Below are 220892 nucleotides of genomic sequence, written 5' to 3'. Positions count from 1 at the left end.
CAGCCGCAGATTGGCGGTTGCCAGGCTGGCAAAGTCCAGCCGCGAACTGCCGCCCAAGGCGCCATCGACATGCGTGCCGCTTTCCCAGTCGACGCCCAGCCGGCCGCCAATGCCATTGTTCACATAGCCGACCCGCGCCTTCAGCTCGTGGCGCGGCTGCCCGCCCGAGGAGCCGACCGCGTCGCCGTCGAGCAGGTTGAGTTCGGGCACGCCCGGCGCGATCAGGATGCTCTCGGTCAGGTGCCAGGTATGATAGAGGCTGAAGGTCAGCCGCCCGCCGGCCTGGCCGGCGCCGGGGCCACGGAAACCGCCCGGCCCACCAAAGCCGCCACCCGGACCACCGGGGCCACCCGGCCCGCGCGGACCATCGCCACCGCCCTGCGCATTGTCGCCACCCTGGCCGCCATTCTGGCCACCGGGGCCATCATTGCCGCGCTGGTTGTTGTCGCCGTCGCCGCGGGGCGCGCCGTCATTGCTCTCGCCGCGTGGCGGACCGCCCTCGCGATTGCCCTCCGCGCCGTCGCGCGGGCCACGATTGCCGAAGGCGGCGCGCATGTCCTGCAATTCCTTGGGCCGATCCTCGGGCTTGGCGCCGGCCGCGCGCCACGCCTCGATCACCTTCTGGATGTGCGACTTCAATGAGATGGACAGGTCGAAGCCCCAGCGCAGTTGTTCGCTTTGCGAACGCAGATAGTTGATCGGCCGCCCGTCGATGCTCAGCAACTGGCCATCCTCGTCGCGCATGAAACGCTGCGGGAAGGCATTCTCGATCGCCGGGGTCGGCGTCGGGAAGGCGGAAATGGGGTTGCTGGTCCGGCTGTTGAGATAGGTGGCCGTCAGCGTCAGGTTCGGCTTCTCGAACGGCTTGATCCGGGCGTTGATGCGGAACTGATCCCGCGTGCTGGATCGCAGGTCCGGGTTGCCGCCGGAAAATTGTGTGACGAACACGGTCTGGCCGGTGGCATAGTCGAACACCGACACGTTGGGCGTCGAAATCACCGGATCGTTGATCTGCGTGCCGGTCGGCGCCGACTTGTCCTGATTGGCCGACACCAGCAACTGCACCGCCGGCACCGGCCGCCAGCGCAGGCCATAGCCCAGCGTCGACAGCGTGCCGAAGTCCGACAGATGCTGCGCCCCGGCGTTCATGTTGACGCCGACATCGCCGATCGCGCCCAGGAACCCCTTGGACCGGCTGGTCAGCGGTATGTCGAAACTGACCTGTCCGCTCGCAATCTCGCGATTATAGTCGAGGCCGCGTTCCACGCCCGACCGCACCGAATGGCTTTCAAAGCCATTGGCCGATCCACCGACCCGCACCGACGTCATGACATTGCCGGCCGGCAGGGTCAGCAGCGATCCGCTGACCAGCAGGTCGCCGCCGATCGCGCGCGATTGCGACCGGGCGCGGTCGGTCAGGCGCGATTGCAGCAGGTCGGCGGTGAAGGCGCCATAGGGATTGACGTTGGCCGATCCGGCATCGAGCGCGGCCTGGATGCCGCCCGTGTCGACGCCGCGATCGGTGCGGGTGCGGGTGTCGGAAATGTCGCCATTGCCGGTGAAGGACCATTGCCATGTGCCGCCCAGCCGGCCGTTCAGCGTGACGCCGATGTGCCCGGTGGTGCCGCGGATCTTCTGCCCCAGCGCGCCGGCCTGCTCCAGATAGCGATAGAGGCGGACATCGTCGCCAAAGGCGGAGAAGGGATTGCCGCCGGGCAGGGTGAGGGCTGCGGCCGACAGGCCCCGCAGCGAATCATTGTCGGACAGTTCCAGCCGGCCGTTGATCGTCGCCGATACGCCGCCCAGCGCGCGCGTCAGGGTCGCGTTGGCCGAGAAATTCTCGGTCGCGGGGCTGAGCGTGCGATATTTGCTGAGATTGCTGACGCTGGTCTGGTTCGCGCCGGCAACGAAATCATTGAGGCCGGGGGCGCCGTTGGCGGCACTGCCGGGCACGCTGGCGACCGTCACGGTCTGGCCGGCGGCGGCCGACAGGGCCGGGTCGATCTCTGCTCCGCGGTCGATCGCGGTGATATTGCCGGCCAGCGAATAGGGCATGCTGGGCGCTGCGGCATTGATGCCGCGCTCGCTCTCCAGCAGATCGTCGGCCCGGCTATATTTGACGTTGAGCGTCAGCCGATTGTCGCCCCGGATGCGCAGCACGCCGACTTCGCCCTGGCCATTTTCGCGTCCGCCATCGGTGGTCGTGCCACCGCGCAGGTCGACCGTGGTCGCGCGGAAGCGCTGGCGCAGGACGATGTTCACCACCTTCTGCGTCGGCGCATAGCCATAGGACAGGGCCACTTCCTCGGGCAGGATGTCGACCCGCGACACCGCTTCGGATGGCAGGTCGGAAATTTCCGAGAAACTGGAAATGCGCTTGCCGTTCAGCAGGATGACCGGCGTGCCATTGGTCTGTGGCGACAATTCGGTGATGATTTCGGAAATCGACGTGACGCCCAGCGCCCGGACATCGGCGGGCGACAATTGCTGTTCGGGCTTGATGTCGCCGGGCACCGCGCCGCGCTGGACCGCGCCGGTGACGACGATCTCGTCGCCCTCGTCCATCTGGGCCGGCGGCCCTTTCTGCTCGACCTCCTGCGCCATCAGCGCGCCGGGTGCCGCGCCCAGCATCAGTGAAAACAGCAGCAGCGACGTCGTCTGGCGCACGGAAATTTACCCCTAATCTGGACCCTGACAGGATCTCGTTTAGGCCGCACTTGTCGCAAAAATCTGGCAAGGCAAAGACAGTTTTGTCGCAAAGTGTAACGGCGCGTCACATGGTGCAACAAATGCGTGTTCGGAGCGTGATCGGCCTCACTTGCGATCCCGCGTCAGTCGGGCATAGACGGGCTTTCGCGGCCGCGCCTGACGGCCGGACGAAGGGGGATTATATGCGCCATTCCATCATCCTGCTGCCCTTGCTGTGCCTGGCCGCACCGGTCGCCGCGCAGCAGGCCGACGATCTCAACCGCGTCATCGACGAAGGGCTGAACCACAGCCAGGTGATGCAGATCGCCCAGCATCTGACCGACGATATTGGCGGGCGCATGACCAATTCGCCGCAAATGCGGCAGGCGGAAGCCTGGACCGCCGACCAGTTTCGCCAATGGGGCCTGTCCAATGTCCGCAAGCAGGGCTTTCGCTTCGGTCGCGGCTGGTGGATTGCCGGCTCCTCGGTGAAGATGATCAGCCCACGCCCGATCCAACTCACCGCTATCCCGATCGCCTGGACGCCGCCGACCAATGGCGTGCTGAGTGCGCCGATCATCGTCGCGCCGATGAAGAAGGAGCGCGATTTCGACGCCTGGCGCGGCAAGCTCGCCGGCAAGATCGTGCTGGTGTCGCTGCCCGGCACCGGCGACGAGCCGAACGAGGCCGCCTTCCTGCGGCTCAAGGGCGAGGATATCGAGAAGCTCGACAGGTTCGAGCAGCCCAAGAATGATCCCGCGTCGCTGGAGCGGCTGATGAAGCGGCTCAGCTTCACCCGCAAGCTGGAGGCCTTCCTCAAGGCCGAGGGGGCGGTCGGATGGGCGCGGCAATCCTATCGCGACGGCAAGCTGCTGCATGGCGAAGGCTATGATTTCGGCGTCAGCGACACGCCCGCGCTGCCCGGTGTCGAAATCGCGGCGGAGGATTATCGCCGCCTCGCCCGCCTCGCCAAGACCGGCCCGGCGCCGGTGCTGGAAATCAACAGCGACGTCCGTTTCGATGACAGCGACGTCAACGCCTACAACATCCTGGCCGATATTCCCGGCAGCGATCCCAAGGCCGGCTATGTCATGGCTGGCGCGCATCTCGACAGCTGGGTCGCAGGCGACGGCGCGGCGGACAATGGCGCGGGCAGCGCCATGATCATGGAGGCTGCGCGCATCCTGAAATCACTCGGCATCAAGCCCAAGCGCACGATCCGCTTCGCCCTCTGGTCGGGCGAGGAACAGGGGCTGTTCGGCTCCATGGCCTATGTCGACGAATATCTCGCCACCCGCGCACCGGGGCCGAAGGAGGAACAGGGGCGGGAGGAAATGTATTTCCGCTACAAGACCCGTTTCCCGATCACGCCCAAGCCCGGCTATGCGGACCTCAAGGCCTATTTCAACATCGACAATGGCTCGGGCAAGCTGCGCGGTCTCTATGCCGAACGCAATGTCGCCGCCGTCTCGCTGCTGCGCGAATGGCTCAGTCCCTTTGCCAGCATGGGCGCGGGCAATGTCGTGTCGCAGCCGACCGGCGGCACCGATCATGAATATATGCAGGCGATCGGCGTGCCGGGCTATCAGTTCATCCAGGATCCGCTCGACTATGAAAGCCGGGTCCATCACAGCGGCATCGACACCTTCGATCATCTGAAGGCGGAGGATATGCGCCAGGGCGCGGTCGTCCTCGCCGGCATGCTGCTGCAGGCCGCGAACAGCGACAAGACCCTGCCGCGCATGCCGCTGCCGACCCAGCCGGCGGTCAGCGATCCGTTCAAATATGAGGATCCGGCGCTGGATTGATTCAAGAGGTGCAGGGCGGCGGTGTCGCCACCCCGCCCAGGGGCGATCGACATTCAGATGATGACGTGACGAAAATGGTGGTTTTCCGTGACCCGGAGCGCAGCGTACTTAAAGTACGTGAGCACCGGAAGCGCGGAGAACCGCCATTTGCAGGTCGTCAGGGCTGAATGTCGATTGGCCCTAGCTCTGGGCGTCGTGGAAGATGATGCCCAGCGTATGGCGCATGCCGGACAGGAGCCGGCTGACGCCATGGCGCATCTGCACCCGGTGGACGCCGCGCGTGCCCATCACCGGCCGCTCGCGCACCGGGAAGACCACGGCATCGCCCTTGCGCAGCGGTACCATTTCGGGCCGCGACTGCATGCGCGGGCGCTGCTCGGTCAGGATGAAGGCGCCGCCGGTGAAGTCCGCCTCCGGCTCCGACAGCAATATCGCGGCCTGCAACGGGAAGATGGTCGCGCCATAGACATCCTGATGCAGCGCATTCCAGTCGCCCGCCTCATAGCGCAGCAGCAAGGGCGTCGCCTTGTCCTGGCCACCGAGCGCGCACTGGTTGAGGAAATCTGCGTGGCGCGCGGGATAGAGCGCATCGCTCCCCAGCATCGCCGCCCAGCGATTGGCGACCTCTACCAGCGGCGGATAAAGTGCTTCGCGCAGCGTGGCGACCGGCTCGGGCAGCGGGTAGTCGAAATAGCGATAGCGCCCCCGGCCATAGCCATGGCGCGCCATCACCACCTCCTTGCGGAAGGCATGGGGCTGATCCCATAGCGCCACGATCGCGTCGCACTGGTCCGGGGAAAGCAGGGCAGGCAGGCGCGCGGCGCCATGAAGGTCAAGGTCGGTCAGGTCCATGGTGCGCAGCATGGGCGGCGCGCGGCGCGGCGTCATCCCGCGCCTTGCGTTCAAATCCGGCGGATCATTTGGGCTTGCGGAAGCGGTAGAGGAAACGGTCCGTCTTGCCGCGAATGGCAGGATCGAACACCAGCTTGCTGTGATCGTCGGCCGGATTGGCGAGCAGCGGGCTCTGCGCCTCCAGCACGAATCCGGCGCGCAGGAAATCGGCCTTGACCACGGCCGGATCGATCCGGTGCAGTCTGTCCACCACCGCGCGCGTGTCGCCGGCCGGGCCGACATGGTCGATGATGCCGACGATCCCGCCCGGCCTGGTCGCGGCATAGAGCGTCTTCACGAAGGCATCGGGGTCGGTGCGCGGAATGCCGAACTTATCCGACTGCCAGTAGAGATCATGGTAGCTCAGATTGATGATGCTGAAGTCGAAACTGTCGGGCGCTGCCGCGAAGGCCTCGAACGGATAGCGCACCCAGTCGACCTCCGGCCGGCGCGCAACCAGTGCCGCCCATTTGGGCTTCTCTTCCTCGCTGGCGTAGAATTGGCTGGGCTCGAACCCGGTCATCTTGCCCTTGGGGCCGACCGCATCGGCCATGATCTCCGCCCAATAGCCCGATCCGGTCATGATGTCGGCCGCCTTCATGCCGGGCTTGAGGCCCAGGAACGCCAGCGTCTCGGCCGGCTTGCGGCTTTCGTCCAGCGCGCGCGCGTCGGCGGGCCGCTTGGGGTCGGCCACGGCGGCGGCAAGATCCGTCTTGGCGGTGGCGATGATCGGCATGGACAGGGCAAGGCCGCTCAGGGCCAGGGCAAGCATCAGGCGCATGGATTGTCCCCTTATGGAAGGCGGGCCAGCATGCTCCCGATCGCGCATCCGTTCAACGATCCGCGCCGATGCCGGTCGATCGATTCCGGTCGTTGGTCGAAGGGCGGGGCAGGCCTGCCGCGTCCACTCGGCTCTCCACATGCACGTTCAGGCCCAATCATATTGTCATGGTTAACGGGCTCGGCTTGGGACGGCGCGGGGGCAGATGATAAGGAGAAAATGATGTCGCACCCGATGAAATTAGCCCCCATTGCCATGGTGTTGGTGGGCTCGCTGGGGCTGGGTGGCTGTGCCACGAAATCCTTCGTGCGCGAACAGGTGGCGACCGTGAACCAGCGCGTCGATGCGCTCGACGCCAAGCTGCAGACCACCGACGGCACGGCACAGCAGGCTCTGGCCCAGGCCCAGTCGGCCGCCGGTCAGGCCCAGAATAACGGTCAGCGCCTCGATCAGTTGAACGCCCGCGTCGACGGTGTCGAGCAGCAGATGCGCGAAGCCAAGACCAAGCGCGCCAGAAACTGATCGCGCAACTGATCACGTAGCCGATCAAGCTACCGATCCGGTCGGGCTGGTCCCGATCCTGTGCCGGCGCCCCCGCTTCATGGGGGGCGCCGGCCCCATTCCCGGATATGCTCATCCATGCACAAATTCCCATGGGCGCTGGCGATGCTGGCGCTGTTCGGTGTCTCTCCCGCGCTGGCGACCGCGCCAGAAGCGCCCGTGTCCGAGAAGCCAGCGCCTGAAACCCCGCGATCGCCCGATGCGCGCCGGGTGATCGACTGGATCGCCGCGACCGGCGACAATCATGGCCTGCCTTATGCCATCGTCGACAAGCAGGCGGCCCATGTCTTCCTGTTCGATGCCAGGGGCAAGGCGCTGGCCGATGCGCCGGTGCTGATCGGCATCGCGCCCGGAGATGATGCCACGCCGGGCGTCGGCAAGAAGAGCCTGGCGGAGATCGGTCCGGCGGAAAAGACCACCCCGGCCGGGCGTTTTCTCGCCAAATTCGGCCTGGCGGCGGGCAAGCAACGCGTGCTGTGGGTCGATTATGCGACCTCGGTCGCGATGCACACCATCCCCAAGGGTAATCCCAAGGAAAAGCGGCGCGAGCGCATGTTGTCGCCGACCATCGACGATAATCGCATCACCTTTGGCTGCATCAACGTGCCGATCGCCTTCTATAATCGCGGCTTGCGCCCGCAATTTCTAAAAAAGGGCGGCTATGTCTATGTGCTGCCGGACACAAAGCCGCTCGAAGCGGTTTTCCCTCCCCTGCATGTCCACCAGTCTTATCGGAAGGCGGACGCATCCTCATAAGGCGGGAGCCATGCGCATGATGATCCGGAGGGCAAGCGGCCTGATACTGGTTGCGGCGGCGGGCCTGTCGCCGGGCAGCGCGCAGGCCGGCTTTTATTCCGGCGAGGCATTGTTCGAAAGCTGCACCGCTGACCGCAATGCCAAGGATTTTTTCGAGAAAAGCTATGAATGCGTCGGCTATGTCGCCGGGGCGGTCGATGCGTTCAACACCACGCGCGAGGTGAATGGCCTCAAAAGCTGCATCCCCGCCGATGTGACGCTCAACCAGCTGAAGGGCGCCACCGTCGACTATCTGCGGGCCAATCCGGACAAGCGCGCCCAGTCCGCCTCCGCCCTTGTCTTCACCGCCACGCGCCAGGCCTGGCCCTGCCCCAAGGCAAAGGCCAGGCCCAGCGTGAAAAAGAAACGGAAATAGCGCTTATTTAGCGGCCTTGCCGACGGGGCGCATGTAGAGGCGCGCCATCGCCGCCTCCATCTTCGCCCGGTCGACCGACAGGATCACGCGCTGCGCCTGCTCGCCCAGATGCGGGCGATAGGATTCCGTCCAGGACAGCGTGTCGCCATAGGCCGCCGTCTGGCTGGTCTCGAAATCGACCCACAAAGTCTCGTCCTTCGTCACGATCTCCGGGTTCAGCCAGGCCATGGCGACAATCTCGTCCCACATCGGATAGCCCGGTTCCAGCCCGGTCTGGAACAGCTCGCTCAGCGGGGTATGGGCGGGCTTCAGCCCGTCGAGGAAGGCGCGGGTCCATTGCGTGCCGGTGGACGGATCGACCGGGATCATCGTGATCTTCTTCCACGGCGCATGGGCAAAGATCTTCGCCGCCTCGGGGTCCCAGCGAATGTTGAACTCGCGGCGCGGCGAGTTGACGAATTCGCGGGCGAACTGCTCGGCCGACGGCCCTTCCAGCACCTGATGCGGGGCCAGGCTGCCGCCCATATAAAGGATTTCCTTCACATTGGCGGCAAAGCTGGGGTCCAGGCTCTGGGCGATCGCGATATTGGTCATCGGCCCGGTCGCGAACAGGGTGATCTCGCCCGGATGCGCCTTCACCATCCGGACCAGGAAGGCGGCGGCAATCTCTGCGCTCGGCTTCGTCCTGGGGTTGCCGATCGGCAGGTCGGGCACCTTGGTCGGATCGGTCGATCCGGGATGCTCCTGGATCGTGTCGCCCGGCCAGTAATCGGTCCATGGCCCCTTGAACACCAGCCGGCCATATTGGCCTTCCCAGCGCTTGGTCGCCTCGGCGCTGTTGAGCAGCGGGAAGGTCGCGCCCGGCACCACCGGCACGTCGGTCCGGCCCAATATCTCCAACGTCCGCAGCGCATAGGCGGTCGCCGTGTCGCGCCACACCGATCCGCTGGTGGTGGTGATGCCCAGCACCTCGACATCCGGGCTTTGCAGCAACAGCAGCGGCACGCCGTTGAGGCCGATCATGTCGTCATCGACGATCACCAGCCGCTTGGGGCTTGCCGGCGCGGCGGGCTTGGCATTCGCGCCCTGCACGCCCAGCATCAGCGCCAGCGCGCCCAGCATGATCTTCATCGTCCGCATTGCGTCAAACCCCCATTTCGCTTCGTCCCGCCGCCTGTTAGGACGGTGTCATGCGCAGCCTCTATCCGCCGATTGAACCCTACGCCACTGGTCATCTTGACGTAGGCGATGGCCACAGCCTCTATTGGGAACGGTCCGGCACGCCCGGCGCCAAGCCTGCGGTCTTCCTGCATGGCGGGCCGGGCGGCGGCATATCGCCCGATCATCGCCGCCTGTTCGATCCCGCCCGCTATGACGTGCTGCTGTTCGACCAGCGCGGCTGCGGCCGATCGACCCCGCACGCCAACCTCGAAGCCAACACCACCTGGCATCTGGTCGCTGATATCGAGCGCTTGCGCGAGATGATGGGCGTCGACCAGTGGCTGGTCTTCGGCGGTAGCTGGGGCTCGACCCTGGCACTGGCCTATGCGCAGGCGCATGTCGCGCGCGTCACCGAACTGGTGCTGCGCGGCATCTTCACCATCCGCCAGTCAGAGATCGACTGGTATTATCAACAGGGCGCCAGCCGCATCTATCCCGACAAGTGGGAACGCTTCGTGGCACCGATTCCCGAAGGTGATCGCGGCGACATGGTCGGCGCCTATCGCCGCATCCTGACCGGTGATGATCGCGCCGCGCAGGTCGCCGCCGCCAAGGCCTGGAGCGTCTGGGAAGGCGAGACCATTCGCCTGCTGCCCGACGACGCGCTGTCCGCTACCCATGAGGGCGATGATTTCGCACTCGCCTTCGCCCGGATCGAAAATCATTATTTCGTCCATCGCGGCTGGCTGGAGGACGGCCAGCTGATCCGCGAGGCCGGCAAGCTGGCGGGCATTCCCGGCGTCATCGTCCAGGGCCGCTACGACATGGCCTGCCCGGCCGAAACCGCCTGGGCGCTGCACCGCGCCTGGCCGCAGGCGCGCTTCGAAATGATCGAAGGCGCCGGTCATGCGTTCAACGAACCGGGCATATTGGACGCGCTGATCCGTGCGACCGACGGATTTGCGGGTTAATCCGCGTCACAGGGGGAAGGCATGGTGCGACTGACCGGAACCGGCATATTGGGTCTCGCCTTGCTCATCGGCGTGACGCTGTCCGGTATATTGTGGGGCTGCCCCAGCTACAATGTCTACAGCAAGGAACAGGCCGGCCGCGCCGCACTTGCCGAGGCGCAATCCTCGCGCCAGATCGCGGTGCTGGAAGCGCGCGCGAAGCTGGAAAGCGCCAAGATGCTGGCCGATGCCGAAGTCGTTCGGGCCGAGGGTGCCGCACGGGCCAACCGCATTCTGCAGGACAGCCTGGGCGGGCCGGATGGCTATCTGCGCTATCTGCAGATCCAGGCGATCGACAACAAGGATGCCAGCCTCATCTATGTGCCGACCGAAGGCGGATTGCCGTTGCTTGAAAGCAGCCGGCTCACGCCGCGCGCGCCCGGCCAGGCCAATTGAGGGATATTTTTCTGCTGCGCCTTTGTTGAGAGGCTGACGTCTCGAATGGCGCGATGAAGTTGACGGAGGAAAAGACGTGCGGACTATGATGTTGCTGGCGACGGCGCTGTTTCTCGCCTCCTGTGGCGGCGGCGATGAGGTGACGGCGGTCGAGAACCGGAACATGCCCGAAACGGGTGCGGCGGCTGAAGTCGCCAAGCTCGACCCCGACCTGCGCAACGGCGTGCTGGAAAAGGCGATCAAGGCATCGGGCGTCGCCTGCCCCTCGGTCACCGGCTCGGAACGCGCCGAAATCCGGCCGGGCGTCAAGGGCTGGAAGGCCCAGTGCGACAACCAGACCGCGCATCTGATCGAAATCCTGCCCGATGGCACCGCCAAGGTGACCAGCCGGACGCATTAAGCGGGAAAGGCGTCAGGCGGCGCGCGGGACGATGCGATCCAGTTCGCCGTTAAGCGCCCGCTTGGCTTCCAGCAGTTCATAGTCGATCTGGAGGCCCAGGAAAAAACCTTCCGACATACGGAAATAGCGGGCCAATCGAAGGTCGAGTTCACCGTCCATTGGATGGTCGCCGTCAATCACGGCCTGCACGCGATCCACCGGCAGACCGATCGCGGTGGCCAGTTCCACCGTGGTCATATCCAGCGGTTCCATGAACTCCAGCCACAGCATTTCGCCGACATGCGCATTATGCAGCCAGTCAGGGTTATCGGTAGTGGTTGGTGATTTCGACATTATGCGCGTGTCCGTCTTTCCAGACGAAGCATATACGCCATTGCATGTTGATGGAAATTGAATGTTGCCCGGCTCGATCGTCGCTCATCGCGTGCAGGCGGTTGCTGGGTGGGTTGCGCAGGTCGTCCAGGGTGCGGGCGCGGTTGAGCAGCTTCAGCTTAGAAAGCGCGCGGTCTTGCATATCCGAAGGCAGCTTGCGGCTGCGTTCACCATTCCAGATTTTCTCGGTCTCGGGATTGGCGAAGGAGCGGATCATCGGCTTGTCCTGAATTCAGAGCAAGCCTTTTCATAGTCCAAAATAATGATGTGTCTACAAGAGGGTTTTGCCGCATCGGCCGACTTTTTACCACCTGCAAGCATCTGTAAAATATAGAAAAAAGCCTGCGATTCCTCTAATTTCAGTTAACCATAAAGCTAATAATTTCAGTATCTTAGGTGGAAAATTTTGTCGAATTGAGCGCCTAAAATTTTCTTTGCGTCTTCCCGAACCGGCCTTTCCGTGTGCCCGGCTTGCCTTCGGTCGCGCGGCCGCGCGGTGCGGCCACCTGCTGGTCCGCCGGCAGGCCCAGTTCTTCCGCCTCCAGCTTGCGGATCTCGTCGCGGATGCGGCCGGCTTCCTCGAACTCCAGGTCGGCCGCTGCCGCGCGCATCTTCTTCTCCAGATCCTCGATATAGGCGCGCAGATTATGGCCGACGAGATGCGGGCGATCCTCCAGCCCCGTCTCGACCGTGACCTGATCCTTGGATGCCACATGGGCGATGATGTCGCCGATATTCTTCTTCACGGTGAAGGGCGTGATGCCATGCGCATCATTATAGGCCTGCTGCTTTTCGCGGCGGCGTGACGTCTCGTTGAGCGCGCGTTCCATGCTGCCCGTCACCCGGTCGGCATAGAGGATGACGCGGCCGTCGACATTGCGGGCGGCGCGGCCGATCGTCTGGATCAGCGATGTCTCGCTGCGCAAAAAGCCTTCCTTGTCCGCGTCGAGGATCGCGACCAGCCCGCATTCGGGAATGTCGAGCCCTTCGCGCAGCAGGTTGATGCCGATCAGCACGTCATAGACGCCCAGGCGAAGATCGCGGATCAGCTCGATACGCTCCAGCGTCTCGACGTCGCTATGCATGTAGCGGACCTTGATCCCCGCCTCATGCATGAATTCGGTCAGATCCTCGGCCATCCGCTTGGTCAGCGTGGTGACGAGCGTACGGTATCCCTGTGCCGCGACCTTGCGGCATTCGTTGATCAGGTCGTCGACCTGGTCCTCGACCGGCTTGATCTCGACCGGCGGGTCGATGAGGCCGGTGGGGCGGATCACCTGCTCGCTGAACACGCCGCCGGTCTGCTCCATCTCCCACGGGCCGGGGGTAGCGGAAACGCTGACCGTCTGCGGCCGCATCGCGTCCCATTCATTGAAGCGTAGCGGCCGATTGTCGATGCAACTTGGCAGGCGGAAGCCATATTCGGCCAGCGTGATCTTGCGCCGATGGTCGCCCCGCGCCATCGCGCCGATCTGCGGCACGGTCTGGTGGCTTTCATCCACGAACAGCACCGCATTTTCGGGCAGATATTCGAACAAAGTCGGCGGCGGCTCGCCGGGCAAACGGCCGGTCAGGAAGCGGCTGTAATTCTCGATCCCCGCACAACTCCCTGTCGCCGCGATCATCTCCAGGTCGAAATTGGTGCGCTGCTCCAGCCGCTGCGCCTCCAGCAGCTTGCCTTCGGCCTCCAGTTCCTTCAGCCGCTCGGTCAGCTCGAAGCGGATCGCCTCCATCGCCTGCTTCAAGGTCGGGCCGGGGGTCACATGGTGGCTGTTGGGAAAGACCTTCACATAATCGAGGCTGGCGACCTTCCTGCCGGACAGCGGATCGAACTCGACAATCTCCTCGATCTCGTCGCCGAAGAAGCTGATCCGCCAGGCCGTATCCTCATAATGGGACGGGAAGATTTCCAGATTGTCGCCCTTCACGCGGAAATTGCCGCGCGCAAAACCGGCATCGTTGCGCTTATACTGCAGCGCCACCAGCTTGCGGATGATCTCGCGCTGGTCCTCGATCCCGCCCTTCTTCATGGAGAAGGTCATGGCCGAATAGGTTTCGACCGACCCGATGCCATAGAGGCAGGAGACGGACGCGACGATGATGACATCGTCCCGCTCCAGCAGCGCGCGGGTGGCCGAATGGCGCATCCGGTCGATGCTTTCGTTTACCGAGCTTTCCTTCTCGATATAGGTGTCCGACCGCGCGACATAGGCTTCGGGCTGATAATAGTCGTAATAGCTGACGAAATATTCGACCGCATTGTCGGGGAAGAAGCTCTTGAACTCGCCATAGAGCTGAGCCGCCAATATCTTGTTGGGCGCCAGGATCAGCGCTGGCCGTTGCAACGCCTCGATCGTCTTGGCCATGGTGAAGGTCTTGCCGGACCCGGTGACGCCCAGCAGCACCTGGTCCTTCTCGCCCTGCTCCGCCGCGGCGACCAGTTCGGCGATGGCGGTCGGCTGGTCGCCCGACGGTTCATAGTCGCTGACCAGGGTGAAGGGGCGTCCACCCTCGCTCTTCTCCGGGCGCGCGGGCCGGTGCGGCACGAAGTCCTGGCCGGTTTCGGGTTCGTCAAGGCTGGTGCGGATCTGGATCGACATGGGCGTAATATGGGGCCTTTGGGCAAGGGCGCAATCCGCGCCCTGGCAAGTCAGGGCTGCAATTCGAACGCGCTCTTGGGCGGCGGCGGATAGATCACCGGCTTGTCACCGAACCGCGCGCGCAGGACAGTCTCGCGGCGCTCGTCATCGACAATCTCGACATTCACTTCTTCAGGATATTTCAGGCTGACATGAAATTTCCTGTCTCTGACCTCATATTCCAACACTGACCAGCGCATGTTGGGGTCGTCGGGTTCCAGATACCAGGCTTCCCATATAAGGTCGGCCAAATTCGTTCGTTGTGAATCGTACCAACGCACAATTTTGCCTTCATCCTTGAAAATGCTGATGTCGACCCATCCTTCACCGATTTCGACATAGAGAAACACGCCATTAGGATCGCCTCCCACAGTTTCAGCAAGCTCTTGCCCGATCTCGTTCATGAGCGGCCCCAGCTTCTCCAACTTATCGGATCCCATTGACCTCGCCTTTCGCCTCATTCGCGAACTCTCGGACGCGTTTCCTGCCATCGACATACCAGGTAACGGTAAGGTGGTAGGGGCGCTTAGAGGTTCCCTCATAAAGTGGCACAATGTCCACGATGACCCTTTTTTCTGCGCGTAAAGCCTTGGCCCATCCATCTTCCATCGCGCGGTAGGCGCCTCGATTGAAATTCCGATCCTGGGCGAAATGGTTGAAGCTGTCGCCGGGACCGTTGAAACGGGCAGCAATGAAATGACCGCCATCGTCACCGGGGCGACGATCCGGCTGACCTGCCTGAGCTTGCGCTTGGCGGGAGCGTTTGGCGATCGGTCCATCCGTAAGTTCGGCAATAATTTCTCTGGGGCGAGCGATGACGTCGATATCGAACGCATAGCCATTTCTCACTTCCCGCTGCCAGTTCGAGTTCAGTAGCTGGCTTTCCAGCGACGGCGGATCAGCCGGATCGGGCGGCAAGTCCCCGCCATGCGTATCCATATAATGGGCAAGGGCGACGACCTTGTTCTTGGCTGCCCGCCCCGCATCCAGATAGGTCTGATGTGGCAGCTTCAGCCGTTGTCCGATCTGCAAGGGGCGATCGAGCGGCATGTTGTTCAGCCAGGCGAGGTCCGCAGCCGTCAGCCCCTGGCGCTGGGCGGCGATACGGCTGAGCGTGTCGCCCTGTTTGACCATGTAGAGCGAATGATTGGCGGGGTGATCGGCGCGAAAGCGATCGCGATCGGGCGCACCATTTCGCCTTGTCGCCAACGGTGACGATGGCCGTGCGACGCCGGTGCCACCGGGACGGGACGAAGGCGCATTTGCGTTGCCACCCGTGGCGCCGAAATAGCGGCCCTGTCCACGGAAGGTGAAGCGGCCGTTTTCCTCGTCATGCCAGGGATTGAATTTCACCTCGATCGCGTCCGGCCCGATACGTCGACCGGTGCGGAGATAAAGACTGAATGCGGTTTCGCGATTGGATCGAATAGACTCCCTCTCGGTCATCGACACGCCTCCCCCATTGATGACCGGATCGTCTACCATGACATTGTGAACAAATCAAGAACAAGCTATATAAGGGCGCACCTCGCCACCTTACCACGCCCGGCCGCCCCGGATCGCAATAATCCCGATATCCAGACCCGCCGCCGCTTGCTAAGTCTGGGCCAGATAAAGGGTCGCTTCTGCCAAGATATGCCAGGGGAAGCCGGTGATGACCAAAGCCTTGACCAACGGCCTGCTGGCCTGCGCGCTCGCGGCGCTGGCCGGATGCAACAAGCCGCCCGCCAGCCAGGACACACAGATCGCCGCGACCGATGCGATGAGCCATGACGCCGCCGTCGCGCAAGTCGAGAAGGTGCAGCTAAAGCCCGGCCAGTGGGAAGGGCGCTTCGTGATGGAGCGGATCGACATGAGCGGCGGTGAGGCGATGCCCGCGGCGGCGCGCCAGCAGATGCAGCAGGCGATGAACCGCACTCTGCGCTATTGCGTCACGCCCGAGCAGGCCGCCCATCCCGACGGCCGGGCCTTTTCCGGCGATCCGGGCAAGGATTGCCGCTACAGCGACTTCGCCGTGCGCGGCGGCACGGTGAAGGGCAATGTCACCTGCCAACGCGATGGCGGCACCAGCAGCATGACGATGGCCGGCATCTATGCGCCCGACAGCTATGCGGTGCAGATGGATATGCGGCAGACGGGCTTGCCCAACGGCGTCGAGATGGTGATGAAGGCAAGGTCGGAGGGCCGCTGGATCGGTCCGGACTGTTCGGAGGGTCAATGAGAACGGTCGCGTTCATGGGCTGCGGCGTCGACCTGGCCGGGTGACGCAGGGGGAGGGACAAGGCTGCTGGCTCTGCACCCGGCCGCTCGGCGCGCGGATCGAATGGCATCATCCCGTGCCCAAGAGCAGGGGCGGGCGACAGATGGTGCCGGTCCATCCGATCTGCCACCGCACCATCCATGCCACCCTATCCAACGCGGAACTGGCGCGTGCCTATGCCGATGCCATGGCCTTGCGCAGCCATCCCGCCATCGCCCGCTTCCTCGCCTGGATCGCCGACAAGCCGGCCGATTTCCATGCGCCCACCCTGTCCGCCGGGCGCCGACGGCGATGAAGGGGCGGGCGCGATAATTTCCCTTGCGCCCGCGCGCGCATCGGTAGAGCGTGCCGCCGTGGAACGAACGGGGAGAGGATATGCGTGACATTCTGACGCTGGGCGGCTTGCTGGCCACCAGCCTGACCCTTGCCGCCTGCGGCAGCGAACCGGCCGCTCCGCCCGCGCAGGAGGAGGAGGCCGCGCCGGCGATGATGAAGAGTGGGCAATGGACGCTCAGCCGCAAGACCACCGGCTACAACACCCCCACCGTCACGGCGGAGGAATATCAGGCCGCGCTCAAGCAGGTGAGCGAGGACAAGATCTGCATCAAGGTCGATGCCGCCGGCGTGCCCGACGCCGATGCGCTGGCCGGGGCGGAAGGCAGCGATTGCAGCTACAAGGACAAGATGGTGCGCAAGGGCCGGCTGATTGCGACCCTCGCCTGCAAGGCGGGCGCCGGCACCTCCGAAATCGTGGTCGAGGGCAATTTTACCGAAGACACGCTGACCTTCGGCACCACCATGACCAAGACGCAGGGCGGCAAGCCGGTGCTGCGCACCACCCACGACCTGTCCGGCAAGCGCGACGGCGACTGCCCGGCCTGACCGGCGGCACCGATCCGGGTGGGCCTCAGTCCGCCCGGCGGGCCTGGGCGTGGATTTCCGCCCGCGACAGCAGCAGGTCGAGGTCGGCGCGGCTGATGTCGAAATTGTCGGGCAGTTCGGCCAGCGCCTTGTCGATATCCTCCAGATGAAAGCCCGCCTCCGCGCGCATCTTGTCGGCGATTACCGGCGGCGCGACCGGCTGGTGCGGATAGCTGTGTCCCGACAGGCGGTGAAAGAACAGGCCGAGGGACACCAGAGCGATCGAATTGATCCCGACCGGCGCAAAGGCGAAGGCATAGCCCGCATCATGAATGCCCTGGCTGCCGATCACCGCGGTCAGCGCGGCGGCGCCGCCGGGCGGATGCAGGCAGCGCAGCAGGCTCATCAATATTATCGCAAGGCCCACCGCCACGCCGGCCGCGACCATCATGTCGGGGATCAACTGATAGGCGGCGACGCCGATCAGGCTGGACAGGATATTGCCGCCCACCACCGACCAGGGCTGGGCCAGCGGGCTCGCCGGCACGGCGAAGATCAGCACGGCCGACGCGCCCAGCGGCGCGACGATGATCGGCAGGTCGCCGGCATGCAACGGCAACTGGCTGCATACCAATATGGTCAGGCTGATGCCGATTGCCGCGCCCAGGCCCGCGATCATCCGGTCGATCGGGCGGGCACCGGCCAGCAGCGGCTTGAAAAGATTCATTGCGGATATTCCTTTGGCGCAGCCCCATGCGCCGCCAGGAGGCAAAAGACCATCCCAGTTTTTCTGCCGCGCGGACAAGATCGCCTTATCGTGGCGGGCCAAAGCCGGTCGATGCAGATCCCATGTCGCAGGACAGGCTGGCACAGCTCAAGGCGGTGAATTTCCGAGCCCGGCTTCGCGCGCTCATGGCCGACTGGATGGCAATCAGGCCGATCAGGCCAATGACCAGCATGCGTCGCCCCTGTGCCCAGGCCAGTGACCCCATCACCCCGCACAGGGCGCAGGCGATCGCCGCCAGCGGCAGGAACATGCGTGGCTTGGGATCGATCGCCAGCGCATAGACCAGCACTGCGAAATGAAAGGCGCCCGCCAGCATCAGCCAGCCGATCAGCCGCCGGCCGGCGGCCGCACTACCCAGATGCCGGCGCTGCAGCAGCAGCAATACCAGTGTCACCGGCAGGATGAAGGTAGCGCCATTGGCCATCAGGTTCAGCAGCGCATCGACCGTCCAGTGCAGTTCGATCCCCGATGCTGGCCGCCAATGATCGATGAAATCGACATTGAACAGAGGACTGCGATGAATGTCGACGCCGGGCGCCAGTTCGCCGGTCGGCACGCCGCCATGCGCCAGCGACAACCGCCATGACCGCAGGGGATCGCCGGTCGCGCTCCAGTAGATCAGCGTCTCGACCAGCAGCGGACCAGCCAATCCGCTCAGCAGACGTCCCAGCCCCTGCCATCGCCCGATAGCCAACGCCGCCGCGACAAAGACCCGCACCATCGCCAGCGATGTCGGCCGGGTCATCACCGCAAAGGACAGGGCGGTGCCCGACAGGATGAACCAGATTGCGCCATCGCGTTCGCTCGCCCGTTGCAGGCCATGGACTGCCGCGAGCAGAAAGGTGAGTTCGATGATGTCGACGCCGAAATGGAGCATGCGCTCGGAAAAGACCGGCATCATCGCAAAACATAGCCCGCCGATCAGGCTGGCCCTGCGTCCGAAACGTCGTTCGACCGTGGCGGTGAACAGGGCGATGGCGCACAGGCTATAGGCCAGCGGCACGATCGCCAATATGATGCGGCTCTCGCCGAGCATCGCCAGCATCACGCTCGCCGGAATGACCAGGGTGAAGCGGCGCGCCCAATGATCCCCTGGCAGGCAGTAGCCGTGCTGGCTCGCGCAGCGGGCCGCGTCCAGATAATGCTGGTCGTCCCACCCATGCCCGACATAGCCGATCGGCGCGATCGCCATAATCAGCAGCGCCGCCATGATCGCGATCGCGATCGGGGGCAGGGAAAATCCGGTGGAAGCCCTATTCTTGGCAAGGGACGTCGCCATGGAGTTCCTTCATTCCGGCCGTAGAGATCCCATCCTAGACGCTAATGGTTAATGCTATTGCAGCGCGTCGATCACCCGCTGGTCGCAATGCCTGGGGCCGCGCGGCACCGGGCTGACATTGGGCACCAGCAGCGCCTGGCCGATCCGCACCGGGGCGAAGCGCTTTCGCTCTATCCCCGCGCAGCGCAGATATTGCTCCAGCATCCGCGGCGGCGTGTCGCGCTTCTCGTAGGAGAGGCGGAAGGTGCCCCAGTGGATCGGGATCGCCGTCGACGCGCCCAGCCGCTCGAACAGTTCGACCGCGCGGCGCGGGCCGATATGCGCGTCCGATTCCATCTGCCCCGGCCAGAAGCGGAAGGCGCCGATCGGGATCAGCGCCAGCCGGATCGGCCCGAACCGCGTCGCATCGCCGCTCCAGCCCATGTCGCCCGCGCCGGTGTCGCCGGCAAAATAGATATTGCCCGCCCGCGTCTCGATCAGGAAGCTCGACCAGAGCGCCCGGTTGCGGTCGGTGAACCAGCGGCTGCTCCAATGATGGTTGCGCGTCGCATGGACCCGATAGTCCGGGCAATGCTCGTAATTTTCGCACTGGATCACCGCTTCGGGCACCAGTCCGTTCAACTGCGCGCCGGTCACCGACTGGCCCCAGTCGAGCGCCACCGACGGGATGCCGTTCGCCTTCAATATCGTGTCATTGCCCAGCGCCGTGACGATCCTGGGCCGGTCGCGCTGCCACAGCATCTTGAGTGTCGGGATATCCAGATGGTCATAATGATTATGGCTGATGACGATCAGGTCGATCCTGGGCAGATCCTTCATCCTGATGCCCGGCTCCGCGACCCGTTTTGGCCCCAGCGGCGGAAAGGGGCTGGCATGGTCGGACCAGATCGGGTCGGTCAATATGTTGATGCCCGCCGCCTGCACCAGCACGGTCGCATGGCCGACCCAGGTGGCGACCATGCCGCGCGGCGCGGCAAAGGGGGCGGGGCGCGCCGGCTTGACCGCCACCGCATCGGGCCATGCCGGGCGATCGTCATCGCCCAGCAGCCAGCGGGCGATGAAGCCTTGGCGGCTGGTGCCGGGCGGGGCGGGCATGTCGATCGCGCCATCGGGGTTGAAGAAGCGGGCGCCGTCATAATGGCGGCTCGCCGGCCCCTCATAATAGATACGGTCGAGGAAGGGCGGCACGATCACCGTCGCCAGACAGGCGGCGATCAGCAGGAACAGCAGCGCGACACCGACAGCCTTCATCATTGCAACCGCGCGCGCCATGCCTGCTCCCATGCCCGTCATCGCGCCGCCATAGCGGACCGGCGGGGCAGGGCAAGGCCTCCCTATTGACCCTGACCCATGTTGGCGAGTGCGCCATTCCCGGCCTCGGGCTCAAGGATAACCCCGATACCAACCGGCCCATCGCCGACCTAGCCTTGCGCCGTTCGTCTTCCCCGGTCTGACTCGCAGGAGCATCGCATGAGCAAAAAGCCGAATATTCTCATCATTTGGGGCGATGACGTCGGGATGTGGAATCTCAGCTGCTATCATCGCGGCATGATGGGCGGCTCGACCCCCAATATCGATCGCATCGCGAAGAAGGGCATGATCTTCATGGATCATTATGCCCAGGCCTCCTGCACCGCCGGCCGTGCCGCCTTCATCACCGGCCAATATCCGATCCGCGTCGGCCTCAGCACCGTCGGCCTCGCCGGCGCGCCGCAGGGCATGCAGAAGGAAGATCCCACGATCGCCGAACTGCTCAAGCCCCATGGCTATGCCACCGGCCAGTTCGGCAAGAATCATCTGGGCGACCGAGACGAGCATCTGCCGACCGCGCATGGCTTCGACGAATTTTTCGGCATCCTCTATCACCTCAATGCCGGCCAATATTCGGAAGAATATGATTATCCCAAGGATCCCGAAGTGGCCAAGGCCTTCGCCTGGCGCGGCGTGATCCACAGCAAGGCCGACGGCAAGGGGGGCCAGTCGATCGAGGACAAGGGGCCTTTCGGCTCCGAGCGGCAGAAGACGCTCGACAATGAATTCATGGTCGAATCCAAGCGCTTCATCACCGACGCGGTGAAGGCCGACAAGCCCTTCTTCGTCTGGCACAACACCACCCGGATGCATTACCAGACCCACCTGCCGCCCGAATATGACGGCGTCACCGGCTATGGTCTCTATGCCGATGGCGTGAAGCAGATGGACGATCATGTCGGCGAACTGCTCGACCTGCTCGAAGAACTGGGCGTGGCCGACGACACGTTCGTCATGTTCTCGACCGACAATGGCGCGGAAGACCATCGGCAGCATGACCTACAAGGTCCATCTCGACGGCTATGACCAGACCGAACTGCTCAGCGGCAAGGGCAAGTCGAAGCGCAAGGATTTCTACTATTTCACGGAAACCACGCTGCACGGCCTGCGCTATGGCGACTGGAAGTTCCTGTTCAAGACGCAGGACAAATGGTTCAACGGCATTCAGGAAAATCTGAACACGCCGCTCATCACCAATTTAAAGCTCGATCCGTTCGAGCGTTTCCATGAAGCGCGCGGCTTCGACGAGTGGCAGGAAAACCGATCCTGGACGCTGGCGCCGGCGACCGCGCAGATCGCAAAGTTCATGAAGTCGCTTCAGGAATATCCGCCGCGCATCAAGAGCCTGGATTTCGATCTGGATGCGATGGTGGCGGACGCATCGGCCTCGCAAGCGCGCTGATCGCGACAGGCATGAAGCGGATGCCGCAGGGGCCCGACCTGCGGCATCCGATGGTTCGGCAGGGCAGGGGTGCGTGCCATGAATGATCTGAGTTTCGTCCTGGTCATCTTCTTCGTCACATTGGGACCGATCAAGGTGATCGCCGCCTTTGCCCAGTTGACCAGCCAGTTGCCCGATGGGGAGCGGCGCGCGCTGGCGCTCCGGTCGACCCTGATCGCTACGGCCGTCGGCTTCCTCATCCTGTTCATCGGCGACAATCTGCGCCAGAATTGGCAGATCGCATCGCCCGACCTGTTGCTGACCGGCGGCGTGCTGCTGCTGATCGGCGCGCTGGAGGCGGTCAAGAATGCGCAGCACGCCCCCGCGCCCGATGCGCCGCCGACCTCGGCCAAGGGACTGGCCATGTCGCCGGTGACCTTCCCGATCATCATCACGCCCTATGGTATCGTGGCGCTGCTGCTGTTCGCGGCCGTGGCGGGCGATACCCGGACCTTCCTGACCGGCGTGTTCGGGATTTTCCTGGGCATGATGGTGGCCGATTTTCTGGCGATGATCTTTGCCCGCCAGTTGCTGGGCTTCATCCACGCCGGAACGCTGATGGCGTTCGGCTGGATGATCGCGGTGCTGCAGGCGGCGCTGGCGATCCACGCGATCATGTCGGGCCTGCAGCAATATGGCGTCGTGCCCGGACCGCTTCCCGTCGTCCCTTGATGCGACGGGGTGGCGGATCAGGCGCCGGCCGGCCCTGATCCGCCCCTTTTTGCGTGTTATGGCTGCAACATGTCGGGCTTGCGCTTCGCCAGGTCGACCAGCGCCGCCGGCCGCCATTCGGGCAGCTTGTGCCAGCGTTCGATCGCCGCATCGGACAGCGCTTCATTGGTCCGCCCGGCGTCATGCGGCACGTCGATCGCACGCTCGCCCGATCCGAACAGGCGATAGAAGAGGGTCTGGGATTCGCTGACCGGCCCAAGCGGATCGGGATGGTGCGGCGGGAAACCGGGCGGCACCAGCCCGAACGGATCATCCACCGCCAGTCCCGCGAACCGCGCGCGCTCGACCATCCATTCCAGCGCGATATCCGACAGGGCGGAATCGGGATTGCCGCCGCCGACATCGGCATGGCAGCCGGGGAACCAGCATTGCTCGACATGCTGGCCTGCGCCCTGCCCATCGGGGATCGTCCACAATGTCGGTAGGAACGGCTTGCGATGCTCGTCGATCGCCACCGCATGAAAGGCGAAGGCGACGCTCGATGACAGGTCGGTGTCGTGAAATTCCCGGTTCACCCGGAACAGATGCTTCAATATCCCCTGGAACAAGGTGTTGGGCACGCCCAGCGACCCGACCGTGTCCCACACGCCGACGCACCGGATCGGCGTGCCGTCGGACCAGGCATAGCTTTGCCGGAACAGGCGCGACGCCTCCGATCGCGGCGCGCGCGTGCCGTCGCGCGAACGATAAAGCGCGAAGGCGTCGGGAATCAGGCTTTCATGCTCGGGCCGCAATATGCCGGAATTGCGCACGAAGCCGGCCAGCGACCGGGCGGTATAGGCGCCCCGGCTGAAACCGAAGAAATAGAGCTGGTCGCCCGGCTGATAGGTGCGCACCAGCCAGGCATAGCAGGACAGGAGGATGCGGCTGATGCCATAGCCGGTCGCCCCGTCGATCAGCCGCTTGGTCCGCGACGCCATCGACCCGATGCCATTATGATAGAAGACGCGCTGCGCCGTGCCGTCCGCCGCCATTGCCGGGATCAGGCTGGCCAGCTTCACCACATTGGTCGGGCAGGGCCTGCCCTGCTCATTATGGTCGGGCTCGTTCCAGGTGCCGTCGCAACAGACCACGATGCGCTTCATCCCTACCTCCCCACCGGCATGAAAATGGCCGCCCTCCTTTATCAGGCGGGCGGCCATGGTCGCTGCGGGGCAGCCTCTTTTATAGGAGGAAACGGACGCGCCGGGCGGCGCGGATCAGCCCTGATCCTTATAGGCCATCTGCAAGATGCCCCAGTGGCGCCCGCGCACATGGATGGAGGCGATGACCTGCTTCAGCAGGATGACCTCGCCCTCGGCGGTCAGGCGGCGATAGGCCTTGATGCAGAAGGGTTCGGTGATCTTGCACTGCTCGCGCGTGTCGGGAAAATCGAACACCACGCCCTGGCGCGAAAATTCCGCATTCCATTTCTCGTCGCCCGGCCGCTGGGGCAGCGCGCGTTCCGGCATCGCGATCGCGCCGAAGCTGTTGCGATCGGTGAAGGTCATGCCGAACAAGCCCTTGTAGCCGCGCGCCACTTCCTGCTGCGCGCGCGCCTCGGCCTGCATGATCGGCTGGATCGGATGGGTGAATTGCGGCGGATTGGTGCCCCGGATCGGCGCATAATATTCGCTGAACACATCGGCCTCGCTGATGCGGCCGTCGTCCAGCGCCTGCTCGATCGCATGGCCCACCGCCTGCGCGGCGGTCAGGCTGAACCGGATATAGGGCGAATCGGGAATGTCGACGCCGCTTTCCGCCAGATATTGCAGCAGCATGTTGGTGTCGTCGCTGGCGATCGACACCCGGCCCGACAGCCGTTGCAGGCCGTCGGCATTGTCGCCCGACGTGCTCGACAGCGCCGACAGGCCGGTGCGGATCTCGCTGGCGGAACCGACCATGGAGGCGATCCGCTCGGCCACCGCCTCGCTGTTGGTGGACAGGCCCTGCATCAGCGACCCCAGCCGGTCGACCAGCGCCTCGATATTCTTGGTGTCGGACAGCGCCGTGCGCGCGGTCTGCGCGCCATGGGTGATGCTGTCCAGCATGCCACCGGCCTCGCTGGTCAGCGCGCCGATCGACCGCTCGATCGTCTGGGTCGCGCTCGCGGTTTCCTGCGCCAGCTTCTTCACTTCGGCCGCGACCACGGCAAAGCCGCGCCCCGCGTCACCGGCCCGTGCCGCCTCGATCGTCGCGTTGAGCGCGAGCAGATTTGTCTGGCTGGCGATGCCGCTGATCACGCTGGTGACATGGGCGACGGTCTTGAGCGCCTCGCCAAAGCCGTCGAGGCGCGCATGGATGCGGCTCACCTGCTCGATCAGGTCGACGAAATTGCCGTTCGCGGTCGACAGCTGTCGACCCGAATCATCGATGATCGCGCGGGCGGCGACCGCCTTTTCGCGCGCGTCCTGGCCGACCAGCGACACGCTTTCGCCATCGCGCGACAATTGCGACGCGGCGCCGCTGATCGCCTCGATCGTGCGCGCCTGCTGCGTCACCCGGTCCGCGAGTTCGCTGATATCTGCCTGAAGGTCGAGCGTACGGATACCCAGGTCGCCCGATAATTTGGCGACCTTCATTACCGCTCGTGCGACGGTTCCCGATTGCGTTTCTGTGCCCACGGCAACTGGCTAGCCATGGATGGTAAAATATCGGTTATCATACTGACACGGATGTCAGCTTCGTCAGAATGAGGCCTCCGCACCGGCCCACACCTCCACCCGGCCGCCCATTAGGATATCATGTCTGGGAGGCCGGGTGGGGGTGTGGGCTGGTGCAGCTCTTGAAATGCGCTCTTTCGCGCATTTTCCAAAAACGCCTAAAGCGCACCCAGCAGCGCCAGCACCACACCGCACGCGACCAGCATCAGCCCCATCGCCTCGCTGCGCGCCATGCGTTCGCCCAGATAGAAATGGCCGAACGCCATGGTGAAGGCGACCTCGATCTGGCCGACGATCCGCACCAGCGCGACCGGCGCTGTGGCAAAGCCCGTGAACCAGCAGGCCGAACCCATGGCCGACAGGAAGCCGACCTGGCCCGACACGCGCCAGCTGGTGAACACCTTGCGCATCTCGCCCGGCTCGCGCAGCGCCAGATAGCCGCCCTGCAACAGCGTCTGCAGCAGCACCGTGACGCTCAGCACGATCAGCGCGGCATGGATCGGATCGCCCCCGCCCACCTGCTGCGTCGCGCGGCGAATGCCGATCGCGGTCAGCGCGAAGAAGAATCCCGATGCGATGCCGGTGATCGCCGCCGGCTGGCCCAGCGCGCGCAGGAAATCCATCGGCCCCATCCGCTTGCCCCCGGTCGACAGCAGCATCACGCCGGCGACGCCGCAGCCGATGCCGGCGCAGGTCAGCGCGCTCAGCCGCTCGCCCATCAGCAGGAAGGACAGGATCGCCCCCTGCACCGCCTCGGTCTTGGAATAGGCGGTGCCGACGACGAAATTGCGGTGTCCGAACGCCATGATCAGCAAATTGGTGGCGATGATCTGGGCCAGCCCGCCGGCCAGGCAGAAGGGCAGGAACAGCCGGCCCAGCGCAGGGAAGGGCGCGGGGAAGAGCAGCTGATAGCCGCCAAGCAGGATCAGCGCGAAGGGAATGCCGTAAAGATAGCGGACCAGGCCCGCCGCATTGATCGACAGCGTCTTGCCCACGCGCCGCTGCACCGCGGTGCGCCAGGCCTGCGTGGCCCCGGCCATCAGGGTGGCGGGCAACCAGATCGGGGACGTAATCATGCGCGCCCTATACAATAGGGACGCGACCCGTCACCCCATCATCATCAGGAAGGCGAAGAACAGCGACAGCGACGCACAGGCAAAGCCGTACAGCAGCGGCAGCCGCAGCAAGGTGCCGCTGCGCGAAAGCTGATAGGCGTCCTTGAACTGGCGATACATGTGCCAGGCCGCGAACAGCAGCAGCACGACCGTCACCAGCCCATGGGTGATGCCGACCGCCGTCAGGATCATCGACAGCGAGAAGAGCAGCGACATGAAGGCGATCGAATAGGTCACATAGATCGCATGGTCATACATCTTGAACCGGCGGCTGAACGGGAACAGCAGCCACAGGAAGGGCAGCGATATGACGATCAGCAGCCAGGAGAATTTATAGGCATTGGCCTTGAGCTTGTAATAGGCGAATTCGGGATCCTTGGCCGCCGCGCTGATCGCCTTGCCGACCGTATCGGCGACGTTCTTGTTGACGCCTTCGCCGGTCAGCGAGTTGGTCAGGCCGCTCGCCAGCGACAGGCCCTTCCGTTCGTCCTGCGCGTCCTTCAGCTTCTCCTGCAATGTCTCGCGCCGGCTCGCGCTGATCCCCGGCTCGGCCAGTTGCGCCTGCACCTTGGCGATGCGGGCATCGGCCTTTTCTTCTTCCTTCTTCAGCTCGGCGATCGCCTCGCTGTTCATCTTCACCTGGTTGCGGGCGCCTTCCGGCCCATGATGGCTGGTCAGCGAGAAGATCGCGTACATCAGGAAGGCGCTGAACAGGAACAGGGCAAAGGGCGATACGAACTTGGCCCGCTCGCCATGGATATAGCGGCGCGTCAATTGTCCGGGGCGCAGCGCCAGCTCGGGCAGGGTGGTGAAGATCTTGCCCTCGAAATGCAGCACGCCATGGGCCAGGTCATGGCCGATCGCGGCAAAGCTGCGGTGCAGATGCGCGGCCTGGCCGCATTCGGGGCAATAATTGCCCGTCACCGCCGTGCCGCAATTCAGGCAGGCGCCATGGCCCGCTTCATGGGCTTCCCCATGGCCTGGCTCGACCGCCCGTGCCAGCATGCCCCCGGTGATCGCGTCACCCGCTGCTTCGATTTCCCCTGTCATGGGCGGGGAGGATAACAAGCGTGTATGACGCTTGCCAGTCACCTTGGCGCGTGGATCGCATTGTGTTGCATCGTTACAACGCTCGGCAACATTCCGACATGTAGGCGAGATCGACAGGGCGAACGTCACCGTCCCGCCACAAATCGCGCCTAGCGGCGATGGCATCCCGGACGGCAGGCGCAGGGGCGCCGCTTTCCCGGACGCAAAAGCAATATTATCGGGGAATAACCTTGTCGAAATTCACTTTCGCACGGTCGGCGCTGCTGCTGACCTCGGCCTTCGGTGCGCTCGCCCTTGGTGGCGCCGCCCATGCGCAGGAAGCGGGCGCTGACGCCGGCCAGCTCGACGAGATCGTCGTGACCGCCGAGCGCCGCTCGGAAAATCTGCAGAAGGTGCCCGTCTCGGTCGGCGTCGTGCAGGGCGATGCGCTCCGCAACCTGACCGCCGGCGGCGGCGACATTCTCGAACTCGCCGCCCGCGTGCCCGGCCTCTATGCCGAAACCACCACCGGCCGCATCTTCCCGCGCTTCTACATTCGTGGCCTGGGCAATATCGACTTCTATCTCGGCGCGTCGCAGCCGGTGTCGATCATCCAGGACGATGTCGTGCTGGAGCATGTCGTGCTGAAGTCGAACCCGGTGTTCGACGTCAACCAGGTGGAAGTGCTGCGCGGCCCGCAGGGTTCGCTGTTCGGCCGCAACACCACGGCGGGCATCATCAAGTTCGACACCATCCGTCCGTCGATGGATTGGGAAGGTCGCGCCCAGGCCAGCTATGGCAGCTATAACACCGTCACCTTCGACGGCGGCATCGGCGGCCCGATCGTCGCGGACAAGCTCGCCTTCCGCGTCTCGGCCCTCTACCAGCATCGCGACGACTGGGTCGACAATACATACACCGGCCCCAGCGCCGACGGCACCGTGTCCCCCAAGAAGGATGCGATGGGCGGCTATAATGAGAAGGACGTGCGCCTTCAGCTGCTGATGACGCCGACCGAAAATGTCTCGATGCTGACCAGCGTCCATGCCCGCGACTATGACGGCACCTCGACCATCTTCCACCGCGCCGGCCTGACCAAGGGCAGCAACAGCGTGTCGGGCGAACCCCGCTCGAAGATCGCGCTCGACGAAGCGATGAACAACCCGCAGGCCTACAAGACCTATGGCGCGTCGGAAAATATCGCGATCGACATGGGTCCGGTCACCCTGACCTCCATCACCGCCTATGAAACCACCTCGGGCTACAGCCGTGGCGACACCGATGGCGGCGCGGGCGCGGACTATCCGGTCGCCGGCGTGGCCAACGGCTTCGGCCAGAGCCAGGGCAATGTCCGCGATCTCGACCAGCTGACCCAGGAAGTCCGCCTCGCCAGCAACGGCGACAGCGCCTTCAAGTGGCAGGTTGGCGGCATGTATTTCGACAGCCGCGACACCACCGATTTCTACCAGCGCGCCTATTTCCTGACCGGCACCGCCAACAATCCCAACAACTGGGTGCGTCTGCGCAACAAGAATGAAAGCTGGGGCCTGTTTGGCCAGGCGAGCTACGAAGTCGTGCCGGGCCTGACCTTCACCGCCGGCGGCCGATACACCAAGGACACGAAGGAAACCCGTCTGGTCCGCGCCACCGCCAATGCGGCCGGCGTCTCGACCTATGCCGGCCGTCGCTATGTGAAGCTGACCGGCAAGGAACCGAGCTGGGACGTCAGCGCGCTGTATGAAGTCAGCCCCGAGGTCAGCCTCTATGCCCGCGTCGCGCGCGGCTTCCGTGGCCCGACCATCCAGGGCCGCTCGGCGGTGTTCAACAGCGACTTCACCACGGCGGATTCGGAAACGATCATGTCGTACGAAGGCGGCATCAAGACCAACCTGCTGGGCAACCGCCTGCGCTTCAACCTGTCCGGCTTCGCCTGGAAGGTGAAGGACATCCAGCTCAACGGCAATGACGTGAACGGCAATGGCGTGTTGTTCAACGCCGACGCCGCCAAGGCCTATGGTCTGGAAGCCGATCTGGAAGCGCGTCCGTTCGACAATCTCACTTTGTCGGCCGGCCTCAGCCTGCTGCACAGCGAGATCAACGACAAGAATGTCTATGCCCAGGTCTGCACGCTGAACGGCGTGGTCGTCTGCACCGTGGAAGACCCGACCGTCACCAACGCGCGCGGCGTCTTTGCCCAGATCGACGGCAACCCGCTGCCCAACGCGCCGAAATACACCGCCAATATCGCGGCTCGTTATGACGTGCCGCTGGGCAATGGCGGCAAGATCTTCGCGGCGACCGACTGGAACATCCAGGGCTACACCAACTTCGTCCTCTACAAGACGAAGGAGTTCTATTCGAAGGGTGACTTCGAAGGTGGCCTGAAGATCGGCTACACCGCCCCGGACGGCAAGTACGAGATCGCCGCCTTCGCCCGCAACATCACGGGCGAGAAGAATATGAAGGGCGTGATCGAAAACTATATGGCGCCGGTGTTCAACGAACCCCGCATCATCGGCGTGTCCTTGAGCGGCAAGCTGTAAGACTAAGGTTATTCCACCCCATGCTGTGCATGGGGTGGGGCCAAAGAAAAAGGCGCGTCATCCGATGGAATGGCGCGCCTTTTTCGTCAGCTCGGCTTGATCGGCGCCAGCGTGACATTCTTCCAGTCGGGCTCATGATGCGGCTCGCGCCCCATTGTCCAGTTGCTCTGCAGTCGCACCAGCGGGTTGGGCGCACACCAGATTTCTCCGCTGTCGCTGAGGCCCGTCACCCAGATCAGATTATGCTCCTGCCCATAGTCGATGACGGCGAAGGCATAGCCTTTGCCCTTGCCTTCGATCATGACGGGCAAGGGCGGTTCGAGCTGCGTGAAGGACATGGATGAACTCCGGCTTTGGGTGCCGGACATAATGCGGCGCGCGAAACGGGGTTCCCGTCTCGCGCGCCGCCTTGATCAGTATCAATTAGATAGTTGCTGACGGGCAGTCTTACGCCCCTTCGAGCAGCTTTTCTTGTCTGATCTTCTCCTGCCACACCAGCGGGGCGAGGCGGTGGACATTCTGGCCTTCGCTATCGACGGCGACGGTGACGGGCATGTCCTCCACCGTGAACTCGTAGATCGCTTCCATGCCCAGATCCTCGAAGCCCACGACCTTGGCTTCCTTGATCGCGCGGGCGACCAGATAGGCCGCGCCGCCGACCGCCATCAGATAGGCGCTCTTGTGCTTGGCGATGCTGTCGGTGGCGGCCGGGCCGCGCTCGGCCTTGCCGACGCAGGCGGCCAGGCCCTGTTCCAGCATCATGTCCATGAACTTGTCCATGCGCGTCGCGGTGGTGGGGCCGGCCGGGCCCACCACTTCGTCGCGCACCGGATCGACCGGGCCGACATAGTAAATCACACGGCCCTTGAAATCGACCGGCAGGGTCTCGCCCTTCTCCAGCATGTCAGCGATCCGCTTGTGCGCGGCGTCGCGGCCGGTCAGCATCTTGCCGTTCAGCAGCAGGCGGTCGCCATGCTTCCAGCCCTGCACCTGTTCCGGCGTCAGCGTGTCGAGGTCGACGCGGATGGCTTCCTTGCTCGGCTTCCAGTCGACCTGCGGCCATTCGCTAAGCTTGGGCGCTTCCAGATAGGCCGGGCCGGACCCGTCGAGGGTGAAATGCGCATGGCGGGTCGCGGCACAGTTGGGGATCATCGCTACCGGCTTGCCCGCCGCATGGCAGGGATAGTCGTGGATCTTGATGTCGAGCACGGTGGCGAGGCCGCCCAGGCCCTGCGCGCCGATGCCCAGTGCATTGACCTTGTCGAACAGCTCGATGCGCAGTTCCTCGATCTTGTTCTGCGGGCCGCGTGCCTTCAACTCGCCCATGTCGATCGGGTCCATCAGGCTTTCCTTGGCCAGCGCCACCGCCTTTTCCGCGGTGCCACCGATGCCGATGCCCAGCATGCCCGGCGGGCACCAGCCCGCGCCCATCTGCGGCACCATTTCCAGCACCCAGTCGACGATCGAATCGCTGGGGTTCATCATCTTGAACTTGGTCTTGTTCTCGCTGCCGCCGCCCTTGGCCGCGACGTCGATCGTCACCTTGTTGCCCGGCACCATTTCCACGTTCAGCACGCAGGGCGTGTTGTCCTTGGTATTCTGGCGCGAGAAAGCCGGATCCTTCAGGATCGAGGCGCGCAGGCGGTTTTCCGGGTTGAGGTAAGCGCGGCGCACGCCCTCGTCGATCACTTCCTGCATCGACCGGCTATTATCGTCCAGCCGACACTCCATGCCCCACTTCACGAACACGTTGACGATGCCGGTGTCCTGGCAGATCGGGCGGTGGCCTTCGGCGCACATGCGGCTGTTGGTCAGGATCTGGGCGATGGCGTCCTTCGCCGCCGGATTGGCTTCGGCCTCATAGGCCTTACCCAGTGCCCGGATATAATCCATCGGGTGATAGTAGGAAATGAACTGGAGTGCGTCGGCGACGCTCTCGATGAGGTCGGCGGTCTTGATGACGGTCATCTACCCTGGTCCCTATTCTTGCGGCCCGCCTCTGCACGGCAGGTCCCTGCAAGGCGGGGCTATAGGCCTTTGAGACGATGAGTCCAGAAGAGGGTTGCGGTTCAGGACGCAAGCGGCCCGTCGGCAAAGGGAAAATTCTGCCACCAGGGCTGCATCTCGCGCAGCACGCGGGCAAAGCTGGGCCGCGCCTCCAGCCGGTTCAGATAGGCGCCCAGCACCGGATGGCCGGCGCGCAGCGGCACGATCCTGTCGGCATAATAAAGCGAGGGCGCCGCCGCGCAGTCGGCCAGCGACAGATGATCGCCCGCCGCCCAGCTCCGCCCCGCCAGCCGATCCTCCAGCAATGCATAGATGCTGCGCAGCGCCGCCACATTGGCCGCCACGCCATGGGGATCGCGCGCCTCCTCGGGGCGCAACCGGTCGGCGACCAGCGCCTGCATCGGCCCCATCACATAATTGTCGAACAACCGGTCCATCAGCCGCACCTCGATCGCCGCGTCGCCATCGACCGGGATCGGGCGGAAGGTGCCGGGTTCGTGCCGGCCCAGATATTCGACGATGATGCTCGCCTCCGCGATCGTCGCGCCGCGCACCGGGTCGTGCAGCACGGGGAATTTGCCGAGCGGCCAGAGCGCCTGCCATTCGGCCAGGGCCGCTTCATCCTCCAGGATGCGCGGTGTGAAGGGCGTGCCATTTTCATGAAAGGCGATCAGCACCTTCCAGCAATAGGAGGAGAGGGGATGGTAATAGAGGATCATGCCTGCCTCCCGATCATCGGAGCCGTCCGGATTCGCCCGCCTTCCCATCATCATAGCGTATCGCGCGGTGATATGCAGGGGGACGATAAAGGCAGCGATTCAACAGATTGTGGTCGCGTCCGCGCCTCTGCCCCCATGTCATGATTTTGTCGCCGATCGCGCGACGCGCGCATTTGCGTGGCAAGGCAAATTTATTTTTTAATTTCATGGGCCCCCCTTGTCTTTTCCAAGGCCCTTGGAAGTCCGCGCGTCGCTGCGCTATGGGGTGGCGCGTCAGCGACGAAACGAATCCAGGCGTCGATGAACCGAGTCCCCGAACTGTCATTTACCCTCTTGCGTGTCGGCGGGGCTGTGGCACTATCTGTGGTATCGGGACCAAGGGGGTCACCCAATAGATTGTGATTGCATTGTCGGACCTGCTTCCGGCGATACGGGGCTTTTGTCCTTGCGATCGGATCGGTTGACCCCATTTCTGTCCCGGCCCGATCGGGTTCATGCTATGATGCCTGGGTGCGCCCCGGTATCGCTGGACCGAATCGAACGGAACAGGAACAATCGGGGGCTCGCATGGACTTTCGAGATAGTGAACAAGGTGGAAACGGCGACGTGGCGACGGTAATGGACGAGCGTATCGAGGATCTGGTGGACAAGGCCGAGCCCAAGGCTGCCAAGGGCAAGGCGACCGAGTCCGCGTCGTCCAAGATTCATGAGCGTCGCTTTCATGTCGTGACGGATTCGTCGCGCGATGCGCTGCTGACCGAATTCGGCAAGGACACGCTGAACGATCGCTATCTGCTGCCCGGCGAGAGCTATCAGGATCTGTTTGCCCGCGTCGCCGCCGCCTATTCGGACGATGCCGACCATGCGCAGCGCGTCTATGACTATATCTCCAAGCTCTGGTTCATGCCGGCGACGCCCGTGCTGTCGAACGGCGGCACCGGTCGCGGCCTGCCGATCAGCTGCTATCTGAACAGCGTCGACGACAGCCTGGAAGGCATCGTCAACACCTGGAACGAGAATGTCTGGCTCGCCTCGCGCGGCGGCGGCATCGGCACCTATTGGGGCAGCGTGCGCGGCATCGGTGAGCCGGTTGGCCTCAATGGCAAGACCAGCGGCATCATCCCCTTCGTCCGCGTGATGGATTCGCTGACCTTGGCGATCAGCCAGGGCTCGCTGCGTCGCGGCTCGGCCGCCTGCTATCTCGACGTCTCCCACCCGGAGATCGAGGAGTTCCTGGAAATCCGCAAGACGAGCGGCGACTTCAACCGCAAGGCGCTCAACCTGCACCATGGCGTGCTGCTGACCGACGAGTTCATGGAAGCGGTGCGCGACGGCAGTGATTTCAACCTGCGTAGCCCCAAGGACCAGTCGGTGCGCGGCACCGTCGATGCCCGCGCGCTGTTCCAGAAGCTGGTCGAGGTCCGCCTCGCCACCGGCGAGCCCTATATCGTCTTCTCCGACACGGTGAACCGGATGATGCCCAAGCATCACCGCGACCTGGGACTCAAGGTCTCGACGTCGAACCTCTGCTCGGAAATCACCCTGCCGACGGGTCGCGACCATCTCGGCCAGGATCGCACGGCGGTCTGCTGCCTCTCCTCGATGAACCTGGAAACCTGGGATCAGTGGAAGGATCACCCGACCTTCGCGGAAGACATCATGCGCTTCCTCGACAATGTGCTGCAGGACTATATCGACCGCGCCCCGCCGGAAATGGCGCGTGCCAAATATAGCGCCAGCCGCGAACGCTCGGTCGGCCTGGGCGTCATGGGCTTCCACAGCTTCCTGCAGGCACGCGGCATTCCGTTCGAAGGCGCCATGGCCAAGTCGTGGAACCTGCGCATCTTCAAGCATATCAATGCCAAGGTGAACGAGGCGTCGATGATGCTGGCGCAGGAGCGCGGGCCGTGCCCCGACGCCGCCGACCAGGGCGTTATGGAGCGCTTCTCCTGCAAGATGGCGATCGCGCCGACCGCGTCGATCTCGATCATCTGCGGCGGCACCTCGGCCTGTATCGAGCCGATCCCGGCGAACATCTACACCCACAAGACGCTCTCGGGCAGCTTCGCGGTGAAGAATCCCTATCTGGAAAAGCTGCTGGTCGAAAAGGCCAAGGATTCGAGCGCCGTATGGAACTCGATCCTGGAACGCGGCGGCTCGGTCCAGCATCTCGACTTCCTGACCCAGGAAGAAAAGGATGTGTACAAGACCAGCTTCGAGATCGACCAGCGCTGGCTGCTCGAACTGGCGGCCGATCGCACCCCCTATATCGATCAGGCCCAGTCGCTGAACCTGTTCATCCCGGCCGATGTCGAGAAGTGGGATCTGCTGATGCTCCACTTCCGCGCCTGGGAACTGGGCATCAAGTCGCTCTATTATCTGCGCTCCAAGTCGGTGCAGCGCGCTGGCTTTGCCGGTGGCGTGGAAGCGGACAACACGATCGACGCCCCCAAGTTCGAGATCGGCGAGACCACCGACTATGACGAGTGCCTCGCCTGCCAGTGACGCCGGTCTGACCTGGGCACGTGCGGCGGTTCAAAGCCGTTGCATCGCCCGGAAGGACGGGACGGAGACGATCGCATGACGGCGACCAAGCCTTTGGGGCTGAGGATCGCTCTTCTTGCGCTAATCTCGATCGGGATTGGCGTCGGAATCTACAGCTATTGGGTGGATACGCCGCAGTGGCGTGCGTTGTTCTGGATCACTCTGTCGCTCAGTCAGATCGTTATTCTGTCATATGAATTGCGTCATCCTGCTGCACCTGCGCCGGTAACCGCAACAACCGATGATTTCGTTCGCAAGATTGGCCAGCCACGTCATGCAAGCCAGCTTAGAATAGCTGGTATCGTCAGCTTCTCGCTGATTTTGATATTCAATATTTACATATTCTTCTCGGAGTAAACCCGATGCCCCTTCTTCAAGCCTCCAAGGTCTACAAGCCCTTCGAATATCCCTGGGCCTATGAATTTTGGAAGCGCCAGCAGCAGCTCCACTGGCTGCCCGAGGAAGTGCCTCTGGGCGAGGATTGCCGTGACTGGGCGCAGAAGCTCAGCGATCATGAGCGCAACCTGCTGACCCAGATTTTCCGCTTCTTCACCCAGGCCGACGTGGAAGTGCAGGATTGCTACCACGAGAAGTACGGCCGCGTGTTCAAGCCGACCGAGATCAAGATGATGCTGACCGCGTTCAGCAACATGGAAACGGTCCATATCGCCGCCTACTCGCATCTGCTCGACACGATCGGCATGCCCGAAAGCGAATATTCGGCCTTCCTCCAATATAAGGAGATGAAGGACAAGCACGACTATCTCGCCCAGTTCGGCGTCGATACGGACGAGGATATCGCCAAGACGCTGGCGATGTTCGGCGGCTTCACCGAAGGCCTCCAGCTCTTCGCCTCCTTCGCGATGCTGATGAACTTCCCGCGCTTCAACAAGATGAAGGGCATGGGCCAGATCGTCACCTGGTCGGTCCGCGACGAAACCCTGCATTGCGAGGGCATCATCAAGCTGTTCCACAGCTTCGTGAAGGAACGCGACTGCCTGACCGCATCGGTCAAGGACGACATCATGGACATGTGCCAGAAGACCGTCCGCATCGAGGACGCGTTCGTAGACCTGGTCTTCGAAATGGGCCCGGTTCCCGGCATGACGCCCAAGGACATCAAGAAATATGTCCGCTACATCGCCGACTGGCGCCTGGGGCAGCTGGGCCTCAAGCCCATCTACATGATCGACGAGCATCCGCTGCCCTGGTTGACCCCGCTGCTCAACGGCGTGGAGCATGCCAATTTCTTCGAAACCCGCGCGACCGAATATTCGAAGGGCGCGACCCGTGGCCAGTGGAACGACGTCTGGGACGCGTTCGACCGCCGCAAGAAGCTCAAGGGCGCCGAAGCGGCCAATGTCGACGAAAGCGATCCGGACATGTTCAAGGCCGCCGGCATCGCGGCGGAATAAGATCACAGCGCGACGCGCCATGCGCGTTGCGCTGTGATCAAGCCTACGCGGCGCTGGAGCGTTTCAGGCTGCTGATGCGTCAGCATCACGGCAGCTTGCAAGGGGCTTCAACCTGTTCGAGGGGAGGGGAGGCGCGGGGAGCGCCTCCCCTTTTTTGTGCGCCGCTGCAGCCCCCCGCATCGCGTCCATAACGGACCAGTCTCGCGCCGGAATGGCGATGCCCTGGGCTATGGTCCGGTCATGAGCAGCGCCGTCGATCCCCCATCTCCGCCATTCTACGTCTTCGTCTGCAATGTCTGCGGCAGCGATCAGGTCACACGGGAAGCCTGGGCGGCATGGGATGTCGCGACCCAGGCCTGGATCCTCAACACGGCCTTCGACTTTGCCTATTGCCATCGCTGCCTGGGCTATGCGCAGCTCGACCGGCTGCTGCTGACCAGCCCGCCATCCGGCTTGCCATCCCGCACCCCGGCCTTCCCGCCCGCGCCGGGCTGATCGGCGCGGCGGGCGTGACGCTTCCTTAACCGCCGCCATGCCAGACCGGTCGCCATGTTCGGCGTCCGACTCCGCTCCCTCTTCACCAGCCGCTGGATGGCCCTGCTCTGGGCGATATTGGTGCTGCTGAGCGCGATCCAGTTCGTGGGCAGCGACGGCGGCGATCGGGCCGGCGCGGATCAGACCGCGACCGCGGCGCTGGACGGCCTCGACAACAGCCAGCGCGCCATCATCGCCAACGCGCTCTGACAGGCGCGGGGCGGGCGTCGCGGGCGCGCTGTCCTATTCCTTCCCGCCGGCCTATATTGCCGTCCGGCGTCGGGCCTGTCTCTGACGCTCACTTGTTCCAAAATGACAAATGTTGGAAATTAAATGTCAGAATGTGCGGGAAATATGCGAAGTTAAGCGCAGCATTTCCTATTTCGGGGGAGGGGTGCTGCGCTTGGTCTCGTCATTCTGTTTCGATCATGCAACATTGTTCCCGGCAAACTGTTCTGACCCGCATCCCGTCGATGCGGAAAGTGGAGGACCGATGCGATGCCCAATGCCCTGAAGGCCATGATCGCCACGCTCGCCCTTGGGGCGATGGCCATTTCCACCCTGCCCGCTGCTGCCCAGCATCGGCCGAACGATCATCGCCCCGGTGGCAGCCAGCATGGCCGTCCCGGCGGTTCCAACGCGCATCGGCCGCCCAGCCATGGCGGCAATCATGCCCAGCGACCGCCGTCGCGCCCTGGTGTCGGTCGGCCGCCCCAGCATGGCCGGCCGGGGGCAGGCCGCCCGCCCCAGCCGGGCCGGCCCGGCAATGGTCGTCCGCCCCAATATGGCCGTCCCGGCAACCATCGCCCGCCGCCGCCCCGTGGCAATTATCGTCGGCCCGGCCCGCCGGTCTATGCCTATGACTGGAACCGGCCCGATCCGCGCTATGGCGGCCGTTATCGCCCCGACCGCTATTATCGCGGCGGCTATGCGCCGATCCGGGTCGACCGCAGCATGCGCATCTATCGCGGCTATGACGACCGCTATTATTGCCGCCGTTCGGATGGGACCACCGGCCTCATCATCGGCGGCGCGATCGGCGCGCTGATCGGTGGCCAACTCGATCGCGGCTATTCCAACACGGCGGGCATATTGATCGGCGGCGGCGCCGGCGCCCTGCTCGGCCGCGAGATCGACCGCGGCAGCCTCAGCTGCCGCTGATCGGAAAAGGGGGCGAAGACACCCCCTTTTTTCAGCACCAGGGGTGGCGGCGTCCGTCCCAGGTCCGGGCCAGCCCTTCGTCCACCAGCTGCTGGCCGATCGACTGGCCATCACGCGTCACGATCCGCAGCGCTCGGCCATATTTGTCGGTCGCCCGCCCGTCGATCTCCAGCGAGAAGGGGCCGGCATTCATCAGTTGCTGCAACCGGCTGGTCGCCCGCGCGCCCAGCGCGCCTTCCTCCGGGCAGCGCGGCCCATGGGTTTCGGGCGTGTCGATGTCGGCGATCCGATATTTCTCGCCCCGGAACCAGAAAGTGTCGCCATCGACGACGCAATTGGTCCCGCCGCCGCTATGGCAATAGCCGAAATCGGCCGATAGCTGGTCAGCGCTGGCGCTTGACGGTGTCATGCCGGTCGACGCCGTCGGCATCGCGATCTCGGGTGCCAGCCGCGCCCACCAGTCGGGCGCTTGCCAGCCGATCATCATCCCCAGCGCCAGCACCAGTCCCAGTGTCTTGCCACTGAAGCCGCTGCGACGCGCCGCCTCCCGGCGCCAGAGTGTGTCGATGCGGTCGGGGGTGAATCGGTCGGGGCGTCTGGACATGGCGCGCCCCTAGCAGGTTCAGGAAAAACAGAGGGTTAAATCTGATCCGGCTTGTCGCCATTTCGGGGCGAACCGGCGTTTGATCGGGATCAATGTGGCAAGCGCAGGGGATGCGCAGGGTGCGCCGGCCTCAGCCCATGGAGATTGCCGCATGAACGCCGCCGCGCCGCCCAGCCCCTATGTCCGCATCGGCGGCGAACCGGTCGTCCGCGCCATTGCGAACCGCTTCTATGACCTGCTGGAAAGCGACCCGGCCTATGCGCAGTTGCGCGCCATCCATGCCGCCGACCTCTCCGTCGTGCGTCATAGCCTCACCCGCTTCCTGTGTGGCTGGCTGGGCGGCCCACGCGACTGGTTTCAGCGCGGCACCTGCATCATGTCGCTGCACCGCGCCTTCCCGATCACGCCGCAACTGGCCGATCAATGGGCGACCGCGGCCGCCTGCGCCATCGCACTGCAGGAGGATCTCGACACCGACATCGCCGACGCCATGGCGGAAGCGCTCGGCCATATGGCGCGCGGCATGATCAATTTCGGCCTTGCGCCGGCACAGGAGCACCCGGCCTAGCGGCTAGTCGTCATCCTCGTTGAGGATTTCGTCCTCCTCGCCATCATCCTCGTCGTCCATGCGCGGCTCGCCGTCGAACGCGCCCTCGTCGATCCAGCCGGATCGGTCCATCTCGTTCATCTTGTCGACCAGGTCGGGGACATCGTCGGGGATGATCTGCGCCGGGTTGCTCCGTCCGCCATGCTCGCTCTCTTCGCTCAGGTCGCTGGTCCGGCCCAGCGCATCGTCGGCGACGTCGTTCGCCTGGGTGCCGGCATCGGCCTGTTCGCTATTCTCCTCGCTGTCGTCGGGGAAGGGGCGATTGTCGGACATCGTCATGGCGCGTCTCCTTGCAGGGGCATGTCCCCCTCCAACGATCACCCCATTTTCCCGTTCCGCGCAAGCGCGTCCGGAAACGCACTGGACAGCGCGGAACCAAGGGGGCAAAGGCCGTCGCGATCCTTTTCGCCCCGATCCTTTTCGCATCGCAACAGGAATCCCTCCATGTCCCGCCAGCTCATTTCCTCCGGCTCGCCCTTCGAGGCGCAGGTCGGCTATTCGCGCGCCGTCGTCCAGGGCGACTGGTGCTTCGTTGCCGGCACCACCGGCACCGATCCCGAAACCAAGATCATGCCCGAAAGCGTGGTCGATCAGGGCGTCAACGCGCTCAAGGTGATCGGCAAGGCGCTTGAAGACGCCGGCTTCTCCTTTGCCGATGTCGTCCGCGTCACCTATTATATCACCGACCCTGCCTATTGGGACGATCTGGGCAAGGCCACCGCGCCCATCTTTGGCGAGATCCGCCCGGCCGCCAGTTGCGTCGTCGCTGGCCTCATCAAGCCGGAGATGAAGATCGAAATCGAAGTCACCGCCTTCAAAGGGTAACAGGGACACATCATCATGATTACCATGTACGGCATCAAGAATTGCGACACGATCAAGAAGGCCCGCAACTGGCTGGACAATGAGCGCGTCGCCTATAATTTCCACGACTATAAGGTCGCCGGCGTCGACAAGGAGAAGCTGGAGGAATGGGTGATGGAGCATGGTTGGGAAACCATCCTCAACCGCTCCGGCACCACCTTCAAAGCGCTCGACGCGGGGGACAAGGCGCATATCGACGCGGACAAGGCGATCCTGCTGATGATCACCAACCCCTCGATGATCAAGCGCCCGATCCTCGACACCGGCAAGGGCACGGTCGTCGGCTTCAAGGCGACGACCTATGAAAACGCGCTGAAAGGCGTGATGGCGTGATCGGACGGGGGCTGCTGGGCATCGGGGCATTGCTGATGATGGGCCTGCTCCCCCTTTCCGCCGTCCGGGCCGCCGACCCGCTGATCATCGCGCATCGCGGTGCCAGCGGCGAGCGGCCCGAACATACGCTCGCCAGCTATGAGCGGGCGATCGACCAGGGCGCCGACTATATCGAGCCCGATCTGGTCCTGACCAGGGATGGCGTACTGGTCGCCCGGCATGAGAACGAGATTGGCGGCACTACCGACGTCGCCGACCATCCCGAATTTGCCGATCGCAAGACCACGAAGACGATCGACGGCATCGAAATGACCGGCTGGTTCACCGAGGATTTTACCCTCGGCGAACTGCGCACTTTGCGGGCGCGGGAACGTCTGCCTGATCTGCGCCCGGCCAATGTCCGCTTCAACGATCTCTATCTCATCCCGACCTTCGAGGAGATATTGAAGCTGGTCCGCGCCAAGGAGGCGGAGCAGCATCGGCGCATCGGCCTCTATCCCGAAACCAAGCATCCCAGCTATTTTGCCGGCATCGGCCTGCCGCACCAGCAGGCGCTGCTCGATCTGCTCGGCAAATATGGTTACACAAATGCCGACGATCCGGTCTTCATCCAGTCGTTCGAGGTCGGCAATCTGAAGGCCCTGCACGAAGCGACCCGGCTGCGTCTGATCCAACTGGTCGATGCGGAGGGTGGCCCCGCCGACGAACCCGGCACGACCTATGCCGACATGATGAGCGTCTCCGGGCTGGAGGCGATTGCCGGCTATGCCACCGGCCTCGGCCCGTCGGCCGCCATGGTACTGGCGCCCGAAGGGGCGACCGCTTTGGTCGGCCGTGCCCATGATGCCGGGCTTCAGGTCCATATCTGGACGCTGCGGATGGAAAACAGCTTCCTGCCCGACCGGTATAAGCGGCCGGACGATCCGCAGGGCCGGGGCGACTTTGCCGGCTATGTCCAGGCAATTGCCGCGACGGGCGTCGACGGCATTTTCAGCGATTTCCCCAGGCAGGCGCGCGACGCTCTGAGCAGCACGCAGCCCTGATCGGCAACATCGCATAAATTAAAGCGGATTTTCCCTTCTCTACCCTGCGGCTCGACTTGCCAAAGCCGGGCCGCAGGCGAATAACGAACAGACCATGCTGTCCCAGAAGACCCGTTACGCCATCCGCGCGCTCCAGCATCTTGCCGACCGCTATCGCCAGGGGCCCGTGCCCCTCAACGAGATTGCGACGCGCCAGAATATCCCGGCGAAATTCCTGACGGTGATCCTGTCCGAATTGTCGCGCGAAGGGCTGGTGGCGACCCAGCGCGGCCGTGACGGCGGCTATTGGCTGGCCTTGGCGCCGGTCGACATCAGCTATGGCGACATCGTGCGCCTGACCCGCGGCTCGCTTGCGCTCACCCCGTGCGCCAGCCGCTTCGCCCATGAAAGTTGCACCAACTGCCTGCCCGAAAGCGAATGCCGCCTGCACCGGGTGATGCTGCGCGTCCGCGACGAAACCGCCAAAGTGCTCGACAGCATCAGCCTCGCCGAACCCTTCGCGGCCGAAGGGCTGGGGTAGGGCGCCGCAGGAGCTGGCGTGCCGACGCCCTTGCGCTCGCCCCGCCGCTTCGCCACATCGGCAGCATGACCACGCCGCCGCTCAAAGCCGCCCTGATCCCCGTCACCCCGTTGCAGCAGAACTGCACCCTCTTCTGGTGTACGGAAACGATGCGCGGCGCCTTTGTCGATCCCGGCGGCGACCTGCCGGTGCTGAAGAAGGCGGCGGCGCAGCATGGCGTCACGATCGAGAAGATTCTCGTCACCCATGGCCATATCGACCATTGCGGCCAGGCCGGCGTGCTGGCCCGCGACCTCGATGTTCCGATCGAGGGGCCGCATGAGGAGGATCGCTTCTGGATCGACCGGCTGCCGCAGGATGGCGAACGCTGGGGCATTCCGGGCGAGAGCTTCGAGCCGGACCGCTGGCTGGTCGATGGCGACCAGGTGACGGTCGGCCATCTGACCTTCGACGTCTATCATTGCCCCGGCCACACGCCGGGCCATGTCGTCTTCCACCATGCGCCGAGCCGGCTCGCGATCGTGGGCGACGTGCTGTTCAAGGGCTCGATCGGCCGCACCGACTTCCCGCGCGGAAACCATCAGGACTTGATCGACGCGATCACCGGCAAGCTCTGGCCGCTCGGCGGCCAGACCGCCTTCGTCCCCGGCCATGGCGAGATGAGCAATTTCGCCTATGAACGGCGGACCAATCCCTATGTGGCCGACTCCGTTCTCGGTTAAACGCGTGCCATCGCCGGCGGGGCAGGCACGGCGCGAGTCGCGCCATAGGCGATATAGAGCGCCGCGACCGCTAGGCCGAGCATCACGATCCAGGTGAGCAGCGCGCCGCCCGCGCGCCAGACCGTCGGCTTGTCCGCGTCCATGCCAAAGCCATGGGCGATTCGCGCCAGCGCATAGATCATCGCCCCGATCCACAGCCATAGCGGCGCGCCGATCGCCATCTCGATCAGGCCAAAGAGAATCAGCACGATCGGCGTATATTCGATGAAATTGGCATGCGCCCGCATCCGCCGTGCCAGCAGCATATTCCCCGAGTCGCCGTGCAAAAGCTTCGCACCCACGCGGATTCGCGCACAGCGCACCGCCAGCCAGAAATTGATGAGCGCACAGGCCGCAGCCAGTGTAAGCGTGATCGGCAACAACATGGGCATCCCCCTATTCGACGGGCCGCCACCATAGGCGCGGCGGGCCGGCGGGCAAGGAAGGACTTGCACCATCTGCAAAAACGGCTATAGGCGCAGGGCTTCGCGATCAACCGGGCCGCATGGTCTGCGGCACCCGTGCCGTCGGCGTCTCATTTGGAAACCGGCCAGTCGCATAACCAGATTTAATTACGGAAACAGGTGCCGACATGGCTGTCCCCAAAAGGAAAACTTCCCCGTCCAAGCGTGGCATGCGTCGCAGCCACGATTCGCTGCGCGTCGAAGCATTCCAGGAATGCTCGAACTGCGGTGAACTGAAGCGTCCCCACAATCTGTGCGACGCGTGCGGCCATTATAACGGCCGCGAAGTCATCGCCGTCGGGGCGTAAGACTTTTTCGATCTCCGCAAAGGGGTGATCTCAGTGTCCAGCCAACCGCGAATCGCAATTGACGCGATGGGCGGGGATGAAGGCGTGCGGGTGATGATGGCAGGCGTTGCGCTTGCCCGTCGCCGGCACGAAGGACTCCGCTTCACCCTTTTCGGCGACGAGACCCGGATCAAAGCGGCTCTCGACAACCACCCCAATTTGCGGGCGGCGTCGGAAGTCGTGCATTCCGACACGATCGTCGAGGGCACGGACAAGCCCAGCGTCGCGATTCGCAAGAAGAGCAGCTCGATGAGCATGGCGATCAACGCCGTGAAGTCGGGTGATGCAGGTGCGGCGGTTTCCGCCGGCAATACCGGTGCGCTCATGGCGATGGCGAAGCTGGCGCTGCGCACCATGCCCGGCGTCGATCGGCCTGCGCTGGCAGCGATGCTGCCGACCCTTGGCGACAATGATGTCGTCATGCTCGACCTTGGTGCCAATACCGAGTGCGATGCGCGCAATCTCGTCCAGTTCGCGGTGATGGGGGCGGCCTATGCCCGCATCGCCCTCGATCTGGAGCGGCCGCGCGTGCGCCTGCTCAACATCGGCACCGAAGAGCTCAAGGGCACGGACGAGATCCGTGATGCCGCCGCCGTGCTGCGCGCAGCCGACACCCTGCCATTCTCGTTCGACGGCTTTACCGAAGGCGACAAGATCGGCCGCGGGGAAACCGATGTAATCGTGTGCGACGGCTTTTCGGGCAATGTCGCGCTCAAGACGGCCGAGGGCACCGCCCGCTTCGTCGCCGACCTGCTGCGCCGCGCCTTCTCCAGTTCGCTGCGGTCCAAGATCGGCTTCCTGATCTCGAAGCCGGCGATGCATCTGCTCAAGCATCATCTCGATCCCAACAATCATAATGGCGCCGTCTTCCTCGGCCTCAACGGGGTCGTGGTGAAGAGCCATGGCAGCGCTGACGCCAAGGGCGTGGCCAATGCGGTGCATGTCGCCGCCCGCCTGCTGGAAGAGGATATCACGCGACGCATCGCCGCCGACATGGCCGGGGTGCAGGATCTGTCCGCCGTCGCGTCCAAATTGGAGCTGCCCGTCAAGTGATGCGTCGATCCGTTCTCCTGGGCACGGGCTCGGCCCTGCCCGCACGCGTCGTCACCAATGCGGAACTGGCGCAGACCGTCGACACCAGCGACGAATGGATCGTCGAACGGACCGGCATCCGCACCCGCTATATCGCCGGCGAGGGGGAGACCACGTCCACGCTGGCGACCGACGCCGCGAAGCGCGCGCTGGAGGCCGCCGGCCTTGCCGCGCAGGATATCGATCTCATCATCCTGGCGACTGCGACCCCGGACCAGACCTTCCCGGCCAGCGCTACGCTGGTGCAGGCCGCCCTCGGCATCGATGACTGCGTCGCCTTCGACGTCGCGGCCGTCTGCTCGGGCTTCCTCTATGCGATGACGGTCGCCGATTCGATGATCCGCTCGGGCGCGGCGCAGCGCGCGCTGGTGATCGGTGCGGAAACCTTCAGCCGTATCCTTGATTGGGAAGACCGCGCGACCTGCGTGCTGTTCGGCGATGGTGCCGGTGCCGTCGTGCTCGGCGCGGAGGAAAGCGCGGAAGGCCAGCGTGGCATCCTCGCCGCCAAACTTCATGCCGATGGCCGCCACAACCAGCTTCTCTATGTCGATGGCGGTCCTTCGACCACCCAGACCGTGGGCAAGGTCCGCATGAAGGGGCAGGAAGTGTTCCGCCATGCGGTGGTGAATCTCGCCACCGTTCTGAAGGAAGTGATGGCGATGGCGGAGATGACGCCCGCCGACATCGACTGGCTGGTGCCGCACCAGGCCAATGCCCGGATTCTCGACGCGACCGCGCGCAAGCTCAAGCTTTCCCCGGACAAGGTCGTCGTCACCGTCGACCAGCATGCCAACACCTCGGCCGCTTCGGTGCCGCTGGCGCTGGATGCGGCGACCCGCGATGGTCGGATCAAGGCCGGCGATCTGATCGTGCTGGAAGCGATGGGCGGTGGCTTCACCTGGGGCGCCTGCGTCCTGCGGGTCTGATACGGCGGCGAAACGATCGCCCCTACGTATCTGACCTGCTTGCCGAATCACCCAACATGCATCACATTTGTGTCGCAATCATTTGCCCTGGCAGATGATGCAGGGGGGCACATTGGGGATTTGCGATGACCGGCACTGGCACACTGACCCGCGCTGATCTGGCGGAGAGCGTCAATCGTCACATTGGCTTGTCCCGCGCGGAAGCGGCGGCACTGGTCGAATCGATCCTGGAACATATGTCGACTGCGCTGGAGCGCGGCGAAAATGTGAAAATTTCGAGTTTCGGTACCTTCGTCCTGCGCGACAAGAATGAGCGCATGGGGCGCAACCCGAAGACCGGGATCGAGGTGCCGATCGAGCCGCGCCGGGTGCTCACATTCCGCGCGAGCCAGACGATGCGGGACCGGGTTGCCTCGACCTGAGGCAATTCGGTCAGCTTTTGTAATATTGGCGTATATTTACCGTAGTTGACCTTTACGGGACTATGGGTGCAACATTGCGCCCATGGAAAAGGCCGAGGGCGCATTTCTGACCATCAGCGAACTGGCGACAGAGCTGGGTCTTGCCCAACATATTTTGCGCTATTGGGAAACCCGCTTTCCGCAATTGCGTCCGCTCCAGCGATCGGGCAACCGGCGCTACTATCGTCCTGCCGATGTGGCGCTGGCACGACGCATCAACCAGTTGCTCAATGTCGAGGGCTTCACGGTCAAGGGCGCGCAGAAGGCGCTGGCCGATGGCACGGAGGATATAGCGATCGATCCGCTGCCCGCCGCGACGCCGGAGCCGGACCTGATCGCGCGGCTCGAAGCCATCCGGGCCGATCTGGCGCGCGCCTTGGGTCGCTGATCGCGATCAGAGCGTCCGGGCATAGACAAGGTCGCGGAACGGCACGTCCCCGACCATGAAGGTCAGTTCGCCGATCTCGACAAAGTCATGCCGGGCATAGAAGCGCCGCGCCCGATCATTCTGTGGATAGACGGCCAGCAGCAGCCGGCGTGCGCCGCGTCGCCGGGCCTCCGCCAGCACCAGCGCCATCAGCGCATCGCCATTGCCGCCGCCCTGCCATCCGCTCAGCAGATAGATGCGCTTGAGTTCGACATCCGCCCGGTCGTCGGTCGGCACCGGCAGGTCGGGCGGCGTGATCAGTGCATAGCCCACCGGCGCGCCCAATGGCGTCTCGCCGATCAGGATCGTCTGGGCCGGATCGGCGAGGGCTGCACGATAATAGTCCTCGCCATGCGCCTTGCGGATATGGGCGACCAGCGCCTCGCCGGGATGATCATGGGCAAAGCTTGCGAGGAAAGTGGCGCCGCCCAATATCGCCAATGCGGCGGCATCGGAGGCGACAGCCGGCCGCCAGTGAATCGGCGTGGTCAAACTCAGCGCGATCCCGGCCCCAGAGCCGGGTCCAGGTCGCGGGGGCGGGTGAAGCTCAGCAATGTGCCGCACTTGTCCGTCGTCGCGTCCCACTGGTCGATGGCGAGATCCATCACCGCGATGCTTGCGGTCGGGAATTTGATCTCCACATCCTCGCGCAGCGGATTGGCGCCATCATCGGGGACCAGGCTCAGGATCAGTTCCTCGAAGCCGGGATTATGCCCCGCCATCAGCACGCTGTCCGCCTCATCCGGCAAATCGCGCAGCACATCGATCAGGGTCGGGGCGGAGGCCAGATAGATGCGCCGGTCCCAGCGCGCGTCCAGCGTTTCGCCATAGCCGGTGAAGAAGGTGTCGAGCGTCTGGACGACGCGGGCAGCGGGGGATGCGACCAGCAGGTCGAACCGCATATCCTTGCGCGCGGCGAACTGGCCCATCAACAGCGCGGCCTTTTCCCCCCGGCGGTTGAGCGGCCGGTCGAAATCCCGCGCGACCGGATCGTCCCAATCGGACTTGGCATGGCGCAACAGGGTCAACCGCTTCATTCTCGCTCCAGCTCCTCGCGCCTTGTTGCGGCGGAATATCTCCTGCCGACTCGCAAAAACGCAGAAAACAAAGGCGCCGTGCCCAGTCGGGTCACCGCATGCCGGGTTCGCTTCCCTGATGCCCTACCGCTGTTCGGTCGCCAAGACCAGCGTCCTGCATGTCCCGCGCCTGCATCTTTGCGCTGACGGCGATGATCGCCTCGTCCAGCGTCAGCCGGCGGATCGGCGTGCCCGGCGGGAAGGCGCTCAGCAGCCGGCTCGGCATGGCGGCGGACAGGATCACGAAACTGCCCTTGTCCTCGGCGCGTCGGATCAGCCGGCCGAACGCCTGCGCCAGACGTGCGCGGATCAGCCGGTCGTCATAGGCGCTGCCACCGCCCGCCAGGCGCCGGGCGGCATGCAGCACGGTCGGCTTGGACCAGGGCACGCCCTCCATCACCACCAGCCGCAGCGAATGGCCGGGCACGTCGACGCCATCGCGCAGTGCATCGGTGCCCAGCAGCGATGCGCGCGGATCGTCGCGGAAGATATCGACCAATGTGCCGGTATCCATCGGATCGACATGCTGGGCATAGAGCGGCAGGCCGGCGCGGGCGAGCCGGTCGGCGATGCGCGCATGCACCGCCCGCAGCCGCCGGATCGCGGTGAACAGGCCCAGCGTGCCGCCGCCCGATGCCTCAATCAGCCGGGCATAGGCGCCCGACATGGCGGCGATGTCGCCGCGCTTGATATCGGTGACGATCAGCACCTCGGCCCGGCCGGGATAGTCGAACGGACTGGCCGCCTCGAACCGCTCGGCGCTGTGGGGCAGGTGGGTGACGCCGCTGCGCGCCTCGGCATTGGACCAGTCGCCGCCGCCCTTCAGCGTGGCGGAGGTGACGATCACCCCCTGCGCGGGTTGCAACACCGCTTCGGCCAGCGGCCGGGTCGGGTCGAGCCAGTGGCGGTGCAGCCCGATATCATATTCGCGCCCCTCGACCCGGTCGACGGTCATCCAGTCGACGAAATCGGGGTCGGCCGGGCCGCCGATCCGCGCCAGCAGCGCCAGCCAGGCGCTGATCAGGTCACGGCGCCAGCCCAGCGATCCGATCGCCCCTTCGATCCGCGCCCGCGCCGCGCCGTCGAGCCAGTCGGGCGCATCCTCCAATACGGCTTCCAGCCGCTTGGACAGGCGGACGAGAGGCTTCAGCAGCGCGTCGAGCGCGATCGCCGCTTCCTGCGCCGCCTCGACCAGCGGTCCATCGGGTTCGGCCAGTTCGGTTTCCAGGCCATAGCCGGCATCCGCCTCGCCACTGTCGGCGGCGCGCGCAAAGACGGTGCCGCGCACCGTGGCGAGCAGTTCCTCCAGCGGACCGAAGGGCTCGCCCGCCAGGATGCGTTTCAACCAATCATCGGCGGGCAAAGCGCGCGCGGCCTCCACCGCCGTGCGGATCGCCTCGCCGCCTTCCTCGTCATAGCTGGCAAGGTCGGACAGGCGCGCGGCCAGGCCCCGGCGGCGGCCGCGCGATCCGCCTTCCGGTCCCATCACCCAGCGCCGCAGTTCGATCGCCTCCTGCCCCGACAGCGCGACCGAAAAGGTCGAATCGGCGGCGTCGAACAGGTGATGGCCCTCGTCGAAGACGATGCGCTGCGGGCGTTGCCCGGTCTCGCGGCCGCGCGCGGCGTTGATCATCACCAGCGCATGATTGGCGATGACGATGTCCGCCTCGGCCGATGCCCGCGCCGACCGCTCGATGAAGCATTTCCGATAATGCGGGCAGCCGGCATAGATGCACTCGCCGCGCCGGTCGGTCAGCGCGGTGGAGCCGTTGCGCCGGAACAGAATGGGCAGCCAGCCGGGCAGGTCGCCGCCCACCATGTCGCCATCCTTGGAGAAGGCGGCCCAGCGCGCGACCAGTTGCGCCAATATGGCGGCGCGGCCGGCAAAACCGCCCTGCAACGCATCTTCCAGATTGAGCAGGCAGAGATAATTTTCCCGCCCCTTGCGCACCACCACGCGTCGCGCGGCGGTCGCCGGATCGGGGAACAGGCGCAGCGATTCCCGGTCGAGCTGGCGTTGCAGCGCCTTGGTATAGGTGGATATCCACACCGTGCCTTGCGCCTGCGCGGCCCAGAGCGAGGCGGGGGCGAGATAGCCCAGCGTCTTGCCGATGCCGGTGCCGGCTTCCGCCAGCAGCATGTTGGGCTGGTCGCGATGCGTGCGCGGGCGAAAGGCCTCCATCGCGGCGGCGGCATAGGCGCGCTGGCCGGGGCGGGGTTCGGCGCCCGGTCCGGTCAGGCTGTCAAGCCGCGCCAGCACGGCCTCCTCCTCCATCGCGACGGTGCGCGGGGCAGGGCGGGGTGCGGCTTCCTCCCATTCGGGCAGCTTGGAAAAGAGCCAGCGTTCCGCCTCGGCCGGGCGGCTGATGCGCGGCGCGACCAGCGGCGACCAGGGCCAGCGCAGCCGGTGCAGCGCCTGCGCCGCGGTCCAGCCGCCTTCTCTTTCTTTCCATTCCGGGGAATCGAGCCGGTCGAGCAGGGCCCGCGCCGCCATCTGCAACAGGGCCGGGATATCGCCTTCCTGTGCCGGTTGCGGCAGGTCCAGCGCCTCGGCCAGCCCCTTGGGCGTGGGCACCAGGAAGCGGGCTGGATGGACGAAGGCCCAGAGTTCCAGCAGGTCGAGGCCGTTGAGATCGGGATAGCCCAGCCGCTGGCCGGTCAGCGGTGCATTGAGCAGCAGCGTCGGCGTCTCGGCGGTGCGGGCAATGGCCTGCCCCTTGGCGACGCCCATGGTGCGGCTGCCTTCGCGCAGCCAGATGCCGCCATGGCTGGCATGGAGGGCGGGCAGGGCAGCAGGATCGATCACCCGCCCGGCTTAGGGCAAGGCGAACAAAAGGGAAACCGAAATGCGCCGATCAATTGGTCCGGCGGCCAAAACCCATGGGGCCGGAATAGGTGAAGGCGGGCGCCGCCGGTCGGGGCTGGAACGCCACCGGTGCGCGGCGGGCCAGGCGCGCCATTTCCAGCTGTTCGAACAACGGCCCTTCGGTCAGGATATAGGGAAAACGGATGCCCATCCGGTCCTCTTCCGACCAGCGCACCGTGCCGAACACGCTATAGCCATCAATATCCAGCTGACACTGGCTTCCGGTCGGCAGCGAACAGCCGACGACCTGCGCGCCGCCCGCGCTCAGATCGACGATCGTCCCTTCCAGGCTGTCGAGCACGGTCGTGATGGTGATCGCGATGTCGACGGGAATCCGTTCGCGGCTGCGGGGTGTCTGCATGGGAGCCTCCATATGACCAGACCATGGAGGAACAGGGTGAACAAAATCTAAATATGAAGCCCGGTTTAACGCGTTTTTGCCTCCAAAAGCCGTTCCCTTTCGCCCTTTGCGGGGGTAGGGGCTTTGGCATCATGACCATATCCGACATTCTCCGCACCGCCGCGAACGCGTCCAAGGCCTGGCCCTATGAGGAGGCGCGCAAGCTTCTCAAGCGTTACCCCAATGGCGCGCCGGAGAAAGGCCATATCCTGTTCGAGACCGGCTATGGTCCCTCGGGTTTGCCGCATATCGGCACCTTCAACGAAGTGCTGCGCACCACCATGGTCCGCAACGCCTTCCATGCGCTATCGGACATCCCGACCCGGCTGGTGGCGTTCAGCGACGATCTGGACGGCTTCCGCAAGGTGCCGGACAATGTGCCGAACCAGGCGATGCTGGCGGACTATCTGGGCAAGCCGCTGACGCAGGTGCCCGATCCGTTCGAGAAATATGAAAGCTTCGCGCATCACAATAATGCGATGCTGCGCGACTTTCTCGACAGCTTCGGCTTCGACTATGAATTCGTCTCGGCCACCGAACGCTATCAGGCCGGCGCCTTCGACGAAGCGCTGCGCCAGGTGCTGCGCCGTTATCAGGCGATCATGGACATCATGCTGCCGACCCTGCGCAAGGAACGGCAGGCCACCTATTCGCCGGTGCTGCCGATCAGCCCCAAGAGCGGCATCGTGCTGCAGGTTCCGGTCGAGGTGGTCGACGCCGAGGCCGGTATCGTCCGCTTCGTCGACGAAGGCGAGACGATCGAACAGTCGATCCTGGGCGGCGGCGCCAAGCTGCAGTGGAAGGTCGACTGGGCGATGCGCTGGTATGCGCTGGGCGTCGACTATGAAATGGCGGGCAAGGATCTGATCGATTCGGTCACCCAGTCGTCTAAGATCTGCCGCGCGCTCGGCGGCCGCCCACCCGAGGGCTTCAATTACGAGATGTTCCTCGACGAAAAGGGCGAGAAGATCTCCAAGTCCAAGGGCAATGGCCTCAGCCTCGAACAATGGCTGACCTATGGCCCGCAGGAAAGCCTGGCCTTCTACGCCTATCGCGAGCCCAAGAAGGCCAAGCAGCTGCACATGGGCGTGATCCCGCGCGCGGTCGACGAATATTGGCAGTTCCGCGGCAATTATCCCAAGCAGGCGATCGAGCAGCAGCTCGGTAACCCGGTCCATCATATCCATGACGGCAAACTGCCGCAGGGCGAGCTGCCGGTGACTTTCGGCCTGCTGCTCAATCTCGTCGGCGTGATGGGCGATGCCAGCCGGGAGCAGGTGTGGAGCTACCTCCAGAATTACGTTCCCGGCGCCAGTGCGGAAACCTATCCGGAACTGGACGCGCTGATCGGCCATGCGCTCGCCTATCATCGCGATTTCGTCGCGCCGACGCTCCAGCGCCGCGCGCCGCACGCCAACGAAGCCGCCGCACTGCGCCAGCTGGACGAAGAACTGGCCGCCTTGCCGGCCGATGCCAGCGCGGAGGATATCCAGAATATCGTCTATGCCATCGGCAAGGATGAAGCCTTTGGCTTCGCTGAACTGCGTGACTGGTTCAAGGCGCTCTACCAGACGCTGCTGGGCGCCGATCAGGGGCCGCGCATGGGCAGCTTCATCGCGCTCTATGGCATCGACAACAGCCGCAAGCTGATTGCGCAGGCGCTGGCCGCCTGATCGGAGAGAAGCGGGGGAACCATCGCGCGCGCAGGGCGTTTCGCGAACGGTCCACCCCCCTTTCGGACTGATGGCGTGCCTGGCACGGCATCGGCCGCGCCCGCCCGGAAACGGGGGGCGCGGCCAAGGGGGTAAGGAAAGGCCCCGGACATCGCTGTCCGAGGCCTTTTCTGTTTCGTCGTCCGGCTTACCAGAAGAAGCCGCGATGGACGGTCATCACCCGGCCGGTGCGCACATTCACCAGCATCACGTCATTATAGTGGCGGACCCAACGCTGATTGACGGCCGGACGGGGCAGGCGATAGCGATAGGGATCGGCGATATAATAGCGCGAGCTATAATAGGCCGGGCGAAGCTGGGCGCCGGCATTCCAGCGCGAATAGCGGAAGGGTGCATTCCAGTTGCCGGCGCGATAGACGTCGCGGTGGCTGCGGCGATAATCCTGCCAGTCTTCCCGCGCTTCCTGGCGGGAGTCGCGAACATCGCGACGGGCTTCGCGGACATCGCGGCGATCGCCATAGCGCTGGGCCGCGCGCAGGTCGCGCTGGTCTTCGCGCAGCCGCTGCTCGCTGCGGCGGGCTTCGCCATAGGACTGGGCGGAAGCGACGCTGGGGACGACGGTGGCCGCAAGAAGGCCAAGGATGATGATCTTGCGCATATTTCTACTCCCATCAATCTGGAGGCTCGGGGACGCTTCCAACCGCTTCAAGCGGGGCAGGTTCCCTTACCAACATGTTGAATATGGAGTGGATTCGCTGAACCGTCCGGGAACGGCGCTGTCAGGAACCAGTCATTTATGTCGCAAAGTGTAATGGCGCGCGACGTTTTGGGTCAGCGAACCCAGGGGCGTTCGCGAAACCATTTGGTGACGACATATTTGGTGCCCTGAGCCACTGGCCGGGCGGCGTGCAGGCTATAGGGGTTGGGCGCGCCGTCGGGCTTCAGGTTGTTCCAGATCAGGATCATCCCCTCGATCGGCGGCACCATGAATTCGCAGCGCGGAAAATGGGTCTCGCCCCCGCCCTCGACCGGCGACAGATAGATCATCGCCGTCCAGTTACGCTGGCCGCCGGTCTTGCGCATTTCGGGCCAATAGCTGGCGTTGACCGGGAAATAGTCGCAATGGACCTTATATTCCTGGCCTTGGGTATAGCGTTGCCCCTGCAATGTCTCGCCATGGTCCGGCTCCAGCCCGGTCATCGCACAGATGCGGGCGCTGATCGCATGGACCAGCGGATCTTCCCGGTCGAGATTGCAGCTGTGGCTGGTGCGATAATCGGCATTTTCCCGCCCGGTGAACAAGGTCGATGGCTGGGCGCCGGCGTCGATGATCGCGCGCATCACCGCGCATTCTTCGGCGCCCAGGAAATCCTGCCGCCCATAGATTTCCAGATGGGGGCTGTCGATGCGGCTGACCAGCGGGTTGCGGTTCAGTTTCTCGCGCACCCGATCGCCGATCGCGGCGCGGGCCGGCGACGCGATGCCGCCATCATCCACTATCTCGTTCATGCCGCCTCCCTGCCATTTCGGGCCGGCGCCGCGCAATGAAAAAGGGCCCGGTGCGGTGTTGCACCGGGCCCAGTGTCCTGAAGGCCAGTTCAGGAGGCTGTCACCAGAAGAAGTTGCGGATCACGTCGACGACATAGCCATCGCGGATATCGACCAGCAGTGCGTCGTCATAATAGCGGATCCAGCGCATCGTGCCGTAGGCCGGCGGCAGGCGGTAATAATAGGGATCGTTCAGCCAGTAATTGCTGCCATAGAGCGGCCCCGACAGGAACACGCCGATCGAGAAGCTGCGATAGCCATAATTCCAGCCCGACGGCGCATAATAGCGGCCCATGCGATAGCGGTCGCCATAGCGGCTGCGATAGCCATACCAGTCATAGCGCCGGTCCTGGCGCCAGCCATTGTCCCAGCGGCGCTGGTCGGCCCAACGGGTGCGATCGTCATAGCGGCGGCCACCATTGTTCCAGTTGCCCGGATAGCCGGGGCGATCGCCGCGCCGGTCATTGTCGCTCCAGCGCCGATCGTCGGGGCGACCATCGCGATTACGATCATTCCAGTCACGCCCGTTGCGATCCCGGTCCCAGACCTGCCGGTTCCAATCGGGGCGGGAATCCGGGCGGGCGTCGGGCCGGCGTCCATCACCGCGCCCGTCTGGGCGGTCGGGGCGGGCGACCGGCTGCATGCCGGGGTTCGGATTGCCGGGACGTTGCCAATTGCCATTGGGGCGATCGGCGCGTTGATCGGGCCGCTGGTCCGGCCGGCTTACCCGCTCGGGGCCACCCTGCCAGCGCTGTGCGGGCGCTGCCATTTGCGGACGTCCGCCAGCATTGCCGCGATCACCGCCACCCTGCCAGCGGGTGCTGCCTTGCGCGCCGCGCATGTCGCCGCCCCGGTTTCCGGGATTGCTTGCACCACGCTCGCCGCGCGGACCGCCGCCATTGTCGTTCCGCTGGGCATAGGCCGGTGCCACGCCGCCCAGCAGCGTCGCACCCATTAGGCCAGCCAGCATCCATTTCCTCAGCATCGTTCCGATTCCTCGTGCGGGAACCATCTGTTCCCTTCATGCCGCATCTCTACGCGGATGGCGATGTCGCGATGCTGAACTCTTCTGTCAGCGATTTGAAAGATTCTGTCCCGGAACAATGGACAATCTCGATCATTCCATCCATCCCACCATCTTGCATCGGAAAAGCCCGGTAAATGGGCTGTTCGGCGCAAAGCTGATCCAGATCAGTGCAGTGCCGACAAACAACCTTTAGGACCAACGGGTGATAAGAACCGCCGATGCCGGCCGCATAAGACAGGCCCTGCGCGCCGCGACGATGGAGAGCCATCAACGGGTCGATGACCTGTTTTCCCATTTTTCGCTCGCTTCCGCGCCCGATTACCGGGCGTTCCTGCGTGCCCATGCCCGCGCGATCGCCGCGCTTGAGCCGGTCGCCCAGCCCGATTCGCCGCGCCTTGCGCTGATGGCGCAGGATCTGGCGGCCTTGGGAGAGGCCATGCCTGCGCCGCTGTCGATGCCGTCCACGGGCGGCGACGGCTTCCGCTGGGGCTTGCTCTATGCGCTCGAAGGATCGCGTCTGGGCGGCGCGATGCTTGCGCGCCAGGTCGCCCAGGATCTGCCCCGCGCCTATCTTTCCGCCGTTCATGGCAAGGGCGGCTGGGTCGCCTTCCAGCAGGAACTCGATGACGCAGCGGCTGAGGGCGATGCGGACTGGCTGGACGATGCGATCGCCGGCGCGCGGACGGCCTTCACCTTGTTCGAGGCGGGCGCGCGCGCCGAGCGGGAGGTCGCTTGTGACTGATGTGGCCAGCCCGGAAGCCCAGGGCTTCGCCGTCGACATCAATAATTGCGCTCGCGAGCCGATCCATGTGCTCGGCACGGTCCAGCCGTTCGGCTTTCTCGTCGCCCTGACCGCCGACTGGCTGGTGTCGCGCGTCTCGACCAACAGTGCCGACCATATCGGCCTGGCGCCCGACCAGATGCTGGGCCAGCCGATCAGCACGCTCTTCACCGCCGATGCGATCCACACGCTGCGCAACCGCATCACCCTGCTGCGTGGGCCCGATTCGGTGGAGCGGGTCTTCTCGCTGCCGCTGGTGGAGGGCGGTGCGCCGTTCGACGTTGCTGTCCATTTCTCCGGCCAGTTGGTGGTGATCGAGGCAGAGCCTGCCGTGCCCGACGAGATGGAGGCCAGTTCCATGGTCCGCTCGATGGTCGCGCGGCTGGCGCAGGCGGACAGCATGACCGCCTTCCTGCGTGATGGCGCGCGCCAGGTGCGGGCGCTCACCGGCTTCGACCGGGTGATGGTCTATCGCTTTGCCGACAATGGCGATGGCGAGGTGGTGGCGGAAGCGCTGCGTCCCGGCATCGACAGTTTCTTCGGCCTGCATTATCCGGCCTCCGACATTCCGGCGCAGGCGCGCGCGCTCTACATGCGCAACATCTTCCGGGTGATTGCGGACATCAACGCGCCGCCGGTGCCGGTCATCCCGACCCTCGATCCCGCCGGCGCCGCGCTCGACATGTCGCTCTGCGTCACCCGCGCGGTGTCGCCGATCCATATCGAATATCTGCGCAACATGGGGGTGGGGGCTTCGCTCTCCATCTCGATCATCGTTGATGGCAAGCTGTGGGGCCTGTTCGCCTGCCACCATTATGCGCCGCGCCTGCCCAGCTTCGCGCAGCGCAGCGCCGCCGAACTGTTCGGCCAGATCTTCTCGATGATGCTGGAAGGGCGCGAGCGGGCGGAAACCGCCAGCTATGAAGGCAAGGCCCGCCAGGTCGCCGACCGGCTGCTCTCCGCCGTCGCGCAGGATCATGACCTGATGTCCAACGCCCGCTGGCTGGGCGACATCATCTTCGACACGATTCCCGCCGATGGCGTGGGCATCTATATCGACGGGCAGATGACCCTGTCGGGCCTGACACCGGACGAGCCGTCCTTCGCCGCGATCGTGTCGATGCTCAACCGCACCGCCGCCAGCCAGGTCTACACCACCGACAGCATTGCCCGCATCATGCCGGAAGCGCTGGCCCATGCCGATCGGGCCGCCGGCCTGCTCGCCATTCCGATCTCGCGCCGGCCGCGCGACTATGTCGTGCTGTTCCGCGCCGAACAGCTGCGCTCGGTCCGCTGGGCCGGCAAGCAGGACAAGCATATCGAATATGGCCCCAACGGCCCGCGCCTGACCCCGCGCAAGAGTTTCGAGGAATGGTCGGAACTGGTGAAGGGCACGGCTGTCGCCTTCATGCCGGCCGAACTGCGCGTCGCCGAAGCGCTGCGCACGGCGCTGCTGGAAGTCATCCTGCGCCTGTCCGATTCCGCCGACGAGGAACGGCAGCGCGCGCATGAGAAGCAGGAATTGCTGATCGCGGAACTCAACCATCGCGTCCGCAACATCCTCGCGCTGATCCGTGGCCTGATTTCCCAGACCCGCGACAGCGCCATGTCGGTCGACCAGTTCATCGGCACGCTGGAAAGCCGCGTCCATGCGCTGGCCCGCGCCCATGACCAGATCACCGCCGATCGCTGGGCGCCCGCGCGCCTCTATGACCTGATCGAGGTGGAGGCTGGCGCCTATCTCGGCGACCGGCGTGACCGGGTGAAGCTGACCGGTCCCAATGTGCTGCTGACCCCCGCCGCCTTCACTGTGCTGGCGCTCGTCATCCACGAACTGCTGACCAATGCGGCCAAATATGGCGCGCTGTCGGACAATGGATCGGTGGCGATCGACTGGCATGTCGATGCCGAGGGCAGCCTGCTGCTCCACTGGCTGGAAAGCGGCGGCCCTGCCGTCGTCGCGCCCTCGCGCCGGGGCTTCGGCTCGACCGTGATCGAGCGTTCCATCCCCTATGATCTGGATGGCCGGGCGGAGGTCAATTATCGGCTGGCGGGGCTGGAAGCGCGCTTCTGCATTCCGTCCGCCCATGTCGCCTCGATCCTGCCCGACGTGGCCGGCACCGATCGCGCCAAGCCGGCGCCCGCTCCCTCGCCGCATCTGCTCAAGGGGCGGCAGATTTTGCTGGTCGAGGATAATATGATCATCGCCATGGATGGCGAGGATGCGCTGCGCGACCTCGGCGCGCAGGTGGTGACTGCCGCCAGCATCGGCCGCGCGCATGAGGCGATCACGCTCCATCCGGTCGACCTCGCCGTGCTGGACTTCAATCTGGGCAATGAAACCAGCCTGCCGATCGCCGACATGTTGGCGGAACGCGGCGTGCCCTTCCTCTTCGCCACCGGCTATGGCGACGGGCTCGACCTGCCGGATCGCTTCAGCGACGTCATCCTGCTCAAGAAACCCTATTCTGGCGCGACCCTGGCCCAGGCGATCGCCCCGATGCTGGCCAGGGGCTGACAGGAAACAGTCGGTTTCCGCCTGGCGCGTTGCGCGGGCGGCGCCGACATCCGATCTAGGCGGGCATGAAACAGCCAGCCTTGTTCATCCCCCATGGCGGTGGTCCCTGCTTCTTCATGGACCCCGCCGATCCCCAGCATCCGCACAGCGACGCCATGTGGCAGCCGATGCAGGATTATCTTGCCGGCCTGATCGCCGACCTGCCGGAACGACCGCGTGCGATCCTGCTGGTGTCTGGCCATTGGGAAACGCCTGGCTTCACCGTCCATGACGGCACCCGGCCGCCCTTGCTGTTCGACTATTTCGGCTTCCCGCCGCATACCTATCAGCTCCGCTGGGACGCGTCGGGCGCACCCGCGCTTGCCGATCGTGCGGCCGAATTGCTGGAACAGGCGGGCTTTCCCACAGCGCGCGAATCCGAACGGGGTTGGGACCATGGCGTCTTCATCCCGATGAAGGTGGCGCTGCCCGATGCCGACATTCCGGTCGCCCAGCTATCCTTGCGCCGCGATCTTGATCCGGCCGCCCATATCGCCGCCGGTCGTGCGCTGGCGCCGCTGCGCGACGAGGGCGTGCTGACCGTCGGATCGGGCATGAGCTTCCATAATCTACGCGTGCGCGGCGCGATGGCGACGGCACCCTCGCGCGAATGGGACGATGCGCTGTGCGATGCCGTGATCGATCCCGATCCGGCCCGTCGCGCGGCGCGTGTGGCCGCCTGGGATCACCTGCCCCATGCCCGCTTCGCCCATCCGCGCGAAGAGCATCTGCTGCCGCTGATGGTGGCGCTGGGGGCCGGCGGCGAGGACGCCGCCATCTGTGCCCATCGCAGCACGGTGCTGGGCTGGACGGTTTCCGGCTATCGCTTCGGTTAAGGCCGATATCTAGGGTTTGCGCAGCGCCGGCACGGTGCGCACCGCCTCGTCCGGCGTGATGCCGGGCGGCGGTGCGGCCTGGATCGGACCGTCGCCGGCCTGGTCCTCACCGCGCATGATCCGGCCGGCGCGCTTGATCGCACCGCGCAGCCGGGGATAGACGCCGCAGCGACAGATATTGGTGATCGCCGCGTCAATCTCCGCATCGGTCGGGTCGTTGGTCCGCCGCAGCAATACCGACGCCGCCATGATGATGCCGGACATGCAATAACCGCATTGGGAGACATTTTCGGCCGCGAACGCCTGTTGCAGCGGATGGCCGCGATCGGGCGACAGCGCCTCGATCGTCGTCACGAACCGGCCCTCGGTCTTGCCGATCGTCACCTGGCAGGACCGCACCGCCTCGCCATCGATATCCACGGTACAGGCGCCGCAATCGCCAGTACCGCAGCCATATTTGGTCCCCGTCAGGTTCGACGCGTCGCGCAGCGCCCACAGCAAAGGCGTCTCCGGATCCATCCGATATTGCACCGGCCGGTCGTTGACGGTGAAGCGCGTCATGCCGCCTCTTCCTCCTCCACCTTGTGGTAGAGCACCTCGTTGCGGATATGGATGGTACGCGACGCCAAGCGGATTTCCTGGATGAAGGTGCCGAAGGCGGCCGCCTGCAGCACCATCGCCAGGCTGAACAGGATCGCGACCGGCGTACCCAGATGGGCGTTGAACAGATTGCCCGCGAACAGCAGGATGACGACCAGACAGACCGCGCAGGCCGACGCCACCGACAGGAAGATCGCGCCATTGACCACGCTCATGCGTCGGTCGAGCACGCGGATCTCGCTCACCATCCGGTCATGTTCCTTGCCGCGCGTGCTCAGCACCCATTCCTCGACTGCACGGGCGCGATCGATAATGCGGGCCAAGCGGCTGACGCAGACATTCAGGAACGCACCGATACCGGCGAGCAGGAAGACAGGGGCAAGTGCCAGCTGGATCGTCTGGGCGACCTGGCTGACCTGCGGAAGGGGGATCATCGACTTGGTCCTCTCATCCCTCGCTTCTATCCTTGATCGCGGGCCAAGGGGCAAGGGGGCCTAAAGCAAACGCCGCCGGACAAACCAATGTCCGACGGCGATCATGGTCATGGTTCGGGCGCGCCAGGCGCGTGAAGGTCAGGCAGCGCCCTTGGACGAGGGCGTGTTGACGCCCATCGACTTGAGATACTGCTTGATGTTGCGGGCCGCCTGGCGGAGCCGTTGCTCATTCTCGACCATGGCGATGCGGACATAGCCTTCGCCATCCTCGCCATAGCCCACGCCCGGCGCGACCGCGACCTTGGCATGGGTCAGCAGCTGCTTGGAAAATTCCAGGCTCCCCATGTCCTTGAGCGCTGGCGGCAGCGGCGCCCAGGCGAACATCGACGCGCGCGGCGCGGGAATGTCCCATCCGGCGCGGGAAAAGCTCTCGACCATCACGTCGCGGCGCTTGTGATAGAGTTCGCGATTCTTGGCGACGATGTCCTGTGGACCGTTGAGCGCGGCGCAGGCGGCCGCCTGGATCGGCGTGAAGGCGCCATAGTCGAGATAGGATTTCACCCGGCTCATCGCTGCGATCAACTGCTTGTTGCCGACCGCAAAGCCGATGCGCCAGCCGGCCATCGAATAGGTCTTGGACAGGGACGTGAACTCGATCGCGACATCCTTGGCACCCGGCACCTGCAGGATGGAGGGCGTCGGATTGCCGTCATAATAAAGCTCGGAATAGGCAAGGTCGCTCAGCACCCAGACCTTGTTCTCCTTCGCCCAGGCGACGAGCCGCTCGTAGAAGGCGAGGTCCACTGTCTCCGCCGTCGGGTTGGACGGATAATTGACCACCAGGATCGACGGGCGCGGCACGGTGAAGGCCATGGCGCGGTCGAGCGCGCGGAAATAATTCTCGTCCGGCGTCGTCGGCACCGACCGGATGGTCGCGCCAGCGATGATGAAGCCGAACATGTGGATCGGGTAGCTGGGGTTGGGGGCCAGCACCACGTCGCCCGGCGCGGTGATTGCGGTGGCGAGGCTGGCAAGCCCCTCCTTCGACCCCATGGTCACGACGACTTCGGTTTCCGGGTCGACATCGACGCCGAAACGGCGGCCATAATAATTGGCCTGCGCCTTGCGGAGGCCCGGAATCCCCTTGGACTGGGAATAACCATGGGCGTCCGGCTTGCTGGCGACTTCGACCAGCTTGGCGATGACATGATCGGGCGGCGGCAGGTCGGGATTGCCCATGCCAAGGTCGATAATGTCCTCTCCCGCGGCGCGGGCTGCGGCTCGCATCGCGTTCACTTCGGCGATGACATAGGGCGGCAGGCGCTTCATGCGGTAGAATTCTTCGGACATTATAGGGGCTTTCCTGAAAGCTCTCGGTAAGGAATAGTGCGTGGCACGCATTCGGCGTGTCACAATCTGGCTATAACCCGCCAGGCTGCGGCGCGCCAGTGAAAGCGGCTGATATCGGCAATGCCAGGAGGAGGAAGGTGGCCATGGAAACGCAGGATGTCCTGGAGCCCCATCTCCCGACCCTGGCGGAGATGCAGAAATGGACCCAGGTGCTGGGCCGCGCGCAGCAATTGATGCTGGAGCAGGCGGCGGGCGCGACCGGCCGGGTGCTGCCCTTCGATCCCGAAACCGTCGCCCGTATCCAGACCAGCTTTGCCGATGAAGGGCTGGCGCTGTGGCAGCGCTTTCTCGATTCCGGCGGCCTGCTGCGCGACCAGCCCGATCCGCCGCCAGCCGACAGCCCGGCCGCGCGCAAGGACCGGCGCTTTGCCGATCCCGCCTGGACGACCCATCCCTTTTACGACCTGATCCGGCAAAGCTATCTGCTGATCTCCGATTATCTGATGAACCTGGCCGATGCAGTCGACGGCGTCGATCCCAAGGCGAAGGCCAAGCTGCGCTTTGCCACCACCGGCATGCTCGACGCGATGGCGCCGTCCAACTTTCCGCTGATGAATCCGACGGTCGTGGAAAAGACGATCCAGAGCGGCGGCGAGAATCTGGTGAAGGGCCTCCAGCATATGCTGGCCGATATGGAGAAGGGCCAGCTTACCCATACCGATGGCACTCAGTTCGAACTGGGGCGCAACATCGCCGCGACGCCGGGCAAGGTGGTTCACGAAACCCCGCTCTATCAGCTGATCCATTATGCGCCCTCGACGCCCAAGGTGCTGGCGACGCCGCTCATCATCTTCCCGCCCTGGATCAACCGCTTCTACATTCTCGATCTCTCGCCGGAGAAGAGCTTCGTCAAATGGGCGGTGGACCAGGGGATCAGCGTCTTCCTCGTCTCGTGGAAATCGGCCGACGCCTCGATGAAGGACATGGTCTGGGACGATTATATCCTGAGCGGCCAGGTCGACGCGATCGACACGGTGCGCGATCTGCTGAACGTACCCAGCGTCCACACCATCGGCTATTGCGTGGCCGGCACGACGCTGGCCGCCACGCTGGCGCTGCTGGCGGCGCGGGGCGAAGCGGACAAGGTGGCGAGCGCGACCTTCTTCACGGCGCAGGTCGATTTCAGCGCGGCCGGTGATCTCACCCTGTTCGTCGATGACGAGCAGATGAAACTGGTTGACCGTCTCTCTTCCAGCGGCTTTCTCGACGGGCGCTACATGGCGGCGACCTTCAACCTGCTGCGCGGGCGCGACCTCATCTGGAACTATGTGGTCAACAACTATCTGCTCGGCATGGACTATCCGCCCTTCGACCTGCTCTACTGGAATGGCGATACGACCAACCTGCCGGCGCGCTGGCATCGCGACTATCTGACCCAGCTCTATCGCGACAATATGCTGGTGGTGCCCGGCGCGATCAGCGTCGCGGGCACGCCGATCGACCTGACGCAGATCCACACCCCCGCCTATGTCCAGGCCGGCAAGGAGGATCATATCGCCCCGCTCGAAAGCGTGTGGAAACTGACCGAGCATCTCGCCGGGCCGGTGCGTTTCCTGCTGGCAGGCTCAGGCCATATCGCTGGCGTCATCAACCCGCCGGTCGCGCAGAAATATCAATATTGGACCGCCGACGCCCCGCAGCCGACGCTGGATGATTTTGTTGCGGCTGCGCGCGAGACCAAGGGCAGCTGGTGGCCCGACTGGGCCGAATGGCTGCGGGGCATCGATTCGCGCGAGGTGGCTGTCCGCGGCGCGCGCAAGCCGGGCGGCGGCAAGCTTCGGGCAATAGAGGATGCGCCCGGACGTTACGTAAAAGCCCGCTAGAGGCGTGGATTTAAGCCATTCCCCATTGGCCGCCGATCAGTGCCAAGCCATCAATATGTCTGATTTGTTGCACTGCACAATGGGCTTGTAATCCTTTGGGATAAGGCTTATTGTGCAGTGCAACAAACGGAGGATGGTCGATGGCCGTTACCCCTAAGTCTGCGCGTGCCAAGCCGGTCGCGAAAAGCGGTTCCGCAACCTTGTCTGCCAGTGAGGCACTCAAGGCGGCTGAGTCCGCCCTGGGTGAAAAGCCCGCGCCCAAAAAGCCTGCCCCGCGCAAACCCGTCGCCAAGGCTGCTCCGGCAAAGGCGTCCGCGCCCAAGCCGGTATCAAAGAAGCCGGCGTCGGTCGCTGCTGCTGCTAAAGCCCCTGCTGCGGAACCGGCACCCGTTGCCGATCCGGTGGCGGTGGTCGCGGCGACGACGGCGGTGGATGCCGCACCCGAACCGATTGTTGAAGATGTTGAGGCGGTAGTGGCTCCGGAGCCTGTGTCCGCCCCGAAGACCAAAGCGAAGACGCTGCCTGCCACGGAAGGAACATTGATCATGAACGATATCCTCGAAACCGGTAAGAAGTTCGCCGAAGATACCAAGGCCAAGATGGAAACGGCCTATGCCGACCTGAACGAGAAGGCGAAGGCCGGTGTCGAAAAGTCGACCAAGGCGATGGAAGAACTGAGCGACATCGCCAAGGGCAATGTCGAAGCGCTGGTGGAATCGGGCAAGATCGCGGCCAAGGGCTTCGAGACGCTGGGCCAGGAAGCCGTCGACTACAGCCGCAAGAGCTTCGAGAAGGCGACTGCCTCGATCAAGAGCTTCTCGACCGCCAAGACCCCGACCGAATTCTTCCAGCTGCAGAGCCAGTTCCTGTCGAGCAGCTTCGACGAGTTCACCAAGGAAGCGGCCAAGAGCAGCGAAGCCTTCATGAAGCTGGCCGGCGACATCAGCCAGCCGCTGACCGCGCGCGTGACCCTGGTCACCGACAAGGTGAAGTCGCTCGCCGCCTGAGGCGGGCTGATTTCACAGCCGAATTTCCGGGCCGATATCCGGCCGGGATGACGAACAAGGGCGGTGCTCCGGTCGGAGCATCGCCTTTTTTCTCGCCGGGGAAACGTGGTTACGCAGCGATGGCATGCGGTCGGCCCCCTTGCCTTGGCAGGACAAATCGCCATATTCTTCTGCATCATGAACCATCTCTTCAACGCATCGGCAGGCGCGCCCTTCAGGGCCGGTCCGGATCAGGACGATACGGGCGACAATGACCCGAACATCGGCGTCGCCACGCGTACCCGCACCCGCACCAAGAAGCCGTCGCTCTACAAGGTGCTGATGCTGAACGACGATTACACCCCGATGGAGTTCGTCGTGCATGTCCTCCAGCATTTTTTCCGCATGGATATGGAGGAAGCGACGCGGGTGATGCTGCACGTCCATCAGCGCGGCGTCGGCGTGTGCGGCATCTTCAGCTATGAAGTGGCCGAGACCAAGGTGAACCAGGTGATGGATTTCGCCCGGCAGAACCAGCATCCGCTGCAATGCACGCTGGAAAAGGCCTGATATCATCGGGTAAGGACGCGCGCTTAACCTTTTCTTGGTCAGTGTAGCGCCTCTATTTCAATCAATTACATGATTGAAATACAATGTTTTTTCAGACTTATTCGGCATGAATGGTCCCGCTAAACGAAGTGGGGACTTCCAGCATGACGACTATCAGCAGTTACAACAGCATGACCATGCCGCCATCGCCGCGCATGTCGATGACCAATCGCATCGATGCCGCGGTGGAGACCGGCTCCATCTCGGAAACGGATGGCGACGCGCTCGAAACCGCGCTCGATTCCATCGATTCCGCGCTCAGCAGCTTCGCCAGTTCGGGCAGTTCACGGCTCGATCCGTCTTCGATGAAGGATCGGATCGATTCCCTGATCGATGATCAGGTATCGGCGGGCACCCTGACCGAGGATCAGGCGGCGCAGTTGCAGAGCCTCTTTGCCCAGGGACCGGGCGGCGCGGGGGCGTCGGCCGATGGCGGTGACGGCATGAGCATCGACGGCCTGGCCGCCATGGACGGGATGCAGGGGCCGCAGGGCATGCGCGGCCCGCCGCCGCCGCGTCCGGCCGAGGACAGCAGCGATGACGACAGCAGCACCAGCGAGACGAGTGCGACCAGCGCCACCGATCAGCTGGATTCGATCATCGCCTTCCTCGAAAATCTCCGCTCCAGCCTCAGCCAGTCGCTCTATGGATCGACCAGCAGCGCCACGAGCAGCAGCAACAGCGGCCTGGTGGTCGACAGCCTCGCCTGACGACATGCCCTTCTGACGCGCGTGGGGGCGCGCAGGCATCCGGCCGGCACAATGGGCGATCGCGCGTGGCGCCGGCCGGATGAATTTTCACGATCTTGCCTTCGTTAATATCGGGGGCAGCATTTTGCCGCTAGAACGGCGGCGTGACGCAGGAGACGGCCCCTTTCATCCACGACCTTGCCGTGATCGGCGGCGGGGTGAACGGGTGCGGCATCGCGCGCGATGCGGCGGGGCGGGGGGCAAGCGTGCTGCTGCTCGAACGCGGCGACCTGGCGCAGGGCACCTCCTCGGCCTCGACCAAGCTCATCCATGGCGGGCTGCGCTATCTGGAGCATCGCGCCTTCGGCTTGGTCCGCGAATCCCTGGCCGAACGGGAAAGGCTGTGGCGCATCGCGCCGCACATCATCCAGCCGATGCGCTTCGTCCTGCCCTGGGTCCAGGGGCTGCGGCCGCGCTGGCTGCTGCGCCTCGGCCTCTTCCTCTACGATCATATCGGTGGCCGCCGCGCCCTGTCGGCGACGGAGGCGATCGACCTGCGCCAGCATGTTGCTGGCGCGCCGCTGCGGGCGGGATTCGGCCCCGCCTATGTCTATTCGGATGGCTGGGTCGATGACGCCCGGCTGGTCATCCTCAATGCCCGCGACGCCGCCGATCATGGCGCCGATATCCGCCCCCGCACGCAGGTGCTGCGGCTGGAGCAGGCCGGCGATCATTGGCGCATCCACGCGCGCGATGCGGCGGGGCAGGCGCAGGCCTTTCACGCGCGGGTCGTGGTCAATGCCACCGGTCCCGCCGTGCTCGACCTGCTGGACCGGGCCGATCGCCGTGCCGACCGGCTCATCCGGCTGGTGCGCGGATCGCATATCGTCGTGCCGCGCCTGTTCGACCATGGCATGGCCTATTTCTTCCAGCTGCCCGACGGCCGCATCTTCTTCGCCATTCCCTATCAGCATCTCTATACGCTGATCGGCACGACCGACCGCGACCATCAGGACGGCGTCGATCCGATCACGGCCAGTGCCGAGGAAATCGCCTATCTGTGCGAGGGCGCGAACCGCTATTTCGCCCGTTCGATCAGCTCTGCCGATGTCGTCTGGGCCTTTGCCGGCGTCCGGCCGCTGATCGACGATGGATCGGCCCGGCCGGAATCTGCGACGCGCGGCTATCATCTCGATCTCGATCGGGAGGAGGACGCGCCGCCGCTGCTCAGCATCTATGGCGGCAAGATCACCACCTATCGCCATCTCGCGGCCGATGCGATCGCCCTGCTGAAGCCGCTATTGCCCTCGCTCGCGGGCGATGACTGGACGGCGGACGCGCCGCTGCCCGGCGGCGATTTCCCGATGACCGGCCTGGCCGATCTCGTCGCCGCGCTGGCCGGCGACTATCCCTTCCTCGATCTCGACACGGCCGAGCGGATCGGCTGCGCCTATGGCACTCGCGCCCGCGACTGGCTGGGCGCGGCGCGCGACTGGTCGGACCTGGGCCGGGATTTCGGCCATGGCCTGACCGAAGCGGAACTCTGCTACCTGCTTGCGCGCGAATGGGCACAGACCAGCGAGGATATTCTCTGGCGCCGGACCAAGCTGGGTCTGCGCTTCGACGCCGCGCAACTGGCCGCGCTCGATGCCTGGCTTGAGGAGAGGGCATGACCGACCGCTATCTGCTGGTGCTGGACGAGGGGACGACCTCGACCCGCGCGATGCTCTATGCCCCCGACGGCCGCCGCATCGCGATGGCGCAGGCGGAACTGACCCAATATTATCCACAGCCCGGCTGGGTCGAGCATGACGCCGCCGAAATCTGGACCCGTACGCGCGATTGCGCACGCCAGATGGTGGAACGGGCGGGCGGCGCGGACCGGATCGCTGCCATCGGCATCACCAACCAGCGCGAGACGGTGGTCGCCTGGGATCGGCGTACCGGCGAACCGCTGGCGCCCGCCATCGTCTGGCAGGATCGGCGCACGGCGGCGCAATGCACGGCGCTGCGCGAAGCCGGCCATGAAGCGATGCTGCAACAGCGCACCGGTCTCGTCGTCGATCCCTATTTTTCCGCCAGCAAGATGCGCTGGCTGATTGATCATGTGCCGGCCGTGGCGCAGGCGGGGGACGCGCTGGCGCTCGGCACGATCGAAAGCTGGCTGGTATGGAAACTGACCGGCGGCCTGCATGTCAGCGACGCCAGCAATGCCAGCCGCACCCAGCTGGTGGCGCTCGACGGCACCGATTGGGATCCGGCGCTTTGCGACCTGTTCGGCGTGCCCCGCGTCGCACTGCCCGAAATCGTCGACAATGCCGGCGCCTTTGGCGACACGCTGGCAGAGCTGTTCGGCGGCGCCATCCCGATCCGCGGACTGGCCGGCGATCAGCAGGCGGCCAGCATCGGTCAGGCCTGCCTGACGCCCGGCGATGCCAAGGCGACCCTGGGCACCGGCGCCTTCATCCTCGCCAATATGGGCGCGCAGATGCCGGCCTCGCGCCATCGCCTGCTCGGTACCCTGCTCTACCGGATCGGCGACGAGCGCATCTATGCGCTCGAAGGATCGATCTTCATCGCCGGCAATCTCATCAAATGGTTGCGCGATCAGCTCGGGCTGATCGGATCGGCGGCGGAGACGGAGGCGCTGGCCCGCTCCGTGCCGGACAGCGGCGGCGTGCTGATGCTGCCGGCGCTGGCGGGGCTGGGTGCGCCGCACTGGCGGCCCGATGTGAACGGCGTCGTCGCCGGCCTCACCCAGGGATCGACCCGTGCGCACATCGTCCGCGCCGCGCTCGAATCCCTGTCGCACCAATTGTCCGACCTCGCCACCGCCTTCGCTGCCGACGGCGCGCCCTGGCGCCAGCTGCGGATCGATGGCGGCATGAGCGCCAATGACTGGATCGCCCAGGATATCGCTGATATGCTCGATGTCAGTGTGGACCGTCCGGCGGATGTGGAAACCACGGCGCTGGGTGCGGCCATGCTGGCAGGGCTGGGGGCTGGATTGTTCCGCTCCCTGGACGAGGCCGCGACGATGGCAGGGAAGACGACTCGATTTGATCCGGCAATGCTGCCGCAGCCGCGCGATGCGCGACTGTCGGCATGGCACCGCCTGCGCGATCGGGCGCTGACCTCCTGACTCGGGCGGATCTTCAGATTGACCGTAAAAATCGATCACCCAATCCGATTTAATCAGTTTTTCTGAAACTTCGCGGGGCCTTAGCCTGTTCTCATCCAAAGCTGAGGAGGACGATATGGTCGATAAGCCAGTGATGACGACAAGCGCAGGTGCGCCGATTGCCGATAACCAGAACAGCATGAGCGCAGGTCCGCGCGGGCCGCTGCTGCTCCAGGATTATCAGCTGCTCGAAAAGCTGGCGCACCAGAATCGCGAACGCATCCCCGAACGTGTCGTCCATGCCAAGGGCTGGGGCGCTTATGGCACGCTGACCATCACTGGCGACATTTCCAAATATACCAAGGCCAAGGCACTGCAGCCGGGCGCGCAGACGCCGATGATCCTGCGCTTCTCGACCGTGGCCGGCGAATTGGGCGCGGCCGATGCCGAGCGCGACGTGCGCGGCTTCGCGATGAAATTCTATACGCCCGAAGGCAATTGGGATCTGGTCGGCAACAACACGCCGGTCTTCTTCGTGCGTGATCCGCTGAAATTCCCCGATTTCATCCACACGCAGAAGCGCCATCCACGCACCAATCTGCGCTCGCCCACGGCGATGTGGGACTTCTGGTCCTTGAGCCCCGAATCGCTGCACCAGGTGACGATCCTGATGTCGGATCGCGGCCTGCCGACCGATGTGCGCCATATCAATGGCTATGGCAGCCACACTTTCAGCTTCATCAACGACGCCGGCGAGCGTTTCTGGGTGAAGTTCCACTTCAAGACGATGCAGGGCCATCGCCACTGGACCAATGAGGAAGCGGCGGACGTCGTTGGCCGCACCCGCGAATCCACGCAGGAGGATCTGTTCGAGGCGATCGAGAAGGGCGACTTCCCCAAATGGAAGATGCAGGTCCAGATCATGCCGGAACTGGATGCGGACAAGACGCCCTATAATCCGTTCGACCTCACAAAGGTCTGGCCGCATGGCGATTATCCGCCGATCGACGTCGGCGTGCTGGAGCTGAACCGCAACGCCGACAATTATTTCGCGGAGATCGAGCAGGCCGCCTTCTCGCCGTCCAACATCGTGCCGGGCATCGGCTTCTCGCCCGACAAGATGCTCCAGGCGCGCATCTTCTCCTATGCCGACGCGCACCGGCACCGGATCGGCACTCATTATGAAGCGCTGCCGGTCAATGCCCCCAAATGCCCGGTGCATCATTATCACAAGGACGGGGCGATGCGCTTCTTCCCGAACAATCCGAACCCGGCCGCCTATTATGAGCCCAACAGCTTTGGCGGCCCGGTCGAGGATCAGCGCTTCATGGAGCCGCCGCTGAAGATTTCGGGCGATGCCGACCGCTATAATCATCGCGAAGGCAATGATGATTTCGGCCAGCCGCGCGCGCTGTTCAACCTGTTCGACGATGCGCAGAAGGCGCGTCTCTTCGCCAATATCGCCGCCGCCATGGGCGATATCCCGGACGAGATCGAGGAGCGCCAGTGCAGGCTCTTCGATCAGGTCCATCCCGACTATGGCGCAGGCGTGCGCCAGGCACGGGCGACGATCAAGGATCGCAATCCGTCGATTTCGGCCCCGACCGATGCGCTGTTGGCTGATGCATCCAGTTGAATAGACTTGTAATATTGTAAAAACAGGCCCCGATGATGATCACCGGGGCCTGTTTTTATCTATTCGCTGTGAAATAGTCGGCGGCATAGGAATATATATTAACATTGTCCGTTTAGCCCGGATGGGAACATGACGCGGCCCGCCCTTCGCCATATTTCCCTGAAAATGTCGGTATTTACCGGCCTGTTTTACTTCGCGGTCGCGTCGCTTGCTCTGCTGACCTCGCGATTCGAAGGCGGGTTGGCGTTCATCTGGGGCGCCAATGCCCTGCTGATGGCGGAAATGATGACCGCGCGCATGCGCGCCTGGCCGCGTCTCATCCTCTCCTGCATGGTCGCCAGCACGATCGCGACCGCGCTGTTCGGCATCGGCGCAATGGCGGCGGTGCCGATGGCGATCCTCAATGTCGGGGAGGCGCTGGTGGTCGCATATATCTGCCGCCGGCTTGGTGCCGGGCGACAGATCGCCGCATCGATGCGCGAATTGTGCATCTTCATCTTCGCACTGGCGGGCGTCGCCAATGTGCTTGCCGCTATCGGCGCCGGGCTGGTGGTCGCCACTTTGCTGGGTGGTGATTTCCCCCATATCTGGCTGCAATGGTATAGCGGCCATGTGCTGGGTGGCCTCATTTGCACGCCGCTGCTGCTGATCCTGCTGCAGGGCGAGGTGAGCCGGTGGGCGCGCCAGGCCCGGCCGATCGAGCGGCTGGAGGCGTTCGGCCTGCTGTCCGCCTTCGCCCTGTGCGCCTGGTGGATTTTTTATGGCGCCGGTTATCCGATGCTGTTCGCCTCGCTGTTGCCGCTGGTGCTGATCGCCTTCCGCACCGGCTATGCAGGGTCGGCCGCGGCGATCGTCATCCTGGCGCTGATCGGCGGCACGGCGACCATGACCGGCCATGGACCGCTCCGTCTGGTCGCGGCCAGCATTCCCGAACGCATCCAGTTCTTCCAATTCTATCTCGCGCTCAGCTTCCTGTTGTCGGTGCCTGTGGCGGCCGAACTCAACAGCCGTCGCCGGCTGATCCGCATGCTGCGCGACAGCGAGGCGCGCTATCGCGCCTTTGCCGAACATAGCGGCGACGGCGTGGTCAATCTCAGCATCGAGGGCATCATCCAATATGTCTCGCCCTCGGCCGTGGACCAGATCGGCATCGACGCCGACCGGTTGCTGGGCCAGCCGGCCGTCGACCTGATCGACCCGGAATATCGACCCTTCGCAATCGTCACCCATCGCCGCGCGCTCGCTCATCCGGGGGAGGCGCATGCCGTCGAATTTCGCCCCAACCGGCCGGACAATGATTTCGACTGGTATGAGATGCTGGTCCGCGCCGTGCTGGACGAGCAGGGGCGGGCGATCGGGGTCATCAGCACGGTGCGCGACATTTCCCGCCACAAGGCGCGCCAGCGGGCGCTGCACCAGGCCGCGGCGCAGGATGCCCTGACCGGTGCCGACAGCCGCCGCGCATTGCAGGAAAAGCTGGACGACCAGATCGCCCGCGTCGCGGCCGGCGGACAGGCCTGCCTGCTGCTGATCGACATCGACCATTTCAAGTCGGTCAATGACCGTCATGGCCATGCCGCCGGCGACCGGGTGCTGGTGGGCTTTGTCGAGCGGCTGCGTCAGGCGCTGCGTGGCACCGGCAGCATCGGGCGCCTGGGCGGCGAGGAATTTGCCGTGCTGCTGCCCGATGTCGATCTGGAACGGGCCGAGCGCATCTGCGAGCATCTGCGCACCCGCGTCGGGGTGCGGCCCTTCCCGCTCGGCAATGGCGAGGATATCGCCATCACCTTCAGCGCGGGCCTTGTCGAACTGGACGGCAGCGCCAGCGCCGCGACCCTGATGGAGGCGGCGGACAAGGCGCTCTATGCCGCCAAGGGCAGCGGTCGCAACTGCCTGCGCTTCGCCGCCTGACGGTCCGGCGGAACGAGAGCGTCTTTCCCGCCCGAAAAATCGGTGATGTTATGTTGTAACTTATGCCGCTCTCGACTATGTAGCACGCACCATGCTGCTCAGCTTCCGTCACGCCCTGGAATCCGGACGCCTCGATCGCCTTGCGATGGCGCTTTCGGGCCTGTGCGTCGCGCATTGTTTCCTGACGGCGGTGGTGCTGGGCCTGCTGGCATCGGCCGGCGGTATTTTCGACAGCCCGATCTTCCATGAAGCGGGGCTGGCGCTTGCCATCCTGATGGGCGCGATCGCGCTCGGCCATGGCGCGCTCGTCCATCGTTTCATGATGCCCGCCGCGATCGGTTCGTTGGGCCTTGGCATCATGGCCGGCGCGCTGACCATGGATCATGGCTGGCAGGAAAGCGCCTATACGCTGCTTGGCGTCGCCATTCTTGCCCTCGGCCACGATCTCAACCACCGCGCCAGCCACTGACCGCCGGCGATTGTCGGGGACGGTTCTTCCCGCATCGATGACTACGAAAAAGGGGGCCTTTCGGCCCCCTTCGTCTTTCCGTCCGGTCCGCCCGATCAGGCGTCCTTGCGCTCGACGCGATGCTCGCCCTTGACCCAGCGCACGGTGCCGGTGCTGGCGCGCATCACCACGCTCTCGGTGGTCAGCTTGTCGCCCGGCAGATGCTTCACGCCCGCCAGCAGCGATCCGTCGGTCACGCCGGTCGCGGCAAAGATGCAGTCGCCCTTGGCCAGTTCCTTGAGGTCATAGACCTTGTCCAGGTCGGTGATGCCCCACTTGTAGGCGCGCTGCTTCTCGTCATCGTTGCGGAACAGCAGGCGGCCCTTGAACTGGCCACCCACGCAGCGCAGCGCGGCACAGGCCAGCACGCCCTCGGGCGCACCGCCCGAACCCATATAGATGTCGATCGTGGTTTCCGGATTGGTGGTCGCGATCACGCCGGCAACGTCGCCGTCCGGGATCAGCATGATGCCGCAGCCGATCGCGCGCAGTTCGGCGATCAGCTTCTCGTGGCGCGGGCGATCCAGCACGCAGACGATGATTTCATGCGGATCGACGCCCTTGGCCTTGGCCACCGCCTCGACATTCTCCTTCACCGACTTGTTGAGGTCGATGATATTGTCGGGATAGCCCGGACCGACGGCGATCTTGTCCATATAGACGTCGGGCGCGTTGAGCAGGCCGCCTTCTTCCGAAATGGCGAGCACGGCCAGCGCGTTCGGGCCGGCCTTGGCGGTGATGGTGGTGCCTTCCAGCGGATCGAGCGCGATGTCGATCTTGGGGCCCTTGCCGATCGCATTGCCGACCTTCTCGCCGATATAGAGCATCGGCGCCTCGTCGCGCTCGCCCTCGCCGATCACGACGGTGCCGTCCATATAGAGGTCGTTGAAGGCCAGGCGCATCGCCTCGACCGCAGCGGCGTCGGCGGCCTTCTCGTCGCCCCGACCGACCAGCTTGGATGCGGCGATTGCAGCCGCTTCGGTGACGCGCACCATTTCGAGTACCAAGACGCGATCGAGAATCGAACTAGCCTGCACCATAGCCACTCCTCTGCTGTAACTGATAGAGCAGGGCGATAGGATGTCCGCCTCTGCTTGTCGACCCAACTTGCCCGGCTCGCAAAGCTTTTCATAGTCGTGATGCCACGGATGGACGCGCCTTTGCCTTATATGGCATTCCGCAGCGTCCAGCCGCTGCCATCATCCCGCCATGTTCGACTGTTGAGATGTCGTCATGCGGTGGGTCTTGTCTTTCCCTCTTTTGCTGATCGGCCTGCCGCTGGCGGCCGCACAGGAGATGGTGCCGGTGGATGAAGCGCCGCTCGCCCAGCGCACCGCGATGGAGCAATATCAGGCGCGCACCGCCGTTGTCCGCCCCTGCGATCGCAGCGGCGGCGGCATCGTGGTCTGCGGCAGCCGGGCGGAGCGCAATGCGAAGGAAAGACTGCCGCTGCCGCGCGAACCGGTCGAGGGGCGCCCGCTTGCCGGCGATACGCCCCGCGCTTCCGCTGCCGCACCCAGGCAAGGCGCCTGCGGCGTCGTCGGCGGTCAGGGGACGGGTTGCGTCGGTGGTGGCGTGCCGATCCTGGGCGCCGCCATGCTGGCCGGCAAGGCCATCACCCATTTGCTCGACCCCGACGCCGACATGGCACCACCGCCGCCCCTGCCGGATTCGGTCAAGGGCGCCGGCCAGCACTGATCCCACCGCTCCCGGCGCGATCAATCCAGAATATGCATGACCATCGGCGTGTCGAGCAGGCTGTCGGAGCCCGCCAGCCGCTCCAGCGTCTCGCGCACGCAGCGTTCCTCGCCGGCATGGGTGACGATCGCCACCAGCACGCCATCGGCCTGATTGGCGCCGCGCTGGATCATGCTCTCGATCGATACGCCGGCATCGCGGGTCGCGGCCGCAATCTCGGCCAGCACGCCGGGGCGATCCTGCACCTTGAAGCGCAGATAGGCGCGGCCGATCCGCTGGCCGGCATCCGCCGGCTGTTGCGGGGTCAGGGCGGCGACCGGCATCGCCAGCGCATCGCCATATTCGTCGCGGGCCACGTCGATCAGGTCGGCGACCACGGCCGAAGCGGTCGGGCCGTCACCCGCGCCACGTCCCTGGAAGAAGAGGCGACCGACGAAATTGCCTTCGGCCACGACGGCATTGAGCGAACCGTCGACATGGGCGAGCGGATGGTCGAGCGGCACCAGCATCGGATGAACGCGCTGGAACAGGCCTTCCGGGCCGTTCTCCGCCATGCCGACCAAGCGGATACGGAAGCCCAGGGCCGCCGCCTCGGCAATGTCGGCGGCGATCACATGGCGGATGCCGGTGGTGGCGACATGGTCGAAGTCCAGTTCGGTGCCAAAGGCCAGGCTGGCAAGGATGGTCAGCTTGTGCGCGGCATCGACGCCGTCAATGTCGAAGCTCGGATCGGCCTCGGCATAGCCCAGTTCCTGGGCTTCCTTCAGCACCTCGTCAAAGCCCCGGCCTTCCTTTTCCATGGTGGTCAGGATGTAATTGCAGGTGCCGTTGAGGATGCCATAGACGCGGCTGATCTCGTTGGCGGCCGCGCCTTCGCGCATGCCCTTGATGACCGGAATGCCGCCGGCGACCGCCGCTTCATATTTGAGCGCCACGCCCGCCTTCTCGGCGCGGCTGGCAAGGTCCAGGCCATGATGGGCCAGCATCGCCTTGTTGGCGGTGACGAACGGCTTGCCGGCGGCCAGGCACTGGCGGGCGAGGGTGAGGGCAGGGCCATCGGCGCCGCCGATCAGCTCGACCACCACGTCGATATCGTCGCGGGTCGCCAGCGTCGTCATGTCGTCGACCCATTCATAGGGGGACAGGTCGACGCCGCGATCCTTGTTGCGGTCGCGCGCGGAGATGGCGACCACCTGCACCGGACAGCCGGCGCGGCGGGCAATCAGGTCGCCATTGGTGTTGAGCAGGCGAATGACGCCGCCGCCCACCGTTCCGAGGCCAACGAGCGCGACGCGCAGCGGGGCATGGCGGTGGAGATTGGTCATGGCGTTTCCTGGTCCTTCGCACTGTAAGAGCCGCGCTGATAGCGGCCCGAGCGCCGCTGTCCAAGGAAAAGCACAGCGGCGCCCGATTGAAAGATAAGTGCGTAGGGGGTCAGTTCGGCTTTCGATTGCGTGCGCAACGGCCAAGTGCGTTCAGGACGAACTGATAATCCGCGCGCGCCGCTTCGGCGTCCTGCACCGCCAGGGTACGGACCGACCGGGCCGGCAAAGTGGCCGGCAGGCTGCAACTCAGCCGATACCAGAGCAGGCTGCCGGGGGCAGGGGCGCGGGCGGCTTCGTCGACGATTTCGCCCAGCGCCACGGCCCAGCTAGGCTGTTGTCCGGGGCGGCGGATGATCGACAGCGACACCGGGTCGCCATTTTCGGTGCGCAGAAAAATCTGGGTCTCGCCTTCGCCGGCGATCGTGCCGGCAACATGGAAGGCATCGCCCAGGCCGATGATTCGCGGTGGCGCGTCCGGCGCGACGAGCGCGGACAGAACGGTCTTCACCCGTTCGACCTCGGCGGGGGTGGCGGCGATCTGCGCATCGCGCGCGATCAGCTGAATCTGACCCGGCCGCCCGCCCGGACGGGCGAACAACAGCACTTGCGCCTTTTTCAGCTTGGGCATCTTGCCCTTCGAATCGAGGCGGGCGTCATAAAGATAGCCGACGGTCGGGCTTATGCCCCCTTCGCCGCGAATCAGTGCGGTCACTTCGGCCTCGACATAGACCCTGCGATAGCCTGCCGGGACGTCCGGAGCCTGTTCGGGCTTCAATGGGACGATGTTGCTAATGCGCACGTTGGCAACCAGCGGTGCCGCATCGGAAAGGTCGGCAATGTCGGCATAGGTCAATCCGGCGGCGATCGTCGATGATTGCGCTGTCATCGAATTTGTCTGAGAAAATGCCGGAAAAACGGCGGTATATGAGGCGGAAATGAGGCACAGCGAGGCGAGCGTCTTCATGGCCGTGGTGGATTTCTTCTGCATCTTCGTCCTATGCTATCAGCCCGTGGCAGGGATGTCACAGGCAAGTCATTCCGGTGTGTAGTGGTAAACGCAAGCCGGTAGTTCGATAAAGCGTTTGCGTGCCACGATGCGCCGCGATAGGAGTTCGCACGGTAGCAAATGGACGGATAAGGGCCAAAGGTGGTCGGGGATAGCCCCGGGCAGCTCGGGTCGTTTTTGGCTGATTTGTACAACCCACTGGTAAGATGAGTTAAGGAGTGTCGTTGCCGAATGGCCTATGCTGACCACTCGCAAGGATCGAGTCGTACGATATCGATCGTCATCGTCGCCCTGATTCACGCTGTTCTCGGCTATGCCTTCGTCACCGGTCTTGGCATGAAATATGTCAAAAAGGCGGCGGAACAGCTGAACGTGATCGACGTGAAGGAGGAGCCCCCGCCACCGGACGAGGAGCCGCCGCCGCCGCCGCCGGACAAGCCGATTGAGCCTCCGCCGGTCGTCGCGCCGCCGCCGATCGTCCAGACCCCGGCCCCCGCGCCGCCGATCCAGACGGTTCGGACGCCGCCGCCGGTGTTCAATGAGGTTCCGGTGCCCGCACCGCCGCCGGCCCCGCCGCCGCCGCCCGCTGCAAAGCAGGCTGCAAAGGGCGTGTCGCCGCGTGGCAATCCGGGTTCCTGGGCAACCACGGAAGACTATCCTTCGCGCGCTCTGCGTGAAGAAAAGCAGGGGACCACTGGTTTCCGTCTTGAAGTGGGCGCCGATGGCCGTGTCACGAGCTGCACCGTTACGCAGTCGAGTGGCTCGCCTGAACTGGACGACGCAACTTGTAAGCTGGTTTCCCGCCGCGCGCGCTTTAGCCCCGCGGAAGATGACCAGGGTAACAAGATCCCGTCGACCTACGCGAACCGCATTCAGTGGCGGATCCCGCAGTAATTTAAACGGGAGGGCAGGCGCCCGGCGCCGCTCTCCCCTTTCACGATCCTTTTGAGAGGGAAGTCTTGAACATGTTGATGTATCTCGCAGCCGCGGCGCCCAAGCCGGAAAACCCGTACGGCCTGATGGAAGCCCTGGAGCAGGGCGGCACCATTGCCTGGACCGTCTTCATCATCCTCTGCGCCATGTCGGTCGGCACTTTCTACATCCTGTTCACCAAGCTGATCGAACAGCAGAAGGTGATCAGCCAGGGCAAGAAGATCCGTGCGACCTTCTGGCGCGCCGCTTCGCTGAAGGAAGCTTCGGCCAAGCTCGAAAAGAACTCGGCCTACAAGCAGATCGTCGATGACGGCATCAAGGCTCAGGAAGAGCATGGCAAGCTGAAGGATCCGGTCGAAGCACATGACTGGCTGCACGGCTCGCTGGCTCGCTCGGAAGCCGCGATCAACTCGTCGCTCGGTGGCGGCCTGGCGTTCCTCGCCACCGTCGGTTCGACCTCGCCGTTCATCGGTCTGTTCGGTACCGTTATCGGCATCTACCGCGCTCTGATCAAGATCGGTGCTGCCGGTCAGGCCTCGATCGACGCCGTTGCCGGCCCGGTCGGTGAAGCTCTGATCATGACCGCGCTGGGTCTGGCCGTGGCCGTTCCCGCCGTTCTGGCCTACAACTTCCTGCAGCGCCGCAACAAGGCGATCTCGGAACAGCTGAACGGCTTCACCGTCGACCTGCTGGCCTACCTGGTTTCGGACGGCGCCGTGAAGCCGACCGTTGCTGCCGCTCCGGCCGCTGCTGCTGCCAAGCCGGCTGCTGCGCCGACCAAGGCCTAATCGCCTTAAGACGCCGGTTCGGGCGCCGGGTGGCGGCTGCGACCACCCGGCCCCTGCCGGACAGGGGCCCCGGTTAACGGGGCACCTACGACACCAAGGTTAGGATTGTATCAATGGCAATGAGTGTTGGCTCCGACGGCGGTGACGACAAGCCGATGTCCGACATCAACACGACGCCGCTCGTCGACGTCATGCTGGTGTTGCTCATCATCTTTCTCATCGCGGTCCCGGTCGTCGTCCAGACGGTCGATCTGCAACTTCCCAAGGTGGCGTTCGAGCCGACCACGACGAAACCCGAAAATGTTTCCTTGTCGGTCACCTCGGCGCCCGACGGCAGCTGTGCGGTTTACTGGAACCTGACCAAGGTCAGCTCCGACGAACTGCTCGATCGCGCCGTCGCCAAGCTGGAAGCGGACATCAAGAAGGCTGGTGGTGTTGAAAATCTGACGCCCGAGGATCTGCCCGAAGTGCATATCCGCGGCGACATCAATACCCCCTATCGTTGCATCGGCGGCACCATCTACACGATGCAGCGCGCCGGTTTCCCGAAGGTGGGCTTCATCTCCGAACCGGAACCCGGTTCGACGACGACCCGCCTCTGATCGGCCGCATAAGGAGAATTCGTTATGGCCATGAGCATGGGCTCCGATGATGGTGAGCCGATGGTGGAAATGAACACGACGCCGTTGATCGACGTCATGCTCGTTCTCCTCATCATGTTCATCATCACCATTCCGATCCAGACCCACGCGGTTAAGATCGATCTGCCGCAGAGCGCGCCTCCGAGCGACAATGTGGTCGACCCTGTCAAGAACAAGGTCGCGATCGATGCCGGCGGCGTGATCAGCTGGAACGGTGCGCCGATCGACCTGCTGACCCTGCGTCAGTATCTGCAGCAGTCGCTGCGTCTGCCCGTCGAGCCGGAACTGCAGTTCCAGCCGAACGCGCAGACCCGCTACGTCGTCGTTGACGAGGTGCTGGCGGAGATCAAGCGCGCGGGCGTGACCAAGCTGGGTTTCGTCGGCAACGAGCAGTATAGCTCGTTCTGATCCCTGATCGTCCGGGGCCCGTCGGTCTCAGACTTCCCGTCTCCGACCCGTCGGACGATCAATCGGACCACAGACCAGGGGCTGCTTCGGCAGCCCCTTTTTTGTGCCCGTCCGTCTCCCGCTTAACATTTCCCTTACCTTCCTGCGCGATGCTGAAGGGGAATGGGTGGATGTGGACCATGGGCGCTGAACGACTGACCGAATTGGAACGCAGGGGCCGGCTTGCCGAACGGCGCGACGTTGTGATCAGCGTCAAGGTGCGGCGTCCGGGCGAAACCTGGTTCACCAGCAATATCGCCGATATGTCGCTCACCGGCTTTCGCCTGCACAGTTTCATGAAGCTCACCGTCGGCAGCGAATTGTGGATCATGCTGCCGGGTTTCGAGGGCCGTCGCGCCCGCGTTCAATGGGTGCGCGCGCATGAATCGGGCTGCACCTTCGAGCGCCCGCTCCATCCCGCCATCTTCGATTATATCGTCCAGCGCTGCCTCGCCGGTCGCTGACCGCGCGTCCGGCGGGACGGCGGTTCAGCCGTCCAGCTGGTCCTGGAATTGCAGGCTGGCCAGCCGCGCATAAAGACCGCCCAGCGCCACCAGCGTCGCATGATCGCCCTGTTCCACGATCCGTCCCCGATCCAGCACGATGATCCGGTCGGCGGCCCGCACGGTCGCCAGCCGATGGGCGATGACGATCGTCGTGCGCCCCTGCATCAGCCGGTCGAGCGCATCCTTGACCAGTTGCTCCGATTCCGCGTCCAGCGCCGACGTTGCCTCGTCCAGCAGCAGGATCGGCGCATCGCGCAGCAGCGCGCGGGCGATCGACACGCACTGACGCTGCCCACCCGACAGCCGTGCGCCGCCTTCGCCCAGATGGCTGTCCAGCCCCTGGGGCAGGGCGCGCAGAAAGGCCTCGGCATTGGCCGCCCGCGCCGCTGCCCATATCTCCTCGTCGCTCGCATCCCATTTGCCGTAGCGCAGATTGTCGCGGGCAGACGCGGCGAAGATCACGCTGTCCTGCGGCACCATCGCCATGGCGGCGCGCAGCGCTGCCGGATCGGCGGCCGGCAGCGGCACATCGTTCAGCCGCACTTCGCCCTGGTCGGGATCATAGAAGCGCAGCGCCAGCTGGATCAGCGTCGACTTGCCGGCGCCCGAAGGTCCGACCACCGCCACCGTCTCGCCCGGCGCAATGTCGATCGTGACGCCGTTCAGCGCCGCCTGGTCGGGCCGGGTGGGATAATGGAAATGGACATTGTCGAAACGCAGCCGCGCGCCCTGCGCCAGCGTCGGGATCGCGACCGGTGCAGCCGGTGCGGCGATCGCCGGCTCGGCCACCATCAGCTCGTCCAGCCGGCTCGCCGCCCCGGCGCCACGCAACAGGTCGCCCCAGCTTTCCGACAAGGATCCGAACGCGCCGGCCACCAGCCCGCCGGTCAGCACGAAGGCGGCGATGCTGCCGCCCGACAGGCGCCCGGCCGCGACATCGATCGCGCCCAGCCACAACACGCCGGTGATCGATCCGAACACCAGGGCAAAGGCGATCGCGGTCATCACCGCGCGGAGCAATATGCGCTGCCGGGCGGTGGCAAAGCCGCTCGCGACGGTCGCGTCGAACCGGGCCGCCTCGCGTCCTTCCTGGCCAAAGCCCTGGACGATCTTCATCGCGCCCAGCACTTCGGTGGTGACGCTGCCGACCTCGGCCAGCCGATCCTGGCTGGCGCGCGACAATTTGCGCACTCGCCGGCCCAGCGTCACTAACGTCAGCACGATCACCGGTATGCCCAGGATCAGCAGCCCCGCCAGCTTGGGCGCCAATATGAACAGATAGATGAGGCCGCCAATGCCGGTGACCAGGTTGCGCAGCGCGACCGACACGGTCGATCCCACTACCTGGTCGATGATCGCGGTATCCGCCGTCATGCGCGAGGCGATCTCCGACGGCCTGTTTTCCTCGAAGAAGGCCGGCGCCTGGCGCAGCAGATTGGCTTGGGTTGCGCTGCGAATGTCGGCGACCACCCGCTCGCCCAGCCAGGACACGAAATAGAAGCGCAGCGCGCTTGCCAGCGCCAGGATCACGACGAGCAGGAACAGATATTCGAACCAGCGGCTGATATCGCCACCGCCGGTAAAGCCCTTGTCGATCACCAGGCGAAAGCCGCTCGGGATCGCCAGCGTCGCTGCGGAAGAGACGATCAGCGCGGTCAGCGCCCCGACGATCCGCGCCGGATAGCGCGTCGCAAAGCGCCACAGCATGGCCAGACTCGACAGGGCAGGGCGATCGGCGCGGCGCGGCGCGGGTGCGGTGGCATCCTCCATGTCGGGGCGTTAGCAGCGCGGCGCGCCCGCCTCAATGGGCGGGCGTGATCCCGCCGCTTAGGCCGCCGGTGCGATCCGTTCGGCCAGCGCCATCAGGCGCGGCGTATCCGCCTTGCCGGTCAGCGCATAGGCCATGTCGCCGGCCTCCCAATAGGCGACCGTGCCGTCGCGCCGTTCCGCGATCAGCGGCTGCCCTTCCGCCGGCGTTTCCGCCCGGTCGGCGAACAGCGACAATTGCTCGCCCTTTTCGGTGGTTAGCGCGATCGCGATCGCCGGGCTGTCGGCGGTCGGGAACAGTTGCACATCCCGCACCTGCCAATTGGCGGGCAGGCGCGGCAGCACGATGCCGGTCGACCGCCGGATTTCGGCATCGTCCAGCTTGGCGCTCTCGACCTGCGACGCCATCTGCTGGCGCAGAAGGCCGGCGCGGCGCGATGCGGCCGCCTCGTCCAGGAAGGTGCTGGCCTGCGCCGCCTGGGGAAATTCGCCCAACGCGCCCCGGCCGATCCACCCCGTCGCCAGCAGCGCGGCGATCGCCGCCGCCCGGCCGACATGGCGCCAGCCGCGCCCGGCCTCATTGTCATTGGCCACCGGTCGCGACATGTCGCGGCGCCGGCCGACCAGCGTCCCCTTGGTGCCGTCATGCTTCAGGCGGAAATCGATATGCGGCCAGCGCTTGCGCCAGCGGCGCGCGACCAGCCGCTCGCCCGGCCGCGCGGCATCGTCCAGCAGCACTACGCCATTGGGGGATAGGCGGGCGAACAGGCTGTCGGCGGCGCCCCGCACCAGCGGATGCACGCTCCAGGGCGGGCCATCGATGATGATCAGGTCGATCTGCTCGGGCAGCCGATCGATCGCATACCAGCGGCCCGGCCAGTCGGCGCTTTCGTGGGTCAGCGGCGCATGGCGGATATCCACGTCCAGCGCATGGTCGGCCAGCCATTGCCGGGTCGCGTCGACAAAGCCGCCATGCTGATCGAAACTGTGCAGCTGTCCGCCGCCATGCAATTGCAGCGCCCGCGCGGCGATCAGCGAGGATGCGCCCGCGCCCAGTTCGACGACATGTGCCGGCCGCAGTCGCGCAATCTCGCGCACGATATGGCGCAGGAAACCGACATCGGCCTTCCAGCTTCCCAGATGGGGCAGCGCATCATGGGGCAGTTTGAGTTCGTCCAGCAGCGCGCGCTTGTCCGCCTTGCGCCCGCCCGACAGGCTTGCGAGCAGCCAGGGCCAGCCGATCGCGCCAAAGGTCAGGCGCCATGCCATGTCGGAAGTGCGGCGGGACAGGTCATCGGTCACCGGTTCGGATTCATTCAGCGAGAGGAAGCCGGTCAATTCACGGGAAGTCACGGGGAAATACGCTCCTGTCGCAAAGGCGGGGACTATGCCGGCCGTCCTGTTTCACGCATATGACGCCGGTCGAATTGGTCAAATCATCACGCAGGAAACGCCGATGACCCGTATAATTTCCGCGACGGTCGAACGCTGGCCGGTGGCGGGCGCCTTCATCATCAGCCGCGGCGCCAAGACGGAGGTGGACGTCGTCGTCTGCACCGTGGGTGACGGCGATCATGTCGGGCGGGGCGAAGGCACGGCCATTTATTATGAGGGGGAGACCGCACAGGGCTGTGCGGCGGCGATCAACGCCTATGCCGGGCCGCTCGATCGCGAGGCGCTGTTGCAGGCGATGCCGCGCGGCGCCGCGCGCAACGCGCTCGACTGCGCGCTGTGGGACTTGGAGGCGAAAAGGGCCGGCGTCCCGGTCTGGCAACTGGCCGGCCTTGCCGCACCGACGCCGCTGCCCACCGCCTTCACCATCAGCCTGGGCGAACCGGAGCGGATGGAGGCCGATGCCCGCGCGGCCGTCGCGCGCGGCTTTGGCCTGCTCAAATGCAAGCTGACGGGGGAGGGCGATCATGCCCGCATCGCCGCCGTGCGCGCCGGCGCACCCGGCGTCCGGCTGATCGTCGACGCCAATGAAAGCTGGCATGATTGCGACATCGTGGCGGAGGCGGCGGCGCTTGCCGAACTGGGCGTGGAAATGGTGGAGCAGCCGATCCTGCACGGGCGGGAGGACAGGCTGGCCGGCCTGCGCGCGCCGTTGCCGCTCTGCGCCGACGAAAGCTGCCACACCCGCGCCGATCTCGACCGGCTGGGCGATTTCGACGCGGTGAATATCAAGCTCGACAAGGCCGGTGGCCTGACCGAAGCGCTGGCCCTGGCGCAGGCCGCGCGGGCACGCGGCTTTCGCATCATGGTCGGCTGCATGCTCGGCACCTCGCTCGGCATCGCGCCTGCCGCGCTGGTGGCGCAGGGGGGCGACTGGATCGATCTCGATGGCGCGCTGCTGCTGGCGAAGGATCGCGACGGCGCCCTGCCGCTGCGCGACGGCCTGCTCCACCCCGGCACCCTCTGGGGCCAGGGCTGAAACCATTCCTCCCCGCGTGCGGGGAGGGGGACCATCCGCAGGATGGTGGAGGGGGCAGGCCGCCTGAAGCAGGGGGCGTCGCTTTCCTACTCGGCCATTCTCTGGTCTATCCTCGGCGATGCAATCCGCGTCATCGCCCGTCGCCCATGGGAGGCGTGACCCAAATGTCGCCTCAATGGCGCGTCATCGTCACCTGGTCGTGACCCGACTGTCGCGTGCCTGTGACCCCAGTGTCGCGCCTCTGTCGCGAGACAGGGGCGCGGGCGGTGCATATCCGGTGCAAACGGCCCGATTTGCCCGACGACACTGTGAACTTCGGACCTGTCGCGTCGGCGTGACCCTGCCAGCCCCGCCGATTGCGACAGATTGTCTTGGCTCAGTAACCCAGCGTCAGGCCGACGCTATAATATTTCGGGCCGACATTGGCCTTGGCACGCAGCTTGGGGATCAGCGGCATCGCCAGCGTCGCATAGGGGCGGGTATTGTCGCCGCTGAAGCGCACGCCCGCACCGATCGAGACCGACATGGGAATCGTATAGGCCGCCTCGACCCGGCCATAGAGCTTGGTGTCGCCATCGCGCAGATAGACGCCGCCGCCCGGCGTCAGGCTGAAGCCCGCCATGTCGAGCGCATAGCCGGCGCCGATCTCGGTGCCCCAATGGCCGTCGGCGCGGCCATAATTGACTTCGGCGCCCAGTCCCTCGGCATGGGCGGCAGGCGCCATAAGGGGGGCAGCGATCAGCAGGCAAAGGGCCGCCATCCGGTTCATTTTCATGGCAAATCCATATCAGTCATTGGTGATGGGTGGGTAAGGGCGCGGCCGGTCCCCGCCGGCAAGCGGAAAGGGGACCAGCCGAATCGGTCCTGCGGTGAAGCGAGGTGTTTCGCTCTATCCGTCGACGCGGCGCACCGGCTGCACCTCGGCATAGGGCATGATCGCCTTGCCGTCGGGGCTAGCGGTGAAGCTGGTCTGGGTTGGATAGGCGAACTCGATTCCCTCGGCATTGAACCGCTTCCAGATGGCGAGGCCGATGCGATGGCGCATCTGGAAATAGTCATGATGGTCGGGATCGGGCACATCGAAATTGAGCTGATAGTCCAGGCTGCTGGCGCCAAAGGCAATGATACCGGCATTGACGAAGATCATGCCTTCCGCCTCGACGATCTCCTTCAATATGGTGGGGATCGCTTCGGCCTGTTCCTCCGACGTCTGGTAGATGATGCCGATGGCATAGGTGACGCGGCGCTGGATCAGCGTCTGCAGGCTGGTGATTTCCTTCTGCAGCAGATTGGCGTTGGATATCACCTTCTTCTCGCCGCTCATCGCCCGCAGCCGTGTCGATTTCAGGCCGATCTTCTCGACCCGCGCCGTGGTCTGGTCATAGGTGATGATCTCGCCCTGGCGGAAGGGCTTGTCGAAGATGATCGACAGTGCCGCGAACAGGTCGGAGAAGATGCCCTGCGCGGCAAGGCCGATCGCGATGCCGCCGATGCCCAGCCCCGCGACCAGGCCGGTCACGTTGACGCCCAGATTGTCGAGCACCACGATTGCGGCGATCGCGAACAGGGCAAATGTCACCAGGATGCGGATCAGGCCCATCGCATTGGCCAGTGTCTCGCCCTGGCCATCCTCGGCCAGCGTCTTGCGCTCGATCAGGCCCAGGATGATCTCCCGTGCCCAGATCGCGGCCTGCACGACCACGGCGATGGTGAAGAAGAAGGTGACGGTCTTGTCCAGCGACGCGGGCGCATCGGCGAACACCACCACCAGCCGGGCCGCGACCATGACCATGAAATATTGCGTGGTGCGCGCCGCCGCGCGGCTCAGCACATTGCCAAGGCCCAGCGGGTCGCCACGCCGGCCGCGATGCTTGGTGCCGATCCGGCGCAACGTGGCGAGCGCCAGATAGATGATCGTGGCCGCGCCGATGGCGATCAGGATCTGGATATAATGAAGCTGGAACCAGGCGATGGTCGAATGCCACATTTCGGTGAGGTTGGGCGCACGCACACTGATGTCGATGCCGGGGTCGTTCTTGTTGGCCATGCTGATCCTTGATTGATGGTCCGTGGGCTCGATCAGGCCGCCGCTGCCAGCGGGGGCGCGTTGGCCAGATCGTCGAGGAACGCGATCAGCCCGCGTTCGTGACGCGACAGATAGCGCGTCCGGCGCGGCAGGCGAAGCCCCTGCCGCCATTCATCCTGTCCGTCCTTGCACAGGGCGATCAGGGCGGGGTGGATATAGGATTTGCGGCTGATCGCCGGCGTGTTGCCCAGCGCCGTCGCGACCGGCTCGATCATCTCCTTGAGCGAGACATGGCCCGCCGCCAGCGTCTCGAAGGCGATGGTCGATGCGCCCCAGGTGCGGAAATGCTTGGCGGTGAAGTCGCCGCCCATAGCCTGCGCGATATAGGCGTTGACGTCGCTCGAACTGATCGGATGCGCCTCGCCATCCTCGTCCAGATATTGGAACAGATGCTGGCCCGGCAGATCCTGCACCGCCCGCACGAATCGCAGCAGGCGGCTGTCGGTGATGCTCAATTGCTGTTCCTTGCCGGACTTGGCGCGGTAGCGCAGGGTCAGGCTGCGGCCATTCAGGTCGACATGCCGCCGCCGCAGCGTGGTCGCGCCGAAGCTCTTGTTGGTGGTGGCATAATGTTCGTTGCCGACCCGCAGCTTGGCGAGGTCCAGCAGCCGCACCACCGCCGCGATCGTCCGCGCCTTGCGCAGGCCGCGTCGCGACAGATCCTCTTCCATCTGCGCCCGCAAGCGTGGCAGGGCACGGCCGAAGGCGGGGCAGCCGGCATATTTTTCCGCCTCGCGCGCAGCCCGGAAATCGGGGTGATAGCGATATTGCTTGCGCCCCCGCTCGTCATAGCCGGTCGCCTGGATATGGCCGCGGGGGGAGGGGCAGAACCAGCAGTCGCGATAGGCCGGCGGCATGGCGATCGCATTCAGCCGGTCGATCTCGTCGCGGTCGGTGATGCGGCTGCCGTCCGCCGCGCGATAGGCCCATCCCTGCTTCAGTGCGCGCCGGCTGATGCCGGGCATGCCGTCATGGCTGTGGATGATGGCGGGGGACGACATGGGAACCGGGCGACCTTCTTTCTCCCGGTCCAACCCGTGATAATCGGCTTCGTTCCGCGTGCAGCCTGCCCGGCGCTGTCAGGACGGGCGCGATCGCAGCCGCTGCAGCCAGCCGGTGCCCCCGCCATAATGGCCGGTCCAGGGCAGCAACGGACGGCGCACCGTCGTCGCCTGGGCGCAGCCGACGATCAGGCTGATGACTGCCAGCGGGAAGGCCAGCATCATGGTGGCGGGCATGGCAAAGGCGAGGATGATGGCCGAAAACCCGCCGCCAAAGGCCGCCAGCGTCGCCCGCAGGTCGCCGTCGGGTCCGCGCAGCCAGAACAGGCAGCCCGTGACGCCCAGCGCGAACATGGCGATATTCTGCATCGCTCCGGCCGGCACGATCGCGCAGGCGGCGATCAGCCCGATCATCGCCAGAGATGCACGGCGCCACTGCCAGCCGCCGATCAGGCGGGTGAGCAGCGGATAGAGCAGCAATTCGCAGGTCAGCGCCGCCAGCAGGATCGCGCCGGGGGCTGCTGCGCCCGCGCCGTCCGCGATGAAGGCGACGACCGCGCTCGCCGCCCAGGGCAGCATCCGCGACGGCGCCATGCGGATATGGCTGACCCAGCCGGTCATGCCCGGCCGCAATGCCCAGCGTCGGTCGGCCTGCCGCAACTGGAAGGCGGACAGGGCAAACAGCATCTGCACGCCCCATGGCATATAGGCGGGGGACAGCAGCGGGGCAGCCAGGATCAATCCCAGCATCAGTCCCTGAAGCCAGCCCAAAATCCGCAATTCCATGGTCATGCCGTCACTCCCGCCTGCGCGCCAGGCTGTTCGAAGAACGGCACGCGTCCGGCGTCCTTGCGCTTGCGGGTCAAATAAGTGTCGAGGCTGATCTGGAGCGAGAGCATCATGAAGATGAAAGGCTGATAGGCGATGCCCACGAACAGCGACCCGATCATGTAGACGACATGGCCCTGCTGCAGCGCCACGGCGAAGGGCGCGATCCAGGCCTCATCCGGTCCGTCGCGCTTGCGATACATGCGGCGGATCGATTCGGTGCGGATGAAGCAGCTCAGGTGCAGCAGCGCCCACAGGAAGAAGCCGAAATAGCCCTGTTCGCCCAGCATCTCGAAATAGGCGCTGTGATAGGCACGGCCCTTGTCGGTGACCAGGCGGCGCTCGATCCGCTTCTCGTCGCCATCGCCGACCTCGCTCTGGGCGAAATAGGTGAAGCTGTTCTGGAGATAATTGTCGAAGCCACCGCCGCCCGGATGGGTCTTCACATAGTCGAGCGTCCACATCCACACCGCGACACGGGTGGAGGCGCTCTCGTCGCCCTGGTGATTCTCGATCGTCTGCATCCGCTTGGTGAAGCTGGCGGGCAGGAAGGGGATGGCGGCCAGCGCGGCAAAGGCCAGCAGCGGGCCATAGACGAATTTGCGCTTCGACCGCATCAGCATCATGCCGGCCAGGATCACCAGGCAGACCAGACCCGTGCGCGCTTCCGTGCCGACCGGCATCAGCATGCAGGCCAGGCACAAGGCATAGGCAAAGGCCTTCACCTTCCAGTCGGGCGGAAAGATGGTGCCATGCTGGGTCAGCCACAGGATGATCGGGATCAGCGCGATCGCCACGCAGGAAATGATGCTGCCCTCGTACAGGCCGCTATTATTGTCGACCATCAGATTGAGCACGCCATAGCCGCCGCCCGACAGCGCGGTCTTCATGCCGCCATTGATGATGATCGTGCTCGCGCACAGCACCATGAACAGCGCCAGCGCCTCGATCCGCAGCCGCGTGCGCAGCACCAGCGGCAGGAACACGGCAAAGACGATCGCCTTCCATACCCAGGCCCATTTGGTCGCGGCGTTGATCGGGAAATCGGCGGTCGCGGTCGTATAACCGCACCAGGCAAGCAGGACGAGCAGCAGCACCTGCCGCGCGGAAAAGCGGCAATCCTTCTTGTCGTCCACCACTATCCAGGCGCCGACAGCACAGACGAAGGCGATCAGCGAGATCGGGATCGAATTGAGCAGATAATAGCAGAGCCGCTGGGGTGAAACGATGTCGATATAGGCGTAGATGATGACCAGCAGGAAAGGCCGCTTGAATCCCATCAGGAAGAAGGCGCCCAGGAAGGCGATGAAGAACAGGTCACGCATCGGCGGCGTCTCCGTCCGGCGATGCCGGCGGGGTGTCGATGTCGCGATCCAGGTCCGGGCGCGACAGCAGCCGCCAGGCGGCCAGCAGGATGACGCCATGGCTGATCAGCAGGGATAGGGTATCAATCATTGCGTGTTTTGATCTGCCGGTTCTGGACTCTTGCCCCGGAAAATCCCTAGCGTGACAGAGTTGACGGGGCGTTAAACCTTTTTCGGCAAAAAGTTACCGCTATGACTCGTATCCTTCACGTTCTCGATCACAGCCTGCCGATGCACAGCGGCTATACGTTCCGCACGCGGGCGATCCTGCGCGCGCAACTGGCCAAGGGCTGGGACGTGCGCGGGCTTACCGGCCGACGCCATGTCGCGGCGGGACCGCAGGAGGAACTGGTCGACGGCCTGCATTTCCACCGCACGCCGGGTGAAGCGGCCGGCGGCAATGCGTTGCTGCGCGAGTGGCGCGACATTTCCGCCCATGCCGATGCCATCGAGTCGCTGGTGCGCCAGTGGCGGCCGGACATCATCCATGCCCATTCGCCGGTGCTCAACGCCATGGCCGCGCAGCGAGTCGCGCGCCGCCACGGCATTCCCCTGATCTACGAGATTCGCGCCTTCTGGGAGGATGCGGCGGTCGGCAACGGCACCGGGACCGAAGGCAGTCCGCGCTACTGGCTGACCCGCCAGCTCGAAACCCATGCGGTCCGTGCGGCCGATGCGGTTGCCGTCATCTGCGAAGGGCTGCGATCCGATCTGGTTGCGCGCGGAATCGACTCGGCCAAGATCACCGTGTCGCCCAATGGCGTCGATCTCGATCAGTTCGGCGCACCGGTGCCGCGTGATCCGGCCCTGACCGCGAAGCTGGGGCTCGAGGGGGCGGATGTCGTCGGCTTCATCGGCAGCTTCTATGATTATGAAGGGCTGGATGACCTGATCGCCGCCATGCCGCGACTCGTGCGGGCGCGGCCCAGGGCCAAGCTGCTGCTGGTCGGCGGCGGGCCGATGGAACAGGCGCTGCGCGATCAGGCGCTGGCCTCGCCTTTCACTGATCATATCGTCTTTGTCGGCCGGGTGCCGCACGACCAGGTCGAACATTATTATGCCCAGGTCGATGTCCTCGCTTATCCGCGCAAGGCGATGCGCCTTACCGATCTGGTGACGCCATTGAAGCCGCTGGAGGCGATGGCGCAGGGGCGACTCGTCGCCGCGTCGAGCGTCGGCGGCCATCGCGAACTGATCGAGGATGGCGTGACCGGCACCCTGTTCGCGCCGGACGACCCGGCCGCGATTGCGCAGGCGCTGGCAGGCATGTTCGCGGATCGCGGCTTCTGGGACGAACGCCGCATCGTGGCGCGCGATTTCGTTGAGAGGGAGCGTAACTGGTCGTCAAACATTTTGCGTTATGAGCCTGTTTACCAGCGACTTCTGGGACGCGACTCGACCGCAAAGGCGGCCTGAGGAACGGCGGCGATGCCGAAGTTCACACCGTCCATGCGAGGACTGGCCATCATGGCGCTGGTCGCGGCAGGCTGCGGCGCCCTGGTGGTGCTGACCCTGCCGGTCGGCTGGATGGAAATGCTGGTCGCGTCGAGCGGTCTGAGCGAGACGATCCCGGCGGCCGGTCCGCCGCTGGGCATGAAGGCAAGATTGCTGCTGGCCGGTTTTGCCGCGCTGATGAGTGTAGGAATTGTGGCCGCGGTGCGGCGAAATGGATCGGATGCGCCGCACAGGCGCTTGAGAATAAGCGGAAGGCGTCATCCAGACGCCCAAGGAGCAAGAAAAATGGGTTTCGCATTTGCAAAGCTGACCGCGCTTGCCCGCGGACGCAATGTGCCCGCTGCCGAAGAGGCCGCGCCCGCGCAGCGCCGTGCCGACGCGCATCCCGACGCGCCGCCCCGTCCTCCGATCTTTGCCAGCCGCGATTTTGGCGGCGCCGATATCTTCGCGCGCCCGGAATCGGGGCGTCGTCGTCTGGTGGTCGATAGTGATCCGGTAGAGCCGGTGGCGGCGACGGTGGTGCGCATGGAGACGCCGGCCGCTTTTGCCATGCCGACCCCGCATGAAGAGGCACCGGTCGAGGATATGGCGATCGCGCCCGCGCCCGCCTTCTCGCGTCCGTTCGACGCCATGCCGGCGCTGTCGGCCAATCCGATCCCGCTCGGCCGCGCGCCGTTCGCGCCGCCGGAAGACGCTATATTCGAGCCCTGGGAAGAAGAGGCAGTGGCGGAATTTGCCGCTTTCGACGAAGAGCCGACCGATATCGCACCGGAGCCGGTCGTCGAGCAGGCCCCTGCCTTCGTCCCGGAACCGGTGATCGCAGAACCGATCCAGGCGTTCGATCCTGCGCCCGAGCCTGCACCTTTCGTTCCGAGGGCGGAGGCATCGCCCGCCCCGAGCGCGCGCAGCATCGACAACCTGTCGATCACCGAACTGACCGAGCGGCTAGAGCGGGCACTGGTCCAGCGTGGCCGACCGGCGACCGCGCCGCGCGTCATTGCCGACATGCCGATCGCCTCGGCGGTGCCGGTGCGTGAAGCCGTGTCGGAAGATGTCGAGGATGCGCAGCGTGCCGCGCTCGGCACGCTGCGCACCATGACCGGGCGTCCCCGCTAAAGGACCGTCTTACCAGTCGCGGATGGTGAGGGCGGACAGCTAGATCCATTCGCCTTCCGCGTCGCCGCGCAGGTCGTCGATCACCATGTCGGCGACGAAATGGCCCGGCAATGTCCATTCCGCATCCTGCAATTCGCTGGCTAGCGCCTCCCGGCGCGCGCGCAGGCTGCCGCCCGCCACCCGCAACAAGATGACATGGCGGCGCCCTTCGAACAGGGCGCTGGCCCAGGGGCGGCTGACCGCGCGCTCGACCGTCGCCGGCTCGCCAATTCGGGCGATCAGTTGGACCAGTAACTGGGCCAGTGGATCGGCCTCGCGCCGCTCTCCTGCTCGATTACGGACCAGATTTGCGCTTGTGCGCAGCATGTCGGCGCTTGTCATTGGCCCAAGCTCCTGCGATATTCGTTCATGAAATGTTCTACGCGCCTCTTTACTCGATCGCCCGGATCGCGCCCCATGCGCAGGTCGAAGACCAGGCGCGGATCGCGCACGGCGTCGCGACCGAAACGGGTCGGCGCTATCTGATAGTCTCGCAGGAATTTCTCGATCGTGCGCAACAGCATGGACGGACCTCTCCTTTGTCGAGCCGATTCGCCCCCTGCGAATCAATAGGCAATTTCCTATCTCATATTCATTTTCCTACTTGTCTAGGAAAATTCCTATCATTATGGATGCAACATGGATGAAGCGCAGGACGCCCGGACTGCCCTCGATCGGCTGATCGTCGAACGCGGGGAAAATTATGCCGATCTGTCACGGCTGATCGGGCGCAATCCCGCCTATATTCAGCAGTTCATCAAGCGCGGCACGCCGCGCAAGCTGGACGAGGCGGATCGCCGTATTCTGGCGCGCTATTTCGGCGTGGCGGAAACGATGCTGGGCAGCCCGGTGCCGGTCGGCGCACCGATCCCGCGTGTGCGCGGCCTGCCGGCGGTGGTGGCAGTGCCGCGCCTGTCGCTTGGCGCTTCGGCCGGCGCGGGCTCGCTGGATGAGGATGAGCGTACCGCGGGTGTGATGGCGTTCGACGCGCAATGGCTACGGCATCTGGGCGTGCGGCCGCAGCGCGTGTCGATCATCCGGGTCGATGGCGAATCGATGGCGCCCACGCTCAACGATGGCGACGACATCATGGTCGATCATGAGGATGACGCCGATCGCCTGCGTGACGGTGTCTATGTGCTGCGGCTCGACGGCGTGCTGATGGTCAAGCGGGTGGCGATGGGGCCGTTGCGCGGCCGGTTCAGCGTGTTGAGCGACAATCCCCATTATCCCGACTGGACCGATATCGATCCGGCGATGGTGGCGATCGTCGGCCGGGTCGTCTGGACAGGCAGGCGGCTGGTCTGAGAAGCCTGGTTCGTCTTTGAAAGGCGCCGTGCCTTTCCTATGTCTAGGAAAACAGGGGAAGGCTGGATCATGAACGATAATGGCGCGGTGATCCGCAAGGCGATCGAGTGGCGCGGTGCGCCGATGGCGCTGGCAACCGTCGTGTCGACCTGGGGATCGGCGCCGCGTCCGCGCGGTAGCCACATGATCGTGCATCAGGATGGCCGGCTGGAGGGCAGCATATCGGGCGGCTGTGTCGAGACCGATGTGTTGCAGCGCGCTGCCGAAGTGATTGCCGGCCGGCCCGGCCATGTCGCGCGCTATGGGGTGGCTGATGGCGATGCGTGGGAGGTCGGCCTGCCCTGCGGCGGCGAGATCAGCGTGCTGGTGCAGCCGGTGGGGGAGGGTGGTTTTGCCCCCGACCTGTTCGACCGGATCGCGGCGGAAAGCTCGCGCGGCCGGGCGCTCACGCTGTCGACCGATCTGGACGAAGGCATCACCCGCGAGGGCGCGGTCGAGGGGCAGTTTCTCAACCGCTATGATCCGCCTCGCCGGTTGCTGATCGTCGGCGCGGTACAGATTGCCCAGTCGCTCGCTGCGCTGGCGCAGGCGATCGACGTCACACCGGTGGTGATCGACCCGCGCGGCCGCTTCCTGACGGCGGAGCGTTTCCCCGGCATCGAACTGGACGATCGCTGGCCCGACGCGGCGATCGCCGCGCGCTATCCCGGCGAATCCACCGCTGTCGTGACGCTCAGCCATGACATCAAGATCGATGATCCCGCGCTGATCGCGGCGCTCGCCGCCCCGACCGGCTATGTCGCGGCGCTGGGCTCCCGGCGCAGCCATACCGCGCGGCTTGAGCGGTTGGCGGCGCAGGGCTTCGGCGCGGACGACCTCGCCCGGATCGATGGACCAGCAGGCCTCGACATCGGCGCGATCGGGGCGGCGGAAATCGCCCTGTCGATCACCGCCGGGATGGTTGCCGGCTTTAACGCCCGCCGCTGATCAGAGGACGTTGATCAGCAGCATTTCCCGCCATTCTTCCCGCCATAGCGCGCCTCCTGTCGATTCCGGAAAAAGGCGGTGCGGTCCATCGGCGCATGGCCGGGATGATGGTCGCGCATATGGCGCAGATAGGCGTCATAGTCCGGCTGGCCGACCATCAGATGCGCCATGCGCCGCAGCGTCTGGAGAAATTGGCTCATGGCGTCGTGACCAGTTGCGCCGGAATCTCGCGCGCGGTCGGCGCGGCGAAACCGCGGGCGGCAATGCACGTCCGGATGGTGAAGACCAGCAATGACAGGACGACAGCCAGGAAGATCGCAACCAGCCCGGCATCGACATAATCGTTGAACAGGATCTGGCGCATTTCCGCCATCGACTTGGCCGGCGCCAGTATCTCGCCCTTGTCGAGGGCGGCGCTATATTTGGCGGCATGGGCCAGGAAGCCGACCTTCGCATCGGCCGAGAACAGTTTCAGGAAGCCGGCCGACAATGTGCAGATCAGCAACCAGGCGGCGGGCACCATCGTCACCCAGGCGAAACGGTCGCGCTTCATGCGGAACAGCACGGCGGTCCCCAGCATCAGCGCGATTGCCGCCAGCATCTGGTTGGAAATACCGAACACCGGCCATAGCGTGTTCACCCCGCCCAGCGGATCGGTGACGCCCTGATAAAGGAAGAAGCCCCAGGCCGCGACGCACAGGCCCGTGGCGATGAAGCCGGGTAGCTGGCTCTTGCTGTCCTTGAAGCTCGGCACGGCGAGCGCGATCAGATCCTGCAGCATGAAGCGGCCGGCGCGGGTGCCGGCATCGACCGCAGTCAGGATGAACAGCGCCTCGAACAATATGGCGAAATGATACCAGAAGGCCTTCATCGCCGGGCCGCCGAACACATGGCTGAAGATTTCCGCCATCGCCACGGCCAGCGTCGGCGCGCCGCCGGCCCGGCTGATGATCGTATGTTCGCCGACATCTTTCGCCGTCTGGACGATGACGTCGGGGCTGATCGGGAAGCCCATGGCGGTGACGGCGGCGGACACGCTGGCAGGATCGGTGCCGATCACGGCAGCCGGGCTATTCATCGTGAAATAGATGCCGGGGTCCAGGATCGACGCGCCGACCAGCGCCATGATCGCCACGAACGCCTCCATCAGCATCGCGCCATAGCCGATCAGCGGCGCGTCGCTTTCGGTCGCGATCAGCTTGGGCGTGGTGCCGCTGGCGATCAGCGCATGAAAGCCGGACACCGCACCGCAGGCAATCGTGATGAACAGGAAGGGGAAGAGGCCACCCGACCAGACCGGGCCGCCGCCGGCAGCGAACTGGGTGACGGCGTGCATCTTGAGCGGCGGCGCCATGATGACGATGCCGATCGCCAGCGCGGCGATCGCGCCGATCTTGAGGAAGGTCGAAAGGTAATCGCGCGGCGCCAGCAGCAGCCAGACCGGCAGCACCGACGCCACCGCGCCATAGCCGATCAATATCCAGCACAACTGCACGGGCGTGAAGGTGAAGATCGGCCCCCAGACCGGCGATTGCGCGATCGCCTGGCCATAGACGATCGCCGCGAGCAGGCCGATCAGCCCCAGGATCGACACCTCGCCGATCCGACCGGGCCGAATCCAGCGCGTATAGGCGCCCATCGCCATGGCCAGCGGCACGGTGGCGGCGACGGTGAACATGCCCCAGGGGCTTTCCGCCAGTGCCTTCACCACGATCAGCGCCAGCACGGCCAGGATGATCACCATGATCATGAAGGCGCCGAACAGCGCGATCGTGCCTGCCACCTGGCCCATTTCCATGCGGATGAGTTCGCCCAGTGACTTGCCGTCGCGGCGCATGGAGATGAACAGGACCATGAAGTCCTGCACCGCGCCGGCCAGCACGACGCCGGCAATGATCCACAGCGTGCCGGGCAGATAACCCATCTGTGCCGCCAGCACCGGCCCGACCAGCGGCCCGGCTCCGGCGATCGCCGCGAAATGATGGCCGAACAGCACGGTGCGGTCGGTCGCGACATAGTCGAGGCCATCGGCGCGGCGGATCGCCGGGGTTGGCCGGGCCGGATCGAGCCGCATCACCTCGCGCGCGATGAACAGCGCATAGTAACGATAGGCGACCAGGAAACAGCTGACCGCAGCGACCACGATCCACAGCGCATTGACCGTCTCGCCGCGCGAAATCGCGACGACCGCCAGCGACACCGCGCCCACCAGCGCAGTCAGGATCCATGGAATATGCCGGGTCATCGCTCTCTCAACGGTTCGGGATAGGGATTGGGCGCCACACTAGGCCGCTCCCCCCGAAAGACAACCGCCAGTCTGGGTTAGGCGCCTGTCGGGATTAGGGGATTCGGTCGCGCTCGTTCGTCCATCGGGTGAACAGGGCAGGAGGCATCGCATGACCGACCGGAGCAAGGACGTTTCGCGCAGGGGCTTGTTGCAGGCGGCGGCGGTCGTGGGGGCGGCACTGCCGCTGGCGGCGCGGGGCGCGACAACGGGCAATGCGATGCGCGACCAGTTGCTGCTGGCGCCCGACATCCATTATTTCAACGCCGCCAATATCGGCCCGGCCTTCCGCAGCGCGATCGCCGCGTATGAGCGCGAGACGCAGGCGTTCCAGGCCAATCCCTCGCCTCAATATCGCACCAAATATCCGGCAGCCGCCGATGCCCTGCGCGCGCGCCTGGGCAAGCGGATGAACGTCAGTGCGCAGGAAATCGCGCTGGTCCGCAACAGCAGCGAGGCGAACACGGTCGCCGTGCGCGGCCTGGCACTCAAGGCCGGGGACGAGGTGATCCTGACCGACCACAACCATCCCTCGACCCTGGAGACATGGAAGCTGCGCGCTGCGCGCGAGGGGCTGGTGCTCAAGATTTTGCCGGTGCCGGTCTATGCGACCTCGGCCCAGGCGGTGGTCGATCTGTTCGCCGCCGCCATCACGCCGCGTACCCGCGCCATCTTCCTGTCGCACATGTCGAACGTCACCGGCATGATCTTTCCGCTGGCGCAGATTGCTGCGCTGACTCGGCCCAAAGGCATCTGGCTGCACGGCGATGGCGCCCAGACCTTCGGCTGGCTGCGGCTCGACCTGCCGGCGCTCGGCGTCGATTCCTATTCGGGGAGCACCCATAAATGGATGATGGGGCCGCTGGAGGGCGGCATCCTCTATGTCCGGCGCGAAGGTCAGGCGCAGCTCCAGCCGATCATGCTCAGCCATGGCTATTGGCTGACCGACGAGAAGAATCTCGATACCGCGCAGAAATATGAGATATTGGGCCAGCGCGACGATCCCAAGCTGATCGCGATCGATGCAACGCTCGATGCGCTGGATGCGATCGGCGAGGCGGAGGTGGAGCGCCGCGCCTTCGCCATCGGCGACCAGATGCGCGACATGGTGCTGCGCGTGCCGGGTGCGAAGCTGGTCGGCACGACCACCAAGGGGCTGACCGGCCCTGTCATCACCCCGGCCTTTGCCGGCAAGGATGTGCTGGCGATCCGCGACCATCTGTGGACCCAGGGCAAGGTGGTGGTCGCCCCGTCCAAGGCGGACGGCAAGCCGACCATCCGCTTCTCGCCCCATATCTACAACAGCGCCGACGAGATCGCCCTGATCGCGGACCTATTGGCGAAGGCCTGACCGTTATCGTCGGCGGAATGGCCAGTCGATTACCGCGCCGGCCCATAGCGCCCACCAGATGATGACCGGCTGCAACGCCAGCCGGGGGCCATGATACCACCAGCTCAGATGCACGCCGCCCAGCGCTATGTCGTGCAGGGCATGGTTGAAATTGGCCGGCCAGACGCACAGCGCATAGAGAGCGAGCCCTATCGCGGCGGCGCGGCGCGTGGCCGGCAACATCAGCCCGACGGCACCGGCCAATTCGGCGATGCCGGTCAGGGCGACGACGGTTTCCGGCTTTGGCACCCAATGCGGCGTGATCGCGACGAAGCCGGTTGGCCGCATCAGATGCGCCGCGCCCGTGACCGCATAGGCAAGCGCCAGCCCGATCCGGGCGATGGCGCGCACGGTAACGGCTACAGCTCCAACTCGCCCTCATCCTCGCCGTCCCAATAATGGGCGCGTTCGGCATGGACCTTGATCATCACCAGGCCGGGCGTGTCGGCGCCCTGCGCGAACCAGCGCTCCAGGTCCGGGTTCCAATGCGCTTCAAAGGCGCTGCGGTCGCGGATCAGGTCGGCGCGGCCCTCGACCGCGATGAACAGGGGGCGCTGTCCCAGCAGGCCGCCCTTGCCGTGGAAGGACAGGCCGACCCGTGGATCGCGCTCGATATCCTTCACCATCAACGTGTCTTCGGTGGTGAAATAATAGCTGTCGCCGCCATAGGCGACGTCCTGATTGTTGCTCATCGGCCGGGCGCCGATCTGGCCATCCTCGGTATGGGTAGACAGCATCGCGAAATCGATATGCTGCATCTTGTCTGCCAGGGTGGCGATGGTCTGCTGGGCCATGGTCGCTCTCCTCTTCTGCCCGGTTCAACGCTGACAGAGCGGATTCGGATGCGTCGGATTCGTCAGGAGGACGAAAAGAACATATAGTGAACATATATCCGATTCGGAGGATGTTCGCCATGCTTGCCCGCACGCCGTCGCTCTATCGCCTGATCGTGGCGCTGAAGCCGCCGACCCGCATCACGCGGCAAATCGACCATTTCGCCGAGACGCTGGCGCCCGATGCCCATCGTATCCTGCCGGCGCACCAGCATATCACGCTGGGGATCACCGACGACTGGCCGGACTATCCCTATGCGCTGGTGAAGGCGATGCACCGCAGCTTCACCGGCATCCTGGCCGATCCGTTCGATCTGTCGCTGGATCAGTTGAGCGAGGGGGGCCGGTCGGCCGCGCTGCGACCGGCGCATGCACTGCCGCCGCTCCGGGAATTGCAGCGCAAGGTGGCGCTGGCGATGAAGCGGGCGGGGGTGGGCGCGCGTCCGGGCTGGAGCTTCAACCCGCACCAGACGCTCTATTATCGCGACGGCGCCCCGGCCACCCAGCGGATCAGCGGCTTTCACTGGCGGGTCGAGGATTTCGTGCTGCTATGCAGCCATGTCGGCCGCACCCATCATGAATTGCTGGGGCGATGGCCGCTGCGCGGCAGCGGCCAATATAGCCTGTTCTGAACGCGCTCAGCGCTTGCGCACGAACTCCGCGCGCAGCACCAGCCCCTTGATGCCGTCATAGCGGCAGTCGATTTCCTGCGGGTCGCCGGTCAGGCGGATCGACTTGATCAGCGTGCCGCGCTTCAGCGTCTGGCCGGCGCCCTTGACCACCAGATCCTTGATCAACGTCACCTGGTCGCCATCGGCCAGCAGATTGCCGACCGAATCGCGCACTTCCACGGCATCGCCGGCATCGGCCCTGGCCGCGGCATCAGCCGCGCTGATCCATTCGCCGCTCGCCTCGTCATAGACATAGTCATCGTCGGCCATCGGCTTATCCCTGGCTCACGGCTTCGAGCACGGCGGCGCGCAGTTCGGGGATGCCCATGCCCTTTTCGCTCGATGTGGCGATGATCTCGGGATGGGCGGCCGGGCGCTTGCGGATCGCATCGGCGGTGCGCTGCGTCACGGCGACCAGTTCGCTCGCCTTGATCTTGTCGCTCTTGGTCAGGACGATGCGATAGCTGACCGCCGCGCCGTCCAGCATGTCCAGCATGTCGGTGTCGACATCCTTGATGCCATGGCGGCTGTCGATCAGCACCAGCGCACGCTTGAGCGCCGCGCGACCGCGCAGATAGTCGTTCACCAGGAACCGCCACTTCTTGACCAGATCCTTGGGCGCCTTGGCATAGCCATAGCCCGGCATGTCGACCAGGCGGAAGCGCAGCGGATCGCCGACGTCGAAGAAGTTGAGTTCCTGCGTCCGGCCCGGTGTGTTCGACGTGCGAGCCAGGCCATTGCGGTTGGTCAGCGCGTTCAGCAGCGACGATTTGCCGACATTGGAACGGCCGGCAAAGGCGACCTCGTTCACCGCCATGTCGGGCAGATAGTCGAGCGTCGGCGCGGATTTCAGGAAGCTGATCGGCCCGGAAAACAGCTTGCGGGCTTCCTCGATCAGGGCGGTGTTGTCGTCTTCTGTCATATCGAAAAAATCCCCCCCTTTCGGGGAGGATTTCCTTTTCCTTACTTGGTGGCCGTCGCGGTGTTCAGCACGGGGTGGCGCTTGTACAGCCACCATTGCTGCGCCATCGACAGGCAGTTGTTGGTGATCCAGTAGACCAGCAGGCCGGCGGCGAACGGCGCCATGATGAACATCATCATCCACGGCATGATCGCGAACACCTGCTGCTGCATCGGGTCCATCTGGGCCGGGTTCAGCTTGAACTGCAGCCACATCGAAATGCCCAGCAGCAGCGCCAGCACACCGATCGCCAGGAAGGAGGGCGGGGTGAAGGGCAGCAGGCCGAACAGGTTCAGGATATGCAGCGGGTCGGGTGCGGACAGATCCTTGATCCACAGCACGAAGGGCTGGTGGCGCATTTCGATCGTCAGCTGCAGCACCTTGTAGAGCGCGAAGAAGATCGGGATCTGGATGAAGATGGGCAGGCAGCCGGCCAGCGGATTGACCTTCTCCTGCTTGTACAGCTCCATCATCTTCTGCTGCAGCTGCTGCTTGTCGTCCTTATATTTCTCCTGCAGCGCCTTCATCTTGGGCTGCACCGCGCGCATCGCCGCCATGCTGGCGAACTGGCGCTGGGCGACCGGGAACATCAGGGCGCGGACGCAGAAGGTCAGGCAGATGATGGCGACGCCGAAATTGCCGAGCGTCTCGAACAGCCAGTGCAGCAGCGCGAAGATCGGCTGCTCGAACCAGTAGAACCAGCCCCAGTCGATCGCGCGGTCGAACAGCGGCACGCCGGCACGCTCATAGGCCTGCAGCGTTTTCACTTCCTTCGCGCCCACGAACAGCCGGTTGGTCTGGGTCATCGCCTTGCCGGGGGGCAGCATGACCGGCGCCAGCGCGATGTCGGTCTGGAACTGGGTGCCTGCACCCTTGCGCATCTGACCGGTGAAGGCGTCCTTCTGGTCGGGGATCAGCGCCGACAGCCAATATTTGTCGGTGAAGCCGATCCAGCCGCCGGTCGACTGGAAGCTCTGGCTGGCCGGACCCTTTTCCAGATCCTTGTAGTTCACGTCATAATTGGCCGCGCCGTTGAACACGCCCATCGGGCCGACATGGATGGTCCAGGTGTCGGGATCGGCCGAGGGGGCGGCACGGCTGACATAGCCATAGGATTTGACCGCGATCGCGCCGGTGCCGCTGTTCGACACCTTCTGCGCGGCGGAGATCATGTAGTTTTCGTCGATCGAATAGCGGATCTCGAAATTCTGGCCCGCGCCATTGTTCCAGCTCAGCGTGACCGGGCTGGTGGGGGTCAGTTCGGTGCCGCTGGCGGTCCAGAAGGTGTTGGCATCCGGGGTCTTGATGCCCTCGCCCTGCCAGCCGAAGCCGGCAAAATAGGCGTCCTTGGTGCCGCTGGGGCTATAGAGGCGGATCGCCGGCGAATCCTTGGCGATCGTTTCCTTGTAGGTCGGCAGCACGATATCATCGATGCGCGCCCCCTTCAGGTTGATGGAGCCTATGATCTTGGGCGTGCGGATGGCGACGCGCGGCGTTTCCTTCAGCACCAGCGCGCGATCGCGGATCGCGGTCGATGCATCCTGCGCCGGGGCCTCGCCCGCCGGGGTCAGCGGGGTGGTCTTGCCGCCCTCGATCTTCGTCGCGGGCGGATTGGCCGCCGGGAAGAAATGTTCGGAGATATAGGGCCAGCCGAACAGGATCGCGGCGGTCAGCAGCACCGCCAGAATGATATTCTTCTTGTCGTCCACGCTATTCGGCTCCGCCGTCTATACTCGTCAATGTCTCAGGGGACCGGGTCATAGCCCGAACCACCCCATGGGTGGCAACGCATTAGCCGCTTGAACCCCAGCCAGCTACCCTTGATCGCACCATATTTGCCGACGGCCTGGATCGCATATTCCGAACAGGAGGGGGCATAGCGACAGGTGGGGGGGAGGATGCGGGATGGACCCAGCTGCCAGGCGCGCGCGATCAGGATCAGCAGCCGGGCAATCATGCCGGCTGGCCGGTCTTCGCGGCTTTGGGCGCGGGACGGGTATCACCCTTGCGGCGGGGCGGGCGGCCCTGGCCTTCGGGCCGGGTCAATATCTTGCCCAGCGCTTTTTCCAGTTCGCCGCGCAGCAGCGCGAAGTCGCGCTCCACGCCTTCGGCACGGCCGATCAGCACATGGTCGGCACCAGCCACACCATGCACAGGCAGCAGTTCGCGTGCCAGGACGCGAAAACGGCGCTTCATCCGATTGCGGATGACAGCGCCGCCTATCTTCTTGGTCACCGTGATGCCGATACGCATCGCCGGATCGCCATCGCCGCGCTCACGCACCAACAGGACGAATCCCGGCATGGGCGCGCGTCGGCCCCGATTCGCCGCCAGGAAATCCGCGCGCTTGCCCATGATGGCAGGCGCGGCCGGCGGCGTCAGGTCGCTCAGGCGCTCAGGCTCTTGCGGCCGCGGGCACGACGGGCGCGCATGATGTTGCGGCCACCGGGGGTCGCCATGCGAGCGCGAAAACCGTGACGGCGCTTCCGAACCAGATTGCTCGGCTGAAAAGTGCGCTTCATCGTTCATTCCTCAAACAAACTAGAGAATCAGGTATGACAAAAAAGGGCCGCCACACGGGGCGACCGCAAGTCAGGGGCCGTCCGATAGGGAAATGGGGCGGGGAAGTCAATGGCGCTGCGCCGCGCTTCCCCGCAAACTCCTGCTTATCCCGCCCGAACCGCCGTCGGGCTTATTTGCCGCGGGCGCTCGTCACGGCGTCCTTGAGCGAATCATAGCCGACCGCACCGTTCAGCACCTGATTGCCGATGACGAAGGTCGGGGTGCCGCTCGCCTGCAGCTTCTGGGCGAGGGCGATGTTCGACTGCAGCTCGGCATCATATTTGCTCGACGCCATCGCCGCTTCGGCATCGGCCTTGGTGATGCCGGCCTGGGTGGCGGCGCCGATGATCGATTCGCGGGTCACCTTGCCGGCGGCATAAAGCGCTTTGTGATAGGCCATGTAGCGATTGCGCTCGGCTGCCAGCAGCGACACCTTGGCCGCGTCGGAACTTTCCTCCGACAGGATCGGCAGTTCGCGATAGACGATCTTCACCTTGGCGTCGGCGCCGACCAGCTTTGCAAGGTCAGGCAGCGAGGCGCGGCAATAGCCGCAGGCATAGTCGAAAAATTCGACCACGGTGACGTCGGCATTAGCCGCGCCTTCCCATGCACCGGCATAGGGCGTCTCGATCGTCTGGCGATTCGCGTCGATCGTGCCTTCCATCCGCTTGGCCTGCAGCTTCTCGATCGCCTGCGGGATGATCTCGGGATGCTCCAATATATAATCGTGGACGATCTTTTCGATCGCGGCCTTGTCGCCGGTGGAGACGCTGCCGGGCGCCTGCACGGCAAGGGCGGTGCCGGCGGCGCCAGCGATCAAGGCGAGGGCGCCCAGGGTCATCTGCATTTTCCTGTTGGATAGGGCCGCACGAAAGCTGGGCCGGGTCTCTTGTGTCATCTCTTCTTCCGCTTCTGCTCGACGGCAGCCCGCGAGACCATCGCGATATCCTGCGCCCGCAGATAGTCAACCGTTCCGGGCTTCAAACCCTGCATTGCCGCGTCCGCACTGCGCAGCGCCATACTGTCCTGCCCGATCATCGAAAAGCGCTCGGCACTGGCCAGCGCGGCGCGCGGCGTGTCGCCGCGATGCTCGTAGACGACGCCCAGTTGATACCAGGCGAAGGGATTTTCGCGGTCCCGCGCGATCGCATTGCGCAGCACGGTTTCGGCCTCGGCGTAATTTTTCTCATCCTCGGTGGCGATCAGGGCATGGCCCAGCAACACCGCGATCAACGGCTGCTGCGTCTTGGCGACGGCCTCGCGCAGCGGTGGGATCGCCTCGCCCGGTCGCCCGCTCTCCAGCAGGATCTGGCCCTTCAGCTCCAGGAAATAGGGGTCATGCGGCGCTGCCGTCAGCAGCGCGTCCGCCTCGCTCAGCGCCTTCTCGGGATAGGCACTTTTATGCCAGGCATAGGCGCGCGCATAATGGGCCGGGATCGACCGGTCGCTCTCGGGATATTTGAGCAGCGTCTGCTGGGGTTCGGACACGAAGCCGATCAGCTTCGCCTTGATCCGCTCGAACCGCGCTTCCAGCTGCGGATTGGGCGGATTGTCCCAGGCCGGATCGACGGTATAGACTTCGCGCAGCACATTGATGCGCTCGCCCGACAGCGGATGGGTGCGGCCATAGCTATTGTCCTGCGGAATCGCGAGGCGATATTCCTGGTTCTGCAGCTTCTTGAAGAATTCCAGGCTGCCCTTGCCGCTTAGATGCGCGCCGCTCAGATAGCGCGCGCCGGCAAGGTCGGCGGAGCTTTCCTGCGCGCGGGAAAAGGCGAGATATTTGGACATGCCGACCTGCTGGCCCAGGCCCATGATGCCCATGCCGGCCTCTGCGCCGCCCGCCGCGATCGCCGCTGCACCCAGCACCAGGCTCAGCAATGTGATGCTGGTCGCTTCCTTGATGCCGTCGGTGCGGATCACATGGCCGCCCTCGATATGGCCCAGTTCATGCGCGACCACGCCCTGCAACTGGTTCACATTGTCGGCCTGCGCGATCAGCCCGCTATGCACCCAGACATATTGGCCACCCGCGACGAAGGCGTTGATCTCCGGATCGTTGATCACCATCACCTGGACATTGCGCGGCTGCATGCCGGCCGCCTTGACCAGATCGCCCGACATGTCCGCCATGAAGGCTTCGGTCTCGGCATCGCGCAGGATGCTTTGGGCCAGCGCCGGCCGCGCCATCAGCATCAGCGACCCCAGCAGGAGCGCGGCAAGGCGCAGCCACCGCGTCATCATGCAAAGCCTTGATGGGGAAGGGGAACAGGCATTGGCCCGATTTATGCCCTTCTCGCCCTGAACATCAAGTGAAGCCACGAAAAAACGCCGCCATCCGACCCCTGGGGCTGGATGGCGGCGTGTTTCATTCAGGTCTGAGCTTCTGCCTTATTGGCCGAAGGTGCGCTGCCACCAGCCACGGCGCGGCTCGCCATTCTCGTCGCTCTCCGCCTCGGCGGCGGGATCGGCAGTGACGGCTTCGCTGGCCGGTGCAGCCGCAGCCGGCGCCTCGGCGGGTGCGGCTGCGACTTCGGTCACGGCCGGCGCGGCCTCGACGGCCGCTTCCTCGGCGACCGGTTCGACCTTCTTCTTGCGGGTGCGCTTGGGCTTGGGCTTTTCGGCCACTTCCTCGGCAACCGCTTCGACGGCGGGCGCTTCGGCTGCCGCAGCGGCTTCGGCCTCGACATCCGCCTTCTTCTTGCGGGTGCGCTTTGGCTTGGGCTTTTCGGCCGCTTCCTCGACGACCGGTTCGGCGGCGGGCGCTTCGGCAACGACTTCGGCCGGGGCCTCGGTCGCTTCGACGGCAGCCGGCTCGGCCGCTGCGTCCTTCGCCTTGCGGGCACGGGGGCGACGGCGCGTCTTGGGCGCTTCCTCGGCCGGGGCGTCTTCCGGCGCCGCTTCGGCAACCGGAGCCTCCTCGGCAGGTGCAGCCGCTTCGGCTTCGATCACCGTCTCGACGCCGTCCTCGCCAGCGGTCTCACCGGCTTCGGCACCCGCTTCGCCACCTTCGCGACGGCGGCGACCGCCACGGCGACCGCGGCGACCACGACGACGGCTGCCGCCTTCGTCCTCGCCTTCGGCGGCCGGTTCGGCGGCAACAGCCTCGGCATCGGTCTCGACGTCGGCCGATTCCTCGCCTTCCTCACCGTCTTCGGCGCCATTATCTTCGCCGGTCTCGCCCTGTGCATCATCGCGCTGGCCACCACGGCGACGGCGACGGCGGCGACGGCGGCGACCGCCTTCGCGTTCCTCGCCCCGGTCACCGCGCTCGCCACGCTCCTGGCGTTCGGGGGCGGCTTCTTCCTCGATCTCTTCCTCTTCTTCCTCGTCCTCGATCACGTCGAGGTCATCCTCTTCCTCCGCGAGCGGGGCATAGGTGACGACGCGTTCGGGACGCGGACCGCTGGGCTCGACCGACATGCGGGCTCCCTCGATCTCGCCATCGGGCAGGACGACGATGCGCACGCCATAGCGCTGTTCGATCTCGTCCAGTTCGCGGCGCTTGTTGTTGAGGACGTAGAAGGCGGCTTCCTGGCTGGCGCGCAGGGTGATGACACTGCCACGGCCACGGGCGGCCTCTTCCTCCAGCATGCGCAGCGCGCCCAGGCCCGCCGACGATGCGGTGCGGACCAGGCCGGTGCCTTCGCAATGCGGGCACTGACGGGTCGATGCTTCCAGCACGCCGGTGCGCAGGCGCTGGCGGCTCATTTCCATCAGGCCAAAGCCCGAAATGCGGCCGACCTGGATGCGGGCGCGATCGTCCTTCAGCGCCTCCTTCATCGCCTTCTCGACCTTACGGATGTTGGAGTTCATCTCCATGTCGATGAAGTCGATGACGACCAGACCTGCCATGTCGCGCAGGCGCAGCTGGCGGGCGATTTCACGCGCCGCTTCCAGATTGGTGGCGACAGCGGTCTGCTCGATGCCATGCTCGCGCGTCGACCGGCCCGAGTTGATGTCGATCGACACCAGCGCCTCGGTCGGGTTGATCACCAGATAGCCGCCGGACTTGAGCTGTACGACGGGGTTGTACATCGCCGCCAGCTGGTCCTCGACGCTGGCGCGCTGGAACAGCGATACCGCGTCGGCATATTGCTTCACCCGCCGGGCATGGCTCGGCATCAGCAGCTTCATGAAGTCCTTGGCGGCCTTGTAGCCATGCTCGCCCTCGACGATCACTTCCTCGATATCCTTGTTATAGATATCGCGGATCGCCCGCTTGATGAGGTCGCTGTCGTTATGGATCAGCTCGGGCGCGGCGGCGCGCAGCGTCTTCTCGCGAATCTCGTCCCACAGGCGGGCGAGATAGTCGAAGTCGCGCTTGATCTCGGGCTTGGTGCGCTGCAGGCCGGCGGTGCGCACGATGCAGCCCATCGACGAAGGCAGCGCCATTTCGGCGATGATCGACTTCAGTCGCTTGCGATCGGCTGCATTGCTGATCTTGCGCGAAATGCCGCCACCATGGCTGGTATTGGGCATCAGCACGCAATAGCGGCCCGCCAGCGACAAATAGGTGGTCAGCGCCGCGCCCTTGTTGCCGCGCTCTTCCTTGACGACCTGCACCAGCAGCACCTGGCGGCGCTTGATGACGTCCTGGATCTTGTAGCGGCGGCGCAGCGCCATGCGCTTGCGGCGCAGCTCGTCGGCCGCGTCGTCGCCCTTTTCGCGCTTGCGCCGGTTCGGGCGGCCGCCTTCGTTGCTTTCGCCTTCGCTGGCTTCGGCTTCGTGGGCGCCTTCCTCATCGTCATGATGGGTCGCTTCCACGACCTCGACGCCATCGTCGCCGGCGGCGTCCTCGTCCTCGTCATAATCGGCGCGCAGGGCGGCCTCTTCCTCGGCATGCGCGCGTTCCTCGCGCAGCAACGCCTCGCGGTCTTCGCGCGGGATCTGGTAATAGTCGGGATGGATTTCGCTGAAAGCGAGGAAGCCGTGGCGATTGCCACCATAATCGACGAAGGCCGCCTGGAGCGAAGGCTCTACGCGGGTGACCTTGGCGAGATAGATATTGCCCTTGAGCTGCTTGTGCTCAGCGGATTCGAAGTCAAATTCCTCGATCCGGTTTCCCTTGACGACCGCGACCCGGGTTTCTTCCCGGTGGCGCGCATCGATCAGCATACGCATTGTCATTTATGTGTCTCCGGCGATGGCGGCCGCAGGCACTGGGCCGGGCCGCCACGCGATAGTGAAGGGACGGCCGTGCGCGCGCCGGGTTCGGCGCGCGAGGCGGCATCGTCCAGGTTTGAAGGAAGAATTGCGTGTCTGCTGCGTCGGCAGGGCCGGACAGTGCGCCGGGCCGGACCATCCACGCCACAGCACCCGGTATCGGGGCCAGCGTGGAAGGAAAGTCATGCCTCATGCAGCGTCAACCTGTTGCGCATCGGCTCGAGCGACAGGCGCGCGCCGATGCAAATAATCAAGATCCGCAAAGGACCTTATTGATATGGTCGGTCCTCCCGGAATGTGAAGGGGTAGCAGTCATGGGCGCGGGGAGCAACGGTCCCTGAAAAGATTATGTCTTTATGATGACCTTGATCGGCCGGCCGGCGATTCATGCTGAAACCGATATTAACCGTTTCATTTTACCCCGTCACAACAGCCGATGCTTAATCCGAAATTCAGCGTGGGGACGCTGGACGGATAGACGTCATGAAAATGGGCTGGACGGCCGATGGGCGCGCGTTGCACAAGCAGCGCATGCTCAACATAATTGCGCTGGCAACGACGATGCTGGCCGCGACCCCCGGCGATGCCGGCGGCATCGCGGCTGTGGACGTGCAGGGCGACCGCGTCACCGTTCGGTTCGACGATCGGGTCGAGGGCGCGTCCGCCTTCCTGCTCGACGGGCCGCGCCGCATCGCGCTCGATGTCGCCGGCGCGCAGGCCGGTGCCAGTCGCTATGCCGGTTCCAATGCCGTGGTCAGCGGCATTCGCCAGGGCCAGCTCAGCGACACGATGGCGCGCATCGTGCTCGACCTGACGACGCCGGCAACGCTCGGCGATCCGCAGATCGCGGCCGACGGCAAGTCGCTCAGCTTCTCGCTCCAGAATGTGACCGATGGCCGGTTTCGTACTGCGGTGGGGCAGGGGCGGCTGCGCTTCGACGCGCCCGCCAATATGAGCGCCCGGCCGCAAAAGCGCATTCATTCGATCACCGTGCCGATCCCGCCGGTCGCACGCGGCGTCGATCTGCCCGCGATCGAGGGCGTGCGCGACGGATCGCGCCCGCTGGTGGTAATTGATGCCGGCCATGGCGGTCATGATCCGGGCGCCATCAACAAGGATAATGGCAAGCGCGAAAAGGATGTGACGCTGGCGATCGCGCAGGCGATCCGGGACCAGCTGGTCAAGTCTGGCCGGGTGCGCGTGGCGCTGACCCGCGACGATGACCGCTTCCTCGTGCTGCAGGAACGCTATGGCATCGCCCGCAAGCTGGGGGCCGATCTCTTCATCTCGGTCCATGCCGATTCGGCGGAAAATACCGATGCCCATGGCGCCACCGTCTACACCCTCTCCGAAACCGCGTCGGACCGGGAAGCGGCTCGCCTCGCCGCGCGCGAGAACAAGGCGGATGTGCTCAATGGCGTCAATCTCGGCAACCAGTCGGGCGACGTCTCCTCGATCCTCATCGATCTGACGCAGCGGGAATCGATGAACATCTCGGCCAATTTCGCGCGGCTGCTGCAGCGCGAGGCGGCGCCCTATGTGCCGTTCCGCAGCGCCTATCACCGCTTCGCCTCGCTGATGGTGCTGAAGGCCCCTGACACGCCCTCGGTGCTGTTCGAGACCGGCTATATCAGCAATGCGGATGATGCCGTTTTCCTCTCCTCACATGAGGGGCAGCAGGCAATCGCGCGCGGCGTCGCCCGTGCCATCGACGTCCATTTCGCGCGCAAGCTCGCCATGGGCAGCGGCCGGTCGGGCGGCTGACGCGTCCGGATTGCGCATCCGTGCTGGTATTGATCGATTTTTGACCGGGAGTCAGGATGTGGAGCCTGATTCACGCCATCGATGGAAACGCAAAGCGCTTCCATCTCAGGCGATCAGGCTCTAGAGCCTCTTCCACCATGGAAGAGGCCCGTTCCAATCCGCCCGCATCGTCCTTCGCCTATCGCCTGCGCCGTGGCGCCGGGGGCGTTGCCGACCGGTTGAAGCCCTTGTGGCAGCGCCGCCTGTTCCGCTGGGCCGCGATCCTGCTGGGCGGTTTCCTGCTCGCCATCTTCCTGTTCTGGCTGATCTTCGCGCGCGGCCTGCCCGACGCCACCTCGCTGCTCGAATATGAGCCGCCGCTGCCGACCATGGTGCGCGACATCAATGGCCAGCCGGTCCACAGCTATGCCCGCGAACGCCGGGTCCAGCTGCAATATAGCGATTATCCCCAGCAGCTGATCCACGCCTATCTGGCGGCCGAGGACAAGACCTTCTTCGAGCATCATGGCGTCGATATTCCCGGTTTCGCCGGCGCCGTGTTCGATTATGCCAGCAAGCTCGGCTCGGGCCAGCGCGCGCGTGGTGGCTCCACCATCACCCAGCAGGTGGCGAAGAATCTGCTGATCGGCGACGAATATTCGCCCACGCGCAAGGTGAAGGAGATGATCCTCGCCTGGCGTATGGAAAATGTCCTGACCAAGCAGCAGATCCTGGAGCTGTACCTCAACCAGATTTTCCTCGGCCGGAACGCCTATGGCGTGCAGGCGGCGGCGCGGGCCTATTTCGACAAGGACGTCGCCGATCTCCAGCTGCATGAAATGGCCTATCTGGCGATCCTGCCCAAGGGGCCGGCCAATTATCGCCCGGAAAGCACCACCGGCCATGCCCGCGCGATCGACCGCCGCAACTGGGCGCTGGGCGAGATGGAGAAGAATGGCTGGATCAGCGCGGCCCAGCGCGACGCCGCCATCGCCCTGCCGCTCGGCACCGTTGCCGCCCATGGCTCAAGCTTCGACGCCAATGCCGGCGGCTATTATATGGAGGAGGTGCGCCGTCGCCTGATCCAGCAGTTCGGCGAAAAGGCGGAGGATGGCCCCAACAGCGTCTATGCCGGCGGCCTGTGGGTGCGCAGCCCCTATGATCCGGTCGCGCAGGACCATACCCAGACCGCGTTGCGCAACGGCCTGTTGCGTTTCGGCGCCGGCCGCGGCTGGTCCGGCCCGGTCGGCCATATCGACCCCGACAAGGGCTGGGAACGCGAACTGGCCGCCAGCTTCATCAGCGTCGATTATGCCGGCTGGCGCGTCGCCGCCGTCATCAGCCGCGACAGCAGTGGCGCGCAGATCGGCTTTGCCGACGGCACCACCGGCACCCTGCCCGCCAGCCTGGCGCAGCTGCCCTATCGCCGTACCGGCGGCCCTGCCATCTCGGCGATGAAGCCGGGCGACCTGATCCTTGTCGCCCGTGACGGCGCCAGCTGGGCGCTGCGCAATATTCCCGAAGTGTCGGGCGGCATGGTGGTGGAGGAAGTGCATTCGGGCCGCATCCGCGCGATGCAGGGTGGCTTCGACTATCGCCTTTCTTCCTACAACCGCGCGACCCAGGCCCAGCGCCAGCCCGGCTCGACGATCAAGCCCTTCGTCTATGCCGCCGCGCTCGACAATGGCATGACGCCGGCCTCGATCATCGTCGACGGTCCCTTGTGCGTCTATCAGGGCGCCGGCCTTGGCCAGAAATGCTTCCGCAACTTCTCGGGCGGCAGTGCCGGGCCGCAGACGATGCGCTGGGGCGTGGAACAGTCGCGCAACCTGATGACCGTGCGCGCCGCCAGTCAGACCGGCATGGACCGCGTGGTGCGTACCATCAAGAATATGGGCATCGGCGACTATCAGCCCTATCTCTCCTTCGCGCTGGGCGCGGGCGAGACGACGGTGGAGCGCATGGTCAACGCCTATGCCACGCTCGCCAATCAGGGGCGCCAATTCGCGCCCAAGCTGATGGACTATGTCCAGGATCGGCGCGGCAAGGTGATCTGGCCCGAACGCTGGCATCCCTGCGACAATTGCAACATGGCCAATTGGGACGGCAAGCCGATGCCGCGCTTCGGTTTCGAGGGGCGTCAGGTGATGAACCCGATGACCGCCTATCAGGTCGTCCACATCACCGAAGGCGTGATCCAGCGCGGCACCGCGACGGTGCTGGCGGACCTCAAGCGCCCGCTGTTCGGCAAGACCGGCACCACCAATGGCCCAACCAATGTCTGGTTCGTCGGCGGCTCGCCGGACCTCGTTGCCGGCGTCTATATCGGCTATGACCAGCCGCGCAGCCTGGGTGGCTGGGCACAGGGTGGCCGCATCGCCGCGCCGATCTGGAAAGAGGCGATGGCGCCGATCCTGGAGACCATGCCCAAGACGCCGTTCATCGCCCCGGCCGGTATCCGCATGGTCGCGATCGACCGCCGCTCGGGCAAGCGCGTCTATGGCGCCTGGCCGACCGATGAGCCCAAGCCCGCCGTCATTTGGGAAGCGTTCAAGCCCGAATCCGAACCGCGCCGCACCATCCGCAAGGAGGAAGCAGAGGCCCAGGCCAAGGTCGCGGCCAAGGCGGATGCCGTCCGCACCCGTCAGCGCAACGACGCCGACTTCCTGCAGGATCAGGGCGGCATCTATTGAAGGACGGGCGCGTCGGCGCCCGCCCTTTTTCGTTCAGCAATGGCGCGGATTGGCGTCGCGGATCGACAGGCTGGCGGCGCCGCGCCGGCCCTCCAGCGCCTGCGCCAGCAATATCTGGGTCGATCGCACCGCATAGCAGAAGGCGCAGGCGATCGCGTCGCTGCAGGCATAGGGAACGGGGCCGGTCCAGCGCGCCTGCAACAGGTCGATCAGCAGATTCTCGTCCTCGCTCAGGCGCGGCCCCCGGCCGGTGCGCAGCCCATGACCGGTCACTTGCTCGCCCAGCCGCAGCAGGCTGTCGAGCGCAGGGGATAGTTGTTCGTAGCCATAGCGCCGCAGCCGCAGGTGCAACTGGGCCATTGCCGGCCGATGTCGGCGTCGCGCCGCTGCCCAGCAACGCACGGCGTCGAGCAGGATATAGAGGGTGGCCGGGCTGTGCGTCGCCGGGATGGGCGTGGTCGGGTTCATGGGATCGCCTTTCATGGAAAAAGGTTTTCCCCCTTGATGCGCCGCCCTCGCGCGGGGCGGTCTGCGCCATCAGGCTAAGATCCCATTATGTCCGGCAGATTTCGGACCTTTGCCGCGCCTGTGTATCCGGGATAAAATCCTCCCCTGGAAGGGGAGGTGGCTGGCCGCAGGCCAGACGGAGGGGTAGGGTGCCGCCATGCTCCATGGCCCCAAAGACACGCAGCGTCGCGCCCGTAGCCTGCGCCAGTCGATGACCCTGCCCGAAGTGCTGTTGTGGCAGGAACTGCGCAAACGACCCGCCGGTTTGCGCTTTCGGCGACAGCATCCGGCGGGGCGCTATGTGCTGGATTTCTTTTGTCCCCGTCATCGCCTCGCGGTCGAGGTCGATGGGGAAGTGCATGGGCGTGGTGATGCACCGGTTCGTGATGCTGACCGCGATGCCTGGTTGGTCGGCGAGGGTATCCGGGTTCTGCGTATCCCGGCAACGGACGTGCTGAGGGATGTGGAGGCTGTTGTGCTTCACATCACCGCCAAGGCACGGGGCGACCTACCCCTCCGCCAGCCCTGCGGGCTGCCACCTCCCCTGCCAGGGGAGGATTGAATCTTTCCAAGCCTGCCGGTCTGGGATAGGGGCGGTCGCTTGATGCGTTGAGACGCCACGAGATTCTGGAGACCTCCCATGCGCGCCGAAGCGCAGCAATATATCGACCGTATCGACGCCGCGCTGGACCTGCTGCGCCGCTTCCTCGACTGGGACCGTGCGCTGCGCCGGCTGGACGAGCTGAATGCCCGCGTCGAGGATCCGACCCTGTGGGACAATGCCAAGCTGGCGCAGGAGGTGATGCGCGAGCGCACCCGTCTCGACAGCGCGATCGGCGCCACCCGCGCGATCGAGGCCGAAAAGACCGACAATGCCGAACTGATCGAAATGGCCGAGGCCGAAGGCGATGAGGACATGGTGTCCGAAGCCATCGCCGCGCTGAAGGCGCTGGCCGAGCGCGCCGACGAGGACAAGATCAAGGCGCTGCTGGCGGGCGAAGCCGATGCCAGCGACACCTATCTGGAAATCCACGCCGGCGCCGGCGGCACCGAAAGCCAGGACTGGGCCGAAATCCTGTCGCGCATGTATCGCCGCTGGGCCGAGCGGCGCGGCTATAAGGTGGAACTGGTCGATTATCAGGCGGGCGAAACCGCCGGCATCAAGTCGGCCACCTTCCTCATCAAGGGCGAGAATGCCTATGGCTATGCCAAGACCGAAAGCGGCGTCCACCGCCTGGTCCGCATCAGCCCCTATGACAGCGCCGCGCGTCGCCACACCAGCTTCTCGTCGGTCTGGGTCTATCCGGTGATCGACGACAATATCGATATCGAGGTCAAGGAGTCCGACCTCAAGATCGACACCTATCGCGCCTCGGGTGCGGGCGGCCAGCACGTCAACACCACCGACTCCGCGGTCCGCATCACCCACGTGCCCTCGGGCATCATCGTGGCGTCGCAGAATGACCGCTCGCAGCACAAGAACCGCGCCACCGCGATGAATATGCTCAAGGCCCGCCTGTATGAGGCGGAACTGCGCAAGCGCGAGGAAGCGGCGTCGACCGACTATGCCGCCAAGACCGAGATTGGCTGGGGCCACCAGATCCGCTCCTATGTGCTCCAGCCCTATCAGCTGGTGAAGGATCTGCGCACCGGTGTCACCTCGACCGCGCCGGACGATGTGCTCGATGGCGCGCTCGATCCGTTCATGGCCGCTGCCCTGTCGCAGAAGGTCACGGGCGAGAAGGTCGACGTGGAGGATGTGGATTAATGATCCACCGGCAGGTGGCCGCATTGGGGGCGTCGCTCCTGCTGGCTGCCTGTGGCCAGTGGTCGGGCGGCAACCAGTCGGAACGCGCGGCCGGCGCCGCGTCCTTCCCCCGCGCCGACCGGCCGGTGGCGCCGATCGTGTCGACCCGCTGGTCGAGCGAGGAAGCGCGCGACCGGGTCAATGAGGCGGAAGATATCATGGACCGGGCCGGCATCCGGCCGGGCATGACCATTGCCGATATTGGTGCGGGCGAAGGCTATTACACCGTCCGCCTGGCCAAGCGCGTCGGCGCCAGGGGCCGGGTGCTGGCCGAGGATATATTGCCCGAGGTGATCGATGCGCTCAGCCGTCGCATCACCCGCGAAAACTGGACCAATGTCAGCGTGAAGCTGGGCGCGCCGGAAGATCCCAAGCTGCCCGAAAACAGCTTCGACCGCATCTTCATGGTCCATATGTATCATGAGATAGCCGAACCCTATGCGTTCCTCTGGCACCTCAGCCCCGCGCTGAAGGCCGATGGCGAACTGATCGTGGTCGATGCGGATCGGCCGACCGACCAGCATGGCACGCCCCGGCGCCTGCTCACCTGCGAACTGGCGGCGATGGGCTTCCGGCTGGAGGAGATGATCGCCAAGCCGACCGCCGGTGGCTATATGGCCCGCTTCCGCCGCAGCACTGCCCGCCCCGATCCGTCCAGCATCGTCCCCTGCGCGCTGCGCGGCTAGGGGCCTGCCCAGTCCGGTTCGCGACGCGACAGTTTCATATCCGCCGAAGTTCACACCGTTATCGGGGAGATTCACCCTATTTGCGCCAGATATGCGCCTGCCGCGCGCCGGTGGCGCGCCTGTAACGCGACAGCCGGGCAGAACGCGACGCGTCGCTGATGCGCGCCCGAAGCGACAGTGACGCGACAAGGGCGCGCCAGTCAGGCGTCGGCCAGCCATTGGCGGGATGTCGCGCATGGATTGGCGGGCACTCTCGTCCATGGACAAGGGTGGAGCAGAGAATGACCGAATAGGAAAGGGCGGCTGACGACCATTTTCCCCCGTTCCTTCTCCCTTGGAGGGAGAAGGATACGAAGCCTTGCCGCATAGCGGCTAGGCGAAGTTGGATGAGGGGGGCTATGTTGCTCCATTCATGCGAGGCGGCATCCCCCTCACCCAGCTACGACTAGGCAGCAAGCTGCCAAGTCTGCGCAGCCCTCTCCCTCAAGGGAGAGGGGTAGAATGTCCCCTTACCACCCATATCGCGCGGATCTAGTCCCGCGTGCCGGGCTGCCAATCCCTGGCCGCGCGCACGCCGGCCCGGCCGCGCCGCGCCAGTTCGCGTTTGAGGTCCGCGGGGTGGGGCGCGATCAGGAAGCCGAAGCTGACCGTGCCGTCCTTGGTCTCGACCGCATGGTGCAGCCGATGCGCCTGGACGATCCGCTTCATGTAGCGCGAGCGGGCGACATAGCGGTGGCGCACCCGCTGGTGGACGATGATGTCGTGGAAGCCGAGATAGATGGCGCCATAGGCGGCGACGCCGGCGCCCACGGCCGTCGCCCAATTGCCCCAGCCCCATTGCACCCCACCCAGCAATAGCAGGATGGAGGGCATGGCGAAGATCACGAAATACAGGTCGTTGGCCTCGAAGAAGCCGGTCCGGGGGCGGTGGTGGCTGGCGTGGAGGAACCAGCCCGGTCCATGCATCACCCAGCGGTGCATCACATAGGCAAAACCCTCCATCAGCGCGATCGTGACGACGAAGAGCAGCAGGAGGGCGATCGGAGGCATCGGCGCCTTATAGGCAGCGGCGCGGGCCAAGGCGACCCGTAAACACCGCATATAGAGCATCGTGCGCAAAAGTGGGAACCGGTTTTGCGCTTAAAACGATGCGGCAACAAAAACTTAGAGCGCGCGACCTGCGTCGGATATAACGCAGCGCGCTATAGCAAAGGGCCGCGATCCCCCCTGGAGAGCGCGGCCCTGTTCATTCCCGAAGGGAAAGCGGATCAGAAGGAGGCGGTGAGCGAACCGAGCACGCCGGCCTTGCTGATATTGTGCCCTGCCGACGAATAGAGCGACTTATCGGTGTCGACATAGGACACGCCAAAGGTCAGGTGACCCCAGGTGTAGGTCGCGCCGATATTCCAGTCGGTATATTCCTTGCCGATGGTCAGGTAGCTCGGACCGAAGCTGTGGCCCAGATGCGCCGACACGCCCAGCGGGGTGTTGGGGATCGAGGCCGAGACGTCGCCGGCGAGGTAGAGATTATCTTCCTTGCCATTGCCGACGGTCAGCGCCTTCGCCTTGGGGGCGTAGTTGGCGGTCAGCTTGGCGGTGGCGGGGCCGAACGTGCCCTTGATCGAGGCATAGGGCTCGACGAAGTCGGTGTTGGCGCCGGCATTGCCCGGATAGTAATAATAGAGAACGCCGACGTCGATCGTCGCGCCGCCGACCGTGGTCGAATAGCCGCCGATCAGGTCGAGTTCCTGGTCCGAGCCGTTGGCGACATATTCGTCGATCGAGCTGCCCCAGGTCGAGACATAGAAGCCCGATTCATGGGTGACGGTGATGCCGCCCTGCAGCGCGAACTTCTTGTTGGTCTGTGAAATGCCGCGGAAGCGATAGTCGCTGACGACGGCGGCATTGCCGGTGACGGTCACCGCGGGAGCGGGCTCATCCTGGGCCATGGCGGGTGCCGACAGCGCAACAAGAGCGAAGGCCGAGAGGCCGAGAATGGACTTACGCATGATAATCCCCTTGATGGTTCTGCGATCGTCCCGCCTGCGTCCAGGCGCCTGCCTCTATGCTTCCCCCAGGGGAAATGGGCCAGCTTGCCTCAACAAGTTTGGCCATGCCCGCGCGCGCTGCGGCGCACAAGATATTATTGCTGTTTCATGTCTTTTACGTCTTTTATTGTTGCTACGACGCAACAAGGTGCGCGACTGGGTTCGCCGGATGTGCGATGTATCTATATGATAAGGCGTGACTATTCGGATGTTCGAACGCTGTCGCGGTCGCTCAGGACGGGGAATGGTCCGAAATGCCGGGCTCATTCATTGCTGGATCATGTCTGTCCTGCGGCTGCCGCAATTCGATGATCTGGCGCGGATAGGGGACGATGATGCCCTGTGCCTTGAACTTGTCCAGCACCCGCATCAGCACGTCGGAGGTTACCCCGCCCACGCCATTTTCCGGATCGTTGATCCAGACGCGGATCTCATGCTCCAGCCGATATTGGCCGAGCGCGGTCAGCCATACCTTGGGCTCGGGATGCTTGAGCGCGCGCGGGCTTTCCTCGGCCGCTTCCAGCATCAGTTGCTGGGCCAGCGCGATGTCGCTGTCATTACTGATCCCCACCGGGATGCGGACGCGGATATTGCGGTCGGAATAGGACCAGTTCTCCACCTCCTGCGTCATCAGATTTTCGTTGGGGATGAGATGCTTCTTGCCGTCGCGGGTGATGATCGACACGGCGCGCACGCCGATCTTGCTGACCCAGCCGAAACTGTCGCCGACCGCGATCACGTCACCCGGCTTGATCGACCGGTCCATCAGCAGGATGATGCCGGCGATCAGATTGCCGACCGTCTTCTGCAGGCCGAAGCCGACTGCCAGGCCCAGCGCCCCGGAAAAGACGGTGAAGGCGGTGAGGTCGATGCCCAATATGTCGATGCCGATGAAGAAGGCGGCGATGATGACGGCGATGCCGGCCAGCTTCTGGCCCAGCAATTTCTGGGTCGGGTCGAGATCGGGCGCCTTCTGGATGCTGCGCCGGATCAGCCGGTTGGCAAGGCGGATGCCGGCAAGCAACGCGACCAATGTCGCCGCAACCGACAATAGGTCGAGCAGGCTGATCCGCCGCTTGCCGAGCGTCAGCGCGACATCGTCGAGCATCGAGCCTACCGGCGCGATGCCGCCGCTGCTGCCCGATATCACCATGACGAACAGCAGCAGGGCGAGCGGGGTAATCGCCCAGCGCGGGAAGCTGAGCGCCTGCAGCAGATGCAGCGCGAACAGGGCGACGGCGAGGGCGAGCGCGGCGCCCAGGATCAGATGGGCGATGCTGTCCGCCGGCCACAGCGCCAGTGCCGTCGCGAACAGCGGCGCGCTGATCGCATGGCGCAGCATCGGGCGGACATGGGTGGATGCCAGTTCGCTGAGGGCAGGCAGGCGCTCGCGGATGCGCGGGGCCAGCAGCCGCGCCAGGCCATAGGCCATGGCATGGAGCAGCAGCGCGATGCCGACCGCAATCAGCGGCTGGGTGATGTCCGCATCGCCCGGCAGCCGGGCCAGCCATGCGGACAGCTGCCTCATCCGCGTGCCGCCCGGAAACGGGCGAGGCCGGCGTCGAGATCGGCGATCAGGTCGGCGGGATCCTCCAGCCCGATCTGCAGCCGGATGACTGGCCCTTCGGCTTCCCATTGGGTTGCGGTGCGATAGCGGGCCGGATCGACCGGCAGGGCCAGGCTCTCGAACCCGCCCCAGCTATAGCCGATGCCGAAATGGGCGAGCCCGTCGATCAGCGCGGCGCGCGCCGCTTCGTCGCCGCCCCGCAGCACGAAGCTGAACAGGCCGGTCGAGCCGCTGAAATCGCGCGCCCACAATTCATGGCCGGGGCAATCGGGCAGAGCGGGATGCAGCACGCGGGCAACGTCGGGCTGGTCCTTCAACCACTGCGCGATCTGCAGTGCGCTCGCCTGATGCTGGGCCAGGCGGACGCCCAGCGTGCGCAGGCCGCGGCTGGCGAGCCAGGCATCGTCGGGACTCGTCATCTGGCCGAACAGATAGGCGGACTGGCGGACCTTCGGGAACAGCGCCGGCGTGGCGGTGACCGATCCCATCATCACGTCGCTATGGCCGACAATATATTTGGTGCAGGCGAGGATCGCGATGTCCACGCCATGGGCCAGCGCCGGGAAGAAGAGCGGCGTCGCCCAGGTATTGTCGAGCAGGGTGACGATGCCGCGGTCGCGCGCGATGGCGGTGATCGCCGGCACGTCCTGCACCTCGAAGGTCAGGCTGCCGGGGCATTCCAGGAAGATGGCGCGGGTGCGATCGGTCAATAGATCGGCGATGCCGGCGCCGATGGTCGGATCATAATAGAACGTCTCGACGCCGAAGGGCTTCAGCACCTGTTCGCAGAAATTGCGGGTCGGGTCATAGGCGCTGTCGACCATCAGCAACTGGTCGCCCGGCCGCAGCACCGCCATCAGCGCGCAGGCGATCGCCGCCACGCCCGAGGGGAAGAGCATCGTGCCCTCCGCGCCCGGCTCCATCTCGGTCAGCGCATCGGCCAGGCTCCAACTGGTCGGCGTGCCCTTGCGCCCGTAGAAGAGCCGTTCATGCGTGCTGCTGCCCGCCGCCTTCCGCAGATGGGCGACATCGTCATAGAGGATGGTGGACGCGCGCCACACGCCCGGACTGACGATCGCACCGGGTTGCCCCGGCATGCCGGTCCAGTCGGCGCGACGGCCGGCCTGCGCCAGCTTCGTCAGCGGCCTTCTGCTGTCCTCGCTCATGCGGCCGGCCCGGTCGCCTTGGGCGTGGCGGGATCGAACCCCCATTCCGACCAGCTGCCGTCATAGAGGCTGACGTCGCGCTTCCCGAGCGTTTCGAGCGCGGCGAGGATGATCGCCGCGGTGACGCCACTGCCGCAGGTGGTGATGATCGGCCGGTCGAGATCGGTGCCGGCGTCCAGCAGCAGGCGGCGCAGTTCCTCGCCCTGCTTCAGACTGTTGTCGGCGGCGAAGAAGGCGGAGGAGGGGATGTTGCGGCTGCCGGGGATATGGCCCGACGCCATGCCGGGGCGCGGTTCGGCCTCGGCGCCGGTGAAGCGCCCCGCGCCGCGCGCGTCGAGCAGTTGCGCGGTGCCGCTGTCGAGATTGGCGAGGATGTCCGCCTTGCTACGCACCTGCGTCCGGTCGAGCCGGGCGACGGCGTTGCCCGGCGCCATGGCGGGCGTGCCGCTGTTTACCGGGCGACCTTCGGCAACCCATTTGGGCAGGCCGCCGTCCAGGATCGCAGCCGATGCGCCCAGGCCATAGACGCGCATCATCCACCAGCCGCGCGCGGCGCTGTGGGTGGGGCTGTTGTCGTAGACGACGATGCGGCTGTCGGCATTGACGCCCAGCGCCTGCATGCGCTGCGTCATCAGCGCGTCGGGCGGCAACTGGCCCGGCACCGGATCGGCGGGATCGCTGAGGCTCGGCAGGTCCATATAGGCGGCGCCGGGAATATGGGCCGTGTCGAACTCGGCGCGCGGGTCGCGCGGCGTGCCGGGCAGGAACAGGCTGGCGTCGAGAATGACGAGATCGGGCTTGCCGATTTCGCCGGCCAGCCAGTCGGTGGAAACGAGAATGTCCATGCGGCCCCTTTTGCCTTGTCCGGCAGGCACTTTAGGAGCGCCTGGCCGGACAGGAAAGGGAAATGCTCAGGCCGGCGGCACTTCGGCGGCGGCGCGGGCGGCCGGCCGGCGAAATTGGCGCGGCCCCTGGTCGAGGCGGAAGGGCGACAGGCGCTCGGCGGGCGGATCCTGTTCCTGGCCGACGATGAAGGCGCGACCGGTGCGGCCGGTACCTTCGGGCGCTTCCTCATCCTCGCCCCAGCGATAATGGGCGTCGAAGGCGGCGATCGGCACCAGCAGCGACCGTTCGCCCATCGTCACCGGCACGATCTCGTCCTGGGCCAGGCGCAGCTCGTTGGTCATGCGCACGGTTTCGCCCGGCGCGATCGAGACGATCGAATGCAGCGGCATGCCGGTCTCGCCACCGAAGAAATGGCGCAGCAACGCATCCTGCTGCGCGCCCGCATTGCCCAATATGCCGCGCACCATGATGTCGCGGGCCGGGCGATCGCCGCGATTGTGGAGCAGCAGCGTGTAGCCGATGGTCACTCCGATCAGCGAGGAGCGGGCGAGGCTGATGTCGAGGCCGAGGTCGATCCAGGGGCGATCGCCGGCGTCGCTGGCCGGCGCAGCTGCCACGGGTTCGGGGGCAGGGGCTGGCGTGGGCGCCGGAATGGGCGCGGGAGCAGGGGCCGGAGCCGGAGCGGGCGGCGCAACGGGGGCAGGGGCTGGTCGGGGCGCTGCCGGGGGTGGCGCGCTTGCCGGCACGGCGTCGACGTCCGCCGCCGCACGACGGCGCCGCATCAGCAGGAAGCCGGCGATCACCGCCAGCGCGGCGATGGCGGCGGCGATCCAGGGCCAGCTCAGCCCCTGCGCTTGGGTTTCCGGCGCGGGTTCGGCAGTGGTGACGCTGTTGTCGGCCGTGACCGGCTCGGGCGCGGGCAGAACGGCCGGAGGCGGCGTTTCCACCGCGTTGGCGGCATTGTCCGGCTCCGCCACAGCGGGCGCCGGGCTGGGCTGTGCGGGCGTGGCGTCGCGCGCGGCCGGGCGTTCGGCCGGGGTAGGGGCGGGCGTCGTGCGCGGTGTTTCGGTGCGCGTCGGCGCTGGCGTCGGTGTCGGGCGCTGCGGTGCGGGGGCAGGCGTGGGCGTGCGCTGGGTCGGCGCCGGCGTCACCGTGGGGGCTACGATCGGCGGCAGCGACGGAGTGGGCGTCGGGGTCGGCGTTGCCGTGCCCCGGAACACGTCCAGTTCCGGGCCTTGACGGCGCGGGTCATCGGCCGGCGGCGGCGGCGCGGCGCGCTGCAGATTGACGACCGGATCGCTGCCGGTGGCTTGCTGTGCCAGCGCGGGCGTGACTGCCAGTAGCGGCAGGGCGGAAAAGAACAGACGCATAGACCCCATGGCCCTGCCAAGGCAGAAATTTTGCTGAACGCCAGATGAACGGATGGCCTTGCGCGCCGGACCGATGACAAATTGCGTGTAATCGACTACATGCGCCCTCATGACCGATACCCCGCTCCATCTCGGCCGCGCCAGCACCCTGCCGCAGCGGCCCGAGGACGCCGTCCTCGACTATGTCCCCAATCCCCGTCCGGGCAAGCCCTATCTGGTGCGCTTCACGGCGCCCGAATTCACCTCGCTCTGCCCGGTGACTGGCCAGCCCGATTTTGCGCATCTGGTGATCGACTATGCGCCCGGCGCGACAATCGTCGAATCCAAGGCGCTCAAGCTGTTCCTGGGCAGCTTCCGCAACCATGCCGGCTTCCACGAGGATTGCACCGTCGGCATCGGCGAGCGGCTGTTCACCGAAATGCAGCCGATCTGGCTGCGCATCGGCGGTTACTGGTATCCGCGCGGCGGCATCCCGATCGACGTCTTCTGGCAGTCGGGCGAACCGCCCGCCGGCCTGTGGCTGCCGCCGCAGGACGTGCCGGGCTATCGCGGCCGCGGCTGAACCATACAGCCGTTCGTTTCGAGCTTGTCGAGAAACAGAGGCGCTTTTCGCTTCTCGACTCGACCGGGCTCGAAGCGAACGGAGGAGGGCGCTGGCTGGCCTTCTTGTTGGACGAACGCGCAACAGGCTTCGACCAACGACATTCTCTTGCGGATAGTTCACTTGACCCTCCGCGGGAAAGGGCCGATCCGGTTTACATGTTGCGCGTGACTATGTCTCATTGCGCCATCCAAGCCGTATCGGAGTTCCTTCCCCCATGCCCTTGTCGAAAATCCTGCCGTTCCTGATGGCGGCCGCGCCGCTGGCGATCGCCGCGCCCGCGCTGGCCCAGACCGCGCCTGCCGGTCCCGCCGCCGGCGTCACCACCCAGCTGCCCCGTGGCGCCGCACCCAGCCATTATGGGATCGAAGTGACGCCCGATGCGGCGAACCTCAAATTCACCGGCAAGGTAACGATCGACGTCACTGTCGCCGCCGCCATGCCGGCGCTGGTGCTCAACGCGGCCGACCTGACCGTCTCCAGCGTCACCCTGACCCCGGCCAAGGGCAAGGCGATCACCGGTACGGCGAAGGTCGATGCCGATGCCCAGACCGTCAGCCTCGACTTCGGCAAGCCGGTGCAGCCGGGCAGCTACAAGCTGACCATGGTCTATGCCGGCATCATCAACAGCCAAGCGAACGGCCTGTTCGCGCTCGACTATACCGACAATGCGGGCGCCGCGAAGCGCGCGCTCTTCACCCAGTTCGAGGCGCCCGACGCCCGCCGTTTCGTGCCGAGCTTCGACGAGCCGAGCTACAAGGCGACGTTCGATCTCTCTGCCGTGGTGCCGGCGGACCAGCTGGCGGTCGGCAATATGCCGGTCAAGGCGACCAAGGACATCGGTGGCGGGAAAAAGCTGGTGACCTTCGGCACCAGCCCCAAAATGTCGTCCTATCTGCTCTTCTTCGGCCTGGGCGAACTGGATCGCGCGACCAAGATGGCGGGCAATACCGAAGTCGGCGTCATCACCGGCCGGGGCAATACCGGCAAGGCGCAGCTGGCGCTCGACGCGTCGGCCGCGATCCTGCCCTATTATAACGATTATTTCGGTGTGCCCTTCCCGCTGCCCAAGCTCGACAATGTCGCGGGTCCGGGCCAGAGCCAGTTCTTCAGCGCGATGGAGAATTGGGGCGCGATCTTCACCTTCGAGCGCACCCTGCTGGTCGATCCGCGCTTCACCTCCGAAGAGACCAAGCGCGCCATCTATGAAGTGGCCGCGCATGAAATGGCGCACCAGTGGTTCGGCGATCTCGTCACCATGGCCTGGTGGGACGATCTGTGGCTGAACGAGGGTTTTGCGAGCTGGATGGCGACCAAGGTCACCGACAAGCTGAACCCGGAATGGGAAGCCCTGCTGTCGCGCGTCGATGGCCGGGAGCGGGCGATGAGCCTCGACGCGCTCAAGACCACCCACCCGGTCGTGCAGAAGATCACCACCGTCGATCAGGTGAACCAAGCCTTCGACGCCATCACCTATCAGAAGGGTGAGGCGGTCATCACCATGCTCGAAGGCTATGCCGGCGAGGATGCGTGGAAGGCGGGCATCCAGTCCTACATGAAGCAACATGCCTATGGGAACACCGTCACCGACGATCTGTGGAAGGCGGTCGAGGGCGCGGGTGCCAAGGGCCTGGTCAGCATCGCGCATGATTTCACCAGCCAGCCGGGCATCCCGCTGGTCAAGGTGGAGAGTGCCCAGTGCCAGGGCGGCAACACCATCCTGACGCTGAGCCAGGGCGAATATAGCCGCGACGCCAAGGACAAGACCCCGCTCAAGTGGAATGTGCCGGTCAAGGCGCAGGTACAGGGCGGCGAGGCGCAGCGCCTGATCCTGCAGGGCAATGGCCAGATCACGCTGCCGGGTTGCGGCGCCTATGTCATCAATGCGGGCCAGACCGGCTATTATCGCTCGCTCTATCCCGCCGCCAATATCCAGGCGCTGGCCAAGGGCTTCAGCCAGTTGTCCAGCATGGACCAGACCGGCCTGATGGCGGACAATTTCCAGCTGGCGCTGGGCGGATACCAGCCGATCGGTCTGGCGCTCGACCTGGTCGACGCCGTGCCGGTCAATGGCAGCCCGGCGGTGCTGGCCGAAGTGCCCGGCTATTTGAAGAGCAGCTATGACATGCTGGAGGGTGATGCCGCCGCCCAGGCGAAGGTTGCGGCCTATGCCTCGGCCAAGCTGACCCCGGCGCTGACGGCCATCGGCTATGATGCCAAGGCCGGCGAAGGGCCGCAGGTGCCGGTGCTGCGCACCAGCCTGGTCGCGACGCTGGGCAGCATGGGCGACAAGGGCGTGGTGGCAGAGGCCAACCGCCGCTTCGCCGCGCTGGCGACCAACCCGGCCGCGCTCGACGGGCCGCTGCGCAATGTCTGGCTGGGCATCATCGCCCAGAATGCCGACCAGGCGACCTGGGACAAGCTGCGCGTGATGGCCAAGGGCGCGCAGAGCGACCTCGAAAAGAGCACGCTCTACGCGCTGCTCGGCAAGGCGAAGGACGAGAAGCTGGGCAGCCAGGCGCTGGATCTCGCCTTGACCGACGAGCCGGGCAAGACCACCAGCGCCGCGATCATCGGCCAGGTGGGCGTCGCCCATCCGATGCTGGCGGTCGACTATGTGCTGGCGCACAAGGCGCAATATGAGGCGCTGATCGACGTGTCGGCCCGCAGCCAGGCGCTGGCCCGTCTGGGCGGCGGATCGGCCGACCCGGCGATGGTGACCAAGCTCGACGCCTATGCGACCCAATATCTGACGCCGGAATCGCGCAAGGTGGTCGACCGCTCGATCGCCGCGATCAAGACCCGGATCGAGACGCGCAGCCGCCTGAAGGCGCCGACCGCGGCCTGGTTCGCGGCGAAGAAATAAGGGCATGGGGCGGCGGAGCGATCCGCCGCCCTTTCCAAATGGGAAGAGCATGAATCAGACGGAACCGCGGGTCGGATGCGGCGCGGCGATCCTGCGCGATGGCAGGTTGCTGCTGGTGCAGCGACGGCGGGAGCCAGAGGCCGGGCATTGGGGCCTGCCGGGCGGCAAGGTCGACCTGTTCGAGACGATGGCCGCCGCGGCCGAGCGCGAGATTTTCGAGGAGCTGGGCCTGACGATCAGGGCGCAGAATTTGCTGTGCCTGACCGACCAGATCGATGCGGAGCGCGGCACGCACTGGGTCGCGCCAGTCTATCTGGTCGAGCATGCGCAGGGCGAGCCGGTGGTGATGGAACCCGAAGCGCTGGCGGCATGTGGCTGGTTTGCGCTGGATGCGCTGCCGCAGCCGCTGACCCTGTCGACACGGGTGGCGCTGGCCGCCTTGCAAGCGCGGTAGAATAAGGAAGGGCGGCATCGCGGCCGCCCTTTCCGGTTTCGATCAGTTCGGTAGGTTCAATGCCTTGGCGATATCGTCCCAGGCGACCAGCTTGAAATTCTGCGCCGCCGCCGCGTTGTGGCCATCCTGCGCAATGAACAACCCACCGGGATAGGCCGGGCCGAAATCGCCCAGCATCAGTTCGATGCCGTCGGTTTCCTCCGACCCGCCAATCGCGCCATCGACGACGCGGAAGCGACCGACATAGGCGTCGTCGGACAGGCGATAGGCGACATAGGCATTGTCACCCTGGCTGGAGACGAGGACATAGCCGTCCTTCTCGCCGATCGCGGCGATGGCGACGCCTTCGGCATCCATGACCAGATTCTTGCCGTCGGCCGACGCGATCTTGGTGGGCGTGGTGGCGCCAGATGCGCGCGCGTCGAAGCGCCACAGGCCGACATCTTCCTCCGCGACATAGAGGATGCCGGTGCGATCATCCACGGCGCAGCCTTCCGACTGGGTGCCAAGCTTCATGCTGCGGACGATCCTGCCGGTGGGCGTGGCGCCGGATGCCTCGATCGCGACCTGATTGATCGTCCCGTCTTTCAGCACGATGAAGGCGTAGGTCGCCTCCGGCGCCTTGTACAGGCAGATGCCATAAGCCTCTCCCTTGCCGGCATCGACCTTGCCGAGGGCTGTCAACTTCGCTGTCACGCTGTCGAGGCGGAACAGGGCGAGCTTGGCGTTGGCGACATCGTTGCGGTCCGACGCCACGACCAGGATTCCGGTCCGGCCGTTCACCGCTACGCCGTCGCGCAGATCGACATTGTTGACCCGGCCGGCGTCCAGGAAATCGCGCGTCTTGCCGTCCAGGCCATAGACATAGAGGCCGGCCTTCTTGTCGGTGCCGACGATCAGGCTGGCGGCCGGGTTGGCGGCATTGCGCCAGATCGCCGGATCATCCGCCGCGTCGGCATTGGGCGTGCCGACCGGGGTGGTTTCGCCGCGTGCCGTGACATTCACGGCGGGCGTGGCGTTGGCGATGCGTACTTCGACCGGCACTTCCGTTTCGGTGGTGGTGCAGGCGGCCAGCGTGAGAAGGCTGGTGAGCGGCAGGGCTAAGGGCTTCATCATGATATTCCTCACTTGCCGCGCGCGACGCATTTGCCGCCGTCGGGACCAATGTTTCCGGTGCAGGTGCGCACGGCAATGGTGGGCTCGCTGGTGTCGGTCAGGTGATTGCCATCCGCGCGCTTTGTGAGGTCGAAACCGTCATAGAGCTTACCCGACGCGGTATAGGTACGGAATTTCAGGCGATCGCCATCCACGTCCACGATCTGATAGAGTTCGGTCGCTTCGGCGGTCTTGTCCGGCTGGGTACGGGCCCGGTCGTTGAGGCCATACATTTTGGAGCCGGTGACCGAGACGAGATAGACCGGCCCCTGGATCGCGCCATTGGCCCGCGCCTGCGCCGATGCCTCGCGCCCGGCTTCGGAGGTCAGGCGGCTGTAGCAATGGTCATGGCCCTGCAGCACCAGATCGACCTTGCGCTTGTCGAACACCGGCTTCCACGCGGCCTTCACCTCGGAAGTGTCCTGCGGCCGGGCGCAGGTGAAGACGGGCTGGTGGAACAGCACGACATTCCATTTCGCCTTGCTGGACGCGAGAGTGGCGTCCAGCCACTGCGTCTGCTGCGCCATGGTGCCAAGGTCGATCGCCGACGTGCCATCCAGCACGATGAAGCGCACCCCCTCATAATCGACATAATAGGTGGTCTTGAGGCCCGGCACGCCATTGGCGGGCAGCGCAAACTGCAGCGGGAAATAGGGGCCGAGCGTGCGGCTTTCGCTGCCGTCGGGCTTCACCACATCGACATATTCATGATTGCCGGTGGCGGGCAGTTGCGGAACGATCGACCAGTTATAGCTGCCGGCCTGGTTGAACTCGCCCCATTCGTCGTCATGGTCGAGGTCGTCGCGCTGCGCGGCCAGATCGCCGGCATGGGCGACCAGCTCGATCCCGCCATTGGCGTGGAAGGCCTGGCGGATGACGCGGCTGGCATAGGTCAGGATGCCGTTCTGGATGTCGCCCAGATAGAGGAAGCGGAAGGGTTTTGCCACGGCCGCCGCCGTGCGGAATTGCAGCCACTCGCTCCAGCCCGCGCTGCCCTTCAGCCGATAGGCATAGACGGTATCGGGCGTCAGATTGTCGAACCGGATCTGGTGATAGAGGGCCGGGCCATTGGCGCTGTCCTTGCGCGTGCCGATGGGGCCGGTCACGGTCCTGGCCTTCTCCTCCAGCGTCGGGCCGTCGACGGAGATGGCGATCTGCGCTTCGCTGGCGGTCTGGGCGGCATCGGTGCGCCAGGCGACGGCCATGCCGCGCGAAGGATCGGCGGCGGGCGTCAGCATGATCCGGTCGGGCAGGGTGCGTGCCGCATAGGGCGTGCCGGCGGAGCGGGGCACGGACGGGCTGGCGGCGGCTTGGGCGGAGAGCGGCGCGGCGCTCGCCATCAGCAGCATGGTCAGGAACAGTCGGGACATGGGCGTCCTTTCCGGGGAAAACGGGACTTGCCGGCCGCGCAAGGGCGCGACCGGCAAGCAGGGGACATCGAACGGGATCAGAAGCTGGCGGTGACGCCGAACTTCGCGGTCCAGTTATATTCCTCATATTGGAGCAGGCGCTTGGCACCGGCATAGTTCTGATAGGCGAAATAGGGCTCGTTGGTGGCGTTGATCCACTCGGCAAAGACCCGGACGCCCGGTGCGACGCGATATTTCGCGCTCAGGTCGAGCTGGAAATGATCGTCGACATAGCGATCATCCTCGGCCTTGCCGCCCAGCTCATCCAGATATTTGTCACGATAGGTGCCCGCGGCGCGCAGCGAGATCGGCCCCTTTTCGTAACCCAGGACGATGTTGAACGTGTTCTTCGACGAAGCGGCCAGCGGCACCTTGCGCGGATCGGCGATGTCGCCGTCGGTCAGCACCGTGCCCTTGGCATCGGTATAGGTGTAGTTGGCGTTCAGCAGCAGGCCGTCGAACGGTGCCGGCAGGAAGCTGAAGACCTGGCTGTAGGACAGTTCGAAGCCCTTGATCTTGGCCGTGTCGCCATTGATGTAGGTCGTCAGCTGATCATAATTGACGCCGTAGATCACGCCCGGCTCCTCGATCGTCTGTTCGACGACGAAGTCCTTGATCGACTTCCAGAAGAAGCCGCCGGTCAGCGCCGCGTTGGTGCCGAAATACCATTCGGCCGACGCGTCGATGTTCCAGGCGCTATAGGGCTTGAGGTTCGGGTTGCCGAGCGTCGCCTCGCCATCCTCGTTGATGTCGAAGCGCGGTGCCAGGTTGGACAATTTCGGACGGACCAGGCTCTTATAGCCGCCGAAGCGGAAGACCAGGTTGGTCACCGGCTCGTAGCGGACCGTCAGGCTGGGCAGCCAGTTGGTATAGTTGCGCACGAAGCGGGTCGGCGTGATCGTGATATCCTCGACCTCGTCGCCGGTCGCCAGCGTCTGGAAGGCGCGAATGTCGTTGCGGGTCTGCTCCATACGCACACCGGCAATGACGCGCAGCGTGTCGCTGTCCCAGCGGCCCATCAGATAGCTGGCGAGAATGTCCTCGGTCACCGAATAGTCGGACGTGGTCGAGTTGAGCAGCGTGTCGAACTCGTTCAGCTCGAAATTGGCCTGGTTGTCATAGAAGAAATTGGACGGGCCGGTGTGGCTGGGCAGCGGCAGAATGTCCTGGATGCGGTAGGTCTGCCCGCCGAGCACGTCGGCCAGCGTGTAATCGCCATCATAGCCGTCATAGACATCCGACTGGAGATTATAGCTCTTCTTGCGCCAGCGCGCCTTCATGCCGGTCTGGACGGTGAAGGTGCCGCCATCGGTGGCGAAGGCACGGCTGATGTCGCCCTTGATCGTATATTCGCGATCCTTCGAGTCCGACAGCGTGGTGCGTTCCAGCTCGTCAAACTCATAGTTGGAGGCGTCATAGAAGGCGTCGGTATTACCGGTGACCGTGTAACGCGGCTTCATCGGATTCGAATAGTCGAAGCCGACATTCACGCCATTTTCTTCGAAATCCGCCTGGAAGCGGGTCGGGTCGATCGAGCCATTTTCGCGCTCGCTGGCTTCCGACCAGCTACCCGAATAGGTCAGCTTCCAGGGGCCGGTATTGGTTTCACCGCCCAGGGTCAGAGACTTGATACGCTGCTTTTCGAAACGGTCCTTCATCCGGCGACGGACGCGGATGCGGTCGTCCTCATCGGAGAATTGCGCGCTGGTCGCGTCGCCCGATTCCGGTTCGCCGCTCATCTGGAAAATGATGTCGCCGCGATATTCCTGATCCTCGAACTGGCTGTAGAGGCCGCGCGCGTAGAGCTTGGTGGTGTCGGTGGCGAGCCAGTCGAGGCTGAGCGAGCCGCCCAGGCGCTTACGCTGGACGTCATAGTCGCGATACTGGAGCTCCTCGGCATAGGCGATGCCATCATCCGTCTGGTTCCAGTCGGCCGCCTCGATATTGTCGCTCTCGAACTTGCGCTTGTAATAGCTGAAGCCGCCGGCGATGCCGAAGCGATCGGTGATGCGGGTCGAGAAATCGACGCTGCCCTTGGGCGTCAGCGCGTCGGCATAGTCGTTATAGCTGCCTTCCAGCTTGACCGAATAGAGATCCTTCTTGCGGTCGAAGGCGCTGGTGGTCTGGATTTCGATCGAGGCACCGATAGTGTCGCCGTCCATGTCCGGGGTCAGCGACTTCTTGATCTCGATCGATTCGATCAGTTCCGAAGGGATGACGTCCAGCGCGACCGAGCGGACATCGCTTTCCGGCGCCGGCACGCGGGTGCCGTTGATCGACGCGGCGTTGAGTTCCGGATCGAGGCCGCGAACCGACACGAAGCGGCCTTCGCCCTGATCGTTCAGGATGTTGACGCCGGGCAGGCGGCGGATCGATTCTGCGACATTCTGGTCGGGGAACTGGCCGATCGCGTCGCGGGTCAGGACGCTTTCGACGCCGTCGGCAGCGCGCTGGCGCGAAAGCGTCGATGCCTGGTTGGCGACCTGGCCGACGACGATGATCGACGCATCGACGTGCGAGCCGATGCGGATGTCGGCATCGACATCGCCGGTGGCGGGCACGACGACGGTGGTGCGGACGGGATCGGCGCCGGTGTAGCGCGCTTCGATCGTGTAGGTGCCCGGTGCAACGTCGGGGAAGCGATAGGAACCGTCACGGCCGGCTTCGGCGATGCGGCCATTTTCAACGATGCGCAGCTGGGTCGACTGCAACGCGCGGGTGCCGGTGCCGTCGGACACGGTGCCGCTGATGGTGCCGGCCAGGGCGGCGACGGGCATGGCGGTGGCAAGGATGATCGCGGCGCGGCTCGCGCCACGGAACAAGGTCTTCATGGTAAATGCTCCCCTTCGGTTGGGGAGGCCATTGGCGATGAGTCCTTACGGCTTCATGGCAATATGATTGCAGTTAAAAGTCTGAAAAATGTAACTTATGTGACGTGATGCAGGGGCCACATTATGGGGCGCTCAGTCGCGCCGCGGGCTGCTGCGCCGGGACAGGCCGCCACGATGGTGCAGCCGGCCGCCTTTTTCCAGCCGAGCCATATGGTCGATGAAAAAGACGGCGCCGATACAAAGGGCGATGGCGATCAGAAATTCGGCGGGCATCAGAGTCTCTCCAGCCTTTGGGTGATGCTGGAGAATTAAACCGCCGGACATAGGGTTTCGAGCCGCAGGCCAGCCCATTCCCATTCTATTGTCGTAGGATTCTGAAGAATGGGGCGACCTGGCGTCGGTCACCCCATCTCATCTCGTCAGGCGAGCGGTGCGGTCGCCCAGTGGCGCAGGCGCGCATAAAGTGCGGCGATCACGCCGGCGAAAATCAGCACCGACAGCGGCACCGCCCAATGGCTTTCGCCGACCAGCGCCAGCGGCGCGTCGCTGTCGGTCGAAGCGACGATGCCGGCAAAGGCGACGCCGAACAGGCTTTCGCCGACGATGAAGCCGGTCGCCATCAGCACGCCCATGCGCTCGGCAAATTCCGGGTTCGCCTGGCGCAGCGACCAGCGATTGTAGAAATGGCCGATCACCGCGCCGACCGGGATCAGCAGCGTCAGCGCCATCGGCAGATAGATGCCCATGCCGACCGCGAGCGGGGGCAGGCGCATCTTGCCGGTCTTGCCGAGCAGTTCGTCCAGCGCGACCACGACCACGCCGATGCCGGCGCCGAAGCCGATCAGGCCCCAGTCGAGATCGCCGCCCAGCACGCCCTTGGCGAGCGCGGAAATGAGCGCGGCCTGCGGCGCGGGCAGGGCGGTCGCCTTGGCGCCGGGCGCGCCGGCAAAGCCGAAGGCGCTGTTCAGCAGGTCAAGCACCGGCGGGATCACCAGCGCGCCGAACAGCACGCCCAGCACCAGTGCGATCTGCTGCTTCCACGGCGTCGCGCCGACCAGCTGGCCGGTCTTCAGGTCCTGGAGGTTATCGTTGGAAATGGTGGCGACGCCGAACACGATCGCGGTGGTGAACAGGGCGTAGGCGATCAGCGCCTGGCTCTGTTCGGGATGGCCCGAGCCATAGATGGCGGCGAGGATCAGCGACGCGCCCAGCACCGCGAGGATGCCCACGCCCGAGATCGGGCTGTTCGACGCGCCGATAAGACCCGCCATATAGCCGCAGACCGACGCGATGACGATGCCGGCGACCAGGATATAGGCCAGCGTCAGGCCGATGATCGGCACCGGATTGGCGGCGATCGGCCCGCCCTGGGCAAAGATCCACAGCAGGACGGCGATCGGTACCAGCGAGGCGAGGATGGTGCCAAAGACGATGCCGATCGGCAGATCGCGTTCGGTGATGTCCAGCGTGCCGGCGTCGCCCGACTTGCGGACCTTGGCGGCGTTGAGGGCGGAGCGGATGCCGCTGATGATCGGGCCGAGGATCTTGAGCAGGGTCCAGATCGCGGCAATGCCGATCGTGCCGGCGCCGATGAAGCGGGCCTTCATGCGGAAGGTGGTGCCGACCAAATCGGCCAGGTCCGCGCCGGCAGGCAGGGGGCTGGTGAGATAGGGGACGATGCCGACCCAGCTGATGAGCAGGCCGACGAACATGGCGGCGCCGACGGAGATGCCGACCAGATGGCCGACGCCGATCAGCGCCATCGAGAAGCTGGTCGAGACCGAGCTGGCGCCCGCACCCAGCTTGAAGAAGGTGGCGGCTTCCTCGGCCAGGATCTTGGTCTTGGCGATGATCGAGAAGCCGGCGGCGGCGATCGAACTCATCACGATGGCGGCCAGGCCGCGCTTATTCTCTTCCAGGCCCTCGCGCGAACCGGCGCCGACCTTGAGTACTTCAGCGGCGGCGACACCCTCGGGATAGGGCAGGTCCGATCCGGTGACGAGCGCACGGCGCAGAGGCACCGAATACATGACACCCAATATGCCGCCCAGCGCGATGGTGCAGGCGGAAAGCCAGTAGGGGAAGCCCTGCCACCAGCCGATGATGACCAGGCCCGGCAGCACGAAGATGATCGCCGACAGCGTGCCGGCGGCCGATGCGATGGTCTGGACGATGTTGTTTTCCAGGATCGTGCCGGTCGCGAACAGGCGCAGCACCGCCATGGAAATGACGGCGGCGGGGATCGAGGTGGCGAAAGTCAGGCCGATCTTGAGGCCCAGATAGACATTGGCCGCGGTGAACAGCAGGGTGATGAGCGCGCCCAGGATGACGCCGCGTAGCGTCAGCTCCGCCATCGGCACGGCCTTGGCCGAATCGGTTGTCACTGCTCTTTTCCCTTCGCCAGTCGATCGATCAAGCGGCTGGTAATAATGTTGCTGGCGCTTGGATCAATCTTAAACTGGCCGGCAGGACGGTCAGGAATCGCGGCCGGCGCCCACGTCCGCCAGCACGGCATGGTCCAGATAGGCATCGACCAACCTGGTCCAGCGCTCGTAACCGCGCGGATTCATGTGCAAACCATCGGCACGGAACAGCGATGCATCGGGCAGGCCGTCGGTGGCGAGCAAGGGGCGGCCGACATCGAGATAATCGAACTTCATCGCCTTGCTGCGCGCCGAAACGGTCCTGTTGACCGCCGCCATCTGGGGCCAGAGCGTCCAGCGGATCGGGCTGGGCTTGAGCGAGAGATAGGCGATATGCGCCCTGGGATAGTCGGCGCGAAGCTGGCGGAGCAGGGTCAGCACGTCGGTAGCGACCTTGTCCGGCGTGGCGCCGGCGGCCAGGTCATTCTCGCCGACATAGACGATGATCGAGCGTGGCTTGGCCTTGGGCAGCAGCCGCTTGTAATAATGCAGCACGTCGGGCGTGGTCGCGCCGCCAAAGCCGCGATTGACCGTACCGATATCGGTGAAGCTGCCCTTGATGTCCCACAGGCGGATGCTGGAACTGCCCAGGAACAGCGTGGCGTCGGCGACTGGCGGTCCGGCCGCTTCCGCCTTCGCAAAGGCGGCGATCTCGTTGGAGAAAGGGAAGGTCGGGTCGGCATTGGGAACCGCGACCTTGTCCGGGGCCGGGGCCTGCGTTGGCAGCGGGGCAGCCTGCAAGGGGCCGGCTGCGGCGAGCAGCAGGGCAAGGCCCAGCGCCGCCCGCCGGTGCGGCTCAGTGCCGGTGGCGCGGGCGCAGCTGATATTTGCCATCCGCATAATCGCCGAATAGGCCGGTGATCGCGGGGTGATCGACCGGTTCCTCGCTGTCGTCGGCCACCAGATTCTGCTGGCTGACATAGGCGACATAACTGTTTTCGCCATTTTCGGCGAGCAGGTGGTAGAAGGGCTGCTGCTTGTCGGGCCGGGCATGTTCGGGGATGGATTCATACCATTCCTCGCTGTTGGCGAAGACCGGGTCGATGTCGAACACCACGCCGCGAAAGCCGAAGCTGCGATGCTTGAGGACATCGCCGATGCTGAAGCGGGCATGGACGACCGGCGGGGCGGTGATGCCGGTACCGATATTCTGAATCGTGACTTTCATATGACCAATTTAGGGTGCCCGCGCAGGGAGACAAGAAAAATACCGAAAAGGGTGCTTGGCAAGGATGGAATCATTCGCTAATGGGCGCCCCTCGACCCGATCGGTGCGGCATTTTTCCTTGCGGTTCAATGCTTCCGGTCTTCTGCGGAGAGGTGGCAGAGTGGTCGAATGCACCGCACTCGAAATGCGGCGTGCCCGTGAGGGTACCGAGGGTTCGAATCCCTCCCTCTCCGCCAGATACCCCTATTCAAACCATTTCAAATAGCATCAAAGGGGCTGATTTCAGCCATCCTTCCTGTTATGTTCTCTCTCATGTTCTCTCACCCGTCAGCGTCCAAACGCGGGGTATCAGGGGGCATGATCTGGGGTATCAAATTCAGGATCGGGGTATCGATGCTAACCGACGCTCAGGCGCGAAAGGCGGCGCCGAAGGACAGGCCATACAAGATGGCCGATTCTGGCGGCCTCTATCTCTACGTCGCGCCGACAGGTCTGCGGTCGTGGCGCATGAAGTTCCGCTTCCAGGGGCAGGAGAAGCTGCTGACGTTCGGCCCCTACCCCGACGTGTCCCTGTCGGAGGCGAGGCAGAAGCGCGACGACGCGCGCCGCCAAATCCGCGATCATGTCGACCCGTCCGGCGCCAGGGCGAAAGCCAAGGCTGTGAAAGAAGCCGAGCGGCTGGAGCGGGCGGGCAAGCTATCGTTCGAGGAGGTCGCTCGCGCATGGCACGAACTGCAGGCGCCACGTTGGGCACCAGTGCATGCTGATGACGTGATCAACAGCCTAATCCGCGACGTCTTCCCCCACCTGGGCGAACTGGCGCTGGATGAGATCGATGCGCCCACGGTGCTGGGGACGCTGAGGAAGGTGGAGGGCCGCGGATCGATCGAGACCGCACGGCGCCTGCGGCAGCGCATATCGTCGGTCTTCTGCTATGCCATATCGGAGGGCATCGCCAAGGACGATCCTGCCGCGATCGTGACGAAGGCGCTCAAGCCCCTGCCCAAGAAAGGCAAGCAGCCGGCGCTGACCGACCTCGCGGACCTTCGCGGCGTTCTCGTCGCGGCAGAGGCATCGGGCGCGTCACCGGTCACGAAGCTAGCCTCCCGCCTGCTCGCTCTGACCGCCGTGCGTCCGGCCGTCGTGCGGGGCGTGTCGTGGGAAGAATTTGAGGGCATCGACTGGACCGGCGATGCGGTCGGGCCGGGCTTGCCGATCTGGCGCGTGCCAGCCGCCCGGATGAAGCTGATCCTTGATCGAAAGGATGAGGAAAGCTTCGAGCACATCGTGCCCCTTCCCTGGCAGGCCGTCGATATCCTGCGAGAGGTGCGCCGGCTGACCGGTCGCGGAAGATTGGTATTTCCGGGCCAGCGGCATGCGCATCGCCCGTTGAGCGAGAACGCGATCGGCTATCTCTATAACCGGGTCGGATATCACGGCCGGCACGTGCCACACGGCTGGCGCGCGGCATTCTCGACGGTCATGAATGAACGCGCCGACCGAGTTTGGCGAGCAACCGGGCACCGGGGCGCATCGCCCGATCGGGCCATCATCGATCTGATGCTGGCGCACGTCCCCACCAACAAGGTGGAGGCCGCCTATAACCGGGCAGCCTATATGCCGCGACGACGCGAGCTGGCGCAGGAATGGGCCGACATGCTTATGGACGGCATGTCCCCTGCGGGCGCCCTACTGGATGGTCCTCGCCGGTAATCGATAGATCGTGCCGTGACCGATCGAACGTCGTTCAAGATTGGCGCAAGGGGAAGTCGGTAGCATATTAGTGCCTGCCGATTCGAGTTTGCTTCCTGAGGAGTGGCTTATGCCGTGGACTGCTTACGCTATCATTCCAATCGACTGGGCGTGGGAATTTCTGCCTACCGTTGAAGATATGGCGGCTCGGTTTGCGGCTTCCGATGCTGAGCACGTACTCGCCGACGCTACCGAATTTGAAGCTATGTATCATAGCGATTTCTGGAAGCATTTTGCGTTGGCAAAAAGGCTCGCTACTGAAGAGGGGTGGGAAGGAGATTTTGGTCGAGGCAGTCCCAGAGTGTTCTTCCTTCCGGACGAGAATACATTTGCATATGGGTTCGTCTGGAAGCAGTCGAACAATGGGACGACTTTTGTAGTTTCCCCCCAGCCGCTGACTTGGCTTGATAAATACACGTAAGCCTATTCGTCGCGCTTGAGCAGGTTTTTTCCACCCCAGGTTGCGAGCGCCACAAGCCCCGTCCAGAGGGTTCCTTTGACGAGGTCCTCAGTTTTCTTTGCATCGGTAAGTGTGAAGCCGAGCCATTTCCAGACTACATATAACGCCAGTCCTGCAAAGCCTGCGGCGAGGATAATAGCGATAGCGCCGACCGCACGAATGACCCAGGTTTCAACATCCGCCCATGCGGCCCGCCTCCGGTCTCGATGCGTCCGACGCAGGCCTTCCTCGTCTTCCGGTGACAAGCCTGCGACGGCGCGCGCAGCTTGTCCCATGGCTCGGTCGGACGTCCCTCTTAACCGATCCAGTTCGTGAGCGCCTTGTTCGGCGCCCTCAGACGGTAGCAGGGGTGGAAGCTCTGGCTGCATCAAGGATCTTGCGGATGATGGTCAGAAAATGTGGCCGGATGGTCTCATCAGGGATAATCTGGTCGCGGGCACCTTCTTGGTAAGTCATAGACCAAGGCGTCCCCGCCTCATGTGTCTTTTCCCGAAGCTGCCAGCCATTGAAGCGCTTATAGGCTGCCCACACCTTATCGAGAATCAGGCGGACATCGGCATCTGATTCTGGAATTTCCGGCACCGTCAGATCGAAGGTGTCCATATCGAATTCAGTGGCACGCTGGGTGATGGGTGACCGCCCAAAATGCTTGAACTCATCATATAGCGAACGGACAACCGGGCCATGTTGCCACGCCTGTATGTCCTCGTTGAACAGCTTTTTGCCGGTGAGTGCCAAATGCCAACCGTAAGCGATGTAGACGAGCTTCATCAGCTTGAGTTGATCCAACGTCCGGTTCTCATCCCGCGCTCGGTCAAGAAAGTAGTTGGCGATATGTTGCGGCGTGTACGTCATTGATCCCTTCGGCCAAACGAAACGCGAACAAAAAGCGAACCGTCGGATGCATACCACATAAGGATTGTTGGGGCCAGTGCAACTGCATGCGTCCTGTAGCGTCCTGTAGCGTCCTCATGCGGCGACATGACAACGTAGCGCACCAATGCGGACCGTAGAAGGCACTTTTCCGTATTGCGTTCAGTTAGGGCGTCGGTCAGTCGGTAATCATGTCGCTGCTCCTTGATTCTGGCGACGATGATGCTATCGCCACGGTGGATCCTGACCGGTATTTGCAATCGGTTGGCCGGTCAGGATCGCCCCGTGCTTCCCCTTATTGCCGGCTCGGACGATCAGAGATAGCTTAGGCTGACATCGGTGCTGATGACTGCGACGCCCTTTCGAAGTGCAGCGCTGGGGTCACCGCCTCGTTCGCCGGCATATTCCGCTTCCTAAGCAGTGATAGATTCCCTACCCAAAGCCGGTCTCGCGATTCGGTTTTAGACTGCCCGGCCCGCTAGATACCCCGTCTGCAGTTCAGTTGGTAGCGACCCGCCTGAGGCAGACGGGGTTACCCTTGAATGTCTTCTTCTTCACGCTTATCCTGCGGCAGCTCCTGGCGAGGTTCAACGTCATCGCGGCGCGCGCCAGCGCGCACCAGTGTCTTCGCTCCAGCCACCACATAGCCCAGCGCCTCGAAAGCAAGCCCGACCTTGCCGAGCCCGCGCGTGATCTTGACCAAATCCATCAGTTCAGCACCTTCTTCAGTTTGGCGAGATAGGCCTTTTGCTCGGCCAGTCCACCGGTGCCACCCTGAACCAGCCGACACACGGCGGCCACATCATCACGATCGGCAGCAGCGTTGATTTTGCGATCGTCCCAATAGGCGCAGGCGACCAGCAGGCCGGTATGCGGCTCAGACACCAGATCCGGCTTGGCCAACACGTCGACACCGGTCAGCTCCTTCGCCTTGCGGTAATTATCCTCGAACGTCAGCTGGGTCGGCCCGCGCCCGCGATGGAGCCAGCCGTCATTGACATTGTCATTGCCGTAGCGGCCGCCATAGACCTTGTTCGCCAGCGCCTGCGGCTTGCTGGCAAAGGGCTGCGCTGATGCGATCGTCGGGAAGCGGCTGGGCCAGACCTGGACGATCCGCTTGGCGGAATAGCTCAGATCCTCTTCCATGACGCGGAAGCCGCGCGTCTCGACCGCCCAGCGCGCCAGCGCGTGCGCCAGGCGCAGCGGCGTCACGATGGCATAGCGCGGGAACATCTCAGCCGCCGCCTTGCCCAGATCGCGCGTGAGCGCGCTGGCGGCGCCGCCGGCGTAGGAGAACAGGCCGCCATAGCTCAGCGGCCCGAAGTCGCCATCGATCCTGCCGGAATAATGGGCAGCCGCCTGCAGCCGGAGTTGCACCGCTTTTGTATCCATAGATCACCTATTCGATGTTAAGCCATTCCCACCATTCAAAATGGGGGTGAGTCGATGGCAAATTTTGAAGAGCTGCTTCGCGACCAGATGCTTGCCAATGCGAAGCTCACAACGCGCATTTCATCGCTAGAGACAATGGTGGCGTCTCTGGCCGCTGAGATATCTCTCAGCGGCGTAGTTCCGTCTTTACGCCTGGAGGAAATATTGGCGGCGGAAGAGAATGCTGCAATTGCAGCGATAACGGATGCTGGACTTGAGAACCCTATCACACGCGAAATCTATACCGAGAAAGCAGCCTTCCGAAAAAACCTGGCCGAGATTGCACGTTTGGCGCTTCGACGGTTGCTAACAACGCGAGGATAGCATTGCGTCGATGCGTTTCTTCATCGTCTTGACGTTGACGCAGCAAGGTCTCATCCTCTTCAGCACGGGTCGATCGACGGCCTTTCATAAAATCTCCTAACGTTATCCGCTCAACGCGGTGTATTGCCCATAAAAGCGTCGAATGCGGCCTTCACCCGGCCACCCACAGCGCCCTTGGCGATGCCGATGATACCCGCGCCCAGACTGCCCACGCCGATGCCGGTGATGCCGGCCGCAAGCAGTTCCAGTTCCTGCGCCTGCACCCAAAGGGTGGCGACCAGCAGGCAAAGTGCGGTGATGGCGATATCGAGCGCCCACTGCGCCTTGCCCTTGGCCTGAAGGCCGATGATGACGCGGGTAATGATGACGCCGCAAATGCAGACGATGGTGGGGCCAGCGTGGAACGGCTCACCGAAGATCCACCAGATCACCGGTTCGCGAGATGCAATAGAGGTCATTGCGGCGGCCCCCAGCGCCGCGCCCAATCTCACCGCAGACATACGGCGGCCAGGGCGGCCACAAAGCTAAGGATGATGACAGCGAGCGCGCGGACCAGAACGGGCCAGCGCGACCACATGTCGACGGGAAGCGGCGCCTTGCGCAGCTGATGCTCGATGCCGGGCTCGCCCAGCACGACGATGGACATCCACATCAATCCGAAGCCTATGGCGATCGGATCGATCCAGCGCTTCGCCATCGATACCCGGGCCGTCGTCACTACATCCTGCGGGTTCCAGCCCCATAGGAACATGGCTTCAGCACCACATCGAAGCGTGATGCCGATGCCGGCAAAGAAGGTGATGGCGCGATAGAGGGTGACGGGGTGCAGGGGATGGTCCCAAAGCCGCTGGGTCCAGATCCTGCTGCCCTGTTTGCCGACCATCATGGCGCCCAGAAAGGTCGTGGCGGTCATGAGGAACAGGTTGAACATATAAAGGGATGCGCCATTTTCGAAGCTGGGCGGCACGATTGCCTCCGGCATGCGCGCGGCGCTCTTTGCCGCCAGTGACCCGGCGGCATCGAGGATAAAATTCATCATGGACTTATCTCCGGCTTGCGCGGTTGAGCGGCTGCCTGCAATTTGGCTGCGCGAGACTGTGCTCGCTCACACTTGCTCCATGGCGTCAAGCGCCGGAACTGAGCGCCTCAAGCGCCTCAAGGCGCGCATGGTTGACGGCAATCAGGAACAGGGCCAGCTGGTCTGGGCGAACCCCATAACGGTCGCCCGCATCACGGGCCTCCTGCACGACGATGGTTTCGCCAGTGTCATATTCCTCTTCCTCGGTGACCAGCGCGGGAACCTGCCGATGCTCGATGATGTCATGGCCGTCCTCGTCTTGGCCGACGACCATCGGAAGCGTCACCTGGCGTTCCACCTCGATCGGCCGGGTCGCCATGACCGGCTCCCTGATTTCTGGCAGGGCGTCCCATTCGTCATGGCAGCACCATGCATAGCGGCGCCAGTCCAGCCCCTCATCGGTCAGGATGGCAAAGGCGGTCTGTGCGCGAACCCCAAAATGATAGCGCGCGCCGTCCTCGCCCTTTTCCGCGATCGCATCGATCCACTGGTAAAAGCCCAGTTCCGCGATGATGCGCTTGCCCGCCCGCAATTCTGCGGCAGTCAGCCCGCCACGCCATTGCTTCAGCCGTTCGTCCGACGTGTTGATCGTGCCGGTCGCCGCGCGTACCACCGCCCACAAATAAGTGGCGGAGCCCAAATCCCAGCTGTTGCTGACGGTCGGGGTGACAGCGCCGGATATCTGGAAACCGGCGCCACCCGCATCCAGTCGCGCGGCACGGATGCGGGAGGTAGTGCCCGGCGCGGTCAGATCCCATGCGGCATAAACGCCATGGTTGCTGCCGGCCACATGCGCCGCCGTGCAATACATGCCGAACGTGCCCTGCTCTGCGAAGTCAGAGCCGGTGAATGGATAGGCACTCAGCGTGACGATCGGCGTGTTGATGTTGGCCAGCACCGCCGGCGCCGCCTCCGTGCCATAAGCCGACTTGCCGGCAAAGGCTGCGTGTGAACCGGAGCTGGCACGATAGGATATCAGGTCCATGCGAACGAAGCTGTCGCTCGACTTCATGCTCGGCGACAGCGCGCCGGTCGAGCGGGATACTGTCAGTCCCTGATTGAGCAGATAGCCGGTCGATCCGTCATATTTGAAGACCTGCGACCACACGCCTGTCTTGGCGAGATCCATCTCTATCCGGACGGCGCCATCACTACCCAGGCGCTGCCGGAAACTGCCATATTGACCGCTATAGATGCTGCCATTCTTGCCGACGATGCTGTCGTAATTCTTGTCGTCCAGATCCACCATGTCCAGGCCATCGGCCTGTAGATAGGCGGTGATCGGGAAGGCTGTCGTGCTGCGCGCCAGGGCAGGCTGCAGGTTGACGTTCAGCGCTTGACTGAAGCGGATGGTCGTCTTTTCGGAGCCGGGCGAGGCATAGGTAACCCGGCTGTTATTGTTGCGCGCCGGGGAGGTGATCACACAGAAGCCGGACGTGCCATCCGGCATTCCCTTACCCTCGGCCTCGCCAATCAACTCGCCATCCAGAGAATTATGGATCTGGATCGCATGGGCATAGCCGTTCCAGCGGCCATGGACTTTCCAGCCGCGTAGCCGTGCGCCAGACACCTCCAGAAAGCGCTCCATCGGAAGCCCGTTGACCGGATCGGTCGATCGGCGACCGGTCTGGTGGAACAGGCCGGTCATCAGGTGCCGGCGGATTTCCAGACCCGCGCAGCCCGCACCGAAATGCGCCGACTGGATCAGGCTGTTGACCGTGATGACGGCCGTCGGGTCGCTGGTCAGCGTGATGCGCAGCTTGTCGCCGACCTTGGCGAGGTCCGCGATGGTGAAGGATCCATTCGATGGTATCGTGATTTCACCCGACACGATGCGCGACCCGACATCGCCCGGCAGCACGCCTGGTCGATGAAATGGGTGGTTCGGCGTCCAGGGTATCTCGACATAATTGGCGCCGACGGCCGTCACGACATAATGATCGGCGCCGCGAATAGCCGTCGAGACCAACCCCTGGTCATAGCAGTCGGACATGCGGATGCGCTCGGCGCTGACGATCGTGCCGCTGGGCCATTCCAGCGGATCGCCATTCGCGCGGATCAGGCAGCCGACCATCCGCCAATAGCCGATGATCGTCACGTTCTGGCGGATGATGTCGGATGCGCCGTTGATGTAGAGCGCGACATCACCGTTCGAGGCCGCCCAGCCGGGCGTCTTGGCATCATAGCCAGACACGCCCTTGTTGCCGAGCATGATGGTAAAGTTCCGCAGGATCGACCGGCGGGCATTGGGCTTGATGTGCATGGCGGCGGAGAAGGCGCGCGGCGTGGCGCCCTCGCCAGTCGCGACATTCGCGTCGTCATTGTAGAAATTGGTCAGCGCGAAATTGCTGTCCAGCGGGGCGTTGACCGCATCCGGGTTGGGCAATACGCCGCCCGACGTTCGCAGATCGGTAACGCCATAGGCGTAGGAGGTCTTTGGCAGGGTACCGGTGAACAGCAGCACCGTGCCACGCACTTTGAGCGCGCTGGCGATCGTGCCGCGTTCGTACCAGAGCGAGCCTTCCCCCTCCATCACGAAATAATCATCGAAATCCAGCACATGCTCGTGCAGCCGGTACATCTTCTCGCGCATCCGTATCGGCGTCTTGGTGGCGCGCGCATAGGCGATCATGTCAATGAAGGCCTGCGACCAATCGGATGCAGCAGATTCCGCTGCCTCATCATAAGGCGCCTCAACATAGGTCATGGCCGTGGTCGCGAACTGCTCGGGCCAGCACACCCGGCAACGCAGCTCCAGCCACCCACCGCGCGGATCCTGCCGCTTGCCCGGATGCGCCGGCTCGGCGTCGACATGCACCCAAAGGCCCTCGCCACCATCGCCAGGCTCGACCGATCCGGTCGCCTCGAAGCTGGGCACATTGTTCGATGACAGGCCGGCTATGTCGATAGACGACAGCGCCTTGACGCCTATGCCTGTCGCCGATCCCGGCTCAGCGATTTCGCGGAGCCGTTCCATGCAGGGGACATAAATGGTCTGGCCGCTGGCGTTTACGACAGGATAATATCCCAGAGGACCGGCCTTGCCGCCTGCCGCATCGAAGCTGTCCGGGTCGTCGGATCTCCCGGCCAGCACCATGTTCTGACCGTTCGACCAAGCCTCATAGTCTGCGAATAGGCTCGCGTTGCGGGCCAGCAGCCCCGCCAGCTGATCTTCAGCCGCCATTGACCTCTCCCTGATCAGCGACAGCAGCCAGACCGCGCAGTCGCACCAGTTCTGACTTCGCGAGCGATGCGATATCGGAGCGCATCTTCACCCACGCTGCCACGCGCTTGCGGGTTGCCTCGTCCAGATCGGCGGCGGCGGACGTCATGGCCGCCATCAGCCCGTCAACCTCGGGACTGGCCAGCAGGGCCACAAAGTCCTCCTGGGCGCCCACGGTAGCAATCGCAATCCGGCGCTGAAGCGCATCGAACTGTGCGCGCAACTCTTCGACGCCGGTGGTACCAGCGTTTTCATCGGCCATGGCCTTGCTCCTGTTCTTTAGGGTGTTTCGACAGCGATGATGGTGACGGACTGCCGTTCGTTCGTGCCGAACAGGGGCGTCCCGTTGAATGCAGGGAAAATCCGCGACGTCCAGCGCGCGCGGATGAACAGGCCAGAGAGCGGTCCAGGGTTCCAGATCAGGGTAGCAGCGCCCGACATCTCCCACTGGATCAGATCTGGCACGCCAGGCTCACCATCAACCACGACTTCGCGCAGACTTTCTGCCACGCCCATGGTGCCGATCGACGTCCAGTTCGTGCCGTCCGCGCTATGCTCGACCGTGATGACGCCGCTGCCCGACCCGGAAATGCCGCCGGTGCCGCTATTGGCGCGGTAATCACGATGATAGCGGGCAGAAATGTTGATGTTGACTGTGTTGCCGTTGCTGGTGAATGGCCCGACGGTGACGAAGGCGGTGGGCGAAACCACCGTCGAGGTGGCCTCATTCTTGAGGATGCCGCTCGACAGGCCGCCGCCGAAATAGGCGCTCCCGTCGATCTTCATGAACTTGATCGCGTTCGCCTCTGTGCAATCGGCGAGGTCCGAGACCACCGGGCCGGTCCATTCCAAAAACTGGTTGGTCGATCCGAAGGGCGCACCGGTGATGCTCATTATGGAGCCGCCGGTGGTCACCTGGCGCCCGCCCGAAAATTCCCAGCCATCGCCCGCCGGGTTCACCACGCTGAAATTGTCGACCAGGAACTTGGCGTCGATCTCCCCGCCGCCGGCCGCCAGCTGAAAACCGCCAATGACATCGCCCGAGACGATGCGCGCAACCAGGCTGGCATTAAGCCCGTCGACCGACTCCAGCAGCAACGCGACGCTGGCCGTATTGCCTTCAACCGTCGTCTGCACCCCGCTGATCAGCGAGGCGAGCGCCCCATCTTCGGCCGCGCGCGCCGTCGCCTCGGTTTCGACCGCTGCCGATACAGCGCCGATATCACCCGACAAGGTGGCGGCCAGCGCCTCGCGCGCGGTGGCCTCCGCGCTGTCGGCCGATGCGCGGGTGTTTGCCTCGCTCAGGATCGCCGCATTGATGTTGGCCAGCTCGCCGCTGATGCTCGATGCCAGCGCCTGGCGCGCCGACGCTTCGGCGAGGTCGGCATCAGCCCTGGTCGATTGTTCGGCGACGATCGCCGCCATGACGGTAGCGATTTCGCCGTCGACCATATCCTCGACCTGCGAAATCGCCTGTTCACGCGCGGTGGTCTCCGCGCTGTCGGCCGCCGCTCGCGTGCTCGCCTCGCTGCTGATCGCCGCCATGACGGTGGAAATCTGCCCGTCGAGATCGCTTTCCAGCGTCGAAATGGCAAGGTTGCGAGCCGCAGTTTCGGCCGCATCTGCATTGGCGCGGGTCGTTGCTTCAGACGAGATCGAAGCGGTGACATCGGCATGATTGCCGTTGACGACGCCTTGCAGCGTGGAAATCGCCGCTTCCCTCTGCGCCGTCTCCGCTGCGTCCGCATCGCTTCGCGTGGTCGCTTCGGCCAATATGGCGGCCTGCAGGTCGACCACCTCATCATCGACCCGCAGATTGACCTGCGATATCGCCTGCTGCCGCTGAGTCGTCTCGGCCGCGTCGGCGCTCGCACGGGCGACGGCCTCAGCCTCCAGCGCCGACGACACGTCACCGATATCGCCACTGATCAGGGCGGCGAGCGCCTGGCGCGCCGACGCCTCCGCCTCATCCCCTGACACGCGGGCGCTGCTCTCTTCGAGAATGGCCGCGTCGACCGCGCCGAACTGGCTGTCCATACTGGCGGCCAGTGCGACGCGCAGGGCGGCCTCCGCCGCATCAGCGTCCGCGCGCGTGGTCTGCTCGGTCGCGATAGCGGCCATGACGGTGGTGATTTCGTCACCGATCGTCGTCTGGATCTGCGATATCGCCAGTTCGCGTTGCGCGGTTTCGGCCGCATCTGCTGTTGCGCGGGTTGTGGCTTCCGCTGTGATCGCCGACTGGATCTCCACAACCTCATCGTCAATCCGGGTATGAAGTAGGGAAACGGCAGCCTCCCTCTGCGCTGTTTCGGCGGCGTCCGCCGTGGCGCGGGTGCTGGCCTCGGACGCGATGGCGGCCTGGACATCGATAATCTCATCATCGATCCGCGTGTGCAGCAGCGACACGGCGGTCTCTCGCTGGCTGGTTTCGGCTGCATCGGCCGAAGCGCGCACAATCGCCTCGTCGGAGATCGCCGCCATTGCCGCGCTGATCCCGTCGGTCGCGGTCGCCTCGATCTCGTTGACCCGCTCGACGATTGCCGTGTCGCCCTCGATCCGCGCGTCGATCTCCGATCGCACCCGTGTCGTGATCTCGATGCCGTCGAGGTGCGTCAGCCGCTCCCACCGGGCCTTGCGCTCTTCGCCCAGCAGCTGGGCGTCATAGATGGCGATGCCGTGATTGCTCACGCGGTCGAGCAACGCCTGAACGCCGCTCAATATATCGCCGGGCGCGGTGGCGGCGCCCAGCAGCATCAGCGCCAGCTCATGATCCTGCTGCCGGTCGACCAGCGCCAGGGCGCCGGCGACGATCTCATCAGGGTCGGTGACCGACGCCAGCGCCTTGAGCGCATCCAGCACATTACCGGCGGTCGTGTCAGCGACAGGAGCCCAATCGGGCGCGCCTACCGTTGCCCCGTCCTCGGGCTTCGGATGGGCAGGGTCATCATCCTTGACGTCGGTCCAGCCGATATCCGGTGCCGGGATCAGCGGCGCGATCTTCGCCGCCGCGCTCAGCCCCTCGATCGACAAGGAGAGTGTGCTGACATTCTCCGCGATCTCGATCGAGAAATCCTTGAAGAAGCCATAGACGGCGAGACTTTCCAGCGACGCATCGCCGATCCACAGCGACGGGGTCGCGCGGACATTGGCCAGCCGGCCCGCCACCGTGTCGACCGCGCCGGTGTCGATCAGCCCGCGCACCTCCATGCGCTTGGCCCATGCCCGCTGAACGACGGTCACCTCGCCAAAATCGTCGGTCTCCTTTCGACTATAGTCGGTGATCGCGGCGGTGGGCGACGCCTCGGTGATGCCAAGGCCGAGAAGATTGCCGATCAGCAGCGTGCCGACCGATACCGTGCCGGTGCCCGCGATCGTGATGGACAGCGCGCCATCATTGGCGGGCAGGTCTAGGAAGGTGACCGCGCCCGGCACGCTCGCCGGCGACAGGGTGCGATCATAGCCGACGCCATGTACCCGCACGCTGTCGGCCGTCACGTCGAGCAGCGCAACTGCATTGATGGGCCGATCCGGCTTCAGCGTGATGATCATGTCATCATCCGCTTCGGTCAGCGACCCCAGCGCCTGGTCGAACATCGCCCAGCGATTGGTCGGCGCGATGTCGAGCCATTGGCCCGACGACACCGGGTCATTGCCCAGATTGTCGTCGATCGCGCTTTCATAGATCCGATGGGTGTTGCCCAGCAGAACCCGCGCGCCCAGCGGATAGGCCGTGCCGGCCGCCCATGCCGGATAATCATCTTCTACGACCGTGGAGGCCCACAGCATGTCATCGTCGATCGTCAGCGGCTGCAGCAGGCGCAGGGTCGACGTGCGGGCGTCGGGCGTCGGATCGCTGCCGTCGTCCACGTAGTCGCCGCCTTCGGCCAGCCCCTCGATCGTCAACGTGCAATAGCTGACCGGCGGCAGCGCCAGATCGAGCGTCAGATCCTTGTAGAAGCCCATGATCGACAGACTGTCGAAACGGTCATCAGCAACCCATTGCACGGCGGTTGCGCGCAAGGCCGCCAGCTGGCGCTGAAGGCCATCCACCTGATCGGTCGGCACCATGACCCGCACCGACATGCGGCGCGAGAAATTGCGCCGCACGACGGTGGTGACGCCGAAATCGTCGGTTTCCCGCCGGCTATAGTCGGTGATCCCGATCGTCGGCGCCGTCTCGGTCGCCCCGATCTCGATCACGCCGGCATCGGTGATGACCTTCATGCGGCCTCCGACCCCACGACGGTGATGGCTTCGCCGCCGCTGGCCGCCGTGACATTGTCCAGCGTCCGCTTGATCGCACCGGTGTTGCCGGCGGTAGCGGCGTGGCCGGTCGCATTCTCGCTGCGCAGCTGGGCCACTTCCTCACGTAGCGCCTTCAGCTCGATCACGACGCTGTCGCTATCGCTACTGCTGGTCGATGCCTGCGCGGCGGTCGCGGCCGCTTCCAATATCGTGCCCGTCGGCGCGCCGGCGCCGGTTGCGACCCCCGTCGCGCTGGCGCCGCCGGCCAGCGCCAGCACCGACGCATAGACGCTTTCCAGCGTGGCAGCGGTCTGGGCCTTCACCCGGTCCAGCTCCTGTCGGCTCGTTGCCGCCAGCTGAGCCGCCTGCAAAAGGGCCTGCGACAGGCCCGGCAGCGAGGACGCTGCGTCCTGATCGCCGGCCTTGGCGGCCGCGACAGCGGCATTGAACTGGCCCTGCAACTGGGCGAAGCTGCCCGTGCCGGTGCCATCGGTGATGCCGCGGATGCGATTGACCTCGTCCATGATGCTGTCACCCACCGACGACCATGCATCCTTCAGCTTCTGCGCGGCGTCGGCGGCCTCCTGCGCGTCCTGAAGCGCCCAGATCTGCTGCTGCAGCGCGCGGTTGCTTTCGTCGAGGCTCGCCAGCTCCATTTCGCGGATCGCGGCGGTGTTGCCCTGCAATTCCAGCAGCTGCTTTTCCAGATCCTGCCGCTCCGACAGGATATCGGCCGCGCTCTTGGCGCCATTGAGGGCCGATTGCAGGTCGGCGAAGGCCGGCGCCAGCTGCAGCAGGGTGGCATAGGTGGCCTGGCCCGCGCTGGTGGTCAGATCCTGCGCGTCGACCAGCTGGCGGAACGCCGCCAGCGTGCCGGGCATGGCAAGGCCCAGGCTGTCGAACGCGGTCGCAAACTGCGCGGTGCGGGCGGCGGCCTGTTCCTCCTTCGTGTAATAGGTCTCGAAGTAGGAATCGACCGCGCTGCTGAAGTCGCTGACACTATCGAACTGGTCCGCCAGCGCCATCTTGAGATCGATGCTCATGCTGCTGGCCGACGATCCCAGCATGGTCAGCGACGAGGTGACGCTCTCCACGGTCGAGGCAACGCGCACCAGCGTATCGAACAGGCCTTCGCCCACCGCCTGGAACTTCTCGATGCCGGGAAAGGCGGCCTTGGCCATGTCGTCGGCCGCCGCGCCGAACACGGCGGTCAGCTTCTCTTCGATCTCTTCGCCGGTCAGGCCCTGCAGGTCGATCTTGCCGATGTTGACGACAAAGCCATTGAGTTTCTGCTGGATCTCGCTGGTGGCGACACCCAGCGGCCCGGCGGCAGCGAGGATCGCGTTGTTGAATTCGCGCAGGATCAGCGTGAACTGGTTTTCAAGGCCGCTGTCGGCATCGCTATATTGCGTCGAATATTTGGTCGACGTGGTCAGGCCGAACAGCTTCTTCTTTTTCTGGATGTCGCTGTAATAGGACGCGTCGAACCCGCCCGACAGGATATCCTCCAGGCTCTGCGCGCCGCCATAGAGGCCGCTGCCGACCACTTTCGTCTTGCTGCCGAACAGCGACCCGATGATGCTGCCGATCCCGCCGATGATGCCGCCGACCACCGGGATCTTCGAGAACAGGCCACCGCCGGTGATGATTCCTTCCAGCACCTTGCCGGTCGTGTCCTGCGAGAAGCCAGTATTGACGCCGGCGGACGCATTGACGCTGTCGGTGCGCAGCACCAGCGCGGCGAAGCCGGAAATATTGCTCTCGATCGCGCTCAGCGATGCCGCCATCTGCCGCGAATAGGTCAGCATGACGGTGTCGACCTCCTTCAGGCTGTCGATCGCGCGCTTGATGCTCTCCGACTTCGCCGACGCATCGCCCAGCACCGTGCCCGTCCCGTCGTTGGCCTTTTCCAGTGTGTTGCGATTGCCGCCGAACGAGCCGGCGACCGACACGCCGATGCCCGCAAGCGCAGCGATCGTCGCGGCACCCGCTGCCAGGTTGAGGGGGAAGGGAAGCGAGGAAATGGCGGTGACGACAGCCTCGACCGCCTTGGTAGCGGTTCGCGCGCCACTTTTGGCAATTGCCGATGCAGTTGCGGCGGCATCCTGCGCCATGGCGCGCACCGACAGAGCGAATTCGACGGCGCGGAAAGCCTTCTCCGCGACCGCCAACGCCTCGTATCCGTCCGACCCCTCTTTGAAGAAGCCCTTGGCCGCGCTGGTCATGTCGCCATACAGTCCGATCTGGCTGGTCGCGGTCGCCAGCGCATAGCGCGAATTTTCCTGCTGGATCGACCGCTCGTCGGCGCCGGCTTGAGTGATGCGCGTGAGGTGATCGGCATCCAGCCGCGAGCGATCCGCATGGAAATTGGCATAGATCGCCGCCATGTCACCGATCGCCTGGCCGACATCGCCGAAAGCATCGGCCATGCCGCGCGCCGCATTCTCGACATTGCGGGCGATCAAATCCCAGCGCTCGGCGGTCATGTTCAATTCGGCATTGAAATTGCGCTGCGCCTGCGCGTTGATGACCGTCTGCGCGGCGATGTCGCCCTGCGTTTTGATGTAAGCCGCGATTTTCTCCGGCGCGATCACATTCTGCCAGCTTTCCGTTTCACGCTGCGCTCGGAGGGTGGCGAGTGCGCGCGCACGTGCTTCCTCGGCCACGCCGATCAGTCGCAGTTCTTCACGAACCTCAGCGAGACGATCATTGCTGGCGTCGATGGCAGAATTCGCCTGAGTGTTGATCGTAGCAATCCGCAGCCTCTCGCGTTCTTTCCGCTGATCTTCCAGCGCCTTGGTCGCGCGCTCGGTCTCTCGCGTGAGCCCGCGCAGCTGCGCCGCTTCGATGGATGCGAGCAACGGCAAATCGTCGATCCTCTCACGGATCAGGTCCGCCGCACGCTTCGCGGGGACGAGGCCGGCAGCGACCTGTGCGTTGACCTCTTCCTGGGCTTTGGCCTGGTCCCGCAGGGCGGCATTATTCTGCGCCGCGGCCGAAATGCGGTCGGCGATAGCCAGCCGCACCTGCTGATCAACCAGCGTCTCGGTGTCGGCGCGCTTCTTGATCGCCTCCGATTCCGCCTTCAGCCGGGCTTCGGCGATGACGGCCGCGCCGCCGGACTTGTCATAGGCCGCGGCCAGCAGGGCGAAGTTGCGGATCTGGGCCTCGACGGCATCATTCTCGCGGCCCAGCTTTTCCAGCCGCCGGGTTTCCGTCGCTGCGGCACGATCGGCGGCGGACTGCTCCTTCTTGGTCTGGCGGATCGCCTCCTGCTCGGCAGCATAGCCCTTTTCCAGCGTGTGGCGGGCTTTGGCATAAGCCTCCACATCGCCCGTCTTGCGGAACTGCTCGTTGAGCGCCGACAATTCCCGCTGATATTTCCGCGTAGCACCGGCCGTCGCATCGATATTGGCGGACACCTGGCTGCCGACCGCAGCGGCCTGCGCATCGCGGAAAGCAACCTCCGTCTTCGACAGCATCGCCTGCTGATCGGCCAGTTGCTTGTCGAGCGCGGTCATCTTGCGCTCCAGCAGCGCCGCCTGCGTCGTGGCGATGTCAATACCGCCATCCTGGCCACGGCTGGGGTCCGGCCGGGCGCTCTCGGCGATCGCGGCGGCCAGTTTCGCGCGGGTGTTGGCAATCTGCTCGATCGTTTCCGCGCGGGTGTCCAACGCCTTCTGGCGCGCCGCGGCGGCAGAGGCGAGCAGCGCGCGCTGCTGATCCCACTCGGTGTCCACGGCGGCGCGGGTGCTTTTTTCCAGCGCGTCGATCGCGTCTTTCAGATCCTTCGCCGCCTTGGCCTTGGCCTCGGCAGCCGCAGCACCATCGAACAGGCCCTTGGTGAACATGGAGCCGACAAGGATGGCGGCGGTGATCGCCAGCCCCCACGGTCCCATGAAGAACCGCGCGACGGCGCCCGCCTTGCCCTCGATGTTGGCGAACTGGCCGGCAAGTTGGGCACCCTGAACGGCGAAGGCGTTCAAGGGATTGGCGCCCATGGACACCTGGGTAAAAAAGTCCTGCACCTGATAGCTGGCGCCCATCATGGCCTGGCGATGCGCACCGGCGCTGGTGGTGCCACGGCCAATGGCGGCATTGGCCGTGTCCAGCGCCGACTTTTCCTGCTGCAGCTTGGCAACATACTGATCTAGCGAGATCGCGCCGGCGCCGATCAGCGTGCGGGCTTCCGCCATTTCCGCATTGAAGCGCTGTTGGGCAGCGGCGGCCGGATCGATCGACGCGACGAACCGGCGGGTGCGGGTTTCGATATCGGCGCGCGCGGCGGCAGCGGCGCGATCAACCGCTTCCTGCTCACGCATCGCCTGGACGCCGGAGCGGGCAGCGGCCTCGAACATCTGATAGGCGACGGTCGCCTGGCGCAGCGCGATGCTTTCCTCTTCAGCCGCTTTGACGGCGCGCGCGGCGGCCAGGGCCTTGTCTTCGGCCGCGGCCTCGACCTCCTGACGCGCCTTCCGGGCGGCAGCGAATTCCTGATCATAGAGGGCTGCCTCCTGCGCGCGCAGGCGGGTCGCGAGTTCGGTCAGACCCTGATCCTGAGCGGCCTGAGCAGCCGCCTCGACCTTCATCCGGCGGATTTCCTCTCGGGTTTTTCCGAAGGTGGACGCCTGGCGCTCCAACTGACGCGATAAGGCCTCGCCCGCCTTTTCGGCATTGGCCATCTCACGCGCAGCGCTCGCCATTTCACGGGTCGTCGCGCCAGCGAACGTCCTGATCTGGGCAGTCGCAGCACCAAGGTCGACCGCGTTCTTGCTGACCGCCTCGATCTTCTGGAACTCGCGAACAGCATCGGCCGCCGTCGAGCCGATCAGGTCATCGAGCGATCGAAGCTGGCCAAAGCTGTCATGGAAATCGATGACAAGGCCAACGCCAAGGGTCGGGGCACCTTCATTGTCCAAGGGCGACCTCCACGATAAACAGGCTCCAGGGAATCAGACCGGAGGGATGGCGAAATGCGGTGGATTTTGGCAGCGGCGATGATGGCCATGCCCGCGCAGGCGATGGCTGCGCCCACCTATCTGGGTTGCCAGATCGCAGATTCTGGAAAGGAATATCTCGTTAATTTCGCGCTCGACGAGGCGAAGGGATCTGCAACGATCTCGTCAGATGCGAACGACAAATCATTTTCGGCGCCCGCATCGTTCTCGCCGGAAAAGGTGACCATTCAGGAACGTGTCTTCACATGGGTCATCGACCGAATTTCGCTCGATCTTCAACGGAGAACGGTGATCGGCGATCAACAGTGGAATGAGAGAGGCAAATGCACGGTCGCCAAGCCGCCGGCGAGCCGCGCATTTTAACCCAGCACCGACTGCAGCGCCCGCAGTTCGATCTCGCGATCCTGTTCGGTCGGCGCGCTATGCCATGGCGCCGGACAATTCTCGCTTTCGGCGCGGCGGCCCTCCGCGAGATATTCGACCGATAGCTTCCGGATCAGTCGAGCCTCCCAGGGCGCGAGGCGGAGCCGCACCGACTGTTGCCAGGCGTTGATCGACTGCCAGCTAAGCGGGGCGGACCCCATGCCGGCCGCCTCGGTGAGGCCGATCTCCACCAGCCGGGCAAGAATATGCGGAGCGGAGACGGGCGGCATCTTCGGGGTGACGCCGATCGCCTTCATCTGTTCGTTGCGGCTTTTGGCCGGCGGCTGGTTCTTGGCCGCCGCGCGTTTCGTTCCCTCGGCCGGCTTCGGCGTGGCATTGAGCCACGCCATCTGCCGGACCGCGAGTGTCAGTTCCCGCTCGACGCGGGCTTGAAGTTTCCCCAGTCCTTATGGGCCTTCTGGATCTGCTGCGCGATGAAGCCCAGCTTCTTGTCGGCATAGAAGGCGCGGAACAGTTCCTTGCCCTGCTTGCCGGCGCCGGCCGTGTAATTCAGATTGTCGAACTCGACGGTGATCGACGCCAGGTCGTCGGCGGCCTCCGTCTCGCGCTGTTCGGGCGTGCCGACGCTGGGCTTGCCGTCATTGTCGGCCATGCGCTTGAGGATGCGCGCGGTCACGCGCTGCTCGACTTCGGCGGCAGCGTCGGAGCCAGGACCATAGATGACGATGCGGACGGGCTTGCCGTCGTCGAACAGATAGTCGCCGTTGATGCCCTTGACGTGGATCGCGGCGGTGTCGGCCGCCGCCTGGGTGAGAATATCGAAACCGGACATAGTCTATTTTCCTCCGCGGGAAGGTTGCACCGACCCGCCCCGCCACCCGCGATGCGCGGGGCAGGTCGATGCGCGTGAACCGGCTCAAGGCCGGAAACGGGTTGGGTTAGGAAGCGGCCTTCACGACGGGGGTGTTAATTTCCACCGTCGGGTTCGCCATGATGATGCTGTCGGCATTGCCGACATTCTCCGGATAGCCGAAGGCGCGACCTTGGAAGTAGCGCTTGGCACCGGTCGGATAGGTGACTTTGAACGAATAGAGCGCATTATTGGACGGATCGGCGGCAGTGCGGAGCAGCACCTGACCGGCGTCGGTCTCGTCATGTGCCATCGAGGGCTGCAGCGAACCCCAGTCCGTCGAGCCCTTATGCTTTTCCTTCGGCCCCTTGAGCGGCTGAAACTCGACCTTGTTGGTGGTCGCGCCGATGACGCCGATCTGCTCGACGCCGCCGATCTCGGTATAGGTCAGTGCCGCATAGCCGGTGGCGTCGGCGGTCGCGGGAGCAGCGGCCGAGATCGCGATCGTCGTGCCCGCAGCAGTGGTAGATGCCATGGTATTTCTCCTGTTTGGCGCGCCGGATCATCCGGCAAGAACCGTCCGCGCGGGCGGACGAATGTGGTCAGGCCTTCTTGGGCTCGTCGCCCTTCTTGGCGTCGTCGGTCGGCTTGGCGGTGCTGGTGACTTCCTCGACCAGGCCGCCAGCGGCGTAATTGGTGAATTCGCCGGCCGTCAGATCATCGACGATCTCGTCAGCTTTGAAACTGCGTTCGGTGCCTGCATCGCGAAAATCGCGCAGAACCTTGGCCTTCTTGGTGGTGGACATGGTGCTACTCCTGGTGATGAAACGGTGTTGAGGAAGGTCAGTCGAAGGCGTCGAAGGACACCTTGAAATCCTGGGCGCGCTCGAAGCGCCCGCCGGGGCCATTGACGTCGGGGCCGGTGCCGGCCGTGATCACCGCGACGTTCAGCGCATCGCCGACATTGCCCGTCCGACCAGCGCAACATTTGCGCACGGCGGCGATAATCGCCTGGCGCTCGACATGGCTTCGGGCGAGGACTGTCACGGACACCCGTTCGGTGCGCCGGACCAAGGCCAGGCGCTTTAGCGGCTGGCGGTCGACAACGCTGATTCCGCTGACGACGATCGCCGGCAGCGGCGAATCGTCAGGCAGAAGGCCGGCCTTGATCTGGGTCACAGGCACAAGGTCAAGAAGCGGCTGATATTCGCCCATCAGCGCGCCGATGATGTCGCTTCCCTCCATCACCGTCATTCGTCATCCCCTTCCTCGGTGCCGGTGATGCCGCGCCGGGAGATCCGCGAATTGATGTAGCTCTGCGCAGCGCGGATCGCGTCTTCTTCCTTGATGTCGAGCGCCGGGCGCAGGAACGGGTGAGGATTTGCGCCGGGGTGCCAGATGGTACGGCCGACGAAATTGTCATTGATCACAAGGGAGGCATCGCCTTGCGCATCTCGAACCTGTTGGTTGATGCGGCCGATACCGCGCCCGGACCGCTGGCTGTCGTCAACGCTGATAAAGTGGCCGGATGTGCCTCGTTCCAGCCACAAAGCGCGGAACCACGCATACCCAGGCTTTACAGTGACATGGACCACAATGCGGCTGTCTTCACGCTTAGTTTTGACGACAATTTCGCGTGCAACCTCTTCAGACGGTGACCGATCCTTTGCCTCATCAGCGATGATCCGACCGCCGGCACGGCCGGCGCCGCGCAACACCTTAGCGGCAAGATTCTCCGGCAGGCTGGAGAGGAAGGCGCTGACCTCGTTGCGCCCTCTCATGGTGGCCATCAGGCCGGATTTCCCGCCGGCCGATACTCTTCGACCATGAATTCCAGCCCGTCGCGAAAGCCCAGCTCGGCCGGGCCTGACACGATCTGCATGATGCGGCTGCCCATCACGAAGCGCATCGAGGGTGTGACATCGTCGCGAAAGCGAATCCTGATCCGGGACGGGCGTGCGGCGACATTGATGCCTTCGGCCAGCTTTTCGCCCCGGCTTGGGAGCATGTCCTGCACATTGGCCCACACTTCAGCGAACAGTGCCCAGTTGCCCAAACCCGCACCGTTGAACGCCGCGCTGGCGACGGGCTGCTCGATCCGCACTCGGCGATTGAGGGTGCCAGGGTCCAGCGACATCAGCGGAAAACCCGATAGGGCTGGAGCAGCGCCTGGACATTGAGCGACATCGGAATAGCCGTTGCGTTGATGTTCATGTCGGAGGCCGTCCCGCGGAATCGATGAAGGTCGCCGACCATCAGCAGGATGGCCGCCTTTATCGGCGCTGGCACGCTCGATACGATCGGATCGGCGTCGGGATTGACCGCATAGCCGGCGCGATAGCGGATGCGGACGGTTTCGCCATCGTTGCCTCGCCACTGAGCTGAAGGCCAGCCGTGGGGCCAGGCCGGGCGCAGCAGGTTGCCGGTCAGCTCGATTTCATCGGCATCAAGGATCGCCGTTTCACCGACATAGTCGAGATATTCGACCGACACGATGTCGACGGCGGGCGGCAGCGGCACGGCGATCGACGTGACACCGAACGCCGGCAGGAACATTTCCAGCGTCTGGAGGCCCAGCGCTCGGTTCAGATATCCGTCGGGGCCGTCAAGATGTTCGGTTGCCGCCGCCACCATCGCCTCGACAGTCACCTTCTCGGCGTCATCGTCCAGCTTGAGATGCGCTTTCGCTTCCTCCCAGCTCACGATCGGGCTGGGGGGAACGACGACGGCGACGCGCATCAGGATGCCTTCGCGGGCTTCTTGTTGTCGGCGGCAGGCGCGACCTTGTTGGCGGGCGCCGTCGCCTGCTTGTTCGCGATCGGCTTGGGTTCGCCCTTTTCTTCGGCCACATCTTCCTCCTTTTCATCATCGGGATGGGCCTCGTCGCTGATGATCTCGACGAGGCCGACGGCGAAGAGCTCGGCGGCGCGCGCGCGGGTGACGGAGTGCGTCGAGCCGGCGAGGACATTCTTGTCCACGTCGGTGCCTTCGGCGCCGCAATAATCGCGCTTCACTTTGATGGTCGGCATGGGTTTCTCCTTTTCGGGGGCGAAGGGAGGCTGGCGCGGGCAAATCCTACGCGGCGATGCGCGCGCCAGCCACCGTTCGGGCGGGATCGCTCCCGCCCTCCCGTATTACCCGGCGGTGAAGTCGGCGAACTCGCCGTAGATCAGCGCTTCGGGGCGGTAGACGGCGAGGCCGATCCGCTCTTCGGCGAGGATGGTCACCAGGTTCTTGATGAAGTTGTCGCGATCCTCGGTCGAAAGCTCGACGGTAGCGTCTTCGCGGTCGAAATACTGGCAGGCGAGCTTGAACGCGCCGGTCAGGAACTTGTTGACGGTCATTGCCGGCGTTTCGACCACGGGCAGACGCCACAGGCGCGGCTGCGCGCCATCGGCGACGTTGCCGATGATGTATTCGCCGATTTCGTTCTTGGTGGTTTCCGCCCGCGCCCAATCGATCGGGTTGAGGACGTGGCCGGTGGCCGGATATTCAGCCAGAACCGCCTGCAGCATGGCGTAACGCATCTGGTCGAACATGTTGCCCGCCACGAGACCGCCGGGAGCGGCATATGCGGTAGCCTGGGGGATCATGCCGAGCAAATTGGTGCCCGTGCCGTCTCCCTTGAGCAGCTGCAGTTCCTCGGCATAGGCCAAGCCATAACGCAGACGACCGTCGATATAGCTTTCCAGCATCGGCGCGTCGGAGAGAATCTGGCGCGAGGCCTGCACCCAATGCGCGATCGTGGCGACCGGCAGGGTCTTCAGATCGAACTTCAGGTCAGATTGTGGCTTCTGCAGGGTCTCGCCGACCGGCGCCGCGGCGTTGACGAAGCCGGTTTCCTGCACGAACTGGATCGCGTTCGAACTGGTGCGGCCGGGCGTGATGAGGTCGCGGACCGTCATACGGCGCTCGGGCGGGGCCACGATGCCGTCGCGGCGATCGGGAATGATCAGGTCGCCAGCCGAACCGTTGGCATCGGTGGTGAGCGAGGTGATGATCGCTTTGGTGCCGAACTGGACCGTGCCCTTCGACGGCGCGCGCTCCATGAACGACTTCACGTCGTCGGCCTCGATGAACATGCGGCCGACCGACTTGCGCTCGCTGTCGCTGTCGCCACCGCCACGCCGCGCGAGCTTCTGCTCGATCTCAGTCATGGTGGCGGACAGCTCGTTGAACTTCACCAGTGCTTCATCGGCGCTCTGCTTGGCCGACTTGCTGAGCTCTTCGCCCTTTTCCAGCCGGCCCTTCGCGTCCTCGGCAAATTCCTTCACCTTGTCGGTGGCGGCCTTGAGGTCGCGCGACAGCTGCTTGATGTCGGGCTCGTCGCCGCCGTCCTTGCGGCCGAATTCGCGGGGCTGATATTCGGCCGAAACAGTGGCGCCCATGGCGATAGCGGCCACGCTCGACGCGGCCAGAATGTTGGGGTGCTTCATTTTGGTAACTCCTCAGAGCTTGGGCAGGTCAAAGCCTGCGATGGCGTCGGAAATGGATTTGATGTCGCCGGCGCCCTCGGACTCTCTCCGGAGCAGATGATCCAGACCGTGGCTGGCGATTGCCGCAGCCTGGGATTTCGAGAAGGGAAAAGCCTCGCGCAGTGCCTTCTCAAATTCGGGTTTCGTGGGGAGCTGGCCGCGTTCGAGCTTGAATTTCACGGCTTCGACGCGGGCGTCATCATTGGCGGGGAAGGTGACAAGCGACACCTCGACCAGATCCAGCTTGATAAGGGTGCGGATGCCGGTTTTCTCGTCGTAGGACGATTCCCGGACCCAATAGCCGATCGACAAGCCCGACACGGCGCCCGCCTTGAGGAGCGCATGCGCCTCTTTTGCCTTGGGCACGTCATCGATGAGCAGGCGACCCGATACCTTCAGGCCATGCTCGTCTTCGGAAAGGGCCTCGTAGATGCCGATGGGGGCCGACGTCTGGTGCTGCCAAAGCACGGGGACCGGCCGGCCCTTCGCCTGGATCTCTTTCAGGCTGTTGGTGAACGCGCCGGCCGCGACGATCTCGCCATAGCTGTCGGTCACACCGAAAACCGAACCATATCCTTCAAAGGTGCCATCTTCTTTGACGGCATCGGCCTTGATCGACAGGCTGAAGTCGCGAACCTTCAGCTGCCCATGCTTGTGGTGCAACAGCATCACGCGTCTTCCTTCTGCTTCATCGAGGGCAACCCCTCCGGGAAAAGCCAGTCAACGATTGAGCGCCGGGCAGCTTCGCCCCCGGTGCTGGTGATCTCGCCCAGCTGCCCGGCCGGGATCATGTTCGACTGAATGGTCAGGTCGTCGCCGCCTGGCAGGGGCGGTAGATTTTCTAGGCGCCGCACTTCGTTGCGCGTCATGATGCCGTTCTGCACCATCTGGGCATAGAAGGTGGCGCGGCCTGCGCTGTCGGCGCGCAGAAGGCCCTCGATATTGATTTCGACGGTGGTGGTCAGGCGCTCTGCAGGCGTGAGCAACTGCTTCATGATCGCCATTTCGAGGCGCTTCAGGCGCTCGCGGAGGCCAAACATCAGCCAGCCCAGCGTCTGATTCTCGATGCTGCTGCCCAGAGTGGTATTGCCCGCGGTGTGCCCGACCAGATGGGGAGGGACACCGAACCAGCGACAGCCATCTTCGACCGAGAACTGCCGGCTCTCGATCATCTGGGCGTCGTCCGCCTTCATTTCGATAGCCTGCCAGGTGAGACCAGCTTCGAGGACGAGGGGCTTGCCATTATTGTCGCCGGCAAACGGCTCGACCACATATTTGTAGATGTCCGCGCGCTGGTCGGGCTTGAGCGTCTGATTATTCTGTGTCGTCAGTACGCCGGAGGGCCGAAGTCCATTGCGATAAATCTGAGCCGCGGCTTCGTCGGTGGCCATAGCCAGGCCGAAGGAGTGGCGGCCGAAGTCCAGGGTCGAAAGGCCGCCCAGGGGTGACCCGCCGAAGCCGCGGACATGGAACATTTCGTCCTGACCGACCTCCTCCATCCCGCCATTGTCGGGATATCGGTAACGAATCTCGCCGCCGGCGACCCGCCGGACCTGCATAACCTCCGGGCGCAGTGGCGTCAGTGCGATGATCTTCCCGCCGCGACCGCGGGTGATGCGCGCGAAGGCATTACCCCACAATTCGAGGCTGACGCACATGAACTGCCAGAAATCTAGAGCAGTTTGATCAGCATTCGGACTGTCGTGCACCAGGCCATAGAGAGGATGGGTTTTCAGAACCTTGCGCGATCCGTTTGCGCCGTCCTGGTAGACCATGAAGGGCAACGAAGAGATCGTACCGGAAATCAGGCGGATGCAGGCCCAGACCGTCGACAGCGTCAGCGCATTGGTCGCCGTGACGGTCTTCCCCGAGTAGGAAGGCTGGCCGAACACGCCTTTCCATGCGGAGGGATTCAGCAGCGACAGCGCCGTGCGGAGACCGCGCCACATTTTGCGGCCGAAGGACAGCTTCACGCTGCGTTCGCCTTCATGGCGGCGAGATAGTCATCCATGCTCCCGCCCTCATCGGTGTCAAGCGCGCCAACGCCGCGGGCCATCACTGCTGCGACCATGCCGTCGATCCTTCCCGTGCTCTTGGCCTTGTCGAGCTTGCGATTGCCGGCCGGATCTTTGTTCACGACGGCATTGGCTGCGCACATCGTCAGCACCGGATTGCCCCCGTGCCGGACGCGCTCATTCAAGAAATCGATCTCGATCAGGTCCATGGCGGGCGCCATGCTGACGTAACCCTGCCCGAACGGCTCGAAAGGCAAAGAAATTCCAGCCTTTTGCATCTGTGCTTCGAGCGTCTTGAAGCGGTGGCGGTCATAGCCGATCTTGATGACGGGAACGCCATCGCAGATCCGCGCCAGATCGTGCGCCACATATTCATAATCGACCGCAACGCCGGGCGTGGTGAAGATATAGCCCTCGTCCGCCCAGACATCATATGGCGCGCGATCGCGCTTCACATGATCGCGGAGCGTGGCCTCCGGTTTCCAGAACCAGGCGCGAAAATGCCAGACCCCCTGCCACAAGGCTGCCAATACGAACGCGCAAAGGTCGGTCGTCTCAGCGAGGTCGAGCCCGCCATAGACCTCACCCTTCTCGAACGCTTCATCGTCTGTGTTATCGTTGCAGGCGCCCCAGACGCTGGGCGAAATAAAGGGCGAAAAGCGGTTAACCCGCTGGTTCAGATACAGATTGCGGAAACCATTCTCCGCAGAAGGCATGCGCGCCGCGCGTTCCGCCGCGGCCAGCAGCTCGACCTTAGATCGGAACGTACCCAGAGCCGGATTTGCCGCCTGATGGGCCGCCGGGTCGAGGACGTCTGCCTTGGGCTCGGCAGCATATAGCCGCACGACAATTTTCGGGTCTCGACTGCGCAGCGCATCGTCGATCTTGATGCTGAGCATGTCAGCGTCGGTCGGCGCCTGCGTCGAAATGATGAGCCGAAGGGCGTCGTCATATGCGCCGGAGGCTGTTTCGATCGCTTCGACGAAGTCGTCGAGCGGTCCGCGCACCTGGCCCAGCTCGTCCAGGATCGCCAACACTGGCGACAGACCGTGCGCGGTGCCTGCCTCGGCCGACAGAGCCTCATAGGTGACGTTCAGCGCCAGGCCGATCAGCGTCTTCGCGGACGGGATCACGCGCACCAGCGCCTTCAGCTTCGGGTTCAGCTTGACCATTTTCCAGGCCAGGTTGAACACGAGGGCCGCCTGCTTGCGCGACCGGGCGCCCGATACGATCTGACTGTTGAGCCTGGCCTCCGGGCCGACCAGATGGACGAGAAGCAAGCAGGCGATGAGCGCTGTCTTGCCATTCTTGCGCGCCATGCTGAGGATACCCTCAGTCGTGCCCGCCGGATTGTCATACACCGACCAGATAAATTCCTTCTGGAACATATCCAGCCGGATCGGTTGCCCGACCAGCTTGCCTTCGGGCACTAGGCAATATTTTTCGACAAACGCGATGGCCCGGTCGCCGCGGGTCTTCGGCTTATGGTCTCCCTCGAACGTCGGCGGCGGTATAGCGCCGCGCGGCTGGCTCACTGGATAGTGCTCGGCCTCGCCAGCAAGCCATCGTCATCCTCGGCAAGCGGGTTATGGCCGGCCTCGATCTCTTTGGCCTGGTCGCGGCGCCGGTTCACGTCCCGCTGCTCGCCATGCTTAGACCGGCTGTCGAGCCCAAGCGCGCGGCGGAGCGTAACGATGCGCCGTGCGAGCTTGTCGCTCAGTTCGATCGTCTGCATCAACGCCGAAATCTGGACATGTCCGCCACGATCGACAGTGTGGCCGGCCAGCCGTTCAGCATCTGCCATTGCCCGAGCCAGATTCGCCGCGATGGCGAGATCGGCCTCGGTCCATTCGGATTTCGCCCGCTCAGCGATGATCGCATCCCAAAAAGGAGCGTCGCCGCGGCGCAATTTGAGGTGCTTGGGCGGTGACAAATCGCGGGTGGACGATGCCATTACGGACAGCGCCCCCTCCGCGCTGTCGATGCGCTGGCGTCGGGTCATCGGCTGGCCTCCCGGCCCAAAGCAAAAACTGTATTAGCAAACGATTTGGTGGCGGGGTCGGTGTCCGGTGGCGGTCGACCCTGATTTTTGGACCACCCCCTACCCCTGGGGCGGCCCACAGCAAATCCCTAGGGCCGCCACCGAACGTCGACGTCGCCTGACACGGTTTCCAGAACGACCTCGTCACCGTTGATCAAAATGAGGCCTTTCTCATCCCGCTTCACTCTCGTGACGGTGCCGGCATCGAGGTCGTAAGCGGTGGCCTGTCCGTACTGGTCAACGCCATCAAGCGACACGATCAGGCTTTCCCCGACCTGTGGATCATAGTCAGCATCGTCAACGCACAGGCGACGTGGAACTTCTTTCATCGCTGCATCCTGTTCCATGGGTGGTCAGGGTCAGTCGGCATGCCGGTCGCGTCGCAGGCGCCCAGGCGGGCCTGATTTTGGTGCCCGAACTGCTCTGCCGTCCGGATCTCGTGGCACGGGCCGCACAGGCACCGGACGTTGCCGTCATCGTCGCTGCCGCCCTTGGCGAGCGGCACAATGTGGTCGGGCACCGTCGATGCCGTGACGATGCCCTTTTCAGCGCAGTCCCGGCAGAGTGGTTCATTCTGCAGCCGGCGGCGGCGCTGCGCCTGACCCGCTCGACCTCGTAGGCGCTCTGTGCGCTCGCGCGGCTTCTGCTTGAGCGAAGGCGGGCGGCTGGGCATCACCCGGCTGGACGTAGGCAAATCAGCGGAAGCATCGCTCGATCACCGGCGCCTGTGAACCAAAGGACATCAGCGACGCCATCTTCGGCAGCGGTTATCAGTCCCAATGGACTCCCGCTCGCTAGTCGCACAAAGTCGCCGACAACGATCGGCTCATGAGTCGCGCGTTCAACGAGAACAAGACGGTTCGCGCTGAAGCTACCTGAGTTGGAGATCATATGGCTGACACACCTTTCGAAATTGGCGACGTCGTCCAGTTGAAGTCAGGCGGACCGAAGATGACCGTCACAAGCGTGGGCACGGGTGGCTGGTCAGATGGCCCTCCCACGCACGTCTATGTGAGCTGGTTTGCCGGTTCTGAAGCGAAGTCGGACAGCTTCCCTTTTGCGACCGTTGAGAAGATCTAGTCTGGAAGACATCTCCAGCCGTCGCACCTAAGCGGCGGCTGGACTTCAGCGCGGCGACATCAAGGACGAATAAAGCTGCTCCGGAACTTTCCCTCCCGCCGATAGCTCATATCGTTCCATAAGGAGAACGAAATGCTCACGGATATCATTGGCGCATTTATCGGATCGAAGATCGACCAGAAGGATGGAGACAGCGGCGTGAAGGGCGCAATCCTTGGCTACTTTGCCCCGCGCGTTGTCGGCACCGTAATCAAGATCGGCGTTCTGGCCGCGGTTGGCTATGGCGTGGTCAAGGCAGCCCAGGTGTTGACGGCCGACGATGGGGAGAAATGGTTCTGATCTGGGTAGGCCGCGCATTAGTGAAGCGAGCCGGTACGGTACGGTGCCGGCTCTCTAGCTTTAACTTCTGCCGCGCACCAGCGCGCGCACCTCGGCGCTTATCCGCTCACCCTCGGCAATGATGCGCTCGACGCGGCCGATGGACCGGGACGGCTCGCGCATGTCGAAGGCCAGGCTGTGGAGCTCGCCGGCCAGGCGCTCCATCTGATCCGCGGGGCAGGGGTGTTGGCTCATGCCATCCGCTCCGCCGCTTCCATGGCCTTGTCGTATCCAGCCACGATCTGGGCCTCAGCCTTGTAGCAGTCGGTGCCACCGAGCGAGTATGGGTCATGCCGGACGCGATGCTTCGTGCCGTCGGCCATGGTGATGATCATCGCGGAATAGCTGTGGCCGCGATCCCATGAGATGGAGGCGACATGCACGGGATTAACGATCAGATCGTCATTCACCTTGATCATGCCGCCTCCGGTATCGCCGGCCATGTATGGCCTGCGCGTGTTATTTTGACCGCCAGCGCCCCAGCTACACAGGGTTCACCTGCCTAACCCTCATCGACGGCTGAGGGCATGCCATGCGACCGGGGGAAGAGTTGTCCGATGAATTCGGACAACTGCCCATGGTCCGGCCGCTCGTTATCGGAATTCCGATATCGGCTTGAGTTTCAGGCGACGCCGGCGCGCAGCGAGGCGAGCGGCGAGCGCGGGTGGCCGTTGTCCAGGATGAAGGCCGGCTTGGCGTCGGTCATAGTGGGGATGATGCTGGCCAGAAGCCCGCCGACCCCTTCGACCACTCGCGCGGCGCACGACAAGACGGACATGCAGGCGAGCGCCACAACGGCGAAGATGCTCTTGATCAACTTAACCTCCACTTGCTTAGGGACTGGTCGCAGCGGGCGGATCTGAACCGCCGGCCTTCCGGTTATGAACCTGGCGAACTTCCGGGCTGCTCTACGACGCAATGAGTGGTGTGGCGCGCTGAATAACCCTCAATCAAACTCGATGGGCCCGTCGAAGCACACGCCGAACTCACCTAATTCGGCATCGAATAGTCGAGCAACCATGTATTCAAGATCGATCCGACGATAAATCAGCGATCCATTTTTTCCATAACGCCTGCCACGAATAGATCCGTCTTTCTCCAACATCGAGAAAGTTTTTTCAGGAAGGCCGGTGTAGGCGATAGCTTCTTTGCGATTCAGTGTCAGAGGCTGACACGCAAGGAAGATCCTGACATCGCTATTTTCACTCATTGCTGAAATTCCAACCCGCCACGCGCATTGCGCTGCACTTCGTCGGAAGCATCCTTCCTCCGTTTGGGCGAGGGCAGGAGATCAAAAGACCAGCTGTCCGATTAACTCACCGAAGCTGCTAAGGCAGCGGTGCCTGTGGGCTATGACATTCATAACGCTAATGCTGATCCGACGTCAAGCAACAGTGTCCACCGGCTCTAGGTGGCACATGTCGAACGTGAACGGGTTGGTGCCGTCCTCAAAGACCACCTCAACGGCTCGCTTATTCACCGACATGACAACGCCGATTAAGCCGCCAAAAGCCGTTTGCAGGCGCCGCACTTTCTCGCCAACGACTAGCGGCCGTTCAACCTTGGGGCGTCGCCGGCCGCGATGCTCTGCCTTTCTCAGCGGGTCCAACGTATGATCCGCAATCAGCGGGTAGTGCCCTTGATCCCGGAAGACGCTGAAATAGGGGCAGCCTCGCTGTTCCATGCGTCCGCTCTCACGATTGTAACGTCGGGAGGTCAGGACAGGCGCGCGAGACATCACAACCAGATCGTGAAGACGATCGGCACGGGCGAAGGCAATCCCTGGCGTAATCGGAAAGCTGATCTCCCGAACCCTTTTGGAGCGCGGCGCTTGGCGTTTCTCGATCGCGATCGGCGTCCATGCGTCGAAGCCGGCCTCCGTCAGCGACGTGACGACGGATACAGTCGACCCGCCCGACATGCGCAAGATGCACCAACGATCATTCACTGCCCATAACTCCTATCGACTTTCCCGCGCGGCTGGCCTTCTGCATCCCCAATGACGCGCCCATGCAGATGCGGTATTTTGCTGCCCAAGCTTTCTGGAGACTCGGCATGCGTGACGATCCAATTTGGCTTTCTGCAGCTGCTATCGTGCGGGACGCTGGCCCCGCGGTCGGCGACATCATCCGCGAACTTCACAATGCCTCGGTCGTGGCTCATCGCGATATCGGGCGAGATCAGGGTCTGACCATCATGACCCTGGCGAATGCGATCGAGATCGCTGCCGAGGTTACCCGCCTGCCACCGGCGCGCCATCTGCGACTGGTGGAGTGAGCGTTCTTCGATAGGCGCAGCAGCGTCGCTCATCACAGCTTAAACCTGTGCGATCGGCCGCGCGTACGGCCTCCGCTACGCCCCTCATCGGGGAGCCGCTCGCTATCAGGAGCATGCCCGCAATCTGGATCAGGCCATTGCGCGCTGAGCATCTGGTCCAGCCGGTCTAATTGCTGCGACCGCTCAGCCGCAAGTGGATCCGCGACGGCCCGAATTTCTCCGACACTGGGCATGAAGCCGTGGCGGCTGGATTGAACTGCGAGATCGATCGAATGGGCGAGGATGTCGTGCGGCACGTTCGCAAGCAGCCGCGAGGTTTCCGACATCCAGATCGCCAACTGGCGCGGATCTGGCGCGACGCGGCCAAGCGTGAACACGGTCACCAACGTCGTGAGACGGTCAAGCGTCCAGCGCTTGGGCGCTGGGCCCGAGGCGGCGGCGACGAGGGCGCGATCGTTATCGATGTCGGAGCGGCAAAGCCCTCGGGCCATGGCACGCCGGATAGCGTGTTCAGCCGTCCAGGCCGGCGAGCCGTCATACACGAACTCGCGGTCAGTTAAGGCCAAGGAGGTTCCGGGCCGCAATTGCAGCATCGACGGGGGATGGGCGAAGGCTTGAACCGAGCCTTCCGGAGCCGACCGATCGACCAGCATCATCGTAATTTCCTTCCATCACTTTGCGCAAATTCTTGGGCTCGATGAGCCAGTCGATCGTTGCGACCAGCCGCCCGGTTCGGGATGTTTCGCCTCGCAAAAATGGCGATGCCCGGATCGACGCCAGCACGCTTGCCCAGCCTGCCGCCCCTCCAATCTCGCTCAAACGGGCCGCCAGCTTCTTCCGACGATCTGGGCTGAGCTGCGCAGGGCGGGCAGCTGGGGCGAACTCACGGCGCAGCGCTTCATGAGCCGCAAACGCTACCTCGGCAGGATCGGAGGATTGATCATCCGGGATAGGGGCAACAGGGACGATTGCATTCGGGTCATCCGGCTCGGATGACGAGTCCGAAGGACTATCTTTCTTTTGTTTTCCCTTGTTCCCTTGTTTCCCTTGTTTCTGTTGTGTGCCCTTACTGTGCCCTCGCTGTGCCCCTCGTGTGCCCTTTGCTGTGCCCTTTGCTGTGCCCTCATCGGTTTCGGCGTCCTGATAAAAGGCGTAATTACATACTGTTATGACCGTTGGAGACTGTGCCCCGTCATATGCCGTTCGCTGTGCCCATTTTTGGCACTTTCCCATGCGCTCCATGAAGCCACGTGTTTTCTTCACGGACCATTGAAAAGCCTCGGCCATTTGCCGGATCGAGGTGACAAACTCGCCGCGCTCGACCCACACCCGATGGCCGTTGAACCATTGATCGTGCGCCTGGAAAGCCGCTTGCTCGATCGACCACAGGAAGGCCTCCCGCTCGGTGAAAGGCTCGGGTTTGAAGCTGTCCATCCAGCCTCGGTGCATGATGTACCAGCCGCTCATGGGAACGCCGGGCCGCCTTCGACCGTCCGCTGATAATCGGAATTGCGCACTGCCTGTTTGGCGCCGAAAAAGTACCCCTTGCGCCGCTGCAGGTCGCCGTTTCGGTTCTTGGCTGTGTAGAGGTCCAACCGGTCGCGGGCGGCCTGCATTTCAATCAGCCAGTCGTCATGCTTTTTCGTGCCAGGATCCGGCTCAGCGCGTTGCAGGTAATATTCGTCGCGATAGACGAACACGACAATGTCGGCATCCTGCTCCAGCGATCCGCTATCGCGCAGATCGGACAGTTGGGGACGCTTGTCCTCGCGCTGCTCGACGCCACGGTTGAGCTGTGACAGGACGATGAAGGGGATACCCATCGACTTGGCCATGTTCTTGATCGTGCGAGAGATGACGGAGACCTCTTGCTCGCGGTTGCCCTTGCCTTCAGGAGGATCGATCAGGCCCAGATAGTCGATGACCACAAGGCCAAGGCGCTCGCCACGGCGTTCGAAAGCCTTCCGGTGTTTGCGCACCAGTGGCCCGATTTGGGTGATCGAAAGGTGCTCCGGGTCATCGATAACCAGCGGGAGCGCGTCGACCTGGGCCTGCATCTGGCGCAGGATCGCGATATCGTGCTCATCGACGCTGCCCTGTTTGATGTCACTCATGCCCGCCCAGCCGCCGGCCTCGAACAGCAGGTCAGCAACCATCCGCTCCATGAGCAGCGATCGGGTCATTTCTCGGCTGATGTACAGGACGCCACCGCCAGCCTGTGCGACCCTGCGCGCTACCCCGAGCGAGACAGCGGTTTTGCCCATGCTTGGCCGGCCGGCGAGAAGGAGATAGTCACCTTCGCGAATGCCGCCCGTCAAATCATTCCAGTCTGACCAGCCGTAGGCCATGAGACCAGGTGCGATTTCGTTCCGGCGCAATGCCTCGACGCGATCGACGGCTTCGGCGAAGGCATCGCCCAGCCGAGCCGTCTTGCCGGCCATCTCTTCGGGCAGGCAATCGGCGACGCCTTGCTCGGCAAGCGCCATTGCAGCGTCGATGTCGACAGACAGATCCATCGCAGCAGCGCGGGCGCTATCCATCGCCTCGATGAAAATCCGACGCCGGGCACTGGCCACAAGCTCGTCGATGAACGCCAAGGCCCCAGCCGTGAAGGGCTTGTTCGCGAGCCTGATCCAATAGCCGTGGCCGCCAAGATCGGCATAGGCGGGCTCCGCCGACATGGCGTTGCCGACGGTCAGGATGTTGATCGCGTTTCCGGCCGCGGAGATGCGCGCCATTTGCTCGAAAATCCGCGCAAACAGCGGCTCGCTGAAATGGTCAGGCCGCAGCTTAGTCGCGGCGCGATCGTACCCGCCGTCGACAGTCATGATGGCAGCAAGAATGCCGGCCTCGATATCGGCCGTGGAAGGAAGCGCCCCCGTCATGGCGGTCACTCCGCCTCGGCGGTAGCTGCGACACCTCGGCCAATGCTCGCCAAGGCATTTGCCGCCTCAGGTGGCATCATTCCCTTTGGCCAGTGCGCTGCGACACTGAAGTAGGCTATGAACTTGTCAAAATTCCGGACGGTACAGGTCGTGCCCCGCTCTAGCCGGTCGAAAAATGAACCGTGGTTCGCGACAATGGTAGCCACCCGCGCAAGGGATTTCCCACCATGTTTTGCCACTGCCTTCGCATATGCACGAGAGACGGTAAGCAACGACTGCTCGAAAGTTTCCATTCGTCAGCATTAGGGTATATATACCGCGATATCAACGGTATTTATACCGCATGAATTGTTAACAAATGTGCGGTATTCATCCCGCATGAGCACCCAAGATGTATTGATAGAACGGCTTAAGCACGTTCTGGATAAGCTTCCTATCACTGCGCGTAAGGCGTCGATGCTAGCCACTGGAAAGCCTGATGCCATTCGCTTCATTCTGAGCGGGCGGGCAATGCCATCGGCCGACCGCCTTGAAGCGATAGCAAGGGTTTTGATGACGACGCCCAGCTATCTTCTCGGTACGACCGACGATCCATCACCGTTAGCTGATGTCTATCCTGACGCGAACAACCGAAGAATTGGCGTTTTTCCGCCCGATGACAAGCTAGAACACTATTCTATCAGGCTGATCGAAAGCGTCGATGGAATAAGCATTTACCAGGCTAGCGAAATGAGGGACTCCGATATCAGAAAAGTCGATCCAGCGGGTGGACTTGACTTGTTCAACCTCCCAAGGGTTCTTGTCACCTCCGTTCTCCCGCTGCCGGCCGGACTCGTTAACCGGAAAATGCTCTACGGCTTCTATGCAACTGTAACCTCGATCTCTCCTCGCTTCGATATCGGCGAATTGATTGTGGTAGACCCCTCTCGTCCGCCGGCAGTGGGCGATTACGTCGTCGCGTACTTCGACCACATATGGGAGGATATGGACGATGAGCCGGTGAAGCCCGCGCTGTTAGCAAGGCTGACAGCGCGTAGCGGCGGCAAGATCGCTTTGAAGCAACTCCACCCGCGGGATGATAGGGAATTCGCCGCCAGCGCGTTTAAAGAAATTCATCGGATTATACCGATCGCGGAAATGCTCGTCGCTTGATGCGGTAAATATTCCGTAAAAAAGTTTGACGCGGTAAATCTACCGCATTATGCATTGTCTTATCGGTTGAACGCCTCCGGGCCGAAGACGCCGATGCAGGCAGGGCATCCGCATGCGGATAACCCTGTCCTTTAGACAGGAGCATTCCACATGGCCGACGCCACCCAGGCGCGTAGCGACGACGCTTCGCGGAACGAAGACTTGCGCATTGAGCGCGCTGACACCCCGATCATTGCCTATGCCCGACTGGTCGCACAGAGTGATGAGTTCTTCGATGCGGCCAGCAAGGGGCGCGGGCGCAATAGTCACCCGGCTTTCCGCATCCTCTACGATACCGCTGGCAAAGCGATGGAGACGAGCTATCTCCATATGCTCGATCTCCTGCCGAATGGCGACGACCGCGATCTGATGATCTTGGCCGGCCATGCGGCCATGATGGCCAACCAATTGGTTGATCATATGCCTTTAGGCGTCGAGCGCGATGCGGCTTGCAAGCTCGCTAAAGGCGTCGCCTCTGCGTTGACAGCCATTAGCGCCACGCTTGCCCACCAGTGGCCGGCCGGCGTTGATGATGTTGAGCCCATCTTTCCCGAACTCGCAAAGTTCATTCGCCGCGACATGATGATCGTGGAAGCGCGCCGCGCCGATGCGGAGGGCTGCTGATATGGGAAAATATCCGCTCAGCGCTGCCCAGATCTCCAGCTGGAAGCCCATGGTCGACGCAGGCGATGTCCTCGATCGCGCTGGAGCGATCCTGACCCTTCTCGCCGGCGCCTATGAAGCGGACAGTGAGGCAAACCGTCTCACGGTGATCGCGGCAAGGCCAGACGACGCGCCCGATTGGGCAGGCATGAACCCGATCCTTTTCAGAGACGCTTTGCATGGGGTCGCCACCTTGATCACGCTAGCCCGGCATTTGGAGCTTGATGAAGCGGACGGGCAACCGTGAGCCGCCTCCGCCAGATCATCGCCGCGATCGAGCCTTGGTATGACTGGGGCGCGTGGGGCGCGGAATCTCTCAGCGGCGGTTGGGGCGAGGGCTGGCGGTTCCAGTTCGAATGGTTCGGCTGCCAAATCCTCATCGCTTTCACCCGCTTCCCGAAGGAGAAGTGACATGGCCACCCGCCGCGAAATCCTTGCTGCGACCATCGCCGCACCCATGATCGTCGCGCCGGCGGTCACGCAGGCTGCAGGCCTCGTATGTTCGCCGGTAGCTGGTACCGCCGAATGGGATGTCGCCTTTGCGCAGTATCAGGCAGCGAAGGACGAGGACGAGTGTTTCTATCGTGAGGTCTATCAACCTGAAATGGAGCCGCTCGACGCTTTGGAGCCTCCCTATCGGATCGCCCATGTTGCGAAGAATGGCCAAAGCTTCACATACACAATCGACCCGCGATACAATGAATATGACACTGGCCCGATCGGCGAATGGCGCTTCCTGAGGGACGAGATCGAGGCTGCGAAGGAAAAGTGTGCGGCTTACGTTGCCGCGATGCCCGCCTCACGGCGCGATTTTCTGAACCGCATGACCGACGAGTTGGGCGGAGCAGCATATGATGCCCGCTATGCACTTTTCCGCACGCCAGCCCCGAACTTGGAGGCGCTGGAATATAAGCTGCGGATGCTGATGGAGGCGGCCACTGACAGCGTCATCGAACCACCAGAAATCGCGCAGATCATCAGCGATGTTCAGTTGATTGCTGGGAACGCCGGAGGCCGGCCGTGATGGCGATCGTCCGCAATTGCTCGACCTGCGCCTATTGGCGTTCTGGCGCACATTCCTCGATGCTCGTGCCGGCGCTGGACGAAAGCTATGAGGATGTCGGCGCCTGCGAGAACGTCCCGCCGCAGATCATCACCATCGACGGCGGTCCCGAAACCGTCCAGCCGACCACCCACGCTTCACGCTGCTGCGCGGAGTGGAGCCGCGGCTGGGTCGATTACGACGATCCGGACGATGACGATGATGGTCCGGATGGCGAGCCCAAGCCCGGTGACGATCCAGATCCCGACATCGCCAAGGTTCGCCGCCTTTTTCCCAATCCTCCCCGGCCGATCGCCGCCTGAAGGAGCATGGCCCCATGACTACCACCGACACCAAGCGGAATTATACCGCTGAAGAGACGACGGCCTACGAGACCTATCTGAGCGCGCTTGCTGAGCACAACATCATGTGCGCTCGCGCTGGCGCGACGACGAAGCAAAAGATGGACGCGGCGTTCGCGGTCGATCGGGCGCTTAAGCATTTCATGCAGGTTGCAGGCCACGAGCCGCATTCAACCCGGTCGCCGGAGGATGTCCGCACGATCGAGAAGCTGAACAGCGAGATTGCCGAACAGGCGCGGGTGATCCGCAGCGCCTATTCGATGTTGGTCGGCATCCATCACATTGGTGAGTTTGCTTATCACACCGACATCGACGTGGATGGGCATGCTGCCTGCAATTCTTTGCTGGACGATGCCACCGATGCGCTCCGTCGTGCGCTCGCGCAGCCAGGTGCCGCATGACCGGCGTTCGCCTCACAGTGCCCAACAGCTTCACCTTCATGGTGGCGCGAAAGGGCCGGACGGTCCGGCCGGGCGTCACACTCCCCCGCACGCGGTACCAGACGCTGGATGAAGCCGCGAGCGAAGCGGAGGCGTGGGCCGTCGCCAGCCCCGGGCAGACCGTCATCGTTTTTCAGGAGGTTCTGCGGGCGAAGCTCGATCCCGCAACCATCGATCCAGCCGCTGCCCCCCCCCGGCGGTTGGCGGAGCCGGGCGGCGTTCGCCCCCTAAGCCGTCCGGCTCCAAAGGTGACGCATGAGCAATTTTAGGCCTACGGGCGAAACGGTGATCTTCTTTCGGGAAGGCATGTTCTATCCGCTCCAGCTTTCCGGACTAAAATCGACAGCGGAAGAAGCGGCGGACCATGCCGCGTGCAATCCCGGCACCCTGCGGATCGAGGATCTGTGTGGCAATGTCATCTGGCCAGAAGGGGATCGACAGTGAAGGGCGGCAGGATCCTGATCTGCGGTGGCCGAACCTTCAACGACCAGGCCGCCTTTGCCCGCGTGATGGAGGGGCGAGAGCCGGCCGTCATCATCAATGGCGGCGCGGCTGGCGCTGACCGCCTCGCGCGCATGTGGGCAGGGTATCGCGCGATTGCCACCTTCACGTTCCCGGCCGACTGGGAGCGAATGGGGCCGTCGGCTGGGCCGCGCCGGAATCAACGTATGATCGATGAAGGAAAGCCCGATCTGGTTATCGCATTCCCTGGTGGGCGCGTCACTGCCGACATGATCCGCAGGTCACGGGCGGCAGGCATACCCGTCATCGTGGCAAGCGAGATCGAGACTGGTAGGCCAGCCGTTCTGACCCCTTTTTGGCAGGGTGATAGTGCCAAAGGCGCAATCGACCCGGCCGCGCCTGGCCAGGGGCAAGGCAATGTGCTGCCGTTCGAGCGAGGGAAGCAAAATGAACACGAGTGACGAGGGAAGGCAGCTGCAGGCTGCCGCCAGTGCGCTGCCAGCCGCTGAGCTTGCGCGCCTGATGCTTACGCACCTTGATAAGTGCCAGCGCCTGAGCAAGTTCACTAGCATCGAGGAACTTATCCGAGCGATATGCGAGGCGCTGGTCGCTGGCGGGCAGGCGAGCGGCCAGGAAACGTCCCTTGGAATTCCAAGTGACATGGCCACTGCGCCGGAAGGCGACGGATGGATCTTGGCCTATGAGCCGGATCGCGCCGAGCACTTGCCGCCTTGGCGCCTCGCGACCCGCTGCGACGAAGGCTGGCGGGATGAGGATGGGTACGTCATCGCTCCGACCATGTGGGCGCGCTGTCCGGATCCTCAGCCGTCTCCCACCGGATGGGGCCAGCCGCAGGGCCATCTTCGCATCTGCCGGGCATGGTCCGATCAGATTCCTTGGCTGACGCATCTGATCGAGGTGGTGAAGCCCGATGGCAGTTATGACGATCACCGCCAGCCGGAGATGGCCAACAGCCTCGAAGACGCGCGCCAGCGCGCCGCAGCCTGGGGCGAAAAGCTGGGCCTGCCCGTCATCGAAATGGACGATGAGAATGTGGTGCCGTTCAAGCGGAGGGATCAGGCATGACCAAAGTGCGACTGCCGGCCGAAAGCCGGCCGTGGGTGATGGCGACGATCGAGGGTGTGCTTGCGGGCACCATACCCAAGCTCGTCGACCTGCAGGTCAAAGTTGGGGAATTGAGCGCTGAGATGGATCGGCTGCGGGAGATCGAGGCGCAGGCGCAGGCAGTGTATGACTATCATCTGCAAGGTCGCGCCGGCCGCGCGACGGATGGTCGCTGGGACATGAGCGAGATGATCGAGCGGCTGGACCGCCTCGGGAAGGTGATGAAGCGATGAGCAGATTTTGCGCCACTTGCCGGTTCTTCAGTGTTGGGACGACATCGGCGTTCCCCAATGTTGATGGCATGTGCCGACGGCATGCGCCGCAAGGTGCGGTAATTGGCTCCCACCATGATGGGTATCAAGTTTTTCCGCCCATGTCGGCGCATCAGTGGTGTGGTGAGCATGAGCCCATTCGCCGCGCACAACGCGGGCGCCGGCTGGCCAAACTGACGAAGATGAAGGTTCTGTGATGCGCCTTTTTCAGCGCCTCGATACCTGGCTAGGCAAGACGCTATTCCACCCGCCGATCATCCTCGCCTGCCAGCTCACCCGGCAGACGCAATACGCGATGCACCGCGCGCTGTGGTTCTTTGCCGCGTGTCACGCGACCGTCTATCTGGAGCACGACGACTGGCTCTGGGTCGCGTTCATGTGGTTCTTTGTCGCGATCACCCTGCTGAGCGCTACGGTCTATGCAGACTGGCCGGCCATATCCATCCGGGCATTCCGGCTGTTTTGGTTCTTCCTTCTGATCGGGCAGGTGTCCGTGACCTTGCTCGGGGGCGAGTTGCTGGCATCGGCCATCCGTTCGGTCATCATCCTGTTCGCGGAGTATGCCGCGACCATTAAGACTATCCCGCCGCGCAGGAAGCGCGGCCGGCGGGCGAGCGCGAAGGAGGCGTTCAATGGCCAGTAATCACAGCCGCAGCCGCGACAACCTCCTGCGCATCGCCGAAGTGCGGTCGCGCACGACGCTCTCCAGCGCGACCATCTATCGGAAGATCGCCAAGGGCACCTTCCCCGCGTCCCATCGCATCAGCGAGGGCCTTGTGGCATGGTACGAATCCGATATCGATGCTTGGATCGCGGACCCGATGGGGTACCGCATCTAGCTGATATGACTGTGGAGGGTTTGCCATGCTGACAGATGCCGAAATCGATGCCGCGAAAAAGCGCACGAATTATACGGACAAGCCGTTTCACGAGCACCCTGACTGCATCAGGCTCGCATTTGAATGGCTGGATGCGCAGCGCACGGTCAAGGGTGCCGGACAGAAGCACCTTGCACTCAAGCATGTCATCGAGAAGTGGGCCGGGCGCTACGTTAGCGAAACCGACGTGAACGTCGCGGCTGAATTGCACCCGCGTATCACCGGGAAGTATCCCAACTTCAATTTGAGCGCACGCCTGACCCGACCTCACGACCGCCGATTGAAGGGCATCGGCGAAGCGTTGACACAGGGGTACCGCGATCGAATCCAGGAAAGTCTATACAAGATCGTGGAGCAGTAAGCGCCGCCACCGAGATAAAGAGACGCAAGAAGACCCAAAACGGGACGGGGGTATAAATAGGGGTATCACTCCCCCGCCCTATCCAAAAAACCACGCTATTCTGCCAATTATCGTCAATGTTGGGACTGGCTCCCTCTCCGCCAGTTACCGTTCGCATGGGTTTCCAGCAGACCCGATGATCGCAGTCAGGTTGACGGTGCATAGTGTCGCACTCGCATGTCACAGATGCTTCTACTGAAAATCACCCGAGGCGATGTGCAGGCAACGATCGATGCTCGACCAGAGCGATCGTCGTTCTGTAGAGCGATGCGGCTTTTGGGAGGAAGGGACCGGGGTCAGGCCCTGGCAGGCTGTGCGCCATGTTCGAAGCGGCGCGCGATTATCGCGCAGGCTATCAACTGTATCTGATGGAAGAATATGAGCGGCAGGATGATGCCGCCGACCTGGGCGACCGGGAACAGGATGCCGGCCATGGGCACGCCTGACGCAAGGCTCTTCTTCGACCCGCAGAAGAGGAGGACGATGGCGTCTTCCTGATCAAACCCCATCATCCTTCCCAGCGCCTGGGTGGCGGTCATGACGATGACCAGCAGCAGGCAGCACAGCAGGATGAGAAGGGCGAGCATCTCTCCTGACACAGCGTGCCAGAGCCCCCCTACGACGGCGGCGCTGAAGGCGGTGTAGACGACCAGCAGGATGGAGCCGCGATCGACCAGCGTGACCCACTTCTTGTGGCGATGGACGAAACCGCCGATCCGGCCGTGCATCATATGCCCGACGACAAAGGGTAGAAGCAACTGGAGCAGGATCGACTGGACGGAAGCGAAGGACAGCGGCGCAGCGCTTCCGGTCCGGTTCATCAGCAGGGCGACCAGGGCAGGGGTCGCCACGATGCCGATCAGGTTGGAGAAGGACGCGCTGCATACTGCCGCGGCGACATTGCCGCGGGCAATGGCCGTAAAGGCGATCGAGGATTGCACCGTCGATGGCAGCAGGGTGAGGAACAGCATCCCCGCGGCCAGTTCCGGCGGCAGCATCGGCAAATGAGCCAACGCCAGTCCGAGCAAGGGAAAGAGGATGAAGGTCGTCGCCAGCACGGTGAGGTGCAGCGGGAGATTGCGTGCGCCATCGATGATGGCCTGGCGCGAAAGCTTTGCCCCATGAAGGAAGAAGAGCAGGGCGATGCCGATGTCGGTGATGATATCGAATATCGCGGCTGCGACCCCGCGAACAGGTAGCAGGGTGGCCAGCAGAACCGTGGAGAGCAGAGCCAGGATGAAGGGTTCGGCGAAGGCGAAAAGGCGGCGCAGCACGATATTTCCTCGAATGAAACACAGCCGGCTCCATGAGAGCCGGCTGTGCTCTGGAACAGCTTGTTCTAGAAATCGGCCCTGAGGCGGGCACCGACCGTGCGGGGACGCGCGGTGAATATCCGCGTGCCATCGGTCGAATTGTTGATGCCGAGATAAGGCACCTTGTCGCCCAGATTGTCGACATAGAGGCTGGCTTCCCAGCCGTCCGTCCGGACGCCAAGGCGCGCCCCGATCAGGGTGTAGTCCGGCAGATAGGTGTCGAACTCGTTGGCGCGGTTGAAGGTGCTGTAGCTGGCGCCATGATAGAGGATATTGCCCTGCACGAAGCCGCTCAGGTCACCAGCCAGCGGCATTTCATATTCGGCGGACGCCGATGCCGACCATTTCGGCGACAGCGGCACCCGATCGCCCTTGTTGCCGATGGTGCCTGCAGACACGACGTCGGCCGGGAGGTCCTCTTCCAGCTTGGAGTCGACATAGGTCACATTGCCCATCAGGCTGAGCCCGGTCACCGGCTTGATCGTGGTATTGAACTCGACGCCGTTGGACGAGGTCTTGCCGGCATTGATGGTATAGGCAAAGGCGCCGGGCGCGCTGGCCGAGAGCTGCTGGTTCTTCCAGTCGACATGATAGCCGGTCAGGTCGAAGAAGATGGCGCGATCGAGCAGATAGCCCTTCACGCCGATTTCGTAGCTCCACAGGCTGTCCGGATTATAGGTGCCGGGAAAGACGACGCCGGCTTCCTGCGCAAGCGAGGTGGCGGTGTTGACGCCGCCCAGGCGGAAGCCCGATGCCGCGCGGGCGTAGAGGCTGATATCGTTCGTCGCCTGCCACAACAGCGCGGCATTGTAGCTGGTCTTGCTGTTGCTGCCCTTGCTGTCGCCGGTGACACTGGGCGTCGTCACATTGCCGAAAACGAAGTCCGGGAACACGGTCTGCAGGTTGGTGACGACGTCATGGATGTCGGCGGAGAAATAGCGCAGGCCCAGCGTCGCGGTCAGCGTGTCGACGATCTTGTAGTCGGCCTGTCCGTAGAAGGCATATTGGTCGATCACGCGCTTGTTGTTGGTGCCGAATTCATAGACGCTGTTGCCGCGGCCGGGGTTGGCGAAGCCATTGTCGTGGCAGTCGTCATAGCTGAAGCAGACGGGAATCCCGTCGGGCGCCTGGATCGCGTTGGTCTGGTACAGGCTGTTGCTATGCTCATAATAGGCGCCGGCCACGATCTGGAGCGGGCCACCAAACTTGGACGAGAAGCGCAGTTCCGCATTATAGTCCTTGAACCACATGCGCGGCACGAAGCTGAGCGGTGCGTTGACGCCGAAATTTATGTTGGTCGGCGTCGAATCCTTGGCGTTCAGCACCTGCTGGTTGCTGTAGCTGCCATTGGCGATGATCGAGCCAAAGCCCAGATCATAGTCGGCCGTCAGCGAATAGAGGTCGTAATTGTCCGAATAGAGTTCGACCGTTGGCGAAGTGTTGAGATAGGGGCCATTGGCTTCCTGGAACGCCTGACTGCCATCGACATCGATCTGCTGATGGGTTGCCGATGCGAGCAGCGAGAAATCCTCGCTGGGCTTGAACAGCATCTGGCCACGCACGCCTCGAACGAACTGGTCATTGTTGTTCGTGCGCATCCGGCCCTTGATCGTCTGGTCGATGTAGCCGCCGCCGATCTCCGTCCAGCCGGTGACCCGAATGCCGAGCACATCCTTGACGATCGGTGCGTTGATCGTGACGCTCGCTTCACCATAGGCGTTGCCGCTCTTGACGCTGGCGCCGACGATCTCGGCCGATCCGCCCCATGTGTCGAGGTCCGGCTTGCGGGTGATGACGCGCAGGGTGCCGCTCATCGAACTGGTGCCGAACAGCGTCCCCTGCGGTCCCTTCAGCACCTCGACATGGTCGATGTCATGGAGGCGGATGCCGGGTTTGCCATCGCCCAGAATGTTGCCGCCGACACCGCCCAGAACGGCGGATTCATCGAGATAGAGGGCGGTCGTGGCGCCGACATTGGAATCGATGCCGCGCAGCACGATCTTGGTCTGGGCCGCGCCGAAGCTCTGGATGTTCACGGAAGGGTCGAGATTGCGCAGATCCGCGATGCTGGTGACGTGATTGCGTTCCAGCGTTTCACCCGAAAAGGCGGAGATCGCCAGCGGCGTATCCTTGATCGACATGTCGGCACGGCGCGTCCCGGTGACGATGATCTCGCCCCCGGCGGTGGCATTTGCCGAAGTCGAGCTGGAAACGACGTCTTGCGCATGTGCGGAGATCGAAATGGCGAGCGCAGGCAAGGCGATCGACGTCAGGGCGACGCCGTTCGCAGCGCGGCGCAGGTGCCCGCGAAGAAACTGACTCATGTTTAACCCTTTGCGTTCTGGAAACTCCTCCATCGTCCCTGCTGCTGAACATGCACGTCACCTTGTAGCGATCTGGTGCTACCGCTCGCGAGTCGTGAAGCGCTCGAAAGTCGATGTTATGGTGTGATTGTCATACAAAGTTTTTGGCTTTGCAAGCGGGAAACTTTGGCCTGTTTTCCGTGGCGTGAAAGATTTTGACAAAATGAATCAAGGGACTTGCCAACAGCCTGCAAACTCGATTGTCTGATTGTATGACAAGTGCGTATGCCGATTCTGCGCCCCCTCTCATGGGCCAATCCGAAACGTCTTGGCCAGAGCGCACGGCTGCCAACTGGGCGCTGCTGCTGCTGTTGCTCGCCTACATGCTGTCCTTCATCGATCGTATCATTCTCTCGATCCTGATCCGGCCGATTTCGGCCGATCTGCATTTGAGCGACATGCAGTTCGCGCTGGTCGGGGGCGTGGCATTTTCGCTCTTCTATGTCAGCGTCGGCCTGCCGATCGGCTGGCTGGCGGACAGGATGCCCCGCCGCCTGATCGTGGCGGCCGGCATTGCACTGTGGAGCCTGTGTACCGTGGCGTCCGGACTGGCCAGCAGCTTTGGCTGGCTGTTCCTGGCGCGCGTCGGCGTGGGCATTGGCGAGGCGGCCTTGTCACCGGCGGCCTATTCGCTGATCGCGGATTATTTCCCTCCCGCCAAGCGGGGGCGTGCGGTTGCCATTTACACATTGGGCGTGTCCCTCGGGTCGAGCGTGGCCTATTTGCTGGGCGGGTTGCTGATCGGCTTCACCGCCACGCATGGCGCGGTCGAGCTGCCGCTGTTCGGTGCATTGGCGCCATGGCGCTTCGTGTTCGTGGCGGTGGGCGTGCCGGGACTGTTCATGGCTCTATTGACGTTGACCATGCGCGAACCCGCAAGGCGCAGCATGCCGGGCGGCGCAATTGAGGAGGGGATCGGCTTCCTGGCCTTCCTGAAGGCCCGCCGCAGCGTCTCCCTCGCCTATATATTGGGCTATAGCTTCATCAACCTGCCCTTTGCCGGCTTCATCCTGTGGGGGCCGGCGCTGTTCGACCGGCTGCACGGCATGGGGCCCCGCGAGTTGAGCCTGCCGTTGGCGCTGATCTTCCTGGTGCCCACGACCCTGGGGCAGTGGTTCGGGGCGCTGGTCACCGACCGGGCGCTGACCAGGGGGCATGGCGATGCCGCGTTCCGCACCGGGGCTGCCTGCGCGCTGCTGCTGGTGCCGGTGGCAATCGCGATGCCGCTGTTGACCAATGTCACAGCCGCGCTGGTCGCGCTGGCGCTGCTGGTCTTTCTGGTCTGCGCCTCGGTCGGCCATCATGCGGTGGTGGCTGCGTCGGTGGCGCCGAACCGGCTGCGCGGCCTGTATATCGCGCTGTTCTTCTTTGTTCAGAATGTGATGGGGCAGGCGATCATCGCCCTGATCACCGCATTCCTGACCGACCATATATTCGGCAATCCCGCCAGTATCGGGCGGTCGATGGCCATTGTCGGCGGCATCGGTGCGGCTGGCGGCTTCGTCGCCCTGCTGGCCGGACGCGGCGCGCTGCGTCAGGCCTCGCCGGCGGTTTCTCAGCATCCATAATCTTCACAAAGACCGGGGAAGCATATGAAGTTTGGTTTCTTCAACCTGATGCCGTGGCCGCATTATCCCGAGCCGCCGCGCGTCTATCCCACGCCCAACAAGGATTATGATCCGGTTGTCGGGCAGCAACTCTATCATGACTATATCGACCTGCTGGTCCATGCGGAGGCCTGCGGATTCGACTGGGTGGCGTGCAACGAGCATCATTTCAGTCCCTATGGCACCATGGCCAACTGCAACCTGATCGGATCGATCCTGGCGCGCGAGACCAAGACGATCGGCCTGGCCATGGTTGGCAACCTGCTGCCGCTGTCCAACCCGATCCGGGTGGCAGAGGAATATGCGATGATCGACGTGATGAGCGGCGGTCGCCTGATCGCCGGCTTCATGCGCGGCGTGCCGCATGAATATATCGCCTATAATTCGCCGCCGGGGGAATCGCGCTCGCGCCAGAAGGAAGCGGCTGAACTGATCATGAAATGCTGGTCGGAGCCCGAGCCGTTCGGCTGGGAAGGCGAGCATTTCCAGTTCCGCTCCATTTCGATCTGGCCGCGCCCGATCCAGCAGCCGCCGCGCGTGCTGATGTCGGCGAGCAACGAGGAATCGGCGGTCTTCGCCGCGCAGAGCCGGGCGATCATGGCGATGGGCCTGATTTCCGACATGAAGCTGGCGCGCGCCAATGTCGACATCTATCGCCAAACCGCGAACGAGGCGGGCTGGGATCCGGCGGACGACCAGGTGCTGATGGGGGCCAGCACCTGCATCTGCGAGACCGACGAGGAAGCGCATGAGGTGTTCGCCCGCGCGCTCGACTATTTCCACGGCACTCTGATGAAGCCCACCTATGACGCGCTGAAGCTGGTGCTGCAGGCGGGCTATTTCAACAAGCAGAAGGCCGGCGCCAGCTATGACAGCCGGCTGGACAAGGTCGCAGCAAAGAAGACCATCCAGGAGATGATCGACGCCGGTTCGATCTTCTGCGGCAGCCCCAAGAGCGTCGTCGAGCAGATCAAGCGCTTCAAGTCCGAACTGGGCTGTGGCGGCATCAATATGAGCATGCAGATCGGCAACCTGCCGGTCGCGACGGTGCGCAAGGGCATGGACCTGTTCCGTGACCAGGTGCTGCCGCAGGTCCGCGATCTGTAAGGGGGAATGTCATGAGCTACGAAACCAAGACTGCGACCCTTGCCAAGGGTGCCCTGACCTATCTGGTGGCGGGCGAGGGGGAGCCTTTGCTGGTCCTTCACACCTCGGGCGGGCCGTTGTGGACGCCGCTGATCGAGAAACTGGCGACGACGCGGCGAGTCTTCATGCCGGTGCTGCCGGGCTTTGGCGGGACGGCGATGCTGGACGGGGTGGTGAGCGTCGCCGATCTCGCCGATCTGGCCGCCGACTTCATTACGACCGAGATCGGTACTGCACCTGTGGACGTCTTCGGCGGTTCTTTCGGGGGCCGGGTCGCCCTCTATCTGGCGGCGCGTCATCCCGGCCGCGTGACCGACATGGTGCTGGAAGCGCCGGCCGGGGTTGCGGTGGGCGCCGACCCGGCTGCACAGGATCCGCAGGCCGCCCGGACCGGCCTGTTCGCCTATCCCGACAAGGCCAAGCATCTGGCGCCGACGCCGGAGATCGCCCAGGGCAACAGCGCAGCGTTCCGCGCCTATGGCGGGCCGGTGCTGGTTGACGAGGAACTGGTGGCGTTGCTGCCCGGCATCACGGCGCCGGTGCTGGTCATCATGGGCACGCTGGACCGGGTGACGCCGCCGCAAGCGGGGCATTATCTCGCCACCACGCTGCCCAATGGCAAGCTGACCTATGTCTATGACGCCGCCCATGCAGTGCAGCTGGACCAGGCCGAGGCGATGTTCCGCGTCACCCGGCATTTCCTCGACAAGGGCGCGGCCTTCATCGTCGCCAGCCGGGAATATTGTTGATCTTCCGAGGTGCCTGACAAGGTTTTCGGGGCGTAGGGAGGGGAGGATGGCGCGGCGCCATCCTCCCCTTTTGCGTTACCTGGCCGCCGGTCCCCAGAGCCAGTCGATCCGGCCGTCAGCGACGCTGGCCGGCATCGCCGCGTGCCAGCTGGCAGCGGCGTTGACATTGCCCTTGCCGTCATAGCGGGCGACCGCCGGATAGGCGAAGAGCGGGCGGGTGCGGACCAGCGTGTCGCCATCCTTCTGGCTTGCCACCACGCCATCGGGCGCCGCGCCCTTTTCCACCCAGGCAATGATGCCGGGCATGAAGTCGAAGCTGTTGGGCGCGTTGCCGCCGCGGCAGTGGAACATGCCGGGCACCATGAACAGGCGGAACCAGTCGCGCAGGCTGGTGACGCCGCCCTGGCGGGCCGCAACCTGTGCATAATAATCGAGCGAGCCAAGCGGCGAGACGCCCTGGTCGGACCAGCCATGGTAGAGGATCAGCCGGCCGCCGCGCGCGTGGAAAGCGGCGAGATCAGGCGCGCTGCCCGGAGCGACAGGATCGTAGAGCGCGACCTGATCGCGCACCTTGGCCAGATCGCGGTCCCAGTCGAAATCATGATAGTCATAATCGCGGGCCGGGTTCTGCGCGAACATCAGATAGCGAAGCGATCCCTGCGGCAAGCTCCATGTGTCGGCGCCGCCCCAGGCGCCTTCGCTGCCCGGCATCATGCCGCCGGGATAGAGGCGCTGGCCCTTGCCGTTGCGCGGACCGTCATAGACGGCTTTCGCTACCGCGACCTGCTCGGCGGTCAGGCAGTCGCTGCCGCCCGTCGCCGGGCATTGCAGGCTGGCCGGATCGAAGCGGCACTGGCGCGGATCGTCGATGATACCGTCCTTCACCCCGTCGATCGCATCGCAGGCGGCAATGGTTCGCTGGTGCAGCAGGGTGAGGGAAGCCTGATCGAAGATCGGCACATTGCCGCGCCGGAACAATTTCTGCGCGGCCCAGACATTGGCGATCGCGCCGAGTCGCCCGGCAAAGGCGGGGTCGCCCGAAATGATGCCGTCAAAATCCTCGGGATGATGCTGGGCTTCCATCAACCCTTCACGCCCGCCGGTCGAGCAACCGCGGAAATAGCTGTAGGCCGGTGCCTTGCCATAGAAGGCAGCGATCACCCGCTTGGCGACCAGCGCGGTGACATGGGTGCCGCGCGCGCCATAGTCGCGGCGGGCATCGGCGCTCGATCCCCAAAGCGGCTCCTTCAATATGTCGCCGACATGGCCCATATTGTCAGCTGCGACGACGAAATCCCTGGCCAGCATGTCGCCGCAGCCGGCGATATTGACGAAGCCGCAAAAGCCGCCGCAACCGATCTGGAAATAGCGGCCGTTCCAGCTGCTGGTCGGTAGGCGGATCTCGAATTGGACCTGTGGCTGGACATAGCCGGTCACCGCGCAATATTCGTTCGCCGCCAAGCTAGCTGCGACGAGCTTCGCGCCGGTGATCGTCGCCGGCGCTTCCTGATCCTGCGTCAGGTCGACCTTGCCCAGTGCCTCGCAACTGATCGTGCTGACAAGCTGTGCGTCAGTCTGTGCCTTCATTAATGCGCTTGTCCGGGCGTTTGCCGGCATCGCCAGCCCGAAACAGAGCGCCACCGCCCCGGCCATCGCCAGCCCTAACTTGTTCCAACTGATTTTCTGCAACGTCCCGCCTCCATGTGATTGCCCGTCACAGGTATTATTGTCATACAACATTCGTAACGCAATGGAAAAGCAGGCAGAGATGTTCACCACACGCCCGGAAATCAGCGGTACCTTTGGCGTCGTCGCCTCCACCCACTGGATCGTGTCGCAGGTCGCGATGGGCATATTGGAACGGGGCGGCAATGCCTTTGACGCGGCTGTGGCCGGCGGCTTCACCCTACAGGTGGTCGAACCGCATCTGTGTGGCCCGGCCGGCGAGGTGCCGATCCTGTTTCATGACAGCCGGACCGATGAAATTGGTGTGCTGTGCGGCCAGGGCGTCGCCCCGGCCGCAGCGACGATCGACCATTTCCGGGGGCTTGGGCTGGACATGGTGCCGGGCTCAGGCCTGATCGCGGCGGTCGTGCCGGGATCGTTTGACGCCTGGCTGACGCTGTTGCGCAATCATGGGACGATGGAACTGGCCGATGTGATGGCGCCGGCAATCGGTTATGCGCTCAGCGGCCATCCGCTGTTGCCGGGCGCCGCACGGGCGATCGCGGATGTCGAGCAGGCGCTGCGCCATGAATGGCCGAGCGGGGCCGACATCTGGCTGGCGGGCGGAGGCCCTCCCACTGCCGGCAAGCTGTTCCGCAATCCGGTGCTGGCCGCGACCTGGCAACGGCTGCTGGCCGAGGCCGGAACGCAGGGCAATCGCGAAGCGCGGATCGATCGTGCGCGCCATGCCTGGAGCGAGGGCTTTGTGGCTGAAGCGATCGACCAGTTTACCCGATCGCCGCTGATGGATGCGAGCGGTGCGCGCCATGCGGGACTGCTGACCGGGGAAGACATGGCGCGCTGGCAGGCTCGCTATGAAGCGCCGGTGACAGCCGATTTTCATGGCTGGACCGTCTGCAAGACCGCAAGTTGGGGGCAGGGGCCGGTGTTGCTGCAGATGCTGCGCCTTCTGGATGCGGCCGGCATAGACCGGATTGATCCGGGTAGTGCCGATTTTGTCCATCTGGTGCTGGAAGCAACGAAGCTCTGCTTCGCCGACCGTGAAGCCTATTATGGCGATCCCGATTTCGTCGAGGTGCCGGTTCAGGCGCTGCTGTCCGATGGCTATGCTCGTGATCGGGCCGGCCTGATCGGCACGCAAGCGAGCCATGTCCTGCGGCCGGGCGTGCTGCCGGGTTTTGCCGAACAGGTGACACGCGGCATGGCGCAGGTGCGGTTGGCCCGCGACGAGGCGGCCGGGCTGGGTATTGGCGAGCCGACTATGATGCATCTCAAGTCGACGCTGAAGCCCGGCGACACCGTACATATCGATGTGATCGACCGTCATGGCAATATGGTGAGCGCGACCCCATCGGGCGGCTGGCCGCAATCCTCGCCGACGGTGCCGGGTCTGGGTTTCGCGCTGAATACCCGTGCGCAGATGTTCTGGCTCGAACCCGGCCTGCCCGGCAGCCTCGCGCCGGGCAAGCGCCCGCGCACCACGCTGACGCCGACGCTGGCCTTGCATGAGGGGCGGCCGGCCCTGGTGTGCGGCACGCCCGGTGGCGACCAGCAGGATCAATGGCAGCTGGTGCTGCTGCTGCGCCGGATATTGGGCAAGATGGGGTTGCAGCAGGCGCTGGATCAGCCACTGTTCCACAGCCTGCATTTCCCTTCCTCCTTCTACCCGCGCGAGGCGATGTCGGGCGTGGCCGTGGTCGAGGGAAGCTATGGCGCCGGGATCATCGGTGATCTGCGCGCGCGCGGTCATGACATAAGGGTTGCGCCGGCCTGGTCTGCAGGGCGGCTGACCGTCGCGGAACGATCGGCCGACGGCGTGCTGCATGCCGCGGCGACGCCGCGGCTGATGCAGGCCTATGCAGTGGGACGGTAAGCGGAAGCAGCGCGGCCCTACCGCGGCTCAGCCGAGAAAATAGACGGTGCCGTCCTCGACCCGGACATCATAGGTGCGCAGCGCCTGCTTGCAGGGCAGGGAGCAGGCCTTGCCAGTGCGGATGTTGAAGCTGCCGCCATGCAGCGGACAGAAGATCGTCTGCCCCTCCAGCCGGCCCTCCGACAAGGAGGCGATGGCATGGGTGCAATCATCGTCGATCAGGCGAAATTCGCCCTCGTCGTTGATCAGCAGCATCGGATCTTCGCCATCCAGCTCGAATCGCGCCATCTCGCCCGGCGCCAGGGATGCTGCTTGGCAAAGCGCCGTCTTTTCGGCCATCTCATTTTCCATTATCTTGTCTCTATGTATGATTGTCATACAATAAATGATCGAAAGAGGCGGTGATGTCCAGCCCTGCCGTCGATCTGCCGGACGAGCAGGGCGATGTTCAGCCGCCGATCGCGAAACGCTCTGCCCGGATGTGGCCCGGCGCGATGCCAGCTGCGCGCAGAACGGTACGAGCGGCGTCCACCATCGCCGGCGGCCCACACAGATGATGGCTGGCGCCGGCGATGTCTTCGGGCGCGAGCAGGGCGACAGCGGTGCCGCTGGCTACGCTGCCGCTGGCGCCTTCCATCAGGGCGATGCGGACTTCCAGCCCGGTTGTCGTGGCGGCGAGGTGGCGCAGTTCGTCCTCCAGGAACAGATCCTCGCGCCGGCTGCAGCCGAAACATAGCAGCATTGGGCGCTTGCCACCGCTCGCGCGGATCATCGACAGGGCGGGGGCCAGGCCCGTTCCGCCGACGATGAACACGGAGCGCTCCGCCCTGTCGTCGAGCGCAAAACCGCCCAGTGGCCCCTGCAATGTCAGCTTGGCGCCCGCTGTAGCGGCGTCGCTGTCCAGCCAGCCGCTCACCTGTCCGCCCGGTACATGACGGATCAGCAGTTCGATCATGGGCAGGGCATTGGGAGCCGATGCGATGGAATAGGCCCGCGCCACCTTCAGTCCGGGCGGCCGCAGGCGCAGATATTGTCCTGGCTGGAACCGGAAATTGTCAGGATCCTCCACCTCGATGATCAGCCGGGATATGGTCGTGGCGAGCCGATCGATGCGCACCAGCCGTCCGCGCTGTCGCCCGGCCGGGCTCGGTTGAGGGGCCAGCGGATAGTCCAGTTCGAAATGCGCGTCGGAGCGCAGCCGTGTGAGGCAGGTGGGGTAGATGCCGGCGAAGATCTCGTCCGCATCGACGATCGGCTGGTCCATCGCATCGCGGCTAACATCGCCTGCCGTGCAGCGCGCGATGCAGGAGCCGCAACTGCCGCTCATGCAGTCCGATCGCAACGGCAATTCGGCATTGAGTGCCGCTTCCACCACGGTTTCCCCGTCCGCCACGGGCAGGGTCAGAGCCGCACCATCCTGAAAATGCAGCGTGGCTCGAAACATCGTGAAACTTCCTTCTCGACAAAGACAATGTATTCTTGTCATACAATCATATCTAATGCGGGGGAAGCAATGGCTGATTCAGGTGATGCGATGATGAAGGCAGAGATCGGGGCGCTTTTGCGCGACGCCTATGACGGTGCGCCGATACCGCCGGTCGCCGATCGGATCGCGTCCGTCGAGGATGCCTATCAGGTGCAATTATGGCAGATCGCGGAACGGCTCGCCGCCGGCCGCCGGATCGTTGGTCGCAAGATCGGGCTGACCTCGCCCGCAGTGCAGCGTCAGCTTGGCGTCGATGAACCCGATTTCGGCCATCTGACCGACGAGATGGTCCATGGCGACAATGCCCGGCTGGTTCATGCGACACTGCGCCAGCCGCGCATCGAGGCGGAAGTGGCGCTGATCCTGGGCGCCGACCTCGCCATGCCGCATGCGACCGTGGCCGACGTGATCGCGGCGACCGCCTATGTGGTGCCGGCGCTCGAAGTGGTCGCCAGCCGCATTGCCGACTGGAAGATCGATATCCTCGATACCGTTGCCGACAATGCCTCGGCCGGCGCTGTCGTGCTGGGTGGCCCGGCCCGGCGCCTGGACGGGATCGATCTTACCCATTGCGCCATGACGATGACCATCAATGGCGAGACGGTGTCGCAGGGGCAGGGCAGCGATTGCCTGGGAAGCCCGCTCAATGCCGCGGCCTGGCTCGCGCGCCGCTGCCACAGTCTGGGGCGGCCACTGCTTGCCGGCGAGATCATCCTGACCGGCGCGCTTGGCCCGATGCGTGCCGTCGCGCCGGGCGATGCCGTCCATGCCGAAATTGACGGTCTGGGGACCGTTTCCGCCAGCTTCTGCTGAAAAAACATCTAGTCAAAAAAAGGGACGAGAAATGAACGAAGAGCCGCTGGTCAATCCCGAGGTGCTGAGCATGATCGGCGACTGGAAGGGCTATGTCGAAGCAAAGCTCGGCTTTCGCAACCATTGGTACCCCATCCGCTTTTCGAAGGAACTGGCGGAAGGGCAACTCGAAGTCGTCGAGCTGATGGGCGAAAAGCTGCTGATCAAGCGGATCGACGGCCAGGTATACGCGATGCGCGACCGGTGCCTTCACCGCGGCGTGCCGCTGTCTCGCAAGCCCGATTGCTATACCAAGGACACGATCACCTGCTGGTATCATGGCTATACCTATCGTTTCCAGACCGGCGAACTGGCCAATATCCTGGCGGTGCCCGACAGCCGGCTGATCAAGCGGCGCAAGATCGTGACCTATCCGGCGACCGAGGCGCAGGGGCTGATCTTCATCTTCCTGGGTGACGAGGATCAGGTTCATGATCTCAAGAAGGATGTGCCGCCCGGCTTCCTGGATGAGGATCGGCTGGTGCTGGGCAAGCATCGCGTCGTGAACAGCAACTGGCGCTTGGGCGCCGAAAACGGCTTCGATGGCCTGCACATCTTCATCCACAAGGATACGACGCTGCGCCATTATCGCACGTTCAACTTCCCGATCGGCCATACGCCGCTGCCCGGCGCCGTGCAGGTGATCGAGGAGGAGGATGGCCCTAAGGGGGTGATGGACGATTTCGCCCTGCACAAGCCGGTATGGGACGGCGTGATCGATGGCGAAGTCGTGGTCAGCGGCCCGCGCTCTACCCAGATCAAGGGCACTTCGGCCGCGGCCGGCACCTCGATCTGGATGCCCGGTGTGCTCAAGGTCGACAATTTCCCGATCGGCGGCCTCACCCAATATGAATGGTATGTGCCACTCGACGAGGGCCGCCACCTCTATGTCCAGACCATCGGCAAGCCGTGCAAGGATGAGCAGGAACGCCTGTCCTTCGCCAATGATTTCGAGGCGATCTGGAAGCCGCATGGGCTCGACGGCTTCAATGCCGACGACATCTGGGCGCGCGAGGTGACCGAGCCCTTCTACCAGGACGATTATGGCTGGGTCGACGAGATGCTGTGCGAACCCGACGAGACCATCCTGGAATGGCGTCGACTGGCCAGCCGTCAGGGGCGCGGCATCCAGCAGAAGAGCGATTTGCGCTGATCCGGACGGGAGCAACATCCATGGTATTCACATCCCATTTCATCGACGCCGGCGGGGTCCGCACCCACTGGCTGGAGGCGGGCGAGGGGCCGGTGCTGGTGCTGATGCACGGCGGCGGTGCCGGCGCCGATAGCTGGGGCAACTGGAAGGACTGCATTCCCATCTTCGCGCGCCATTTTCGCGTGATCGCCCCTGACATGATCGGCTTTGGCAAGACCGACAAGCCGTCGCCCGAAACCTATGTCTATGACCAACCGGGCCGCAACCGGCATCTCGCCGACTTCCTGGATGCGCTGGACCTCAAAGGCGTCCATATCGTCGGCAATTCCATGGGCGGCGCGACCGCGATCGGCGTGGCGCTCGATCGGCCGGACCTGCTGGCCAGGATCGTGCTGATGGGCAGCGCCGGCCTGCCCATTCCACCAAAGCCATCGCCGCACCTGCTGCATAATCTGCAATATGACTTCACCCGCGAAGGCATGCGCCGGGTGATCGGCGGGCTGACCGCGCCCGGTTTCCAGCCCAGTGACGAGATGGTGGAATATCGCTTCCAGCTGCTGGAAGACGCTGCCGCGCGCGCAGCGCTCAACGCCATCAACGGCGAAACCCGTAAGGGCACGCTCAATTATGACGAGGAACGGCTCAAAACGATCGAGCATCCGGTGCTGGTGGTCAACGGCAAGGAAGATGGCGTTTCGATCATGCCGCGCGCCTATCGCTTCCTCGAACTCTTCCCCAACAGCTGGGGCTATATCGTGCCGCATTGCGGCCATTGGGCGATGATCGAGGCGACGGAGGATTTCTGTGGCGCCGTCAATCGCTTCCTGGGCGTGGCGCCGTGACGATGCAGGCGCCTCCCGCTGGGGTTCACGCGCTGATCGAATATCTGGTCCGTCATCCGGGCGAACGGGCGCTGGTAAGGACGGACCCCGACATGCTCTTCGATCTCTTTGCGATCGACGATGCGGCCCGCGACCTGCTGCGATCGGGCAGCCGGGATGATCTGTCGCGCATGGGCGTCCATGGCAATTATGTGATCAAGTGGCTGATCTGGTCCGGGCGGCCGACCATGCCCTTCTTCGCGATGAGCCATTATTTCGATCGGAGACTGGCCGATGGGTAGGATTGTTGGCGCGTTCGCCATGTCGCACCAGCTGGGCGCGCCGGACGGGGTGGAAGAGCCGGCGGAGCGGGCATTTGCCGGCATGCGCGAGATCGGACGCCGCATCCGGGCGCTGGCACCCAGCCTGATCGTCGTGGTGACGAGCGATCATCTGAACAATTTCAGCCTGGGCCAGCCGGCGCCCTTCGCCATTGGCACGGCCGATCACTTTGTTCCGCTGGGCGATATGGGCCTGCCGCGCGATCCGGTGCCTGGCGGGCCGGATTTTGCCGCAGGGCTGATCGCCTATGCGCGGGCGCAAGGCATGGCGGTCGCAGCCGCCGACGATATTCAGCCCGACCATGGCGTGATGATCCCGCTCGGCATTGTCGATCCGCGGCGGGAAATTCCGGCGGTGCCGCTTTATGTGAACACCGTCTTCTACCCCGAGCCGGGGCCGATCGAGAGCCGTCGCCTGGGCGAAATGCTGCGCGCCTTCATCGACAGCGAAACGCCTGACGATGCACGGGTGGTCTTGCTGGGTGCCGGCGGCCTGTCCCATTGGGTCGGCATGCCGCAGGAGGGCGAGATCAACCAGCCCTGGGACGCAGCCTTCCTTAGCGACATGCTGGCGGGCGATGTCGATGCGCTGGCCGCGCGCGACAATGGTGAGATATTGGCCGTGGCCGGCAATGGCGGGCTGGAGGTCAATGCCTGGATCGTGATTGCCTCGGCCATGCCCGGCGCGAAGGGCGAATGCCTGTTCTACGAGGCGATCCCGCAATGGGCGACCGGTATGGCGGGGGTAGAGCTGCACGTCGCCTGACGGTGTGCGGCGCCTGCCGGTTGGTCCGCTCCGCCCGCTCCCGACACGGGGCGGGCGAAGTCCATTTCGCAATCAGAGGTGGGATTCGCGCTTTTCGAACAGGCTCTGGTCGGCAAAGCCTGCAACTTCGGGCCGGCCGCGCCCCAGCATGACCTGCAGATAGCAGGGCTCATCGCTATCATTCTGATAGCCATGGATGACGCCCGCCGGACAGGCGATCATTTCCCACGGGCCCAGTTCACGCGACAGCCGGCGACCATCCTCATCCTCGATGAACACGACGCACCGGCCTTGGAGGATGAAGAATATCTCCTCCACCTCATGGGTGTGTGGCGCATTGCCCTGACCGGGTGGGACCAGCATGATCGACAGGGTGAAATTGCCGGCCGGCACCACCGTCTCATCATCATGCTTGCCGGACGCGCCGGCGCCGATGAAGCGATGCTGGGCACGGCGATAGCCCTCGATGCTGGCATCGGAAAAGGCGTTCCAGTCAGGCACCCGATCCTCGAAACGGGCGACATAGCGCCCCATGATCTGCTCAAGGCTCCAGTCGGCAATCTCGGCGGGGCGGGCGTGGCGAGCGATGTTCATCTTTGGCTCCTGGGTCATTCCGTTGCTTCCGCGGCGGCGAAACTGTCGATCATGCAGGCGCGGCGGATGAAGGCATCGTGCAGGTCGGGGGTCTGCGACGCGTGGCGAACGTCCGCCAGCTTCTGCGCCCGGACTTCCGGATCCTTCTCACCCAGCATCTGCTTGTTGGCGATGCTCTGCGCCTGGACACCGTCGACCTGCGCCTTGCGGCGCTGGCGCGTATATCGGTCGAGCAGCGGCTGTGCGGCTGCGCCATCATGCAGGATGGAATCGAGTTTTGCGGCCAGGTTCACCGCATCATGGATGCCGCCGTTCATCCCCATGCCGCCGATCGGATTGTTCACATGCGCGGCATCACCGGCCAGCAGCACACGGCCCTGGTTGAAGGTCGCGGCGATACGTTGGTGGACGTTATAGAGCGCCACCGTGACGATCTCGTAGCGCCCCTGCTTCGGGCAGAATTTCTGCAGCCGCGCCTCGATCGCATCGGGGGACAGCAATTCCTCGTCCGGCTGGTCGGGCAGGGTCGGGCTGACGGCGCGCCACATGCCCGAACCATCCTCGCCCCGCGCCATGAACAGGTTCATCCATTCGTCGGGATCGGAGAAATAATTGCGGTTGCTGATATGCGATCCCAGCGTGGTGAAATCATGCCGCGTATCGATCTTGATGAAGCGCTCGGGCCAGGTGAAGCCCTCGAATGCAATGCCGGCGAGCTTGCGCACGGTGCTGCGGCCGCCGTCGCAGCCGACAAGATAGGCGCCGGCCAGTGTGTCGCGTGACCCGTCGCCGCGCTCCACCGTGGCGATCACGCCGTCCTGCGTCTGCGTGATGTCGACCAGCGTCGTTTCACGCTGGATTTCGGCCCCTGCATCGTCCCGCAACCGCGCTTCGATCGTCTCGGTAATCTTGTACTGCTCCCATTGCAGCACATAGGGATGGGCGGGTGGCGCCTGCATCTCGGGCAGGGCAAAACGTCCGATCCGTTCGCCGGTCACGCGATCGAGGTAGTGGAAGACCGGGGAGACAAGTCCCTGTTCCAGCCCTGCCTCCAGCAACCCGAGCTGTTCCAGCATGGCGATTGTCGGCGGATGGCAGGAGGCTGCGCGGCAATCCCGTTCGGGGGCGGCTAGCTGATCGATCAGCAAAATGGGGATGCCGCGTTGCCGCAAGGCGAGGGCCAGGACCGACCCGACCGGGCCGGCCCCGACGATGATTACCCGCTCAGATGCGCTGTTTCTGTCTGCCATGACAGGCAGCGTAACGTTTGATACTTTGTATGACAATCATAAAAGAATACAAAGATCGACCTTGCGATCAGGCGGGTACTTCCTCCGCCGCACGCAGCTTGCGCACCACCGCGTCGCGCGAGTTGCGAATGTGCCGGCCCAGCGCTTCGGCCGCCTTGTCTGCGTCCCGTTCCATCACAGCGTCCATGATCTGCGACCATTCTGCCAGGCCATTTTCCATGCGCTGCGGTTCGGACATGGAGGCGAGGCGCAGATAGCTGACGCGCTTCAGCAATTGACGGCCGGTATCGCGCACAACCTTGCTGCCCGACCCGTCCAATATTTCCTCGTAGAAGGTGCCGGCCATGGCCGAGAGAGCGGGCAGATCGCCCTTGTGCGCGCATTTTTCGATCGCCTTGAAGGCGGACTGAAGCCGCTTGGCGGCCTTGCTGTCGTCCCGCTCGACCAATCGGCGGATCGCGGTGGTCTCCACCATCTCGCGCAGTGAATAAATGTCGAAGGCGTCCTGGGCGTTGAGCACGGAGACGATGATGGTCCGGCGCGGGCCTGCTTCGATCAGGCTTTCGGACTGAAGCTGGCGCAGCGCTTCGCGCACCGACGTGCGGCTGACGCCCAGTGCTTCGCACAATTCCCGTTCGACGAGGCGCGTGCCAGGCTGGTACAGACCAGTGGCGATGGCCGAACGGAGCTTGTCCAGCGCATGTTCGCGGACAAGTGTCGGGTTGGCGACGATGCGCATATCTTCAATATTCAATTCAGGCTCCCCTGTTCACTCACGCCATCGCACGCAGCCCCAATCGATACGCGATGGTCAGACAATCATACGGGTTCGATAGTCATATCACGGCCAATTGCGCAATTGGGAAATAGCCTTACCACAGCCTAAGGCCACTGACGGGCCAGCCGCCGCCGAGCCGCGCACATTGCAGCAGGCTATAGCCGGTCAGTGCCGATGTCTTGGGATTGCTCGGCGATGCCAGCGCCAGAATGTCGAAGCGAAAGCGGCCAAAGGCCCCCTCCGCCTCGATCACGCCCAGCGGGTCGTCGACCCGGCGCGAGGATACCAGCCGGACCAGGGTAGCGTCTATGCCGATACCGGCCAGTCCGACCGCGACCGAGACATTGGCATTTTTCGGATAGGCGGATGCCGCCTCGCGGGCCGTGCCCTCGAAGAAAATCTGCTCCTCGGCCGGATCGTCCAGGTCGATCGCCTGTTCGGCGGGCGTACCACGCCAGGCGTGGGGCGGTTTGTAGGAAGTGTAGCGGACCTGATCGATACCGGCGAGTGAAGCCGCGACCAACCCGTCCAGTCCTGCAATGGCGCCGGCGGGCAGCAGCATGCGGCCGCCGCCCTGTGCCTGCGCATCGGCCAGTTCGGCGGCAAAATCCGCATCGGCCAGCACCCCGATGGACGAGAGGATACAATCGATTCCGGCACGCAGCAGGTCTGGCACATGATCCCGGACCGCCTGATGCCCAGCGCATTCGATCACGATGTCGGGCTGCGCGGCAATCAGTCCGGCCGCGTCATGCACGGCCCGCGGCGCAGTCCGCCCCGGTCGCACCAATATCGCCGCCAGCCGCTCGTCCTCGCCGATCCGGCCTAGCGCGGACAGAATTTCCATGCCGATGGCACCATGGCCGATCAGGCCGATCGTCGCAGTCTTTCCCATCGGATTTTCATTCCATCATTGTATGACAATATGACATATTTTAGGCGGTCAGGCCAGATTTGCAACCAAGGAGGCGATGTGGCGCAGAAAAGGATGAAGGTCGCGATCATCGGTTCGGGCAACATCGGTACCGACCTGATGATCAAGGTCATGCGGCAGTCCGATGTGCTGGAAATGGGCGCTCTGGTAGGCATCGATCCGCAGTCGGACGGGCTGGCGCGCGCCGCGCGGATGGGCGTCGCAACCACCCATGAAGGGATGGACGGATTGCAACGGCTCGATGTCTGGTCGCAGATTGACCTGGTGTTCGACGCCACGTCCGCCGGCGCGCATCCGCAGCACAGCGCGATCGTCACAGGCGCAGGCAAGACGATGATCGACCTGACCCCGGCGGCGATCGGCCCCTATGTCATCCCGGTGGTGAATGGCGACGCCCATCTGGACGCAGCCAACGTCAACATGGTGACCTGCGGGGGGCAGGCGACCATCCCGATCGTTGCCGCCATTTCCGCGGTGGCGACCGTCCATTATGCCGAAATCGTTGCATCCATCGCGTCCAAGAGCGCCGGCCCCGGCACCCGCGCCAATATCGACGAATTTACCGAGACGACATCACGGGCGATCGAAGAGGTCGGCGGCGCGCACAAGGGCAAGGCGATCATCGTACTCAACCCGGCCGAGCCGCCGATGCTGATGCGCGACACGGTGTTCGCGCTGTCGAGCGGCGCTTCGGAGGCGGAGATCGCGGCAGCGGTGGAGGCGATGGTCGCGCGGGTGGCAGCCTATGTGCCGGGTTATCGCCTCAAGCAGCAGGTCCAGTTCGAGCGTTTCGGCGCCAACAATCCGGTGCAGATTCCTGGGCTCGGTCAGTTCGAGGGGATCAAGAGCACCATCTTCCTGGAGGTGGAGGGCGCGGCCCATTATCTGCCGGCCTATGCCGGCAATCTCGACATCATGACCTCGGCCGCACTGGCGACCGCCGAAAAGATCGCCGCGCGCCGGCTGCTGCAGGAGGCTGTGTGATGCTCTTCGATCCCACCGAAACGAAGCTCTACATCCAGGATGTGACACTGCGCGATGGCATGCATGCGATCCGCCACCAATATGGGCTGGACCATGTGCAGGCCATTGCCCGCGCGCTGGACGCGGCGAAGGTCGATGCGATCGAGGTGTCGCATGGCGACGGGCTCAATGGCTCTTCCTTCAACTATGGCTTTGGCCGTCACACCGACTGGGAATGGATAGAGGCGGTTGCCGATGTCCTCGATCACTCGGTGCTCACGACCTTGCTGATCCCCGGCATCGGCACGATCGAGGATCTGAAACATGCCCATGGCTTGGGCGTAAGGTCGGTGCGGGTCGCGACTCATTGCACCGAGGCCGACGTCGCGCGCCAGCATATCGGCGCCGCCCGCGACCTGGGCATGGACGTGTCGGGCTTCCTGATGATGAGCCACATGATCGATCCTGAAGCGCTGGCCCGGCAGGCTCAGTTGATGGAGAGCTATGGCGCCCATTGCATCTATGTCACCGACAGCGGTGGCGCGCTCGACATGGACGGCTATCGCGCCCGCTGCGAAGCCTATGATCGCGTGCTCAAGCCCGAGACGCAGCGCGGCATCCATGCGCATCACAACCTGTCGCTGGGGGTCGCCAATTCGATCGTCGGGGTCCAGGCGGGCGCGATCCGCATCGATGCCAGCCTGGCCGGCATGGGGGCGGGGGCGGGCAATGCCCCGCTGGAGGTCTTCATCGCCGCGGCCGCGCGCAAGGGCTGGAACCATGGTTGCGACCTCTATCGCCTGATGGATGCCGCCGAGACGCTGGTTCGGCCGCTGCAGGACCGGCCCGTTCGCGTTGATCGCGAGACGCTGAGCTTGGGCTATGCCGGCGTCTATTCCAGTTTCCTGCGCCATGCCGAAAAGGCGTCGGCCGATTACGGCATCGATACGCGCGAGATACTGGTCGAACTGGGCCGTCGCCGCATGGTCGGCGGGCAGGAGGACATGATCGTCGACGTGGCGCTCGATCTGGCTCGGGCCTCTGCCCGTACGGCATAGGTTGGTGGACCGGGGCGCTTGCCCCGGTCCGTCCAGCCTCAGGGGTTGACCAGCTTCACCGGCACGGCCACGCCGTCGCGCTTGTAGGTAACACCGCCCTTCATCACGAAATCGATCCGCTCCAACTGGCTGATGTCGGCTAGCGGATCGCCCGCGACGGCGACGATGTCGGCATAGCGGCCGGGCAATAGCTTGCCGATCTCGTCGGAACCGATCAGGTCGGCGCCATTGGCGGTCGCGGCCATCAGCACATCCACCGTGCTCATTCCGGCCTTCACCATCAGGGCGGCTTCCCGTACATTCTCGCCCAGCCCGATGTCGCTGCCGAAGGCGATCCTGACCCCCGCCTTATAGGCATTGGTCAGCTTCTGTGCGCCGCTCCCCATGGCCAGCACCTTCTTGACGGTGGAGGGATTGAGCGTTTCCGGCCGGGTGGAGGCGGCTTCATATAGGCGCTGGGTGGTGAGCAGGGTGGGGATGAAATAGGTGCCGTGCGCCTTCATCAGTGCCCAGCTTTCGGCATCGGCATAAGTGCCATGCTCGATCGAATCGACGCCCAGCCGGACAGCATTGTCGATCGCCGCCTTGCCATGGCCATGCGCCGCGATCTTGAGGCCCAGGGCATGGGCGGCATCGACCGCCGCCTTGATCTCGTCATTGGTCATCAGTTGCGCCTTGGGGTCGTCGCCCATGCTGACGACGCCGCCCGATGGCATGATCTTGATGACCGTCGCGCCCAGCTTATGCTCTTTGCGCGCCAGCGCCGTCACGGCGTCCGGTCCGTCGGCCAGACCGGCACCGAATTCGGGGCGGGTGACGTCGGCAGCCAGGCCATGGCTCCAGTCATTATGGCCACCGGTCGGGCCGATCGCCTCGCCCGCAACCCACATGCGCGGGCCGACAATCTCGTTGCGCTCGATCGCGACCTTGAGCGCGATGTCCCCGCCATAAAGACCCCCCAGATCGCGCACCGTGGTGACGCCGGATTCAAGGATGGCGCGGGTGTTGACCGTCGAGGCCAGCACGGCGTCGAGCGGCGAATAGGTCATGGTCTTGGCAATGCCGTTGCCGGTGCGTGGCAGCGAGGTGACATGGGTGTGGGAATCGATCAGGCCGGGCAGCACCGTCTCCTCGCTGAGGTCGATGATCTCGGCCCCCGCCGGCGTGACGAAACCGGGCTCGATCGAGACGATGCGGTCGTCGCGGATCAGGATGGAGGACGCACCCTGCAGGCTGCGCTTCTCTCCGTCGAACAGATGGCCGGCATGGATCACGACATCCTTCGCCATCGCCGCCGGGGCGATCGCCCATGCCAGCGCAAGGCCACTGCCCATCATCGCTATTTTGCGCCTGAAACCGCCATGTCGCGCTGTCTTCATGCTTCGTCCTTCCCTGATTGACCGCCATTTTCCGGCAGAGAGGGTGACAGGAATAATGTCATACAATCATACAAGCAATGCTTTGCGGCGGCGTGCGCCCTTGCTATAGGTGGCGCCACGAAATCCAGACCAGGAAGGAGTCCGCATGGCCTATGAAACTATCACCGCTGATCCGATGACGCCGCGCATCGGCGCGGTGATTTCCGGCATCGATCTTGCCGCCCCGCTGTCGACCCGGCAGGTGGCCGATCTGCAGCAGGCGATTGCCGATCATCAGGTGATCTTCTTTCGCGACCAGCGGCTAGACCCGGCCTCGCTCAAGCGTCTCGGCCTGCATTTCGGTCACCTCCAGGCGCACGCCCTCAAGGGGCTTCCCGATCATCCCGAAGTGCGCAAGCTGCATGCCGACGAGAATTCCAAGCATGTCGCGGGCGAGGAATGGCACAGCGACATGACCTGCGCGCCAAAGCCGCCAATGGGCAGCATCCTCTATCTCCACACCCTGCCCAGCATGGGCGGGGACACCGTGTTCGCCAGCATGTACGCGGCCTATGATGCGCTGTCGGACCGGATGAAGGCCTATCTGGAAGGGCTGACCGCGACCCATGACGGACGGCTGGCTTTCGGCCGCTTCGACCCGACCGGCCAATATCCGATCGCGGTCCACCCGGTGATCCGCACCCATCCGGTGACGGGCCGGAAAATCCTGTTCGTCAACAAGGGCTTCACCAGCCATATCAACGAACTGCCGTCGAACGAGAGTGAGGCCGTGCTGCGCTTCCTCTACGAACATATCCAGAATGCCTATTTCCAGGTGCGCTTTCGCTGGGAACCGCATTCGGTCGCCTTCTGGGACAATCGCTGCACCCAGCATCTGGCGATCTGGGATTATTATCCGCAGGTGCGTTCCGGATTCCGCGTGCAGATCGAAGACGCGGCGCTGGCCCAGGCGGCCTGATCGCCCGGACCGGAGGAAAAGGGGCGCCTCGGCGCCCCTTTTTGCATCCCGATGTCGTGGCCTTCAGGTCGTGGTGACCTGCCCGCCACGGGCGCGCTGGGCATAGGGGCTCAGCAGCAGGACCATGCCGGCCGCCACCAGACAGATGGGGGCGCCGATCGCCAGGATGGCGGTGTAGCTTCCCGACATGTCGAACACGAAGCCGAAGGCCAGCGGGCCAAGGCCCATCGCGACCATCACTGCGGCAAACAGGGTCGAGAATATCTGCGCGAAGCTGCGCAGGCCGAAATAGCGACTGGTGAGATAGGCGAGCATGTCGACCTCCGCGCCAAGGCTGCCGCCCAGAAGCAGCGCGGCCGGCAGGAAGGCCCAGGTCGGCAACGGCAATGCCAGCAGCAGGAGGCCAAGGGCGGAAAGCGAGAAGAAGATCACCGCGATCCGGCGCGCGTCGAACTGATCGACCATGAAGCCGATCAGCAGGCGGCCGGCGAAGGCGGCCGATCCGAACAGCGAGGCGATCCACGCCGCCTGGCCTGCCGACACGCCACGATCCTGCAGCAGGGGGACGAGGTGGGGAATGAGCCCGTAGAGGACGAAGGCCAGCACCACGAAGATGCCGCCCAGCACCCAGAAATCGGCCTTGCGCATGGCCTCGCGGATGCTGTCCCCCTGTTGCGCGGCGCGCGCTTCCGGCCGGTCATGGGGGGCGTCATGCTCGGGCGCCTCATGGATGGCGAGCAGCACCAGCGGCAGGGTGCCCAGCAACAGGATCAGCGCCAGGCCCAGATAGCCCGCGCGCCAGCCCCAATGTTCGACCAGGGCCTGCGTGAACACGGGGACATAGGCGAAACCCAGCCCGGTCCCGCTGCCGGCGATGCCGATGGCGAGGCCGCGGCGATGATCGAACCAACTGGTGATGACGCGCATATAGGCGGTGCTATTGGTGCCGACCGCGATCGTACCCATGGCAATGTAGAGCGCGATGAACTGCCAATAGCTTTTCACGAAAGCCAGACCTGCCATCGACAGCGCTAGCAGCAGGATCGAGGGAATGAGCACCCGGCGCGCGCCAAGCCGGTCGATGATCCGGCCCGCAACAGGCAGGCAGGCGGCCGTGCACAGCATCATGATCGAGACCGCCGCACTGATCGCGGTGCGGCTCCAGCCGAACTCGATCGTCATCGGTTCCGACACGACGCCGATCGATGCGAGGCCGAAGGCTGCTGGGCCAGTCGATATGCCGAACAGGCTGATCGCGACGATCGAATATTCTTTGAAGCGCATAGGTTGCATGCCCAGGAAATCCGCTGCTGAAGAAGCTTGCTCAACCAGCATAGGCGCTCGCCATCATCCGTCAATATTGTATGACAATCATACTGAATGGGTTCGGCTGCACAAATGAGAGAGATGGCTTCAAGTTTAAGGGGCGCTAGGAGCAAGGCGTTCAAAGGGGGGAGCGAAGGCTCAGATTCTCAGTCGGGAATGTCATCCAAGGCAGTCTGCCCATGCGGCGATGAAAGCATCCGGACCTGTCATGTGGATATGGGTTGTTGCTCAGCCTCTCTCTGTGCCAGTTACCCGTTCGCACGGGTATCCAGCAAAACCGGCGATTGACCGAAAGCGCTAGAAAGCCGCCGTTTCCGGCGTTGCCTCATTCTATCCCGTTCATCCGGCTCCATTAGCGGAATGCGGAGCGGATGAGGTGTCGGAATGCTCAACGAAGCGCGGTTGTGCGCTGCACAATTCCGGGAAGGGATGGGCTGTTGGAGGCGCATCATCTCTGCCGCCTCCTTATGCCTGCGGGCTGCGGCTTTGGCGATATGATCGGCGAACTTCGTGTTTCAGCGATCAGCCCGATCCAGTCTGCCTGCAATCTGGAGCGCAGCAATGCTCGCTCTGGAGGAAGAGTGGGCTTGGGTTTATCCTAGTCGCTCAACCAATCGGCGAGAATCTCGCCCCGATGCCCTTCGGGGGCCAACGCCGCGCGAAAGGCCTCCAACATGGGCGGTAATGCCTGCGTGAAAGCGTAGGGCGGATTGACTATGAAGAGGCCCGCACCGTTATAGATGCCGGGTTGCTCGCTATCATATAGCCAATGCTCCACGCACAGAAATTTCGGGATGCTGAGCTTGCGCAACTGCGCCTTCCACCGCGCATGCGTGGCGTAGTCTTTCAGCGGAAACCAGATTACCGTCACGCCATGCGCCCATTTGCGCTGCGCGGCGGCGAGGGTGGCGGTGATGCGGGCGCGTTCGTCCGTCTGCTCATAGGGCGGGTCGACCACCACCACGCCGCGTGCGGTGCGGGGCGGCACCATGGCCAGCCACAATTCGTAGGCGTCGCGTTCATGCACGGCAGCGCTGGTCCCGCGCATCACGCCGCGCAGGGTGTAAGCGTCTTCCGGGTGCTTCTCGTTGAGGATCAGGACATCCTGCGGGCGCAAAAGCTGTGCCAGAAACCGCGGCGAGCCGGGGTAAAGCTGCGGCTCGTCCCCCACATTCACCGCCCGCACGGCGGCGCGATAGTCGTCCAGCAAGGGGTTGTGGTCGGCAAAGGCCCGCAGCACGCCCTGCGTCGCCTCGCCGGTGCGTTGAGCGGCATCGCCGCCAAGGTCGTACAGGCCGCAACCGGCATGGGTGTCGATCAGCGTGAGCGCGCCCGGCTTGTGCTGCAAGGCCCGTATCAGGGCGATCAACAGGCTGTGCTTGACCACATCGGCGCTGTTGCCTGCATGGAAGGAATGGCGATAATTCATCGTGTTTCAGATCCTGACGGCCTGCCTTTAGACGAGCTGCCGGACCTTCTGCAAAGCGAAGTTGTGGCCGGGCCGATATTATCGGGCGCACAAACCGAATGCGAGGTGATTGAAGCAGCCAATCCGGTGCCCGCATAGGGGCGAGCGGAGACCTGCAACTGGCTTCGGAACCAGGTCAGGCTCGCCCTATGTCGTGGATTGATAAGGGCGTGGCCACAGCCGCATCGGGTGCCGTGGCCACGCCCTTGGCATGGTCATGATCGGCCCGTCAGCGACCGCCGCCGTCATGGAAGCACGGCGATCGCCTGCACTTAGTCGACGGCAGCCGGTGTCGCGCGGACGGTGTCCTTGAGCGCGATACTGCTATCCGAAAGCCGGTCGATATCGATCTGCACGTCATTCTCGATGAGCTTGCGACCCTGGACATAGTCCTTGACGCTGTTCACGCAGTCGAGCGCGATGACTTTGCCATCCCTGAGATAGACGATCGAAAAGGCGCCGTCGGCGGGCGTGCCGCGCATCACTGTCTGGTCGAAGCCTGCGTTGATCCCGGCGGTCTGGAGCTTGAGATCATATTGGTTCGACCAGAACCAGGGGAAGGCGCGATAGGGCCGTTCGTCGCCGCAGATCGCCTTCGCCACGCAGGTCGCCATGTCATTGGCATTCTGGACCGATTCCACCCGCATCACCTGCCCGCCGGCAAAGTCGCAGGCGAAGGCGGCGCAGTCGCCAATGGCGTAAATATCGGGCAGCGAGGTGCGGCACCCGGCATCGACATCGACGCCATTGGCGCCCTTCGCCCCGGCACGGATCAGCGGCTCGACCGCCGGGATGATGCCAATGCCCACGATCACCGCCTGCGCGGGAATGCGCTCGCCATCCGCCAGCCGCACCGCCGTCACCTGACCGTCCGCCCCCTCCAGGCAATCGACCCTGGCATCCAGGCGCAGGTCGACGCCATGGTCGCGATGGACCTGCTGGTAGAAGGCGGACAACTCCTCGCCTGCCACCCGCGCCAGCACTCTTGGCAACGCTTCCAGCAAAGTGACCTTGAGGCCCATCTTGCTCAGCACGGCGGCCGCCTCAAGCCCGATATAGCCGCCGCCGATGACCACGATCTCGCGCTTGCCGGCATCGATTTCCGCCATCAGCGCGTCGCAGTCGGCGCGGGTCCGCACCGCATGGACGCCGGCCAGATCGGCGCCCGCGCAGGTCAGGCGGCGCGGATCACCGCCGGTCGCCCAAATGAGCTTGCCATAGCCAAGGCTGCGTCCGTCGGAGAGCGTCAGTTGCTTGCCGGCCGGATCGACCGCCGTCACTTCGGTGCCGAGCAGGAAGTTCACATCCTTTTCGGCCCAGAAGGCCGGGGGCCGGATCAGCAGCCGCTCGAACGCCTTTTCGCGCGCGAAATAATCCTTGGACAGCGGCGGCCGTTCATAGGGATATTCCGGCTCGCGGCCGACCACCATGATGGTCCCGGCAAAGCCGTTCTGGCGCAGCGCGATCGCGCATTGCGCGCCGCCATGGCCAGCCCCGACGATGACGATATCGGCCCGTTCCATCGCCATCACACCCGCTCCAGCAGCACGGCGAGGCCCTGGCCGACGCCGATGCACATGAAGGCCAGCGCATGGCGGCCACCGGTCCGATGCAGTTCCTCGACCGCCGACAGCGCAATGCGCGCGCCCGACATGCCGAGCGGATGGCCGAGCGCGATCGCCCCGCCATTGGGATTGACGCGCGGATCGAACGGATCGACGGCCAGGTCGCGCAGCGTCGCGATCGCCTGGCTGGCAAAGGCTTCATTGAGTTCGATCACGTCCAGTTGATCGACGCTCATGCCGTTGCGGGCGAGCAGCTTGCGCGCCGCCTCGATCGGGCCGGCGCCCATGATGCGGGGCGCGATGCCGGCCGCCGCCATGCCGATCACCCGAGCACGCGGCGTCAGGCCATGCGTCACCGCCGCCGCTTCCGATGCGACCAGCATCGCCGCCGCGCCGTCATTCAGGCCTGACGCATTGCCCGCCGTCACCGTGCCGTCGGCCTTCACCACCGGCGTCAGCTTCGCCAGCGCCTCCAGGCTGGTGGCGCGCAAATGCTCGTCCGCGTCGAACAGGATGGAATCGCCCTTTTTCTGCGGGATCGAGACCGGCACGATCTCGGCAGCGAAGCGCCCGTTCGCCTGCGCGCGCGCCGCCTTTTCCTGGCTGGCCAGCGCAAAGCGATCCTGCTCCTCGCGGCTAATGCCCCATTGTTCCGCGACATTCTCGCCAGTCTGGGGCATGGTATCGACGCCATAGGCGGCCTTCATCGCCGGGTTGACGAAGCGCCAGCCGAGCGTCGTGTCCTCGATCTTCTGGTCGCGACCAAAGGCGCTGCCGGCCTTGCCCAGCACATAGGGCGCGCGGGTCATGCTCTCGGCGCCACCAGCGATCAGGAAATCGGCGTCGCCGCTGCGGATCGCCTGCGCCGCCATGCCCAGCGCATTGAGGCCGGAGCTGCAAAGCCGATTGACGGTCACGCCCGGCACGGCCTCGCCCATGCCCGCCAGCAGCACCGCCATGCGCGCGATGTTGCGATTATCCTCGCCCGCCTGGTTGGCGCAGCCCAGGATCACATCGTCGATGGCCGACCAGTCGGCCCGTTCATTGCGCGCCATCAGCGCCTTGAGCGGCAGCGCCGCCAGATCGTCGGCGCGGATGGTCGCCAGCGATCCGTTGAGCTTGCCGATCGGGGTGCGGACGGCATCGCAGATGAAGGCCTGTGCCATGTGTCTCAGCTTTCCAGGAAAGAGGTGATGGCGCCCGCCAGCGCCTCGGGCGCTTCGAGCGGGGCCAGATGCGCGGCTTCCAGCGCCACATGCGCCGCGCCGGGGATGCGGGCGACCAGATGTTCGCCATGCCCCGCATAGGGCGTCGATATGTCGCGGGTGCCGGTGATAACCAAGGTCGGACAGGCGATGCCGCCGATCCGGTCGGCCAGGTCCATGTCGCGGATCGCCGCGCCGCAGCCGGCGTAACCCTGCGCATCCATCGCCAGCAACTGACGCCGTACCGCTTCATAAATGGCCGGCTCGGCGGCGTCGGACAGGAAGCGGCCCATGGCAAGATCGGCGATGGCGGCCATGCCCTCGCCCCGCACCCTGGCGATGCGGTCGTTCCAGGAGGCGCTGTCCATCGTCGCGGAGGTGCAGATCGGCAGCAGCTTCTCGACCCGCTCCGGCGTGCGCAGAGCCAGTTCCATGCCGACCATCCCGCCCAGCGAGACGCCTGCCACAGAGAAGCGATCGAAGCCGGCCGCGTCGGCCGCCGCCAGCACATCGTCGGCCAGCATGGCGAGTGCATAATCACCCGGCTCGGCGATCGACGCGCCATGGCCGCGCGCATCGATCCGCAACAGGGCAAAGCGATCGCGCAGATGGGGCAGCACGCCGTCCCACAAATCCATGTCGGTGCCGATGCTGTTCAGCAGTAGCAGCGCGGGCGCGTCATCCCGCCCGTCACGCTTCCAGTAGAGGTTCACGCCATTGCGCTGGATGAAAGCCATGCTCAATCCTCCGGCGCGATGGCGACGCGCAGCCCGTCGAGCGCGGCCGTCATCATGATCTGGCAGGACAGGCGCGACCGATCGCCGCGATGGTCGGAGGAATCGAGCAGATCATCCTCGTCGCCGCTGGCCGCGCCGACCGCGCCGGTCCAGGCCTCATCGACGAAGACGTGGCAGGTGGCGCAGGAGCAGCAGCCACCGCACAGCGCCAGCAGTTCGTCAAAGCCATTGTCGCGAATGGCTTCCATCACGGAGACGCCCTCACGGGCATCGATATTGGTTTCGTCCCCCGCGCGGTTGACGACGATCAGATTGGGCACGGTAAATTCCAGTCTTATGCGTTTTCGAGGATCGCCAGCGGCGCGCCGGTCTTCTCGATGACTTCGGCTTCGGTCACGCCCGGCGCCAGTTCGACAAGGGTGAGGCCGCCCTTCGCCCGATCGACGGCAATCACGGCGAGGTCGGTGATGATGAGGTCGACCACCGCCTTGCCGGTGAGCGGCAGGGTGCAAGCGTCGAGGATCTTGGGGCTGCCATTTTTCGACACATGGTCCATCACCACCACCACGCGCTTGACCCCCGCGACCAGATCCATCGCGCCGCCCATGCCCTTCACCATCTTGCCGGGGATGGTCCAGTTGGCGAGGTCGCCATTGGCGGCCACCTCCATCGCCCCCAGCACCGCCATGTCGATATGGCCGCCCCGGATCATCGCGAAACTGTCCGCCGAGGAGAAGAAGCTGCTGGTCGGCAGCGCGGTGATCGTCTGCTTGCCGGCGTTGATCAGGTCCGGGTCGGCTTCGCCCGCATAGGGAAAGGGCCCGATGCCCAGCATGCCATTCTCGCTTTGCAGCGTCACATTGACGCCGTCAGGCACATGGTTCGCCACCAGGGTCGGGATGCCGATGCCCAGATTCACATAATAGCCGTCGCGCAGTTCCTTCGCGGCGCGCGCCGCCATCTCGTCGCGGGTCCAAGGCATCAGGCGGTCTCCCTTTCACGAACCGTCAGCTTCTCGATCCGCTTCTCGTTGATGGTGGAAAGGACGATGCGGTCGACATAGATGCCGGGCGTATGGATGCAGTCGGGGTCGAAACTGCCCTCGGGCACGATTTCCTCGACCTCCACCACCGTCACCTTGCCGGCGGTCGCCATGTTCGGGTTGAAGTTGCGCGCGGTCTTGCGGAACATCAGGTTCCCGGCCGGGTCCGCCCGCCACGCCTTGATGATCGACAGATCAGCGCGCAGCCAGGTTTCGCGGACATAATCCTCGCCCTCGAAATTCTCGACCGGCTTGCCCTCGGCCACCACCGTGCCGACGCCGGTCTTGGTGTAGAAGGCCGGGATGCCGGCGCCACCGGCGCGGATGCGCTCGGCCAGCGTCCCCTGCGGGTTTAGCTCCAGCTCCAGCTCGCCCGACAGATACTGGCTTTCGAACAGCTTGTTCTCGCCCACATAGGAAGAAATCATCTTTTTGACCTGCCGGCTTTCCAGCAGCATCCACAGGCCAAAGCCATCGGCGCCGGCATTGTTGGAGATGACGGTCAGATCCTTCACGCCGCTCGCCCGGATTTCCGGGATCAGGCTTTCGGGATTGCCGGAAAGGCCGAAGCCGCCCGACATGATCGTCATCCCATCGAACAACAGGCCTTCCAGTGCGACCCGAGGGCTGTCGTAGATTTTCTGCATGTCTTCAGTCCCTTCAGCCGATATCGCCGCCCGCAACGGGCAAGACCGATCCGGTCACATAGCTGGCCTCGTCGGAGGCGAGGAAAAGGATGGGGGCAATCTGCTCGTCCAGCGTGCCGTAGCGCTTCATGAAGGCCGACGATGTCACCTGTTCCACCGCCTCGGCCATCCAGACCTGTTCTTGGCGGTTGTCGCCCTCGGCATTGCGCGGCACGCGGCGCGGCGGCGCGCTGGTGCCGCCGGGCGCGGTTGCGACGACACGGATGCCCGCCTCCGCATATTCCATCGCCAGTGCCTGGGTCAGGCCATTGATCCCGCCCTTCGCCGCCGAATAGGGCACGCGGCGGATACCGCGCGTAGCGTTGGACGACAGGTTGATGATCGTGCCCGCCCCCTGCTCCAGCATCGCGGGCAGGACCGCATGGCAGCAATAGAGGGTCGGCATCAGCGAGCGGCGGATTTCCGCGTCGATCTGATCCGGCTCGAACTGCGCATAGGGCCGCATGCGGATCGCGCCGCCGACATTGTTGATGAGGATGTCGATGCGCCCGAACGCCGCGATCGCCGCCGCCATCGCCTGTGCCGCACCCTCATAGGTTTCAAGGTCACAGGTGACCGAAATCGCCTTGCCACCGGCCGCCACGATCGCCTGCTCGACATCGGTCACGAAGTCCGCCCGGTCGACCAGCACGAGGCTGGCGCCCTCTGCCGCGGCACGGGTGGCGACGCCGGCACCGATACCCTGCGCCGCGCCGGTCACGACCATCACCTTGCCGGCGAAGCGTCCCTGGAAGATCATCGCCCGCCCCTCAGATATGATAGACGTCGATGACCTGATGAATATAGTCGTCCTTGAGGACGATCGTCTTCTTCAGGATCTTCGGCGCCGCGCCGCTGATGTCCAGCGTGACGAAGCTGGTTCCGAAAAACTGCTGCGTCTTCTGGTAGCGATGGCTCATCGTGTGCCAGTTGTAGCGCAGGTCGATCGCATCGCTCCGCGTCTCGATCACCTCGATATTCGCCAGGAAGTGCGAGGTGCGTGCCTCCGGCGTGCTCGCCGACGACCGTTCGGTCTTCAAGCGATAGACGCGATCCTCCAGCCCCTTGCGGTTGCCATAATAGATGAGCGAGATTTCGCTGTGCGGATCGGTGGTCAGCGCATCATCGTCGGTCCAGGCCGGCATCCAATATTCGCACTGTTCCGAATAGCATTCCAGCCATTCGTCCAGTTCGCGATCGTCGAGCAGCCGTGCCTCGCGATAGAGAAAGGCGCAGATATCCTGATAGGAGAGCGCCGCGCGCTCCGTGTCGAGAACCAGTGTCATTCTGCGGCCTCCATCATCGGCACGCCGGCTTCGCGGGCCATGCCGTCGAGCATGATCTGCGCCCAGAATTCATGCTGGCGCACGAACAGCCCTTCATCCTCGCTGCGCTCGCTCGACAGCAACGGGTTCATGCCCATCGCCGTCGCATTGCTGTCCGGCCCGGCGATCCAGCGGGTCGCACCACGGCTCAAGTCATTCCACAATTCGCCCGCGCCCTCATAGGCCGACTGGCAGCTGCGGAATTCCTCCAGATCGTCGGGCGTGCCCATGCCGGTGACGTTGAAGAAATCCTCATATTGGCGGATGCGGTGCGCCCGGTCTTCCGCGCTCTCGCCCTTGGGGGCGTAGCAATAGATGGTGACCTCGGTCGTATGCACGTCGATCGGGCGGACGACGCGGATCTGGGTCGAAAACTGGTCCATCAGGAAGACATTGGGGTAGAGCGCCAGATTGCGCGTCTGCTCCAGGATGAAGCGGGCCTTGTCCTCGCCCAGCCGCTCGACCAGCTGGTCCTTATAGTTCCAGACCGGCCGGACTTCGGGGTTCAGCACCTGGGTCCAGAGCAGGATATGACCATGCTCGAAGCCATAGACGCCGCTTGCCGGTGCCTTCGACCAGCCATTGGCGTCGACCGCCTTGGTCCCGCCCTCGGCGCGGCGGCCCATGGTCGATTGGTAATTTTCATGGACCGAACTGACATGATAGCCGTCGCAGCCATTTTCCATCTGCATCTTCCAGTTGCCATGGAAGGTGTAGGTGGAATTGCCGGTCAGCACTTCCAGACCCTCGGGCGCCTGATCGACCATCTGGTCGATGATGACCCTGGCCTCGCCCAGATGATCCTCCAGCGGCAGGACATCATGATTGAGCGACCCGAAGATGAAGCCGCGATAGCTTTCGACCCGCACCTTGGTCAGGTCGTGCGACCCTTCATGGTCGAAACTGTCAGGATAGGCGCCGGTGCTGGCATCCTTGGCGCGCAGCAGCTTGCCGTCGGTCTTGAAGCTCCAGCCATGGAAGGGGCAGACGAACAAGGGCTGGTTGCCACGCTTGCGGCGGCACAGCTTGGCACCGCGATGGGCGCACGCATTGACCACGCAATTGAGCCCGCCATCCTTGGCCCGCGTCAGGATCACCGGCGTATGGCCGATCCAGGTGGTGAAATAATCGTTCTTCTTCTCGACCTGGCTCTCATGGGCCAGATAGACCCAGTTGCTCTCGAAGATATATTTCATCTCCAGATCGAACAGTTCCGGGTCGGTGAAGACGTCGCGGCGGCAGCGGAAGATGCCGGTTTCCGGATCGTCCACGACCGCCGTTTCAACACGGTCGCGCAGGAAAGCCATGGGGCTGGTCATGATCCTCTCTCCTCTCAGGCCGGTTCCGTGACCGGTTCGACGGCATCCACCACCAGGCGCTTGCGGGTCGAAAAGGCCTCGTCGCCCTCGTCGTCCGCGCGCTGCAGATGGAAATCGAAGGCGATATGCGCGCTGTCACCCTGACGGTTAGGCACCGGCAGCAGCCCTTCGCGGGTGCCGAAGGCGAAATCGTCGGCAGCGAACGGATCATCGCCGAAGTTGATCTGGGTGGTCAGGCGGCGATAGCCCGGCGCCTCGATGAAGAAATGCACATGGGCGGGGCGATTGCCGTGCCGGCCGAGCGCCTTCATCAGCGTGTCGGATGCGCCGCCCGGCGGCACCGAATAGCCGTTCGGCATCTTCGACGAGAAGGCATAGGTGCCATCGGCCGCGATCTTGAGGCGACGGCGATTGTTGAACGGCGTCTGCGCGTGGGTCGGGTCGAAATGCGAATAGAAGCCGTGCGAGTCCGCATGCCAGACATGGACCAGCCCGTCCGTCACCGCCTCGCCATCCGGGCCGATGATGCGGCCGGTCATGTAGAGCGTGTCGGTATCGTCGGCATCGTCGGTCAGATAGGCGCCGCTCTCGACGATCGGCGCGCCCTCGACATAGAGCGGCCCTTCGATCGTGCGCGGCGTGCCGCCCGACTTGCCGGCCTCGGCATCCTTGGCATCCATATAGAGATCGATGAAATGTTCCAGGCCGACGCCCGGCATCAGCAGGCCCAGCTCACCCGCGCCCGCCGCGCCCTGCAGGAAGTTGACGGCGTTCCACACCTCATCCTCGCTGACGTCATAGCGGGCGATGACGGTCATGCAGGATTGGATCAGGTCGCGAACGATGCCCTTCATGCGGGCGTTGCCACCGTCGCAGTCCAGCCCCGCGACACGGTCGAGCAGGTTCTGGATTTCCGGTGTTTCTACGAAGCTGGTACCCATATTTTTCTCTCCTAAGCTTTGCGGTCTGTGTCGGACGATCAGCGATCATCCTCATGGATCGAGGAAGGATGGCGGCAGAGCGGCGTGATCTTCATCGTCATGAAGGGGTAGAGCGGCAGCGCCATCAGCGTGTCGTGCAGGGCGGCATTGCTCTCGACATCGAAGATCGAGACGTTGGAATAGAGGCCGACCTTGCGCCAGATGTGGCGCCAGGTGCCGGCCGCCTGCAGCGTCTGGAAATAGGCCTTTTCCGCGGCCTTGATCCTGGCGGCTTCCGCCGCATCGAAATCCAGCGGGATGTTGACGTCCATTTCGACCATGAACAGCATGGGTTTCAGGCTCCTGCGGTAACGGCGTGAAGAGCGGGCGACGTGCGATCGCGCCGGAAGAAGGCGAGCTTGTCCTCGTCAAAGGCGATGCCCAGGCCCGGCCCAGTCGGCACGGCCAGCGAGAAGTCGGCATAGCCGAGCGGATCGCGCAAAATATCCTCGGTCTGGAGCAATGGACCGAACAATTCGGTGCCCCAGGCAAGGTCCGGCAGGGTAGCGAAGACATGGGCCGACGCGACCGTGCCGACGCCGCCCTCCAGCATCGTGCCGCCATAAAGGCCGATGCCGGCCGCCGCGCCGATCGCGGCGACGTCGGCCGCGGCGAACAGGCCGCCCGACTGGGCGATCTTGAGCGCGAAGACGCTGGCAGCATGGGCCGAGGCGATCCGCATCGCGCTGCGCGGACCATTCAATGCCTCGTCCGCCATCAGCGGCACCGGCTGGTTCTTCGACAGGCGCGCCATTGCGGCGATCGCGTCGCCGGCGATCGGCTGTTCGACCAGGTCGCAGCCGACATCATGCAGCATGGCCATGCCGATCTTGGCCTGCGCCTCCGACCAGTTCTGGTTGACGTCGACGCGCACGCTGGCGCGGTCGCCTAGCGCCTTGCAGATGGCGCCGACATGGGCGACGTCATCGCGCACCTCGCGCTTGCCGATCTTCAGCTTGAAGATGCGATGGCGCCGGCGGTCGAGCATCTCCTCGCCCTCGGCGATGTCGCGCGCGGTATCGCCGCTGGCCAGCGTCCAGGCGACGGGCAGGCTGTCGCGCACCCGGCCACCGCCGATCAGTTCGGACACGGCAATGCCCAGCCGCTTGCCAGCCATGTCGAGCAGCGCGGTTTCGACCGCGCATTTGGCGAAATGATTGCCGCGCACGCAGCGCGCAACCTTGGCCATGGTCGCGCCGACCTGCGCCAGGTCGCAGGTTTCCAGAACCGGGATGATATAGGTGTCGATCGCCGACTTGATGCTTTCGGGGCTTTCCTCGCCATAGCTGAGGCCGCCGATCGTGGTGCCCTCGCCAATCCCCTCGACACCGTCGGCATCGGTCAGGCGGACGATCACCATCGATTGGGCGTGCATGGTCGCCATGGCCAGCACATGCGGGCGGATCGTCGGCACATCGACGATGAAGGTATCGGCGTGGCTCAATCCAGCCATTGCGGCGACTCTCCCAAATGCTTACGTTTCATGGGATAGCTATGCCTCGTCCGCGCCGGTTTCAAAGATCAATGCGGTCAAGGGGCCATACTCTGGAGGTATAAGTCAGTGATGGACCTGCGCCTCTTGCGCTATTTCGTGGCGGTGGCCGACGAAGGCAATTTCAACCGCGCCGCCGACCGGCTGCATATTGCCCAGCCGCCATTGTCCCGCGCGATCCAGCAACTGGAGGCGCATGTCGGCGCGCCATTGCTCGATCGCGCCAGCCGCCCGCTGCGGCTGACCGATGTCGGGCGCCTGCTCCACGCCCAGGCGCTGCAGTTGCTGGCGCGGATGGAGGATGTCGAGACGATGGTGAAGACCGCCGCCACCAGCCAGCGCCGCCGGCTTGTGATCGGCTTCGTCGCCTCGACCATCTATGCCCGCCTGCCCGAACTGATCCGCGAATTTCGCAAGGTCGCCGACAATGTCGAACTGGTCATGGTGGAAAGCACCACCCTGGAACAGATCGCTGCGCTCAAGGACGGACGCATCGATGTCGGCTTCGGCCGCATCCGGTTCGAGGATCCTGCCGTCCGTCGCATCATCCTGCGTAATGAGAAGATGGTCGCCGCCTTCCCGATGGACCACCCGCTGGCCCGCGGCGAAGGACCGATCTCGATCCGCGACCTGGCCGAAGAACCGCAGATCATCTATCCGCGCGCCCCGCGCCCCAGCTATGCCGACCAGGTCATATCGCTGTTCCGCGACCATGCGATCGAACCACGCATCGTCCATGAGGCGCGCGAACTGCAGATCGCCATCGGCCTGGTCGCGGCGCAGGAGGGGATGGCGATCGTCCCCGAATCGGTCCATCGCGCCCGCAGCCACGATGTTGCCTTTCGCGACCTGGTCGAACCGGCCACCTCCCCCATCATCATGAGCCACCGCCCCGGCGACCGTTCGCCCGAACTGGCGCTGATGGCGTCGGTGATCGCGCGCCAATATGCGCAATGGGGCTATGAGGTGCCGGCCGCCCTGACCGAGGAGCTTTGAAGCCACCCAACCGCCCGCCATACCCGTAGCGTATTTCAACGGGACTTAATTGGTATTTGGCGCCGCCCTGCATGTCCTTCACTTTCCGGGGAAATCATACCCATCAATAAGGGAGAGGAATCGATATGCAGGGTATCGATATAAATCGTCACATCGACGAAGCCAGGTTCGGAAACCTACATCTCAAGATCATCATTGCTTGCGCCATCCTGCTTATAGTCGATGGCTATGACGTCTTCATTTATGGCGTCGTCCTTCCACAGTTGATGGACCAATGGGGACTTAGCGCCCCGCAGGCCGGGTCACTCGCCAGTTGGGCCTTGTTCGGCATGATGTCCGGCGCGCTCTTCTTCGGTCCTCTGGGTGACCGGATCGGCCGCAAGACCTGCATCACCATCTGCTTCGCACTGTTCAGCGCCGCCACCTTCGTCAACGGCTTTGCCACGACGCCGACCATGTTCGGCGCGCTGCGCTTTCTCGCTGGCCTCGGCTGTGGCGGGCTGATGCCCAATGCGGTGGCGCTGACCAATGAATATGCGCCCAAGCGGATGCGCAGCACGCTCGTCGCGCTGATGTTCAGCGGCTATGCCGTGGGTGGCATGGCGGCGGCGGGCCTGGGCATCTGGCTGCTACCGCTATTCGGCTGGCAGGCGATGTTCTTTGCCGCCGCCGTGCCGCTCCTCCTCCTGCCGCTCGTCCTGCGCGGCCTGCCGGAATCGGCGGGCTTCCTCGTCCGGCAGGGGCGCCAGGAACAGGCCCGCGCCATCCTCCAGCGGCTGTCGCCCGGCCAGCGCCTCGACGGCCCGCTGCTCCAGCCGCAGGGTATCGCCGCCAAGACCAGCATCGCCGAGTTGTTCCGCCACAATCGCACGCTCGGCACGCTTTCGATGTGGCTCTGCTTCTTCTGCTGCCTGCTCATGGTCTATGCGCTCGGCTCCTGGCTGCCTCAGCTGATGCGCAGCGCCGGATACAGTCTGGGTTCCAGCCTGTCCTTCCTGCTGGCACTCAATTTCGGCGGCATGTTCGGCGCGATCGCCGGCGGACGCCTGGCGGACCGGTTCGGCCTGCCCCAGGTGGTCATCGCCTATTTCCTGCTCGGCGCGATCTGCATCAGCCTGCTCGGCCTCAACGGACCGATGCCGATCCTCTATCTGCTCATCTTCGTCGCCGGCGCGGGCACCACCGGCACGCAGATATTGCTCTATGCCAGCGTCGCCGATTTCTACGACCTGTCGGTCCGCTCGACCGGACTTGGCTGGGCATCGGGCATGGGCCGGGTCGGCGCGATCGTCGGGCCGATGCTGGGCGGCGTGCTGCTCGCGGCGCAACTGCCGATGACGCTCAATTTCGTCGCCTTCGCCATTCCGGGCCTCGTCTCGGTGCTGGCCACCCTGGTCTTCATGCTGAGCCGTCGCCAGCAGGTTGCCCGAGAAAACTACGCCCTGGCGGCGTGATCGGACCATCATGACTGCAAGCCAGACGGGCTGGATCCCGGCGATCATCGCCGGGATCATCGCCACCACCATATCTTATGCCGGCCCGCTGGTGATCATCTTCCAGGCAGCGCAGGGCCTTGAACCCGCCCTCGTCGCCTCCTGGATCTGGGCGATCTCGATCGGCAGCGGCCTGCTCGGCATCGCGCTCAGTTGGCGCTGGCGCGTGCCGATCGTCATCGCCTGGTCGGCGCCGGGATCGGCGCTGCTGGTGACGATGCTGCCGCAGACCGATTTCGCGACCGCGATCGGCGCCTATATCGCCGCCAATCTCGCAGTCCTGCTGATCGGCCTGTCTGGTGCCTTCGACCGGTTGATGCAGCGGCTGCCTGCCGCGATCACTGCCGCGATGCTCGCCGGCATATTATTTCGTTTCGTTATCGACATGATTGGCGCCGTGCCGTCCGCGCCGGTGATGCTGATCGCGATGATCGCCGCCTTCTTCGCCGGTCGCGTGCTGGCGCCGCGCTATGCCGTGGTCGCAGTGCTGCTGACCGGCGTCGCCATCACCGCGCTCAGCGGCGGCCTGTCCGGATCGATCGGCACACCGCACCTCACCATGCCGGTCTGGACGACGCCGCGCTTCGACTGGGCCGCGACCGCCAGCATCGCCGTGCCGCTGGCGGTGGTCGCGCTGACCGGCCAGTTCCTGCCCGGCATCGCCGTGCTGCGCGCCGCCGGTTACGACCAGCCCGCCGCCCGGCCGATCGTCTCGACCAGCGCCATCGCCTCGATCGCGCTCGCGCCGTTCGGCTGCCATGGCCTCAACCTCGCCGCCTTCACCGCCGCCATCTGCCTTGGCCCCGACGCCCATCCCGATCCCGCCCGCCGCTACATGGCCGGCATCGCGGGCGGCGTCACCTATCTCGTATTCGGCGCCTTTGCCGCCACCGTGCTGGCGCTGTTCGCCACCCTGCCCAAGACGCTGATCGCCGCGCTGGCAGGCCTCGCCCTGTTCCCGGTCGTCGCCAATTCGCTCAGCACCGCACTGCGCGCCGAGCAGAGACGCGACGCCGCCCTTGTCACTTTCGCTGTCAGCGCATCGGGCATGACGCTGGCCGGGCTCGGCTCCGCCTTCTGGGGCCTGATCTTCGGCCTCGCCGTCCACCTGCTCCAGAGCCTCGTCGCAAAACGGCCCGACCAGGCCACCGCATAACCAGAAAAACCCATATACCGGAGAGTATGCATGTTCGATCTTCTGGCGCCCGTCCTGGCCGCCTCCGCGGCACAAGCCACCCCCGCCCCGCCACCCGCTCCTGTCGACGTCGCGCAGAAGGATGCGGCGCCGGCCGAGGCCCAACTGCCCCCGTCCCAGACCAGCGAGCGGCCCAAGGCGCCCAAGCCCGCTTTCCGCCCGATCAACCATGACGAGGATTATTCCGGCTTCCGCGACGTGCGCGACGCCAATCTGTGGACCCGCCTCAAATATCTGCCGATCGTCGGCAACACCTATGCGACGCTCGGCGGCGAACTGCGGCTGCGCCCCGAACTGCGGCTGGGCGAACGCTGGGGCCGCGGCCCGCAGGATGATGACGGCAATTTCCAGCAGCGCAGCCGCATCTGGGGCGACCTCCAGATCGAAGGCCTGTTCCGCGCCTTCGTCGATCTCGAACATGCGACCAGCACCGGCCTCGATTCCGTCGTCGCGCCGATCGAGGAAGGCCGGCTGGACTTCAACCAAGCCTTTGTCGAGGCGCATGTCCCGGTCGGCAAGGGTCGCATCACCGCCCGCCTCGGCCGGCAGGAAATCGGCATCGGCAATCAAACCGTGTTCGACATGCGCGAAGGCGCCAATACCCGTCGCTCGCTCGACCTGCTGCGCGTCATGGCGACCCAGGGACCATGGGATGGCGGCTTCCTCACCGGTCATGCCGTGCTGGAGAAGCTCGGCACATTCGATGACGAAACCAATCATGATTATGACCTGACCGGCTTTCATGCCGGCCGCAGCTTCGGCGCCGGCGCGCGCACCGGTCGCGCCGAAGCACTGTTCGTCTCGTCCGACCGCGCCAGCCTCGCCTTCGACAGCGAACCGGCCGCACGCGACCAGCGCCGCACCCTGTCGCTGCGCTATGCCGGCAAGCGCGACGCCTGGAGCATCGATGTCGAGGGCATCCGCCAATGGGGCTCGTTCGGCGATCTCGACATCAGCGCTTATTATGTCACCGGCACGGCCGCCTATGGCTGGCAGGGCGGATGGAAGCCCAAGCTGGCCCTGCGCGTCGATGTCGGCTCGGGCGACAAGAACCCCAATGACGGCAAGATCGGCACCTATGCGCCGCTCTTCCCCAAGCCGCTCACCTATAATGGCGACCTTGGCCCGCATAACCTGACGATCATCCAGCCGCAGCTGTCGATCCAGCCGACCGCAAAGCTGAAGCTCGATTTCTCGGCGGCGGGCCTGTGGCGCACCTCCACCAAGGATGGCGTCTATTCTCTCGGCGGCCAGGTGCTGCGGCGCGGCGACGAAAGCGACAGCCGCTTCTTCGGCAAGCGCGCGACTGCGGCCGGCCAATATGCGCTCAACGCGTTCATGACGCTGGGCTTCTACACCATCTATGGCGACGTTTCGGAAAAGTTCAAACCCGGCCGCGACCTCTATTACGCCGCCACCTACCTGACCTTCCGCTTCTAGATCAGGCAGTGTGGGTGTGCCGGAGGCAGGCGGGATCGCCGGTCTCCTCCGGCACAGGCAGCGGCCGTCAGCTTCGCCGTCGCCACCGCCGGAACAGCGATAGACCCAGCACCCCGCCGCCCACCACGGCCGCGATCGCGCCGCCGGCCGAAGCCAGCGCCCAGGCCCCGGCGGCCAGCAGGCCCGTCAGGAAATCGACGATGATGAGGGTGAGGTGGATCATGCAGGAAGGAAGACGGCGCTAGGCGCCAAGTTCCTTCGCCTCCTGATATTTCAGCTCCAGAAAGCGATTCTGGGTCGCCAGCTTGTCGAGATCGCCGCTCGCCAGCTGCTCGCTCATCCGGCCGATCTCCGCATCGATCACCGACAGTCCCTCGATCAGCTGCGTCTCGGGCACGCGGCCATTGCGTTCCTCGCGGCGCAGCGGCGCGGGGATCGACTGATAGCCGGTGACCAGTTCGGGCAGATGATCGGCCAGCAGCTTGCGAATCTCATGCGCGGCTGGATCCTGCTCGCCCAGCCGTTCGAGCTGCGGCGCCAGCGTCTCCAGCTTGACGCCGATGCTGTCGACCAGGCTGACCGCGGGCGCGGGCAAGGCCTTGCGCTGATTTTCCAGCCAGATTTCGGTCTTCAGCGGCAGGGCGGTCAGCGCCGTGTCCGCCAGCTTGTCCGGGCTGACTGCCCGTTCACCCGGCAACAACGCGAAGAACAATGTGGTGACCAGCAACAGGCCGAGCACGATCATCACGCCACTGGTACCCAGCGGCATGAACCAGCCCGCGACCATGGCCGCTATGATGATCGCGAAGGCGGCGCCGGCGATCCGACCCAGCCGCCGCATGATCGATGCGTTGCGCC

The 220892-nt window shown here is 64.3% G+C and carries 234 protein-coding genes and 1 tRNA gene (2 of these 235 running past the window's edge); 104 read left to right on the top strand and 131 right to left on the bottom strand.

Going from position 1 to position 220892, the window contains the following annotated elements; translation table 11 throughout:
* Positions 1-2667, bottom strand: the 5' portion of a protein-coding gene (locus tag JQK15_RS04735) for a TonB-dependent receptor (RefSeq protein WP_214863751.1). The gene continues 207 nt to the left of window position 1, outside the view; the window shows 2667 of its 2874 coding nt (coding positions 1-2667); it begins with the start codon at positions 2665-2667; its stop codon lies beyond the left edge, outside the window.
* Positions 2668-2891: 224 nt separating this feature from the next.
* On the opposite strand from JQK15_RS04735, the gene JQK15_RS04730 reads away from it, so the two are divergent.
* Positions 2892-4496: a M20/M25/M40 family metallo-hydrolase gene (locus JQK15_RS04730; RefSeq protein ID WP_214863750.1), complete on the top strand. Its 1605-nt coding sequence runs from the start codon at positions 2892-2894 to the stop codon at positions 4494-4496.
* A gap of 180 nt (positions 4497-4676) precedes the next feature.
* Here JQK15_RS04730 and JQK15_RS04725 read toward each other — a convergent pair whose 3' ends face one another.
* Both JQK15_RS04725 and JQK15_RS04720 read right to left on the bottom strand, forming a co-directional pair.
* Positions 4677-5384, bottom strand: coding sequence for a 2OG-Fe(II) oxygenase (locus tag JQK15_RS04725; RefSeq protein ID WP_214863749.1), 708 nt, complete (start codon positions 5382-5384; stop codon positions 4677-4679).
* 28 nt (positions 5385-5412) lie between these two features.
* A complete protein-coding gene (locus JQK15_RS04720; RefSeq protein WP_214863747.1) occupies positions 5413-6168 on the bottom strand; it encodes a class I SAM-dependent methyltransferase in 756 nt (251 codons plus the stop codon).
* 222 nt (positions 6169-6390) lie between these two features.
* Between JQK15_RS04720 and JQK15_RS04715 the strand changes: the two genes are divergently transcribed.
* The 3 genes from JQK15_RS04715 (at position 6391) to JQK15_RS04705 (ending at position 7900) form a co-directional block, all read left to right on the top strand.
* Complete coding sequence (locus JQK15_RS04715; protein ID WP_004209889.1) at positions 6391-6690, top strand: hypothetical protein; 300 nt, start codon at positions 6391-6393, stop codon at positions 6688-6690.
* Positions 6691-6807: 117 nt separating this feature from the next.
* Entirely contained in the window at positions 6808-7485 is a 678-nt protein-coding gene (locus JQK15_RS04710) for a hypothetical protein (protein WP_214863745.1), read from the top strand.
* Between the two features lie 10 nt (positions 7486-7495).
* Positions 7496-7900 (top strand): Rap1a/Tai family immunity protein, encoded by a 405-nt coding sequence (locus JQK15_RS04705; protein ID WP_214863743.1) that lies wholly within the window; start codon positions 7496-7498, stop codon positions 7898-7900.
* Positions 7901-7903: 3 nt separating this feature from the next.
* Here the strand turns inward: JQK15_RS04705 and JQK15_RS04700 are convergent, their stop codons facing one another.
* A complete protein-coding gene (locus JQK15_RS04700) occupies positions 7904-9031 on the bottom strand; it encodes a nucleoside hydrolase (RefSeq protein ID WP_251007540.1) in 1128 nt (375 codons plus the stop codon).
* 59 nt (positions 9032-9090) lie between these two features.
* On the opposite strand from JQK15_RS04700, the gene pip reads away from it, so the two are divergent.
* The 3 genes from pip (at position 9091) to JQK15_RS04685 (ending at position 10867) form a co-directional block, all read left to right on the top strand.
* Positions 9091-10032: a prolyl aminopeptidase gene (gene pip / locus JQK15_RS04695; RefSeq protein WP_214863741.1), complete on the top strand. Its 942-nt coding sequence runs from the start codon at positions 9091-9093 to the stop codon at positions 10030-10032.
* A 21-nt stretch (positions 10033-10053) separates the two neighbouring features.
* A complete protein-coding gene (locus tag JQK15_RS04690; protein ID WP_214863739.1) occupies positions 10054-10467 on the top strand; it encodes an SPFH domain-containing protein in 414 nt (137 codons plus the stop codon).
* A gap of 85 nt (positions 10468-10552) precedes the next feature.
* Positions 10553-10867 (top strand): hypothetical protein, encoded by a 315-nt coding sequence (locus JQK15_RS04685; RefSeq protein ID WP_037490849.1) that lies wholly within the window; start codon positions 10553-10555, stop codon positions 10865-10867.
* Positions 10868-10879: 12 nt separating this feature from the next.
* Here the strand turns inward: JQK15_RS04685 and JQK15_RS04680 are convergent, their stop codons facing one another.
* The 5 genes from JQK15_RS04680 to JQK15_RS04660 all read right to left on the bottom strand — a co-directional run bounded on the left by JQK15_RS04680 (position 10880) and on the right by JQK15_RS04660 (position 15324).
* Positions 10880-11200 carry a HigA family addiction module antitoxin gene (locus JQK15_RS04680; RefSeq protein ID WP_202902421.1) on the bottom strand — a complete coding sequence of 107 codons (321 nt, stop codon included), beginning with the start codon at positions 11198-11200 and terminating at the stop codon, positions 10880-10882.
* Positions 11172-11456 carry a type II toxin-antitoxin system RelE/ParE family toxin gene (locus tag JQK15_RS04675; protein WP_214863737.1) on the bottom strand — a complete coding sequence of 95 codons (285 nt, stop codon included), beginning with the start codon at positions 11454-11456 and terminating at the stop codon, positions 11172-11174. The genes JQK15_RS04680 and JQK15_RS04675 overlap by 29 nt, the downstream gene beginning before the upstream one ends.
* A gap of 205 nt (positions 11457-11661) precedes the next feature.
* A complete protein-coding gene (gene uvrB, locus JQK15_RS04670; RefSeq protein ID WP_169862773.1) occupies positions 11662-13839 on the bottom strand; it encodes an excinuclease ABC subunit UvrB in 2178 nt (725 codons plus the stop codon).
* Between the two features lie 50 nt (positions 13840-13889).
* Positions 13890-14318, bottom strand: a complete 429-nt coding sequence (locus JQK15_RS04665) for a hypothetical protein (protein ID WP_097385272.1) — start codon at positions 14316-14318, stop codon at positions 13890-13892.
* A complete protein-coding gene (locus JQK15_RS04660; RefSeq protein WP_214863735.1) occupies positions 14305-15324 on the bottom strand; it encodes a LysM peptidoglycan-binding domain-containing protein in 1020 nt (339 codons plus the stop codon). The genes JQK15_RS04665 and JQK15_RS04660 overlap by 14 nt, the downstream gene beginning before the upstream one ends.
* Before the next feature lie 208 nt (positions 15325-15532).
* Here JQK15_RS04660 and JQK15_RS04655 point away from each other — a divergent pair, with 208 nt between their 5' ends.
* From JQK15_RS04655 to JQK15_RS04645, 3 genes are all read left to right on the top strand, one after another.
* Positions 15533-16099: a DUF3617 domain-containing protein gene (locus tag JQK15_RS04655; protein ID WP_214863733.1), complete on the top strand. Its 567-nt coding sequence runs from the start codon at positions 15533-15535 to the stop codon at positions 16097-16099.
* A gap of 40 nt (positions 16100-16139) precedes the next feature.
* Entirely contained in the window at positions 16140-16433 is a 294-nt protein-coding gene (locus JQK15_RS04650; protein WP_214863730.1) for an HNH endonuclease, read from the top strand.
* An 80-nt stretch (positions 16434-16513) separates the two neighbouring features.
* Positions 16514-17020 carry a DUF3617 domain-containing protein gene (locus tag JQK15_RS04645; protein ID WP_004209910.1) on the top strand — a complete coding sequence of 169 codons (507 nt, stop codon included), beginning with the start codon at positions 16514-16516 and terminating at the stop codon, positions 17018-17020.
* Positions 17021-17045: 25 nt separating this feature from the next.
* On the opposite strand, the gene JQK15_RS04640 is transcribed toward JQK15_RS04645, so the two are convergent.
* The 3 genes from JQK15_RS04640 to JQK15_RS04630 all read right to left on the bottom strand — a co-directional run bounded on the left by JQK15_RS04640 (position 17046) and on the right by JQK15_RS04630 (position 20337).
* Positions 17046-17726, bottom strand: a complete 681-nt coding sequence (locus JQK15_RS04640; RefSeq protein ID WP_017499134.1) for an HPP family protein — start codon at positions 17724-17726, stop codon at positions 17046-17048.
* Between the two features lie 85 nt (positions 17727-17811).
* On the bottom strand, positions 17812-19065 hold the full coding sequence (locus tag JQK15_RS04635) for a glycosyltransferase family 39 protein (RefSeq protein WP_214863728.1): 1254 nt from the start codon (positions 19063-19065) through the stop codon (positions 17812-17814).
* Between the two features lie 54 nt (positions 19066-19119).
* Positions 19120-20337, bottom strand: coding sequence for an MBL fold metallo-hydrolase (locus JQK15_RS04630; RefSeq protein ID WP_214863996.1), 1218 nt, complete (start codon positions 20335-20337; stop codon positions 19120-19122).
* A 198-nt stretch (positions 20338-20535) separates the two neighbouring features.
* On the opposite strand from JQK15_RS04630, the gene JQK15_RS04625 reads away from it, so the two are divergent.
* The 3 genes from JQK15_RS04625 (at position 20536) to JQK15_RS04620 (ending at position 22489) form a co-directional block, all read left to right on the top strand.
* Positions 20536-21402 (top strand): sulfatase-like hydrolase/transferase, encoded by an 867-nt coding sequence (locus JQK15_RS04625; protein WP_251007539.1) that lies wholly within the window; start codon positions 20536-20538, stop codon positions 21400-21402.
* On the top strand, positions 21371-21778 hold the full coding sequence (locus JQK15_RS26785; RefSeq protein ID WP_251007538.1) for an alkaline phosphatase family protein: 408 nt from the start codon (positions 21371-21373) through the stop codon (positions 21776-21778). The genes JQK15_RS04625 and JQK15_RS26785 overlap by 32 nt, the downstream gene beginning before the upstream one ends.
* Positions 21779-21856: 78 nt before the next feature.
* A complete protein-coding gene (locus tag JQK15_RS04620) occupies positions 21857-22489 on the top strand; it encodes a MarC family protein (RefSeq protein WP_004209916.1) in 633 nt (210 codons plus the stop codon).
* Positions 22490-22545: 56 nt separating this feature from the next.
* Here JQK15_RS04620 and JQK15_RS04615 read toward each other — a convergent pair whose 3' ends face one another.
* The 4 genes from JQK15_RS04615 to JQK15_RS04600 form a co-directional block, all read right to left on the bottom strand.
* Positions 22546-23634, bottom strand: a complete 1089-nt coding sequence (locus JQK15_RS04615; protein WP_214863726.1) for a T6SS phospholipase effector Tle1-like catalytic domain-containing protein — start codon at positions 23632-23634, stop codon at positions 22546-22548.
* Positions 23635-23748: 114 nt separating this feature from the next.
* Positions 23749-25110 carry a methyl-accepting chemotaxis protein gene (locus JQK15_RS04610; RefSeq protein WP_214863724.1) on the bottom strand — a complete coding sequence of 454 codons (1362 nt, stop codon included), beginning with the start codon at positions 25108-25110 and terminating at the stop codon, positions 23749-23751.
* A 239-nt stretch (positions 25111-25349) separates the two neighbouring features.
* Positions 25350-26267, bottom strand: a complete 918-nt coding sequence (locus tag JQK15_RS04605; protein WP_214863722.1) for an EamA family transporter — start codon at positions 26265-26267, stop codon at positions 25350-25352.
* A 30-nt stretch (positions 26268-26297) separates the two neighbouring features.
* The gene (locus JQK15_RS04600; RefSeq protein ID WP_214863720.1) at positions 26298-27356 is read right to left on the bottom strand and encodes a DUF3667 domain-containing protein; all 1059 of its coding nucleotides are present in this window, start codon (positions 27354-27356) and stop codon (positions 26298-26300) included.
* 230 nt (positions 27357-27586) lie between these two features.
* On the opposite strand from JQK15_RS04600, the gene JQK15_RS04595 reads away from it, so the two are divergent.
* Positions 27587-29878: a TonB-dependent receptor gene (locus JQK15_RS04595; RefSeq protein ID WP_214863717.1), complete on the top strand. Its 2292-nt coding sequence runs from the start codon at positions 27587-27589 to the stop codon at positions 29876-29878.
* Positions 29879-29964: 86 nt separating this feature from the next.
* Here JQK15_RS04595 and JQK15_RS04590 read toward each other — a convergent pair whose 3' ends face one another.
* From JQK15_RS04590 to JQK15_RS04580, 3 genes are all read right to left on the bottom strand, one after another.
* Positions 29965-30216 (bottom strand): hypothetical protein, encoded by a 252-nt coding sequence (locus tag JQK15_RS04590; RefSeq protein WP_017499126.1) that lies wholly within the window; start codon positions 30214-30216, stop codon positions 29965-29967.
* A 109-nt stretch (positions 30217-30325) separates the two neighbouring features.
* Positions 30326-31846 (bottom strand): fumarate hydratase, encoded by a 1521-nt coding sequence (locus JQK15_RS04585; RefSeq protein ID WP_214863715.1) that lies wholly within the window; start codon positions 31844-31846, stop codon positions 30326-30328.
* 101 nt (positions 31847-31947) lie between these two features.
* Positions 31948-32604, bottom strand: a complete 657-nt coding sequence (locus JQK15_RS04580) for a glutathione S-transferase family protein (protein ID WP_214863713.1) — start codon at positions 32602-32604, stop codon at positions 31948-31950.
* Positions 32605-33222: 618 nt separating this feature from the next.
* Between JQK15_RS04580 and JQK15_RS04575 the strand changes: the two genes are divergently transcribed.
* From JQK15_RS04575 to JQK15_RS04550, 6 genes are all read left to right on the top strand, one after another.
* Positions 33223-35109 carry a ribonucleoside-diphosphate reductase subunit alpha gene (locus JQK15_RS04575; protein ID WP_251007597.1) on the top strand — a complete coding sequence of 629 codons (1887 nt, stop codon included), beginning with the start codon at positions 33223-33225 and terminating at the stop codon, positions 35107-35109.
* A 75-nt stretch (positions 35110-35184) separates the two neighbouring features.
* Positions 35185-35505 (top strand): hypothetical protein, encoded by a 321-nt coding sequence (locus tag JQK15_RS04570; protein ID WP_037507310.1) that lies wholly within the window; start codon positions 35185-35187, stop codon positions 35503-35505.
* Between the two features lie 5 nt (positions 35506-35510).
* Positions 35511-36563 (top strand): ribonucleotide-diphosphate reductase subunit beta, encoded by a 1053-nt coding sequence (locus JQK15_RS04565; RefSeq protein WP_004209931.1) that lies wholly within the window; start codon positions 35511-35513, stop codon positions 36561-36563.
* A 240-nt stretch (positions 36564-36803) separates the two neighbouring features.
* Positions 36804-37058, top strand: a complete 255-nt coding sequence (locus tag JQK15_RS04560; protein ID WP_048936268.1) for a hypothetical protein — start codon at positions 36804-36806, stop codon at positions 37056-37058.
* Positions 37059-37112: 54 nt separating this feature from the next.
* Entirely contained in the window at positions 37113-37307 is a 195-nt protein-coding gene (locus tag JQK15_RS04555; RefSeq protein WP_099232303.1) for a hypothetical protein, read from the top strand.
* A 288-nt stretch (positions 37308-37595) separates the two neighbouring features.
* Positions 37596-38258: a glycine zipper 2TM domain-containing protein gene (locus JQK15_RS04550; protein ID WP_214863709.1), complete on the top strand. Its 663-nt coding sequence runs from the start codon at positions 37596-37598 to the stop codon at positions 38256-38258.
* Positions 38259-38289: 31 nt separating this feature from the next.
* On the opposite strand, the gene JQK15_RS04545 is transcribed toward JQK15_RS04550, so the two are convergent.
* Positions 38290-38862 (bottom strand): thermonuclease family protein, encoded by a 573-nt coding sequence (locus JQK15_RS04545; RefSeq protein ID WP_214863707.1) that lies wholly within the window; start codon positions 38860-38862, stop codon positions 38290-38292.
* Between the two features lie 151 nt (positions 38863-39013).
* On the opposite strand from JQK15_RS04545, the gene JQK15_RS04540 reads away from it, so the two are divergent.
* Complete coding sequence (locus tag JQK15_RS04540; RefSeq protein WP_214863705.1) at positions 39014-39430, top strand: globin domain-containing protein; 417 nt, start codon at positions 39014-39016, stop codon at positions 39428-39430.
* 3 nt (positions 39431-39433) lie between these two features.
* On the opposite strand, the gene JQK15_RS04535 is transcribed toward JQK15_RS04540, so the two are convergent.
* Positions 39434-39748, bottom strand: a complete 315-nt coding sequence (locus tag JQK15_RS04535; RefSeq protein ID WP_010336839.1) for a hypothetical protein — start codon at positions 39746-39748, stop codon at positions 39434-39436.
* A 165-nt stretch (positions 39749-39913) separates the two neighbouring features.
* Between JQK15_RS04535 and JQK15_RS04530 the strand changes: the two genes are divergently transcribed.
* The 5 genes from JQK15_RS04530 to JQK15_RS04510 all read left to right on the top strand — a co-directional run bounded on the left by JQK15_RS04530 (position 39914) and on the right by JQK15_RS04510 (position 42951).
* Positions 39914-40294 (top strand): RidA family protein, encoded by a 381-nt coding sequence (locus JQK15_RS04530; protein ID WP_004209940.1) that lies wholly within the window; start codon positions 39914-39916, stop codon positions 40292-40294.
* Positions 40295-40309: 15 nt separating this feature from the next.
* Positions 40310-40666: an ArsC family reductase gene (locus tag JQK15_RS04525; RefSeq protein WP_004209945.1), complete on the top strand. Its 357-nt coding sequence runs from the start codon at positions 40310-40312 to the stop codon at positions 40664-40666.
* Entirely contained in the window at positions 40663-41709 is a 1047-nt protein-coding gene (locus tag JQK15_RS04520; RefSeq protein WP_214863703.1) for a glycerophosphodiester phosphodiesterase, read from the top strand. Before JQK15_RS04525 ends, JQK15_RS04520 begins: the two co-directional genes overlap by 4 nt.
* Positions 41710-41803: 94 nt before the next feature.
* Positions 41804-42229, top strand: a complete 426-nt coding sequence (locus tag JQK15_RS04515) for an RrF2 family transcriptional regulator (RefSeq protein WP_004209947.1) — start codon at positions 41804-41806, stop codon at positions 42227-42229.
* A 65-nt stretch (positions 42230-42294) separates the two neighbouring features.
* Complete coding sequence (locus JQK15_RS04510) at positions 42295-42951, top strand: MBL fold metallo-hydrolase (RefSeq protein ID WP_214863701.1); 657 nt, start codon at positions 42295-42297, stop codon at positions 42949-42951.
* Here the strand turns inward: JQK15_RS04510 and JQK15_RS04505 are convergent.
* The gene (locus JQK15_RS04505) at positions 42948-43376 is read right to left on the bottom strand and encodes an MAPEG family protein (protein ID WP_010336844.1); all 429 of its coding nucleotides are present in this window, start codon (positions 43374-43376) and stop codon (positions 42948-42950) included. The two genes, JQK15_RS04510 and JQK15_RS04505, sit on opposite strands and share 4 nt — an antisense overlap.
* A gap of 206 nt (positions 43377-43582) precedes the next feature.
* On the opposite strand from JQK15_RS04505, the gene rpmF reads away from it, so the two are divergent.
* From rpmF to JQK15_RS04480, 5 genes are all read left to right on the top strand, one after another.
* Complete coding sequence (gene rpmF, locus JQK15_RS04500) at positions 43583-43762, top strand: 50S ribosomal protein L32 (RefSeq protein WP_004209950.1); 180 nt, start codon at positions 43583-43585, stop codon at positions 43760-43762.
* 66 nt (positions 43763-43828) lie between these two features.
* Positions 43829-44854, top strand: a complete 1026-nt coding sequence (gene plsX / locus JQK15_RS04495; RefSeq protein ID WP_010336845.1) for a phosphate acyltransferase PlsX — start codon at positions 43829-43831, stop codon at positions 44852-44854.
* Positions 44851-45819 (top strand): beta-ketoacyl-ACP synthase III, encoded by a 969-nt coding sequence (locus JQK15_RS04490; protein ID WP_353047183.1) that lies wholly within the window; start codon positions 44851-44853, stop codon positions 45817-45819. Before plsX ends, JQK15_RS04490 begins: the two co-directional genes overlap by 4 nt.
* A 125-nt stretch (positions 45820-45944) precedes the next feature.
* Positions 45945-46241, top strand: coding sequence for an integration host factor subunit alpha (gene ihfA / locus JQK15_RS04485; protein WP_004209953.1), 297 nt, complete (start codon positions 45945-45947; stop codon positions 46239-46241).
* Positions 46242-46323: 82 nt separating this feature from the next.
* On the top strand, positions 46324-46668 hold the full coding sequence (locus JQK15_RS04480) for a MerR family transcriptional regulator (RefSeq protein ID WP_214863696.1): 345 nt from the start codon (positions 46324-46326) through the stop codon (positions 46666-46668).
* A gap of 6 nt (positions 46669-46674) precedes the next feature.
* Here JQK15_RS04480 and JQK15_RS04475 read toward each other — a convergent pair whose 3' ends face one another.
* The 4 genes from JQK15_RS04475 to JQK15_RS04460 form a co-directional block, all read right to left on the bottom strand.
* Entirely contained in the window at positions 46675-47199 is a 525-nt protein-coding gene (locus JQK15_RS04475) for a GNAT family N-acetyltransferase (RefSeq protein ID WP_214863694.1), read from the bottom strand.
* Between the two features lie 2 nt (positions 47200-47201).
* Positions 47202-47744 carry a SixA phosphatase family protein gene (locus JQK15_RS04470; protein WP_017499105.1) on the bottom strand — a complete coding sequence of 181 codons (543 nt, stop codon included), beginning with the start codon at positions 47742-47744 and terminating at the stop codon, positions 47202-47204.
* A gap of 91 nt (positions 47745-47835) precedes the next feature.
* Positions 47836-50589, bottom strand: a complete 2754-nt coding sequence (locus tag JQK15_RS04465; protein ID WP_214863692.1) for an ATP-dependent DNA helicase — start codon at positions 50587-50589, stop codon at positions 47836-47838.
* A 49-nt stretch (positions 50590-50638) separates the two neighbouring features.
* Positions 50639-51010, bottom strand: a complete 372-nt coding sequence (locus JQK15_RS04460) for a PilZ domain-containing protein (protein ID WP_004209958.1) — start codon at positions 51008-51010, stop codon at positions 50639-50641.
* A gap of 131 nt (positions 51011-51141) precedes the next feature.
* Between JQK15_RS04460 and JQK15_RS04455 the strand changes: the two genes are divergently transcribed.
* A complete protein-coding gene (locus JQK15_RS04455) occupies positions 51142-52722 on the top strand; it encodes a lysine--tRNA ligase (RefSeq protein ID WP_214863690.1) in 1581 nt (526 codons plus the stop codon).
* 187 nt (positions 52723-52909) lie between these two features.
* Here the strand turns inward: JQK15_RS04455 and JQK15_RS04450 are convergent, their stop codons facing one another.
* From JQK15_RS04450 to JQK15_RS04440, 3 genes are all read right to left on the bottom strand, one after another.
* Positions 52910-53380: an RcnB family protein gene (locus tag JQK15_RS04450; RefSeq protein WP_037518627.1), complete on the bottom strand. Its 471-nt coding sequence runs from the start codon at positions 53378-53380 to the stop codon at positions 52910-52912.
* Positions 53381-53553: 173 nt separating this feature from the next.
* Complete coding sequence (locus JQK15_RS04445; protein WP_037518624.1) at positions 53554-54231, bottom strand: 2OG-Fe(II) oxygenase; 678 nt, start codon at positions 54229-54231, stop codon at positions 53554-53556.
* A 100-nt stretch (positions 54232-54331) separates the two neighbouring features.
* Positions 54332-55240, bottom strand: a complete 909-nt coding sequence (locus tag JQK15_RS04440; protein ID WP_214863687.1) for an RcnB family protein — start codon at positions 55238-55240, stop codon at positions 54332-54334.
* 313 nt (positions 55241-55553) lie between these two features.
* Between JQK15_RS04440 and JQK15_RS04435 the strand changes: the two genes are divergently transcribed.
* The 3 genes from JQK15_RS04435 to JQK15_RS04425 all read left to right on the top strand — a co-directional run bounded on the left by JQK15_RS04435 (position 55554) and on the right by JQK15_RS04425 (position 59471).
* Positions 55554-56039: a biliverdin-producing heme oxygenase gene (locus JQK15_RS04435; RefSeq protein ID WP_214863994.1), complete on the top strand. Its 486-nt coding sequence runs from the start codon at positions 55554-55556 to the stop codon at positions 56037-56039.
* Positions 56032-58596, top strand: a complete 2565-nt coding sequence (locus tag JQK15_RS04430; protein ID WP_214863685.1) for an HWE histidine kinase domain-containing protein — start codon at positions 56032-56034, stop codon at positions 58594-58596. Before JQK15_RS04435 ends, JQK15_RS04430 begins: the two co-directional genes overlap by 8 nt.
* 65 nt (positions 58597-58661) lie before the next feature.
* Positions 58662-59471 (top strand): DODA-type extradiol aromatic ring-opening family dioxygenase, encoded by an 810-nt coding sequence (locus tag JQK15_RS04425; protein ID WP_214863682.1) that lies wholly within the window; start codon positions 58662-58664, stop codon positions 59469-59471.
* 9 nt (positions 59472-59480) lie between these two features.
* Here the strand turns inward: JQK15_RS04425 and JQK15_RS04420 are convergent, their stop codons facing one another.
* The 3 genes from JQK15_RS04420 to JQK15_RS04410 all read right to left on the bottom strand — a co-directional run bounded on the left by JQK15_RS04420 (position 59481) and on the right by JQK15_RS04410 (position 61855).
* Positions 59481-60032, bottom strand: coding sequence for a (2Fe-2S)-binding protein (locus tag JQK15_RS04420; protein WP_214863680.1), 552 nt, complete (start codon positions 60030-60032; stop codon positions 59481-59483).
* Positions 60029-60505, bottom strand: coding sequence for a DUF2721 domain-containing protein (locus JQK15_RS04415; RefSeq protein ID WP_037507334.1), 477 nt, complete (start codon positions 60503-60505; stop codon positions 60029-60031). The genes JQK15_RS04420 and JQK15_RS04415 overlap by 4 nt, the downstream gene beginning before the upstream one ends.
* 138 nt (positions 60506-60643) lie before the next feature.
* The gene (locus JQK15_RS04410; RefSeq protein ID WP_004209971.1) at positions 60644-61855 is read right to left on the bottom strand and encodes an LL-diaminopimelate aminotransferase; all 1212 of its coding nucleotides are present in this window, start codon (positions 61853-61855) and stop codon (positions 60644-60646) included.
* A gap of 143 nt (positions 61856-61998) precedes the next feature.
* Here JQK15_RS04410 and JQK15_RS04405 point away from each other — a divergent pair, with 143 nt between their 5' ends.
* The 9 genes from JQK15_RS04405 (at position 61999) to JQK15_RS04365 (ending at position 73159) form a co-directional block, all read left to right on the top strand.
* Positions 61999-63738, top strand: coding sequence for a PHA/PHB synthase family protein (locus tag JQK15_RS04405; RefSeq protein ID WP_214863992.1), 1740 nt, complete (start codon positions 61999-62001; stop codon positions 63736-63738).
* A gap of 140 nt (positions 63739-63878) precedes the next feature.
* On the top strand, positions 63879-64745 hold the full coding sequence (locus tag JQK15_RS04400; RefSeq protein WP_214863678.1) for a phasin family protein: 867 nt from the start codon (positions 63879-63881) through the stop codon (positions 64743-64745).
* A gap of 177 nt (positions 64746-64922) precedes the next feature.
* Positions 64923-65294, top strand: coding sequence for an ATP-dependent Clp protease adapter ClpS (clpS, locus tag JQK15_RS04395; protein ID WP_004209974.1), 372 nt, complete (start codon positions 64923-64925; stop codon positions 65292-65294).
* A 143-nt stretch (positions 65295-65437) separates the two neighbouring features.
* Positions 65438-66043, top strand: a complete 606-nt coding sequence (locus JQK15_RS04390) for a hypothetical protein (RefSeq protein WP_214863676.1) — start codon at positions 65438-65440, stop codon at positions 66041-66043.
* Positions 66044-66186: 143 nt separating this feature from the next.
* Positions 66187-67695: a glycerol-3-phosphate dehydrogenase gene (locus tag JQK15_RS04385; RefSeq protein ID WP_214863673.1), complete on the top strand. Its 1509-nt coding sequence runs from the start codon at positions 66187-66189 to the stop codon at positions 67693-67695.
* Positions 67692-69164, top strand: coding sequence for an FGGY family carbohydrate kinase (locus JQK15_RS04380; protein ID WP_214863671.1), 1473 nt, complete (start codon positions 67692-67694; stop codon positions 69162-69164). The genes JQK15_RS04385 and JQK15_RS04380 overlap by 4 nt, the downstream gene beginning before the upstream one ends.
* A gap of 115 nt (positions 69165-69279) precedes the next feature.
* Entirely contained in the window at positions 69280-70779 is a 1500-nt protein-coding gene (locus tag JQK15_RS04375) for a catalase (protein WP_214863669.1), read from the top strand.
* Between the two features lie 129 nt (positions 70780-70908).
* A complete protein-coding gene (locus JQK15_RS04370; RefSeq protein WP_214863667.1) occupies positions 70909-72690 on the top strand; it encodes a sensor domain-containing diguanylate cyclase in 1782 nt (593 codons plus the stop codon).
* Positions 72691-72781: 91 nt separating this feature from the next.
* A complete protein-coding gene (locus tag JQK15_RS04365; RefSeq protein WP_004209982.1) occupies positions 72782-73159 on the top strand; it encodes a MerC domain-containing protein in 378 nt (125 codons plus the stop codon).
* 95 nt (positions 73160-73254) lie between these two features.
* On the opposite strand, the gene glpX is transcribed toward JQK15_RS04365, so the two are convergent.
* Complete coding sequence (gene glpX, locus JQK15_RS04360) at positions 73255-74238, bottom strand: class II fructose-bisphosphatase (RefSeq protein WP_004209983.1); 984 nt, start codon at positions 74236-74238, stop codon at positions 73255-73257.
* Positions 74239-74443: 205 nt separating this feature from the next.
* Here glpX and JQK15_RS04355 point away from each other — a divergent pair, with 205 nt between their 5' ends.
* The gene (locus tag JQK15_RS04355; RefSeq protein WP_251007537.1) at positions 74444-74896 is read left to right on the top strand and encodes a hypothetical protein; all 453 of its coding nucleotides are present in this window, start codon (positions 74444-74446) and stop codon (positions 74894-74896) included.
* A gap of 20 nt (positions 74897-74916) precedes the next feature.
* On the opposite strand, the gene JQK15_RS04350 is transcribed toward JQK15_RS04355, so the two are convergent.
* Both JQK15_RS04350 and JQK15_RS04345 read right to left on the bottom strand, forming a co-directional pair.
* Positions 74917-76221 (bottom strand): homoserine dehydrogenase, encoded by a 1305-nt coding sequence (locus JQK15_RS04350; RefSeq protein ID WP_010336871.1) that lies wholly within the window; start codon positions 76219-76221, stop codon positions 74917-74919.
* A gap of 109 nt (positions 76222-76330) precedes the next feature.
* Positions 76331-77209, bottom strand: coding sequence for a hypothetical protein (locus tag JQK15_RS04345; protein WP_214863665.1), 879 nt, complete (start codon positions 77207-77209; stop codon positions 76331-76333).
* Between the two features lie 249 nt (positions 77210-77458).
* Between JQK15_RS04345 and JQK15_RS04340 the strand changes: the two genes are divergently transcribed.
* The 5 genes from JQK15_RS04340 (at position 77459) to JQK15_RS04320 (ending at position 80500) form a co-directional block, all read left to right on the top strand.
* On the top strand, positions 77459-78121 hold the full coding sequence (locus JQK15_RS04340) for an energy transducer TonB (protein WP_004209989.1): 663 nt from the start codon (positions 77459-77461) through the stop codon (positions 78119-78121).
* A gap of 71 nt (positions 78122-78192) precedes the next feature.
* Positions 78193-78948 carry a MotA/TolQ/ExbB proton channel family protein gene (locus JQK15_RS04335; RefSeq protein WP_004209990.1) on the top strand — a complete coding sequence of 252 codons (756 nt, stop codon included), beginning with the start codon at positions 78193-78195 and terminating at the stop codon, positions 78946-78948.
* Between the two features lie 113 nt (positions 78949-79061).
* Complete coding sequence (locus JQK15_RS04330; protein WP_004209992.1) at positions 79062-79550, top strand: ExbD/TolR family protein; 489 nt, start codon at positions 79062-79064, stop codon at positions 79548-79550.
* Between the two features lie 24 nt (positions 79551-79574).
* Complete coding sequence (locus tag JQK15_RS04325) at positions 79575-79997, top strand: ExbD/TolR family protein (RefSeq protein WP_004209993.1); 423 nt, start codon at positions 79575-79577, stop codon at positions 79995-79997.
* A gap of 179 nt (positions 79998-80176) precedes the next feature.
* Positions 80177-80500, top strand: coding sequence for a PilZ domain-containing protein (locus JQK15_RS04320; protein WP_026108744.1), 324 nt, complete (start codon positions 80177-80179; stop codon positions 80498-80500).
* Positions 80501-80524: 24 nt separating this feature from the next.
* Here JQK15_RS04320 and JQK15_RS04315 read toward each other — a convergent pair whose 3' ends face one another.
* Together JQK15_RS04315 and JQK15_RS04310 are read right to left on the bottom strand one after the other, a co-directional pair.
* The gene (locus JQK15_RS04315) at positions 80525-82312 is read right to left on the bottom strand and encodes an ABC transporter transmembrane domain-containing protein (RefSeq protein WP_214863663.1); all 1788 of its coding nucleotides are present in this window, start codon (positions 82310-82312) and stop codon (positions 80525-80527) included.
* Positions 82313-82369: 57 nt separating this feature from the next.
* Positions 82370-83662 carry a class I SAM-dependent methyltransferase gene (locus JQK15_RS04310; RefSeq protein ID WP_214863661.1) on the bottom strand — a complete coding sequence of 431 codons (1293 nt, stop codon included), beginning with the start codon at positions 83660-83662 and terminating at the stop codon, positions 82370-82372.
* Positions 83663-83765: 103 nt separating this feature from the next.
* On the opposite strand from JQK15_RS04310, the gene dgcA reads away from it, so the two are divergent.
* Positions 83766-84740: an N-acetyl-D-Glu racemase DgcA gene (gene dgcA / locus JQK15_RS04305; RefSeq protein WP_214863659.1), complete on the top strand. Its 975-nt coding sequence runs from the start codon at positions 83766-83768 to the stop codon at positions 84738-84740.
* Positions 84741-85116: 376 nt separating this feature from the next.
* Here the strand turns inward: dgcA and JQK15_RS04300 are convergent, their stop codons facing one another.
* From JQK15_RS04300 to JQK15_RS04275, 6 genes are all read right to left on the bottom strand, one after another.
* On the bottom strand, positions 85117-85515 hold the full coding sequence (locus JQK15_RS04300) for a hypothetical protein (RefSeq protein ID WP_004209999.1): 399 nt from the start codon (positions 85513-85515) through the stop codon (positions 85117-85119).
* 114 nt (positions 85516-85629) lie between these two features.
* Positions 85630-86787, bottom strand: a complete 1158-nt coding sequence (locus JQK15_RS04295; RefSeq protein ID WP_214863657.1) for a mechanosensitive ion channel family protein — start codon at positions 86785-86787, stop codon at positions 85630-85632.
* A gap of 32 nt (positions 86788-86819) precedes the next feature.
* A complete protein-coding gene (locus tag JQK15_RS04290) occupies positions 86820-87827 on the bottom strand; it encodes a DNA topoisomerase IB (protein ID WP_214863654.1) in 1008 nt (335 codons plus the stop codon).
* Positions 87828-87905: 78 nt separating this feature from the next.
* Positions 87906-88619 (bottom strand): hypothetical protein, encoded by a 714-nt coding sequence (locus JQK15_RS04285; protein ID WP_214863652.1) that lies wholly within the window; start codon positions 88617-88619, stop codon positions 87906-87908.
* Entirely contained in the window at positions 88616-89980 is a 1365-nt protein-coding gene (locus JQK15_RS04280; RefSeq protein ID WP_214863650.1) for a putative O-glycosylation ligase, exosortase A system-associated, read from the bottom strand. The genes JQK15_RS04285 and JQK15_RS04280 overlap by 4 nt, the downstream gene beginning before the upstream one ends.
* On the bottom strand, positions 89973-90110 hold the full coding sequence (locus tag JQK15_RS04275; protein WP_004210005.1) for a hypothetical protein: 138 nt from the start codon (positions 90108-90110) through the stop codon (positions 89973-89975). Before JQK15_RS04275 ends, JQK15_RS04280 begins: the two co-directional genes overlap by 8 nt.
* A 101-nt stretch (positions 90111-90211) precedes the next feature.
* On the opposite strand from JQK15_RS04275, the gene JQK15_RS04270 reads away from it, so the two are divergent.
* Together JQK15_RS04270 and JQK15_RS04265 are read left to right on the top strand one after the other, a co-directional pair.
* Positions 90212-91435 carry a TIGR04063 family PEP-CTERM/XrtA system glycosyltransferase gene (locus JQK15_RS04270; protein ID WP_072893493.1) on the top strand — a complete coding sequence of 408 codons (1224 nt, stop codon included), beginning with the start codon at positions 90212-90214 and terminating at the stop codon, positions 91433-91435.
* Between the two features lie 12 nt (positions 91436-91447).
* A complete protein-coding gene (locus tag JQK15_RS04265) occupies positions 91448-92590 on the top strand; it encodes a hypothetical protein (protein WP_251007536.1) in 1143 nt (380 codons plus the stop codon).
* A 39-nt stretch (positions 92591-92629) separates the two neighbouring features.
* Here the strand turns inward: JQK15_RS04265 and JQK15_RS04260 are convergent, their stop codons facing one another.
* Together JQK15_RS04260 and JQK15_RS04255 are read right to left on the bottom strand one after the other, a co-directional pair.
* Positions 92630-92971, bottom strand: coding sequence for a hypothetical protein (locus JQK15_RS04260; protein ID WP_214863647.1), 342 nt, complete (start codon positions 92969-92971; stop codon positions 92630-92632).
* A complete protein-coding gene (locus JQK15_RS04255; protein WP_069335687.1) occupies positions 92968-93153 on the bottom strand; it encodes a hypothetical protein in 186 nt (61 codons plus the stop codon). The genes JQK15_RS04260 and JQK15_RS04255 overlap by 4 nt, the downstream gene beginning before the upstream one ends.
* Before the next feature lie 115 nt (positions 93154-93268).
* Between JQK15_RS04255 and JQK15_RS04250 the strand changes: the two genes are divergently transcribed.
* The gene (locus tag JQK15_RS04250; protein WP_069335686.1) at positions 93269-93937 is read left to right on the top strand and encodes a S24 family peptidase; all 669 of its coding nucleotides are present in this window, start codon (positions 93269-93271) and stop codon (positions 93935-93937) included.
* 69 nt (positions 93938-94006) lie between these two features.
* Complete coding sequence (locus tag JQK15_RS04245; protein WP_214863645.1) at positions 94007-94924, top strand: XdhC family protein; 918 nt, start codon at positions 94007-94009, stop codon at positions 94922-94924.
* 14 nt (positions 94925-94938) lie between these two features.
* On the opposite strand, the gene JQK15_RS04240 is transcribed toward JQK15_RS04245, so the two are convergent.
* Complete coding sequence (locus JQK15_RS04240) at positions 94939-95124, bottom strand: YbdD/YjiX family protein (protein WP_010336890.1); 186 nt, start codon at positions 95122-95124, stop codon at positions 94939-94941.
* On the bottom strand, positions 95121-97169 hold the full coding sequence (locus JQK15_RS04235; RefSeq protein WP_214863643.1) for a carbon starvation CstA family protein: 2049 nt from the start codon (positions 97167-97169) through the stop codon (positions 95121-95123). Before JQK15_RS04235 ends, JQK15_RS04240 begins: the two co-directional genes overlap by 4 nt.
* Before the next feature lie 151 nt (positions 97170-97320).
* Here JQK15_RS04235 and JQK15_RS04230 point away from each other — a divergent pair, with 151 nt between their 5' ends.
* Positions 97321-98559, top strand: coding sequence for an aminotransferase class V-fold PLP-dependent enzyme (locus JQK15_RS04230; protein WP_214863641.1), 1239 nt, complete (start codon positions 97321-97323; stop codon positions 98557-98559).
* Positions 98560-98562: 3 nt separating this feature from the next.
* On the opposite strand, the gene JQK15_RS04225 is transcribed toward JQK15_RS04230, so the two are convergent.
* Together JQK15_RS04225 and JQK15_RS04220 are read right to left on the bottom strand one after the other, a co-directional pair.
* Entirely contained in the window at positions 98563-98949 is a 387-nt protein-coding gene (locus tag JQK15_RS04225) for a DoxX family protein (protein ID WP_353047182.1), read from the bottom strand.
* A gap of 8 nt (positions 98950-98957) precedes the next feature.
* Complete coding sequence (locus JQK15_RS04220; protein WP_214863639.1) at positions 98958-99392, bottom strand: pyridoxamine 5'-phosphate oxidase family protein; 435 nt, start codon at positions 99390-99392, stop codon at positions 98958-98960.
* Between the two features lie 119 nt (positions 99393-99511).
* Between JQK15_RS04220 and JQK15_RS04215 the strand changes: the two genes are divergently transcribed.
* Positions 99512-100063, top strand: a complete 552-nt coding sequence (locus JQK15_RS04215; protein WP_004210027.1) for a 2'-5' RNA ligase family protein — start codon at positions 99512-99514, stop codon at positions 100061-100063.
* 6 nt (positions 100064-100069) lie between these two features.
* Here JQK15_RS04215 and JQK15_RS04210 read toward each other — a convergent pair whose 3' ends face one another.
* The 9 genes from JQK15_RS04210 to JQK15_RS04170 form a co-directional block, all read right to left on the bottom strand.
* Positions 100070-100372 (bottom strand): alkylphosphonate utilization protein, encoded by a 303-nt coding sequence (locus JQK15_RS04210; protein ID WP_097385317.1) that lies wholly within the window; start codon positions 100370-100372, stop codon positions 100070-100072.
* Between the two features lie 4 nt (positions 100373-100376).
* Positions 100377-101024: a ribosome biogenesis GTP-binding protein YihA/YsxC gene (gene yihA, locus JQK15_RS04205; RefSeq protein WP_004210031.1), complete on the bottom strand. Its 648-nt coding sequence runs from the start codon at positions 101022-101024 to the stop codon at positions 100377-100379.
* A gap of 41 nt (positions 101025-101065) precedes the next feature.
* Entirely contained in the window at positions 101066-102772 is a 1707-nt protein-coding gene (gene yidC / locus JQK15_RS04200) for a membrane protein insertase YidC (RefSeq protein ID WP_214863637.1), read from the bottom strand.
* 35 nt (positions 102773-102807) lie between these two features.
* The gene (yidD, locus tag JQK15_RS04195; RefSeq protein WP_004210035.1) at positions 102808-103020 is read right to left on the bottom strand and encodes a membrane protein insertion efficiency factor YidD; all 213 of its coding nucleotides are present in this window, start codon (positions 103018-103020) and stop codon (positions 102808-102810) included.
* Positions 103017-103454 carry a ribonuclease P protein component gene (gene rnpA, locus JQK15_RS04190; protein ID WP_502956786.1) on the bottom strand — a complete coding sequence of 146 codons (438 nt, stop codon included), beginning with the start codon at positions 103452-103454 and terminating at the stop codon, positions 103017-103019. The genes yidD and rnpA overlap by 4 nt, the downstream gene beginning before the upstream one ends.
* Positions 103451-103585, bottom strand: coding sequence for a 50S ribosomal protein L34 (rpmH, locus tag JQK15_RS04185; RefSeq protein WP_004210039.1), 135 nt, complete (start codon positions 103583-103585; stop codon positions 103451-103453). The genes rnpA and rpmH overlap by 4 nt, the downstream gene beginning before the upstream one ends.
* Before the next feature lie 170 nt (positions 103586-103755).
* Entirely contained in the window at positions 103756-104523 is a 768-nt protein-coding gene (locus tag JQK15_RS04180) for a DsbA family protein (RefSeq protein ID WP_172438739.1), read from the bottom strand.
* Positions 104520-105866, bottom strand: coding sequence for a M48 family metalloprotease (locus JQK15_RS04175; RefSeq protein WP_214863984.1), 1347 nt, complete (start codon positions 105864-105866; stop codon positions 104520-104522). The genes JQK15_RS04180 and JQK15_RS04175 overlap by 4 nt, the downstream gene beginning before the upstream one ends.
* A 150-nt stretch (positions 105867-106016) precedes the next feature.
* Entirely contained in the window at positions 106017-108755 is a 2739-nt protein-coding gene (locus JQK15_RS04170) for an Rne/Rng family ribonuclease (RefSeq protein WP_251007535.1), read from the bottom strand.
* 519 nt (positions 108756-109274) lie between these two features.
* Here JQK15_RS04170 and JQK15_RS04165 point away from each other — a divergent pair.
* A complete protein-coding gene (locus JQK15_RS04165) occupies positions 109275-110555 on the top strand; it encodes an N-acetylmuramoyl-L-alanine amidase (RefSeq protein WP_214863635.1) in 1281 nt (426 codons plus the stop codon).
* Positions 110556-110692: 137 nt separating this feature from the next.
* Positions 110693-113227, top strand: coding sequence for a penicillin-binding protein 1A (locus JQK15_RS04160; protein WP_214863633.1), 2535 nt, complete (start codon positions 110693-110695; stop codon positions 113225-113227).
* Positions 113228-113260: 33 nt separating this feature from the next.
* Here JQK15_RS04160 and JQK15_RS04155 read toward each other — a convergent pair whose 3' ends face one another.
* A complete protein-coding gene (locus tag JQK15_RS04155; RefSeq protein ID WP_214863631.1) occupies positions 113261-113695 on the bottom strand; it encodes a hypothetical protein in 435 nt (144 codons plus the stop codon).
* A 196-nt stretch (positions 113696-113891) separates the two neighbouring features.
* Here JQK15_RS04155 and JQK15_RS04150 point away from each other — a divergent pair, with 196 nt between their 5' ends.
* The 3 genes from JQK15_RS04150 to JQK15_RS04140 all read left to right on the top strand — a co-directional run bounded on the left by JQK15_RS04150 (position 113892) and on the right by JQK15_RS04140 (position 116227).
* The gene (locus JQK15_RS04150; RefSeq protein ID WP_214863629.1) at positions 113892-114296 is read left to right on the top strand and encodes an endonuclease domain-containing protein; all 405 of its coding nucleotides are present in this window, start codon (positions 113892-113894) and stop codon (positions 114294-114296) included.
* A 78-nt stretch (positions 114297-114374) separates the two neighbouring features.
* On the top strand, positions 114375-115502 hold the full coding sequence (gene prfB, locus JQK15_RS04145; protein ID WP_004210053.1) for a peptide chain release factor 2: 1128 nt from the start codon (positions 114375-114377) through the stop codon (positions 115500-115502).
* A complete protein-coding gene (locus JQK15_RS04140) occupies positions 115502-116227 on the top strand; it encodes a class I SAM-dependent methyltransferase (protein ID WP_122129943.1) in 726 nt (241 codons plus the stop codon). Before prfB ends, JQK15_RS04140 begins: the two co-directional genes overlap by 1 nt.
* Before the next feature lie 531 nt (positions 116228-116758).
* Here JQK15_RS04140 and JQK15_RS04135 read toward each other — a convergent pair.
* The 6 genes from JQK15_RS04135 to JQK15_RS04110 all read right to left on the bottom strand — a co-directional run bounded on the left by JQK15_RS04135 (position 116759) and on the right by JQK15_RS04110 (position 123224).
* A complete protein-coding gene (locus tag JQK15_RS04135; protein WP_037491955.1) occupies positions 116759-117277 on the bottom strand; it encodes a sterol desaturase family protein in 519 nt (172 codons plus the stop codon).
* 218 nt (positions 117278-117495) lie between these two features.
* Entirely contained in the window at positions 117496-118236 is a 741-nt protein-coding gene (locus tag JQK15_RS04130) for a TorF family putative porin (protein ID WP_004210057.1), read from the bottom strand.
* Between the two features lie 271 nt (positions 118237-118507).
* Entirely contained in the window at positions 118508-119803 is a 1296-nt protein-coding gene (locus JQK15_RS04125) for a mechanosensitive ion channel family protein (RefSeq protein ID WP_214863627.1), read from the bottom strand.
* Positions 119800-121008, bottom strand: a complete 1209-nt coding sequence (gene metC / locus JQK15_RS04120) for a cystathionine beta-lyase (protein ID WP_214863625.1) — start codon at positions 121006-121008, stop codon at positions 119800-119802. Before metC ends, JQK15_RS04125 begins: the two co-directional genes overlap by 4 nt.
* Complete coding sequence (gene sseA, locus JQK15_RS04115) at positions 121005-121853, bottom strand: 3-mercaptopyruvate sulfurtransferase (protein WP_214863623.1); 849 nt, start codon at positions 121851-121853, stop codon at positions 121005-121007. The genes metC and sseA overlap by 4 nt, the downstream gene beginning before the upstream one ends.
* Before the next feature lie 66 nt (positions 121854-121919).
* Positions 121920-123224, bottom strand: a complete 1305-nt coding sequence (locus tag JQK15_RS04110; RefSeq protein ID WP_214863979.1) for a hypothetical protein — start codon at positions 123222-123224, stop codon at positions 121920-121922.
* 109 nt (positions 123225-123333) lie between these two features.
* On the opposite strand from JQK15_RS04110, the gene queF reads away from it, so the two are divergent.
* The 3 genes from queF to JQK15_RS04095 all read left to right on the top strand — a co-directional run bounded on the left by queF (position 123334) and on the right by JQK15_RS04095 (position 127145).
* Entirely contained in the window at positions 123334-123786 is a 453-nt protein-coding gene (queF, locus tag JQK15_RS04105; RefSeq protein ID WP_004210067.1) for a preQ(1) synthase, read from the top strand.
* 256 nt (positions 123787-124042) lie between these two features.
* Positions 124043-126691, top strand: a complete 2649-nt coding sequence (locus JQK15_RS04100) for a M1 family metallopeptidase (RefSeq protein ID WP_214863620.1) — start codon at positions 124043-124045, stop codon at positions 126689-126691.
* A 49-nt stretch (positions 126692-126740) separates the two neighbouring features.
* A complete protein-coding gene (locus JQK15_RS04095) occupies positions 126741-127145 on the top strand; it encodes an NUDIX hydrolase (protein ID WP_214863618.1) in 405 nt (134 codons plus the stop codon).
* Positions 127146-127187: 42 nt separating this feature from the next.
* On the opposite strand, the gene JQK15_RS04090 is transcribed toward JQK15_RS04095, so the two are convergent.
* The 3 genes from JQK15_RS04090 to JQK15_RS04080 form a co-directional block, all read right to left on the bottom strand.
* The gene (locus JQK15_RS04090; RefSeq protein ID WP_502956781.1) at positions 127188-128261 is read right to left on the bottom strand and encodes a phytase; all 1074 of its coding nucleotides are present in this window, start codon (positions 128259-128261) and stop codon (positions 127188-127190) included.
* Between the two features lie 8 nt (positions 128262-128269).
* On the bottom strand, positions 128270-129670 hold the full coding sequence (locus JQK15_RS04085; RefSeq protein ID WP_214863615.1) for a purple acid phosphatase family protein: 1401 nt from the start codon (positions 129668-129670) through the stop codon (positions 128270-128272).
* A 77-nt stretch (positions 129671-129747) separates the two neighbouring features.
* Positions 129748-132540, bottom strand: coding sequence for a TonB-dependent receptor (locus tag JQK15_RS04080; RefSeq protein WP_214863613.1), 2793 nt, complete (start codon positions 132538-132540; stop codon positions 129748-129750).
* Between the two features lie 174 nt (positions 132541-132714).
* On the opposite strand from JQK15_RS04080, the gene JQK15_RS04075 reads away from it, so the two are divergent.
* Positions 132715-132852 carry a hypothetical protein gene (locus tag JQK15_RS04075; RefSeq protein WP_214863611.1) on the top strand — a complete coding sequence of 46 codons (138 nt, stop codon included), beginning with the start codon at positions 132715-132717 and terminating at the stop codon, positions 132850-132852.
* Between the two features lie 107 nt (positions 132853-132959).
* Here the strand turns inward: JQK15_RS04075 and JQK15_RS04070 are convergent, their stop codons facing one another.
* The 3 genes from JQK15_RS04070 to hspQ form a co-directional block, all read right to left on the bottom strand.
* Positions 132960-134894 carry an OPT family oligopeptide transporter gene (locus JQK15_RS04070; RefSeq protein WP_202600257.1) on the bottom strand — a complete coding sequence of 645 codons (1935 nt, stop codon included), beginning with the start codon at positions 134892-134894 and terminating at the stop codon, positions 132960-132962.
* Between the two features lie 120 nt (positions 134895-135014).
* Complete coding sequence (locus JQK15_RS04065) at positions 135015-135803, bottom strand: GDSL-type esterase/lipase family protein (RefSeq protein ID WP_214863609.1); 789 nt, start codon at positions 135801-135803, stop codon at positions 135015-135017.
* A complete protein-coding gene (gene hspQ, locus JQK15_RS04060; protein ID WP_004210078.1) occupies positions 135760-136131 on the bottom strand; it encodes a heat shock protein HspQ in 372 nt (123 codons plus the stop codon). The genes JQK15_RS04065 and hspQ overlap by 44 nt, the downstream gene beginning before the upstream one ends.
* Before the next feature lie 146 nt (positions 136132-136277).
* Between hspQ and JQK15_RS04055 the strand changes: the two genes are divergently transcribed.
* The 3 genes from JQK15_RS04055 (at position 136278) to JQK15_RS04045 (ending at position 138304) form a co-directional block, all read left to right on the top strand.
* Positions 136278-136367, top strand: a tRNA-Ser gene (locus JQK15_RS04055).
* A gap of 211 nt (positions 136368-136578) precedes the next feature.
* Positions 136579-137844, top strand: coding sequence for a tyrosine-type recombinase/integrase (locus JQK15_RS04050; RefSeq protein WP_353047181.1), 1266 nt, complete (start codon positions 136579-136581; stop codon positions 137842-137844).
* 109 nt (positions 137845-137953) lie between these two features.
* Positions 137954-138304, top strand: a complete 351-nt coding sequence (locus JQK15_RS04045; RefSeq protein WP_214863607.1) for a hypothetical protein — start codon at positions 137954-137956, stop codon at positions 138302-138304.
* A gap of 2 nt (positions 138305-138306) precedes the next feature.
* Here the strand turns inward: JQK15_RS04045 and JQK15_RS04040 are convergent, their stop codons facing one another.
* The 4 genes from JQK15_RS04040 to JQK15_RS04025 form a co-directional block, all read right to left on the bottom strand.
* Entirely contained in the window at positions 138307-138618 is a 312-nt protein-coding gene (locus JQK15_RS04040; protein ID WP_214863605.1) for a hypothetical protein, read from the bottom strand.
* A gap of 58 nt (positions 138619-138676) precedes the next feature.
* Positions 138677-139198, bottom strand: a complete 522-nt coding sequence (locus JQK15_RS04035; protein ID WP_214863603.1) for a Panacea domain-containing protein — start codon at positions 139196-139198, stop codon at positions 138677-138679.
* Between the two features lie 550 nt (positions 139199-139748).
* A complete protein-coding gene (locus JQK15_RS04030) occupies positions 139749-139925 on the bottom strand; it encodes a hypothetical protein (RefSeq protein WP_214863601.1) in 177 nt (58 codons plus the stop codon).
* On the bottom strand, positions 139925-140593 hold the full coding sequence (locus tag JQK15_RS04025) for a glycoside hydrolase family 19 protein (protein WP_353047180.1): 669 nt from the start codon (positions 140591-140593) through the stop codon (positions 139925-139927). The genes JQK15_RS04030 and JQK15_RS04025 overlap by 1 nt, the downstream gene beginning before the upstream one ends.
* Before the next feature lie 69 nt (positions 140594-140662).
* Here JQK15_RS04025 and JQK15_RS04020 point away from each other — a divergent pair, with 69 nt between their 5' ends.
* Positions 140663-140971, top strand: coding sequence for a hypothetical protein (locus tag JQK15_RS04020; RefSeq protein ID WP_214863597.1), 309 nt, complete (start codon positions 140663-140665; stop codon positions 140969-140971).
* A gap of 110 nt (positions 140972-141081) precedes the next feature.
* Here JQK15_RS04020 and JQK15_RS04015 read toward each other — a convergent pair whose 3' ends face one another.
* From JQK15_RS04015 to JQK15_RS03990, 6 genes are all read right to left on the bottom strand, one after another.
* Entirely contained in the window at positions 141082-141429 is a 348-nt protein-coding gene (locus JQK15_RS04015) for a hypothetical protein (protein WP_214863595.1), read from the bottom strand.
* A 29-nt stretch (positions 141430-141458) separates the two neighbouring features.
* Positions 141459-142010 (bottom strand): hypothetical protein, encoded by a 552-nt coding sequence (locus JQK15_RS04010; protein ID WP_214863593.1) that lies wholly within the window; start codon positions 142008-142010, stop codon positions 141459-141461.
* Between the two features lie 85 nt (positions 142011-142095).
* Positions 142096-145233 carry a tail fiber domain-containing protein gene (locus tag JQK15_RS04005; protein WP_214863591.1) on the bottom strand — a complete coding sequence of 1046 codons (3138 nt, stop codon included), beginning with the start codon at positions 145231-145233 and terminating at the stop codon, positions 142096-142098.
* Positions 145223-145534, bottom strand: coding sequence for a hypothetical protein (locus JQK15_RS04000; protein ID WP_214863589.1), 312 nt, complete (start codon positions 145532-145534; stop codon positions 145223-145225). Before JQK15_RS04000 ends, JQK15_RS04005 begins: the two co-directional genes overlap by 11 nt.
* A gap of 17 nt (positions 145535-145551) precedes the next feature.
* A complete protein-coding gene (locus tag JQK15_RS03995; protein WP_214863586.1) occupies positions 145552-149496 on the bottom strand; it encodes a coiled-coil domain-containing protein in 3945 nt (1314 codons plus the stop codon).
* The gene (locus tag JQK15_RS03990; protein ID WP_214863584.1) at positions 149493-154436 is read right to left on the bottom strand and encodes a hypothetical protein; all 4944 of its coding nucleotides are present in this window, start codon (positions 154434-154436) and stop codon (positions 149493-149495) included. Before JQK15_RS03990 ends, JQK15_RS03995 begins: the two co-directional genes overlap by 4 nt.
* A 54-nt stretch (positions 154437-154490) precedes the next feature.
* Here JQK15_RS03990 and JQK15_RS03985 point away from each other — a divergent pair, with 54 nt between their 5' ends.
* Entirely contained in the window at positions 154491-154838 is a 348-nt protein-coding gene (locus tag JQK15_RS03985) for a hypothetical protein (RefSeq protein ID WP_214863582.1), read from the top strand.
* On the opposite strand, the gene JQK15_RS03980 is transcribed toward JQK15_RS03985, so the two are convergent.
* The 16 genes from JQK15_RS03980 to JQK15_RS03905 form a co-directional block, all read right to left on the bottom strand.
* Positions 154835-155248, bottom strand: a complete 414-nt coding sequence (locus tag JQK15_RS03980; protein ID WP_251007534.1) for a phage tail assembly chaperone — start codon at positions 155246-155248, stop codon at positions 154835-154837. The two genes, JQK15_RS03985 and JQK15_RS03980, sit on opposite strands and share 4 nt — an antisense overlap.
* Before the next feature lie 17 nt (positions 155249-155265).
* Positions 155266-155691 (bottom strand): hypothetical protein, encoded by a 426-nt coding sequence (locus JQK15_RS03975; RefSeq protein WP_214863580.1) that lies wholly within the window; start codon positions 155689-155691, stop codon positions 155266-155268.
* A 106-nt stretch (positions 155692-155797) separates the two neighbouring features.
* On the bottom strand, positions 155798-156244 hold the full coding sequence (locus JQK15_RS03970) for a hypothetical protein (protein ID WP_214863578.1): 447 nt from the start codon (positions 156242-156244) through the stop codon (positions 155798-155800).
* 67 nt (positions 156245-156311) lie between these two features.
* The gene (locus JQK15_RS03965; RefSeq protein WP_214863576.1) at positions 156312-156515 is read right to left on the bottom strand and encodes a hypothetical protein; all 204 of its coding nucleotides are present in this window, start codon (positions 156513-156515) and stop codon (positions 156312-156314) included.
* Between the two features lie 37 nt (positions 156516-156552).
* Positions 156553-156963: a hypothetical protein gene (locus tag JQK15_RS03960; protein WP_214863574.1), complete on the bottom strand. Its 411-nt coding sequence runs from the start codon at positions 156961-156963 to the stop codon at positions 156553-156555.
* Entirely contained in the window at positions 156960-157499 is a 540-nt protein-coding gene (locus tag JQK15_RS03955; protein ID WP_214863571.1) for an HK97-gp10 family putative phage morphogenesis protein, read from the bottom strand. The genes JQK15_RS03960 and JQK15_RS03955 overlap by 4 nt, the downstream gene beginning before the upstream one ends.
* Positions 157499-157846: a head-tail adaptor protein gene (locus JQK15_RS03950; RefSeq protein ID WP_214863569.1), complete on the bottom strand. Its 348-nt coding sequence runs from the start codon at positions 157844-157846 to the stop codon at positions 157499-157501. Before JQK15_RS03950 ends, JQK15_RS03955 begins: the two co-directional genes overlap by 1 nt.
* Positions 157846-158448, bottom strand: coding sequence for a head-tail connector protein (locus JQK15_RS03945; protein ID WP_214863567.1), 603 nt, complete (start codon positions 158446-158448; stop codon positions 157846-157848). Before JQK15_RS03945 ends, JQK15_RS03950 begins: the two co-directional genes overlap by 1 nt.
* Positions 158448-158738 carry a hypothetical protein gene (locus tag JQK15_RS03940; RefSeq protein ID WP_214863565.1) on the bottom strand — a complete coding sequence of 97 codons (291 nt, stop codon included), beginning with the start codon at positions 158736-158738 and terminating at the stop codon, positions 158448-158450. The genes JQK15_RS03945 and JQK15_RS03940 overlap by 1 nt, the downstream gene beginning before the upstream one ends.
* Before the next feature lie 105 nt (positions 158739-158843).
* Positions 158844-160145 carry a phage major capsid protein gene (locus tag JQK15_RS03935; protein ID WP_214863563.1) on the bottom strand — a complete coding sequence of 434 codons (1302 nt, stop codon included), beginning with the start codon at positions 160143-160145 and terminating at the stop codon, positions 158844-158846.
* Positions 160146-160157: 12 nt separating this feature from the next.
* Positions 160158-160853: an HK97 family phage prohead protease gene (locus JQK15_RS03930; RefSeq protein ID WP_214863971.1), complete on the bottom strand. Its 696-nt coding sequence runs from the start codon at positions 160851-160853 to the stop codon at positions 160158-160160.
* Positions 160853-162157 (bottom strand): phage portal protein, encoded by a 1305-nt coding sequence (locus JQK15_RS03925; RefSeq protein ID WP_353047179.1) that lies wholly within the window; start codon positions 162155-162157, stop codon positions 160853-160855. Before JQK15_RS03925 ends, JQK15_RS03930 begins: the two co-directional genes overlap by 1 nt.
* Positions 162154-163734, bottom strand: a complete 1581-nt coding sequence (locus tag JQK15_RS03920) for a terminase large subunit (protein WP_353047178.1) — start codon at positions 163732-163734, stop codon at positions 162154-162156. Before JQK15_RS03920 ends, JQK15_RS03925 begins: the two co-directional genes overlap by 4 nt.
* Positions 163731-164201, bottom strand: coding sequence for a phage terminase small subunit, hendrixvirinae-type (locus JQK15_RS03915; protein WP_214863560.1), 471 nt, complete (start codon positions 164199-164201; stop codon positions 163731-163733). Before JQK15_RS03915 ends, JQK15_RS03920 begins: the two co-directional genes overlap by 4 nt.
* 128 nt (positions 164202-164329) lie before the next feature.
* Positions 164330-164587 (bottom strand): hypothetical protein, encoded by a 258-nt coding sequence (locus JQK15_RS03910; RefSeq protein WP_214864010.1) that lies wholly within the window; start codon positions 164585-164587, stop codon positions 164330-164332.
* Positions 164566-164913 carry an HNH endonuclease gene (locus JQK15_RS03905; RefSeq protein WP_214863558.1) on the bottom strand — a complete coding sequence of 116 codons (348 nt, stop codon included), beginning with the start codon at positions 164911-164913 and terminating at the stop codon, positions 164566-164568. Before JQK15_RS03905 ends, JQK15_RS03910 begins: the two co-directional genes overlap by 22 nt.
* Before the next feature lie 218 nt (positions 164914-165131).
* Here JQK15_RS03905 and JQK15_RS03900 point away from each other — a divergent pair, with 218 nt between their 5' ends.
* Both JQK15_RS03900 and JQK15_RS03895 read left to right on the top strand, forming a co-directional pair.
* Positions 165132-165320 (top strand): YodC family protein, encoded by a 189-nt coding sequence (locus tag JQK15_RS03900; protein WP_214863556.1) that lies wholly within the window; start codon positions 165132-165134, stop codon positions 165318-165320.
* A gap of 132 nt (positions 165321-165452) precedes the next feature.
* On the top strand, positions 165453-165659 hold the full coding sequence (locus JQK15_RS03895) for a hypothetical protein (RefSeq protein ID WP_214863554.1): 207 nt from the start codon (positions 165453-165455) through the stop codon (positions 165657-165659).
* 60 nt (positions 165660-165719) lie between these two features.
* Here JQK15_RS03895 and JQK15_RS03890 read toward each other — a convergent pair whose 3' ends face one another.
* The 5 genes from JQK15_RS03890 to JQK15_RS03870 form a co-directional block, all read right to left on the bottom strand.
* Positions 165720-165893 (bottom strand): hypothetical protein, encoded by a 174-nt coding sequence (locus JQK15_RS03890; RefSeq protein WP_214864008.1) that lies wholly within the window; start codon positions 165891-165893, stop codon positions 165720-165722.
* The gene (locus JQK15_RS03885; protein WP_214863552.1) at positions 165890-166141 is read right to left on the bottom strand and encodes a hypothetical protein; all 252 of its coding nucleotides are present in this window, start codon (positions 166139-166141) and stop codon (positions 165890-165892) included. The genes JQK15_RS03890 and JQK15_RS03885 overlap by 4 nt, the downstream gene beginning before the upstream one ends.
* Positions 166142-166320: 179 nt before the next feature.
* Positions 166321-166515, bottom strand: a complete 195-nt coding sequence (locus JQK15_RS03880) for a hypothetical protein (RefSeq protein WP_214863550.1) — start codon at positions 166513-166515, stop codon at positions 166321-166323.
* 129 nt (positions 166516-166644) lie between these two features.
* Positions 166645-166908, bottom strand: a complete 264-nt coding sequence (locus tag JQK15_RS03875; protein ID WP_214863548.1) for a hypothetical protein — start codon at positions 166906-166908, stop codon at positions 166645-166647.
* A gap of 174 nt (positions 166909-167082) precedes the next feature.
* Entirely contained in the window at positions 167083-167646 is a 564-nt protein-coding gene (locus JQK15_RS03870; protein ID WP_214863545.1) for a hypothetical protein, read from the bottom strand.
* 62 nt (positions 167647-167708) lie between these two features.
* Here JQK15_RS03870 and JQK15_RS03865 point away from each other — a divergent pair, with 62 nt between their 5' ends.
* A complete protein-coding gene (locus JQK15_RS03865; RefSeq protein ID WP_214863543.1) occupies positions 167709-167975 on the top strand; it encodes a hypothetical protein in 267 nt (88 codons plus the stop codon).
* A 32-nt stretch (positions 167976-168007) separates the two neighbouring features.
* On the opposite strand, the gene JQK15_RS03860 is transcribed toward JQK15_RS03865, so the two are convergent.
* From JQK15_RS03860 to JQK15_RS03850, 3 genes are read right to left on the bottom strand one after another with little or no spacing between them, the layout of a single operon-like run.
* Positions 168008-168541 (bottom strand): hypothetical protein, encoded by a 534-nt coding sequence (locus JQK15_RS03860; RefSeq protein ID WP_214863541.1) that lies wholly within the window; start codon positions 168539-168541, stop codon positions 168008-168010.
* Complete coding sequence (locus JQK15_RS03855) at positions 168528-169442, bottom strand: hypothetical protein (protein WP_214863539.1); 915 nt, start codon at positions 169440-169442, stop codon at positions 168528-168530. Before JQK15_RS03855 ends, JQK15_RS03860 begins: the two co-directional genes overlap by 14 nt.
* Positions 169439-170860, bottom strand: coding sequence for a replicative DNA helicase (locus tag JQK15_RS03850; protein ID WP_214863537.1), 1422 nt, complete (start codon positions 170858-170860; stop codon positions 169439-169441). The genes JQK15_RS03855 and JQK15_RS03850 overlap by 4 nt, the downstream gene beginning before the upstream one ends.
* A 378-nt stretch (positions 170861-171238) precedes the next feature.
* Here JQK15_RS03850 and JQK15_RS03845 point away from each other — a divergent pair, with 378 nt between their 5' ends.
* From JQK15_RS03845 to JQK15_RS03780, 14 genes are all read left to right on the top strand, one after another.
* Positions 171239-172012 carry a LexA family transcriptional regulator gene (locus JQK15_RS03845; RefSeq protein ID WP_214863535.1) on the top strand — a complete coding sequence of 258 codons (774 nt, stop codon included), beginning with the start codon at positions 171239-171241 and terminating at the stop codon, positions 172010-172012.
* A gap of 150 nt (positions 172013-172162) precedes the next feature.
* Positions 172163-172675, top strand: a complete 513-nt coding sequence (locus JQK15_RS03840) for a hypothetical protein (protein ID WP_214863533.1) — start codon at positions 172163-172165, stop codon at positions 172673-172675.
* Position 172676: 1 nt separating this feature from the next.
* Complete coding sequence (locus JQK15_RS03835; protein WP_214863531.1) at positions 172677-172961, top strand: hypothetical protein; 285 nt, start codon at positions 172677-172679, stop codon at positions 172959-172961.
* The gene (locus JQK15_RS03830; RefSeq protein ID WP_214863529.1) at positions 172958-173125 is read left to right on the top strand and encodes a hypothetical protein; all 168 of its coding nucleotides are present in this window, start codon (positions 172958-172960) and stop codon (positions 173123-173125) included. The genes JQK15_RS03835 and JQK15_RS03830 overlap by 4 nt, the downstream gene beginning before the upstream one ends.
* Before the next feature lies 1 nt (position 173126).
* Entirely contained in the window at positions 173127-173738 is a 612-nt protein-coding gene (locus JQK15_RS03825; protein WP_214863527.1) for a hypothetical protein, read from the top strand.
* Entirely contained in the window at positions 173735-174079 is a 345-nt protein-coding gene (locus tag JQK15_RS03820) for a hypothetical protein (RefSeq protein ID WP_214863525.1), read from the top strand. The genes JQK15_RS03825 and JQK15_RS03820 overlap by 4 nt, the downstream gene beginning before the upstream one ends.
* Before the next feature lie 14 nt (positions 174080-174093).
* Positions 174094-174519 carry a hypothetical protein gene (locus tag JQK15_RS03815; protein WP_214863523.1) on the top strand — a complete coding sequence of 142 codons (426 nt, stop codon included), beginning with the start codon at positions 174094-174096 and terminating at the stop codon, positions 174517-174519.
* Between the two features lie 294 nt (positions 174520-174813).
* A complete protein-coding gene (locus JQK15_RS03810; protein WP_214863520.1) occupies positions 174814-175002 on the top strand; it encodes a hypothetical protein in 189 nt (62 codons plus the stop codon).
* Positions 174999-175481: a DUF2493 domain-containing protein gene (locus JQK15_RS03805; RefSeq protein WP_214863518.1), complete on the top strand. Its 483-nt coding sequence runs from the start codon at positions 174999-175001 to the stop codon at positions 175479-175481. Before JQK15_RS03810 ends, JQK15_RS03805 begins: the two co-directional genes overlap by 4 nt.
* Entirely contained in the window at positions 175468-176106 is a 639-nt protein-coding gene (locus tag JQK15_RS03800) for a hypothetical protein (RefSeq protein ID WP_214863516.1), read from the top strand. The genes JQK15_RS03805 and JQK15_RS03800 overlap by 14 nt, the downstream gene beginning before the upstream one ends.
* Positions 176103-176378, top strand: a complete 276-nt coding sequence (locus JQK15_RS03795) for a hypothetical protein (RefSeq protein WP_214863514.1) — start codon at positions 176103-176105, stop codon at positions 176376-176378. Before JQK15_RS03800 ends, JQK15_RS03795 begins: the two co-directional genes overlap by 4 nt.
* Positions 176379-176613: 235 nt before the next feature.
* Entirely contained in the window at positions 176614-177060 is a 447-nt protein-coding gene (locus JQK15_RS03790) for a hypothetical protein (RefSeq protein WP_214863512.1), read from the top strand.
* Complete coding sequence (locus JQK15_RS03785) at positions 177050-177256, top strand: helix-turn-helix transcriptional regulator (protein ID WP_214863510.1); 207 nt, start codon at positions 177050-177052, stop codon at positions 177254-177256. Before JQK15_RS03790 ends, JQK15_RS03785 begins: the two co-directional genes overlap by 11 nt.
* Positions 177257-177281: 25 nt before the next feature.
* On the top strand, positions 177282-177656 hold the full coding sequence (locus JQK15_RS03780; RefSeq protein ID WP_214863508.1) for a hypothetical protein: 375 nt from the start codon (positions 177282-177284) through the stop codon (positions 177654-177656).
* A 335-nt stretch (positions 177657-177991) separates the two neighbouring features.
* Here the strand turns inward: JQK15_RS03780 and JQK15_RS03775 are convergent, their stop codons facing one another.
* Positions 177992-178969: a bile acid:sodium symporter family protein gene (locus tag JQK15_RS03775; RefSeq protein ID WP_214863506.1), complete on the bottom strand. Its 978-nt coding sequence runs from the start codon at positions 178967-178969 to the stop codon at positions 177992-177994.
* Positions 178970-179034: 65 nt separating this feature from the next.
* Positions 179035-181332 carry a TonB-dependent receptor gene (locus tag JQK15_RS03770; protein WP_214863504.1) on the bottom strand — a complete coding sequence of 766 codons (2298 nt, stop codon included), beginning with the start codon at positions 181330-181332 and terminating at the stop codon, positions 179035-179037.
* Between the two features lie 287 nt (positions 181333-181619).
* Here JQK15_RS03770 and JQK15_RS03765 point away from each other — a divergent pair, with 287 nt between their 5' ends.
* From JQK15_RS03765 to JQK15_RS03755, 3 genes are read left to right on the top strand one after another with little or no spacing between them, the layout of a single operon-like run.
* Positions 181620-182939 (top strand): MFS transporter, encoded by a 1320-nt coding sequence (locus JQK15_RS03765; protein WP_214863501.1) that lies wholly within the window; start codon positions 181620-181622, stop codon positions 182937-182939.
* 24 nt (positions 182940-182963) lie between these two features.
* Positions 182964-184085, top strand: a complete 1122-nt coding sequence (locus tag JQK15_RS03760) for an LLM class flavin-dependent oxidoreductase (protein WP_169862931.1) — start codon at positions 182964-182966, stop codon at positions 184083-184085.
* 11 nt (positions 184086-184096) lie between these two features.
* Positions 184097-184873, top strand: coding sequence for an alpha/beta fold hydrolase (locus tag JQK15_RS03755; protein ID WP_214863499.1), 777 nt, complete (start codon positions 184097-184099; stop codon positions 184871-184873).
* Between the two features lie 75 nt (positions 184874-184948).
* Here the strand turns inward: JQK15_RS03755 and JQK15_RS03750 are convergent, their stop codons facing one another.
* Positions 184949-186460 carry a tannase/feruloyl esterase family alpha/beta hydrolase gene (locus tag JQK15_RS03750; RefSeq protein ID WP_214863497.1) on the bottom strand — a complete coding sequence of 504 codons (1512 nt, stop codon included), beginning with the start codon at positions 186458-186460 and terminating at the stop codon, positions 184949-184951.
* Positions 186461-186641: 181 nt separating this feature from the next.
* On the opposite strand from JQK15_RS03750, the gene JQK15_RS03745 reads away from it, so the two are divergent.
* The gene (locus tag JQK15_RS03745) at positions 186642-188432 is read left to right on the top strand and encodes a gamma-glutamyltransferase family protein (RefSeq protein ID WP_214863495.1); all 1791 of its coding nucleotides are present in this window, start codon (positions 186642-186644) and stop codon (positions 188430-188432) included.
* A 27-nt stretch (positions 188433-188459) separates the two neighbouring features.
* On the opposite strand, the gene JQK15_RS03740 is transcribed toward JQK15_RS03745, so the two are convergent.
* A complete protein-coding gene (locus JQK15_RS03740; RefSeq protein WP_251007533.1) occupies positions 188460-188771 on the bottom strand; it encodes a non-heme iron oxygenase ferredoxin subunit in 312 nt (103 codons plus the stop codon).
* Positions 188772-188880: 109 nt separating this feature from the next.
* Positions 188881-189876, bottom strand: a complete 996-nt coding sequence (locus JQK15_RS03735) for a 2Fe-2S iron-sulfur cluster-binding protein (RefSeq protein ID WP_214863491.1) — start codon at positions 189874-189876, stop codon at positions 188881-188883.
* A 69-nt stretch (positions 189877-189945) separates the two neighbouring features.
* Between JQK15_RS03735 and JQK15_RS03730 the strand changes: the two genes are divergently transcribed.
* From JQK15_RS03730 to JQK15_RS03710, 5 genes are read left to right on the top strand one after another with little or no spacing between them, the layout of a single operon-like run.
* Positions 189946-190731 (top strand): 2-keto-4-pentenoate hydratase, encoded by a 786-nt coding sequence (locus tag JQK15_RS03730; RefSeq protein WP_214863489.1) that lies wholly within the window; start codon positions 189946-189948, stop codon positions 190729-190731.
* Between the two features lie 31 nt (positions 190732-190762).
* The gene (locus tag JQK15_RS03725) at positions 190763-191923 is read left to right on the top strand and encodes a Rieske 2Fe-2S domain-containing protein (protein ID WP_017503080.1); all 1161 of its coding nucleotides are present in this window, start codon (positions 190763-190765) and stop codon (positions 191921-191923) included.
* A 20-nt stretch (positions 191924-191943) separates the two neighbouring features.
* Entirely contained in the window at positions 191944-192765 is an 822-nt protein-coding gene (locus JQK15_RS03720; RefSeq protein ID WP_214863487.1) for an alpha/beta fold hydrolase, read from the top strand.
* 2 nt (positions 192766-192767) lie between these two features.
* Positions 192768-193046: a hypothetical protein gene (locus JQK15_RS03715; RefSeq protein WP_038293058.1), complete on the top strand. Its 279-nt coding sequence runs from the start codon at positions 192768-192770 to the stop codon at positions 193044-193046.
* On the top strand, positions 193039-193851 hold the full coding sequence (locus JQK15_RS03710; RefSeq protein WP_214863485.1) for a DODA-type extradiol aromatic ring-opening family dioxygenase: 813 nt from the start codon (positions 193039-193041) through the stop codon (positions 193849-193851). Before JQK15_RS03715 ends, JQK15_RS03710 begins: the two co-directional genes overlap by 8 nt.
* 72 nt (positions 193852-193923) lie before the next feature.
* On the opposite strand, the gene JQK15_RS03705 is transcribed toward JQK15_RS03710, so the two are convergent.
* From JQK15_RS03705 to JQK15_RS03690, 4 genes are all read right to left on the bottom strand, one after another.
* Positions 193924-194445 (bottom strand): cupin domain-containing protein, encoded by a 522-nt coding sequence (locus JQK15_RS03705; protein ID WP_169862946.1) that lies wholly within the window; start codon positions 194443-194445, stop codon positions 193924-193926.
* Positions 194446-194459: 14 nt separating this feature from the next.
* Positions 194460-195695, bottom strand: a complete 1236-nt coding sequence (locus tag JQK15_RS03700) for an FAD-dependent oxidoreductase (RefSeq protein WP_214863483.1) — start codon at positions 195693-195695, stop codon at positions 194460-194462.
* 67 nt (positions 195696-195762) lie between these two features.
* Positions 195763-196449: a GntR family transcriptional regulator gene (locus tag JQK15_RS03695; RefSeq protein WP_251007532.1), complete on the bottom strand. Its 687-nt coding sequence runs from the start codon at positions 196447-196449 to the stop codon at positions 195763-195765.
* Positions 196450-196567: 118 nt separating this feature from the next.
* Positions 196568-197368, bottom strand: coding sequence for an aspartate dehydrogenase (locus JQK15_RS03690; protein ID WP_214863481.1), 801 nt, complete (start codon positions 197366-197368; stop codon positions 196568-196570).
* A 93-nt stretch (positions 197369-197461) separates the two neighbouring features.
* Between JQK15_RS03690 and JQK15_RS03685 the strand changes: the two genes are divergently transcribed.
* On the top strand, positions 197462-198391 hold the full coding sequence (locus JQK15_RS03685; protein ID WP_214863963.1) for an acetaldehyde dehydrogenase (acetylating): 930 nt from the start codon (positions 197462-197464) through the stop codon (positions 198389-198391).
* Positions 198391-199428, top strand: a complete 1038-nt coding sequence (gene dmpG / locus JQK15_RS03680; protein ID WP_214863479.1) for a 4-hydroxy-2-oxovalerate aldolase — start codon at positions 198391-198393, stop codon at positions 199426-199428. Before JQK15_RS03685 ends, dmpG begins: the two co-directional genes overlap by 1 nt.
* A gap of 38 nt (positions 199429-199466) precedes the next feature.
* Here dmpG and JQK15_RS03675 read toward each other — a convergent pair whose 3' ends face one another.
* A complete protein-coding gene (locus tag JQK15_RS03675; RefSeq protein WP_251007531.1) occupies positions 199467-200807 on the bottom strand; it encodes a metal-dependent hydrolase family protein in 1341 nt (446 codons plus the stop codon).
* Between the two features lie 145 nt (positions 200808-200952).
* On the opposite strand from JQK15_RS03675, the gene JQK15_RS03670 reads away from it, so the two are divergent.
* Positions 200953-201765, top strand: coding sequence for a TauD/TfdA dioxygenase family protein (locus JQK15_RS03670; protein WP_169862953.1), 813 nt, complete (start codon positions 200953-200955; stop codon positions 201763-201765).
* Positions 201766-201828: 63 nt separating this feature from the next.
* On the opposite strand, the gene JQK15_RS03665 is transcribed toward JQK15_RS03670, so the two are convergent.
* The 14 genes from JQK15_RS03665 to JQK15_RS03600 form a co-directional block, all read right to left on the bottom strand.
* Entirely contained in the window at positions 201829-203049 is a 1221-nt protein-coding gene (locus JQK15_RS03665) for an MFS transporter (RefSeq protein ID WP_214863477.1), read from the bottom strand.
* 640 nt (positions 203050-203689) lie between these two features.
* The gene (locus JQK15_RS03660; RefSeq protein ID WP_214863475.1) at positions 203690-204520 is read right to left on the bottom strand and encodes a 23S rRNA (adenine(2030)-N(6))-methyltransferase RlmJ; all 831 of its coding nucleotides are present in this window, start codon (positions 204518-204520) and stop codon (positions 203690-203692) included.
* Between the two features lie 311 nt (positions 204521-204831).
* Positions 204832-206082, bottom strand: coding sequence for an NAD(P)/FAD-dependent oxidoreductase (locus JQK15_RS03655; RefSeq protein WP_214863959.1), 1251 nt, complete (start codon positions 206080-206082; stop codon positions 204832-204834).
* Positions 206083-206087: 5 nt separating this feature from the next.
* A complete protein-coding gene (gene pcaF, locus JQK15_RS03650) occupies positions 206088-207290 on the bottom strand; it encodes a 3-oxoadipyl-CoA thiolase (protein ID WP_214863473.1) in 1203 nt (400 codons plus the stop codon).
* 5 nt (positions 207291-207295) lie between these two features.
* Positions 207296-208066 carry a 3-oxoadipate enol-lactonase gene (gene pcaD, locus JQK15_RS03645; protein ID WP_214863471.1) on the bottom strand — a complete coding sequence of 257 codons (771 nt, stop codon included), beginning with the start codon at positions 208064-208066 and terminating at the stop codon, positions 207296-207298.
* Positions 208067-208068: 2 nt separating this feature from the next.
* On the bottom strand, positions 208069-208386 hold the full coding sequence (locus tag JQK15_RS03640) for a 2Fe-2S iron-sulfur cluster-binding protein (RefSeq protein ID WP_037522960.1): 318 nt from the start codon (positions 208384-208386) through the stop codon (positions 208069-208071).
* Between the two features lie 14 nt (positions 208387-208400).
* Positions 208401-209048, bottom strand: coding sequence for a 3-oxoacid CoA-transferase subunit B (locus JQK15_RS03635; protein WP_214863470.1), 648 nt, complete (start codon positions 209046-209048; stop codon positions 208401-208403).
* A complete protein-coding gene (locus JQK15_RS03630) occupies positions 209048-209755 on the bottom strand; it encodes a CoA transferase subunit A (protein ID WP_214863468.1) in 708 nt (235 codons plus the stop codon). Before JQK15_RS03630 ends, JQK15_RS03635 begins: the two co-directional genes overlap by 1 nt.
* Before the next feature lie 13 nt (positions 209756-209768).
* The gene (benD, locus tag JQK15_RS03625) at positions 209769-210554 is read right to left on the bottom strand and encodes a benzoate diol dehydrogenase BenD (protein WP_214863466.1); all 786 of its coding nucleotides are present in this window, start codon (positions 210552-210554) and stop codon (positions 209769-209771) included.
* A gap of 10 nt (positions 210555-210564) precedes the next feature.
* Positions 210565-211080, bottom strand: coding sequence for a benzoate 1,2-dioxygenase small subunit (gene benB / locus JQK15_RS03620; RefSeq protein WP_017499291.1), 516 nt, complete (start codon positions 211078-211080; stop codon positions 210565-210567).
* A complete protein-coding gene (locus JQK15_RS03615; RefSeq protein WP_214863957.1) occupies positions 211077-212426 on the bottom strand; it encodes an SRPBCC family protein in 1350 nt (449 codons plus the stop codon). Before JQK15_RS03615 ends, benB begins: the two co-directional genes overlap by 4 nt.
* 26 nt (positions 212427-212452) lie before the next feature.
* Positions 212453-213379 carry a dioxygenase family protein gene (locus JQK15_RS03610; protein ID WP_097384394.1) on the bottom strand — a complete coding sequence of 309 codons (927 nt, stop codon included), beginning with the start codon at positions 213377-213379 and terminating at the stop codon, positions 212453-212455.
* A 38-nt stretch (positions 213380-213417) separates the two neighbouring features.
* Positions 213418-213708, bottom strand: a complete 291-nt coding sequence (gene catC, locus JQK15_RS03605) for a muconolactone Delta-isomerase (protein ID WP_037511893.1) — start codon at positions 213706-213708, stop codon at positions 213418-213420.
* 5 nt (positions 213709-213713) lie between these two features.
* Positions 213714-214871 carry a muconate/chloromuconate family cycloisomerase gene (locus JQK15_RS03600; RefSeq protein ID WP_214863464.1) on the bottom strand — a complete coding sequence of 386 codons (1158 nt, stop codon included), beginning with the start codon at positions 214869-214871 and terminating at the stop codon, positions 213714-213716.
* Positions 214872-214982: 111 nt separating this feature from the next.
* Between JQK15_RS03600 and JQK15_RS03595 the strand changes: the two genes are divergently transcribed.
* The 4 genes from JQK15_RS03595 (at position 214983) to JQK15_RS03580 (ending at position 220034) form a co-directional block, all read left to right on the top strand.
* Positions 214983-215906, top strand: a complete 924-nt coding sequence (locus JQK15_RS03595) for a LysR family transcriptional regulator (protein WP_017499296.1) — start codon at positions 214983-214985, stop codon at positions 215904-215906.
* Positions 215907-216031: 125 nt separating this feature from the next.
* The gene (locus tag JQK15_RS03590) at positions 216032-217360 is read left to right on the top strand and encodes an MFS transporter (protein ID WP_214863462.1); all 1329 of its coding nucleotides are present in this window, start codon (positions 216032-216034) and stop codon (positions 217358-217360) included.
* 10 nt (positions 217361-217370) lie between these two features.
* On the top strand, positions 217371-218555 hold the full coding sequence (locus tag JQK15_RS03585; RefSeq protein ID WP_214863460.1) for a benzoate/H(+) symporter BenE family transporter: 1185 nt from the start codon (positions 217371-217373) through the stop codon (positions 218553-218555).
* Between the two features lie 30 nt (positions 218556-218585).
* A complete protein-coding gene (locus JQK15_RS03580; RefSeq protein ID WP_214863458.1) occupies positions 218586-220034 on the top strand; it encodes an alginate export family protein in 1449 nt (482 codons plus the stop codon).
* 67 nt (positions 220035-220101) lie between these two features.
* Here JQK15_RS03580 and JQK15_RS03575 read toward each other — a convergent pair whose 3' ends face one another.
* Positions 220102-220257, bottom strand: coding sequence for a hypothetical protein (locus JQK15_RS03575; protein ID WP_214863456.1), 156 nt, complete (start codon positions 220255-220257; stop codon positions 220102-220104).
* Positions 220258-220275: 18 nt separating this feature from the next.
* On the bottom strand, positions 220276-220892 hold the 3' portion of the coding sequence (locus tag JQK15_RS03570) for a hypothetical protein (protein ID WP_214863455.1). 94 nt of this gene lie beyond the right edge of the window; the window shows 617 of its 711 coding nt (coding positions 95-711); the start codon falls outside the window, past its right edge — the gene reads right to left on this strand; it ends in the stop codon at positions 220276-220278.

This window comes from Sphingobium sp. BHU LFT2 (assembly GCF_018604485.1).
Taxonomy (GTDB): domain Bacteria; phylum Pseudomonadota; class Alphaproteobacteria; order Sphingomonadales; family Sphingomonadaceae; genus Sphingobium; species Sphingobium yanoikuyae_A.
This window is presented reverse-complemented; position numbering and strand designations above follow the sequence as displayed.

Bases quoted from the DNA above. Each gene is read 5' to 3' on its own strand.
- JQK15_RS03965 (WP_214863576.1), bottom strand. From the start codon at position 156,515: ATGTCCACCACCAAGAAGGCCAAGGTTCTGCGCGATTTTCGCGATGCA.
- JQK15_RS04700 (WP_251007540.1), bottom strand. From the start codon at position 9,031: ATGAAGATCATGCTGGGCGCGCTGGCGCTGATGCTGGGCGTGCAGGGC.
- JQK15_RS04220 (WP_214863639.1), bottom strand. From the start codon at position 99,392: ATGGCCCAGCAGACCATCGCCACCCTGGCAGACAAGATGCAGCATATC.
- JQK15_RS04030 (WP_214863601.1), bottom strand. From the start codon at position 139,925: ATGGATTTGGTCAAGATCACGCGCGGGCTCGGCAAGGTCGGGCTTGCT.
- prfB (WP_004210053.1), top strand. From the start codon at position 114,375: ATGCGCGCCGAAGCGCAGCAATATATCGACCGTATCGACGCCGCGCTG.
- JQK15_RS04095 (WP_214863618.1), top strand. From the start codon at position 126,741: ATGAATCAGACGGAACCGCGGGTCGGATGCGGCGCGGCGATCCTGCGC.
- JQK15_RS04315 (WP_214863663.1), bottom strand. From the start codon at position 82,312: ATGGAGGATGCCACCGCACCCGCGCCGCGCCGCGCCGATCGCCCTGCC.
- JQK15_RS04365 (WP_004209982.1), top strand. From the start codon at position 72,782: ATGCTGCTCAGCTTCCGTCACGCCCTGGAATCCGGACGCCTCGATCGC.
- JQK15_RS03900 (WP_214863556.1), top strand. From the start codon at position 165,132: ATGGCTGACACACCTTTCGAAATTGGCGACGTCGTCCAGTTGAAGTCA.
- JQK15_RS03665 (WP_214863477.1), bottom strand. From the start codon at position 203,049: ATGCGCTTCAAAGAATATTCGATCGTCGCGATCAGCCTGTTCGGCATA.
- JQK15_RS03915 (WP_214863560.1), bottom strand. From the start codon at position 164,201: ATGACCCGACGCCAGCGCATCGACAGCGCGGAGGGGGCGCTGTCCGTA.
- JQK15_RS04405 (WP_214863992.1), top strand. From the start codon at position 61,999: ATGGAAACGCAGGATGTCCTGGAGCCCCATCTCCCGACCCTGGCGGAG.
- JQK15_RS03745 (WP_214863495.1), top strand. From the start codon at position 186,642: ATGTTCACCACACGCCCGGAAATCAGCGGTACCTTTGGCGTCGTCGCC.
- JQK15_RS03655 (WP_214863959.1), bottom strand. From the start codon at position 206,082: ATGGAACGGGCCGATATCGTCATCGTCGGGGCTGGCCATGGCGGCGCG.
- JQK15_RS03980 (WP_251007534.1), bottom strand. From the start codon at position 155,248: ATGGCGTGGCTCAATGCCACGCCGAAGCCGGCCGAGGGAACGAAACGC.
- JQK15_RS04335 (WP_004209990.1), top strand. From the start codon at position 78,193: ATGTTGATGTATCTCGCAGCCGCGGCGCCCAAGCCGGAAAACCCGTAC.
- JQK15_RS04235 (WP_214863643.1), bottom strand. From the start codon at position 97,169: ATGACCCGGCATATTCCATGGATCCTGACTGCGCTGGTGGGCGCGGTG.
- JQK15_RS03795 (WP_214863514.1), top strand. From the start codon at position 176,103: ATGACCAAAGTGCGACTGCCGGCCGAAAGCCGGCCGTGGGTGATGGCG.
- JQK15_RS04320 (WP_026108744.1), top strand. From the start codon at position 80,177: ATGGGCGCTGAACGACTGACCGAATTGGAACGCAGGGGCCGGCTTGCC.
- JQK15_RS03660 (WP_214863475.1), bottom strand. From the start codon at position 204,520: ATGAATTATCGCCATTCCTTCCATGCAGGCAACAGCGCCGATGTGGTC.
- JQK15_RS04645 (WP_004209910.1), top strand. From the start codon at position 16,514: ATGCGTGACATTCTGACGCTGGGCGGCTTGCTGGCCACCAGCCTGACC.
- JQK15_RS03855 (WP_214863539.1), bottom strand. From the start codon at position 169,442: ATGAGCGGCTGGTACATCATGCACCGAGGCTGGATGGACAGCTTCAAA.
- JQK15_RS03850 (WP_214863537.1), bottom strand. From the start codon at position 170,860: ATGACGGGGGCGCTTCCTTCCACGGCCGATATCGAGGCCGGCATTCTT.
- JQK15_RS04215 (WP_004210027.1), top strand. From the start codon at position 99,512: ATGCTTGCCCGCACGCCGTCGCTCTATCGCCTGATCGTGGCGCTGAAG.
- JQK15_RS03755 (WP_214863499.1), top strand. From the start codon at position 184,097: ATGAGCTACGAAACCAAGACTGCGACCCTTGCCAAGGGTGCCCTGACC.
- JQK15_RS03945 (WP_214863567.1), bottom strand. From the start codon at position 158,448: ATGCGCGTCGCCGTCGTCGTTCCCCCCAGCCCGATCGTGAGCTGGGAG.
- JQK15_RS04275 (WP_004210005.1), bottom strand. From the start codon at position 90,110: ATGATTGATACCCTATCCCTGCTGATCAGCCATGGCGTCATCCTGCTG.
- JQK15_RS04035 (WP_214863603.1), bottom strand. From the start codon at position 139,198: ATGACGTACACGCCGCAACATATCGCCAACTACTTTCTTGACCGAGCG.
- JQK15_RS04725 (WP_214863749.1), bottom strand. From the start codon at position 5,384: ATGACGCCGCGCCGCGCGCCGCCCATGCTGCGCACCATGGACCTGACC.
- pip (WP_214863741.1), top strand. From the start codon at position 9,091: ATGCGCAGCCTCTATCCGCCGATTGAACCCTACGCCACTGGTCATCTT.
- JQK15_RS03905 (WP_214863558.1), bottom strand. From the start codon at position 164,913: ATGCCCAGCCGCCCGCCTTCGCTCAAGCAGAAGCCGCGCGAGCGCACA.
- JQK15_RS04075 (WP_214863611.1), top strand. From the start codon at position 132,715: ATGGTGCAGCCGGCCGCCTTTTTCCAGCCGAGCCATATGGTCGATGAA.
- JQK15_RS03675 (WP_251007531.1), bottom strand. From the start codon at position 200,807: ATGAAGACAGCGCGACATGGCGGTTTCAGGCGCAAAATAGCGATGATG.
- JQK15_RS04040 (WP_214863605.1), bottom strand. From the start codon at position 138,618: ATGGGACAAGCTGCGCGCGCCGTCGCAGGCTTGTCACCGGAAGACGAG.
- JQK15_RS04050 (WP_353047181.1), top strand. From the start codon at position 136,579: ATGGCCGATTCTGGCGGCCTCTATCTCTACGTCGCGCCGACAGGTCTG.
- JQK15_RS04135 (WP_037491955.1), bottom strand. From the start codon at position 117,277: ATGCCTCCGATCGCCCTCCTGCTGCTCTTCGTCGTCACGATCGCGCTG.
- JQK15_RS03910 (WP_214864010.1), bottom strand. From the start codon at position 164,587: ATGGAACAGGATGCAGCGATGAAAGAAGTTCCACGTCGCCTGTGCGTT.
- JQK15_RS03590 (WP_214863462.1), top strand. From the start codon at position 216,032: ATGCAGGGTATCGATATAAATCGTCACATCGACGAAGCCAGGTTCGGA.
- JQK15_RS04160 (WP_214863633.1), top strand. From the start codon at position 110,693: ATGGAAGAGGCCCGTTCCAATCCGCCCGCATCGTCCTTCGCCTATCGC.
- JQK15_RS03770 (WP_214863504.1), bottom strand. From the start codon at position 181,332: ATGAGTCAGTTTCTTCGCGGGCACCTGCGCCGCGCTGCGAACGGCGTC.
- JQK15_RS04260 (WP_214863647.1), bottom strand. From the start codon at position 92,971: ATGACAAGCGCCGACATGCTGCGCACAAGCGCAAATCTGGTCCGTAAT.
- JQK15_RS03615 (WP_214863957.1), bottom strand. From the start codon at position 212,426: ATGGCTTTCCTGCGCGACCGTGTTGAAACGGCGGTCGTGGACGATCCG.
- clpS (WP_004209974.1), top strand. From the start codon at position 64,923: ATGAACCATCTCTTCAACGCATCGGCAGGCGCGCCCTTCAGGGCCGGT.
- dmpG (WP_214863479.1), top strand. From the start codon at position 198,391: ATGCTCTTCGATCCCACCGAAACGAAGCTCTACATCCAGGATGTGACA.
- JQK15_RS04345 (WP_214863665.1), bottom strand. From the start codon at position 77,209: ATGCAGAAGAAATCCACCACGGCCATGAAGACGCTCGCCTCGCTGTGC.
- JQK15_RS04230 (WP_214863641.1), top strand. From the start codon at position 97,321: ATGACCGACCGGAGCAAGGACGTTTCGCGCAGGGGCTTGTTGCAGGCG.
- JQK15_RS04585 (WP_214863715.1), bottom strand. From the start codon at position 31,846: ATGACCGTCATCAAGACCGCCGACCTCATCGAGAGCGTCGCCGACGCA.
- JQK15_RS03690 (WP_214863481.1), bottom strand. From the start codon at position 197,368: ATGGGAAAGACTGCGACGATCGGCCTGATCGGCCATGGTGCCATCGGC.
- JQK15_RS04390 (WP_214863676.1), top strand. From the start codon at position 65,438: ATGACGACTATCAGCAGTTACAACAGCATGACCATGCCGCCATCGCCG.
- JQK15_RS04100 (WP_214863620.1), top strand. From the start codon at position 124,043: ATGCCCTTGTCGAAAATCCTGCCGTTCCTGATGGCGGCCGCGCCGCTG.
- JQK15_RS04540 (WP_214863705.1), top strand. From the start codon at position 39,014: ATGAACGCCGCCGCGCCGCCCAGCCCCTATGTCCGCATCGGCGGCGAA.
- JQK15_RS03760 (WP_169862931.1), top strand. From the start codon at position 182,964: ATGAAGTTTGGTTTCTTCAACCTGATGCCGTGGCCGCATTATCCCGAG.
- JQK15_RS03960 (WP_214863574.1), bottom strand. From the start codon at position 156,963: ATGACGGTGATGGAGGGAAGCGACATCATCGGCGCGCTGATGGGCGAA.
- JQK15_RS04580 (WP_214863713.1), bottom strand. From the start codon at position 32,604: ATGATCCTCTATTACCATCCCCTCTCCTCCTATTGCTGGAAGGTGCTG.
- queF (WP_004210067.1), top strand. From the start codon at position 123,334: ATGACCGATACCCCGCTCCATCTCGGCCGCGCCAGCACCCTGCCGCAG.
- JQK15_RS04610 (WP_214863724.1), bottom strand. From the start codon at position 25,110: ATGAAGGTCGCCAAATTATCGGGCGACCTGGGTATCCGTACGCTCGAC.
- JQK15_RS03685 (WP_214863963.1), top strand. From the start codon at position 197,462: ATGAAGGTCGCGATCATCGGTTCGGGCAACATCGGTACCGACCTGATG.
- JQK15_RS04630 (WP_214863996.1), bottom strand. From the start codon at position 20,337: ATGGCGCGCGCGGTTGCAATGATGAAGGCTGTCGGTGTCGCGCTGCTG.
- JQK15_RS04675 (WP_214863737.1), bottom strand. From the start codon at position 11,456: ATGATCCGCTCCTTCGCCAATCCCGAGACCGAGAAAATCTGGAATGGT.
- JQK15_RS03765 (WP_214863501.1), top strand. From the start codon at position 181,620: ATGGGCCAATCCGAAACGTCTTGGCCAGAGCGCACGGCTGCCAACTGG.
- dgcA (WP_214863659.1), top strand. From the start codon at position 83,766: ATGACCCGTATAATTTCCGCGACGGTCGAACGCTGGCCGGTGGCGGGC.
- JQK15_RS03600 (WP_214863464.1), bottom strand. From the start codon at position 214,871: ATGGCTGGATTGAGCCACGCCGATACCTTCATCGTCGATGTGCCGACG.
- JQK15_RS04255 (WP_069335687.1), bottom strand. From the start codon at position 93,153: ATGCTGTTGCGCACGATCGAGAAATTCCTGCGAGACTATCAGATAGCG.
- JQK15_RS04655 (WP_214863733.1), top strand. From the start codon at position 15,533: ATGACCAAAGCCTTGACCAACGGCCTGCTGGCCTGCGCGCTCGCGGCG.
- JQK15_RS04155 (WP_214863631.1), bottom strand. From the start codon at position 113,695: ATGAACCCGACCACGCCCATCCCGGCGACGCACAGCCCGGCCACCCTC.
- catC (WP_037511893.1), bottom strand. From the start codon at position 213,708: ATGCTGTTCATGGTCGAAATGGACGTCAACATCCCGCTGGATTTCGAT.
- JQK15_RS04460 (WP_004209958.1), bottom strand. From the start codon at position 51,010: ATGCAGACACCCCGCAGCCGCGAACGGATTCCCGTCGACATCGCGATC.
- rpmF (WP_004209950.1), top strand. From the start codon at position 43,583: ATGGCTGTCCCCAAAAGGAAAACTTCCCCGTCCAAGCGTGGCATGCGT.
- JQK15_RS04250 (WP_069335686.1), top strand. From the start codon at position 93,269: ATGGATGAAGCGCAGGACGCCCGGACTGCCCTCGATCGGCTGATCGTC.
- JQK15_RS03885 (WP_214863552.1), bottom strand. From the start codon at position 166,141: ATGGCCGGCGATACCGGAGGCGGCATGATCAAGGTGAATGACGATCTG.
- JQK15_RS04370 (WP_214863667.1), top strand. From the start codon at position 70,909: ATGACGCGGCCCGCCCTTCGCCATATTTCCCTGAAAATGTCGGTATTT.
- JQK15_RS04165 (WP_214863635.1), top strand. From the start codon at position 109,275: ATGAAAATGGGCTGGACGGCCGATGGGCGCGCGTTGCACAAGCAGCGC.
- JQK15_RS03810 (WP_214863520.1), top strand. From the start codon at position 174,814: ATGAGCAATTTTAGGCCTACGGGCGAAACGGTGATCTTCTTTCGGGAA.
- JQK15_RS03835 (WP_214863531.1), top strand. From the start codon at position 172,677: ATGGGAAAATATCCGCTCAGCGCTGCCCAGATCTCCAGCTGGAAGCCC.
- JQK15_RS04420 (WP_214863680.1), bottom strand. From the start codon at position 60,032: ATGACGCGCTTCACCGTCAACGACCGGCCGGTGCAATATCGGATGGAT.
- JQK15_RS04090 (WP_502956781.1), bottom strand. From the start codon at position 128,261: ATGATGAAGCCCTTAGCCCTGCCGCTCACCAGCCTTCTCACGCTGGCC.
- JQK15_RS03610 (WP_097384394.1), bottom strand. From the start codon at position 213,379: ATGGGTACCAGCTTCGTAGAAACACCGGAAATCCAGAACCTGCTCGAC.
- JQK15_RS04425 (WP_214863682.1), top strand. From the start codon at position 58,662: ATGAAACAGCCAGCCTTGTTCATCCCCCATGGCGGTGGTCCCTGCTTC.
- JQK15_RS04350 (WP_010336871.1), bottom strand. From the start codon at position 76,221: ATGACCAATCTCCACCGCCATGCCCCGCTGCGCGTCGCGCTCGTTGGC.
- JQK15_RS03735 (WP_214863491.1), bottom strand. From the start codon at position 189,876: ATGTTTCGAGCCACGCTGCATTTTCAGGATGGTGCGGCTCTGACCCTG.
- JQK15_RS04065 (WP_214863609.1), bottom strand. From the start codon at position 135,803: ATGCGGATGGCAAATATCAGCTGCGCCCGCGCCACCGGCACTGAGCCG.
- JQK15_RS04620 (WP_004209916.1), top strand. From the start codon at position 21,857: ATGAATGATCTGAGTTTCGTCCTGGTCATCTTCTTCGTCACATTGGGA.
- JQK15_RS03815 (WP_214863523.1), top strand. From the start codon at position 174,094: ATGACTACCACCGACACCAAGCGGAATTATACCGCTGAAGAGACGACG.
- JQK15_RS03865 (WP_214863543.1), top strand. From the start codon at position 167,709: ATGCAGATGCGGTATTTTGCTGCCCAAGCTTTCTGGAGACTCGGCATG.
- rpmH (WP_004210039.1), bottom strand. From the start codon at position 103,585: ATGAAGCGCACTTTTCAGCCGAGCAATCTGGTTCGGAAGCGCCGTCAC.
- metC (WP_214863625.1), bottom strand. From the start codon at position 121,008: ATGAGCGAGGACAGCAGAAGGCCGCTGACGAAGCTGGCGCAGGCCGGC.
- JQK15_RS04340 (WP_004209989.1), top strand. From the start codon at position 77,459: ATGGCCTATGCTGACCACTCGCAAGGATCGAGTCGTACGATATCGATC.
- JQK15_RS04000 (WP_214863589.1), bottom strand. From the start codon at position 145,534: ATGGCCGATGAAAACGCTGGTACCACCGGCGTCGAAGAGTTGCGCGCA.
- JQK15_RS04020 (WP_214863597.1), top strand. From the start codon at position 140,663: ATGGCAAATTTTGAAGAGCTGCTTCGCGACCAGATGCTTGCCAATGCG.
- JQK15_RS04710 (WP_214863745.1), top strand. From the start codon at position 6,808: ATGCACAAATTCCCATGGGCGCTGGCGATGCTGGCGCTGTTCGGTGTC.
- JQK15_RS04085 (WP_214863615.1), bottom strand. From the start codon at position 129,670: ATGTCCCGACTGTTCCTGACCATGCTGCTGATGGCGAGCGCCGCGCCG.
- JQK15_RS04555 (WP_099232303.1), top strand. From the start codon at position 37,113: ATGTTCGGCGTCCGACTCCGCTCCCTCTTCACCAGCCGCTGGATGGCC.
- JQK15_RS04565 (WP_004209931.1), top strand. From the start codon at position 35,511: ATGCCCCTTCTTCAAGCCTCCAAGGTCTACAAGCCCTTCGAATATCCC.
- JQK15_RS04450 (WP_037518627.1), bottom strand. From the start codon at position 53,380: ATGCGCAAGATCATCATCCTTGGCCTTCTTGCGGCCACCGTCGTCCCC.
- JQK15_RS03705 (WP_169862946.1), bottom strand. From the start codon at position 194,445: ATGAACATCGCTCGCCACGCCCGCCCCGCCGAGATTGCCGACTGGAGC.
- JQK15_RS04705 (WP_214863743.1), top strand. From the start codon at position 7,496: ATGCGCATGATGATCCGGAGGGCAAGCGGCCTGATACTGGTTGCGGCG.
- pcaD (WP_214863471.1), bottom strand. From the start codon at position 208,066: ATGGCTTTCATCCAGCGCAATGGCGTGAACCTCTACTGGAAGCGTGAC.
- JQK15_RS04330 (WP_004209992.1), top strand. From the start codon at position 79,062: ATGGCAATGAGTGTTGGCTCCGACGGCGGTGACGACAAGCCGATGTCC.
- JQK15_RS03580 (WP_214863458.1), top strand. From the start codon at position 218,586: ATGTTCGATCTTCTGGCGCCCGTCCTGGCCGCCTCCGCGGCACAAGCC.
- JQK15_RS03935 (WP_214863563.1), bottom strand. From the start codon at position 160,145: ATGAAGCACCCCAACATTCTGGCCGCGTCGAGCGTGGCCGCTATCGCC.
- JQK15_RS04730 (WP_214863750.1), top strand. From the start codon at position 2,892: ATGCGCCATTCCATCATCCTGCTGCCCTTGCTGTGCCTGGCCGCACCG.
- JQK15_RS03975 (WP_214863580.1), bottom strand. From the start codon at position 155,691: ATGTCCGGTTTCGATATTCTCACCCAGGCGGCGGCCGACACCGCCGCG.
- JQK15_RS04400 (WP_214863678.1), top strand. From the start codon at position 63,879: ATGGCCGTTACCCCTAAGTCTGCGCGTGCCAAGCCGGTCGCGAAAAGC.
- JQK15_RS04480 (WP_214863696.1), top strand. From the start codon at position 46,324: ATGGAAAAGGCCGAGGGCGCATTTCTGACCATCAGCGAACTGGCGACA.
- JQK15_RS04290 (WP_214863654.1), bottom strand. From the start codon at position 87,827: ATGTCGTCCCCCGCCATCATCCACAGCCATGACGGCATGCCCGGCATC.
- JQK15_RS04510 (WP_214863701.1), top strand. From the start codon at position 42,295: ATGACCACGCCGCCGCTCAAAGCCGCCCTGATCCCCGTCACCCCGTTG.
- JQK15_RS26785 (WP_251007538.1), top strand. From the start codon at position 21,371: ATGACCTACAAGGTCCATCTCGACGGCTATGACCAGACCGAACTGCTC.
- JQK15_RS03700 (WP_214863483.1), bottom strand. From the start codon at position 195,695: ATGGCAGACAGAAACAGCGCATCTGAGCGGGTAATCATCGTCGGGGCC.
- JQK15_RS04660 (WP_214863735.1), bottom strand. From the start codon at position 15,324: ATGACCGAGAGGGAGTCTATTCGATCCAATCGCGAAACCGCATTCAGT.
- JQK15_RS04015 (WP_214863595.1), bottom strand. From the start codon at position 141,429: ATGACCTCTATTGCATCTCGCGAACCGGTGATCTGGTGGATCTTCGGT.
- JQK15_RS03780 (WP_214863508.1), top strand. From the start codon at position 177,282: ATGCTGACAGATGCCGAAATCGATGCCGCGAAAAAGCGCACGAATTAT.
- JQK15_RS04470 (WP_017499105.1), bottom strand. From the start codon at position 47,744: ATGAAGCGGTTGACCCTGTTGCGCCATGCCAAGTCCGATTGGGACGAT.
- JQK15_RS03985 (WP_214863582.1), top strand. From the start codon at position 154,491: ATGCGGTGGATTTTGGCAGCGGCGATGATGGCCATGCCCGCGCAGGCG.
- JQK15_RS03955 (WP_214863571.1), bottom strand. From the start codon at position 157,499: ATGGCCACCATGAGAGGGCGCAACGAGGTCAGCGCCTTCCTCTCCAGC.
- JQK15_RS04605 (WP_214863722.1), bottom strand. From the start codon at position 26,267: ATGATTACGTCCCCGATCTGGTTGCCCGCCACCCTGATGGCCGGGGCC.
- pcaF (WP_214863473.1), bottom strand. From the start codon at position 207,290: ATGGCACAGGCCTTCATCTGCGATGCCGTCCGCACCCCGATCGGCAAG.
- JQK15_RS04440 (WP_214863687.1), bottom strand. From the start codon at position 55,240: ATGCTGGCTGGCCTAATGGGTGCGACGCTGCTGGGCGGCGTGGCACCG.
- JQK15_RS03840 (WP_214863533.1), top strand. From the start codon at position 172,163: ATGGCCGACGCCACCCAGGCGCGTAGCGACGACGCTTCGCGGAACGAA.
- JQK15_RS03825 (WP_214863527.1), top strand. From the start codon at position 173,127: ATGGCCACCCGCCGCGAAATCCTTGCTGCGACCATCGCCGCACCCATG.
- JQK15_RS04245 (WP_214863645.1), top strand. From the start codon at position 94,007: ATGAACGATAATGGCGCGGTGATCCGCAAGGCGATCGAGTGGCGCGGT.
- JQK15_RS04080 (WP_214863613.1), bottom strand. From the start codon at position 132,540: ATGAAGACCTTGTTCCGTGGCGCGAGCCGCGCCGCGATCATCCTTGCC.
- JQK15_RS03670 (WP_169862953.1), top strand. From the start codon at position 200,953: ATGGCCTATGAAACTATCACCGCTGATCCGATGACGCCGCGCATCGGC.
- JQK15_RS04560 (WP_048936268.1), top strand. From the start codon at position 36,804: ATGAGCAGCGCCGTCGATCCCCCATCTCCGCCATTCTACGTCTTCGTC.
- JQK15_RS03725 (WP_017503080.1), top strand. From the start codon at position 190,763: ATGAACGAAGAGCCGCTGGTCAATCCCGAGGTGCTGAGCATGATCGGC.
- JQK15_RS04410 (WP_004209971.1), bottom strand. From the start codon at position 61,855: ATGTCCGAAGAATTCTACCGCATGAAGCGCCTGCCGCCCTATGTCATC.
- JQK15_RS03845 (WP_214863535.1), top strand. From the start codon at position 171,239: ATGAGCACCCAAGATGTATTGATAGAACGGCTTAAGCACGTTCTGGAT.
- JQK15_RS04295 (WP_214863657.1), bottom strand. From the start codon at position 86,787: ATGGCCAACAAGAACGACCCCGGCATCGACATCAGTGTGCGTGCGCCC.
- JQK15_RS04625 (WP_251007539.1), top strand. From the start codon at position 20,536: ATGAGCAAAAAGCCGAATATTCTCATCATTTGGGGCGATGACGTCGGG.
- JQK15_RS03710 (WP_214863485.1), top strand. From the start codon at position 193,039: ATGGGTAGGATTGTTGGCGCGTTCGCCATGTCGCACCAGCTGGGCGCG.
- JQK15_RS04505 (WP_010336844.1), bottom strand. From the start codon at position 43,376: ATGTTGTTGCCGATCACGCTTACACTGGCTGCGGCCTGTGCGCTCATC.
- JQK15_RS03930 (WP_214863971.1), bottom strand. From the start codon at position 160,853: ATGCTGTTGCACCACAAGCATGGGCAGCTGAAGGTTCGCGACTTCAGC.
- JQK15_RS04550 (WP_214863709.1), top strand. From the start codon at position 37,596: ATGCCCAATGCCCTGAAGGCCATGATCGCCACGCTCGCCCTTGGGGCG.
- JQK15_RS04570 (WP_037507310.1), top strand. From the start codon at position 35,185: ATGACGGCGACCAAGCCTTTGGGGCTGAGGATCGCTCTTCTTGCGCTA.
- JQK15_RS04545 (WP_214863707.1), bottom strand. From the start codon at position 38,862: ATGTCCAGACGCCCCGACCGATTCACCCCCGACCGCATCGACACACTC.
- JQK15_RS04300 (WP_004209999.1), bottom strand. From the start codon at position 85,515: ATGAAAATGAACCGGATGGCGGCCCTTTGCCTGCTGATCGCTGCCCCC.
- JQK15_RS03635 (WP_214863470.1), bottom strand. From the start codon at position 209,048: ATGCCTTGGACCCGCGACGAGATGGCGGCGCGCGCCGCGAAGGAACTG.
- JQK15_RS03715 (WP_038293058.1), top strand. From the start codon at position 192,768: ATGCAGGCGCCTCCCGCTGGGGTTCACGCGCTGATCGAATATCTGGTC.
- JQK15_RS03585 (WP_214863460.1), top strand. From the start codon at position 217,371: ATGACTGCAAGCCAGACGGGCTGGATCCCGGCGATCATCGCCGGGATC.
- JQK15_RS04180 (WP_172438739.1), bottom strand. From the start codon at position 104,523: ATGACACAAGAGACCCGGCCCAGCTTTCGTGCGGCCCTATCCAACAGG.
- JQK15_RS04130 (WP_004210057.1), bottom strand. From the start codon at position 118,236: ATGCGTAAGTCCATTCTCGGCCTCTCGGCCTTCGCTCTTGTTGCGCTG.
- benB (WP_017499291.1), bottom strand. From the start codon at position 211,080: ATGACACTGGTTCTCGACACGGAGCGCGCGGCGCTCTCCTATCAGGAT.
- JQK15_RS03720 (WP_214863487.1), top strand. From the start codon at position 191,944: ATGGTATTCACATCCCATTTCATCGACGCCGGCGGGGTCCGCACCCAC.
- JQK15_RS04530 (WP_004209940.1), top strand. From the start codon at position 39,914: ATGTCCCGCCAGCTCATTTCCTCCGGCTCGCCCTTCGAGGCGCAGGTC.
- JQK15_RS04415 (WP_037507334.1), bottom strand. From the start codon at position 60,505: ATGATCCCCCTTCCGCAGGTCAGCCAGGTCGCCCAGACGATCCAGCTG.
- JQK15_RS04640 (WP_017499134.1), bottom strand. From the start codon at position 17,726: ATGAATCTTTTCAAGCCGCTGCTGGCCGGTGCCCGCCCGATCGACCGG.
- JQK15_RS03995 (WP_214863586.1), bottom strand. From the start codon at position 149,496: ATGAAGGTCATCACCGATGCCGGCGTGATCGAGATCGGGGCGACCGAG.
- yidD (WP_004210035.1), bottom strand. From the start codon at position 103,020: ATGATTGCCCGGCTGCTGATCCTGATCGCGCGCGCCTGGCAGCTGGGT.
- JQK15_RS04110 (WP_214863979.1), bottom strand. From the start codon at position 123,224: ATGCGTCTGTTCTTTTCCGCCCTGCCGCTACTGGCAGTCACGCCCGCG.
- JQK15_RS04665 (WP_097385272.1), bottom strand. From the start codon at position 14,318: ATGGGATCCGATAAGTTGGAGAAGCTGGGGCCGCTCATGAACGAGATC.
- JQK15_RS04285 (WP_214863652.1), bottom strand. From the start codon at position 88,619: ATGACCATGGAATTGCGGATTTTGGGCTGGCTTCAGGGACTGATGCTG.
- JQK15_RS04265 (WP_251007536.1), top strand. From the start codon at position 91,448: ATGCCGAAGTTCACACCGTCCATGCGAGGACTGGCCATCATGGCGCTG.
- JQK15_RS04525 (WP_004209945.1), top strand. From the start codon at position 40,310: ATGATTACCATGTACGGCATCAAGAATTGCGACACGATCAAGAAGGCC.
- plsX (WP_010336845.1), top strand. From the start codon at position 43,829: ATGGGCGGGGATGAAGGCGTGCGGGTGATGATGGCAGGCGTTGCGCTT.
- JQK15_RS04170 (WP_251007535.1), bottom strand. From the start codon at position 108,755: ATGACAATGCGTATGCTGATCGATGCGCGCCACCGGGAAGAAACCCGG.
- JQK15_RS03575 (WP_214863456.1), bottom strand. From the start codon at position 220,257: ATGATCCACCTCACCCTCATCATCGTCGATTTCCTGACGGGCCTGCTG.
- JQK15_RS04240 (WP_010336890.1), bottom strand. From the start codon at position 95,124: ATGAGCCAATTTCTCCAGACGCTGCGGCGCATGGCGCATCTGATGGTC.
- JQK15_RS03730 (WP_214863489.1), top strand. From the start codon at position 189,946: ATGGCTGATTCAGGTGATGCGATGATGAAGGCAGAGATCGGGGCGCTT.
- JQK15_RS04455 (WP_214863690.1), top strand. From the start codon at position 51,142: ATGACCATATCCGACATTCTCCGCACCGCCGCGAACGCGTCCAAGGCC.
- JQK15_RS04715 (WP_004209889.1), top strand. From the start codon at position 6,391: ATGTCGCACCCGATGAAATTAGCCCCCATTGCCATGGTGTTGGTGGGC.
- JQK15_RS04325 (WP_004209993.1), top strand. From the start codon at position 79,575: ATGGCCATGAGCATGGGCTCCGATGATGGTGAGCCGATGGTGGAAATG.
- JQK15_RS04435 (WP_214863994.1), top strand. From the start codon at position 55,554: ATGGAGAGCCATCAACGGGTCGATGACCTGTTTTCCCATTTTTCGCTC.
- JQK15_RS04535 (WP_010336839.1), bottom strand. From the start codon at position 39,748: ATGACGATGTCCGACAATCGCCCCTTCCCCGACGACAGCGAGGAGAAT.
- JQK15_RS03875 (WP_214863548.1), bottom strand. From the start codon at position 166,908: ATGAGTGAAAATAGCGATGTCAGGATCTTCCTTGCGTGTCAGCCTCTG.
- JQK15_RS04140 (WP_122129943.1), top strand. From the start codon at position 115,502: ATGATCCACCGGCAGGTGGCCGCATTGGGGGCGTCGCTCCTGCTGGCT.
- JQK15_RS04590 (WP_017499126.1), bottom strand. From the start codon at position 30,216: ATGTCCTTCACGCAGCTCGAACCGCCCTTGCCCGTCATGATCGAAGGC.
- JQK15_RS04690 (WP_214863739.1), top strand. From the start codon at position 10,054: ATGGTGCGACTGACCGGAACCGGCATATTGGGTCTCGCCTTGCTCATC.
- JQK15_RS03750 (WP_214863497.1), bottom strand. From the start codon at position 186,460: ATGAAGGCACAGACTGACGCACAGCTTGTCAGCACGATCAGTTGCGAG.
- JQK15_RS03940 (WP_214863565.1), bottom strand. From the start codon at position 158,738: ATGCCGACCATCAAAGTGAAGCGCGATTATTGCGGCGCCGAAGGCACC.
- JQK15_RS03895 (WP_214863554.1), top strand. From the start codon at position 165,453: ATGCTCACGGATATCATTGGCGCATTTATCGGATCGAAGATCGACCAG.
- JQK15_RS03790 (WP_214863512.1), top strand. From the start codon at position 176,614: ATGCGCCTTTTTCAGCGCCTCGATACCTGGCTAGGCAAGACGCTATTC.
- JQK15_RS04515 (WP_004209947.1), top strand. From the start codon at position 41,804: ATGCTGTCCCAGAAGACCCGTTACGCCATCCGCGCGCTCCAGCATCTT.
- uvrB (WP_169862773.1), bottom strand. From the start codon at position 13,839: ATGTCGATCCAGATCCGCACCAGCCTTGACGAACCCGAAACCGGCCAG.
- JQK15_RS04125 (WP_214863627.1), bottom strand. From the start codon at position 119,803: ATGAGGCAGCTGTCCGCATGGCTGGCCCGGCTGCCGGGCGATGCGGAC.
- sseA (WP_214863623.1), bottom strand. From the start codon at position 121,853: ATGGACATTCTCGTTTCCACCGACTGGCTGGCCGGCGAAATCGGCAAG.
- JQK15_RS03595 (WP_017499296.1), top strand. From the start codon at position 214,983: ATGGACCTGCGCCTCTTGCGCTATTTCGTGGCGGTGGCCGACGAAGGC.
- JQK15_RS04070 (WP_202600257.1), bottom strand. From the start codon at position 134,894: ATGGCGGAGCTGACGCTACGCGGCGTCATCCTGGGCGCGCTCATCACC.
- JQK15_RS04175 (WP_214863984.1), bottom strand. From the start codon at position 105,866: ATGACGCGGTGGCTGCGCCTTGCCGCGCTCCTGCTGGGGTCGCTGATG.
- JQK15_RS04380 (WP_214863671.1), top strand. From the start codon at position 67,692: ATGACCGACCGCTATCTGCTGGTGCTGGACGAGGGGACGACCTCGACC.
- JQK15_RS04270 (WP_072893493.1), top strand. From the start codon at position 90,212: ATGACTCGTATCCTTCACGTTCTCGATCACAGCCTGCCGATGCACAGC.
- JQK15_RS03800 (WP_214863516.1), top strand. From the start codon at position 175,468: ATGAACACGAGTGACGAGGGAAGGCAGCTGCAGGCTGCCGCCAGTGCG.
- JQK15_RS03970 (WP_214863578.1), bottom strand. From the start codon at position 156,244: ATGGCATCTACCACTGCTGCGGGCACGACGATCGCGATCTCGGCCGCT.
- JQK15_RS04150 (WP_214863629.1), top strand. From the start codon at position 113,892: ATGCTCCATGGCCCCAAAGACACGCAGCGTCGCGCCCGTAGCCTGCGC.
- JQK15_RS04685 (WP_037490849.1), top strand. From the start codon at position 10,553: ATGATGTTGCTGGCGACGGCGCTGTTTCTCGCCTCCTGTGGCGGCGGC.
- yihA (WP_004210031.1), bottom strand. From the start codon at position 101,024: ATGACAGAAGACGACAACACCGCCCTGATCGAGGAAGCCCGCAAGCTG.
- JQK15_RS03785 (WP_214863510.1), top strand. From the start codon at position 177,050: ATGGCCAGTAATCACAGCCGCAGCCGCGACAACCTCCTGCGCATCGCC.
- JQK15_RS04600 (WP_214863720.1), bottom strand. From the start codon at position 27,356: ATGACAGGGGAAATCGAAGCAGCGGGTGACGCGATCACCGGGGGCATG.
- ihfA (WP_004209953.1), top strand. From the start codon at position 45,945: ATGACCGGCACTGGCACACTGACCCGCGCTGATCTGGCGGAGAGCGTC.
- JQK15_RS03950 (WP_214863569.1), bottom strand. From the start codon at position 157,846: ATGTCGCTGGACCCTGGCACCCTCAATCGCCGAGTGCGGATCGAGCAG.
- JQK15_RS04010 (WP_214863593.1), bottom strand. From the start codon at position 142,010: ATGATGAATTTTATCCTCGATGCCGCCGGGTCACTGGCGGCAAAGAGC.
- JQK15_RS04635 (WP_214863728.1), bottom strand. From the start codon at position 19,065: ATGGCGACGTCCCTTGCCAAGAATAGGGCTTCCACCGGATTTTCCCTG.
- hspQ (WP_004210078.1), bottom strand. From the start codon at position 136,131: ATGAAAGTCACGATTCAGAATATCGGTACCGGCATCACCGCCCCGCCG.
- JQK15_RS04005 (WP_214863591.1), bottom strand. From the start codon at position 145,233: ATGGCGGCTGAAGATCAGCTGGCGGGGCTGCTGGCCCGCAACGCGAGC.
- JQK15_RS04375 (WP_214863669.1), top strand. From the start codon at position 69,280: ATGGTCGATAAGCCAGTGATGACGACAAGCGCAGGTGCGCCGATTGCC.
- JQK15_RS04045 (WP_214863607.1), top strand. From the start codon at position 137,954: ATGCCGTGGACTGCTTACGCTATCATTCCAATCGACTGGGCGTGGGAA.
- JQK15_RS04720 (WP_214863747.1), bottom strand. From the start codon at position 6,168: ATGCGCCTGATGCTTGCCCTGGCCCTGAGCGGCCTTGCCCTGTCCATG.
- JQK15_RS04280 (WP_214863650.1), bottom strand. From the start codon at position 89,980: ATGCGTGACCTGTTCTTCATCGCCTTCCTGGGCGCCTTCTTCCTGATG.
- glpX (WP_004209983.1), bottom strand. From the start codon at position 74,238: ATGGTGCAGGCTAGTTCGATTCTCGATCGCGTCTTGGTACTCGAAATG.
- JQK15_RS03740 (WP_251007533.1), bottom strand. From the start codon at position 188,771: ATGGCCGAAAAGACGGCGCTTTGCCAAGCAGCATCCCTGGCGCCGGGC.
- JQK15_RS04615 (WP_214863726.1), bottom strand. From the start codon at position 23,634: ATGAAGCGCATCGTGGTCTGTTGCGACGGCACCTGGAACGAGCCCGAC.
- JQK15_RS03630 (WP_214863468.1), bottom strand. From the start codon at position 209,755: ATGCAGAAAATCTACGACAGCCCTCGGGTCGCACTGGAAGGCCTGTTG.
- JQK15_RS04445 (WP_037518624.1), bottom strand. From the start codon at position 54,231: ATGAACGAGATAGTGGATGATGGCGGCATCGCGTCGCCGGCCCGCGCC.
- JQK15_RS04210 (WP_097385317.1), bottom strand. From the start codon at position 100,372: ATGGCCGACGATGACTATGTCTATGACGAGGCGAGCGGCGAATGGATC.
- JQK15_RS03890 (WP_214864008.1), bottom strand. From the start codon at position 165,893: ATGAGCCAACACCCCTGCCCCGCGGATCAGATGGAGCGCCTGGCCGGC.
- JQK15_RS04575 (WP_251007597.1), top strand. From the start codon at position 33,223: ATGGACGAGCGTATCGAGGATCTGGTGGACAAGGCCGAGCCCAAGGCT.
- JQK15_RS04680 (WP_202902421.1), bottom strand. From the start codon at position 11,200: ATGTCGAAATCACCAACCACTACCGATAACCCTGACTGGCTGCATAAT.
- benD (WP_214863466.1), bottom strand. From the start codon at position 210,554: ATGATCTTCCAGGGACGCTTCGCCGGCAAGGTGATGGTCGTGACCGGC.